The organism is Burkholderia sp. Bmkn7, assembly GCF_041103175.1.
GTDB classification, from domain to species: Bacteria; Pseudomonadota; Gammaproteobacteria; order Burkholderiales; family Burkholderiaceae; genus Burkholderia; species Burkholderia cepacia.
On the sequence record NZ_JBGCUH010000002.1, the window covers coordinates 2,674,958 to 2,897,215 of the forward strand.

Annotated in this window: 231 protein-coding genes and 3 pseudogenes (2 of these 234 only partly in view); 94 read left to right on the forward strand and 140 right to left on the reverse strand. The window is 66.1% G+C overall.

The window, feature by feature from the left end; all coding sequences use genetic code 11:
- The 3 genes from AB3K92_RS17795 to AB3K92_RS17805 form a co-directional block, all read right to left on the reverse strand.
- A protein-coding gene (locus AB3K92_RS17795) for an ATP-binding protein (RefSeq protein ID WP_369465531.1) crosses the window boundary here: on the reverse strand, positions 1–546 show its 5' end (the start). 1,110 nt of this gene lie to the left of the window's left edge; only the first 546 of its 1,656 coding nucleotides appear in the window; its start codon is at positions 544–546; its stop codon lies off the left edge, out of view.
- Entirely contained in the window at positions 536–916 is a 381-nt protein-coding gene (locus tag AB3K92_RS17800) for a HEPN domain-containing protein (RefSeq protein ID WP_369465532.1), read from the reverse strand. Before AB3K92_RS17800 ends, AB3K92_RS17795 begins: the two co-directional genes overlap by 11 nt.
- Before the next feature lie 315 nt (positions 917–1,231).
- A complete protein-coding gene (locus tag AB3K92_RS17805) occupies positions 1,232–1,903 on the reverse strand; it encodes an SOS response-associated peptidase family protein (protein ID WP_369465533.1) in 672 nt (223 codons plus the stop codon).
- 81 nt (positions 1,904–1,984) lie between these two features.
- On the opposite strand from AB3K92_RS17805, the gene AB3K92_RS17810 reads away from it, so the two are divergent.
- The gene (locus AB3K92_RS17810) at positions 1,985–2,449 is read left to right on the forward strand and encodes a hypothetical protein (RefSeq protein ID WP_369465799.1); all 465 of its coding nucleotides are present in this window, start codon (positions 1,985–1,987) and stop codon (positions 2,447–2,449) included.
- A 43-nt stretch (positions 2,450–2,492) separates the two neighbouring features.
- Here the strand turns inward: AB3K92_RS17810 and AB3K92_RS17815 are convergent, their stop codons facing one another.
- From AB3K92_RS17815 to AB3K92_RS17945, 27 genes are all read right to left on the reverse strand, one after another.
- On the reverse strand, positions 2,493–2,969 hold the full coding sequence (locus tag AB3K92_RS17815; RefSeq protein WP_369465534.1) for a DUF2514 family protein: 477 nt from the start codon (positions 2,967–2,969) through the stop codon (positions 2,493–2,495).
- On the reverse strand, positions 2,969–3,466 hold the full coding sequence (locus AB3K92_RS17820) for a lysozyme (protein WP_369465535.1): 498 nt from the start codon (positions 3,464–3,466) through the stop codon (positions 2,969–2,971). The genes AB3K92_RS17815 and AB3K92_RS17820 overlap by 1 nt, the downstream gene beginning before the upstream one ends.
- On the reverse strand, positions 3,459–3,671 hold the full coding sequence (locus tag AB3K92_RS17825; protein WP_124919334.1) for an HP1 family phage holin: 213 nt from the start codon (positions 3,669–3,671) through the stop codon (positions 3,459–3,461). Before AB3K92_RS17825 ends, AB3K92_RS17820 begins: the two co-directional genes overlap by 8 nt.
- Before the next feature lie 43 nt (positions 3,672–3,714).
- Positions 3,715–4,431: a hypothetical protein gene (locus AB3K92_RS17830; protein ID WP_081712931.1), complete on the reverse strand. Its 717-nt coding sequence runs from the start codon at positions 4,429–4,431 to the stop codon at positions 3,715–3,717.
- Entirely contained in the window at positions 4,431–4,739 is a 309-nt protein-coding gene (locus tag AB3K92_RS17835) for a hypothetical protein (protein ID WP_226286494.1), read from the reverse strand. The genes AB3K92_RS17830 and AB3K92_RS17835 overlap by 1 nt, the downstream gene beginning before the upstream one ends.
- Positions 4,739–8,548, reverse strand: coding sequence for a phage tail protein (locus tag AB3K92_RS17840; protein WP_369465536.1), 3,810 nt, complete (start codon positions 8,546–8,548; stop codon positions 4,739–4,741). The genes AB3K92_RS17835 and AB3K92_RS17840 overlap by 1 nt, the downstream gene beginning before the upstream one ends.
- Positions 8,545–9,108, reverse strand: coding sequence for a tail assembly protein (locus tag AB3K92_RS17845; protein WP_059677469.1), 564 nt, complete (start codon positions 9,106–9,108; stop codon positions 8,545–8,547). Before AB3K92_RS17845 ends, AB3K92_RS17840 begins: the two co-directional genes overlap by 4 nt.
- Positions 9,105–9,857 carry a C40 family peptidase gene (locus tag AB3K92_RS17850; protein ID WP_369465537.1) on the reverse strand — a complete coding sequence of 251 codons (753 nt, stop codon included), beginning with the start codon at positions 9,855–9,857 and terminating at the stop codon, positions 9,105–9,107. Before AB3K92_RS17850 ends, AB3K92_RS17845 begins: the two co-directional genes overlap by 4 nt.
- A gap of 49 nt (positions 9,858–9,906) precedes the next feature.
- Positions 9,907–10,590 carry a phage minor tail protein L gene (locus tag AB3K92_RS17855; RefSeq protein WP_369465538.1) on the reverse strand — a complete coding sequence of 228 codons (684 nt, stop codon included), beginning with the start codon at positions 10,588–10,590 and terminating at the stop codon, positions 9,907–9,909.
- Positions 10,587–12,257: a tail fiber domain-containing protein gene (locus tag AB3K92_RS17860; RefSeq protein WP_369465539.1), complete on the reverse strand. Its 1,671-nt coding sequence runs from the start codon at positions 12,255–12,257 to the stop codon at positions 10,587–10,589. The genes AB3K92_RS17855 and AB3K92_RS17860 overlap by 4 nt, the downstream gene beginning before the upstream one ends.
- A gap of 8 nt (positions 12,258–12,265) precedes the next feature.
- The gene (locus AB3K92_RS17865) at positions 12,266–12,604 is read right to left on the reverse strand and encodes a phage tail protein (protein ID WP_369465540.1); all 339 of its coding nucleotides are present in this window, start codon (positions 12,602–12,604) and stop codon (positions 12,266–12,268) included.
- Entirely contained in the window at positions 12,604–16,740 is a 4,137-nt protein-coding gene (locus AB3K92_RS17870) for a phage tail tape measure protein (protein ID WP_369465541.1), read from the reverse strand. Before AB3K92_RS17870 ends, AB3K92_RS17865 begins: the two co-directional genes overlap by 1 nt.
- A gap of 13 nt (positions 16,741–16,753) precedes the next feature.
- Positions 16,754–17,032, reverse strand: a complete 279-nt coding sequence (locus tag AB3K92_RS17875; RefSeq protein ID WP_042976942.1) for a DUF4035 domain-containing protein — start codon at positions 17,030–17,032, stop codon at positions 16,754–16,756.
- Complete coding sequence (locus AB3K92_RS17880) at positions 17,029–17,496, reverse strand: phage tail assembly chaperone (RefSeq protein WP_369465542.1); 468 nt, start codon at positions 17,494–17,496, stop codon at positions 17,029–17,031. The genes AB3K92_RS17875 and AB3K92_RS17880 overlap by 4 nt, the downstream gene beginning before the upstream one ends.
- 28 nt (positions 17,497–17,524) lie before the next feature.
- Positions 17,525–17,989, reverse strand: a complete 465-nt coding sequence (locus AB3K92_RS17885) for a phage tail tube protein (protein WP_021162321.1) — start codon at positions 17,987–17,989, stop codon at positions 17,525–17,527.
- A 56-nt stretch (positions 17,990–18,045) separates the two neighbouring features.
- Positions 18,046–18,390 (reverse strand): hypothetical protein, encoded by a 345-nt coding sequence (locus tag AB3K92_RS17890; protein ID WP_369465543.1) that lies wholly within the window; start codon positions 18,388–18,390, stop codon positions 18,046–18,048.
- Positions 18,387–18,809 carry an HK97-gp10 family putative phage morphogenesis protein gene (locus AB3K92_RS17895; protein ID WP_134256723.1) on the reverse strand — a complete coding sequence of 141 codons (423 nt, stop codon included), beginning with the start codon at positions 18,807–18,809 and terminating at the stop codon, positions 18,387–18,389. The genes AB3K92_RS17890 and AB3K92_RS17895 overlap by 4 nt, the downstream gene beginning before the upstream one ends.
- The gene (locus AB3K92_RS17900; protein ID WP_081068744.1) at positions 18,802–19,128 is read right to left on the reverse strand and encodes a phage head closure protein; all 327 of its coding nucleotides are present in this window, start codon (positions 19,126–19,128) and stop codon (positions 18,802–18,804) included. The genes AB3K92_RS17895 and AB3K92_RS17900 overlap by 8 nt, the downstream gene beginning before the upstream one ends.
- Positions 19,128–19,694, reverse strand: coding sequence for a hypothetical protein (locus tag AB3K92_RS17905; protein WP_369465544.1), 567 nt, complete (start codon positions 19,692–19,694; stop codon positions 19,128–19,130). Before AB3K92_RS17905 ends, AB3K92_RS17900 begins: the two co-directional genes overlap by 1 nt.
- Before the next feature lie 6 nt (positions 19,695–19,700).
- A complete protein-coding gene (locus AB3K92_RS17910) occupies positions 19,701–19,883 on the reverse strand; it encodes a hypothetical protein (RefSeq protein WP_226286483.1) in 183 nt (60 codons plus the stop codon).
- 59 nt (positions 19,884–19,942) lie between these two features.
- Positions 19,943–21,250: a phage major capsid protein gene (locus tag AB3K92_RS17915; protein WP_369465545.1), complete on the reverse strand. Its 1,308-nt coding sequence runs from the start codon at positions 21,248–21,250 to the stop codon at positions 19,943–19,945.
- 103 nt (positions 21,251–21,353) lie between these two features.
- The gene (locus tag AB3K92_RS17920; protein WP_369465546.1) at positions 21,354–22,322 is read right to left on the reverse strand and encodes a S49 family peptidase; all 969 of its coding nucleotides are present in this window, start codon (positions 22,320–22,322) and stop codon (positions 21,354–21,356) included.
- Entirely contained in the window at positions 22,319–23,578 is a 1,260-nt protein-coding gene (locus AB3K92_RS17925) for a phage portal protein (protein ID WP_369465547.1), read from the reverse strand. The genes AB3K92_RS17920 and AB3K92_RS17925 overlap by 4 nt, the downstream gene beginning before the upstream one ends.
- Positions 23,579–23,582: 4 nt before the next feature.
- Complete coding sequence (locus AB3K92_RS17930) at positions 23,583–23,768, reverse strand: hypothetical protein (protein WP_014899207.1); 186 nt, start codon at positions 23,766–23,768, stop codon at positions 23,583–23,585.
- On the reverse strand, positions 23,765–25,477 hold the full coding sequence (locus tag AB3K92_RS17935; RefSeq protein ID WP_334070309.1) for a terminase large subunit: 1,713 nt from the start codon (positions 25,475–25,477) through the stop codon (positions 23,765–23,767). The genes AB3K92_RS17930 and AB3K92_RS17935 overlap by 4 nt, the downstream gene beginning before the upstream one ends.
- A 9-nt stretch (positions 25,478–25,486) precedes the next feature.
- Positions 25,487–25,972 carry a phage terminase small subunit P27 family gene (locus AB3K92_RS17940; RefSeq protein ID WP_059652952.1) on the reverse strand — a complete coding sequence of 162 codons (486 nt, stop codon included), beginning with the start codon at positions 25,970–25,972 and terminating at the stop codon, positions 25,487–25,489.
- A 144-nt stretch (positions 25,973–26,116) separates the two neighbouring features.
- Positions 26,117–26,473 carry an HNH endonuclease gene (locus tag AB3K92_RS17945; RefSeq protein ID WP_369465548.1) on the reverse strand — a complete coding sequence of 119 codons (357 nt, stop codon included), beginning with the start codon at positions 26,471–26,473 and terminating at the stop codon, positions 26,117–26,119.
- A gap of 58 nt (positions 26,474–26,531) precedes the next feature.
- On the opposite strand from AB3K92_RS17945, the gene AB3K92_RS17950 reads away from it, so the two are divergent.
- Complete coding sequence (locus AB3K92_RS17950) at positions 26,532–26,789, forward strand: type II toxin-antitoxin system RelE/ParE family toxin (protein ID WP_369465549.1); 258 nt, start codon at positions 26,532–26,534, stop codon at positions 26,787–26,789.
- On the forward strand, positions 26,786–27,181 hold the full coding sequence (locus AB3K92_RS17955; protein ID WP_226286477.1) for a helix-turn-helix domain-containing protein: 396 nt from the start codon (positions 26,786–26,788) through the stop codon (positions 27,179–27,181). Before AB3K92_RS17950 ends, AB3K92_RS17955 begins: the two co-directional genes overlap by 4 nt.
- A gap of 35 nt (positions 27,182–27,216) precedes the next feature.
- Here AB3K92_RS17955 and AB3K92_RS17960 read toward each other — a convergent pair whose 3' ends face one another.
- From AB3K92_RS17960 to AB3K92_RS18020, 13 genes are all read right to left on the reverse strand, one after another.
- Positions 27,217–27,708 (reverse strand): hypothetical protein, encoded by a 492-nt coding sequence (locus AB3K92_RS17960; protein WP_369465550.1) that lies wholly within the window; start codon positions 27,706–27,708, stop codon positions 27,217–27,219.
- A gap of 283 nt (positions 27,709–27,991) precedes the next feature.
- Entirely contained in the window at positions 27,992–28,447 is a 456-nt protein-coding gene (locus AB3K92_RS17965; protein ID WP_369465551.1) for a hypothetical protein, read from the reverse strand.
- A 107-nt stretch (positions 28,448–28,554) separates the two neighbouring features.
- The gene (locus AB3K92_RS17970) at positions 28,555–29,145 is read right to left on the reverse strand and encodes a DNA-binding protein (RefSeq protein ID WP_334011847.1); all 591 of its coding nucleotides are present in this window, start codon (positions 29,143–29,145) and stop codon (positions 28,555–28,557) included.
- A 41-nt stretch (positions 29,146–29,186) separates the two neighbouring features.
- Positions 29,187–29,435 carry a phage portal protein gene (locus AB3K92_RS17975; protein ID WP_369465552.1) on the reverse strand — a complete coding sequence of 83 codons (249 nt, stop codon included), beginning with the start codon at positions 29,433–29,435 and terminating at the stop codon, positions 29,187–29,189.
- Entirely contained in the window at positions 29,432–29,701 is a 270-nt protein-coding gene (locus AB3K92_RS17980; RefSeq protein WP_369465553.1) for a hypothetical protein, read from the reverse strand. Before AB3K92_RS17980 ends, AB3K92_RS17975 begins: the two co-directional genes overlap by 4 nt.
- Before the next feature lie 65 nt (positions 29,702–29,766).
- Positions 29,767–30,210, reverse strand: a complete 444-nt coding sequence (locus AB3K92_RS17985) for a nuclease domain-containing protein (protein ID WP_134256713.1) — start codon at positions 30,208–30,210, stop codon at positions 29,767–29,769.
- Complete coding sequence (locus tag AB3K92_RS17990) at positions 30,207–30,584, reverse strand: hypothetical protein (RefSeq protein WP_369465554.1); 378 nt, start codon at positions 30,582–30,584, stop codon at positions 30,207–30,209. The genes AB3K92_RS17985 and AB3K92_RS17990 overlap by 4 nt, the downstream gene beginning before the upstream one ends.
- A gap of 20 nt (positions 30,585–30,604) precedes the next feature.
- Complete coding sequence (locus AB3K92_RS17995) at positions 30,605–31,612, reverse strand: helix-turn-helix domain-containing protein (protein WP_369465555.1); 1,008 nt, start codon at positions 31,610–31,612, stop codon at positions 30,605–30,607.
- Positions 31,609–32,463, reverse strand: coding sequence for a ParB/RepB/Spo0J family partition protein (locus AB3K92_RS18000; protein WP_369465556.1), 855 nt, complete (start codon positions 32,461–32,463; stop codon positions 31,609–31,611). Before AB3K92_RS18000 ends, AB3K92_RS17995 begins: the two co-directional genes overlap by 4 nt.
- A gap of 18 nt (positions 32,464–32,481) precedes the next feature.
- On the reverse strand, positions 32,482–32,778 hold the full coding sequence (locus AB3K92_RS18005) for a hypothetical protein (RefSeq protein WP_369465557.1): 297 nt from the start codon (positions 32,776–32,778) through the stop codon (positions 32,482–32,484).
- A 1-nt stretch (position 32,779) separates the two neighbouring features.
- Complete coding sequence (locus AB3K92_RS18010) at positions 32,780–32,953, reverse strand: hypothetical protein (protein ID WP_185734131.1); 174 nt, start codon at positions 32,951–32,953, stop codon at positions 32,780–32,782.
- A gap of 82 nt (positions 32,954–33,035) precedes the next feature.
- Positions 33,036–33,317, reverse strand: a complete 282-nt coding sequence (locus AB3K92_RS18015) for a hypothetical protein (RefSeq protein WP_059653379.1) — start codon at positions 33,315–33,317, stop codon at positions 33,036–33,038.
- A gap of 606 nt (positions 33,318–33,923) precedes the next feature.
- The gene (locus tag AB3K92_RS18020; RefSeq protein ID WP_060286078.1) at positions 33,924–34,163 is read right to left on the reverse strand and encodes a YdaS family helix-turn-helix protein; all 240 of its coding nucleotides are present in this window, start codon (positions 34,161–34,163) and stop codon (positions 33,924–33,926) included.
- Between the two features lie 85 nt (positions 34,164–34,248).
- On the opposite strand from AB3K92_RS18020, the gene AB3K92_RS18025 reads away from it, so the two are divergent.
- Positions 34,249–34,650, forward strand: coding sequence for a hypothetical protein (locus AB3K92_RS18025; protein ID WP_081081307.1), 402 nt, complete (start codon positions 34,249–34,251; stop codon positions 34,648–34,650).
- Here AB3K92_RS18025 and AB3K92_RS18030 read toward each other — a convergent pair.
- The gene (locus AB3K92_RS18030) at positions 34,618–34,851 is read right to left on the reverse strand and encodes a hypothetical protein (protein WP_230959289.1); all 234 of its coding nucleotides are present in this window, start codon (positions 34,849–34,851) and stop codon (positions 34,618–34,620) included. The genes AB3K92_RS18025 and AB3K92_RS18030 overlap by 33 nt on opposite strands.
- Positions 34,852–35,156: 305 nt before the next feature.
- Here AB3K92_RS18030 and AB3K92_RS18035 point away from each other — a divergent pair, with 305 nt between their 5' ends.
- The 5 genes from AB3K92_RS18035 (at position 35,157) to AB3K92_RS18055 (ending at position 37,770) form a co-directional block, all read left to right on the forward strand.
- Positions 35,157–35,768 carry a hypothetical protein gene (locus tag AB3K92_RS18035; protein WP_369465558.1) on the forward strand — a complete coding sequence of 204 codons (612 nt, stop codon included), beginning with the start codon at positions 35,157–35,159 and terminating at the stop codon, positions 35,766–35,768.
- A 664-nt stretch (positions 35,769–36,432) separates the two neighbouring features.
- Complete coding sequence (locus AB3K92_RS18040) at positions 36,433–36,693, forward strand: hypothetical protein (protein ID WP_334002422.1); 261 nt, start codon at positions 36,433–36,435, stop codon at positions 36,691–36,693.
- Positions 36,678–36,896 carry a hypothetical protein gene (locus tag AB3K92_RS18045; RefSeq protein WP_334002423.1) on the forward strand — a complete coding sequence of 73 codons (219 nt, stop codon included), beginning with the start codon at positions 36,678–36,680 and terminating at the stop codon, positions 36,894–36,896. Before AB3K92_RS18040 ends, AB3K92_RS18045 begins: the two co-directional genes overlap by 16 nt.
- A complete protein-coding gene (locus AB3K92_RS18050; protein WP_369465559.1) occupies positions 36,887–37,015 on the forward strand; it encodes a hypothetical protein in 129 nt (42 codons plus the stop codon). The genes AB3K92_RS18045 and AB3K92_RS18050 overlap by 10 nt, the downstream gene beginning before the upstream one ends.
- Before the next feature lie 59 nt (positions 37,016–37,074).
- A complete protein-coding gene (locus AB3K92_RS18055; protein WP_334002426.1) occupies positions 37,075–37,770 on the forward strand; it encodes a hypothetical protein in 696 nt (231 codons plus the stop codon).
- Positions 37,771–37,863: 93 nt separating this feature from the next.
- On the opposite strand, the gene AB3K92_RS18060 is transcribed toward AB3K92_RS18055, so the two are convergent.
- The gene (locus AB3K92_RS18060; protein WP_175810612.1) at positions 37,864–38,508 is read right to left on the reverse strand and encodes a hypothetical protein; all 645 of its coding nucleotides are present in this window, start codon (positions 38,506–38,508) and stop codon (positions 37,864–37,866) included.
- A 221-nt stretch (positions 38,509–38,729) separates the two neighbouring features.
- Between AB3K92_RS18060 and AB3K92_RS18065 the strand changes: the two genes are divergently transcribed.
- The 3 genes from AB3K92_RS18065 to AB3K92_RS18075 all read left to right on the forward strand — a co-directional run bounded on the left by AB3K92_RS18065 (position 38,730) and on the right by AB3K92_RS18075 (position 40,699).
- Complete coding sequence (locus AB3K92_RS18065) at positions 38,730–39,650, forward strand: DNA cytosine methyltransferase (RefSeq protein WP_334002428.1); 921 nt, start codon at positions 38,730–38,732, stop codon at positions 39,648–39,650.
- 18 nt (positions 39,651–39,668) lie between these two features.
- Positions 39,669–40,271 (forward strand): hypothetical protein, encoded by a 603-nt coding sequence (locus tag AB3K92_RS18070; RefSeq protein WP_369465560.1) that lies wholly within the window; start codon positions 39,669–39,671, stop codon positions 40,269–40,271.
- Between the two features lie 65 nt (positions 40,272–40,336).
- On the forward strand, positions 40,337–40,699 hold the full coding sequence (locus tag AB3K92_RS18075; protein WP_369465561.1) for a hypothetical protein: 363 nt from the start codon (positions 40,337–40,339) through the stop codon (positions 40,697–40,699).
- 121 nt (positions 40,700–40,820) lie between these two features.
- Here the strand turns inward: AB3K92_RS18075 and AB3K92_RS18080 are convergent, their stop codons facing one another.
- Positions 40,821–41,030: a hypothetical protein gene (locus tag AB3K92_RS18080; RefSeq protein ID WP_060158865.1), complete on the reverse strand. Its 210-nt coding sequence runs from the start codon at positions 41,028–41,030 to the stop codon at positions 40,821–40,823.
- A 37-nt stretch (positions 41,031–41,067) separates the two neighbouring features.
- On the opposite strand from AB3K92_RS18080, the gene AB3K92_RS18085 reads away from it, so the two are divergent.
- Positions 41,068–41,364, forward strand: coding sequence for an AlpA family transcriptional regulator (locus AB3K92_RS18085; protein ID WP_240690355.1), 297 nt, complete (start codon positions 41,068–41,070; stop codon positions 41,362–41,364).
- Positions 41,365–41,603: 239 nt separating this feature from the next.
- Here the strand turns inward: AB3K92_RS18085 and AB3K92_RS18090 are convergent, their stop codons facing one another.
- Positions 41,604–44,567, reverse strand: a complete 2,964-nt coding sequence (locus tag AB3K92_RS18090; RefSeq protein ID WP_196486433.1) for a TrlF family AAA-like ATPase — start codon at positions 44,565–44,567, stop codon at positions 41,604–41,606.
- Positions 44,568–45,389: 822 nt separating this feature from the next.
- Here AB3K92_RS18090 and AB3K92_RS18095 point away from each other — a divergent pair.
- A complete protein-coding gene (locus AB3K92_RS18095) occupies positions 45,390–45,725 on the forward strand; it encodes a hypothetical protein (RefSeq protein WP_334002434.1) in 336 nt (111 codons plus the stop codon).
- Between the two features lie 591 nt (positions 45,726–46,316).
- Positions 46,317–47,345, forward strand: a pseudogene (gene ilvA, locus AB3K92_RS18100) (threonine ammonia-lyase, biosynthetic); the annotation flags it as partial.
- Positions 47,346–47,574: 229 nt separating this feature from the next.
- Here the strand turns inward: ilvA and AB3K92_RS18105 are convergent.
- Positions 47,575–48,486: a LysR substrate-binding domain-containing protein gene (locus AB3K92_RS18105; RefSeq protein WP_042976918.1), complete on the reverse strand. Its 912-nt coding sequence runs from the start codon at positions 48,484–48,486 to the stop codon at positions 47,575–47,577.
- 99 nt (positions 48,487–48,585) lie between these two features.
- Here AB3K92_RS18105 and AB3K92_RS18110 point away from each other — a divergent pair, with 99 nt between their 5' ends.
- From AB3K92_RS18110 to AB3K92_RS18120, 3 genes are all read left to right on the forward strand, one after another.
- A complete protein-coding gene (locus AB3K92_RS18110) occupies positions 48,586–49,503 on the forward strand; it encodes a DMT family transporter (RefSeq protein WP_021162302.1) in 918 nt (305 codons plus the stop codon).
- 181 nt (positions 49,504–49,684) lie between these two features.
- Complete coding sequence (locus AB3K92_RS18115) at positions 49,685–49,921, forward strand: NmrA family NAD(P)-binding protein (RefSeq protein WP_258959454.1); 237 nt, start codon at positions 49,685–49,687, stop codon at positions 49,919–49,921.
- Positions 49,906–50,778 carry an NmrA family NAD(P)-binding protein gene (locus AB3K92_RS18120; protein WP_369465562.1) on the forward strand — a complete coding sequence of 291 codons (873 nt, stop codon included), beginning with the start codon at positions 49,906–49,908 and terminating at the stop codon, positions 50,776–50,778. Before AB3K92_RS18115 ends, AB3K92_RS18120 begins: the two co-directional genes overlap by 16 nt.
- Positions 50,779–50,993: 215 nt before the next feature.
- Here the strand turns inward: AB3K92_RS18120 and AB3K92_RS18125 are convergent, their stop codons facing one another.
- Positions 50,994–52,268, reverse strand: a complete 1,275-nt coding sequence (locus AB3K92_RS18125; RefSeq protein WP_369465563.1) for a tyrosine-type recombinase/integrase — start codon at positions 52,266–52,268, stop codon at positions 50,994–50,996.
- A 220-nt stretch (positions 52,269–52,488) separates the two neighbouring features.
- Complete coding sequence (gene ribA, locus AB3K92_RS18130) at positions 52,489–53,139, reverse strand: GTP cyclohydrolase II (RefSeq protein WP_059484771.1); 651 nt, start codon at positions 53,137–53,139, stop codon at positions 52,489–52,491.
- A gap of 177 nt (positions 53,140–53,316) precedes the next feature.
- Between ribA and AB3K92_RS18135 the strand changes: the two genes are divergently transcribed.
- The gene (locus AB3K92_RS18135) at positions 53,317–53,778 is read left to right on the forward strand and encodes a CBS domain-containing protein (RefSeq protein ID WP_021162297.1); all 462 of its coding nucleotides are present in this window, start codon (positions 53,317–53,319) and stop codon (positions 53,776–53,778) included.
- Positions 53,779–53,932: 154 nt separating this feature from the next.
- On the opposite strand, the gene AB3K92_RS18140 is transcribed toward AB3K92_RS18135, so the two are convergent.
- Positions 53,933–54,262, reverse strand: coding sequence for a DUF4148 domain-containing protein (locus tag AB3K92_RS18140; protein WP_027789405.1), 330 nt, complete (start codon positions 54,260–54,262; stop codon positions 53,933–53,935).
- 512 nt (positions 54,263–54,774) lie between these two features.
- Between AB3K92_RS18140 and AB3K92_RS18145 the strand changes: the two genes are divergently transcribed.
- Complete coding sequence (locus AB3K92_RS18145; protein ID WP_021162294.1) at positions 54,775–55,173, forward strand: GreA/GreB family elongation factor; 399 nt, start codon at positions 54,775–54,777, stop codon at positions 55,171–55,173.
- A gap of 176 nt (positions 55,174–55,349) precedes the next feature.
- Here the strand turns inward: AB3K92_RS18145 and AB3K92_RS18150 are convergent, their stop codons facing one another.
- On the reverse strand, positions 55,350–56,489 hold the full coding sequence (locus AB3K92_RS18150) for a porin (RefSeq protein ID WP_060225017.1): 1,140 nt from the start codon (positions 56,487–56,489) through the stop codon (positions 55,350–55,352).
- A 612-nt stretch (positions 56,490–57,101) separates the two neighbouring features.
- On the opposite strand from AB3K92_RS18150, the gene AB3K92_RS18155 reads away from it, so the two are divergent.
- Positions 57,102–57,485, forward strand: a complete 384-nt coding sequence (locus AB3K92_RS18155; RefSeq protein ID WP_059652797.1) for a YXWGXW repeat-containing protein — start codon at positions 57,102–57,104, stop codon at positions 57,483–57,485.
- A 493-nt stretch (positions 57,486–57,978) separates the two neighbouring features.
- Here AB3K92_RS18155 and AB3K92_RS18160 read toward each other — a convergent pair whose 3' ends face one another.
- On the reverse strand, positions 57,979–58,365 hold the full coding sequence (locus tag AB3K92_RS18160) for a winged helix-turn-helix transcriptional regulator (protein ID WP_369465564.1): 387 nt from the start codon (positions 58,363–58,365) through the stop codon (positions 57,979–57,981).
- A 321-nt stretch (positions 58,366–58,686) separates the two neighbouring features.
- Between AB3K92_RS18160 and AB3K92_RS18165 the strand changes: the two genes are divergently transcribed.
- The 3 genes from AB3K92_RS18165 (at position 58,687) to AB3K92_RS18175 (ending at position 62,263) form a co-directional block, all read left to right on the forward strand.
- Entirely contained in the window at positions 58,687–59,163 is a 477-nt protein-coding gene (locus tag AB3K92_RS18165; protein ID WP_059668005.1) for a nuclear transport factor 2 family protein, read from the forward strand.
- 233 nt (positions 59,164–59,396) lie between these two features.
- Complete coding sequence (locus AB3K92_RS18170) at positions 59,397–60,212, forward strand: helix-turn-helix transcriptional regulator (protein ID WP_059484767.1); 816 nt, start codon at positions 59,397–59,399, stop codon at positions 60,210–60,212.
- A gap of 425 nt (positions 60,213–60,637) precedes the next feature.
- Positions 60,638–62,263: an amidohydrolase gene (locus AB3K92_RS18175; protein WP_059813677.1), complete on the forward strand. Its 1,626-nt coding sequence runs from the start codon at positions 60,638–60,640 to the stop codon at positions 62,261–62,263.
- A gap of 19 nt (positions 62,264–62,282) precedes the next feature.
- Here AB3K92_RS18175 and AB3K92_RS18180 read toward each other — a convergent pair whose 3' ends face one another.
- Positions 62,283–62,894, reverse strand: coding sequence for a cysteine hydrolase family protein (locus AB3K92_RS18180; protein ID WP_124844095.1), 612 nt, complete (start codon positions 62,892–62,894; stop codon positions 62,283–62,285).
- 173 nt (positions 62,895–63,067) lie between these two features.
- Entirely contained in the window at positions 63,068–64,318 is a 1,251-nt protein-coding gene (locus AB3K92_RS18185; RefSeq protein WP_369465565.1) for an MFS transporter, read from the reverse strand.
- A gap of 334 nt (positions 64,319–64,652) precedes the next feature.
- Between AB3K92_RS18185 and AB3K92_RS18190 the strand changes: the two genes are divergently transcribed.
- Both AB3K92_RS18190 and AB3K92_RS18195 read left to right on the forward strand, forming a co-directional pair.
- Positions 64,653–65,189, forward strand: a complete 537-nt coding sequence (locus AB3K92_RS18190; protein ID WP_059706065.1) for a VOC family protein — start codon at positions 64,653–64,655, stop codon at positions 65,187–65,189.
- A 41-nt stretch (positions 65,190–65,230) separates the two neighbouring features.
- The gene (locus tag AB3K92_RS18195; protein ID WP_059706063.1) at positions 65,231–65,986 is read left to right on the forward strand and encodes a glucose 1-dehydrogenase; all 756 of its coding nucleotides are present in this window, start codon (positions 65,231–65,233) and stop codon (positions 65,984–65,986) included.
- Between the two features lie 177 nt (positions 65,987–66,163).
- On the opposite strand, the gene AB3K92_RS18200 is transcribed toward AB3K92_RS18195, so the two are convergent.
- Positions 66,164–67,681, reverse strand: coding sequence for a cytosine permease (locus AB3K92_RS18200; RefSeq protein ID WP_369465566.1), 1,518 nt, complete (start codon positions 67,679–67,681; stop codon positions 66,164–66,166).
- Positions 67,682–67,883: 202 nt separating this feature from the next.
- Positions 67,884–68,531 carry a glutathione S-transferase family protein gene (locus AB3K92_RS18205; protein WP_021162279.1) on the reverse strand — a complete coding sequence of 216 codons (648 nt, stop codon included), beginning with the start codon at positions 68,529–68,531 and terminating at the stop codon, positions 67,884–67,886.
- Between the two features lie 104 nt (positions 68,532–68,635).
- Between AB3K92_RS18205 and AB3K92_RS18210 the strand changes: the two genes are divergently transcribed.
- A complete protein-coding gene (locus AB3K92_RS18210) occupies positions 68,636–69,754 on the forward strand; it encodes a pyruvate dehydrogenase (RefSeq protein WP_369465567.1) in 1,119 nt (372 codons plus the stop codon).
- An 18-nt stretch (positions 69,755–69,772) separates the two neighbouring features.
- On the opposite strand, the gene AB3K92_RS18215 is transcribed toward AB3K92_RS18210, so the two are convergent.
- Positions 69,773–70,228, reverse strand: a complete 456-nt coding sequence (locus AB3K92_RS18215; protein WP_027789419.1) for a MarR family winged helix-turn-helix transcriptional regulator — start codon at positions 70,226–70,228, stop codon at positions 69,773–69,775.
- A 173-nt stretch (positions 70,229–70,401) separates the two neighbouring features.
- On the opposite strand from AB3K92_RS18215, the gene aceE reads away from it, so the two are divergent.
- Positions 70,402–73,086: a pyruvate dehydrogenase (acetyl-transferring), homodimeric type gene (gene aceE / locus AB3K92_RS18220; protein ID WP_369465568.1), complete on the forward strand. Its 2,685-nt coding sequence runs from the start codon at positions 70,402–70,404 to the stop codon at positions 73,084–73,086.
- Positions 73,087–73,141: 55 nt separating this feature from the next.
- Here the strand turns inward: aceE and AB3K92_RS18225 are convergent, their stop codons facing one another.
- Genes AB3K92_RS18225 through AB3K92_RS18235 form a run of 3 tightly spaced genes read right to left on the reverse strand, consistent with a single transcriptional unit; the run spans position 73,142 to position 79,015 of the window.
- Positions 73,142–74,665 carry an efflux transporter outer membrane subunit gene (locus tag AB3K92_RS18225; protein WP_369465569.1) on the reverse strand — a complete coding sequence of 508 codons (1,524 nt, stop codon included), beginning with the start codon at positions 74,663–74,665 and terminating at the stop codon, positions 73,142–73,144.
- Positions 74,662–77,835 (reverse strand): efflux RND transporter permease subunit, encoded by a 3,174-nt coding sequence (locus tag AB3K92_RS18230; RefSeq protein WP_369465570.1) that lies wholly within the window; start codon positions 77,833–77,835, stop codon positions 74,662–74,664. The genes AB3K92_RS18225 and AB3K92_RS18230 overlap by 4 nt, the downstream gene beginning before the upstream one ends.
- A 13-nt stretch (positions 77,836–77,848) precedes the next feature.
- A complete protein-coding gene (locus tag AB3K92_RS18235) occupies positions 77,849–79,015 on the reverse strand; it encodes an efflux RND transporter periplasmic adaptor subunit (RefSeq protein ID WP_369465571.1) in 1,167 nt (388 codons plus the stop codon).
- A gap of 80 nt (positions 79,016–79,095) precedes the next feature.
- Here AB3K92_RS18235 and soxR point away from each other — a divergent pair, with 80 nt between their 5' ends.
- Positions 79,096–79,575, forward strand: a complete 480-nt coding sequence (soxR, locus tag AB3K92_RS18240; RefSeq protein ID WP_021163951.1) for a redox-sensitive transcriptional activator SoxR — start codon at positions 79,096–79,098, stop codon at positions 79,573–79,575.
- A gap of 54 nt (positions 79,576–79,629) precedes the next feature.
- On the opposite strand, the gene AB3K92_RS18245 is transcribed toward soxR, so the two are convergent.
- Positions 79,630–80,391, reverse strand: coding sequence for an SDR family NAD(P)-dependent oxidoreductase (locus AB3K92_RS18245; RefSeq protein WP_369465572.1), 762 nt, complete (start codon positions 80,389–80,391; stop codon positions 79,630–79,632).
- 108 nt (positions 80,392–80,499) lie between these two features.
- Here AB3K92_RS18245 and AB3K92_RS18250 point away from each other — a divergent pair, with 108 nt between their 5' ends.
- Positions 80,500–81,411, forward strand: coding sequence for a LysR family transcriptional regulator (locus AB3K92_RS18250; RefSeq protein WP_059497090.1), 912 nt, complete (start codon positions 80,500–80,502; stop codon positions 81,409–81,411).
- 22 nt (positions 81,412–81,433) lie between these two features.
- Here AB3K92_RS18250 and AB3K92_RS18255 read toward each other — a convergent pair whose 3' ends face one another.
- On the reverse strand, positions 81,434–82,087 hold the full coding sequence (locus tag AB3K92_RS18255; RefSeq protein WP_048021972.1) for a TetR/AcrR family transcriptional regulator: 654 nt from the start codon (positions 82,085–82,087) through the stop codon (positions 81,434–81,436).
- A gap of 148 nt (positions 82,088–82,235) precedes the next feature.
- Between AB3K92_RS18255 and AB3K92_RS18260 the strand changes: the two genes are divergently transcribed.
- Positions 82,236–83,528, forward strand: coding sequence for an NAD(P)/FAD-dependent oxidoreductase (locus AB3K92_RS18260; RefSeq protein ID WP_369465573.1), 1,293 nt, complete (start codon positions 82,236–82,238; stop codon positions 83,526–83,528).
- 44 nt (positions 83,529–83,572) lie between these two features.
- The gene (locus AB3K92_RS18265; protein ID WP_021163619.1) at positions 83,573–83,971 is read left to right on the forward strand and encodes a DUF3331 domain-containing protein; all 399 of its coding nucleotides are present in this window, start codon (positions 83,573–83,575) and stop codon (positions 83,969–83,971) included.
- Positions 83,972–83,988: 17 nt separating this feature from the next.
- On the opposite strand, the gene AB3K92_RS18270 is transcribed toward AB3K92_RS18265, so the two are convergent.
- The 4 genes and pseudogenes from AB3K92_RS18270 to AB3K92_RS18285 all read right to left on the reverse strand — a co-directional run.
- Positions 83,989–84,243 carry a hypothetical protein gene (locus AB3K92_RS18270; RefSeq protein WP_369465574.1) on the reverse strand — a complete coding sequence of 85 codons (255 nt, stop codon included), beginning with the start codon at positions 84,241–84,243 and terminating at the stop codon, positions 83,989–83,991.
- Between the two features lie 76 nt (positions 84,244–84,319).
- Complete coding sequence (locus tag AB3K92_RS18275) at positions 84,320–85,666, reverse strand: AAA-associated domain-containing protein (protein ID WP_021163621.1); 1,347 nt, start codon at positions 85,664–85,666, stop codon at positions 84,320–84,322.
- 11 nt (positions 85,667–85,677) lie between these two features.
- Entirely contained in the window at positions 85,678–87,432 is a 1,755-nt protein-coding gene (locus AB3K92_RS18280; protein ID WP_021163622.1) for an ABC transporter permease subunit, read from the reverse strand.
- Between the two features lie 192 nt (positions 87,433–87,624).
- A pseudogene (locus tag AB3K92_RS18285) lies at positions 87,625–87,963 on the reverse strand (inorganic phosphate transporter); the annotation flags it as partial.
- A 255-nt stretch (positions 87,964–88,218) separates the two neighbouring features.
- On the opposite strand from AB3K92_RS18285, the gene AB3K92_RS18290 reads away from it, so the two are divergent.
- From AB3K92_RS18290 to AB3K92_RS18305, 4 genes are all read left to right on the forward strand, one after another.
- On the forward strand, positions 88,219–89,163 hold the full coding sequence (locus AB3K92_RS18290) for a metallophosphoesterase (protein WP_369465575.1): 945 nt from the start codon (positions 88,219–88,221) through the stop codon (positions 89,161–89,163).
- A gap of 25 nt (positions 89,164–89,188) precedes the next feature.
- On the forward strand, positions 89,189–89,521 hold the full coding sequence (locus tag AB3K92_RS18295; protein WP_021163625.1) for a cupredoxin family copper-binding protein: 333 nt from the start codon (positions 89,189–89,191) through the stop codon (positions 89,519–89,521).
- Between the two features lie 92 nt (positions 89,522–89,613).
- Positions 89,614–90,075, forward strand: coding sequence for a cupin domain-containing protein (locus tag AB3K92_RS18300; protein ID WP_165581543.1), 462 nt, complete (start codon positions 89,614–89,616; stop codon positions 90,073–90,075).
- 258 nt (positions 90,076–90,333) lie between these two features.
- Entirely contained in the window at positions 90,334–91,473 is a 1,140-nt protein-coding gene (locus tag AB3K92_RS18305) for a patatin-like phospholipase family protein (RefSeq protein WP_369465576.1), read from the forward strand.
- A gap of 102 nt (positions 91,474–91,575) precedes the next feature.
- Here AB3K92_RS18305 and AB3K92_RS18310 read toward each other — a convergent pair whose 3' ends face one another.
- Genes AB3K92_RS18310 through AB3K92_RS18320 form a run of 3 tightly spaced genes read right to left on the reverse strand, consistent with a single transcriptional unit; the run spans position 91,576 to position 93,720 of the window.
- A complete protein-coding gene (locus tag AB3K92_RS18310) occupies positions 91,576–92,745 on the reverse strand; it encodes an alpha/beta hydrolase (protein WP_369465577.1) in 1,170 nt (389 codons plus the stop codon).
- Between the two features lie 28 nt (positions 92,746–92,773).
- Positions 92,774–93,067, reverse strand: coding sequence for a hypothetical protein (locus tag AB3K92_RS18315; RefSeq protein ID WP_059710409.1), 294 nt, complete (start codon positions 93,065–93,067; stop codon positions 92,774–92,776).
- A complete protein-coding gene (locus tag AB3K92_RS18320; protein WP_048021988.1) occupies positions 93,040–93,720 on the reverse strand; it encodes an HAD family hydrolase in 681 nt (226 codons plus the stop codon). The genes AB3K92_RS18315 and AB3K92_RS18320 overlap by 28 nt, the downstream gene beginning before the upstream one ends.
- 510 nt (positions 93,721–94,230) lie before the next feature.
- On the opposite strand from AB3K92_RS18320, the gene AB3K92_RS18325 reads away from it, so the two are divergent.
- The gene (locus AB3K92_RS18325; RefSeq protein ID WP_027789442.1) at positions 94,231–94,539 is read left to right on the forward strand and encodes a helix-turn-helix transcriptional regulator; all 309 of its coding nucleotides are present in this window, start codon (positions 94,231–94,233) and stop codon (positions 94,537–94,539) included.
- Between the two features lie 81 nt (positions 94,540–94,620).
- Complete coding sequence (locus tag AB3K92_RS18330) at positions 94,621–95,682, forward strand: alkene reductase (protein WP_042978074.1); 1,062 nt, start codon at positions 94,621–94,623, stop codon at positions 95,680–95,682.
- A gap of 101 nt (positions 95,683–95,783) precedes the next feature.
- Here AB3K92_RS18330 and AB3K92_RS18335 read toward each other — a convergent pair whose 3' ends face one another.
- From AB3K92_RS18335 to AB3K92_RS18345, 3 genes are read right to left on the reverse strand one after another with little or no spacing between them, the layout of a single operon-like run.
- On the reverse strand, positions 95,784–97,076 hold the full coding sequence (locus AB3K92_RS18335; protein ID WP_369465578.1) for an MFS transporter: 1,293 nt from the start codon (positions 97,074–97,076) through the stop codon (positions 95,784–95,786).
- Positions 97,077–97,089: 13 nt separating this feature from the next.
- Positions 97,090–98,262 (reverse strand): porin, encoded by a 1,173-nt coding sequence (locus AB3K92_RS18340; protein ID WP_369465579.1) that lies wholly within the window; start codon positions 98,260–98,262, stop codon positions 97,090–97,092.
- A 60-nt stretch (positions 98,263–98,322) separates the two neighbouring features.
- Complete coding sequence (locus AB3K92_RS18345) at positions 98,323–99,510, reverse strand: M20 aminoacylase family protein (RefSeq protein WP_059649637.1); 1,188 nt, start codon at positions 99,508–99,510, stop codon at positions 98,323–98,325.
- Here AB3K92_RS18345 and AB3K92_RS18350 point away from each other — a divergent pair.
- The gene (locus AB3K92_RS18350; RefSeq protein WP_224051705.1) at positions 99,490–100,545 is read left to right on the forward strand and encodes a LysR family transcriptional regulator; all 1,056 of its coding nucleotides are present in this window, start codon (positions 99,490–99,492) and stop codon (positions 100,543–100,545) included. The genes AB3K92_RS18345 and AB3K92_RS18350 overlap by 21 nt on opposite strands.
- Before the next feature lie 42 nt (positions 100,546–100,587).
- Here the strand turns inward: AB3K92_RS18350 and AB3K92_RS18355 are convergent, their stop codons facing one another.
- Positions 100,588–101,115 (reverse strand): GNAT family N-acetyltransferase, encoded by a 528-nt coding sequence (locus tag AB3K92_RS18355; protein WP_124627247.1) that lies wholly within the window; start codon positions 101,113–101,115, stop codon positions 100,588–100,590.
- Between the two features lie 88 nt (positions 101,116–101,203).
- Between AB3K92_RS18355 and AB3K92_RS18360 the strand changes: the two genes are divergently transcribed.
- The 3 genes from AB3K92_RS18360 (at position 101,204) to AB3K92_RS18370 (ending at position 103,247) form a co-directional block, all read left to right on the forward strand.
- Positions 101,204–101,815, forward strand: a complete 612-nt coding sequence (locus AB3K92_RS18360; protein ID WP_048022001.1) for a LysE family translocator — start codon at positions 101,204–101,206, stop codon at positions 101,813–101,815.
- Positions 101,816–101,853: 38 nt separating this feature from the next.
- Positions 101,854–102,192 carry a hypothetical protein gene (locus AB3K92_RS18365; RefSeq protein WP_021163637.1) on the forward strand — a complete coding sequence of 113 codons (339 nt, stop codon included), beginning with the start codon at positions 101,854–101,856 and terminating at the stop codon, positions 102,190–102,192.
- An 89-nt stretch (positions 102,193–102,281) separates the two neighbouring features.
- Positions 102,282–103,247 carry an alpha/beta hydrolase gene (locus AB3K92_RS18370; RefSeq protein WP_059490147.1) on the forward strand — a complete coding sequence of 322 codons (966 nt, stop codon included), beginning with the start codon at positions 102,282–102,284 and terminating at the stop codon, positions 103,245–103,247.
- Here AB3K92_RS18370 and AB3K92_RS18375 read toward each other — a convergent pair.
- On the reverse strand, positions 103,244–104,164 hold the full coding sequence (locus AB3K92_RS18375) for a phosphatidylinositol-specific phospholipase C (RefSeq protein WP_369465580.1): 921 nt from the start codon (positions 104,162–104,164) through the stop codon (positions 103,244–103,246). The two genes, AB3K92_RS18370 and AB3K92_RS18375, sit on opposite strands and share 4 nt — an antisense overlap.
- A gap of 6 nt (positions 104,165–104,170) precedes the next feature.
- Between AB3K92_RS18375 and AB3K92_RS18380 the strand changes: the two genes are divergently transcribed.
- Positions 104,171–105,208, forward strand: a complete 1,038-nt coding sequence (locus tag AB3K92_RS18380; protein WP_369465581.1) for a LacI family DNA-binding transcriptional regulator — start codon at positions 104,171–104,173, stop codon at positions 105,206–105,208.
- A 97-nt stretch (positions 105,209–105,305) separates the two neighbouring features.
- On the opposite strand, the gene AB3K92_RS18385 is transcribed toward AB3K92_RS18380, so the two are convergent.
- The 13 genes from AB3K92_RS18385 to AB3K92_RS18445 form a co-directional block, all read right to left on the reverse strand.
- A complete protein-coding gene (locus AB3K92_RS18385; protein ID WP_369465582.1) occupies positions 105,306–106,166 on the reverse strand; it encodes a carbohydrate ABC transporter permease in 861 nt (286 codons plus the stop codon).
- Complete coding sequence (locus tag AB3K92_RS18390) at positions 106,163–107,032, reverse strand: carbohydrate ABC transporter permease (protein ID WP_369465583.1); 870 nt, start codon at positions 107,030–107,032, stop codon at positions 106,163–106,165. The genes AB3K92_RS18385 and AB3K92_RS18390 overlap by 4 nt, the downstream gene beginning before the upstream one ends.
- A gap of 34 nt (positions 107,033–107,066) precedes the next feature.
- Positions 107,067–108,305, reverse strand: a complete 1,239-nt coding sequence (locus AB3K92_RS18395) for an ABC transporter substrate-binding protein (protein WP_369465584.1) — start codon at positions 108,303–108,305, stop codon at positions 107,067–107,069.
- Positions 108,306–108,500: 195 nt separating this feature from the next.
- Positions 108,501–109,709 (reverse strand): porin, encoded by a 1,209-nt coding sequence (locus tag AB3K92_RS18400; protein ID WP_059649630.1) that lies wholly within the window; start codon positions 109,707–109,709, stop codon positions 108,501–108,503.
- Between the two features lie 167 nt (positions 109,710–109,876).
- Positions 109,877–110,815, reverse strand: coding sequence for a helix-turn-helix domain-containing protein (locus AB3K92_RS18405; RefSeq protein ID WP_021163645.1), 939 nt, complete (start codon positions 110,813–110,815; stop codon positions 109,877–109,879).
- Positions 110,816–110,878: 63 nt separating this feature from the next.
- Complete coding sequence (locus AB3K92_RS18410) at positions 110,879–111,466, reverse strand: DUF3156 family protein (RefSeq protein WP_369465585.1); 588 nt, start codon at positions 111,464–111,466, stop codon at positions 110,879–110,881.
- Positions 111,463–112,965 (reverse strand): APC family permease, encoded by a 1,503-nt coding sequence (locus AB3K92_RS18415; protein WP_369465586.1) that lies wholly within the window; start codon positions 112,963–112,965, stop codon positions 111,463–111,465. Before AB3K92_RS18415 ends, AB3K92_RS18410 begins: the two co-directional genes overlap by 4 nt.
- A 236-nt stretch (positions 112,966–113,201) precedes the next feature.
- Positions 113,202–114,542, reverse strand: coding sequence for an aspartate aminotransferase family protein (locus AB3K92_RS18420; RefSeq protein WP_021163648.1), 1,341 nt, complete (start codon positions 114,540–114,542; stop codon positions 113,202–113,204).
- Positions 114,543–114,612: 70 nt separating this feature from the next.
- The gene (locus tag AB3K92_RS18425; RefSeq protein WP_369465587.1) at positions 114,613–116,115 is read right to left on the reverse strand and encodes an aldehyde dehydrogenase family protein; all 1,503 of its coding nucleotides are present in this window, start codon (positions 116,113–116,115) and stop codon (positions 114,613–114,615) included.
- 191 nt (positions 116,116–116,306) lie between these two features.
- Positions 116,307–116,504 (reverse strand): hypothetical protein, encoded by a 198-nt coding sequence (locus AB3K92_RS18430; protein ID WP_059494785.1) that lies wholly within the window; start codon positions 116,502–116,504, stop codon positions 116,307–116,309.
- A 98-nt stretch (positions 116,505–116,602) separates the two neighbouring features.
- The gene (locus AB3K92_RS18435; RefSeq protein ID WP_059494783.1) at positions 116,603–117,274 is read right to left on the reverse strand and encodes a hypothetical protein; all 672 of its coding nucleotides are present in this window, start codon (positions 117,272–117,274) and stop codon (positions 116,603–116,605) included.
- Positions 117,275–117,337: 63 nt separating this feature from the next.
- A complete protein-coding gene (locus AB3K92_RS18440; RefSeq protein WP_059494781.1) occupies positions 117,338–118,078 on the reverse strand; it encodes a LuxR C-terminal-related transcriptional regulator in 741 nt (246 codons plus the stop codon).
- A gap of 220 nt (positions 118,079–118,298) precedes the next feature.
- The gene (locus AB3K92_RS18445) at positions 118,299–119,180 is read right to left on the reverse strand and encodes a neutral zinc metallopeptidase (RefSeq protein WP_021163653.1); all 882 of its coding nucleotides are present in this window, start codon (positions 119,178–119,180) and stop codon (positions 118,299–118,301) included.
- A gap of 380 nt (positions 119,181–119,560) precedes the next feature.
- Between AB3K92_RS18445 and AB3K92_RS18450 the strand changes: the two genes are divergently transcribed.
- From AB3K92_RS18450 to AB3K92_RS18470, 5 genes are all read left to right on the forward strand, one after another.
- Positions 119,561–120,352 carry an SDR family NAD(P)-dependent oxidoreductase gene (locus AB3K92_RS18450; RefSeq protein WP_059619257.1) on the forward strand — a complete coding sequence of 264 codons (792 nt, stop codon included), beginning with the start codon at positions 119,561–119,563 and terminating at the stop codon, positions 120,350–120,352.
- A 191-nt stretch (positions 120,353–120,543) separates the two neighbouring features.
- Entirely contained in the window at positions 120,544–121,602 is a 1,059-nt protein-coding gene (locus AB3K92_RS18455) for a LysR family transcriptional regulator (RefSeq protein WP_059812871.1), read from the forward strand.
- A 101-nt stretch (positions 121,603–121,703) separates the two neighbouring features.
- A complete protein-coding gene (locus AB3K92_RS18460; RefSeq protein ID WP_060218991.1) occupies positions 121,704–122,390 on the forward strand; it encodes a DUF4286 family protein in 687 nt (228 codons plus the stop codon).
- A 105-nt stretch (positions 122,391–122,495) separates the two neighbouring features.
- A complete protein-coding gene (locus AB3K92_RS18465) occupies positions 122,496–123,815 on the forward strand; it encodes an MFS transporter (protein ID WP_059649648.1) in 1,320 nt (439 codons plus the stop codon).
- Positions 123,816–123,864: 49 nt separating this feature from the next.
- Complete coding sequence (locus AB3K92_RS18470; RefSeq protein WP_059494773.1) at positions 123,865–124,566, forward strand: DUF2848 domain-containing protein; 702 nt, start codon at positions 123,865–123,867, stop codon at positions 124,564–124,566.
- A 429-nt stretch (positions 124,567–124,995) separates the two neighbouring features.
- On the opposite strand, the gene AB3K92_RS18475 is transcribed toward AB3K92_RS18470, so the two are convergent.
- Both AB3K92_RS18475 and AB3K92_RS18480 read right to left on the reverse strand, forming a co-directional pair.
- Complete coding sequence (locus AB3K92_RS18475; protein ID WP_369465589.1) at positions 124,996–126,357, reverse strand: RtcB family protein; 1,362 nt, start codon at positions 126,355–126,357, stop codon at positions 124,996–124,998.
- A 162-nt stretch (positions 126,358–126,519) separates the two neighbouring features.
- Positions 126,520–127,503, reverse strand: a complete 984-nt coding sequence (locus tag AB3K92_RS18480) for an NAD-dependent epimerase/dehydratase family protein (RefSeq protein WP_060280463.1) — start codon at positions 127,501–127,503, stop codon at positions 126,520–126,522.
- 98 nt (positions 127,504–127,601) lie between these two features.
- Here AB3K92_RS18480 and AB3K92_RS18485 point away from each other — a divergent pair, with 98 nt between their 5' ends.
- Positions 127,602–128,504, forward strand: coding sequence for a LysR family transcriptional regulator (locus AB3K92_RS18485; RefSeq protein ID WP_369465590.1), 903 nt, complete (start codon positions 127,602–127,604; stop codon positions 128,502–128,504).
- A 183-nt stretch (positions 128,505–128,687) separates the two neighbouring features.
- Here the strand turns inward: AB3K92_RS18485 and AB3K92_RS18490 are convergent, their stop codons facing one another.
- Positions 128,688–129,008, reverse strand: coding sequence for a hypothetical protein (locus AB3K92_RS18490; RefSeq protein ID WP_048026777.1), 321 nt, complete (start codon positions 129,006–129,008; stop codon positions 128,688–128,690).
- A gap of 73 nt (positions 129,009–129,081) precedes the next feature.
- The gene (locus tag AB3K92_RS18495) at positions 129,082–129,954 is read right to left on the reverse strand and encodes a LysR family transcriptional regulator (RefSeq protein ID WP_059485416.1); all 873 of its coding nucleotides are present in this window, start codon (positions 129,952–129,954) and stop codon (positions 129,082–129,084) included.
- Between the two features lie 170 nt (positions 129,955–130,124).
- Here AB3K92_RS18495 and AB3K92_RS18500 point away from each other — a divergent pair, with 170 nt between their 5' ends.
- Positions 130,125–131,585, forward strand: a complete 1,461-nt coding sequence (locus AB3K92_RS18500; RefSeq protein ID WP_369465591.1) for an MFS transporter — start codon at positions 130,125–130,127, stop codon at positions 131,583–131,585.
- 78 nt (positions 131,586–131,663) lie between these two features.
- On the opposite strand, the gene AB3K92_RS18505 is transcribed toward AB3K92_RS18500, so the two are convergent.
- Positions 131,664–131,855, reverse strand: coding sequence for an oxidoreductase-like domain-containing protein (locus AB3K92_RS18505; RefSeq protein WP_021158182.1), 192 nt, complete (start codon positions 131,853–131,855; stop codon positions 131,664–131,666).
- A gap of 82 nt (positions 131,856–131,937) precedes the next feature.
- Entirely contained in the window at positions 131,938–132,375 is a 438-nt protein-coding gene (locus tag AB3K92_RS18510; RefSeq protein ID WP_060224985.1) for a hypothetical protein, read from the reverse strand.
- Positions 132,376–132,535: 160 nt separating this feature from the next.
- On the opposite strand from AB3K92_RS18510, the gene AB3K92_RS18515 reads away from it, so the two are divergent.
- Positions 132,536–132,958 (forward strand): RidA family protein, encoded by a 423-nt coding sequence (locus tag AB3K92_RS18515; protein WP_060070555.1) that lies wholly within the window; start codon positions 132,536–132,538, stop codon positions 132,956–132,958.
- 73 nt (positions 132,959–133,031) lie between these two features.
- Here AB3K92_RS18515 and creD read toward each other — a convergent pair whose 3' ends face one another.
- From creD to AB3K92_RS18540, 5 genes are all read right to left on the reverse strand, one after another.
- Positions 133,032–134,435, reverse strand: a complete 1,404-nt coding sequence (creD, locus tag AB3K92_RS18520; RefSeq protein WP_059492149.1) for a cell envelope integrity protein CreD — start codon at positions 134,433–134,435, stop codon at positions 133,032–133,034.
- 103 nt (positions 134,436–134,538) lie between these two features.
- The gene (gene creC / locus AB3K92_RS18525; protein ID WP_369465592.1) at positions 134,539–135,990 is read right to left on the reverse strand and encodes a two-component system sensor histidine kinase CreC; all 1,452 of its coding nucleotides are present in this window, start codon (positions 135,988–135,990) and stop codon (positions 134,539–134,541) included.
- Between the two features lie 15 nt (positions 135,991–136,005).
- Positions 136,006–136,716, reverse strand: a complete 711-nt coding sequence (gene creB, locus AB3K92_RS18530; RefSeq protein ID WP_059492148.1) for a two-component system response regulator CreB — start codon at positions 136,714–136,716, stop codon at positions 136,006–136,008.
- Between the two features lie 85 nt (positions 136,717–136,801).
- On the reverse strand, positions 136,802–137,515 hold the full coding sequence (locus AB3K92_RS18535; protein ID WP_048026788.1) for an SDR family NAD(P)-dependent oxidoreductase: 714 nt from the start codon (positions 137,513–137,515) through the stop codon (positions 136,802–136,804).
- Between the two features lie 105 nt (positions 137,516–137,620).
- Complete coding sequence (locus tag AB3K92_RS18540; protein WP_124923160.1) at positions 137,621–138,529, reverse strand: sterol desaturase family protein; 909 nt, start codon at positions 138,527–138,529, stop codon at positions 137,621–137,623.
- Positions 138,530–139,307: 778 nt separating this feature from the next.
- Here AB3K92_RS18540 and AB3K92_RS18545 point away from each other — a divergent pair.
- From AB3K92_RS18545 to AB3K92_RS18575, 7 genes are all read left to right on the forward strand, one after another.
- On the forward strand, positions 139,308–140,387 hold the full coding sequence (locus tag AB3K92_RS18545; protein WP_124923161.1) for a hypothetical protein: 1,080 nt from the start codon (positions 139,308–139,310) through the stop codon (positions 140,385–140,387).
- An 89-nt stretch (positions 140,388–140,476) separates the two neighbouring features.
- A complete protein-coding gene (locus AB3K92_RS18550) occupies positions 140,477–140,782 on the forward strand; it encodes a hypothetical protein (protein ID WP_081080272.1) in 306 nt (101 codons plus the stop codon).
- Between the two features lie 43 nt (positions 140,783–140,825).
- Positions 140,826–141,539 (forward strand): response regulator, encoded by a 714-nt coding sequence (locus AB3K92_RS18555; protein ID WP_048026791.1) that lies wholly within the window; start codon positions 140,826–140,828, stop codon positions 141,537–141,539.
- The gene (locus AB3K92_RS18560) at positions 141,539–142,897 is read left to right on the forward strand and encodes an ATP-binding protein (protein ID WP_369465593.1); all 1,359 of its coding nucleotides are present in this window, start codon (positions 141,539–141,541) and stop codon (positions 142,895–142,897) included. The genes AB3K92_RS18555 and AB3K92_RS18560 overlap by 1 nt, the downstream gene beginning before the upstream one ends.
- Before the next feature lie 452 nt (positions 142,898–143,349).
- Entirely contained in the window at positions 143,350–144,117 is a 768-nt protein-coding gene (locus AB3K92_RS18565) for a DUF4410 domain-containing protein (RefSeq protein ID WP_369465594.1), read from the forward strand.
- 275 nt (positions 144,118–144,392) lie between these two features.
- Positions 144,393–145,115 carry a dihydrodipicolinate reductase gene (locus tag AB3K92_RS18570; protein ID WP_369465595.1) on the forward strand — a complete coding sequence of 241 codons (723 nt, stop codon included), beginning with the start codon at positions 144,393–144,395 and terminating at the stop codon, positions 145,113–145,115.
- Between the two features lie 275 nt (positions 145,116–145,390).
- On the forward strand, positions 145,391–145,873 hold the full coding sequence (locus AB3K92_RS18575; protein WP_021158171.1) for a cupin domain-containing protein: 483 nt from the start codon (positions 145,391–145,393) through the stop codon (positions 145,871–145,873).
- A 103-nt stretch (positions 145,874–145,976) separates the two neighbouring features.
- Here the strand turns inward: AB3K92_RS18575 and AB3K92_RS18580 are convergent, their stop codons facing one another.
- Together AB3K92_RS18580 and AB3K92_RS18585 are read right to left on the reverse strand one after the other, a co-directional pair.
- Complete coding sequence (locus AB3K92_RS18580; protein WP_369465596.1) at positions 145,977–146,786, reverse strand: SDR family oxidoreductase; 810 nt, start codon at positions 146,784–146,786, stop codon at positions 145,977–145,979.
- The gene (locus tag AB3K92_RS18585) at positions 146,783–147,616 is read right to left on the reverse strand and encodes a molybdenum cofactor biosynthesis F family protein (RefSeq protein WP_048026766.1); all 834 of its coding nucleotides are present in this window, start codon (positions 147,614–147,616) and stop codon (positions 146,783–146,785) included. The genes AB3K92_RS18580 and AB3K92_RS18585 overlap by 4 nt, the downstream gene beginning before the upstream one ends.
- 170 nt (positions 147,617–147,786) lie before the next feature.
- Here AB3K92_RS18585 and AB3K92_RS18590 point away from each other — a divergent pair, with 170 nt between their 5' ends.
- The 3 genes from AB3K92_RS18590 to AB3K92_RS18600 all read left to right on the forward strand — a co-directional run bounded on the left by AB3K92_RS18590 (position 147,787) and on the right by AB3K92_RS18600 (position 150,531).
- Entirely contained in the window at positions 147,787–148,581 is a 795-nt protein-coding gene (locus AB3K92_RS18590; protein ID WP_369465597.1) for a helix-turn-helix domain-containing protein, read from the forward strand.
- Between the two features lie 262 nt (positions 148,582–148,843).
- On the forward strand, positions 148,844–149,797 hold the full coding sequence (locus AB3K92_RS18595; RefSeq protein ID WP_059587065.1) for a DMT family transporter: 954 nt from the start codon (positions 148,844–148,846) through the stop codon (positions 149,795–149,797).
- Positions 149,798–149,982: 185 nt separating this feature from the next.
- Complete coding sequence (locus tag AB3K92_RS18600; protein ID WP_059587045.1) at positions 149,983–150,531, forward strand: hypothetical protein; 549 nt, start codon at positions 149,983–149,985, stop codon at positions 150,529–150,531.
- A 93-nt stretch (positions 150,532–150,624) separates the two neighbouring features.
- Here AB3K92_RS18600 and AB3K92_RS18605 read toward each other — a convergent pair whose 3' ends face one another.
- On the reverse strand, positions 150,625–150,759 hold the full coding sequence (locus AB3K92_RS18605; protein WP_021158165.1) for an entericidin A/B family lipoprotein: 135 nt from the start codon (positions 150,757–150,759) through the stop codon (positions 150,625–150,627).
- 233 nt (positions 150,760–150,992) lie between these two features.
- Between AB3K92_RS18605 and AB3K92_RS18610 the strand changes: the two genes are divergently transcribed.
- Positions 150,993–152,288 carry an aspartate carbamoyltransferase gene (locus AB3K92_RS18610; protein WP_021158163.1) on the forward strand — a complete coding sequence of 432 codons (1,296 nt, stop codon included), beginning with the start codon at positions 150,993–150,995 and terminating at the stop codon, positions 152,286–152,288.
- Positions 152,289–152,423: 135 nt separating this feature from the next.
- Here AB3K92_RS18610 and AB3K92_RS18615 read toward each other — a convergent pair whose 3' ends face one another.
- Complete coding sequence (locus AB3K92_RS18615) at positions 152,424–152,843, reverse strand: type II toxin-antitoxin system VapC family toxin (protein WP_021158162.1); 420 nt, start codon at positions 152,841–152,843, stop codon at positions 152,424–152,426.
- The gene (locus tag AB3K92_RS18620) at positions 152,840–153,079 is read right to left on the reverse strand and encodes an antitoxin VapB (protein ID WP_021158161.1); all 240 of its coding nucleotides are present in this window, start codon (positions 153,077–153,079) and stop codon (positions 152,840–152,842) included. The genes AB3K92_RS18615 and AB3K92_RS18620 overlap by 4 nt, the downstream gene beginning before the upstream one ends.
- Before the next feature lie 310 nt (positions 153,080–153,389).
- On the opposite strand from AB3K92_RS18620, the gene AB3K92_RS18625 reads away from it, so the two are divergent.
- The 8 genes from AB3K92_RS18625 (at position 153,390) to AB3K92_RS18660 (ending at position 159,676) form a co-directional block, all read left to right on the forward strand.
- Complete coding sequence (locus AB3K92_RS18625; RefSeq protein WP_369465599.1) at positions 153,390–155,636, forward strand: TonB-dependent receptor; 2,247 nt, start codon at positions 153,390–153,392, stop codon at positions 155,634–155,636.
- Between the two features lie 3 nt (positions 155,637–155,639).
- Positions 155,640–156,407 carry a tetratricopeptide repeat protein gene (locus AB3K92_RS18630; RefSeq protein WP_369465600.1) on the forward strand — a complete coding sequence of 256 codons (768 nt, stop codon included), beginning with the start codon at positions 155,640–155,642 and terminating at the stop codon, positions 156,405–156,407.
- Entirely contained in the window at positions 156,404–157,087 is a 684-nt protein-coding gene (locus AB3K92_RS18635) for a Fe2+-dependent dioxygenase (protein WP_369465601.1), read from the forward strand. The genes AB3K92_RS18630 and AB3K92_RS18635 overlap by 4 nt, the downstream gene beginning before the upstream one ends.
- An 88-nt stretch (positions 157,088–157,175) precedes the next feature.
- Positions 157,176–157,415 carry a type II toxin-antitoxin system Phd/YefM family antitoxin gene (locus AB3K92_RS18640; RefSeq protein WP_011659184.1) on the forward strand — a complete coding sequence of 80 codons (240 nt, stop codon included), beginning with the start codon at positions 157,176–157,178 and terminating at the stop codon, positions 157,413–157,415.
- Positions 157,412–157,807, forward strand: a complete 396-nt coding sequence (locus AB3K92_RS18645; RefSeq protein ID WP_042973908.1) for a type II toxin-antitoxin system VapC family toxin — start codon at positions 157,412–157,414, stop codon at positions 157,805–157,807. The genes AB3K92_RS18640 and AB3K92_RS18645 overlap by 4 nt, the downstream gene beginning before the upstream one ends.
- A gap of 156 nt (positions 157,808–157,963) precedes the next feature.
- Positions 157,964–158,644, forward strand: a complete 681-nt coding sequence (locus tag AB3K92_RS18650) for a M15 family metallopeptidase (RefSeq protein ID WP_369465602.1) — start codon at positions 157,964–157,966, stop codon at positions 158,642–158,644.
- 103 nt (positions 158,645–158,747) lie between these two features.
- Entirely contained in the window at positions 158,748–159,332 is a 585-nt protein-coding gene (locus AB3K92_RS18655) for an NTP transferase domain-containing protein (protein WP_021158154.1), read from the forward strand.
- Positions 159,333–159,535: 203 nt separating this feature from the next.
- Positions 159,536–159,676 carry a hypothetical protein gene (locus tag AB3K92_RS18660; protein ID WP_021158153.1) on the forward strand — a complete coding sequence of 47 codons (141 nt, stop codon included), beginning with the start codon at positions 159,536–159,538 and terminating at the stop codon, positions 159,674–159,676.
- A gap of 78 nt (positions 159,677–159,754) precedes the next feature.
- On the opposite strand, the gene AB3K92_RS18665 is transcribed toward AB3K92_RS18660, so the two are convergent.
- From AB3K92_RS18665 to panE, 8 genes are all read right to left on the reverse strand, one after another.
- Positions 159,755–160,513, reverse strand: a complete 759-nt coding sequence (locus AB3K92_RS18665; RefSeq protein WP_048023212.1) for an SDR family oxidoreductase — start codon at positions 160,511–160,513, stop codon at positions 159,755–159,757.
- Positions 160,510–162,057, reverse strand: coding sequence for an FGGY-family carbohydrate kinase (locus tag AB3K92_RS18670; RefSeq protein WP_369465603.1), 1,548 nt, complete (start codon positions 162,055–162,057; stop codon positions 160,510–160,512). The genes AB3K92_RS18665 and AB3K92_RS18670 overlap by 4 nt, the downstream gene beginning before the upstream one ends.
- Positions 162,058–162,086: 29 nt before the next feature.
- Positions 162,087–163,175, reverse strand: a complete 1,089-nt coding sequence (locus AB3K92_RS18675; protein WP_369465604.1) for an alcohol dehydrogenase catalytic domain-containing protein — start codon at positions 163,173–163,175, stop codon at positions 162,087–162,089.
- A 46-nt stretch (positions 163,176–163,221) separates the two neighbouring features.
- Positions 163,222–164,235 (reverse strand): ABC transporter permease, encoded by a 1,014-nt coding sequence (locus tag AB3K92_RS18680; RefSeq protein ID WP_059485430.1) that lies wholly within the window; start codon positions 164,233–164,235, stop codon positions 163,222–163,224.
- The gene (locus tag AB3K92_RS18685) at positions 164,222–165,742 is read right to left on the reverse strand and encodes a sugar ABC transporter ATP-binding protein (RefSeq protein WP_369465605.1); all 1,521 of its coding nucleotides are present in this window, start codon (positions 165,740–165,742) and stop codon (positions 164,222–164,224) included. Before AB3K92_RS18685 ends, AB3K92_RS18680 begins: the two co-directional genes overlap by 14 nt.
- Positions 165,743–165,804: 62 nt before the next feature.
- Complete coding sequence (locus AB3K92_RS18690; RefSeq protein WP_059587034.1) at positions 165,805–166,746, reverse strand: substrate-binding domain-containing protein; 942 nt, start codon at positions 166,744–166,746, stop codon at positions 165,805–165,807.
- A 118-nt stretch (positions 166,747–166,864) separates the two neighbouring features.
- A complete protein-coding gene (locus AB3K92_RS18695) occupies positions 166,865–167,824 on the reverse strand; it encodes an AraC family transcriptional regulator (protein WP_048023218.1) in 960 nt (319 codons plus the stop codon).
- A 231-nt stretch (positions 167,825–168,055) separates the two neighbouring features.
- Complete coding sequence (gene panE, locus AB3K92_RS18700; RefSeq protein ID WP_059485432.1) at positions 168,056–169,003, reverse strand: 2-dehydropantoate 2-reductase; 948 nt, start codon at positions 169,001–169,003, stop codon at positions 168,056–168,058.
- 239 nt (positions 169,004–169,242) lie between these two features.
- Here panE and AB3K92_RS18705 point away from each other — a divergent pair, with 239 nt between their 5' ends.
- Entirely contained in the window at positions 169,243–170,796 is a 1,554-nt protein-coding gene (locus AB3K92_RS18705) for a methyl-accepting chemotaxis protein (protein ID WP_027789507.1), read from the forward strand.
- A gap of 25 nt (positions 170,797–170,821) precedes the next feature.
- Here the strand turns inward: AB3K92_RS18705 and AB3K92_RS18710 are convergent, their stop codons facing one another.
- The gene (locus AB3K92_RS18710) at positions 170,822–171,499 is read right to left on the reverse strand and encodes a response regulator transcription factor (protein WP_059677585.1); all 678 of its coding nucleotides are present in this window, start codon (positions 171,497–171,499) and stop codon (positions 170,822–170,824) included.
- 397 nt (positions 171,500–171,896) lie between these two features.
- Between AB3K92_RS18710 and AB3K92_RS18715 the strand changes: the two genes are divergently transcribed.
- The gene (locus AB3K92_RS18715; RefSeq protein ID WP_059485433.1) at positions 171,897–172,391 is read left to right on the forward strand and encodes a hypothetical protein; all 495 of its coding nucleotides are present in this window, start codon (positions 171,897–171,899) and stop codon (positions 172,389–172,391) included.
- 25 nt (positions 172,392–172,416) lie between these two features.
- Here the strand turns inward: AB3K92_RS18715 and AB3K92_RS18720 are convergent, their stop codons facing one another.
- From AB3K92_RS18720 to AB3K92_RS18765, 10 genes are all read right to left on the reverse strand, one after another.
- Positions 172,417–172,923 carry a hypothetical protein gene (locus AB3K92_RS18720; RefSeq protein WP_059587033.1) on the reverse strand — a complete coding sequence of 169 codons (507 nt, stop codon included), beginning with the start codon at positions 172,921–172,923 and terminating at the stop codon, positions 172,417–172,419.
- A gap of 132 nt (positions 172,924–173,055) precedes the next feature.
- Positions 173,056–174,453 (reverse strand): sigma-54 dependent transcriptional regulator, encoded by a 1,398-nt coding sequence (locus AB3K92_RS18725; protein WP_048023328.1) that lies wholly within the window; start codon positions 174,451–174,453, stop codon positions 173,056–173,058.
- Between the two features lie 134 nt (positions 174,454–174,587).
- Entirely contained in the window at positions 174,588–175,172 is a 585-nt protein-coding gene (locus tag AB3K92_RS18730) for a hypothetical protein (RefSeq protein WP_021156315.1), read from the reverse strand.
- Between the two features lie 152 nt (positions 175,173–175,324).
- Positions 175,325–177,022, reverse strand: a complete 1,698-nt coding sequence (locus tag AB3K92_RS18735) for a chemotaxis protein CheA (RefSeq protein WP_369465606.1) — start codon at positions 177,020–177,022, stop codon at positions 175,325–175,327.
- A gap of 44 nt (positions 177,023–177,066) precedes the next feature.
- Positions 177,067–177,348, reverse strand: a complete 282-nt coding sequence (locus tag AB3K92_RS18740) for a hypothetical protein (protein ID WP_011354481.1) — start codon at positions 177,346–177,348, stop codon at positions 177,067–177,069.
- Between the two features lie 75 nt (positions 177,349–177,423).
- Positions 177,424–178,014 carry a hypothetical protein gene (locus tag AB3K92_RS18745; protein ID WP_060280444.1) on the reverse strand — a complete coding sequence of 197 codons (591 nt, stop codon included), beginning with the start codon at positions 178,012–178,014 and terminating at the stop codon, positions 177,424–177,426.
- Positions 178,015–178,125: 111 nt separating this feature from the next.
- A complete protein-coding gene (locus tag AB3K92_RS18750) occupies positions 178,126–178,449 on the reverse strand; it encodes a hypothetical protein (RefSeq protein WP_021162963.1) in 324 nt (107 codons plus the stop codon).
- A gap of 158 nt (positions 178,450–178,607) precedes the next feature.
- Positions 178,608–179,054: a hypothetical protein gene (locus tag AB3K92_RS18755; protein WP_369465607.1), complete on the reverse strand. Its 447-nt coding sequence runs from the start codon at positions 179,052–179,054 to the stop codon at positions 178,608–178,610.
- A 208-nt stretch (positions 179,055–179,262) separates the two neighbouring features.
- On the reverse strand, positions 179,263–179,943 hold the full coding sequence (locus AB3K92_RS18760) for a hypothetical protein (protein ID WP_369465608.1): 681 nt from the start codon (positions 179,941–179,943) through the stop codon (positions 179,263–179,265).
- Between the two features lie 60 nt (positions 179,944–180,003).
- Positions 180,004–180,216, reverse strand: a complete 213-nt coding sequence (locus AB3K92_RS18765) for a hypothetical protein (RefSeq protein WP_155632269.1) — start codon at positions 180,214–180,216, stop codon at positions 180,004–180,006.
- Here AB3K92_RS18765 and AB3K92_RS18770 point away from each other — a divergent pair.
- Genes AB3K92_RS18770 through AB3K92_RS18790 form a run of 5 tightly spaced genes read left to right on the forward strand, consistent with a single transcriptional unit; the run spans position 180,215 to position 186,662 of the window.
- Positions 180,215–180,544, forward strand: a complete 330-nt coding sequence (locus AB3K92_RS18770; RefSeq protein WP_081062664.1) for a hypothetical protein — start codon at positions 180,215–180,217, stop codon at positions 180,542–180,544. The genes AB3K92_RS18765 and AB3K92_RS18770 overlap by 2 nt on opposite strands.
- Positions 180,537–181,544 carry a UDP-glucuronic acid decarboxylase family protein gene (locus tag AB3K92_RS18775; protein WP_369465609.1) on the forward strand — a complete coding sequence of 336 codons (1,008 nt, stop codon included), beginning with the start codon at positions 180,537–180,539 and terminating at the stop codon, positions 181,542–181,544. The genes AB3K92_RS18770 and AB3K92_RS18775 overlap by 8 nt, the downstream gene beginning before the upstream one ends.
- A complete protein-coding gene (gene galE, locus AB3K92_RS18780) occupies positions 181,541–182,530 on the forward strand; it encodes a UDP-glucose 4-epimerase GalE (RefSeq protein WP_060280442.1) in 990 nt (329 codons plus the stop codon). The genes AB3K92_RS18775 and galE overlap by 4 nt, the downstream gene beginning before the upstream one ends.
- Positions 182,531–182,565: 35 nt before the next feature.
- Positions 182,566–183,969, forward strand: coding sequence for a UDP-glucose/GDP-mannose dehydrogenase family protein (locus AB3K92_RS18785; RefSeq protein ID WP_048023231.1), 1,404 nt, complete (start codon positions 182,566–182,568; stop codon positions 183,967–183,969).
- 26 nt (positions 183,970–183,995) lie between these two features.
- Positions 183,996–186,662, forward strand: coding sequence for a glycosyltransferase family 2 protein (locus AB3K92_RS18790; protein ID WP_369465610.1), 2,667 nt, complete (start codon positions 183,996–183,998; stop codon positions 186,660–186,662).
- A 44-nt stretch (positions 186,663–186,706) separates the two neighbouring features.
- On the opposite strand, the gene AB3K92_RS18795 is transcribed toward AB3K92_RS18790, so the two are convergent.
- On the reverse strand, positions 186,707–187,630 hold the full coding sequence (locus AB3K92_RS18795; protein WP_027789521.1) for an AraC family transcriptional regulator: 924 nt from the start codon (positions 187,628–187,630) through the stop codon (positions 186,707–186,709).
- 181 nt (positions 187,631–187,811) lie between these two features.
- Between AB3K92_RS18795 and AB3K92_RS18800 the strand changes: the two genes are divergently transcribed.
- Both AB3K92_RS18800 and AB3K92_RS18805 read left to right on the forward strand, forming a co-directional pair.
- Complete coding sequence (locus AB3K92_RS18800; RefSeq protein WP_021162969.1) at positions 187,812–188,273, forward strand: (2Fe-2S)-binding protein; 462 nt, start codon at positions 187,812–187,814, stop codon at positions 188,271–188,273.
- Positions 188,274–188,275: 2 nt separating this feature from the next.
- A complete protein-coding gene (locus AB3K92_RS18805; RefSeq protein ID WP_369465611.1) occupies positions 188,276–190,486 on the forward strand; it encodes a molybdopterin cofactor-binding domain-containing protein in 2,211 nt (736 codons plus the stop codon).
- A gap of 222 nt (positions 190,487–190,708) precedes the next feature.
- Here AB3K92_RS18805 and AB3K92_RS18810 read toward each other — a convergent pair whose 3' ends face one another.
- Positions 190,709–190,852, reverse strand: a complete 144-nt coding sequence (locus AB3K92_RS18810) for a hypothetical protein (RefSeq protein WP_369465612.1) — start codon at positions 190,850–190,852, stop codon at positions 190,709–190,711.
- A 415-nt stretch (positions 190,853–191,267) separates the two neighbouring features.
- Here AB3K92_RS18810 and AB3K92_RS18815 point away from each other — a divergent pair, with 415 nt between their 5' ends.
- The gene (locus tag AB3K92_RS18815) at positions 191,268–191,666 is read left to right on the forward strand and encodes a winged helix-turn-helix domain-containing protein (protein ID WP_021162972.1); all 399 of its coding nucleotides are present in this window, start codon (positions 191,268–191,270) and stop codon (positions 191,664–191,666) included.
- A 513-nt stretch (positions 191,667–192,179) separates the two neighbouring features.
- Positions 192,180–192,374 (forward strand): annotated as a pseudogene (locus AB3K92_RS18820) (lytic transglycosylase); the annotation flags it as partial.
- Between the two features lie 19 nt (positions 192,375–192,393).
- On the opposite strand, the gene asnB reads toward AB3K92_RS18820, so the two are convergent.
- Both asnB and AB3K92_RS18830 read right to left on the reverse strand, forming a co-directional pair.
- Positions 192,394–194,361 (reverse strand): asparagine synthase (glutamine-hydrolyzing), encoded by a 1,968-nt coding sequence (asnB, locus tag AB3K92_RS18825; RefSeq protein WP_042977509.1) that lies wholly within the window; start codon positions 194,359–194,361, stop codon positions 192,394–192,396.
- A gap of 275 nt (positions 194,362–194,636) precedes the next feature.
- Complete coding sequence (locus AB3K92_RS18830) at positions 194,637–195,470, reverse strand: autoinducer binding domain-containing protein (protein WP_042977513.1); 834 nt, start codon at positions 195,468–195,470, stop codon at positions 194,637–194,639.
- A gap of 283 nt (positions 195,471–195,753) precedes the next feature.
- Between AB3K92_RS18830 and AB3K92_RS18835 the strand changes: the two genes are divergently transcribed.
- Positions 195,754–196,659 (forward strand): helix-turn-helix transcriptional regulator, encoded by a 906-nt coding sequence (locus AB3K92_RS18835; RefSeq protein WP_369465613.1) that lies wholly within the window; start codon positions 195,754–195,756, stop codon positions 196,657–196,659.
- A 127-nt stretch (positions 196,660–196,786) separates the two neighbouring features.
- On the opposite strand, the gene AB3K92_RS18840 is transcribed toward AB3K92_RS18835, so the two are convergent.
- Together AB3K92_RS18840 and AB3K92_RS18845 are read right to left on the reverse strand one after the other, a co-directional pair.
- The gene (locus AB3K92_RS18840) at positions 196,787–198,433 is read right to left on the reverse strand and encodes an Nramp family divalent metal transporter (RefSeq protein ID WP_021162977.1); all 1,647 of its coding nucleotides are present in this window, start codon (positions 198,431–198,433) and stop codon (positions 196,787–196,789) included.
- Between the two features lie 116 nt (positions 198,434–198,549).
- Entirely contained in the window at positions 198,550–198,687 is a 138-nt protein-coding gene (locus AB3K92_RS18845) for a hypothetical protein (protein WP_165589126.1), read from the reverse strand.
- A gap of 1,069 nt (positions 198,688–199,756) precedes the next feature.
- On the opposite strand from AB3K92_RS18845, the gene AB3K92_RS18850 reads away from it, so the two are divergent.
- On the forward strand, positions 199,757–200,026 hold the full coding sequence (locus tag AB3K92_RS18850; RefSeq protein ID WP_059485448.1) for a hypothetical protein: 270 nt from the start codon (positions 199,757–199,759) through the stop codon (positions 200,024–200,026).
- 108 nt (positions 200,027–200,134) lie between these two features.
- A complete protein-coding gene (locus tag AB3K92_RS18855; RefSeq protein ID WP_059710449.1) occupies positions 200,135–201,622 on the forward strand; it encodes a carbohydrate porin in 1,488 nt (495 codons plus the stop codon).
- Between the two features lie 75 nt (positions 201,623–201,697).
- Here AB3K92_RS18855 and treA read toward each other — a convergent pair whose 3' ends face one another.
- The gene (treA, locus tag AB3K92_RS18860) at positions 201,698–203,473 is read right to left on the reverse strand and encodes an alpha,alpha-trehalase TreA (protein ID WP_369465614.1); all 1,776 of its coding nucleotides are present in this window, start codon (positions 203,471–203,473) and stop codon (positions 201,698–201,700) included.
- A gap of 364 nt (positions 203,474–203,837) precedes the next feature.
- Here treA and AB3K92_RS18865 point away from each other — a divergent pair, with 364 nt between their 5' ends.
- Positions 203,838–205,226, forward strand: a complete 1,389-nt coding sequence (locus AB3K92_RS18865; RefSeq protein ID WP_059485450.1) for an MFS transporter — start codon at positions 203,838–203,840, stop codon at positions 205,224–205,226.
- 381 nt (positions 205,227–205,607) lie between these two features.
- Positions 205,608–206,819 (forward strand): winged helix-turn-helix domain-containing protein, encoded by a 1,212-nt coding sequence (locus AB3K92_RS18870; protein WP_369465615.1) that lies wholly within the window; start codon positions 205,608–205,610, stop codon positions 206,817–206,819.
- Positions 206,820–206,892: 73 nt separating this feature from the next.
- On the opposite strand, the gene AB3K92_RS18875 is transcribed toward AB3K92_RS18870, so the two are convergent.
- Entirely contained in the window at positions 206,893–207,111 is a 219-nt protein-coding gene (locus AB3K92_RS18875; RefSeq protein WP_006480837.1) for a DUF1653 domain-containing protein, read from the reverse strand.
- Positions 207,112–207,168: 57 nt separating this feature from the next.
- Positions 207,169–207,612: a GNAT family N-acetyltransferase gene (locus AB3K92_RS18880; RefSeq protein WP_021162985.1), complete on the reverse strand. Its 444-nt coding sequence runs from the start codon at positions 207,610–207,612 to the stop codon at positions 207,169–207,171.
- A 205-nt stretch (positions 207,613–207,817) separates the two neighbouring features.
- Between AB3K92_RS18880 and AB3K92_RS18885 the strand changes: the two genes are divergently transcribed.
- Together AB3K92_RS18885 and AB3K92_RS18890 are read left to right on the forward strand one after the other, a co-directional pair.
- Complete coding sequence (locus AB3K92_RS18885; protein ID WP_059587015.1) at positions 207,818–208,441, forward strand: HAD hydrolase-like protein; 624 nt, start codon at positions 207,818–207,820, stop codon at positions 208,439–208,441.
- Between the two features lie 382 nt (positions 208,442–208,823).
- A complete protein-coding gene (locus AB3K92_RS18890; RefSeq protein ID WP_369465616.1) occupies positions 208,824–209,396 on the forward strand; it encodes a DUF4142 domain-containing protein in 573 nt (190 codons plus the stop codon).
- A gap of 108 nt (positions 209,397–209,504) precedes the next feature.
- Here AB3K92_RS18890 and AB3K92_RS18895 read toward each other — a convergent pair whose 3' ends face one another.
- Both AB3K92_RS18895 and AB3K92_RS18900 read right to left on the reverse strand, forming a co-directional pair.
- Positions 209,505–210,104, reverse strand: coding sequence for a GNAT family N-acetyltransferase (locus tag AB3K92_RS18895; protein ID WP_369465617.1), 600 nt, complete (start codon positions 210,102–210,104; stop codon positions 209,505–209,507).
- Between the two features lie 62 nt (positions 210,105–210,166).
- Positions 210,167–211,081 (reverse strand): LysR family transcriptional regulator, encoded by a 915-nt coding sequence (locus AB3K92_RS18900; RefSeq protein ID WP_021162990.1) that lies wholly within the window; start codon positions 211,079–211,081, stop codon positions 210,167–210,169.
- 109 nt (positions 211,082–211,190) lie between these two features.
- Between AB3K92_RS18900 and lysA the strand changes: the two genes are divergently transcribed.
- Positions 211,191–212,429, forward strand: coding sequence for a diaminopimelate decarboxylase (gene lysA / locus AB3K92_RS18905; protein ID WP_059650188.1), 1,239 nt, complete (start codon positions 211,191–211,193; stop codon positions 212,427–212,429).
- Positions 212,430–212,475: 46 nt separating this feature from the next.
- On the opposite strand, the gene AB3K92_RS18910 is transcribed toward lysA, so the two are convergent.
- Positions 212,476–213,177, reverse strand: coding sequence for a YafY family protein (locus tag AB3K92_RS18910; RefSeq protein ID WP_059485457.1), 702 nt, complete (start codon positions 213,175–213,177; stop codon positions 212,476–212,478).
- Positions 213,178–213,254: 77 nt separating this feature from the next.
- On the opposite strand from AB3K92_RS18910, the gene AB3K92_RS18915 reads away from it, so the two are divergent.
- The gene (locus AB3K92_RS18915; RefSeq protein ID WP_021162992.1) at positions 213,255–213,623 is read left to right on the forward strand and encodes a VOC family protein; all 369 of its coding nucleotides are present in this window, start codon (positions 213,255–213,257) and stop codon (positions 213,621–213,623) included.
- A 58-nt stretch (positions 213,624–213,681) separates the two neighbouring features.
- Here the strand turns inward: AB3K92_RS18915 and AB3K92_RS18920 are convergent, their stop codons facing one another.
- Positions 213,682–214,569: a DMT family transporter gene (locus AB3K92_RS18920; RefSeq protein ID WP_021162993.1), complete on the reverse strand. Its 888-nt coding sequence runs from the start codon at positions 214,567–214,569 to the stop codon at positions 213,682–213,684.
- A gap of 126 nt (positions 214,570–214,695) precedes the next feature.
- Between AB3K92_RS18920 and AB3K92_RS18925 the strand changes: the two genes are divergently transcribed.
- A complete protein-coding gene (locus AB3K92_RS18925) occupies positions 214,696–216,153 on the forward strand; it encodes a PLP-dependent aminotransferase family protein (RefSeq protein WP_021162994.1) in 1,458 nt (485 codons plus the stop codon).
- Positions 216,154–216,318: 165 nt separating this feature from the next.
- Here AB3K92_RS18925 and AB3K92_RS18930 read toward each other — a convergent pair whose 3' ends face one another.
- Together AB3K92_RS18930 and AB3K92_RS18935 are read right to left on the reverse strand one after the other, a co-directional pair.
- On the reverse strand, positions 216,319–217,752 hold the full coding sequence (locus AB3K92_RS18930) for a nicotinate phosphoribosyltransferase (protein ID WP_369465618.1): 1,434 nt from the start codon (positions 217,750–217,752) through the stop codon (positions 216,319–216,321).
- A gap of 74 nt (positions 217,753–217,826) precedes the next feature.
- Positions 217,827–218,867: a bifunctional nicotinamide-nucleotide adenylyltransferase/Nudix hydroxylase gene (locus tag AB3K92_RS18935; protein ID WP_021162996.1), complete on the reverse strand. Its 1,041-nt coding sequence runs from the start codon at positions 218,865–218,867 to the stop codon at positions 217,827–217,829.
- Positions 218,868–219,048: 181 nt separating this feature from the next.
- Between AB3K92_RS18935 and AB3K92_RS18940 the strand changes: the two genes are divergently transcribed.
- The 3 genes from AB3K92_RS18940 (at position 219,049) to AB3K92_RS18950 (ending at position 221,512) form a co-directional block, all read left to right on the forward strand.
- Positions 219,049–219,501 carry a type II toxin-antitoxin system RatA family toxin gene (locus tag AB3K92_RS18940; RefSeq protein ID WP_021162997.1) on the forward strand — a complete coding sequence of 151 codons (453 nt, stop codon included), beginning with the start codon at positions 219,049–219,051 and terminating at the stop codon, positions 219,499–219,501.
- A 213-nt stretch (positions 219,502–219,714) separates the two neighbouring features.
- Positions 219,715–220,602 (forward strand): DUF4261 domain-containing protein, encoded by an 888-nt coding sequence (locus tag AB3K92_RS18945; RefSeq protein WP_059619322.1) that lies wholly within the window; start codon positions 219,715–219,717, stop codon positions 220,600–220,602.
- A gap of 121 nt (positions 220,603–220,723) precedes the next feature.
- On the forward strand, positions 220,724–221,512 hold the full coding sequence (locus tag AB3K92_RS18950) for a lysozyme inhibitor LprI family protein (protein ID WP_321898880.1): 789 nt from the start codon (positions 220,724–220,726) through the stop codon (positions 221,510–221,512).
- Between the two features lie 173 nt (positions 221,513–221,685).
- Here the strand turns inward: AB3K92_RS18950 and AB3K92_RS18955 are convergent, their stop codons facing one another.
- Positions 221,686–222,072: a hypothetical protein gene (locus AB3K92_RS18955; protein WP_059587004.1), complete on the reverse strand. Its 387-nt coding sequence runs from the start codon at positions 222,070–222,072 to the stop codon at positions 221,686–221,688.
- A 14-nt stretch (positions 222,073–222,086) separates the two neighbouring features.
- Positions 222,087–222,258: the end of an adenosylmethionine decarboxylase gene (gene speD / locus AB3K92_RS18960; protein WP_175850891.1), read on the reverse strand. It continues 224 nt past the right edge of the window; only the last 172 of its 396 coding nucleotides appear in the window; its start codon lies off the right edge, out of view — the gene reads right to left on this strand; it ends in the stop codon at positions 222,087–222,089.

The following is a 222,258-nucleotide window of genomic DNA, read 5'->3' on the forward strand; positions in this document are numbered from 1 at the left end:
TAGGTCACATAGTTTCAAGGCGACCGTTAAGAACGCATGCCCTACACCGAGGCTGCGCAATGACTGTACATTTACCCAGAGAACATAGGCACCTTCATTCTCTAAAATCCGTCGCGCCTCCAGCAGCATCGAAGTCTTACCCACGCCGCGGCGACCGAATATGAGGTGGTGCCGCGGTGTAATCGCGACGCTCAGGCGCTCTTCAACGTCTTGAATATATCGGAGGCTTGGCTGGCTCTCCGACGTTCTAGAGCGGGTACTCAACAAGCTAAGTAGGTCGCCAACTCGCGGATCATGCACGCCCGTGACGGCTTTGTAGTCTTTCTTGCTACCTCCGCTTTTTACCTGGCGGACCGTAACAAAGCCATTTTCGATCTGCGAATCCAGCTCCTGCGCAACCTCAATAGCCCGTTGATAGTTGTGCTCCACTTCCACAATGGCAATTATTTCGCCTGGAAATGTTCGAATTTGAATTGAAAACGGAATGACTCCGGCTTTTCGCATCGCCGCATCTATGATTCCTTTGAGATCTGATTCAAGAACCATTTTGATCCCTTATCTTCCGATTAATATATTTCTGAGAGATTCGCATAAAATCCTTTGCATCCTGAATGAGCGACAGACAAATCTCTTCAAACTCTGCCTCATTAACAGGGTAGGGATCGTAGTCCGCCCGATTTCGCTCCAGGCGCGCCATTTTCAGTTTGTTGCGCCATTGTTCGTAGTCGGGAAAATCAGTCGGCAATTTGCCAGGAAGCGCTGAGTGTTCCTCATGGTCGTCGCCCCCGTAGGACAAGTAAGTTGAGGCGCGAGCCGCGTGATACATGGAGTAGTAGGCTCGACTTACTCCCGTCCGCCAGAGCGGCGGAGTGCAAGCCGCCGCCTGCCCCGCATCTCGCAATTTCGACTTTGCCAACGTCAATCGGTCTTTGGCTACGCGCGCGCGGAGGCGATCAATCGAGGATCGGGCTCGGAGAGCAAGGGATACCCCGTCTGCGAAGTTTTTTAGCTTCTCTATCTTTGCTTTGGAAATAAGCAAGAGTTCGCTGTCTGTAATTCTTGGCATAGCTCTTCACTATCACAAACTTGATCGAACAGTAGCGACCACTTGCGAACTGGCAGGCGGATCGATCACGGTGACACATATCATCTCATACAAGGTTGCTGTTCCGTGCATGGCGCCCCTGCCGCCGCACCACTCCGAACGCGTAAAACTCCCCGAAGTTCAAAATTACTTGGGCTCTGCAACCATGTCGTCGGCCGGATAGCGCTGCAGCATCGCGCGCGCCGCCTCGACGTTCGACGTCGTCAGCCATTCCTCCCAGTCGTCGGGCCGCAGGATCACGACCGCGCGCTTTTCGTCATCCGGCTTGTGCATCCGAGAAAAAATCGGGTGCCCCTCACCGTTCACCGTGATCATCGACATCGTGTGATGCTCAGCCCCGTCCGGGCTCGTCAGCGTCCGCCAGATGCCAGCGACGCACATCGTTCGCCAATCGGTCAACCCAATCCGGTGCCACACGTTCTTCCCCGTCTCGTAGCACGGCTCGTAGATCCAGTCGGCCGGGATCAAGCAACGGCGCCCGGCTCGCCAGGCCGGCCCGTACAACGGCGACTTCCCGAGGTTGTCGTCGCGCACGTTCATGGTGCTGCGCATGATCGGCGGTTTCCGGCCCTGCTCCTTCGCCTTTTCGATGTTGGCCTTCTGCAGCGCTCGCGGCCAGAAGCCGAAGCCGGCCGCCAATGGTCTGAGCTTTCCGTCGACATTCGCGACGATCGGCGCGAGGTAGTCCTGGTAGATCTCCGGCTTCCACGGGAAGTCGCGGTACAGGTCGCTGAACGGCTCGATCCGAAGTTCGCGGATCTCGTAGTCCTCGTGTGGCGCTCGGTAGTTTGTACACATCGCCCGCCCCCATTTTTCCGGCCTTGACTAGGATAGGTTATCGCGAAATATACTGTGTTTTTATACAGTGGTGATGGCGTGATCAAGCCGGAGTGGGCTTACATCTGGGAGTACGGGTTCCAAGGCGACAAGACGCGCCGAAGGACGCCTGTCGAGCTCACGAAGCAGGAATTTGAACTGTGGATTGATCAGGACGAGAGGTCGACGTTCCTGAGCTCGTGCACGCCGGTCGAAGCCACCCGAATTGATCGCAACCGCGTGCCGCTCACGGATCCACGCTTCAAGTTGAAGCCTAAGATGCCGGAATTTGATGCCCCGTCCGATGCCGAGCTGCGAGCCCTATGGCGCGAGTACACGGATCTGAAGGTGCGCTGGCTGATCCTCGAGATTCTTGCTCTTCGAAAATCGCTGGACAGGATTCAGGAGTGGTTCGATTACGTCGACAAGAACGTCGCGGATCGCGGAGAGCTCGGCGGTGGGAATGGAAAATTTCAGGAGCTGCGCCACCTTCTCAGGAAGGAAAAGGGGCGCGCTGGGATGATGTGACGTGCGGCAGCCATGGCTGCGAGCTCGTCAAATGTGGAAGGTTTCAGCGCGCGGCAGCCGTCAAGGCGTCGTAGTCGCGCTCGCACTGCTGGCCGGCGATGCGGGCGCGGTCAGCGTACTCTGCCAGGTCGCCCGCGCGCTGGTCAGCGCGGCTGAGCACGTCGGCAAGCAGATCGAGGGCGTCGCCGGCTGCCGGGCTTCCGGTGGCAGCGGCGGAATGGCGGGCGGCTGCGACGAGCTGATCGACGCGCTGCTGCAAGCTGCCAGCGGCAGCACGAGCGGCAAAAGCATCCGCAAGCGCATCCGTTCTTTGTTTGTTCGCATCTTTTGCGATCTCCGATTGCGCCGCAGTGCGGCGTTGTTCCTCATTGCGGGCAGCCTCGACGGCCATCGCTCGATCCTTAGCGGCATCGGCGCGCATGCCCGCGATCTCGCGAGAACTGGTCGCGTGAACAACATAGGCGCCGGCCGAGAAGCCCGCCAGAAAAGTCAGCAGATACGGCAATAAGGCTTTCACCATCACAGCCCCCGTTCGCATAACGAGCGCTCAAACGCGCGCCGTTTCACCAGCCCCGACAGCACGCGGCCACCGCCATACACCCACTGCGGCTTGCCACCGTCCGACTCATTCATCGCGCGGCATGCCCCCTTCCAGTCTCCCGCGTTGAACCGCTTTGCCGTCATGCTGCGGCAGTAGGCGCCTGCCCCGACGTTATAGGCAAAGCTCACGCCCGCTGCGAGCTGATACGGATGCCCTTTCAGACCGGGCGTGCATTTCAGCGTCGGCTCCGCATGCTCGATAAGACGCTGCTCAAGCCGAGCGATGCATTCGTCGTGCGTGAAGCGCTGGCCAAGCTTCACGCCCTTCGTATCGCCGAAGCATCCGGTAATGATCCCGATCGGGTCCGGCGCAGCGACCAACACCTCGCCCTCAAACTTCGGCACCGCGGAAAAAAGAAGGGCTGCCGCAGCAGCCCCCACAACACCTACAAGCGTCTTCTTCGGCAAATCAGCCATCGTGCCTCTCCATCTCCATGATGCGCATCTCCGACTCGCGCTGTTCCCGGCGATCTTTCCGCCACATAAAAAAGAAATTGAGTCCGAACGTTGCGAACGCCGTCAAAATACCGACGATCACCCCAATATCAGTCAGCGTCAGCGATGACGCCACAGCTGTAACGCTCCCCACGTAGCTCGCCACCTCTGTTGGACTCGCTCGCATCTATTCCCCATAACGAAAAAGGCCGCCAAAGTTTGGCGGCCGATCAGACAATCCCCGTTGCATCCAGCACCATGAAGCGCGAATGCCATTGCTCTCGAAATCCTGACCAGTTCGGCTTTCGTCCACCTCCATACATTGTTGTGCCCCACGACACCGTATTTCCGCTCACTCGAATCGAACTTAGTTCGACGCCGGCAGGGTCGTAGCTCCAAGCCTGACGAACCGGGTAAATTCCGGACACGATGACGGGCACGCCGTATGCCCGCGAATCCCAAGGCGCACCCGGCGCTCCAAGTGTGTCCCACCCTGTTCCCGGCAGATACTCGTTGTAAATCACATCGAGCACGCGCAGAAATGGCCTGGACGAATCTGCGATCAGGTCACCCCTCTCGTTGAATACCTGCAGACCAAAATTTCCGGCTGCCGGCGGCACACGATCAAACAGAAAAAAGAAGACAGTGCATGGCCGCTCGGTGATAAACGTCAGCGTGTAGGCGTTGCCGCTTCGGTCTGTACGCCATACTGTGACCCCGACGCCATCGGCCGCATACACGCCATACATAGGTCCAGCAGTCGAGTTGAACGAGAACGACACATTCGGCAACGTTGTGTAGAACGGCTTACCGGCATCGTTTAGCGCCAGGTGCAGCACCCCGTTCGCCGAATTCGCCGACATCGCCCGCACCATTTGATAGTTCGGCGTTGATCCGTCTATCTGATACACGCCAGTATCAGTAAATGCTTGAAATCCCGCCGGCATCAATACACTCCAAAGACAATCCAACCCGGAACCTTCACGTACGCGTTCGATCCACTGGCATTACCGCTATAGCGCCAGGTCACGCCCGACCTGTCGATAGACAAAACTGGGGACGGCTCCGCGCCAGACACGCGGTAAAAAATCTGATCAGGCATAAATGCCCAAAACGGTTCCCCGCCGGACATATCGGCCGCAACGCCCCCGTCATTGCCGCCCGTGTGCACGATCCCCACAACCCGCCCCGCGCGCGAGTGCGCATCCAGAATCGGCCGACCGGCGCCATCGAAAATCTGAAGCCCTGCCGTCATCACCACATCCCCATGCGCACGCGCAGTACGCCGTTGCCGTCATAAACACGCACGCTGCTACCGTCGAGGACCAGTCGATTTCCGCTGCCGTTGGACGCGTTGATCTCGAACCAGCCGCTCTTATCGAGCCGCCAGCCCTGCTTTCCCGCAACATAGTTGTCGGACTGGATATAGCTGCCGATCATCGCGTTCGTGATCCAGCCGGCACCGATGAGCGCCTGACGCAAGAACACCTGCCCGCCCTGCACCACGAACGGCACGATCGACGAACCGCCGTTGTTCGGGTCGACGACCGCGAAGCGCTGCGCCGACACCAACACCTGTGACTCGACAACGCCGCTGTCGTTGTTGATGCCGATCCCGATACCGGCGATGTATGTGCGACCGTCCGACGTGATCTGCGTCTTGATCTGGTACGACGCCGAAACGCGTCCATTCAGATCCGCGTACGACTGCGCGACCGTCTGGACTGCCGCGGCATTCTCGTTGGCCTGCGCGCGTATCGTCGTGATCTGCTCGGCCTGCGCGCTGATCGCATCCACACGCGCTTTCGACTCCGTACGAATGTCCGCACGCAACGACGCCTGCCCTACCTGCATCTGCGCGGAAACAGTGTCGAGCCGTTGGCCCAACGCCATATCGGCCTCGGCACGCGCCGATTGCTCCGAATAGACGCCGGCCATTACCTGCGTCGATCCGGCCGCCTGGCCGCTGTCACCTGCCATCGGAACATTGATCTGTGCCGACACGGAGTCAATACGGCTGGCCAGTGCGGAGTCCGCCTTTTGTCGAACCTGCTGCTCGGTGATGATGTCCGCCTTGTTCTCCCCAACAGCGACACTTACAGCGTCGATTCGCTTCCCGAGCGCGCCGTCGCCATCCTGACGCGCTTGTACTTCCGATTGAATCGACGTCGTTGCTTCGCCAACCTTCACGACGACTGTGTCGACGCGCTTGCCAAGAGCACCGTCTGCATCGATACGCGCAGCTTCCTCTCGCTTCACTGCGGCCGCCGCGTCTCCGACGCTCGCCGTCACGGTATCGATCCGCTGCCCGAGCGAACTATCGGCCGACTGCCGCGCCTGCTGCTCGGACGCCACAGCCGCACCACGCTGGCGCGCTTCTTCGGCCACCGCGTCGGCTCGATCCTTCGCCTCTTTCGTGATCGCATCAGTGCGATCCTTCACCTCCTTCGCGATCGCTGCTGCGTTATCCGTAACGCCCTGCTGAATCCCGGGAATCGCGTCGATCGGCTTTTTCAGATCCTCGCCGAGTGCCGAGTGCGAGATCTGGCCAGCAAAATATTTCTCGTACTCGCTTTGGTTCGTCGACGGCTGACCCTGAACCCCGGGACCATTCGCCGGAAACCACGGGCCGATATTCCCAGTCGTGTCGACGAGCCGCGCCCAGAAATAGAACACCTGGCCGACCGCGAGCCCCTGCATGGACGTCGACGCTTGCGGGAACGCGTAATCCGACAGCTTGATCGCATCGGCACGGTTCGGCGTGCGGCTGTACCAGAGTTCCGTGCGTTGCGTGTCGCCGGCAGTACCATCGCCGGGAAACGCCCAGTCGAGGTTGATGCCGTATACCACGCCCGCCGCTTTGAGCGACACGACCGCCGGCGGAAGGCTCGTTTTTCCCTTCAGTTGCGTTTCCACACTGGTGGCCGGCAGCGACGTGACGTTCATCACGTTTTGCGCACGCACGCGCGCAACGTACCGCCCCTGATAAATCCCGGGCACCTCGACTTGCAGCCCGCCCGTATGCGGCACGCTCACCCACTCGCCGTTATCCTTCCGCCACTCCGGCAGGTATGTCACAGCGTTATTCGCGGCATCCCACGCGATGACCATCGTCGTTTTCGAAATGCCCTGGTCGACCGCCGAATACGTGGTAATCCGAACGTTGGCCGGCGGCGCCTGCACAGACGGCGGCACGACCGTCACCGGCCTCTGCTGAATCTGTGCGCCGTCGTCGATTGCCGCGTACTTCCCCGGCTCGTGCATCGTCGCCGTGATCGTGTACTCGATGCGTCCGTCGTCGTCGCCTTCCTGAACGCTCACGATCCGATAGAGCTGCGCCGCGACCTCCGCGTTTTCCAGCATCCACACCGCACCGGGCACGGGATCCGCGTCGAAGCGATCGGCCAGCGTGAGCACGTCGCCGTTGACGGACTTCACGGCACGGTACTGCGCGACACCTGACGGCAGAATCGCCGTGAAGCGATCGCCTGGCGCCACGGTAGGCGCCTTGTCGAGCGTGACGACGTTGCCGGCCGCCGCTCGAATGCGCCCGCCGATGCGTCGGCCTGCCTTTCGCGGATCGGCGATCGCGATCACCTGCCCCGGGCCGACCAGCACGCCATCCATCCCGACCTTGAACGACACCGTGCCCGACTCGTAGCGCGACGTCAGGAGAAGCCACCTACCGAGCCGATGCGCTTGCGCCTGTGACGTGCAACCGAACGCCGTTACCTGCGTCTTGATAACGCCGTACCGCGCGATGCCGTCGTCGTCCGGCACGTACTCGACCGCCTGTTTGTACTGGTTCGACGGATCGTTGTAGCTCACAAGCGCGACCGTGTATCGCGTCTTGCGCTCGCTACCCACGTACCGGAACGCACCGTCGATCACGTTCGCCGCGGTGTACACGTAGACCGGATCGGACGGCATGTCCGCAGCCGCGACCACCGCGCCCGGCCCCCAGTACGAAATGCCACGGAACACGCTGGCGATATCCTGCAGAACCTTGTACGCGTCGGCCGCCGACTGGATCACGCAATTGCACGTGAAGCGCGGCTCGACTCCGCCCCGCCCATCCGACACCATGACGTCGCAATAGCGCGCGATCTCGTACAGCCCCCACTTATCGATCATCGACGCGTCGACCGTCTTGCCAAACCCGTAGCGATCGTTCAGCAGCAGGTCGTAGAAAATCCACGCCGGGTTGTTCGTCCACGCCGGCTTGAACGTCCCGTCCCATGCCCCCGAGTACGCTCGCGTCTCGGGATCGTAGTTCGACGGCACCCGAACGATCAGGCCGCGAATGTGGTACGACCGCACTGGCACCTGTGAGAACGACCGCGCGTCGAACGTCATGCCAACGAGCGCCGTCATCGGATACCGCAGCTTGCGGTCGATCACCTCAGTGATCGCTTCGATATTCACCGTGTCCGCGATCAGCGAACTGTGTGCGTTCGGCGTGATGCGGCGCACGCGGACCAACCAGCCGGTTGTCGCACGCGGCAACTCGATCCGGTGCGAGCGCTCGTAAAGCGACGTCGTTTTGCCATCGAATGCCGACGACAGCACCTGTGCGTACGAGCCTCCGTCGACCGACAGATCGATCGCATATTCCACGCGATAGCCGAACACGCCGGTCGCCGGATCGCTCTTTTGGAGCGCCGGCACGCCGAAGCGAACACGGACTGCCGACAGCTGCGTATTTTGCAACTGGCGCACCCACGGTGCATCGGAAGTCAGCGGCACGGCTACGGCCGATTCGCGCTCGACCGCCGGAAAGCCCGGCATGAATTCCTGGTCGAGCGTGCCCGTGCGAACGTCGACGCTGTAATTCTGGAAGTTGACCGACCCGTCGGAATTCTGGATCGGCGTGCCGTCAAGGAACACCGACTGCATGCCCCTCACCAGACCGACGATCGGGCCTTCGGAAATGATGTCCAGCACCTTCGCGCGTGCGATCGAGTGCAGATTGTCCGGCGATTCGCCGCCGCCACTCCCACCACCGCCGCCGCCTTTCGCACCGTTGATTCGCTTCAACCCCGATTCCGCGTAGATCTTTTTCACACCTGATCCTCTGTGTAGATGCCCGAACTGGCCACCTTCGATCCGACGACCATCTCTCCGTATACGAGCGACACCGGCTCGCCTTCAGCAGCGCCATTCACCGGTCCGTTGAAGTAGTACGACGTGCCGTTGTCCGCGACGCCAGCGAGCCCAGCCTGTTGCGGACTCAGCATCTGCGTGATGCCGCCGAGTGCCATCGACACGCCCAGGCCGATCAGCGTCGGCTGACTGAACACGAAACCAGCCACGGCCAGCGCCGCACCGAGAATCGTCTGGAACAGACCACCGCTCTTGCTGCCGATGATCACCGGCGCAATCCGGATCGCTTCGCCGCCAACCGGCGCACCCAGATCGCCTTCGCTCAGGTTTCGGCGGCCATTGAACACCGCAAACGTCAACCCGTTGTCGCGCGCGTCGAGCAGGAACTTCTGGAAACCCGGGATCAGCACCGAAAGCGCGCGCACGGCCTCCGCGGTCGACGAGACGGCCAGGCGATGCACCCGGCCAAATCGCGCGCCCGCGATCCCGTAAAGCCTCACCTCGCGCAGCTTTTCCATCACTTCGCGCCCCCAATGTGCCTCAACACCGTCGTGCAGCTGTCGCGCCACATCGAGCCCCACACCGCGCGGCACGACAGTCGCCCGTGCACGTGATGCCCGAACATGCCGTCGCCGAGATACACGCCCGCGTGATTCGGCACGCCGTTCTTGCTTCGGATCTGCATCAGCAACACGTCACCCGGCTCGAGCTGTACGTCGATCCCGACGTCGAGAAAGCCGGCATCCTGGTAGTGCGCGATATACAGATTGGACCGGCCGTCGTCCCACCAGCCATCTTCACGCTCGAAATCCGGCAGTACGACGCCACGCTCGGCGAGGTACCAATCGCGCACCAGCGAATAGCAGTCCAGCACGCCGTGCAGGAACTCCCTGCCATAGAGCGGCGCAACGTATCCGCTCGGGCCGAACTCGCACCAGTCGTCGACACCGATCGTGCCGTCGGCCTGCACGCCGAGCGAGACGATCACCCACAGCGGGATGCCGGAACGCTCGCATACTGTGCGGTCCGCCATGCTCGGCTGTGCCCGTCCGTTCGGATGTGAGTGCACGAACGCGAGGATTTCGCCCATGTCCTCCGCATCCGCGTAATCCTCGGCCGCGAGCCCGAATTGCTCAGTGGGCCCCGTCGCGATGTTGCGGCCGGGCACGTACACGTTGCCGGCCGCCGTGCCGACGACGAGCCCGCAGCACTCGCGCGGGTACTCGGCGAGTGCGTGTTCTGCGATCGCCTGCTTGATTCGTTCGTCCATAAAAAAACCCGCCGGGTGGCGGGTCCGAGAAGAGAGGTTGATCGACGGTCTAGGCGAGGGTGTCGCACAAGAAGCCGCCGTACGGCAGCGGGTTGTTCACGCCGTACCGGCATTCGCATCCGCTAACTTTCTGGCTACAGCGATCGAGCGCTGGATCGCTCACCGGCTTGTCGTACTTGTCGAAGTACACCATGCCGACATATCCACATTCGGGACCGCGATAGCGCCACTGGCACGTGCCAACAATCTGGCGCGCCGGCACCTGATGCCCGCCGAAGTCGAGCGGCGACGACAACGTGAACTCGACCTGCACGCCCGGTTGCTCGTCGCTTTTCTGCTCGATACGCCACTGCTCGACCGGCCATTGCTCATTCGGGTCCGCAGTCGGGTTGCCGTCGGCAAAATTCACCGCGTCGAGGTACTTCGCCAGCGTGCGTCGGCGGAACACCTTCGCGCCGACAAGATCACCGAGCGCGACGCACAGTGCGGTGATCGTGCCATTGATGTCGCCTACCGTCAGTGTCGGCGCCGGCTGCCGAGCGTCCGATGTCCGCTCGAAGCCAGCCGCCTGGATCGGCCAGGGCTTATATTCCCGACCCTGCCACACGATCGACGTCGACTGCAGGTGTCCGTGAAAGAGCAGCGCGTCTCCGCCAATTTCCGCGCAGTCGACTTCTAACAGCTCGATGCGATGCCCCGGCTCCAGCTGCTGAATATCGGCAGTGATGCTCATTTTTCCGGCTCCAACGCCGTGATACGCTTCATCGCCTCCTGCAATGCTTCATCGATCTCAAGCATTCCTTGCAGGAGAGGCCCAACCATGTTCGCGTAGTTGACCCCCAGATATGGCGTGCCATCCTCGGCAGATACCCCGAGTTCCTCCACTACCTCCGGAAAGACCTCGCCTACCTCCTGGGCAATGACGCCGACGCCGCGAACCTCATTCATCACGTAATAGACGCCCCGAAGCTTGCGCAGCTTTTCCAGCGCGCCGGTAATCGTCTGAACGTCCGATTTCAGGCGCGCATCCGAGGTTTGCGTCACCGAATAACAGGTGATCGGCTGGTATGCACCGGAGGATCCGTTGACCACCTCAAGCGTGCTAGTGTCGGAAGTGCAACGCAACTGCACCACGGACGCTCCGTTCTTGCTCGCTAGGGAAACCGACGCCATACCAGTCGGCGCCACTACGCAGACGGGAGCATTCGCATATGCACCATTCACGGGATCTTTCGTGACGACGATACGCTGCGTGAAGCTCTTCAGGCCGGTAACGGTCTGGACTCCGTCGAGATCCATCGGATTCGCGAGGTTTCCGGAATCCCAAGGAACCCTTCCAGCAAAGGTTGGACGTCCCGCATATGCAGGTGCGCCACCCAGATACGCAATGCTCGCCTCCTGAGAGTACAGCGATGGTGCATATCCGTTTTCAACCTTGATCCTCCGAATGCTGCAACCGTAAGCAGGCGCACGGGGGGCGAAGTCTGCAATCCTGCAGACGCGGATATACGCGGTATTTTCCGGAGTTATAACTGTTACGCTACGGTATTGCCATCCGCCCGTACCTGCCGCTACCGCAACCGATCCTAATTCCGACAACATCGACTTCGATGCATCCAGCGCCTCAATCTTGATCCGCGCTTGGCCCTGGGTCATGCCCTGCGCATTAAGCTCAGCAGAGAGATTTAACGCCAATCGAGGGGCGCACGGAATCAAATCGGCGTAATCCAATACATAGTTTCCCGACGTGATTGGCGCAAGATTTGAAAAAAATGATCCCTCTGCGTAGCCCTCTTGAACCACACCCAAGCCGCTCGACGCCCAGCCGATATTCCCCAACTCCCCTGAGCCATTCAGGAGAATATTCGCTCCGTTGAAGCCCCCCACCTTCCCGCTCGCCGCGACGTTTCCTGCAATTCCCCCTGCGGCCGATATCGTCCCGCCAACCGCAAGATTACCCACGACCGACTCATTTCCCGAACTCGCCCTCCCGCGATACAAAACCCACCAGCCGGTGGAGCCGTTCGTGTCCATCAAGACGGTTTCGAATGGCTGAAGTCGGTCAAGTCCGATGTAGTCGCCCGATCCGTCCTCGACCGCGAGCGTCACCACGGTGGTTCCGAAGTTGCGCAGGAAAATCACCTGGTCAGCAGCGCACTTCTTCGCCGACGGCACTTTGATCGTTCCTGCGTTCGCTAGGTTGATTCCAACACGACGACCGACATGCTCGTCAACCGTCAGCGTGCGCGGCACCGTAATGCTGGCTCCCGCTGACGCCAGCGCCACCTGAGTTCTCAGGATGTCAACGTTCGTGTTGAATTTAGTGTTCGCGACACGTTGGGTATCGCCGCCATCACCACCAGGCGGCGCACCCAGGTTTGCCTTTTGAAGTTCTGCCATGTCATGTCCTACGGTGCAAACGTCTGCTCAAACTGCGCTGTGATCGTGTACACGCGCCCGCTTCTCACCGGCTCGGTGTACTTCTCACACACGAACCGCGCCTGCGACCGAAGCGGCGGTGTCCAGAAAAACGACACCACACCGGCATGCGCATCGAGGAACGCTAGGATTGCCGAGATCTTCTCGGCCTTCCCCACGAATCGAAGGCTGTACGACGGCACGCGGTTGTTGAGGCCATCGGCCGCGCGCTGCGTATACCCATCGCCAAAACTGGCCTTTCGCACGCGCAGCGTTGTATCGCCGCCGAAACCCTCAACCGTCGGCGACCAGTTAAACGTGTCGGTCATCACCCCATCCCATTTTTCAGTTTCCAGAGCGCGCCACCCTGACGACTTTCGACCGCGATCAGCCCCTGCACCATCTGCGTGAGCTTCTTCACGAACTCGGCGCTCGCCATCGTCTGCGCCGCATTGCCCGTGCCACCCTCGATCGTCACTGGGATATTCAGCTCGATCCCTCCGCCCTGCGAGCCGAGGCCGCCCCCGCCGGCCGGTCCGCCGCCGACCAGTCCGCCATTCGCAAACTTCGCGAAACCGAGATCCTGTCCGCTGTTGATCGCCTCCAGCAGCCGAAGCACGCCGGGTTTGCGCACCGCCGCAGCCTTCACCACGAATTCCTCGTTGGAGAGCCACGCCGGAATGCTGTCGCTCGTCGACGTGCCCGGGCCAGTGACCCGCCCGCCGGTAGCCAGGTGGAAACCGTACGCGTTGCCGCCGCCCGCTTCGAACACGTCGGACATGCCGCCCGCCACACCGCCGAGCAACGACGACGCACTGAAGCCACCCGCGCCTGCCGCGCCGAGACCAAGCGCCGAGCCGAGCGTGCCGAACACCGGCGCCATCGCAGCGCGCGCGGCGAAGCGCGCCAGGTCCTCGATCATGCTGTTGACCAGGCCGCGGAAATCCAACTTACCGGTCGACACGAACGAGGTGAGCGCGTCCTCCATGCTGCGGAACGAACTCGTAAACGCTTCCTCCGCGCGCCCTGCCGCGTTTTCCGCCGATTCCTGATACAGCGCCACGGCGCGGCTTGCACCGACGCGCCAGTCGCGCTGCACCGCGAGCCGCTGCTCGACATACCCACGTTCGCGCTCGACCTGTTCGGCTTCGGCCCGGTTAATCCGATCAATCTCGGCCAGATACTCCGGCGACCCGAGCGTGCCGTCCTTCCGAGCGCCCTTCGTGAAATCGTCGCGCCGGCGCCGGAATTCATCGCCGACGCGGCTCGTCGCCTGGTTCAGCTCGCGCGCGTTGTCGCCCATAGGCATCGCTGCGAGCTCCCGCTCGACCTCGCGTTGACGCTCCGACGCGTAGTCGGCCAGCTCCGCGTCGATTTGCGCGCTGCGCTCCTTCAGCTTGTTGATCGCTTCGTGATAGCGCACCTCCTTCTCCAGCTGCACCGCGCGGTCGTATGCCGCGCGAATTGCAGCCTGATCACGAATCAAGCTCCTGTCGCCGTCGGTCAGCTTCGTGCGTTTCGCGGCCAGATCGGTCAGCTTCTGGTCGAACCCGATCCGATCCTTCTCCGACTGCGTGAGCTTGTCGGTTGCGACCGCCTCGACGCGCAGCTGTGCAATGCGTTGCGCGATGTTGTCGAGCATGCGCTGGCTTTCCGGCTCGGCGCGCGATGCTCCTGACCGACTCTTGTGTGCCAGACCTGGAGCGTTGACGGAAATCCGAGATGCCTGTTCGGCGCTTTCCGTTACCGTGTCGTCATAGGCTTTCTGACCAAGCACCTTTGCGCGGGCTCGAGCAACGTTGCCAGCGACCTCTCGTGCAACTGTGTCCGGCGTACCCTCGACGATGCCGAACTTCTCGAAATGCTTGCTGGAGATGGCGGCCTGATAGTCCCCGAGGACGCGGGCAACCTCCATCTGCTGATTCATCAGCGCAAGTTCGCGCGTCAGATTGTCGATATTCCGGCGAGCACCGGCCTCGGCCTTCGAATCCTTGTCCTGAATCGCCTTTTCAAGCGCTTTGAACGCGTCCGCGCGCCCAGCGATCAAGCCCGCCTGCCGCGCCTCCGCCGTGTTCGCGCCCTTCGTTTTTGCTTCGTATTCGGCGCGTTGCTGCGCGGTCATGCCGATAACGTCGGAGGCCTCTTTCAGCTTTTCGACGTATTTGTTCCAGGCCTCGGCCGCCATGCCGCCCGCGAAGAAATTGTTTTCTTCCGTAAGCAGTCGAATGCCATCGGCCGCACCGCGCGCGGCAGCATCCATTGCGGCGAGCGTGCGCGTGCCCTTGTCGGCCGCAGCGCCGGCCGTATCGATCGCCGACGCGGCCTGCACCAGCTCGGAGCGAAGCTCGTCACCGCCCTTCGTCGCATCGATAAAAACACCGACCAGCGACGCAAGCTCGCGCGACTTCTCGTCGACGCCGAGGTTTTCGGTCTTGATCCGGTTCAGCCCTTCGATGAACCGATCGAGCGCAACCTGATTCTCGTCCGTGATGATCGGCGCGCTATCGCCAATGCCCGGCACGATGACGCTCTGCGATGCGCGCGCTGCAAGGCCCGCGTATGCGTCCGCCACATCGCTGCGCGCCGCGGTCTGTGCCTGCTTCGCCCGATTGCGCTCGACCTCCTGCAGCAACGGCGACAACTGCCGATACTTCTCGATGATCTGGTCGAGCGGCGCCTGCATGTCGAGCAGGCTCGACGTCGCGCTGCTCGCGTGATCGCGGAATACCAGCCAGTTCACCGCGGCGCCGAGCGCCACCGTGCCAACCGTCGCGATGATGCCGGGCAAGCCACCCATCACCGACAGCAATCCGGAACCTACCGTGCGCATCAACGAGCCGGCCCGCGCGGCAGCAGTCTGCGCCACCGCCGCGCGCTCGGTCGCGGCGGCCAGACCCGCAGTCGCGGCCGTCGCCCCGCGCTCGGCCCGCTCGCGGGCAATGGTCGCCGCCGCGACCTCGCGTTCGGCGACCGCGAGCCCCTTCTCGGTTTCGGCCAGCGCCGCCGCGTATCGTGTCTGGTCGACCGTACCCTTGGCCGCCGCAGCCTCCAGCGCCACACGGCGCTGCTGTGCCAGCGCGAGGGATGCCTCGGCCCGCTCCAGCTCGCCCTGCGCCGCCGCCGTCTCGCGCGCGATCACCGCCGCGTACGGCGTGCCGGCGATCCGCGTGCCGATCTCCTGGCTGTTCGCCAGATTCGACCGCGCGGTCGCGACCTGCGCCACAGCGCTCGCCTCGATCGCACGCGCCTCGGCGAGCTTCGCGTGCGTGTACTGGATCGAACCGGCCGTCAACGCCGACTGCATCGCCAGGCTTTCGCGCATTGCGCGCATGCCGGCCAGCTCGGCCGCCGCGGCGACTTCTGCCGCCTGCGCGTTCTGCAGCTTCGCCGCCGCCGCATCGCGGTCGCTCTGCGCCTTCGCGATCGTGACCAGCGCAGCCGCGTTTTCCGCCTGCGCCTTCGCGATTAGCGCCTGCCGCTCGGCGTTCCACGCGATGGCCGACTTGCTGACGGCCACTGTGGTCTGCGCGAAATAGACCCCAAGCCGGCCGGCCGCGAGCGACGCGCTGATCGTGACGATCTCGTCGAGGTGGTCGGCAACGTAGATCACGCTCTGCGCCAGCTTCGCGCTCGCACCGGTCGCCTCGTTCGCGTGCCCGACGTACGCAACGATTTCCGTTTGCAGGCGCGTCATCGCCTGGCCGACGGTCATGTCCACCTTGCCGAACAGTGCGTCCGTGCTCGACCCGGCGTTCTTCAGCGCGTCGATCAGGTTCTCGACGGTCAGCTTGCCGTCCTCGGCCAGCGACTTCAGCTCGGACGTGCCCTTACCCATGCCACGGGCGATCGCGTCAGCAACGCCCGGCAGTTCCTCCAGCACGCTCTTCAGATCCTGCCCGCGCAGCTGGCCGGACGCGAACGCCTGACCCAGCTGCACGATACCGAGCCGCGCCGTATCGGCGGACACACCCGAGAGCGCAACCGCCTTACTGATCGTTTCGACCAGCGGGCCGACCTGTTTAATCGACAGGCCGAGGTGCGACGTGTTGTTCGCGATCCGCTGATACAGCTCGGCCGTCGCGTCGAGCGGTTGCCGCGTTGCCTGCGCGATGCGAAGCACATCGCTTTGCGCGACCGCGAAATCGATCTGATCCCGCGTGACGATCTTGAGTCGGTTGCTCAGGTTCGTCCACTCGTCGGCATACTCGACCAGCTGGTGCACGCCGAACGCCGCGGCCGCAGCCTGAGCATATGCCGTGAGCGATCCGCGCGCGGCCTCGATCGCGCGCACCGTCACCTGCACGCTCGATGCGTTCGACGCGAACGCCGCATCTGCGGCCCGGCCCCCATCCCGAACCGCATTGAAATAGCCGCTGGCCGTCGACCCAAGCTGCTGCATGCGTCGATCGTACTGGGTCGTATTCGCGGTAACGCTGACGATCAGCTCGCGGAGACTCGTTCCCATATTTCTTATCTGCCTACTTTACCAACCTCATTAGGCCTGCGAAGAAAGGATCGTCGGCGACCTCCTGAACCTCGGGCGATTCGCCCGACCAGTTCGGCATCATGTCGGCCACCTTCACCTTCGCACCCTGCGCCTGAAACACCGCCGACGCGACCATCGCGGCATGAAGGTCGTAACGATCATCGGCGATCGGCGACTCGGCATCGAACGCCTGCCACAAGGCGAACTCTGCGGTCGACATGTCCGCGCGCAGCTCGGCAAGCGTCCTGCCGAGCCGGAGCGCCAGCGTCAGTTCAAGTCGGAGATCGGGGTTTCGGCGGAGGCTTTTTTTGCATCGTCCTCCGCGTCGGCTTTCATGTTGCCGAGCTCGAGCGCGGCGTTCACGATGCGTTCGTGCGCGGCTCCGAATGCAGAAGCGACCTCCTGCGCGTCCGCGTCCTCGAATTCGCGGCGCCAGCCGGCCGACGACTCCACGTACAGGACACGAACAAACAGACGCGCCGAAGCCAGCTTGTGTTCGCCCGCACTGACGCGCGCATACTTCGCGCGGGCAGCCGCCTCGTCGTCGCCCGGCTCGACGCCGGCAGCGAGGCGCAGCGGTTCGAGCCAGAACACTCGGTCCTCGAGCAATGGCTCGCGAACGGCGACCGTGACGTCGCCCCATTCCGGCATCGGGAGCATCTCGTGGCGCCAGCCGGCCAGCGGATTGAGAATCGCGGCACGCAGCGCGCCGGCGACCGTCGGAGTTTTCGTCATCACTCTTTTCTCACGTTTTTCAGATCGCTTAACCCGCCGGTGCGGCCGGCGGCGGCACTTCCTTCGGCGAGCCGCTGACACGGACGCTGTAGGTCGACGTCACAATGCCGTCGACGCCAGCCGACCAGGTGTACTGGCGCACCATGCCGACAAACAGGAATTGCGACTTGTCGCGGAACGTCACACGGAACACATACTTGTCGCCCGTGCCGCGCGCGCCGCGAAGAATCAGCTGGCCCGCATCGTCCGACGAATAGTTGCCATCCACCGAAAACTCGCCCGGGTCCGGCAAGCCGAGCTCGGATTCCTTTTCATCGCTGGCGAGCGTCGTCGCGTCGATCTCCGACGACTGCCCGCCTTGCCAGTTGATCGTCTTGCTCGTCGTGTTGAGATCGACGAAAACGAGCTTGTCGTCGTCGAGGTTCGCCGACGACGTTTTCGAGATCTCGACCTTCGTACCTTGCGCCTTGATGCGCTTGCTCTTCTCGGCCATAAGCCCCTCAAAATGAAAAAAGCCCGCACTCGCGGGCCAAACAGAAATTGAATCGATCAGAACTGCACGGATAATTCAAGGCTCACCCGGAAATCTCCGGTATCGCTCGAAAAGTCGTCGGGCAACTCACTGATGCCACCAACCGCGAACTTCCCGCTCGACGACGCCCTGTCGATCACCTGATCGGCGATCACATCGGCCTCCGTATAGGTGCTCGCGTACACGTCGATCTGATACATGCCCGACTTGCCGCCGGTCGCTCCGCCAAGTGCCATATCGCGCCCGCCACTGACGCGCGACACGACGTAGTACGGCGATTGCGCCTTCGACCCGGCTACCGTGACATAGCCCTTCGCGGCACCCACAACCCCGATCGCGTCGCGAATGATCAGCGCGCTCATAATCCACCTCCGATCACCGTATCAATCGCACGTGCGATCTCGGTTCGAATCGCGCCCTCGGCCTGCGCAATCGCTGCGTCGAAGGCCGGACGCATGAATGGATCGGCCTTCATGTTCTGCGTGCCAAGTTCGACGAATCGCCAGTAAAACGCGTTGGTCGGCGAATCTTCCTTGCCCTTCGATCGAACCCGAACGCCCGCAGTCGCCACACCAGGCGATTCCTTCTGTCGCAGCGATGCCGAAACAATGTTCCGCTTTAGCTTCCCGGTCTTCTTCGGCGCTCGCGCACGAGCTTCGTCTCGGATCACCTTGGCGCCCACCAACGTCGCGCGTCGAAGTGCCTTCGTCGACTGTGCCTTCGCGAGCTTGGCGAAATCGGCCTGCAGATCCGCCAGCCCAAGAATCTGGACACTAGACATACTTCTCTCCCACCTTTACCGACAGGTCGAGATACCCACGCGTCCGAGCGGGCAGCACCGCCGTGATGTCGTACAGCCTACCGTCGTAACGCACTCGCATCTGCTCATCGATCCCTGCCCGATAGCGAATGCGCATGCTGGCGACAGTGGCGCCGCGAATCGCTCCGGAGACAACGTGCTCCTTTCCGTTCACGAACAACACGTCAGCCCACGGCCGCGCATGCACCACCCACGCCCCCGGCAGCGGTTCGCCGTTCTCGTTTTCTTCCCCGCTGGGCCGCTCGATGACGATTCGCTCTTTCAGTTTTCCGGCCTTCATCAGAACCTCGGCGGAACGGTGATCGAATCGAGCAGGAGGTCCGAATAACCTTCCGGCATCTGCGCGACTCCTTGCCCCTCCGAGAAAAGTTCGCGATGGTCGTAGGCCCATGCAGCCGCAAGCAACATCCACGACCGTACCGACGGATGCTTGTCGATGTCGACGCCAGCCTGATACGTGATCGTCACTGCTCGAGCGTGCGGCCAGTCAGCGGAGCCAAGAACCGCGCACAACGCTTCTCGCCCCAGTTGGACGAGCTCATACCCTTTCGGGTCGAGTGTCGAGGCAGCGCCTGTTACATCGCGAATCTCGATGCTGTCGACGCTCAGAACTTGCCCGATCGACAACGGGAAGCCCCCCCTCGGGAAGCCCGCCAGCCGCTCGAAATAGCGCGCCTTTCGGATCGCGGCCCCAGACTTGCGCTCGGCCGCCTGACGCGCGCCGGGAATCACCGTGTGCTCTATGAACTCCCGTTCTTCGTCGCTATCGATTCGACATTGAATTGCAACATCCTCGAAGGTAAGCGGCTCCGCGTCGTCCAGGTATTCGATGAGAACAGCGGCCATCTGGCATTACCCCTTTGCCGCGGGCTTACCCGTGTCGACCTTCTGCGAGGCTTTCGCCTCCTTCGGCTCCGACACAGATGCCTCCGCGATTTCCGCGTCGACGAGCCGGTCTGCGTGCGCGTCCTCGAAACCCGCGATATCGCCAGGCGTGTATTGCGCGTAATGCCGCTTGAACTTGACTACCTTCATGTTTTTCTCCGAACGGCGGCCCGATCACGACGGATCGAGCCGCACGGTTACGAGTTCGCTTACGCGCCCCAGGTCACGCCGACCAGCACCGAAATCGACTCGACGTGACGCGGACCGAAGTCGTTCTTCGCGATCACACGAATCAGCGTCTGATCTCGCTGGAATGCGCTGATCATGTTGCCGTCGGCGTCCTTGTAGGTCGCCTCCTTGCTGTAGTCGATTTCGAGCGTTTCTTCCTCGCCGATGAACACATCGCCGAAGTCGGTGAAGTAGATTTCCGACTCCTTGCCGGCGTCACCGAGATTGATCGGCACCTGCGTCGTCTTGCCGACCGGATAGCCCTTGAGCATGCCGTTTGCGAGTTCCGGATAGACCTTGTTGCCGTTCCCGTCGCGCAGACCTTCGAGGAAGCGAAACGTACGCGGGGCCATGATCCAGCCGGGCTGCGTCAGATTCGCGTCGGCGTTTTCGAGCGCGAGAATGGCCTTGCCGAGATCCGTTTCGATCTTCTGCAGCGTCGAGCCATCGCTCGCGGAGATGACGTTGCCGAGAATCGCCCAGAAGCGCAGGCCCTTCGGGGTGTTCGCCGTGCCATCGTCGCGAATGAACGCCTTGTCTTCGCGTGCACCGATCGCGGCTGTCAGATCGCCGACCACAATCTGATCGACGTTCGGATTCACGCCGGAATACTTGATGAGGTCGTTCGCGATCGGCACCAGGGCGGCCATCTTCTTCGCCGTGAGCTTCAGGTCATCGAACTGTTGTTGCGTCGTCGGAATATCGGTGTCTGCGCCGATGTAACCGACGATGGCACCGCCCTTCAGGCGCGGGATGGTGATGTTTCCGTTCGACAGCGGCAGCGTACGAGCGCCGAGCTTGCGAACAACGGACTTCGGACGCAGCAGCTCGATGACCTCGCTCGACAGGTTCTCGGGCACCAGAACACCGCCCGCGCTCGACGAAAGCGTATTGAGCGACATAGCAACGTCTTCGCCGAAACCCCGCTCGATCGCGATCTTCGACGCGAGCTGCGTGTCACCACGCGCTGCCGCGAGTGCGCGAACCATACGCGCCATCTTCGCGCCCTTCACTTCCGGAACCTTCGGCTGTGCGGGCACGGACGCCGCAGCCGGCGCAGTAACCGCAGCCGGCGCCGGATCGACCGGCACTGCGGCGGCGGCAGCCATACGCTCCGCGGCTTCCGCACGCTCGATTTGCGCGGTCAGATCGTTGAATTTCGAGCTGAGCTGGTCAAACTCGGCTTGCTGTTCGCCCGACAACGCGGTACCGCCCAACTCGATCTGGGCCAGCGCCTGAACGCGCTGGTTGATGGCAGCGCGTTCGCGGCGGAGTTCATTGATGTTCACTTACCCTTCTCCTAAAAAAAAAGCCACCCGGAGGTGGCAGTGCTCAACTGAGACGCGAACGTGCTCTGATGTTGATCGTGGGAATTCGTTTTTTTGCGACTGGTTAAATCATGGATTGCATGTTCATTGCCGCAGCACGTGCCGACACGCTGCGTCGAGCGCTCCCGCTCTGACGCTCGGCTCGCGATGCGCGCACTTCGGCAGCAATCCGGTTGATCGCTGCCTGCGGCGTCTCGATGCTGTCCGCAAGCCCGGCGTCGACGCCTTGCTGCCCGAAGAAGATGCCCGCCTGCGTGTCCTTCACCGCTTGCGTGCTCAAGCCACGGAAGTTAGCGATCGCGTCGACAAACTGCTTGTAGCTGTTTTGCACCATGTCTTTGAGAAACTGCATCGACTGGTCGCTCAACGGTTCATGCGGCGTGAGGTCATTCTTGTGATTGCCGGCGAATACCGACGTCACCTTCACGCCCTGCTGTTCGTCGCGCTTCGACACGTCCAGGTGATTCGCGATCACCCCGATCGAGCCAACGCCTGACGTGCGGCTGACGATTACGTTCGACGCCGCCGCAGCGATCAAGTAGCCCCCCGAAAATGCCGAGAAATTGACGATCGCAGTGATCGGCTTGACCAACGATGCGGCGCGAATATCGTCCGCCAGCTCGAACGCACCGGTTGCACTGCCGCCGTTGCTGTCGACGTCGAGGACAATATGTTCGACTGCCGGATCCGCAGCCGCCTGATTCACGGCAGTACGCAAACCCTCGTAGCTGGTCATCGGCTCGCATGCATTCATGTGCGCCGAGCGGGACACCAGGATTCCCGACACCGGAATGATGTCCATACCGGTATCGGCCACCAGGACACGGCGACGTTCCGACGCCGCAGCCATCTGTGCACCACTGTCGAACTCGTCGTCCTCCATGATCTTCGGCTGTACGCCGTTCACGGTCAGGTTGACGATGTTGAGGTTCAGCGCCTGGTTCGCCCACTGAACCGCGAGCGACATCATCGGGTCCGTGACGAGCTGCGGCTGGTCGAAAATCAGACTTGCAAGTCTGAGGTGCGGTTTCAAGATAGGATCCTCTCAATTTCGCCGATTTGGACTTTCGTCGGCTCGTTCTTCCCGGCAGCTACTTGCTGCGGCTTTGACGCGTCAACCATGTTCATCGGACTCAGGTAGACGTCGCCGCCCTTGACCGGCGGCATGTTTTCGAGCCGGCGAATATCGTTGATCGAAAGCCAGCCCCACTGGCGCCCGACCGCATAAGCGGCGTAGCGCGACGACTGATCGCCTCGCAGCAGCCCCGAAAGGTTGTATTCGATGAAATACTGCTTCCGTTCGGACGGCAGCAGCAGATCGCGCGTCTTCGCCTGCTCGTGCCGCTTGACCCACGGCAACAGCGTGTAGATGACGAACTGGAGCGACTGATGCTCGATATTGCTGAACGTCGCCCGCTCCAGCTCGTTCACCATGTGAGCCGGGATCTTGTAGATTCGCGCGATGTCGAGCGAGGAAAGACGAAGCGCATCAATCAGCGCTGCGTCGACATTCGTCATCGACAACGGCCTGAACGTCATACCCTCCTGCAACAACGCGACCTTCTTCGCGTTACCCGACCCACCGAATTTCGCATTCCAACCGTCCGTGATTCGATCGACGCTCGCCTGATCCTTCAGCGCCGGAGCATCCTTCGGCCGCTCGATCACGCCCGACAGGGCCGTGCCATTCATGAATGACTTCCCGGCGTACTGCTGGATCGCCTGCGCATGCCCGATTGCGTTCGCGTGAAGCATGACCGGCGAAAGCCCGGTATAGCCATTGATCGACATCCAGCGAACGTGATGCACCAACCGTTGCGGCATCGGTTCGGCCCCGTAGACCCGATAGACCGGCATGAGGTCAGAACCCTTCATCACCGTCACTGCCTCGTTATCCAGCGGATACAGCCCGAGAATCACGCCGTCCTGATCGCGATCGATGAAGCTGTAGCTGTTGCCGCGAAGGCCGACAGCAACCTGCGACTGCTCTTGATACTCAAACGGCGTCTGCCACGGATTCGGCTGGTATTTCAGGATCGAATACAGCGGATGGTCAGTCGCCGGCTTCCTGTCGTCGCCAGCGCGCTCATACAGCTCGATCGGCAGTTGAGCGATGCTCTCCGACAGCAGCGTGACGCAGTTTTGCAGGACCGTCAGCGAGAGCGCGCTCGCGGGCGTAACGACCTGACCTGCTTCCGATCGCGCGCTTCCCAACAGCGCCGACAACCAACCGCCAGAACCCGTTTGGGTTTGACTGGAATTGGACAACAATTGCCTACTGAAGAACATCGGGCTACTCCTTCGGCTGCCCGACTCGCTGCGCACGAGCCGCGGCCATATCCGCCAAGAGCGCCCACAACAGAAGCAGGACACCCGCAACAATCAGGCCGATCGGCAGGCTGATCAGCACTACCCCCGTGACCAGCAGCGCAAAACCGAGCAGGCCGGCCACCCAGGCCGCAATAGCAATTGATTTCAAACACCCACTCCTTGATCGTAGATCGACTCAGAATTGACTCGATCGGCCAGCATGGCTCGACCTATCGCCATGATCAGCGCCACCGCGCCGTCGATTTTGTTGTCGTTGCCCTGCTTGATCGGGCGTACCACGTCATCATTTCCCGGCAGATTCTTGCCGATCACGTTGCTAACGCACCAGGTCATGATCGGGTTGCCGTCGTGATGAAACCGGCCCGACGTAATCGCCGCCTCGAGCTCCTTCATCGGGTCCGACATGTTCGTGTAGTTTTGAACGATCGTGACTGGCGTCAGCCCTTCGTCTTCGAGCTGATGCGAGAGGTTCGTCGCACCGTGCGGGTCCAGTGGCGTGCATTGCACCGGGCATATTCGGTTCGCATCCTTTGCCTCTTCGAGAATGTCGCGATAGTCAATCTCCGCGCCATCCGTTTCAAGCAGAAAGCCCTGATTGACCCACGCCTGATACCGCTCCGCCATACGGCGGTTCTCGCTATTGCGCACCGTGTCTTCGGGAACCCAGAATCTCGGCGCAACGCAGAAGTAATGCCGTCTCCCGTCGATGTCGCGCCAAAAAAGGCGAGCCATGCTGTTCAAGTCGAGCTTGCGCGCCATATCGAGCGCGAGCACGCTGTCTTGCCCCTCGAACTGTTCAAGCGTCAGCGAGCGGTCCTCGCATGCCTTCCAGTCTTCGAGGTTGAAATAGCCTGCTTTGGCCGAGGTCCACACGTTCAAGTGCTTCGTCTTGAACGTGTTTGTGAAGCGTGCCGACTTGATCGCGCGCTGCTGCTGGCTCTCCAGATACTCCTGATAGACCGAGATTCCGATATTCGGATTGGCCTTCGCCAGCACATGCGGATCAGTCCAATCATCCCCTTCGTCGATCGTCCAGATCCAGCCGAAAAGCTCGTCGTCGGGAACCGTCCCCTCGAGCATTTCGATCACCTGCCGGCGCTTGTCGAAACACGGACCTTCGATGTTCGCGCCTGCCGTCGTGATGATGAACATGAGCGGCTGACGACGCGCGCCCATACCGGTCAGCATCGTTTCGTACAGTGCGGCGCTATCGTGCTCGTGATACTCGTCCACGATTGCGCACGAAGGCGAAGCGCCATCGCCGGGGTTGCCGATGATCGGCTCGAATCGACTCCCGTCGGCCGGCTTGTTCATGTTCGAGGCGTTGACCTCGATTCCAGCCGAATCGACCAGCATCGGCGAGCGCTTGACCATCAACTGAGCTGGACGAAAAACTTCCCACGCCTGCTTTTCCGACGTCGCGCCCGAATAAACCTCCGCGCCAAACTCGTCATCGAGCACGAACATCCCGATACCGACGCCGGCCGCGATCACCGATTTGCCGTTCTTTCTCGGCACCTCCCAGTAGCTCTCGCGAAACCGGCGCTTGCCGGTGCGCTTGTTGACCCATCCGAAGGTCGCCATCAGGCCGAACTTCTGCCAGGGCTCAAGCGTTACCAGTTGCCCCTTGAACGCCCACTCGCCCTTCGTGTGCGGCAGCAGTTCAACGAGCGCGAGCTTTCGCTCAGCGGCTTCCGGATCGAACTTCCACCGGAAATCCCTCTTTCGGCTCGCCGCAAGGTCGTCAAGGTGGCGCTTGCAAGCAAGTTGCACATACCGGCAAGCGATGCGCTTGCCACGAACGACCTCTCGCGCGAACTTGAGCCCCTGCTCTACGCGCGGGAAATTCGTCGCCATGTCTTCCAATCATTTGCCGAGCAGCTTCGCGAAAGGGTTGTCGGGTGTTTTCGGCTTCGCGCCGACCAGGCGCTGCCTGCTCGCCGGGTCGAGCCCCAGCATTGCGCCGAAGCTCGCCATTTGCGCCGCCGCCTCCTTCACAACGGTCGCGGCCGGATTCTTCATCGGACTGCCTTGCGAGCTGTCGACGACAGGGCCGTTGCGAGTCAACTCGTCCTGAGCAGTGCGCCAGTTGCCGTAGGCTGCACAGAAGATTTCGACAATGTGCAGGTCGGTCACTTGCAAGATTTTTTGCCCGCAAAGCAGCGGAACAACCCGCTCCCACATGTCACGCGCCTCACCGGCAATCCACTCCGGTGGCTCGATGTTCGTGACCAAGCCGAAATCAGGCTCATCCTTATTCAGCGCACGTTTGCCGGGATTTCCCGCAGCGATTTTCCGTGCGGTCGGCTTGGGTTTTCTGCCCCGCCCCGGCACTGACGCGATTCCTCCCACTGGCCAACTCCTGAATTTTTAATTTCGCGGGCGTAAAAATTCGACGAAGCGGGCGGTCCCGAAGGCGACGCCTCTCAGACTTTTTTGCCCCCCCTCCCCACGGGCCTCGACCCGGGCACCGCCGCCCCGAGCCAGCCGCGCGGGTCACCGCAGACGCTCGCGCGCCGTCTTCGCCGCGTGACAGCCTTTGCAGATCGCCTGCAAATTCACGTCCTGGTCCGTTCCGCCTCGCGCCTTTGGAACAACGTGGTCGACAGCAGACGCAGGCGTCACGCGCCCGGTTTGCAGACAGGGCTGACACAGGCCGATGTCGCGACGCAGGATGCGCTGCCTGATCTTGTCCCAGGCTGTTCCGTATCCCCGCGCATGGCGATTGCCGCGCACTGCGTCAGACTTCCATTTCACCGCCTCATGCACGTGCTGATCGCAGTGAGACTTGCCGTCCGCGACGAGCGCACCGCATCCCCTGTGTTTGCATGGCTTCATCGGGCGCCGTGCCATGATCCAACCCCAGCTAACTTTATTTGCACGCACGTTAGCAATTTGCTAACATACGTTCATGCACTCAATCGAATTCACCAAACAAGCCGCCCAAGCCCTCAAGGCAATGCCGCGCAACATTTCGGCGACGATTCGGGCAAAGATCGATGCACTGGCTACCGATCCCTACGCACCGAATCCGAACGCGAAAAAGCTGGCAGGCCAACCCGGCTACCGGCTCCGAGTTGGCGATTGGCGTGTGTTGTACGAAATCGAAGATGGCCGCGTTGTGATCGTTGTGCTGGCCGTCAAACCCCGTGGAGGTGCCTACAAATGACCGAAGTTCAATTTATCGAGCAGGACGGCCACCGGGCCTTTGCAGTTGTCCCCATCGAACTGTGGGACCGCGTGAAGGGCCTGCTCGAAGATCTCGAAGATGAAGCGCTGTTCGAGCACGCCAAGGCAAACGACGACGGCCGCCGCATCCCGGCCGCCGTGCTCGATGCCGAACTGGCTGGAGATCATCCCGTTCGCGCCTGGCGCAATCATCGTCGCATGACCCAAGACGCTCTCGCAGCGAGGGCGGGAATTAGCAAGCCCTATCTCAGCCAGATAGAAACCCGTCAGCGTATGGGCACTACTGACGCGATGTCCAAGCTAGCTAGCGTGCTTGATGTTCCTGTCGACGACCTGATCGAATTGCCACCGAGCCAGTCCGGCAAGCCGTGACGCGATGCAACGTGCCCGGCTGTTCAACGTTTTCACTAAGCCACTAGCATCGGGATCAATTGGAGGCGATGCGAATACGGCACCGACACCTTGCCTATGAGAACCTTGTCTGCACCGTACAGCAGGCCGTCGATCTCGACTCTCACCGAGATTCGTACTTGACCGCCTTCTGTCGACTCGCCGAGGCGCGGAATTGTCACAAAAGCCGTCGGCTCCTGATCCTCTTCGTCGATCTCCAACGAACCATTGGAGCCGATTCGCCAACCGATTCCGGAAGCGTATCGCCTGCCGTCGACTGCCGTTTCCATCTTCAGCGAGAAAAGGTTATGCAGCGACGTATCGGCCGCCTGCCTCGCATTAGTTTCGGCCCAGATTGCAGCCGAATTGTCGTCCACCGATGCTTGCACGGTATCGATGCGAGCCGATAGAGCCTCGTAGTTTCGGGCCGGCGGCGTAGGTTCATCGCTGCGCAGGTCGAACGCAGGCCGCGCCAGCCAGCGGGCGAGACGCACATAAAATCGTTTCATGGAATTCCCTTCTGTCAGCGCCGCCGACGGAACTGCTTCGGGTCGTAGTAGGCGGTGAGCACCGCTTAGCTCTGACGCTCGTCCCGTCGATCAGCGCAATGCAAACGCATGAATGCGACGATCGCCACAACTGCACGCACCCAGCGCGGGCGACGGCGAAACACCAAGACAGCCATATCAACTCCGGACGCGTAAACGAAAAAGCCCGCGAGGATTTCACCTTGCGGGCTCGTTGCACTGCTACGCTACTATCAAAGAGATTGCTCTCAGGCTGGCTCGACGATCACAACCCGTTTTCGTCGAGGAAGCGCCCCCATATTTCCAAAGCTTCGTCGGCTAGGCGAAATACATCAAAAACCTTGCCGTCTACTCGCAACTCCCATACCGTCAGAATGCTGTTGAATGGCACCGTACCAAAAGGTGCGTTAAAGAACGTATACCCCTTAACTCTCGCCCGGGCGTCGTCTCTTGGTTTTTGTGGCGAGCCCGTTAGGACAAGATGTTTTGCCTTGTCGCCGACATCTCGACACGCTTTGATCACGTCGCCCGATTCAAGCGAGTTAATCAGGTGCTGTGCAACCTTAGAATTCCGCTTTACGTAATCTGGCAGGTGCCGGATCGTGACGAAAAAGTTATAGACGTTGTCGATATGCGGATCCGAACGCATGCGTTCTCGCTCTCGCACCGCCTTGTTGTAAAGATCCCGGGGCGTCTCAAGGCTAAAAAAATGAGGATCCATCTGGATATCCATCATGTAGAAAAGCCCACTCGAAAACTGAGCGGGCCTTGGACGCAATGATCACGTGTATCGAATGTATGTGATTATTGTGGGTCAAACACACATTGTCAAGCAGTCTCACAATTTTTTAGTAGTCCAATATTTGATAACTTCCGCTCGATGGCCGACCACGCGACATCGATCACGCCAACTACGTCGGTCTTGCCGCTCCCTTCGAGCCATCTGCGCACTGATGCATTCTGCTTGCTGACGGTATTCACGTGAGCGTCGCAATCCTCTGCAACGTCGGTCAAACTGCGTTTCGCACCGAACACGTTTTCAATGATTGCCCGTCGTACGCGGTAGTGACTGAAACCCGAGCAGTACGCCTTCGACGCGTCGGTGAGCCATCCGATAGCGGCCTGCCATTCGAGATTTGGCACCCGTCCCGAACAGCAGGGCGAGCCGCACGAACAAGGAAGATCGCGGGGGGCCGCCCGCGCGACGATGACTGACAGGTGCAGCTCAGGCAGCTCCCAAGCCAAGGCACGAATCTGCCCAGCCTGGCCCGCACCATCCACGCCAACCAGGCCCATCCCCGTCCCGGACGACTCGCCGCGCAAGCGCTTCGCCATCATCGTTTCGCCGTATTGTTGCGTCGAAAATGCCAGTGCGAACCGCACTGCGTCGAATGCCGACTTGAATTCAATCTCGTTCATAGTGCCGCCGCCTGAGTCTGTTTGGTAATCGCGTGCCGCCATTACATGACGACCGTGAAACTGATGCCGTGATGTGTGAGCCAATCACCTATCGCGTAGCGCATCGTCCGATTGCGAGGCCACGGAAACGAGATCTGCGTACCGTGCTCCGTCTCGTCGATCTCCCCTGAGAACGGGCATTCGTCGAATGCGATGAGGTCTGCGCCGGTCACCCCATCGAAATGGCGGATCGCCGAGATGAGCAGCCTCTCAGGCACGTCGCTGTATAAGATGCACGCGGCTGCACTCATACCTCTTCCCTCAAATCAACTTGGCGCGCACCGCTCTCCAAGAACTGGCCGAGCGCACGGCATTTCTGGTTGCGGTAGACGTACGCCTTCGTCCGGAACACACCCGGCTCAACCCACCGCGGATCGGACTTCGGCATGTGCACCCGATGCATTTCGGGAATGAACGCGTCCACTTCGACGGCCGTAATCAGTTGCCGCTTGACAGTTGCGATACGGGCGATGCGGAACACGGTCGCATCGATCTCGCGCGTGCGCTCGTAGAACACGATTCCACCGCCACCGCGCTTTCTCGACGCGCTATACACCCCGTCCGGGATCTCAACCCACAATCTCACTGGCAATTCGCCTCTCCCATCTTTCGGGCCCGTACCGGCGCCCATTCCTCATATGCCCGATCCCACACATCGAACTTGATCTGCTTCGGCGTCCCTACGCGGTTCTGGTCGATCCACGCGTGACAAGCGCCACATCCGGGAACCGTGAATTCGTTTTTTGCCTTCAGACCACCCGCCTTGCCGTGTCGCCCTTGGTTCGAATGGCATGGCACCACCGTGTCGTCCATCGGATTCAGTCGACAGAGACCAGGCACGCGCAGATAGCAGGGCTCGCCGCGGCAAGCTGCGAGATACTTCGAGCCTTCGGCAACCGTCGCCCGCTGAGCTCGGCGCTTCATTGCGGCCTTTCGCGGCGCTTGTTCCGGCAGCGGCGAGCTTTTCCGGGACCATGACCCTCGCGACATCGGTTTCGTGCGCGGCTTGAATCCTGATCGCTTCATGCTGCTGCTCGCCCGGCGTCCACCATCGCGCGAATTGCCTTCCCGGCCCACGCAGCCGATTCGGCCAGTCGCTGTTCCCTCTCGATCTGTGCCGCGATTCGCTCTTGAATTTGCCGCGAACGCTTCGAGAAGCGACCTTCGTTGCCTTCGTGCTCGCATTTCCTGTTGCGGTATTTCGGCGGATGCTTCGGCTTCTGCATCGACTGTGGCACCGGAGCGCCGGGATTAAACCCGCTCGCGATGTCGTCGAAATCCGACGGCGGCCGAACGCCCGTATGCTCGGCGATTTGTCGCGCAGCAGAGCTACGGCCGGCGGCCCAGCTATCTCGCACGCGAGCCGTTCCCACGGTCGTTGCATCTGCGTCGATTCGCATTGGCCAAGATGTTCGTTTCGTCATGCGCCCACCTGCTGCGCGCCCTGATCACGCGGAATGTCGTTGAAGTAGGCGTACAGCGCCTCGTAGCGTTCTTCGCTTTCGCGGCTGACCGTACTGAGCATGTCTTCCATCCATTCGCCCGGCCCGGCCGCCTTGAACACCTTCGCCTTGTACTGCTCGAAGACCTGGTTCGGCTTCTCTTCGATGCCAAGCTGCTTACCGAGCTTGCGAATGCCAGGCGCCGTCTTCCACCAGTCCGGGGCGATCGTGGTATCGGACCCGGACGAGGTCGCAGCCACATCGCCTTTCAGCGGGAACAGGCCCGTCCAGCCCCGCAACACGGCCTCTTCGATGCACGCCTTCGGGTCTTGCCCCAGCGAGCGCAGCTTCGTCAACTTTCGGATCGACACGGTTGCAGCCGGGCGCGTCCACGGGGCGTCCTTGTGCTTCGCCTCGCGGTGTTCGCACCACATGTCCCAATCCTCGAACGCGAGCCAATCGGGCAATTCGATCGAACGCAGCTCGGCATGCAACGCAACTCGCGGCGCACGTCGTGCGCCTTGGTGGTTCTCTGACGGTTCCTGTGGTGGTTCATGGTGAATCGGGTGCAACCCATTGCACCCTTTTGCGAAACCCATTGCACCCTTTCCGTCGTCCGTTGCACCCTTTTTGCTGTTCGTTGCACCCTTTCCGATGGGTGCATCCGTTGCACCCTTTGAGCCAGCGGAAATGGGTGCAATCTCTGCACCGTTTATCCAGTCAGGATTGATGCGGTATTCGCAGGCACGTCCACGACCGCCGCCCGCGTTGGCAACCAGAATCAACCAGCCGCGTTCCACCATGTTCTTGAGCTGGTACTGCACGGCACGCACCGAACGGCGCGTCTTTTCCGCGAGCCTTTCGATGCTTGGGAAGATGTGTTCCCCGTTGTCGTCGCAGAAGTCGGCCAGCTTCAAGGCGAGTAACAGCTCGTGGTCCTCGCCCGGATACCGGTCCCACACCATTGTTTGGACCTTGATGCTCATGCAGCCTCGTCGATCGACAACTGGCGCGGATCATCGGCAGCGACGGCCGGCGCATTACCATCGAGATTGAGAACCCATCGAAGGGCTTCAGCACGCTCACCCTCGGCCTTCTCCAACTCAGCGGCGATCTGCTTACGGGAGCGCATACGCGGGGCGGCATCGCCCGTCAGCGCGGCCTTCTGTGCGCGCGAGCGCTCGTGTCCTTCCTTGCCTTCGGCGGCAGCGATGACCGCCTTCACCTTCTCGCGCTGCTGCTCCGGCTTCAGCTTCGCGAGCTTGAGCGCATTCGACACGGTGATCTGGTCCGCTTCCAGCGCATCACGCACCGCAGCCGTGCAATCGAGCAGCTTCAGTTGCTGGCGGACAGTTGGCACCTCGACGCCGAAGTGGATGGCGACGGTTTCTTCCGTATGTCCGACGTCGAGCATGCGCGCCATCTTCTCGGCACGATTGATCGGCGAGTCCTCATGGCGGATCTCATTCGCGCTGACCATCACGGCAGTGAATGACTTCCCACCGTCGTTGATGACCTTCTGTGGAATCGCAGGAATTGTGATCGGCGGTTCGCCAGCGGAAATCAGCTGTCGATTTAGCTCACGGGCATTGATAACGCGCGTCCGGCCATCGATAACCAGGTTCTTGCCGGTTTCCGGATCCTTGTAGAACAGCACCGGCTCGCGCACACCGATCGCACGGTAGTTCAGTACCGTCTTCGGGTTCGGCTCTTGATGCACGCGACGGTCGTACAGCGGGTGCGAAGGGTCGACAACGAGCTCGAGGTCATTCGGGTCCATCGCGAGCGCGGTTACCTTGCTCTTCGCGCCATATGCTTCAACGGAGCTTTTTGCCACGTTTCCTCCAGGAGAGATTCAGGCCGCCAACGCGTCGGGCGGCGGATTGCGATCCGAAAAATCGGGATCGCCTGGTGATCGGGTTGATCCGTCCGCGCGGTGCCAGCAGTACAGCGAACCTCGCCGATGCCAGAACCAGTAACCGGCGCACGTGCATGCCATCAGGCGCGTATTGCGCTTCTGCATCCACGCATCAACTCGGAAATCGCGCCGGCCGCAGACGTTGCATTGCGGCTGCCGTACGTACTCGTCGGGACGCTTCTTCAGCACCCGGCGCGTCTCGCAGTGCCGGCAGCGGCAATGGAAGCGGGCCATTTCAGTGACCGCACGGCACCGAACCGTCGAGGGATTCGACTGCACCGCACGACAGGCACTTGCGCGGATACGTCGGGTGTTGGGTGGTGTCGCGCACGATGCGCTTCAGCTCGTCGGACAGAGCCGGATGGCGCTGTCGCGCATCGGCCGTTTGGTTGGTCTGTTTCGCTTCCATAAATTTAAAATTTTTAGGATTGCTAAACCCTGACAGAAGCGCTCTCCGTCGAAAACGCTTTTGGCGGGGCCAGTCGCTTACATCAGAATCGGCCGCCGCACTCCCCGAACCCTTCCCGCGCACAATGGCAGTTCACACCCACCTTGCTCATCGTCGACAGCCCGTCCAGGTACTCCCGCGAGACGACGCGCAGTTCAAGCGCATTCAGTCCCGCGTCGATCTTGTTAATCGGAACGCCAAGGTTCCCCGAGAGGAAACGGCTCACCTGCGAATCGTCCCAACCGAGCGCATCGGCCACCGGCCCGCGACTACGCGGATCGCTCAATGCTTCCCGGAACGCCCGTTCGATGCTTGGCCTCCGGATGACTTCAATCGTGCTCATAGCAACTCAACTCCGTTCAAAACTGATTGAATGACCTTGAAGGTCGAATTTTCTAAACTTCAAGCATCGAATCTCGACGCAGATCGGACTAAGGCGAGGGTTCCGGCCCTATCTGTAGAATTGGCAGCTCTCACACAACCATTCCGATACGGGGAACCCTCTTGAACTACCTTGTGATTCTTGACGCTCGAACACCCATCGGCGCCCTCTATTCAGAAAAGGCAGACGGCGTCGTTACCGACGGATCTCTCCGACACCCAGCCCTGTGTTGCACCGAGGTTTCGATTGATCACCCCATTTATCTCTTTGCGACCCGCCCGCTGAAGAAAGGCGAGTCACATCAATCACTTCACGTCCCGCACCATGCTGTCGTAGCCATCTACCGGCTGAACGAATCAGATACGCCACCCATCGGATTCCATGCTGGTTGACCCGCATATCAGTGATCCTTTTGTGCCGGTCCCAGCACTGGAACTCGAGCGTGCGCAAACTCTCGATTGACCTGATCTGCGATTCGCTGTCTGCGCTCGGCTCTGAGATCGAGCGCCGGCCGGATCAATCTGAGGACTAGACGTGCGTACAGACGCTTCATGCGATCTCCTTTTGTTGAGCAAGCTCGGGCCAAACGTCGCGGATGACATCGTGAGGAAACAAGTCGATACGGGTGACGGAACCAGCGGTTGCTCGCTCGATCGGCCAACCAAATGGCACCGGCACGGGCCGTTTCTTGTTTGCCCACGCACTGATGTCAGAGGCGTGCGCGCTAATGGCTGAAGCCAGCTTCACGAGTCTTCCGCGTTCAGCGTCGAGGTAGGTTCTCAGATCCATGCCGAGACTTTAGCGAAACGCAAAAGGATTGTCTATAGCGTTTCGCGCATATACGGCTTTAGCGTTTTGCTATTGAATGCCCGTCATGAAGGACATCGACCAAATCCGTCGCGACAACCTCAAGATCATCGAAGCCGAGCATGGCGGCCCTGCCGCTGCTGCGGCAGTGATTGGTATGTCGCAATCGCAGTTCACAAATTTGCGCGATGGCGCGAAAGATTCGAAAACGGGGCGGGCTCGCGGCATGCGAGCTGCAACGGCCCGAAAAATCGAAGAAAGCGCAAAGAAGCCGCTTGGATGGCTTGATGCCGATCATTCAGAAGCAGCATCAACCGCCCAACTAACTGCTGCGCCGGCTGGATGGGAACATCTGAACGCAGGTCAGCGCGCACAGGTCGAGTCGTTCATTGGCTGGCTGCTATCCCAGCCTTCCACGCAGCAGCCGGATTCGCCGTCAGGAAGCAAGCGCTTCGGTAAGGGCGGCTAGCGGCATTTCATACTTGATGCGTTTCGGCTCAAGCAAAGAATCTTGGAATAGCCAGTCGCGCGTAAGCAACAAGCCAAGCCCGTCATCGGCCAGGCCAATCACCGCTTCGCCAACGAGAACGCACTCCCACCGCCCGTCGCAGTGCAGTTGCACCACCTCAACGGTGCGCCCCACCAATGCCTCGTTAGGCGAGAAAATCACTTTTGCCTTATCTCCCGGCTTGCACCGCAGCCGGTTTGCGCTCGTCCCTCGATCCACCCTAGCTCCCCGCATATTGAAACCGAAATACTGTATGAATGTACAGTAGTTTAGCCCTAGAGACAGGAAGCTTTCAACTGGCTAGACGAGCCACCTCTGTAAAACTCGATGGGCAGCCGGTCGTACATGCTGTCCTAGCCTAGATGCAAGGCTCAGCTGAGCCAGATAGGGTCCCGTTTTGACGACATAGCTAGAATGCCGCATCCCCCGCCCAGCCGAGGCATTCCCGCCATTCCGAGGACTAATCGATGAAAAATAAACAAATTCAAGTCACAGTAGTCTCTGTCGCGTCAGCGGCGGCGCTCCTTGCTGCCTCTCTTTCACTCTACGCCTCGCATGTTAGGGAAGATCAAAAACAGTCAGTTTCTCGTGACTTGTTGTATGCATCGCGCACTGTTGAGGCCGTACTGAAGATGGATAGAACGCGCAGTCAGCAGGACATCGCGGTCGTGTCCAACAACTCCGAGGAAAAGTTCACTCCTCGGATGCCACCGAGAGGTCTAGCAGCAATGTTCGAAAGTGAACGGTTGAACGATCTGTCTCTCGGATACGCAGAAAATGGGCTTAAGGCCATCCAGCTAATTTCAAAAAAGAACGCTATTGAGCTTCAGTTGCAAACAACAATAGCGTCAAACATCTTCGATCCGAATCCCGATAGCCGCTGGAAACGCCGTGCCGAGCTGAAAGGTTTCGGCGAAGAACTAAAACCGGTCGCTGAGGATCTAGTCGAAGCTCTTCGGAGAGTGCAGCAGTTCGGGGCGCGGATCGAAGATCAGATTGGTGACATCGGAGTCCCTGCGTCAGAAGTCGAGATGGGGATCCGTCGATATAGCGCCCTTTCCACTTCGGGCGAGGATTAGCGGTCTCTCGATTTGCCGCCCCAGTCCTGCGGCCGATACCAGCCTCTCCGCAATTCCCCCTCGCCTAAGTCCACACTCCATCCGAAGTTGCCAGCCCGCCATCGACGGGCCTTTTTATCGCCCGCGTTTCTCTGCCGTCGCTTCGAGCGCACCCGAGACAATACAAATTCCCATCAAAAAATTTCGCGTTTCGCTATAGACATACGTTTCGCGTTTCGCTAAAGTTTAGTCAACGCAGGCCGGAACGCTGCGCCACCGCCCCAAGCGGTCGATCTTTAAGAGTGCTAGTGCGCCGGGACCGCAGTACAGGGAGCAACCGGCCGGCTCAACGGTGTAGCCGAGAAACGGGGTAGCGCCCGACACCGCTCAACAGCTTTCAGTGAGGGCGCCTCAAGCCGGCGCGGCGGCTCTAAACAGCCCGTATCTCTCGACACCCCGTAGTGGTATCGAGGCGCCCTCCCTGAACGTTGTTGGAATGCCGGAACTTTGAACGACGCGCGTTCGGCCCGCGGATTGTTCGCATCCTATGACCGAGTGCGCGCCCTTGAATGCTTCGACAGCGTTGATCGGACGGCATTGAATGCCAGTGCCGTTCGTTGAGCGCTGTCTTATTTTCGCATTCCTAATTAGATATCAGACCAATGCAACACGAATGGGAGAGACGATGAGCTGCGGATACCAAGGATCGCACTTTGGTGCCTGGTACCAAGACGGCTGCTGCATCGACGGCTATCTGTGGGATCTGGATAGCTGCGACGAGCCCGGCGGCCCGCTTCACAACGGCGGCGATGAAGCGTGCCCGAGCTGCAACACGCGCGAATACGTGCTCGGGTGCGATGACCTGCACCTGACTGGCAATGCTGCGCAGCGTCGCAAGCAAGTCCGCGCTGCAATCCGCCGCGTGCGCGGATGGGCCGCTATCTGACCAACCGCGCCCGTCCTGCGGGCAATCACAACAATACCGAGGGGCCAATGAGCAGCCTACAGACTGTATTTCCGCAAAACAGACGATCGTTTGTATCGATCACTCAGCGCGACTGGTTTCCGATTGCTGCAATCGGTGTGCTCTTGCTGCTGGCTGGTTTCGTCGCGCCGCCTATCGAATATCTGATGGGGGCATGTTCGTGAAAGCCTTCTTGATATTCGCGTTGCAGAGCGTCGCCGCCCTTATCGCCGTCGTGCTGGTTCTCGCCGCCACCCAGCGGTGGGATGAATCGGCACGCTGCGCGTCGACCTACTGCACGTGATCCGCCCCTGGCGGGCACTGTCAGCCACAACCAATCGCACATCACACACGGGGAAGCCCATGAAAGAGCTTGAACAAGTCGTCGCGAGTGCATTTTCGAACATCGTCACAGCGGGTGCCATCGAAAAGGCGATCGAAGAGAAGCTGACGAAAACGATCACCTCGATCATCAATGACGAACTGCAGAGTTATTCGGATTTCGGCAAGCAACTGAGCGAGCACGTCAAGAAAGCTGTCCAGATCGATTTCTCGAATCTCGGCCTACCCGGCTACAACGACCTGATTCTCAAGATCATCCGGCAGCGTGTCGACGCGAACCTCAACGAGCAGATCGAAAAGCACGTGACGTCCCAACTCGACGAACTGCTCGCCCCGGCACCGGAAGAAATCACGCTCTCCGAACTCGTCGCCGACTTCATCAAATTCCAGGCGGACCGGCAGTCATATTCGTGTTCGTGTGACTTGCCCGACCGCATCACTCTGTTGGTTGAAACCGACGGCTCGTTCACCCATATCGCGCTCGACAAGGAAGACGGCTCCGACCGGTATAAGTGCCCGTGGCGTATCGACACGATGGACGGCCGCGTCTACAGCGTAAAGATCAACGAGATTGACCCGAAGAAAGCGATCTTCATCGGGCCCATGTACGGATTCGAGCGCAAGCTGTTCCAGCTCTACGCAGCCGGAACCAAACTGATCATCGACGCCGATGTCGACGATATTGATACGTCCTACCCCGGCCGTGGCTACGACTGACCGCATCCCTTCCCCTCAACAGCCGCGCAACTTCCCGTGCCTCGGATGCGTGGCTTTTTCTTGTGGATGGTATGTGTAGCGGCCTGCATTTTCCTAGTCACGCATCCTGGGAAACGAACGTTTTGATCGAATCGCTTGCTCCATGGATCGAACAACTTCGATTGCGGCAGACGCGAGATTCCAAGACTCCTCAATGAGCCCAAGCAACCGGCGCCAATTGTGATTTGCGTTTAAGTTGTTCCGCTGAGCGAACTCAGATGCCAAGGAAGTAACGCTCTTCTGACATTCGCGAACGGCCGTCTGAAGTTCCATCGCGGAACAACTTATCTGCCACCAAGGGATGGTATGGAGAGGCATCCGATCGAGGGCTTGATAGACGTGCAGGAATTCACTGAAGTATCTGCCATCCTGGAAATAGTCACCGATCTTTTGTTCGCTCCATCCCTTCTTTGGAGCTTCATCGACCACACGGTAGGCCTCATCCAAAATCGCGACAATTCCGTCAAGCGTTTGCATTCGTGCTGCGTAGTCTCTCTCACGCTCGCGAATCTGATCATTCTTTCGTTGAAGCGCGGACACTGCTATCGCAGCACAAACGGCACCAATCGAGCCGATCGCCTGAACCCAGTACGCCATTACTGCTGGGTCATAGGGTTTCGTCCACCCTGTCGTTGATCCGCCCCATGCCATAAGCACACCGGCAACAGCTCCCATCCCGAGCCAGCCGATCATTTTCATGTTTTGCATTGCGCCCCCGCTCGCTTTGGTGCGAATCGTAGCACGACCTCTTTACCTCAAGCCGCGCACTTACCGTTGCCTCGGATGCGCGGTTTCTTCTTGCGGGCGGCCTGTTTGGCGCCCTTCTTTTTTCTTCCCCGGCTTCAACGGCAGACGCTCGACTACCCAGTGCAGCCGAGCACCCGCCATTGAGGCTTGATCCACTGACTTAGAGGATGACGATGAAAGCGATCGATCTGTTTGCCGGTGCTGGTGGATTTTCTACCGGAGCCACGATGGCCGGCATCGACGTAGTGTGGGCCGCTAACCACTGGCCGGCGGCCGTCGAGATCCATGCAGCGAACCATCCTGGCGCCACCCATGTGTGCCAAGACTTGCACCAGGCGAACTGGGCTACTGCTCCATCCCACGACATCCTGCTCGCGGCACCATGTTGTCAGGGGCATAGTCGCGCGCGCGGTAAGGCGGCGAACAACCCGCAGCACGATGCCAGCCGCTCGACTGCATGGGCCGTTGTATCCGCGCTCGAATACCACCGGCCACCGGTCGGAGTAGTCGAGAACGTGGTCGAGTTCGTCCAGTGGCAGCTCTACCCGGCATGGCTCGCCGCGGTGCAGGCGCTTGGCTACCAGATCGCGCCGCACATCGTTGACGCTGCAAATCATGGAGTCCCGCAGCACCGCAAGCGCCTGATGCTCGTCCTCACGCGCAGCGCTCGCCCGCTGTTGCTTCGACTGCCGGCACGTCCGCACATGCCAGTGGCGCAGATCATCGACTTCGATGTCGGCAAGTGGTCGCCGATCGAGAAGCCGGGTCGCTCCGCGGCGACGCTCAAGCGCATCGCCAATGGGCGGCGCACGCACGGCGACCGCTTCGTCGCGCCGTACTACGGCAGTGGTTCAGGCGTAACCGGCCGCAGCATCGGGCGCCCGATCGGCACGATCACGACGCGCGATCGCTGGGCCGTCATTGACGGCGACCGGATGCGGATGCTCACGAAAGAAGAAGGCCGAGACGCGATGTCCTTTCCGACCAACTACATCCTGCCGCAGCAACACCGGCTCGCTATGCACATGCTTGGCAATGCTGTTCCGCCAGTTGTCGCATGCGACGTGCTCAACGCAATCAAGGCCGCCGCCTGACCACCTGAGGACCACATCATGGCGACCACTGAAAATAGCCGCGCTGATGCGCTGACGGAAATAACCGAGCGTTTGCAGGCGTTGACGGCGTTGAAGAAGCGTACCGATTCGATGCCGGTCATGAACGAGTGGCAGTGGCTGAACAACCTGCGGAATCGGCTGCTCGCTGCATCCCCTGTCGAGCAGCCCGCAGCAGCGCCGGTGCGCTTGAAGGAGCAACTGCGTCGCGTGATGGATTTGCTCGATACCCACTTGGGTGACTCCGACTCGATGCTCGAAGGCATGACGCAGGAAGAAATCGAAGAAGAATTTCCTGTGGTTGCTGCGATGCAGATCGTTGTCAGCCTTTATCAAGAGACGCACGCCGAAGGCAACCCGGCCGCAGCGCCGATCGTCTCCGCGCCGGCGGACGAGCGGGCGGAAGGTGCGGTCGGGCTCGCGCACGAAGTCTGGTCGGCGGCGCAACTCGCGCCGGGCGAAGGAATCGAGGACGCGGTGCAGCGAATCGGCGCCATCCTCTCCCGCTCGCCCGCTACTTCCCCGTCTGCCGAAGCACAAGCGCGCCCCGCTGATGCCCTAGGCTCTCAAGCTGATTGCGGCGGCGGCAGTACGGACAAATGAAGTAGATGCCGAACGAGTCGACATTCGACTCACCCGATTCCAGCGGCACTTCCCGATGGCACTTGATGCATACCCAATTCATTGCGGCCCCCGAGCGGTCGGAAGGACAGGAAATGAACGATAGGACAAGCCCGGCGGAAGGCAAGGTCGGCGAGACGGCGCACGAGCGGGCGGCACTCCTCGACCGTGCAGAGGCAATCGTGGTTGACGCCATCAAGCGGATGCGTGCGGCGCACGTCCACTGCCAGGACCTATTGCACGACGCCGAAGCGTTCATGGAAGACAAGGCTCGCGCCGCATCTGCCACTGAGACGGAAGCGGAAGGGACATGCGCTCAGTGCCGCAAACCATCAACCACAAACCAAATGCGTGCCTCAGGCACGGCGGCAACTGAGCGTGACAGCGAAGCACCGCACGCCGGGCATTGATAGTGCTTTTCGAACGGGCTTCCGTTTCGAGTAACCACCCCGACCAGTTCAAGGTGCTGCGGCTCGATGTCGGAAGATTCGCCGTGCAGTGAGATACAGGCGCTGCATGGGAGATCGGTCATCACGCGTACCGGCTCAACCACTCTTCCGAAAAATTCTTTGCGTAAGCAACGGCCTCGGCCTCGGTACCGAATTCGCCAAGGTTCCGGAAGGCTGCTTCCCTGCTGTATCCCAACTTCGTCACTTCGACCTGGGCTGCAAATTTGCCGTCCATCGTCACGCGCGGCTCGCAGTTCATCTCGTACCCGCGCATCACAAATTTCTTTTGCATCGCATCAATAATCTTTTTGAGACTGAGGGATCGTAGCATGCCCGCATCAACCACCATAAAGCCGCTCTACCTCGACCTGCCAGCAGTGGCAACCGCTCTCTCGCTATCGGAAGCGACCGTCCAAAAACTGGTGCGCGAGAACAAATTCCCGAAGCCGCGGCTTCTCTCCGATCGGCGAGTTGCGTGGCTGACACGCGAGGTCGAAGCCTGGGCAGAAGCATGCCCTGAATCGGATCTCGCGCCCCCTCCCAATACCGGCCATAGTAACCGGCGCCGCAAGTTCACTTGCGCAAGCCAAGACCTGAACTCTCGGTCAGCATCAGATCAAATCTGAGTTGACATCGCCGTCACCTCCTCAAGGGCCGTCATCGACCCAAAGGCGACTGTCGACTGGGCGCGTTTGCTCGTCGGCTTCCAAACTACAACGGTCATCCGGTGCGCTCGTTCGACTATGAGATCTGCCCCGCTGCTGACGTCATGATTCGCGACTGCGACAAGCTCGTCACGTGGACGCGGAGTAGAGAGCGCTAATATCGTCCACATGCGAAGGATCTAACAATACACTTACAGTGATTACCGAATCGAATATCGGCCTTCCCGCTCCTTGAAAGCACGGTCACCGCCTTCCAGCAACGTGCAAACAGCTTGACGTATGCCAACGGTGTCCTTGTCAAATTCATCATGCTCCAACGAGCCAGAAATATAGGTTATCTGTGGATAAGGATGGCCAACCGACCTTTCCGCTAGCGCGACAATTATTTGCTCCGCATCCGTCGCAACGACCAGATTTGGGTTGTGCGTTACAAGAATAATCTGTCGCTTCTCTTTTGCTTTCCTAATGTACGGCACTAGCTGAAGGTATATTGACGAGTTATCCAGATTGCCTTCAGGCTGATCTATTATTAATGGCCTTCGATCATCCTCATCCATCAAAAGGTATAGGACTAGCAGGGCGATACCTCGCGTTCCAGGCGATAGGTGCTCCAAAGATGTGCCGCCATACTTGATCTTATAGGTGGTTCCTATGTGATCAGTGGAATACATCCAGTCAAGCAGATCAATGAGCTTTAGGCTTGGAGACGCATGCTTTCCCATAAATTCGACAGGCCGAACAAGCGCGAAGAATTGATTAATGGCATCTTTTATTCTCTCCGAGTCACCACCATTCCACGCCGGAGTCAGAACATCTATTACAAATTTCTCTATCTCATCCTTTTTGGCCGAGGCTTGTGGTTTTCTACCATCAAAAAAACGCGTGGATTTTTCAAGCCAATCTTGAGCCTCCACTCGATATCCAGCCGAAAGCTCAAACTTCATTTCCGAGCCGAGATTATCAAGCTGCTCCTTCATTGGAGCATACAGTTCACGCAAGCCTTTTTCATCTTCCGCGAGCGCCTCGAAAAATTTCAAATATAGATTGTCTCTGTCTCGCTCTCGCTGGGCGAGAAGTTTGGTGGTTTTTCCATCCAACTCTTCAATTTCCTTCGTCAATCTCTGGACGGTTGACTCCTGCGCATTTATTTGCTTCTGCAAATCAAGTAGGCGTTTTTTGTTTATTTCATCTTTGCTCAGAGATTCTTGCAGGAAGCGAATACGCCTGGAAATATCGTATAGTGTCCCGCCATCGTCCTTGGCGGTACTCTCGTCACCTCGCATCGCAAACACTTCAGTATCAAGGCGTGAGGAAGCGTCGCGGACTACGGCCTCGACTTTTTCGTCCCATTTCGGATTCAACTGCAATACTATCTCTTTCGACACAAGGTCACCGAATTGGGCGGCGTCGACAAGCTCTTGAACTTGTCGAGTCGTTCGCTCCTTCAATTCGGAATAAGACTTCAGAAATTCATCAATATTTCTTTTGCTTCTATTTTTTTGTGAAATCGAAGCTTCAAGCGCCTTAAGACTATCTTGTTCAGTGTTCAGTTTTTTCAGTGTCTCTTCGTCCGCAGCCTGGGTGACCGAGGGTAGCTGCTTTTTCAATTCCTCGATCTGTTGTTGTGCTTGATCCTTGTTGGCAACCTTGGACGCACGCTGGCCTAAGCTCGCGTATAGGCGATCAATCTCGCGATGCAGCGAGACTATTTGACCCCGAAAATCGTCCTGTCGCGATTGGGACGCCGACTCGCGGGCCATTCTCAGTTCTTCAAAAGAAGAGAAATCCTCGCGATGAACTTCGTCAAGGTGCGAAAATACAACTTCCTCTATAGCTTCCCGTAGTTCATGACCTTGATGGTCTTCCGAACAAAGACGCTCGACGAAGTCTTGGGATAGATACCGAACCAGGGGCTTCGGCGAACTAAACGGCTTGTCTGTAAGCGTCCCGCCGCTCGTAGAACCAGATCCCCAGGCTAGTACAAGGTCAACCCCGACCAAATGGAGCCTACCTTTGGCTATGAAGGATGACTGAGATTTTGATTCGAGAGGAACTCCAGATGCGAATGCGATTAAATCGGCGATAGCAGTTTTTCCGGCACCTTTTTCGCCAATAATCGTCACAAGCCCCGGGTTGAGCTGAATGGAGTCTTGCGCAAACCATCCGTTAGAGTTTTTTATATAGAGCGTGTCAATAATGCGACTCATATCGGATAGCTGTGGCTTTGCTTGGCCTATGTGAACACGATCATTAGGCTCCCATAGAATCTGCCTCAACCCTTCGAAGGTCGGATCCGACTTTATCCAACAGTATCGGTCTTCGTCTGGCTTGAATAACGTGGCAATTTCGTGGGCATCGGAGCCATGCAAACATGGCTTCAGGCTTCCGTACATCCTCTTAATATCGTCAGCTGATGCCCCCGCTTTCTGGCCGAGATAATATGCTCTGTCATTCGGGTTTCCAGAGAAAACAAATTCGCAATTCTTCAGCAGTTGGTCCCGGACAGCGGAAAAACCGTCGATCGGCAACCCACTTATCCCATCCTTACCATTGGCAATCCCAACAAGGCTGTTATTCTTCAGCCAGCCCTCACTGCGCAGCCATTCTAGAATTTGCTCGTAGGACGGCTTGAACTGCTCGATCCCGAATTTGTACGCCTGCTCGTTATCCGTAAGATTTGGATTCTGCGCTTTCGCATACTCAATCAAATCCTCTCTTATGCAACCATATGTGTGCCTTCCCTCTGCCGAGGTGTATTCTACTTTTAGGTTTCTTAGCGCGCGTTTGATTTTTTGTATGTGATCTGGATCAGATGGGTCTACAAGTATGTGGATGTTGAGTGCTTTGCCATCCTTCGTGGCAGGCATCGCGCGCAGCTCAATGTTGGGAACCAGCAAGGAAACGGAACGAAGTCGAGGTTTCTTGTCGTCGTGGCTCGCCGCATGTAAGCGCTCATAGCCGTCGATCGACATGTAATCCGTAACGCCAATTGCCGCAATCTCGGCTTGTTGAGCCAGTGCTTCCAACTGATTGATGTAGTCGTCCCAGCTGACTCCAACAAAGGAAGCTCCCAGCTTGCTTGCTGGAGTGTGGACGTGCAAATCCCAGCGCCGCCACTGCGATCCGTTGGGAAAGTTAGAGACCTTGATATTGCTTTTGTTCACATCCCCCCCTTAGAGACTGGTCTTTCGGTTGGCTGCGAGCTAGCTGGCGCTAGGCGTAGTCCTATTCACGGATGTAAGGGATTTTGGTGTTTAGGCTATTGAGTGATATGGCTCCTTGATCTGCTTGTCAAAGGGTTCATCCGTGCTAAAACCCGCCCCGAATTCACGAAGGTTTTCGAACTCCTTCAGCGTTTCGGCAGCCATACTCTGGAACACGTGCCAAGTGCGCTTCGCGGCAACATCTAGTACTTAAGCGGTGAGCAGGTGAAGAAAATCAACGGCGTACGATATTCCAAGGCCGGCGAACACATTCTATCTCTGCGCCCAGTACTACAGTCAACGACCAGGCGACTGTGCGGGTCCGGGCACTGGCTTGACACGGATGCGGACATTGCGGAGCTGTCGTGTACACGGTGTCAGCATCGATGACCGCTACAGCCAAGATGCTCGCCTTGAGCATCCGGCAGGTTCCGAAGTGGACCAGCCGATCGAGTGACCGCACGAGTGCCGGGCGAGCGGCAGAAATTGGCCGGCAGCCGCCGCTTGCCCTCCCCAGCACTTGGCCGGGTGGCAAACTTCGATCGATCCCGTCCCGCCCACTGGTAAACTTGGGCGGCCAAAGCAACTTTCCCCGTTCAAACGAGCACGCAACTCACCGCAGCACCTGCAGCCGTCACCCCAATGATGCAGCAGTAAGCGCCCGTTGCAGTCCCGGCCTCCTTCGCGGTGTATTCTTCGCCGCCCCCTCCCGCACTGGCCTGCTATAGTTAAAAACCCTTCCGTCGCTACCTGACAGAAATGTGCTGCGAAGCTTGTAATCAGATGCTCAGCGATACCTCGGCGCCGCACGTTGGGCTTCTGGCGCTGCGCAGGCCGCGAAAGCTGCGGCCGCTCGGCCGCACACCCATGCTAGTTCAGGCGTACCGTTGTCAATCTTGCGGGACGAACTGGATAAGCGAAACCGACCCCGATGCGGCCGACCGGACGGAATGGATTTGCCTGCATCGAGCGTCAAGTATTCTGGACCCGATAGCGGTCTTCGACGAGCAGGCAGCGAGCCAGATCAATCGGCTCGCCGAGCGCCCCGGCACCGAGGCGCAACGGATGCGCAGCGACGTTCAGGGCGACGGCTACACCGCGAAGCTCATTGCCAGCTGATACGGAAATCCGTCCTAGAGCGTGAACGAGCGACCGTACATGGCCGGCAACTACCTCTAGTGACCAGCGCATACCGACCCAACTCAGCTGGGCGGTCTGGTATCGCCTCGATGGCCATTCCGGGCCGACCGCCACCCGCCGCGATTGAGCACCCGCGCCAGCACGTGTCCAGCCAGGTGGGTGAGCGTGATGTGCAGGCACGCGTGGTTGCTGCCTTGAAACCGGCCAGCCCGGCCAAGGCGTTCGCTTCACCCGAAGCCGCCGGGCGCTTGACCTCACACGTTGAAACTGCCCCACGACAGGATGCGCAAGCGGCACCGAAGAAAACGCACACCGCCGGACGCGCCGCCGCCCGACGTGATGCGACTGGCTTTCAGCGTAGGCGCCGCTGGTTGACAGCATTCCCATAATCGTCAATCCTTGTGTCCATGGAACATCGAGCCATCGCCATCGCGCTGATTATTCGCACCATTCTCCGAATGGTGGGTTAGCGCGTACTTGCTCGATAACGAAAACCCGCCGCCGAGGCGGGTTTTTCATTTCCGCTTCTAGGCTTGCCCACCCTGACCTGGAAAGGAAATCATCGTGTTCATGCACCGAAACCCATTCGACGCGCACGTACAGAGCCCCGCCCATCCTTCGGCGCCGTTCGATTACCTCAAAAAAATCCTGACCGCGCGGGTCTATGACGTCGCGATCGAAACCGATCTGGATTTCGCGCACAACCTGTCGGTTCGGTGTCGCAACGCGATCCATCTGAAGCGCGAGGACAAGCAGCCGGTGTTCTCGTTCAAGTTGCGTGGTGCGTACAACAAGATGGCGCAGATGCCGGCTGATGCGCTGGCTTGCGGTGTCATCACCGCGTCGGCCGGCAACCACGCACAGGGCGTTGCGTTCTGCGCGGCTCGCATGGGCGTGCACGCCGTGATCGTGGTGCCGCTCACGACGCCCCAGGTCAAGGTGGATGCTGTGCGCAGGCATGGTGGTTCGCGTGTCGAGGTCATTCAGGCCGGGGAGTCGTACAGCGACGCCTACGCGCACGCGCTCACGTTGCAGAAGGAGCGGAACCTGACGTTCGTGCATCCGTTCGACGACCCCGACGTGATCGCCGGCCAAGGCACGGTGGCGATGGAAATCTTGCGCCAGCATCAAAAGCCGATCCATGCGATCTTCGTGCCGATCGGCGGCGGCAGCCTGGCGTCCGGCGTGGCGACCTACGTGAAAGCCGTGCGACCGGGCATCAAGGTGATCGGCGTGCAGACGGAGGATTCATGCGCGATGGCGCAGTCGCTCCGTGCGGGTGAACGCGTCGAACTGGTGGAGGTCGGTTTGTTCTCGGACGGTACGGCGGTCAAACTGGTTGGACAAGAGACTTTCCGGTTATGCCGCGAACACCTCGACGACGTGGTGACGGTCGATACCGATGGCCTGTGCGCGGCGATGAGGGATGTGTTCCAGGATACGCGGAGCGTGCTCGAACCGGCCGGTGCCCTGGCCGTCGCAGGGGCAAAGCTGTACGCCGAGTGCGAAGGGATCGAGAACGAAACGCTCATCGCGATCACGTCCGGCGCAAACATGAACTTCGATCGGCTGAGTTTCGTTGCGGAGCGCGCGAAACTGGCTGTTGCGTAGAAACCGATACGCAGGCCGGTGCATTGTTTGAGAGGCAGGGCCACCGGCCCCGTTGTTTTTACGCCGCTTGGTTGTCCAGGTACGCTCGCACGGCCCGATACGTGCCCTCACAATCGAAAGCAACCGACGGAAATCGACCCATTGTTGCCGGTCGGAATCGCATTATCCGGCGTCGGCATTAGAGCCGACAGCAGTCATTGAGACAATAATTCGACGGCTAGAAGTAGCCTCCACGCTGCGCACATCCCCTGGCGATGCTGTCGGTAAACCACGCCTTGAGCAATTGAACCGCCTGTTTGGTTGCGGCACTGGCGGGATGGACGAGGTAGTATCCGGCGTCCAACGCAAGCGCATTATCGAATGGCTCAATCAGTTCTCCACGAGCCAGTTCCGCTTCTACCAGCAGGGGGCTGGTAAGCACAACGCCTTGCGCGCGCACTGCGGCGTCGATCGCTATCAACGACTGGTCGAACCGGATACCGGTAATGGTTTCGATCTGCGAACCGTCGAGACCGCTGAATCGAGCAAGCCACGTGGCCCAGTGCGGGTGTAGCGTGTTATGGAGCAGTGTCGCCGTGCGCAAATCGTCGGGGCGCTTCAATCGGCGCTGCTTCGCGTATGCCGGATGGCAATACGCGCGTGCCTCGTCATGGCACAGCAGTTGAACGGATAGTCGTGCATCCATCCCGTCGAAATGCCTAACCGCGAGATCGACGCCATCCAGTTCGAAGTCGACCATCGTTGTCGATGTGCTCAGGCTCAGCGCAATCCCGGGGTTTGCCTGCAGGAAGTCGGCCATGCGTGGGGCGAACCACTTGGCAGCGAAGCTCGGCGGCATCGACAACCGCACGCCGCTACCGCGACGCTCACGAATGCGATGGCTCGCATGAATAAGCTCTGCCAGGGCAGGTTGAATCTGCGCGAAGTAGGCGCGACCATCCTCTGTGGGCGTTACCTGCCGTATCTGGCGCACGAACAGGGCAACGCCGAGCCATTCCTCAAGCTTCTGAATCTGCTGCCCTATCGCACCAGGCGTCACGTTCAGTTCCCGGGATGCAAGAGTAAAACTGCCGTGCCGCATGGCAGCTTCGAAGGCAGGCAGGGCTTTCAGCGGAGGAGTCGATCGCATAGCTCAGTTTTTCTATTTCATAGTCGACATTAAATCATTTGTAGAGCAAGGTGGTGCGGAACACAATCGGGACTTCATCCGCTTTCCTGGTGCGCTGACATGAATCCCGCCTATTTCGCCTTCGCCGCCCTCGGGTTCATCTGGGGCACCAATTTCCTGTTCATGAAGTGGGCGAGCGTCGATCTGGCTGCCAGTCAGATCGTCTTCCTGCGCGTGCTTTTCGGCTTCATTCCGCTGCTCACGGTCGCGCTATTCACTAAGGCGCTCAAATGGCGCCATCTTCGGCACGCTCACCACTTCGTGGTGATGTCGCTGCTTGCGACCGTGATTTACTACTATGCGTTCGCGAAAGGGGCCGGGCTGCTGTTCTCGAGCATTGCCGGGATGCTAAGCGGCGCCATCCCGCTTTTTTCCTTCCTGTGCGCATGGGCACTGCTGCGCGAGGAGCGCCCGAACGCGCGAATGATCGCGGGCATCGTCTGCGGATTCGTCGGCGTACTGCTGATCGCGCGTCCGTGGAATGCGCACGCGGCTGGCGTCAACCTGCTCGGAGTCGGCTATATGATCGCCGGCTCGCTCAGCGTGGGCTGCTCGTTCGTGTACGCGCGCCGCTTTCTTTCCGGCCTGGACCTCTCACCGCTCGCGCTGTCGACGTGGCAGATCGGCTTCGCACTGGTCCTGATCGGCTGCGTCACGGATTTCCACGGCATCGTGCGTGTGACGAGCGATGCGCGAGCGCTGCTCGGCCTCGTGCTGGGACTCGGTCTGACGGGCACCGGGATCGCTTACATCCTTTATTACTTCATCGTCGGACGGCTCGGAGCAGTGGCCGCGTCCAGCGTGACGTACATTCCACCGGTCGTTGCGTTGCTGATGGGTTCGTGGCTTGCGCAGGAACCGATCGGCGCAGTCGAACTGTTCGCGATGGGCGCAATCCTCGGTGGTGTGTTTCTGCTGCAACGTGGCCGGCAACCACGCGCAGTCGCGGCGCGCGGTCCGGCGAAGGCGGCCGGTTAGAGCCGCAGTGTCGTATGAATGCTTCGATGAAATATCGCGCAGACCGCAATTCGGCATCTCGACAGAAGTTCACGGGCGAGTGGTCGGCGTACCGGTGCCCGATGCCATATGAAGCTGACATCCGTGCCATCGGCGCGTAGCGGTCGGCAAATCTATCCAACTCATACCAGCGTAAACAAACATGTCTTCACGGGTCCCCTCGACCATATTCGTCATCGGTGGAACGGGCGCACAGGGATTGCCCGTCATCCGGGCGCTCGTCGCCGACGGCAAATATGCCGTGCGCGCCTTGAGCCGAGATCCTGAATCGCGACGGGCCATCGAGCTATCCACTCTGGGGAACGTCTCGATCGTGAAGGGCACGTTTGCCGATGAAGCGGTCCTGCGTGATGGTTTTCGTAATTGCAGCGCAGCGTAATCAATCTCGATGGATTCAACACCGGGGAGAAGACTGAGATTTATTGGGCCATCCGATGCTATGAAATAGCCATCGAAGAAGGAGTCAAGTTCTTCGTGTATGGAAACCTCGATTACGCGCTCAAAAGGTCCGGATACGATTCCCGGTTTCGGACAGGCCACTATGATGGCAAGGGCCGCGTAGGGGAATGGATTCTGTTCCAGAACCTGACAAACCGGGACCGGATGGGCGCCGCGCTGCTTACGACCGGTCCGTATATGGAGATGGCCGTCTCGGCAATGACACCGATGACCCCGTCCGTGGAAAGCGGCGTCGTTACGTGGCGGGTGCCACTCGGTGACGGCGCCGTCCCGCATGTAGCGCTTGAGGACTGCGGGTACTACGCACGTTGGCTTTTCGACAATCCGGAGCGTGCGAATGGCATGAATCTCGAGGTCGCGATCGATCATGTCGAGTATGCGAAGCTTGCCGAGGCGTTCGAAGCCGTGACCGGACATCCCGCGCAATATATCGATACCGACCTCGAAGCATACTGGAGCGGACCGCTCAAGGCCGCAGCCGATTTGCCTTCCGGATATAACGCCGATCTCCGCGACAAAAGTACGATGAGCTTCCGCGAAAACTTCACCGGCTTCTGGAATCTGTGGAAGTACGGGATCATCAAGAGAGACTACGCATTGCTCGACGAAATTCATCCCGGGCGAATCAGGACGGTCGAACAATGGCTCAGGCGGGAAGACCAGTTGGGACGAGCACTGGGCAACGGAGTCCTCTGGGAAAGGGTTCAGCCTGAAAATCTGCTCAGATTGCCGCCTGTCTTGAAGCTGTCCGAAGACCAGAGGAAGGGCACGTTATAAGTTCCTCGCGAACGTCTGGCTCAACTGCAAAACGCCTCACTACTTGCCGCGCGTTTTCTCACGCTGCGATGCCGGCGAAGATCGGCGACGCTCAACGTCCGAAGCTGTCGGCAAGGCGGCCAACGAGGAACGGCATGCCAATGTCCGGACATGGCCGAACAGAGTCAGACGATCTGACGCTGTCCGTTTGGTCTAACCTCGCCTTACACAACAGATTACTTAGTCGGATATCGCAGCGCGAGTTCATCAAGGAACTGCGACAGGCGCGTGAGCCACTCTCGACGTTCCCGATCGTAGTGGTGCCGGTTATACACGCCGGCTACACCCGGTTGAACATGACCAAGTACCGCCTCCGCGACATCATGCGGGCACCCAAGTGCGGCAAGCATAGTTCGGGCAGTCCTCCGCAAATCGTGAGGCGACCAGTGCGTGACGGGTAGCCGCGGCCGATTATGATTCGGCGCCTGCTTACAGTACGGCTGATGATAGTAAATGCCGTGCGAAATGACGGTCTGCTTCATCATCTCGCCGGTCGACGTCGGGAACAGAAAGCCGTTCACAGCCTGGTCCTTGCGTCGACGGACAACGGCCTCGGCTCGACCAACGAGCGGCACCCGCAAATCCCCTGCTTTCGCGCGCCACGAGTTCTTGGTTTTTTCCTTCGGCACGGTCCACCATAGGCCGTCCGCCTCGTCGGCGATTTCGTGCGACTCCATAGAAATGATTTCGCCGCCGCGGGCGCCCGTCCACAGATACAAGGTGATCGCGTCTGAAACCGTTAGGCTCATATTCGGCAGCCAGCGAAGCAGCGTGCCAACCTCATCCTCGCTCAATACCCGCTTTTTTGTGCCCATGGCGACACCGTCGATCGTGCGCCCCTTGCTGCGAAGCTTGCCGCGCAGGATCATTCGCCACCAGTTCGGCGTGCCATCAGGGAGCCTCCCAGCGTCCATCGCATAGTCCCACGCTCCGCCCAGCTCCATGCGGAGGCGCGCAGCGAGCGCCGGCGTTGCACGATAAGAATCCAAAAATTCGAACGCCTGCGCACGAGTTATCGATGCGGCCGGAACGCTCTCGATCGGGCCGAGCATCGCCTTAAACATCCGCCTAACCTCGATCACGCCCTTGTCCTTGCGGTTCGGCTCCAGATAGCCGCCCATATAGTCGAAACATACGTGCTTGACAGTGTATGCGTCGACGGCGCGCGAATTGGCAACCGCAGCGCGCTTCTCGCGCTTTGCGGCAGCAGGATCGGCCCCAGCATCACGCGCCGCTCGCTTTTGCTCCCATTCAGAAATCGCCGCAGGGAAACCCATGGCCGGCCACTCGCCGAGCTTCACCTGGCGCATTCGGTCGTCAATGGGGGATTTGTATCGGTAGATCCAGGAACGACGGCTCTCGCTGGCCTGGAAGCGGAGGCCCGGGAATCCGTCAAAGGTCATGTGTTGGCCCGCAGGCAGCTTGCTCGCGGTGCGTGCGTCGAATCTCATCAGCGGTCGGCGTAGGTTTTTGTTGTAGGCCTAGACCGTAGCGTAGCTTTTCGATCTGGCGTAGGAAAATGCTACGCCAGAGTGCCAAGTTTTCGCCTATTTCGTCAAGTGCAGACAAGGCACCCGATAAACGCAACTTTCGGCTCAAACCCTTTACCAGAAAGGCTCAGAGGTGTGAGAGCCAGTTGGAGCAAGGGGCTCCGGAGAGCCCCTGTTTTTGTTACTCGTTTTCTTCGAAGTAATGCCCGAACTTCGTCTGCTTCGTGCGGATATAACGCTCGTTTTCCTCGCGTACGGGCACCGCAAGCGCCACGCGTTCGCAGACGGGAATACCGTGCTTCGCGAGCGTGTCGAACTTCGCCGGGTTGTTGCTCATCAGCCGCACCGACGTCACGCCGAGGATCCGGAGGATCGCGGCGGCGGAGTCGTATTCACGGGCATCGTCGGGCAGGCCGAGGTCGAGGTTCGCCTCGACGGTGTCGCGCCCCTGCTCCTGCAGCGCGTAAGCGCGAATCTTGTTGCTCAGGCCGATCCCGCGCCCTTCATGTCCGCGCAGATACAGCAGCACGCCGCGGTCTTCGGCCGCGATGTAGCGCAATGCGAGATCGAGTTGCTCGCCGCAGTCGCAGCGGTACGAGCCGAACACGTCGCCGGTCAGGCATTCGGAATGCAGCCGCGTCAGCACGGACTGCTCGCCGGCGACGTCGCCCATCACGAGCGCGAGATGTTCGGCATCGCTGCCCGATACGCGGAAAGCGTACGACTTGAACGTACCGTAGCGTGTGGGCAGCGACGCGGTGGCGACGAGCGTCACGCACTCGTCGGCCTGGCCATTGCCCGGCGTGGGCGATTGTGGACGCGAAGACATCATGAATTCAATCGAAACGTTCAGGAATGTAGGAGTTGTGTGGATAGTGCGTGACGGGAGTTTACCGCTAATCTGGAATCGTCACGCGACTGCCGCCACCTGCGCGGCTATACTGGGCTCATCGGGTGACACGCATCACGCCCTGCCTGCCCAGCATCGACCTGCACACGGAGAAAGCGAATGAGCACGACTGTCGCGCAGATTCTCAAGGCCAAGCCGGATTCGGGCCGCACCATCTATACCGTCACGAAGACCGATCTCGTCTACGACGCCATCAAGCTGATGGCCGAAAAGGGCATCGGCGCGCTGCTGGTCGTGGACGGCGACGACATAGCAGGCATCGTCACCGAGCGCGATTACGCGCGCAAGGTCGTCCTGCAGGATCGCTCGTCGAAAGCCACCCGCGTCGAGGAAATCATGACGGCGAAGGTGCGCTACGTCGAACCGTCGCAATCCACCGACGAGTGCATGGCGCTGATGACCGAACACCGGATGCGCCACCTGCCCGTCCTCGACGGCGGCAAGCTGGTCGGCCTCATCTCGATCGGCGACCTCGTCAAGAGCGTGATTGCCGATCAGCAGTTCACGATCAGCCAGCTCGAACACTATATCCACGGCACGCCTGCGGTTACGTCCGCCTGACCCGCCCCAGCAAAAAAGGCCCAAACGCGTGAGCGTCTGGGCGGAAAGCCGCCGGAATGCGGCGACGGAGGTTCTGCTCCTGCGGGCGAATGACGCGCGCAACTGGCGCGCGTCTCGCCGATTAAGCGGTGCGCTCGGGCAGACCCGGCGGTGTTCAGTTCCCGAAGTAGACCGAATTCACGGGGTTCGGTGCTTCACGCGTCATGCGGCGGCCGGCTTGCCCGGCACCCGTTGCCACGGCACCGTAGCCGCTCGTATCGGCTTGCGCGAGCATCGGCTGGTTCGGTTGAATGCGTTGTTCGGCGGCCTGGATGTTGTCCGGATACTGCGAATCGCTCGCCAGCGGCTTGTAGCCGTTCTGTTCGAGTTGCACGAGCTCGGCCTTGACCTGGTCGCGGGTCAAACCCTGCTCGGACTGTGCAAACGATGCGATCGGGGCGGCAAGGACGGATGCGGCGATGGCTGCGTAGATGATCGACTTCATGATTTACCTCCGGAATATGTTCTCTTATGACATCGCCTCGGCAGGACTGTCTGAAGCGATTGAATGCAGTGTAGTTCTCGCATTCCCAAGGGGAAACCCTTAGTTTGAACAAACAGCGTTGCGATTTCGACAAAAATAGCCGATCGTTTTCGGGCGATATCGCGGCAACTTGCTTCAGCAGCACAACAATCGCTGACGAACTGCCGACGACCAGATCACATATACCGAAGGTTGTGTTGTAGAATCGTAAGGTTTTATTCGCCAGTCGATATTCCATCCACCATGTACGCGCTCACGCCTCTTTCGGTTTCGCCGTCCGGCCCGGCCGGCGTGCGCGCGCGCGCCGGCCATCCGGCGCATCCCCTCGCTCGACGCACGGCCCAGGCGCCGCTCGCCCCTGCCCGGCGCCTGATCTGACGGCTCGGCCTCCTCCCGGAGCCAGGTCAGACAGGCTCCGGGCGATCCTCACAGGCACGCCACGCCTGCCCCTGCCGATCATTTGGAGAACAGCCATGAAACAACGCCTTTACCAGTTGACCGAACTCGACGTTGCCCGCCTCGAGAAGCACGCCGAACACAACCCGCGCTTCCAGACGATGCTCGACACGCTGCTCGAGCGCGCCGACATCGTCCAGCCCGATGCCATCAAGGCGAACGTCGTCACGATGAATTCGCAAATCACGCTGCTTGACGAAGCGTCCCAGGAACAGGCCACCTGGACGATTGTTTATCCGGATGCCGCCAATCTCGAACTGGGCCGCCTGAACGTCTTCTCGCCCGTCGGTATGGCACTGCTGGGCACCCAACGCGGCCAGATGGTCAAGGTGATGCAGCCGAGCGGTGCCGAAAAGCTGATGAAGGTCGCCGCGATCGTGTTCCAGCCGGAAGCCAACGGCGAATACACGCGCTGAGCCGTATGCAGCGGGTATTGCCCCGCAACGGCGCACAACGAGAAAAGCGAGGCACGGGCCTCGCTTTTTTGCATCCGGACGATGCCAATCGTCGACATCTCGTTCCACAGACGAAAAAAAAGGCGCCCGAAGGCGCCTTTTTCGATGCTGCGAAGCGGGTTACCCCGCCGTCACGCTTAGAAGCGGTGACGCAGACCAACCGTTGCTGCGGTTTGGTTGATCGACGAGCTCGGCAGGTTGTTGCTGCTGATCGCATCGCCGTTGTAGATCGATGCGCCAATGCCGTTCTTCGCTGCGCGCTGGTACACAGCTTGTGCGTAGACGTCCGTGCGCTTCGACAGTGCGTAGTCAGCTTGCAGACCGAACTGGTTCCAGTGCGTGCTGCCATTGTTGATCTTCGCGTTCGTGTACGTGTAAGCAGCGCCCAGGCCGAGAGCCGGCGTCAGGTTGTACTTCGCGTTGACTTCGTAGTTGTCGGTGCGCACCGAGCCCAGGTTACCAACTGCATTGTTGTCGAGGCGCGCTTGCGTCCATGCGGCGCCGACTTGTGCCGGACCGAATGCATAACCAGCAGCAGCACCGTACGTGCGGACGCGGCCTTGGCTAGCGACGCCACCGATCGCCGACGACGTTGCGCCGCTACCGTTCGTACCGTCACCCAGGTTCGCTTGCGAGTATGCAGCAGCCAGCTTCAGACCTTGGAACTGGTATGCGGCACCCGCGCTGTACGCACGGTTGTTGCCGAAGTTCGTGTTGTTCGAGAACGAGTACGTGCCGCCGAATTGCAGGCCAGCGTAGTTCGCGCTCGTGAACTTGATCGTGTTGTTCGATGCGACATCGCCGGTCGTGCTCAGACGATCGAGGTTCAGCGGGTGCGCGAAGTACGTGCCGCCCCACGAGCCCGTTGCCGTCAGCGGCGCCAGGTAGTCTTGCGCTGCGTCGTACTGCTTGCCCAGCGTGACCGTGCCGTACTGGCTCGACAGGCCGACGAAAGCCTGGCGGTTGAACATGCCGCCGTTGTTGCCCAGCTTGCCGTCACCGATGCCGAAGCCGCTTTCCAACGTGAAGATTGCCTTCAGGCCGCCACCCAGGTCTTCCGAGCCACGCAGGCCGAAACGGCTCTGGTCAATGCCCGAACCCATCGCCCAACGCGACTTGCCGTTCACCGACTGGCCCGCTGCGTTGACGGCCGTGCCGACGTTGCTCGTGTAGGTGATGCCTGCGTCCAGCACGCCGTACAGCGTGACGCTGCTTTGCGCGTGAGCGACGGTTGCGAACGATGCTGCAGCTGCTGCAACGATCAGAGTCTTGTTCATTCGTGGAGCTCCCTTCTAAAAAGAGGCAGGTCTCGCGACCTTGTTCATAAACGGTCTGCAACCGCCCGGGAGCGCCATCGATCCTGCTGGCCGCGCCCGGATAGTTGCCCGTTTGGGAACCGTGAGTTTAGGGGTGTACCCTAGGGGAGCGATCCGCAAATAAAGAAATAAGCTTTTCCAGAACTAGAAATAATGAAAGTGGGGACGAGTTATAAGTATTTGTTTTGACGTTTGTTTTTGACTTCTTGACGGGGGCTTTTTGAAGGCTTTCATCGCACCATTCTTTCATGTCATCGTCTTGACGGTTGCATAGAAACAACAAACGGATTCGGTGCGGCACCCCGAAATCGGCAAATTTTACTCGATCCGATCTCGAATTTCGGGCTCCGAGCGCCTAAAACACATCCGTCAGCCGGTAAACAGGACGCGACATTCGTGCAGCGCGGGCAACATCCGTCGTCAGCCGCAGAAAAACAGGGAGACCGGCCTCCGCCCGCTGGCGGTTCGCCCGCCTGCCGTGACACACGGTAACAGCCTTGACCGCGCGCGTAACCCGCCCGGCGGACCGGCCGGCTAATGTAAGGCAGCCTCGAATACTGAACAGGACACGCCATGAATCGACGCTCCTTGTTGCGCGCCATCGGATTGACCGCCGCCTTCGTCGGCACCGGCGGCTGGCTCCGTGCCGCCTCGGCCCAGCCCGTGCCGCCCCCGCCGCCCGGATATCGGCCGCCCGGCCCGAACCGCGTGCCCGGCAGGCCGCCCTATGCAGACCGCCCGGGCTTCGCGCCGCCGGCCGCGAGACACGATCGCCGCCCGCCGCCGCCACGGCCGCACGGCTATATATGGACGGACGGTTACTGGCGCTGGCAGCGAGGCCGCTATATATGGGTGCCGGGCCGCTGGGTCGCACGGCGCCCCGGGCGTCGATGGGTGCCCGGCTACTGGCGCCGCCAGGGACAGGTATGGATCTACGTCGACGGCACGTGGCGATAGGCAGGCGCGCGGCACCCCGCACTCGGCCGCTGGCAGCCCCGGAACCAGGCGGCGCGACGAACCCGCGCCATTCAGCCTCGACATCATGATGCCCGGCAGGCGCCCCCGCGCGCCCTGCCCGACCTCGCCCCCCCACGCATGCGCCCAGGTGTCGATCGGATCAGGCACCCTCGACCGCCGATATGCCCGCCGGTCTGGGGTGCACCATCCCGGCTCGGCCAGCCCCCCGCCGCAGCTCTCATGCACCATACAGCGAAAGACCGCCATTGCAGTCGCCCCGGCGCGCACCCCGCAAGCGATGCACCGCCAGTGCATTCCCGCATTCGAGCCGAACGGAGCACATTGAAACATCGGCGATGCCTGCCCGCCCCATCGATATCATTCGGATAACGAAATCACGTGCGGCACCGCACGTGCAGTCGCGGCATGCCTCGTCGCATCGCACTCAAGCCGCAGCCCACCGTCCATCGACGAAACAGCGCATACGCCCTGCTCAGCGCTCGCCGCCGTCCATCTCCCGTGCACGGCGCCGCGCGGCGCAGATCGCGTGATGATGTTCGTCCGCCCACCGGATCATCGCCTGCATCGGCGTCAGGAACGACCGCCCGAGGTCGGTCAGCGCATATTCGACGCGCGGCGGCACTTCGGCGAACAGCGTGCGACTGACGAAGCCGTCCTGTTCGAGCCGCTTGAGCGTGCGTGACAGCATCTGCTTCGACACGTCGCCGATCGCGCGGGCGAGTTCGTTGAAACGCATCGTCCCGCCGGACAGCGCTTCGAGCACGAGCAGGCTCCACTGGTCGCCGATGCGGTCGAGCACATCGCGGATCGGGCAGGGCTGATCGAGTTCGACGGTTTCGTCGGCGGGCGGGAACGGCATGACGGGATTCTCTTTCAAGGGCAACGCATGGTCAGCGCGGTGTGACCTGTTCACACCGCGCTGACTTCTTGTGACGGGTTCGCGGCAACTGTACCATTCGAGCGGCCCGGCAGCCGCGCGGATTCGCCAGTTCAACGAAGCATGACGACGACGCGCCGCCTCGCCGCTCCGTATCTCGACGATACGAACCGGGCGGTGAATCCCTCGCGTCGACAGCGCACGTGCATCCGCAACCGTCGCCCGACGATCGTCATGGCCGACCCGACCCGCCGTCGCGCATCGCGCGCCAACCCACGCTTCGTCAGACAAGGAACCCGCTACATGTCATCGCTCCGCTCTCCCGTTCGCGCCGTTGCCGCGCTCGTCCTGCTGGCCGCGTCGACGGCCGCGCTGGCCGCCGGCCCGGCCACGCGCAACCTGGCCGCCGAGGAAGCCAACCGCCAGCTCGTGCTGACGTTCTATGACCGCTTCTTCAACAAGCACGAAGCGGTCGAGGCCGCCGCCGTCGTCGCGGACGACTACAAACAGCACAACCCGCACGTACCGGACGGCAAGAAGCCGTTCGTGTCGTACTTCGTCGGCGCCTTCCAGAAGAACCCGGCGTCGCGTGCGCGCATCGTGCGCAGCGCAACCGACGGCGATCTCGTCTACCTGCACGTGCATGCGACCGAGCGCCCGGGCGACCGCGGCGAGGCCGTCGTCGACATTTTCCGCGTGAAGGACGGCAAGATCGTCGAACACTGGGACGTGATCCAGCCGGTACCCGAAACGTCCGCGAACGCGAACACGATGTTCTGACGCGCGGGCCGTCACGCGGCGCGCAACGATGCACGCCGCTCGTCGGCGGACGATCGGCCGCCCGCCGGGCTAGCGCGACTGCCTCGCGGCGGCGAAGTCCCCTACAATCGAGCTTCGCCGCCGCGCCGGCCTCCGTCCCGCATGACCGCACCGCCGGCCGCCTCGCCGCCGGCTCGCCGTCGCACGCGAAACACGGCCGGTACGGGCGGCCGTTCGCGAAGACGGTGTCAACGATGAGCCCCGCCCATATTTCCCTCAGCAATGCAGGCGACCTGATCGCCAGCCTCGGCAGTCCGCAGTTTCCCGCCCGGCTTTGGGCATGGCTGCGCGAAACCGTCGATCCGCAGTCCCATTACAGCGTCGCGACGCGCTACCGGCGTGACGCGCCGTCGCATTCGGTCGACAGCGTCGACGTGCTGTTCTTCGCCGGCGGCGACGATCCCGACGGCACGCGCCACGCACTCGATCTGTATACACAGGGCGACTGGCGCAACGACACGCTGCTTCCGCACATCGAGCGCGCCACCGATTCGCAGCTCGTGTTCTCGTGCAACGAGGACGTCGACATGGCAACCGAATACGGCCGCCAGTTCGCGCTCGGCGAACTCGGCGAAGATTGCACGCTGCTCGGCAGCGAGCGCGACTATGTCTATGCGTTCTCGCTGTTCCGCCGGCGCGGCCAGCCGTCCTATACGCTGGCCGAACTGGCACTGCTGCGGCAGCTCGGCGATTTCGTGCTGCCGCTGCTGATCCAGCACGCGCGGCTCGCCCGCCTGACGCCCCGCTCGGACGACGGCGCGCTGCTGCAGCGGTTCGAACAGCGCCTGTCGGCCAGCGGCGCAACGCTGTCGCAGCGCGAACGGCTCGTGTGCCGCGCGGTGCTGCAAGGCCGGCCCGTCCCCCGGATCGCCGACACGCTCGCGCTCAAGCCGAGCAGCGTGCGCACCTATCTCGGGCGCGCGCTCGCGAAACTCGGCGTGGCGAACCGGGCCGGGCTGTTCGCGTGGTGCGTGACCGAGGAAGAACCGCCGGCAGACCACGGGCGCTAGACGACGCCTCCGCATTCCGGCCACACCCGCCGCCCCTGCCGCCCCCCGCCGCCTTTGTCGCTGGTTGTCCTAAAAACGATGACAGACAGCCGGCCGCCCCGCTCCTAGTATCTGACTCACCCGACGACGGGAACGCGTCGGATGCCACGGAGACACCGAATGCCGAATACCGGATGGACGCCGGCCCGCACGGCCGCGCGCGCGTCGCCCATCGAGCTGCCGCTTCAGGCCCGGCAGCGGGATCGGCATGACGCCCCGGCGGCGGCCGGCCTTCACCGTGACGCATCGCGGCGCCTGCCGCGCGGCACCGGCACATAACCGCCCCCGTCCCATTCAACCCGACCGGGTTCACGCGACCGGACGAGCCCCGCGGCCCGCCCGCGGGACACGTGCGCCCGTCGAACAGCCCCATCCGGAGAAGACACATGCAATACGCCGACACCGCCTACCTGAACGGCCTGCTTTACACCGGCGACGCGCAGCGCCGCTTCGCGCAGGCGCTCGCCACCCGGGACGGCAAGATCGTCGCGGTCGGCCGCGACGACGATATCCGTCCGCTCATCGGCCCCGCGACGCGCACCGTCGACCTGGCCGGCAGGCTGATGCTGCCGGGCCTCATCGACGGCCACGTGCATCCGCTCGAAGGCCACCAGATCCTCGGCGACTTCGACCTGTCCGGCATCAACGATCCCGACACGATCCTGCAGCGCATCCGCGCCTGCGCCGATGCGACGCCGAACGAGCCGTGGGTCTATCTCGGCGGCGCCAACCTGGCCGCATTCGGCGCATATCCGACCCGCGAACTGCTCGACCGCGTCGTGCCCGACCGGCCGCTGCTCGTGGTCGGCTTCGACGTGCACAGCGGCTGCCTCAACACGAAGGGCCTCGAAGCGGCCGGCATCCACGCCGACACGCCCGACCCGGCCGGCGGCGTTTACGAACGCGATGCGTCCGGCGCGCCGAACGGTGTCGTGCACGAAGCGGCGTTCTATCGCGTCTGCCCGCTCATTCCGCAACTGAGCCCGGCCGGCTATCCGAAGTCGCTCGCGAAAGCGCACGCGATGGCGCACGGCTACGGCATCACCGGCTGGTTCGACGCACGCGTCGAGGAGGCCGAACTCAAGGCGTATGCCGACGCGCAGCGCGCGGGCACGCTGAAGGTGTACATGAGCGCGGGCCTCTATGCGAACCCGCGCCGCGATCCGCGCGAGCAGGTCGAGCGCTTCGCCGCATGGCGTCGCGCGTACGAATGCGACAACCTGCGCCTGCATACGGTGAAGATCTTCGTCGACGGCGTGCCCGAATCGAAAACCGCCGCGCTGCTCGAGCCGTACGCCGGCACCGACGACTGCGGCCTCGCGCTGTGGAGCCAGGACGCGCTGAACGAGATCTGCCTGCTCGCCGATTCCGCCGGCTTCGACCTGCACTTCCACACGCTCGCCGACCGCGCGGTGCGCATGACGCTCGACGCGCTCGAATATGTCCAGATCCGCAACGGCATGCGCGACCGCCGCGCGCAGCTCGCGCACCTGCAGCTCGTCGATCCGGCCGACATGAGCCGCTTCAACCGGCTCGGCGCGATCGCCAGCGTGCAGACGCTGTGGACGGCCGCGCGCGAAGAGCAGCAGCAACTCTATCGCGACCTGCTCGGCGCCGAACGCACCGCGCGCAACTATCCGTTCCGCAGCCTGCGCAACGCCGGCGCGATGCTCGCGGCCGGCTCCGACTGGTCGGTCAGCACGATGGACCCGATGCAGATCATCCAGACGGGCGTCACGCACCTGCTGATCGACCAGCCCGACAGCCCGCCGTGGAATCCGCACGAACGCCTCGACCTGCTCACGATGCTCGAGGCCTATACGGTGAACACCGCGTATGCGCTGCGCTTCGACGACTGCACGGGTTCGCTCGAGGCGGGCAAGGACGCGAGCTTCGCGATCCTCGATCGCAATCCGTTCGCCCATCCCGTCGAGACGTTCGCGCAAACCCGCGTGATCGAGACGTGCTTCCGCGGCGAAGTCGTGTACGCCGCGCCGGGCTGGGCCGACTGAAGCACGAACCCGGCGGCCGTCAAGCGACGCCGAGCGCCAGCACCTGCTCGGTCGTCAGCACGTCGCCGAACGTGTCCGACAGCGCAGCCAGCGTCGCGCGATGGAGGTCGCGGTGCGATACCGTGCCGCCCTCCGCGATGTCGAGGTCGCGCGTCGCGCAGGCATCGTCGACGACGATCACCGCGTAGCCGAGCGGCACCGCATCGCGTGCCGCGCCAGCCACGCAGGCATGTGTCATCAGGCCCGTGACGATCAGCGTGTCGATACCGGCCGCCTTCAGGCGTGCATCGATGTCCGTCGTCGGGAACACGCTCACCGAGGTTTTCTTCACGACCGCGTGATGCGGCGCCGGCTGCAGGCTCGCGTGAAAGCGGAAGCCGTCGCTGTCGTCCGCGAAGATCGGGCTGTCGGGCGAATCGACATGCTGGACGTGAAACACCGGAATGCCCGCGCGATCGGCGAACGCGATCACGCGCTGCGCATTGCCCAGCGCGCGCGGTCCCTCGGGAATCGGCAGCCGGCCGCTGAAGTATTCGTTCTGGAAATCGATCACCAGCAGCGCGGTGCGGGCGGCGGCGATCGACGTCGGCGCGGTCGCGCCCGCCAGGGTACGGATGGTCGGATGTTGCATGGGTCGCTCTCTCGGTTGGCGTATCGAAGGAACGGCGCGCCGGGCCAGCCGGCGCCGCCGGACGCGGCCCGGACGTTTCCCGGCCGCGAGGTGCCAGTGTCGGGCCCAGCGGCCATGCGCGACAGCCGCGCGCGGGACAACGTCCGACAGGATCGGGCCAACGTGCCTGCCGCCTACGACAGCGCGGCCGTTCGCGCACCCGGCTGCGTGCGGCCGTACGCGACCATCATCAAGAAGCTGAGCAGGAAGCCCGCGCCGCCGATCAGCAGCAGGCCGATCTCGCCGAACACCGGCAGCAGGTTCGTGAGCGCCCCCGTGACGACCCACGCGACGGCCATCACCGAGCCCGCGACGCCGAGTGCCCAGCCTTGCCGGTCCTCGCTGACCGCGTCGGAGAACGCCGTGTACATCGTCGTATAAGCGACCATGTCGAAGCAGCCGACGACCATCGCGAGCGCCCACAACACCGGCTCGTGCGGGAACAGCGCGGACAGGACCTGGCCGACGCCCGCGACGAGGAGGCCCGTCTTCGCGATGTCGACCACGCGCCATACGCGCAGCATCAGCCGCACGACGAACAGCAGGCCGAACACGAAGCAGAGGCCGATCACGCCGCTGAACAGCCCGAGCCGCGCGCTCGTGTAGCCGAACTTCGCCTGCAGCAGCAGCATGATGGTCTGCAGGTAGAGCCCGTAGCCTACCTGCATCAGGAAGAACACCACCGACAGGAACGCGACGTTGCGCTGGCGCGCGGCCTCCCCGATGATGCGCAGCGGCAGCAGCGGATCGATACGCGTGTCGCCACGCAGCACGGCCGAGTCGCGATACGACGCCCAGGTCCAGAACGCGCCGATCAGCGACAACCCGGCGACGAGCACGAACGGCGTGCCGTAGTCGAACAGTGGCGAAATCGTGCGGTCGGACGTGACGCCGCCGAGCACCGGGCCGACGATCACGCCCGCGCTGAACGCGAGCGACATGATGCTCATGTTGTACGCCTTGTTTTCCGGCGTGCTCAGGTCGGTGATCGCTGCCTGCGCGATACCCTGGCAGCCGGCCATCAGCCCGGTGAGCCCGCGGCCGGTCAGCAGCAGCGCGACGCTCGCATGCCACGCACCGGCCGCCATCATCGCGTAGCCGGCCGCGAGGCCGGTCACGCACAGCAGCAGGATCTTGCGGCGGCCGTAGCGATCGGACAGTTCGCCCATCAGCGACGAGCCGAAGAACATGCACAACGGATAGATCCCGTAGCCGAGACCGAGGTAGAAATTGCGCGCGTGCGCGCCGGCGTCGGCCGGCAGGATGCCCGCGTGCGGATCGCTGAAGATCGCGGACATCATCGGATAAACGAGCCCGAATCCCATCGCGTCGAGCGCGATCGCGAGCAGACAGGGGCCGAGCAACTTGTAATCGAGCCGGGACATGGCGACCTTCCGGACAGAGTGGATGATCGCCCAAGCGTAACGACCGGGCGGCGGCAGCGGTAGGCCGCCGCCCGCGATGCTGATCATCGGCGGAACCGGCACCCTGCCTGCCGCCCGCGCCGATGGGCCGCCAGCGTTGGCCCGGAGCGGCAGGCAGCGGCCGCTACCTGGCGCTCGACGCACCGGCATCGTCGCGACGACCCGCGCGCACCCGTCACGCCGGGACGAAGCGCGCCCACTCATCCATTCGGACGGCACGCCGCGTGTGCTTTGTTGCGATCATGGCCGTCATTCATCGCACGGCACGCACACGTGCGTCCGCCACGGAGACGCCATGAACGACCCAGTCCTCGGCCCCATCGACCAGATCGGCTACGTGGTCGCCGATCTCGACCGCAGCATCGCACGCTGGCGCGAACGCCACGGCATCGGCCCGTGGACCGTTTTCCGCAACGTGCGCCTCGACGGCCATCATCTCGGCGAGCCGGTGTCGGTCACGATGAACGTCGGGCTCGCGTATCGCGGCAATCTGCAGATCGAACTGATTCACGTGACGAACGACACGTCGTCGCCGTACCGCGATGCGCACGGGCAAGCGCTCGTCGGGCTGCATCACGTCGCGTGGGTCGTCGACGATCTCGATGCGGCGATCGCACGGTTCACCGCACGCGGCTTGCGCGTCGTGTTCGAAGCCGGCAACCCGGCCACGCGCGTCGCGTATCTCGACGACCCCGACGACCCCGGCGTGCGCATCGAAGTCATCGAAGGCGCCGGCATGCGCGACATGATCGCGCGCGGCATCGCCGAATCACACACCGGAGACGACACGGATCCGGTTCGCATCGTCGACGCGGCGGCCGCCTCCGCATGAGCGGACCCGCGCGCCAACCACACTCAACAGGAGCAAGCAGCATGAAACGACTCGAAGGCAAGGTGGCGCTGATCACGGGCGCTGCGCGCGGCCAGGGCGAAGCGGAAGCGCGCCGGTTCGTCGCCGAAGGCGCACGCGTGGTGATCGCCGACGTGCTGGACGACGCCGGCCGGCGTGTCGCGGCCGAACTCGGCGACGCCGCCCGATTCCAGCATCTCGACGTGACGAGCGAGGCCGGCTGGCAGGCCGCCGTCGATGCAACGCTCGCGCATTTCGGCCGGCTCGACATCCTCGTGAACAACGCTGCCATCCTGAAGCTCGTGCCGATCGAAGCGTGTTCGCTCAACGACTATCGCAAGGTGATCGACGTGAACCAGGTCGGCTGCTGGCTCGGCATGAAATCGGCCGTGGCCGCGCTGAAGGAAGCCGGCGGCGGCTCGATCGTCAACGTGTCGTCGACGGCCGGGATGGAGGGCGTCGCGGGCGGCAGCGCGTACGTGTCCAGCAAGTTCGCGGTACGCGGAATGACGAAGGCCGCCGCGCTCGAATTCGGCCGCTACGGCATTCGCGTGAACTCGGTGCACCCGGGAGGCATCGATACCGTGATGGCGCGCCCGCCCGAGTTCGCGGATTTCGATCCGTCGTCGATCTACAGCGGCCTGCCGATCGCGCGCATCGGCAAGCCCGAGGAAGTCGCCAGCCTCGTGCTGTTCCTTGCGTCCGACGAATCCGCGTACTGTACGGGGTCGGAATTCATCGTCGACGGCGGGATGCTCGCGGGCAGCACGTTCCACTGACACGCATCGAAACCGGCACGCGCCTGCCAGCCCGGCAGGCGTTTTTCGTTTGCGGCGGCGGCACGTGGAAGTTACGGCCCCCTCCTGTCGCGATCACACGCCCGGAAACGACGATACCGCCGGCGGCTCTCCCGCGCGGCGGCATCGTCATCTGCGCAGCGACGCACCACGCGCCGCTCAATATCCCTTCGGCTGGATCGCCGGCGCGCCGTTGCCGCGCGCCGCCTGCGTGCCGCCGCGCACGAAGCGGCGCCCGTGCGGGCCGTACACGCCGTCCGGTTCCGGGTACAACGTCAGCAGCGCGAAATACAACACCCCGCCCATCACCAGCGACACGGGCACGCTCAGGTCGAGCCCGCCCGCGAGGTGGCCGAGCGGCCCGACGAACTGGCCCGGCAGGTTCACGAACGACAGCCCGACGAACGCGGCCGGCAGCCACGCGCCCATCGCGCGCACGTTCCAGCCGTGCGTGAACCAGTAATGGCCGCCGCGCAGCCCGCGGTTGAACACCTGCAGGTCGTCGGCGAGATAGTGGCCGCGCCGCGTCACGTAGCCGATCACCATGATCGCCATCCACGGGCAACTGAAGGTATCGATCAGCGTCGAGAACGTCGCGACGCTTTCGACGAGGTTGAACCAGAAGCGGCCGACGAAGATGAACGCGATCGCGATCGTGCCGATCAGCAGCGTCGCACGCACGCGATTCAGGAGGCGCGGGAACATGCTCGACACGTCCAGGCCGGTACCGTACAGCGCGGTCGTGCCGGTCGACATCCCGCCGATGATCGCGATCAGGCACATCGGCAGCAGGAACCAGCGCGGCGAGATCGCGAGCAGGCCGCCGACGTAGTCGTTCGACGCAATGAATGCGGGTGCCTTCGCCGCGATGATCGTCGCGGTCGCGAGGCCGAAGAAGAACGGCACGAAGGTCGCGATCTGCGCGGCGAACACGGCACCCATCACACGATGCTTCGGCGTGTGCCGAGGGATGTAGCGGGCCCAGTCGCCGAGCGTCGACGCGAACGACACCGGGTTGCTCAGCGCAACCAGCACCGCGCCGACGAACGCGGCCCAGAAGCCCGCGCTGCCCTGCTGCACCGTGCCCGCGTAGTTCATGTCGAACAGGCCGGCGAACGCGAACAGGCCCGCGACGAACAGCACGCTCGCGGCCCACACGGCGATCTTGTTGACCCACAGCATGAAGCGGAAGCCGTAGATGCAGACGATCAGCACGAGCACCGCGAACACCATGTACGCCGCACCGAGCGTGAAGCCGTTGACCGGCACGCCGACCATGTTGTGCGCGCCGCCGACGAGCGCGTCGCCCGAGCTCCACACCGCGAGCGAGAAGAACGCGATCGACGTGAGCAGCGCGAGGAACGAACCGACGATCCGGCCGTGGATGCCGAAATGCGCGCCGGACGACACGGGGTCGCTCGTGCCGTTGCGCGGGCCGAACAGGCTCATCGGCGCGAGGATGCAGGTGCCCGCGAGCACGCCGAGCACGATCGCGCAGACACCCGCCTTGAACGACAGCCCGACCAGCACGGGAAAGCTGCCGAGCACCGATGTGGAAAACGTATTGCAGCCGCCGAACAGCAACCTGAACAGATCGATCGGCCGTGCATAGCGCGATGCATCGGGAATGCGCTCGAAACCGAACGATTCGACCTGCGTAATCCTGCCTTCACTCATTTGTCTCCAGCTCCTCTTGTGCATCTGTACGGCCCGGGACTGCGGCGATACGACACATCGTCATCGATTCGCGGCCACTCTAAACCGGATCGCGCGGCGCAAATATCACGCATTCGAGACGTTTACGACGAAGGAGAACAATGTTTCCCGGCAGACCGGCGGCTGCCGCCCGCGCCATCCGTTCAGCGCGGGCGATGCGACGTCAGTTCGCGCGCGCTGCCGCCGGTGCGCGGCATGCGACCAGGCCCCGCTGAACGGCTTGCCGCGCCTCGATATCGGCGAGCCAGCGCTCGACGTGCGGGTAGCCGGCAAGGTCGAGATCGAGCTCGGCCGCCGCGCGCAGCCACGGGAACGCGGCGATGTCGGCGATCGAGTACCGCGACGAAGCGAGATACGCCGATTCCGCCAATCGGCCGTTCACGACGCCATAGAGGCGCCGCGCTTCGTTCCGGTAGCGCTCGATCGCTTGCGCATTGACCGTCTTCGATGCATGCAGGAACCACCAGAGCTGGCCGAGCATCGGCCCGATCCCGCCGATCTGGAAGTGCAGCCATTGCTGCACCGCCGTGCGCTCGGCCAGCGTTTCCGGATGCAGAAAACGCGTCTTCGCAGCGAGATAGCTGAGGATCGCACCGGATTCGAACACGGTCAGCCCGGTGTCGTGGTCGACGATGGCCGGGATCTTGCCGTTCGGGTTGATCGCGAGATACGCCGGGCTGCGCTGCTCGCCGGCGGACAGGTTCACGTGCACGCGCTCGTGCGCGAGCCCGGCCTCCTCCAGGTAGATCGCGATCTTGTGCCCGTTCGGCGTGTCGGCCGTATAGAACGTGAGGGAATGCGTCGAAGTCATGTCGGTCCTTGTCTTCCGGTTGTCGTTGCAATTACAATCATTGCAATTGCAATCATATGCCGGAACCGACGCCCCGGCGACATGCCAATACCGGAAGGAGGGACATGCAGACTGCGCGATCCGGTCCGCCCGTGCGGACGCCCGACACCCGCCGCGCCGCGGTGGCCTGCCTAGAAAGACTGCTGACGCAGCGTCTCGCGCCGCGTGGCCGTGCGGTGTCGCCGCTCGGCGCGATGCGCGCGGCCGCCGATTGCCTCGAACGCGATGCGGCGACATCGGAACACGTCTGGATCGTGCGAGCGGACACGCGTGCGCCGTTTGCAGACGCGGGGGCGCATCGCCGCATCAGCGCGTGGCCGCTGCGGTTTCTCGATGCGCGCAAGCGGTTCGAGCGGCCGCTGCTGTACCTGCTGCATGCACGCGCGACCGACCGGCTGCGGCTGGCGTCGATCGAAACCGTCGACCGCGGGATCTTCGTGAACGATGCCGAAACGCTCGCATCGTTCTGGCCGAAAGGGGTGACGCCCGACGTCCCGCACTGGCTGGCCGCGAACCCCGCGTGCACGCCATACGATCCGGCCTCGGGACATGAGGCGATCGCGATCCTGCGCCACGCGCTGCGAACGCTTTATGTCGCCGGCCAGCCGGGGTTCTGCTACCTCGCGAGCCACGACGACCCCGTGCCCGACGCGAAACCGCTGTCGGCCACCGCGGCCCGCGATGCGTTCAGCGGCATGGTGCGGGCCGGCCGTCGGGCGGCGGCCGGCGCTGCCGCCCGGATCCGGCTGTGCGGCGCAGGCAGCACGCTGGCACAGGTGCAGGAGGCGGCCGATCTGCTGCGCGACGAATGGCGCGTCGATTCGACGATCTGGAGCTGCCCGAGCTACACGCAGCTCGCCCGCGACGGTCACGCGGCCGACCGGTGGAACCTGCTGCATCCGCACGACGAGCCGCAGGTCCCGCATGTGCGCCGATGCATCGGCGACAGCCGCACGCCGGTGCTCGCCGTGACGGGCTATGCGCGGCACGTCGCCGCGCAGATCGGCGCGTTCGTCCCGGCCCGCTTCGCGGCGCTCGGTGCGGACTCGGCGGCCCCGGACACCGGCGCACGCGCGCCGAATGCACGCTGGATCGCCGCGGTCGCGCTACGCGTGCTGGCCGACGACGGCCGCGTGCCTGCCGACTGGGCCGTGCAGGCGATGCGCCGCCACGCGAGCGGCTGACGCGCCGGCGGCCCGCCGCTACTTCGCGTCGGCTGCCGCCTCGCGCGCCGCGGCGGTCGCACGATCGAGCGCGGCGGCCATCGCCGCCTGCTCCTTGCCGCCGAACTGATCGAGGAAGAGTTCCGCGACCGTCGACTGGTACACCTTCCACATCTTCTTGCGCAGCGTGCGCCCCTTGTCGGTGATGCTCGCGTACGCGGCGCGGCCGTCGTCCGCCGAACGGGCGCGCGTGACGAGCCCTTCCTGTTCGAGCCGGTCGACCAGCCGCGTGAGGTTGTAACGCTCGATCGCGAGCACGTCGGCCAGCTCGTGCATCCGGCGCGTGCCGTCGGGCCCGCTCTCGAGCCCCCACAACGCGTCGTACCACGCATACGCCGGCAGGCCGGCAGCCGCGAGGCGGCGCTCGATTTCGCGAATCATCGTCCGGTGCGCGCGGACGAACGAGAACCACAGATCGGGTTCGGGTGCGCTCATGTCAGGTCGTTCCTCTCATTGAATTGCAGTTGCAATTAAATTTTACCTCGATAACAATTGCCGCCATACGATTGCAATTGCAATCATCTGCCCGCCGATCGACGGGCGTCCCGTCGCGCGATGCGGCGCCACGACCGCCGCCCCGCGCAGCCTTATGCTTCTGGAGACATTGCATGACCGCACCTCTCGCGCTACCCGACATCGACCCGCAGGAAACCCGCGAATGGCTCGATGCGCTCGAATCCGTGATCGCGCTCGAAGGCCGCCCGCGCGCGCATTACCTGATCGACCGGCTTTCCGACCTCGACGCGGCGCGCCACGGCGACCTGCACGGCCGCGTGACGACCGCGTACGTGAACACGGTGCCGCGCGAACGGCAGCCGGCCTATCCGGGGGATCTCGCGCTCGAACGGCGCCTCAACGCGATGATTCGCTGGAACGCGATGGTGATGGTGCTGCGTGCCGGCCGGCATTCGAACGTCGGCGGCCACATCGCGACCTACCAGTCGGCCGCGGTGCTGTACGACGTCGGTTTCGATCACTTCTTCCGCGGCCGCACCGATACCTTCGACGGCGACATGGTCTACATCCAGGGCCATTCGGCGCCCGGCATCTACGGCCGCGCGTACCTGGAAGGCCGCATCACGGACGCGCAACTCGACAACTTCCGCCGCGAGACCGGCCGCGAAGCGGGACGCGACGGGCTGTCGTCGTATCCGCATCCGCGGCTGATGCCGGATTTCTGGCAATTCCCCACCGTGTCGATGGGGCTCGGGCCGCTCACGGCCGCGTATCAGGCGCGCTTCATGCGCTACCTCGAATATCGCGGGCTGAAAGCGCACCAAGGCCGCAAGGTCTGGGCATTTCTCGGCGACGGCGAAATGGACCAGCCCGAATCGCTCGCCGCGATCTCGCTCGCCGGGCGCGAACGGCTCGACAACCTGATCTTCGTCGTCAACTGCAACCTGCAGCGTCTCGACGGCCCGGTACGCGGCAACGGCAAGGTCATCCAGGAACTCGAAGGCACGTTCCGCGCGGCGGGCTGGAACGTCGTGAAGGTGATCTGGGGCGGCGGCTGGGATCGCCTGCTCGAACGCGACACAACGGGCCTGCTGCGTCAGCGCATGATGGAATGCGTCGACGGCGACTACCAGACCTTCAAGTCGCAGAGCGGCGCATACGTGCGCGAGCATTTCTTCGGCAAGTATCCCGAGCTGCTCGAGCTCGTCGCCGACCTGTCCGACGACGACATCTGGAAACTCGCGCGCGGCGGCCACGATCCGGAAAAGGTGCATGCGGCCTATACGCAGGCGATGCACGCGGCCGGGCGGCCGACCGTCGTCCTCGCGAAGACGGTCAAGGGCTTCGGAATGGGCGAAGCCGGCGAAGGCCAGAACGTGAACCACCAGTTGAAGAAGATGAGCGCGGACGCCGTACGCGCGTTCCGCGACCGCTTCGCGCTGCCGGTCAGCGACGCGCAACTCGACGACCTGCCGTACCTGAAACCCGAACCCGGCAGCGCCGAGGCACGCTACTTCGCGGAACGCCGCGCCGCGCTCGGCGGCCACGTACCGGCCCGCTTCAGCGACGTGGCGCCACTGCCGGTGCCGCCGCTCGCCGCGTTCGACGCGCAGCTCAAGGACAGCGGCGAACGCGCGCTGTCCACGACGATGGCGTTCGTGCGAATCCTCGGCACGCTGCTGAAGGACCCGGCACTCGGCAAGCTGGTCGTCCCGATCGTGCCGGACGAATCCCGCACGTTCGGGATGGAGGGGCTGTTCCGCCAGATCGGCATCCACTCGCATCTCGGCCAGCTCTATACGCCGCAGGACGCGGGCCAGCTCAGCTACTACCGGGAAGCGAAGGACGGGCAGATCCTGCAGGAAGGGATCAACGAATCGGGTGCGATCGCGTCGTGGATCGCGGCCGGTACCGCCTACAGCAACCACGGCCTGCCGGCGATCCCGTTCTACATCTTCTATTCGATGTTCGGGCTGCAGCGGGTCGGCGATCTCGCGTGGGCGGCCGGCGACGCGCGTACGCGCGGCTTCCTGCTCGGCGCGACGTCGGGCCGCACGACGCTGATGGGCGAAGGGCTGCAGCACGACGACGGGCACAGCCACGTGCTGTCGTCGGTGATTCCGAACTGCGTGTCGTACGACCCGACCTATGCGTACGAACTCGCGGTGATCGTGCGCGACGGCCTGCGGCGGATGTTCGCGGAACAGGAGGACGTCTACTACTACATCACGCTGCTCAACGAGAACTACCCGCATCCGGCGCTGCCCGACGGCGCGGAGGCCGGCATTCTCAAGGGCCTCTACCTGCTGCGCGAAGGCGCGTCGCGCGCGGCCGACGTGCCGCGCGTGCAGTTGATGGGCAGCGGCGCGATCCTGCGTGAAGCGATCGCCGCGAGCGACCTGCTCGCGCGGGACTTCGGCGTGTCGAGCGACGTATGGAGCGCGACGAGCCTGAACGAGCTGCGCCGCGACGGGCTGGCCGCCGAACGCTGGAACCTGCTGCACCCCGATGAAGCGCCGCGCGTGCCGTACGTGCAGCAATGCCTCGACGGCCGCACGGGGCCGGTGGTCGTCGCGACCGATTACATGAAGATCGTCGGCGACCAGATCCGTGCGTTCGTCGACGGCCGGCGCTTCGTGTCGCTCGGCACCGACGGCTTCGGCCGCTCGGATACGCGCGACGCGCTGCGCACGTTCTTCGAGGTCGACCGGCACTTCATCGTGGTCGCGGCGCTGAAGGCGCTCGCCGACGACGGCGCGATCCCGCGTGCACGCGTCGGCGAAGCCATCCGGCGCTACGGCATCGACATCGACAAGATCGATCCGGCCAGCGTGTAGTCACGCGCCGCGCGGCAGGCAGGTTGCGTCGGCCTGCCGCGCCGCCTTGCCCGCGCTACTGCCCCGCCTGCGCGAGCGGGCCGTGCGGCCCCTCCCCCGTTCCCGACGGCCAGCCGCCCGCAAGCGCCTTGTACAGCGCGACCGTCGACGCCGCACTGCGCATCTGCCCGTCGGCCGCCGCATCCTGCGCCTGCAGCAGCGTGCGTTGCGCGTCGAGCACTTCGTAGTAGTCGATCGCGCCTGCCGAAAAACGCGCCTGCGCCAGTTGCGCGGCACGCGCGCTGTCGGTCGCGGCCCGCACGAGATGGTCCGTCTCGTCACGCGTGCGTGCCGCACGCAGCAGCGCGTTCTCCGTTTCCTCCAGCGCCCCGAGCACGGTCTGCCGGTATTGCGCGAGCTGCCCGGCCGCTTCCGCATCGCTCGCGGCGATCCGTGCGCGCACGCGGCCGACGTCGAGGAACGACCAGTCGATGCCGAGCGCGATCAGGTTCGTATCGCTGCCAGCGCGGAAGAACCCGTAGCTGCTCGTCGCGCTGCCGAGCAGGCCCGACAGCGTGAAGCGCGGAAACAGGTCGGCCGTCGCGACGCCGACGCGCGCGGTCGCCGCGTGCAGCCGCACCTCGGCGGCCGCGACGTCGGGCCGGCGCCGCAGCAGGTCGCCCGGCGTGCCGGGATCGATGTCGGCGGCCAGCACCGGCAGCGGCACGGGCGTGCCCGCCGACGCGGCGGCCTTCGGGAGATCGAAGCGGCCGATCAGCGCATCCGGCGTCTGCCCGGTCAGCACCGCGAGCCGGTGCTCGTCGACGCCGATCGCCGCCTCGTACACGGCGATCCGCGACGTCGTCGATTCGTACTGCGCGCGCGCCCGCGCCGCATCGAGTTCGGAGCCGCGCCCCGCGCCGACGCGCGCATTGATCAGCGCGAGCGTCTGCTTCTGGTTGTCGGCGTTCTCGCGTGCGATCCGCAGCCGCTCCTGCGAGCCGCGCAGGTCGACGTACGTGCTCGCCACCTCGCCGGCGATCGCGACGCGCACCGCGCGCACGTCCGCCGCGCTGGCGGCCGTCTCCGCGCGCTGCGACTCGATCGAACGACGCACGCGGCCGAACAGGTCGAGTTCCCACGCCGCATTGATCCCGACGCTGGACGTCGGCGTATCGCGCTGGCTGCGCGGCGCCCCGAACGCCTGGTCCTTGCTCATCAGCTGATGGCCGATCTTCCCGCTCGCGGTGATCGTCGGGTAGCGGTCGAACGTGGCCTGTGACAGCAGCGCGTTCGATGCGTCGTAGCGCGACACGGCGACCTGGATATCCTGGTTCGCCGCGAGCGCCGTGTCGATCAGCTGCGTCAGCTGCGGATCGCCGAAACCGCGCCAGAATGCGGCATCGGCATCGGCCGACGCGTCCGGCGGCGTATCCGGCGTCTTGCCGGACGGCAACGCGTCGCGCGGCGCCGCCGGATGCGCGTCGCGGGCAAACCGCTCGGACGTGGCCGTATCGGGCCGCCTGAAATCGGGGCCGACCGCGCATGCGGCGAGCGTCACCGACATCGCGAGCGCGGAAAGACGGAAAGCGGCGCTCATCGGTTTTCTCCTTCGAGGGTGCCGTGGTGTTCGCTCCACACGGCCGGCGTGCCGCCCGCGAGCTTGCGGATCGCCACATAGAACACGGGCGTCAGGAACAGCCCGAACAGCGTGACGCCGAGCATCCCCGCGAACACGGTGATGCCGGTGGCGGCCCGCACTTCGCTGCCCGCGCCGCCGCCGATCAGGAGCGGCACCGAACCCGCGATGAACGCGACCGACGTCATCACGATCGGACGCAGCCGCAGCTTGCACGCTTCCAGCGCGGACTCGATCACGCCCTTTCCCTGGATTTCCAGCTCGCGCGCGAACTCGACGATCAGGATCGCGTTCTTGCACGCCAGCCCCATCAGCACGACGAGCCCGACCTGCACGAACACGTTGTTGTCGCCCCCCGACAGCCACACACCGAACAGTGCCGCACAGATGCACACGGGCACGATCAGGATCACCGCGAGCGGCAGCGTCCAGCTCTCGTACAGCGACGCGAGCACGAGGAACACGAGCATCACCGCGAGCGGGAACACGACGATCGCCGCGTTGCTCTGCGTGACCTGCTGGTAGCTGAGGTCGGTCCACTCGAGCACGATCCCCGGCGGCAGCACGTCCTTCGCGATCTGCTGCAGCTTCTCGATCGCCTGCGACGACGACATCACCTTCGGATCGGCGTCGCCGATCAGGCTGGCGGCCGGATAGCCGTTGTAGCGGACGACCGGGTCGGGCCCGTACGCGGGCGCCACCGTCACCATCGAGCCGATCGGCACCATCTCGCCCTTCGCGTTGCGCGTGCGCAGGTTCGCGATGTCGGCGGCCGTCTGCCGGTGGCCGGCATCCGCCTGCGCCATCACGCGGTACACGCGGCCGAACAGGTTGAAGTCGTTCACGTACATCGAGCCGAGATAGACCTGCAGCGTGCTGAACAGGTCGGTCAGCGCGACGCCCTGCGCCTTCGCCTTCAGCCGGTCCACCTTCACCTCGAGCTGCGGGATGTTCGCCTGGTACGAGCTGACCGGGTAGCTCATCCCCGGCGTCTTCGCGACCGCGGCCTGGAACGCGGTGAGCGCGTTCTGCAATGCGCCGTAGCCGAGCCCGCCGCGATCCTCCAGGTACAGCGAATACCCCGAGCCGTTGCCGAGGCCCTGGATCGGCGGCGGCATCAGCGCATAGGTGATGCCGCCGCCGATGGTCGCGAAGCGTGCGTTCAGGTCCGCGTTGATCTGCGCGGCGCTGCGATGGCGCTGGTCGAACGGTTTCAGGATCACGTACGAGTTCGTGATGTTCGGCGTGTTCACGCCCTGCAGCGCATTCAGCCCGGCAAACGCCGGCACCATCTCGACACCGTCGGTGCCGAGCGCGATCTTCGTCATCTGCTCGGTCACTTCGCTGGTGCGCGCCAGCGACGCGCCTTCCGGCAGCTTCGCGCCCGCGAACAGGTACAGCTTGTCCTGCACCGGAATGAAGCCGCCCGGCACCGCGTTGAGCAGCAGCGCGGTCGCCCCGAGCAACGCCGCATAGACCGCGAACACCATCCCGCGCCGCTTCAGCGTGCGCGAGACGACGCCGTGATAGCGATCCGAGCTGCGGTCGAAGAAGCGGTTGAACGGACGGAACAGCCAGCCGAACGCGCGGTCGAGCCCGCGCGTGAGCGCATCCTTCGGCGCGCCGTGCGGACGCAGCAGCTTCGCGGCGAGCGCGGGCGACAGCGTCAGCGAGTTGATCGCGGAGATCACCGTCGAGATCGCGATCGTCACCGCGAACTGCCGGTAGAACTGCCCCGTGACGCCCGACATGAACGCCATCGGCACGAACACCGCGCACAGCACGAGCGCGATCGCGACGATCGGCCCCGACACCTCGCGCATCGCCTGGTGCGCGGCGTCGCGCGGGCTCAAGCCCTGCGCGATGTTGCGCTCGACATTCTCGACGACCACGATCGCATCGTCGACCACGATCCCGATCGCGAGCACGAGCCCGAACAGCGTCAGCGTGTTGATCGAATAGCCGAGCAGATAGAGCCACGCGAACGTGCCGACCACCGAGACGGGCACCGCGACGAGCGGAATGATCGACGCGCGCCACGTCTGCAGGAACAGGATCACGACGAGCACGACCAGCACGACGGCCTCGATCAGCGTGTGCTGCACCGCGCGGATCGAATCGCGCACGAATACCGTCGGATCCCACACGGGACGGTACGCGACGCCGGGCGGGAAGCGCTTCGACAGTTCGTCGAACTTCGCATACACGGCTTTCGCGACTTCGAGCGCGTTCGCCCCCGGCGACAGGAAGATGCCGACCACGGCCGATTGTTTGTCGTTGAAGTACGAGCGCAGCGTGTAGTCGCCCGCGCCGAGCTCGACGCGCGCGACATCGGACAGCTTCACGACCTGGCCGTCGTCGCCGCTGCGCAGCACGATGTCGCCGAACTCCTGCGCCGTGCGCAGCCGGCCGCGCACGTTGATCGACAGGAGGAAGTCGTTTTTCTTCGGCGTCGGCTCCGCACCGAGCTGGCCGGCCGACACCTGCACGTTCTGCTCGCGCACGGCGGCGATCACGTCGCTCGCGGTCAGCCCGCGCGACGCGAGCCGGTTCGGGTCGAGCCACAGCCGCATCGCGTAGTCGCCGGAGCCGGACAAGCCGACGTCGCCGACACCGGTCAGCCTCGACAGCTCGTCCTTCACGTGCAGCGTCAGGTAGTTGCGCAGGTACAGCGAATCGCGGCTGTTGTCCGGCGAATAGAGGCTCACGTACATCAGCGGCGTCGGCGACTGCTTCTGCGTGGTCACGCCGTACTGGCGCACCTCGTCGGGCAGGCGCGACAGCGCCTGGCTCACGCGGTTCTGCACGCGCACGGCGGCCGTGTCGGGATCGACGCCCTGCAGGAACGTGACGACGACCTGCAGGCTGCCGTCCGACCCGGCGACCGACTTCATGTACATGATGCCTTCGACACCGTTGATCGCCTCTTCCAGCGGTTCGGCGACCGATTCGGCGATTTCCTTCGGGTTCGCGCCCGGGTACGTCGCCCGCACGACGACGCTCGGCGGCACGACTTCCGGGTATTCGCCGGCGGGCAGCATCGGAATCGAGATCAGGCCGATCGCGAAGATGACGATCGACAGCACGACCGCGAAGATCGGCCGGTCGATGAAGAATCGGGAGAAATCCATCGTATCGCTCCCGTCACTGCGCGGCCGGCGCGCCGGCATCGGCACGGGCGGGCAGTGCCTTCGGCTTCACCTGCGCGCCCGGATAGTAGATCCGCTGCATGCCGTCGACGACCACGCGGTCGCCCGCCTGGATCCCCTTCTCGATGATCCGCTCGCCGTCCAGCCCGCGGCCGATCGTCACGTCACGGCGCAGCGCCTTGTCGCCGGGGCCGATCACATAGACGTACTTACGGTCCTGGTCGGTGAGCACGGCCTTGTCGTCGACGAGCAGCGCATCCTGGTCGCGGCCGCTGACGAGCTGCACGCGCGCATACAGGCCGGGCGTAAACGCATGGTCCGCATTCGGCAGCCGCACGCGCGCGCGGATCGTGCCCGTCTGCGGGTCGAGACGGTTGTCGAGGAAATCGACGGTGCCCGCATGCGGGAAGCCCGTCTCGTTCGCGAGGCCCACGCGAACCGGATCGGCGCCGATCGCGCGATGCGTCGGGTCGGCACGCCGTGCGTTGTAGCGCAGGTAGCTCTGTTCGTCGCAGTCGAAATACACGTAGACGGGGTTCTGCGACACGACGGTCGTCAGCAGCGTGTCGTCCGCGCGCGCCAGATTGCCGACGGTGGCGACCGCGCGGCCGACGCGGCCCGCGATCGGCGCACGCACCTCGGTGAAACCGAGATTGAGCTTCGCATCGGCGACGGCCGCATCGGCCGCCTGCAGGTCCGCCCGTGCCTGCTCGGCCGTGGCACGCGCGTTGTCGAGTTCTTCCTGCGACGTCGCATGCGCATCGATCAGCGTCTGCACGCGCTTGAGCTGGACGTTCGCGAGGCTCGCGGCCGCGCGAGCCCGCTGCAGCTGCGCGTTCGCGCGATCGAGTGCGATCCGGTACGGGCGCGGGTCGATCTCGAACAGCAGCGCGCCCTGCGCGACCAGGTCGCCCTCCTTGTAGGCGACGCGCTGCAGATAGCCGCTCACGCGCGGCCGCAGTTCGACTGCGTCGACCGCTTCGACGCGTCCGTTGAATTCGTCCGCAAGGCGGATCGTACGCGGCGCGATGGTGGCAACGCCGACTTCGGGAAGGGCCGGGGCCGACGATGCGCCTTTGCCGTCGTGACAGCCCGACAACGCCAGCAGCAGTGCACAGGCCGCGCCCAAAGGCGACGTCCTGCGTAAGGATAAGGAGAGCATGATGCCTCGCGACGGGTTAAACTGGCGCGTAGCATAAAAGTTGAAGTTAACTTCAAGTCAAGCTTTCCCGGAGGGGTGTCATGGGTATCCAGGAAATCCCGCAATGGCCGCTGATGTCGATTCGCGAAGTGGCCGCGCGCAGCGGCGTGCCGGCGTCGACATTGCGGTTCTACGAGACGCGCGGGCTCATCAAGTCGCACCGCAACGGCTCGAGCCATCGCCACTATTCGCGCGCGGTGCTGCGGCTGATCGCGTTCATCGTGTTCGCGCAGAAGATCGGCTATTCGCTCGACGAGATCGCCGAGCAGCTCGTCAGCCTGCCCGAGGACACCGCGCCGAGCAACAAGGATTGGCAGCGGCTGTCGCGCGGCTGGAAGCAACGCGTCGCGAGCCGGATCGAGGAGCTGCAGCGGCTCTACATCAACCTCGACGAATGCATCGGCTGCGGCTGCCTGTCGCTGAAGCGCTGCAAGCTGACGAACCCGGAAGACCGCGCGGGCCGCAACGGGCCCGGCGCGCGGCGCTGGCTCGGCGATGCGCCGCCCACGGACCTCGAATGACCGGCGGCCGGGCGAGGCGCGCGACGCCGTGCCCGGCCGGCGGTACGGATGGCGTCACCCGACGCGCCAGCCGCCGTTCACCGCGATCGTCGCGCCGGTGACGAACGACGCGCGCGGCCCGGCGAGCCACGCGACCGCGTCCGCGATGTCGTCCGGATGCCCGGCGCGGCCGGCCGGCGTCTGCTCGCGAATCGTCGCCGCGATGGCCGGCGCGACACCGCCGTCGCCGAAGAAGCGTGTGTCGGCGATATAGCCTGGCGCGACCGTATTGACCGTCGTGCCGCGCGGCCCGAGTTCGCGCGCGAGCGCGACGGTGAACCCTTCGACGCCGGCCTTCGCCGCCGCGTATGCGAGGCCGCCCGGCAGCAGGCTGCCGGCGCGCGCCGCGATCGAGCCGAGGTTGACGATCCGCGCGTCGCGCCCGGCCAGGTGCGGCAGCACGGCGAGGGTCGTCACGAACAGGCTTTTCAGGTTCGCGTCGAGCACGGCATCCCACACAGTCTCGGCCTCGCCCGCCTCCGTGTCCGCGCTCACGCGGCCGGTCGGCCCCGCGTTGTTGACCAGCACGTCCACGCAAGGCCACTGCGCGACGATCGCGGCGACCGCCGCCTCGGCCTCGCGCCGCACGCTCAAATCGGCGGCCTGCCCGATCGCCGCGGCGCCGAGACGCGCGACGGCCGCGTCCAGCCGCGCCATGTCGCGCCCGACGATCGCGACGCGATACCCGTCCTCCACCAGCCGCCGTGCGATCGCGAAGCCGATCCCGCTCGACCCGCCCGTGACGATCGCCGTCCGTTGCCGTTCACTGTCCGTCATGTCCTGCCCTCCCGAATGTTGACGATTGGCGACAGTGCAAGTCTGGGCGTGGTGAGGTGATAGGTAAAATACCAATTCGATGATCCACTGATACACGAGAGGTATCGCATGATCGATCTGCGCCAGTTCAGGCAATTCATCGCGGTTGCCGAGACGCTCAGCTTCCGGCGTGCGGCCGAGCGGCTGCACATGGCGCAGCCGCCGCTCAGCGCGGCGATCCGCAAGCTCGAGGACGAGCTGGGCGTCTCGCTGCTCGAGCGCGACAACCGCGGCTCGACGCTCACGCCGGCCGGCGAGGCGTTCCTGCTCGAAGCGCGGCGCGCGCTCGAACAGGCCGAGCGCGCGGTGGCCGCGGCCCGCCGCGCGGGCGCGGGCCTCGGCGGCACGCTGCGGCTGCGCTTCGTGGACAGCACCGTCAACGCGCTATTGCCGCTGATCTTGCGGGCGTTCCAGGAGCGCCATCCAGGCGTCGATTTCCAGCTCGAGGAAGGCACGACCGCCGAGCAGGTGCTCGCGCTGCGCCACGACCGCACGGACGTCGGCCTCGTCGTGCTGCCGGTGGCCGACGCGGGCGACGTGCGCGTCGAGCCGCTGCTGCGCGACCGGATGGTCGCGGCGCTGCCCGACGGTCACCGGCTCGCACGCCGCCGGCACATCACGCTCGCCGACCTGGCGGACGACCCGTGGGTCATGTTCGCCGCGCACCACGGTCCCGGCATGCATGCGCTGCTCGTGACCGCGTGCGCGCAGGCCGGCTTCGCGCCGCGCGTCGTCCAGCAGCCGCGCCAGATGCAGACGACGGCCGGGCTCGTCGCGGGCGGTATCGGCGTCGCGCTAATGCCGCGCCTGTTCGTGCCGATGCAACCGAAAGGCATTACGTTCTGCGAACTGAAGGGTGCGGGCAGCCCGCTCGCGTACGAGCTGGCGATCGCGTACCGGACGCCATCGCCGCTCGTCGATGCGTTGCGCGAGACCGCGCGGAACGCGGTGCGCGAACTGGGGCTGGTTGCCGCGACGTGAGTGTGCGCGTGGCGCGCGGCGCTCAGTCGCCGACGAGGTTGAACGCGGCGTCGGTCACGGCACGCCGGAACGCGTCCGGCTGCGTGGGCAGCGACGTGAACTCCAGCATGATGTGGCTGTACGACACCGTGTTGCCGATCGCAGTCGCGATCATGAAGAACAGCACGTTCGGATCGACCGCGCGAATCGCGCCGGCCTGCACGGCGTCCGCCAGCAGCGGGAACATCACGTCGTAATACGGACGGACGAGCCGCTCCTGCAGCCGGTCGAGCCGCCCGCCCACTTCGGTCGCCGCCGTCGAGAAGAACATGCCCATGTCGGGCTCGTCGAACTCATGGTCGACGCACAGCTCGAGCGCGCGCCGCACGCGTTCGCGATGCGACAGCGGCGACGTGCGCAACGCACGCAGCGCATCGAACATCGGCTCGGCGATCTCGACGATCTGCTCGACGACGGCCAGCCACAACGTTTCCTTCGTACCGAAATGATGGGCGATCAGCGCCGCGTCGATGCCCAGCTCGCGCGCGACCTCGCGCACGCTCGTCGCGTCGTAGCCCCGCTTCGCGAACGTACGGCGCGCGGCCCGCAATATCACGTCCGGTCCGACGGACGCCCCGGCCAGCGGCCGCCCTCGCATACGCCGCTTGCCCGGCGCGCGCTCAGTGACTTCAGCCACGTTTCCCTGCTCTCCTTGAACGATTCGAATGCGCCTGTTCCGGCCCCGCTTCAACACCGCCGAAACCGCGTGATTTGCCCCGCTCCGTTGACACACGAAGCCGGGAAGCGCTAGGATCATACCTTATTCATCACGTGATGATTTATCCATGGCAACCCCTACACGTATCGTCATCGTCGGCGGCGGGATCGCCGGACTGCAGCTCGCCACGCGTCTGGGCGAGCGTCTCGGCCGGTCCGGGCGCGCACAGGTCACCGTCGTCGACCGCAGCCCGACCCACATCTGGAAACCGATGCTGCACACGATCGCGGCCGGTACGCGCGACGTGCAGCAGCAACAGGTGATCTTCCTCGCCCATGCCCGCGATCACGGCTACACGTACCAGCCCGGCGAACTGAAGGGGCTCGATCGCGCGCGACGCCGCGTGCAGCTCGGCGAGATCCGCTCGCAGGACGGCGAACTCGTGCTCGACGCCCGTGAACTCGAATACGACGTGCTGATCCTCGCGCTCGGCAGCCAGGCCAACGATTTCGGCACGCCGGGCGTACGCGAGCACTGCTATTTCATCGACAGCCAGTCGCAGGCCGAGACCTTCAACGAAGCGTTGCGGATGCGCGTATTTCGCAGCATCGCGCGCGACGAGCCGTTCCGCGTCGCGATCGTCGGTGCCGGCGCGACCGGCGTCGAGCTTGCCGCGGAGCTGAGCCGCCTGCTGGAAGTGGCGCAAGCCTATGGCGACGAAACGGTACGCGACCGGCTGCAGCTCACGCTGCTTGAAAGCGGCCCGCGCATCCTTGCCGCATTTCCGCCGAAGATCTCCGCATCGGCACAGCAACGGCTCGAACAGATCGGCTTTCACGTGCTGACGTCGACCCGCGTCACGTCGGCCGACGCGAACGGCTTTCACTACGGCGACGGTTCGTTTGCGGAAGCCGACCTGATGGTGTGGGCGGCCGGCGTGAAGGCGCCCGATTTCATGCAGGCGCTCGGCGGCCTCGACACGAATCGCGCGAACCAGATCGTCGTCGGCCCGACGCTGCAGGCAACGGGCGACGAACACGTGTTCGCGATCGGCGATTGCGCGAGCCTGTTGCCCGACGGCCAGGAACGACCGCTGCCGCCCACCGCGCAGGTCGCGACGCAGCAGGCCGAGCATCTCGCGAAGCACCTGCCCGCGTGGCTCGACGGCAAGCCGATGCCGCCGTTCGCGTTCCACGATTTCGGCGCGCTCGTGTCGATCAGCGAGTACGACGCGTTCGGCACGCTCGGGCAGTTCGGGTTCTTTCGTGGCGGCTTCATCCAGGGGCGTCTCGCGCAGTTCAGCCACCTGATGCTCTACCGGCGGCACCAGCAGGCGCTGCACGGCTTCTCCAAGGCGAGCCTGCTGTGGATCGCCGAACGGATCAACGGCTGCGCGCGGCCGCGCATCCGCCTGTCGTGATGCCGCGCGTCGCGGTGCCGCGTAACGTTTCGAGGAAAACTGACATGAACAACCGTATCGCCCCCTGGCTCATGACCGTCGCCGCGATCGGCAGCTTCGACATGCCGTCCGTCTCGTGGGGCACGCCGCGGCGGCGCAGCGTCACGCGCGACCGGCTGCCGTCGTGGGACGCGACGAGCAAGCCGGCCATCAGCGTACTCGAGCGGCCCACGGCCGACACCGTGATGATTTCCTGGCGCGACGCATGCACCGGGCACTACGGTTATCAGAAGTGGCGGCTGTTCACCACGCGCAAGCGCGGCGTGTGTGCGCTGTCAGGCCAGCCGATCGAGATCGGCGACAGCGTCTATGCGCCGCAATTGCTCGGCTCGACGCCGGGCAACGCCGCCGCGATGGTGCTGGCCGCGTGCATCGACGCGGCCCGCCCCGCCGAGGCGGCCTGAAGGCGCGGGATACCGCGTCAGGACCAGCGCGACAGCATCCGGTTCGCGCAAGCTGCACACCAGCTCGGCACGCGCGTGCTGCTGGTCACCGACGAATGGCATTCGCCGATCGGGGAATGTGCGGAGATCGTGCTGCGGATCCAGCGGCAGCCGTTCGCGATGCTGTAGACCAACCTGCCGGCGCTCGCGCTCGCCGAAGCGCTCGTGATCGGCGTGACGAACCGGTTGCCCGAGCTGGCAAGGCAGCGGATGGAGAGGATCGAATCGCTCAATACCGGCGGAATCGAGCAGCACGCCAACAGCCGCGATTTGCCCGAATGACGATCGCTCGCCATTCGGGCACGGACTTCAGCTCTCGACATCCTCGAGACTGAACACTTCCGTCTTGTCGTTGTACGAAAAGACTTCGCCGTAACGCCCCCAGTCGATCACCGCGTCGAGCGTTTCCTCGGCGGCTTCATCGGACAGGAAATCCTCCAGCTCCTGCTCGAAGCGCACGCGCGGCGCGCGATGGCCCGGACGCTCGTTCAGCACCTTCCTGATCCGTGCAGCCAGCGGCACGTGCTTCAGCAAGTGGTCCGCGAACATCAGCTTGCGCTCCTGCGTACCGAACTCCGCGAACACACGCGCCGGCGGCGTGAGGAACACGTCCCCTTCCCGCACGTCCGCGAAGCCGAGGTATTGCAGTACTTCGGCGATCGGAAACAGTTCGTCGACCTCGAGGTGCAGCGTGCGCGCGATTTCCGGCATGTCCGCGCGGCCATGGTACGGCGCCATCGCCAACGTTTCGATCAGGCCGGCCATCAGGTTGGTCGACACGCGCGGCATCCAGCTGCCGAGCTCCAGCCCCTTCTTCGTCGCCTCGCCGGTCTGGCGGGCGGTCATCTTCGCGTAGATGTCGTCGACGAGCTTGCGGAAATCCGTGTCGAGCCGGTTGCGCGGATGCTTGAACGGCACCTTGATCTCGGCGATCACACGGCCCGGGTTCGACGACAGCACCAGGATCCGGTCGCACATGAACACCGCTTCCTCGATGTTGTGCGTAACGATCAGCACCGACTTGATCGGCATGCGGCCCTGCGTCCAAAGATCGAGCAGGTCGGTACGCAGCGTCTCGGCGGTCAGCACGTCGAGCGCGGAGAACGGCTCGTCCATCAGCAGGATCGTCGGATCGACGACCAGCGCGCGCGCGAAGCCCACACGCTGGCGCATGCCGCCCGACAGCTCGCGCGGGTACGCGTTCTCGAAACCGTCGAGACCGATCAGGTCGATCGCGGCGAGCGCACGCTCGCGCCGCTCGCGTGCGCCGACGCCGAGCGCTTCCAGCCCGGCTTCCACGTTCTGCAGCACGGTGAGCCACGGGAACAGCGCGAAGGTCTGGAACACCATCGCGACGCCTTCGGCCGGGCCGCGCAGCGGCTTGCCGAGGTAGGTCACCTCGCCGCCGGTCGGCTCGATCAGCCCGGCGATGATGCGCAGCAGCGTCGATTTGCCCGAGCCGGAACGGCCGAGCAGGCCGACGATCTCGCCTTCGCGCAGCGACAGGTTCGCGTCGTCGAGCACGAGCAGTTCGCCCTGCGTCTTGTTGAAGCCGCGGCTCACGTGCTCCACGCGCAGGATTTCTTCGCCGAGGCGCGGCGGCTGCAGCGGCTGGGACGTCTTGACGGGGGCGTTGATAACGTTCGAATTTTGCATCGCGCTTACTCTCAATCGAGACGGAGCCGGGATTCCGCATAGGCGTACATCGGACGCCACAGCAGACGGTTGAACAAGGTGACGAACAGGGACATCACGGCGATGCCCAGGATGATCTTCGGAAAATCGCCGGCGGCGGTGGTCTGCGCGATGTACGAGCCCAGGCCGTGCGCGACGACCTTCGTGTCGCCCCACTGCACGAACTCGGACACGATGCTCGCGTTCCACGCGCCGCCCGACGCGGTGATCGCGCCGGTCACGTAGTACGGGAAGATGCCGGGCAGGATCGCCTGCCGCCACCACTGCCAGCCACGGATGCGGAAATTCTTCGTCGCTTCCTTGTAGTCGTTCGGGTAGGACATCGCGCCGGCGATCACGTTGAACAGGATGTACCACTGCGTGCCGAGCACGATCAGCGGCGACAGCCAGATATCGGCATTCAGGTGGAAGTGGACGATCACGATCACGAACACCGGGAACAGCAGGTTCGCCGGGAACGCCGCGAGGAACTGCGCGAGCGGCTGGATCTTCTCCGCCAGCTTCGGGCGCAGCCCGATCAGCACGCCGAGCGGCACCCAGACCAGCGACGCGATCGCGATCAGCACCAGCACGCGCAGCAGCGTGACGAGCCCTAGCCCGAGCACGTGGCCGACCTCGCCCATCGTCACGCCGGTCGCGACGAAGCTGACGACGCGCCACGCGACGTACAGCGTCAGCAGGATCACGAACGCGCCCCACACGATGTCGCCGATGCGCGACGAGCGGCGCGCCGATGCGCCGCGCGCACGCGTGCCCTGAAGCGACGGCGCGCGCAGCGGAATCCGCGCGGCCTGCGACAGCAGCCAGCCGGCCGGCACGAGCAGCTGATGGATCAGGTGCGTGCGGCGCATCATGTCGAGCAGCCAGGATTGCGGCGCATCGCCCGACGCGGTGTTCTCCATCCGGAACTTGTCGGCCCACGCGACGAGCGGGCGGAACAGGAACTGGTCATAGGCGAGGATCACGACCGACATCGCGACGATCACCCAGCCGACCGCACCGAGGTTCTTGTCGGAGATCGCCTGCGCGAGATACGCGCCGATGCCCGGCAGCGTGATCGTCTGGTTGCCGACGGTGATCGCCTCGGATGCGACGACGAAGAACCAGCCGCCCGACATCGACATCATCATGTTCCAGATCAGGCCCGGCATCGAGAACGGCACTTCGAGCTTCCAGAAGCGTTGCCACGGCGTCAGGTGAAAGCCGCGCGACACTTCGCTCAGGTCGCGCGGCACCGTGCGCAGCGACTGGTAGAAGCTGAACGTCATGTTCCACGCCTGGCTCGTGAAGATCGCGAAGATCGCGGCCAGCTCGGCACCGAGCACGCGGCCCGGAAACAGTGCGAGGAAGAACGTGACGGTAAACGAGATGTAGCCGAGCACCGGCACCGACTGCAGGATGTCGAGGATCGGGATCAGCACCATGCCGGCGCGGCGGCTCTTGGCCGCGAGCGTGCCGTAGACGAGCGTGAACGCGAGCGACGCGACCATCGCGGCGAGCATCCGCAGCGTGGTGCGCAACGCGTATTCGGGCAGGTTCGACGGATCGAGCGAGATCTTCTGCGTCTGCAGTACGCCGATCGGCGCCATCGTCTGGTGAAAACCGACGATCGCCATCGCGAGTATGCCGATGATCAGCGGAAACGCGACGGCGTCCCAGCGATTGGGGAGCACGCGCCACGCGGACGCGTTGGCGGTACGGTTCGGGTCGAAGAAACGGAGATCCATCGGTAGCGTCTTGTGTCGAATTGAAAGTCGATGGGTCCGGCCGCGTCCCGCGCGGCCGGGCGTCGCGCCCCCCGGCGCGAATCAGAACAGCCGGTGCAGCGCCCAGTACAACGCCGCCGACAGCGCGATCGATGCGGGCAGCGTCAGCACCCATGCGAGCAACAGGCTATGCACTGCATCCCGGCGCAGGCCCGAGCCGCTCGATACGCGCACGCCGAACAGGTTCCGGAGGCTCGACCGCACGACCGCGAGGTGCGGATCGAGCGAATGCGTATAGATGACGGTTGCGACCGCGTTCGCGGTGTCGTGAAAGCCGTTCACGAATTCGAAGCCGAGCGCGATCAGCAGCGCGACGATCAGCAGCAGGAACGGGAGGACCGAGCTTTCCTTGACGGGGCTGAGATCGGCACCGAGATGAACACCGACGTAGACGATGCCGCAGGCAATGATCAGAAAAAACAGCGCGAGGCTGACGGCACGCGTGCGGTTGCTGACCGCACCGCTGGTTTCCGTTGCCGCGAGATTCGGCATGAAGGGGCTCCGGAGAGGTGACTCGGAGTGGCAGGCTATCGATCGGCCGTGACGCAAATGTGACGTGTCACTTACAGGACATTGACAGGTCATCTTTCAGGAACAGCGCATTGCCGCGCAATCCGTGAACACGGGTGATCGACCGTGTCGCGCGCGGGAATAAATCCGCCGCTTCGCCGGTATGGCACGCGAAGGCGCCGGTTTATTCCAGGACGATCCGGCCGTCCCGTTTCGTCACACGATTGCGAGGCTCCCATGTCTTCATCGACCCCCACCCGCCCGTCGCGCCGCAAGGCCCTGCAATGCATGGCCTTCGGCGGCCTCGGCACGCTGTTTACGCTGTCGGGCGGCATCCTGACGCCGTTCGACCTGGCGCTCGCGCAGACCGGCGACGCGCTCCCGGCCAACGCGGGCAAGCCGCTGTTCGTGCAGGTCAGCGACACGCACATCGGCTTCAACAAGAATGCGAATCCCGATGTATCGGCCACGCTCAAGCAGACGATCGAACTCGTCAACGGGATGCCGGCGATGCCCGCGCTGGCCATCCACACGGGCGATATCACGCACCTGTCCAAGGCCGAGGAGTTCGACCACGCGTCGCAGCTGCTGTCCGCGCTGCGCGTGCCGGAACTGCATACGGTGCCCGGCGAGCACGACGTCACCGACGGTTCGGGCGCCGAATATTTCAGCCGGTTCGGCAAGGCGTCGGACAACCGCGGCTATTACAGCTTCGATCACGCGGGCGTGCACTTCATCGGCCTAGTCAACGTGATGCACTTCAAGCCGAACGGGCTCGGCAGCTTCGGCGACGACCAGCTCGCGTGGCTCGCGCAGGATCTCAAGGGCCGCTCGTCGAGCACGCCGATCGTCGTGTTCTCGCACATGCCGATGTGGACCATCTACGAGCCGTGGGGCTGGGGCACCGGCGACGCGCCGCAGACGATGGCGCTGCTGCGGCGCTTCGGCTCGGTCACCGTGCTGAACGGACACATCCACCAGATCGTGTCGAAGGTCGAGGGCAACGTGACGTTCCACACCGCGCGCTCCACCGCGTTCCCGCAGCCGACGGCCGGCAACGGCCCGGGCCCCGTGCCGCTCACCGTGCCGCGCGACCGGCTGCCCGCGATGCTCGGCGTGACGACCGTCGAATTCGCGGGCCATCCGGTTGCGTCGTCGCTGCACGATGCAACGCTGGCCTGACGCACCGAACCGCAAGGAGACCGACATGACCCGCTTCAAGCACGCCAGCCTCGTCGCGGCGCTGATCCTATGCGCCACCGCCCCGCTCGCCGCATTCGCCCAGGGCCCGGACGGCCCGCTCGTGACGATCCGCAATTTCATGTTTTCGCCGATGTCGACCACGATCAAGGCCGGTACGACCGTCACATGGAAGAACCTCGACGGGGAACCGCATACGGTCGTCAACGACGCCGGCATCTTTCACTCGTCGGCGCTCGACCAGGGCGACACGTACTCGTTCCGCTTCGACAAGCCGGGCGTCTACAAGGTGTTCTGCGGGATTCACCCGTACATGAAGGAGACCATCACGGTGGAATGACGCGGCGCACCACGACACGCGCGGACGAATGGCGGGCAGCGGCGCCTACAATGCCCGCATCCCATTCGCCCGCGTGGCCGACGGAGCCGCCCATGCCCAGGATCGATCTCAGCGCCGTGCCCGAACGCCGCGGCAGCGGCTATCCGCCGCCGTTCGACGCGCCGTGCGCGCAGCGCATCCGCCAGCGCGTCGGCGACGCCGGCGGGTTGCGCGATTTCGGCGTCAACCTGATGCGCGTGCCGCCGGGCGGCTGGTCGGCGCAGCGCCACTGGCATTCCAACGAAGACGAATTCGTCTACGTGCTCGAAGGCGAACTCGTGATGATCGAGGACGACGGCGAAACCGTGCTGCGCGCGGGCGACTGCGCGGCGTTTCCGAAAGGCTCCGGCAACGGCCATCACCTGGTCAACCGGTCGGAGGCGCTCGCCGTCTATCTCGAGGTCGGCTCGCGCTCGCCGGACGACGTGATCACCTGCGCCGACATCGACATGATGAGCCCGAGCCGCGACGGCCGGTTCCTGCACAAGGACGGCACGCCTTACCCGGACGCGTGACGCCGGTCGCTTGCGGATGCAACGCGAAGCACGGCGCGCGCGCCGGGCGCCGGCTTCGCGACGCCGACCACCGCGCCTAAGGGCCTAAGGGCCGAAGCGCCGAAGCGCCGGAAGCGCCGGAAGCGCCGGAAGCGCCGGAAGCGACCGGCGAAGCAGGCGCGAATCACCGTTGCGCGGCGCGCGATCCCCGCCGGCCATCGCCTACACTGAATCGAGCCATTCGGTTCCGACCCACCTTCACACGCAGCGAGGCGAGCCATGACCGCGAGCGAACCGGCACGCATGAACCTCCCCGGACAAGTCGTGCTCGTGCTCCAGGGCGGCGGCGCACTGGGCGCGTTCCAGCTCGGCGTCTTTCAGGCGATGGACGAAGCCGGGATCCGGCCCGACTGGGTGGTCGGCACGTCGATCGGCGCGATCAACGCGGCGCTGATCGCCGGGAATCCGCCGGGGCAGCGTTACGACAGGCTGTCGGCGTTCTGGCGGCGCGTGACCGAACGAACCCGTTTCGACGTCCCGCCGCTGGTGCCCGGCTGGGACCGGATGCTGGCCGAGCTGATGATCATCGGCGGCGGCATCGCGGGATTCTTCCAGCCCAATCCGGCATCGTGGCTCGGGCCGATGGTGCGCCTCGGCGTCGATCGTGCGTCGTATTACCGGATCGCACCGCTGCGCGACACACTCGCGTCGCTGATCGACCCTGACCTGCTGAACGCGGGCCGCCCGCGCCTGACCGTCAGCGCGGTCAATGCGTGCACCGGCACGATGCGCTATTTCGATTCGCGCGATACGCGGCTCGGGATCGAGCACATCATGAGTTCGGGCGCGCTGCCGCCCGCGTTTCCGGCGATACGGATCGACGGCGAGCCTTACTGGGACGGCGGCGTGTATTCGAATACGCCGGTCGAGGTCGTGCTCGACGACAATCCGCGCCGCAGCTCGGTCATCTTCTCGGTGCAGATGTGGAATCCGGCCGGCCCCGAGCCCGAGAGCATCTGGCAGGTGTCGGAGCGACAGAAGGACATCCAGTACGCGAGCCGCACCGACAGCCACATCGCACGCCAGCAGCAGATCCACCGGCTGCGCCACGTGATCCGCGAACTGGCCCGCCACGTGCCGGAAGCCGAACGCGCGTCGCCGGCCGTGCGCCGGCTCGCCGCGTGGGGATGCGAAACCACGATGCACCTGGTCAAGCTCGCGGCGCCGCGCCTCGCCAGCGACAATCAGTTGAAGGACATCGATTTCACGCCGGCCGGCATCGCGGCCCGCCGGCAGGCCGGTTACGACGCCGCGCGGCGGGCGATCGCCGCACGTCCGTGGGAACTGCCGACGGACCCGACGGAAGGGCTGACGGTATTCGACCCGGACGCGGCGCCGGGCGCCGGAACACCGGCCTGACGCGCGGCGCCGCCATCGCGCGCCGGCAGCATGGCGAAATCACGCGCGCTCGGCCTCCGTTCGATCGTCGACGCGGCGGTTATCGCACGACGGCACGACGGCTTACGGCAATTCCGCGCGCACGGCCGGCGCGGTACCGGCGACGACCGGACACGATTGCGGCAGCGCCTGCCCGAACAGCACGGCGAGCCCGCAGGCGGACGTGAACATGCCGCGATTGTCGTGCCCGATGCCCGGCACTTCGACGACCTGCTGCGCGAGATCGTCCGGATGCCGCTTCTTCAGGTAGTCGAAATACGCGAGCCCGCGCGCGAGCCGATACGGGCCTTGCGCCATCGCCGCGCACGAACGGTCGATGAAGTGCGTGTAAGGGTTCGTGTCGGCCTGCCCGAGCAGGTACACGACATGACGCGCCACGTAGCGCGTTTCGAGTGCGCGCACGTCCTGCGACGCGACATAGGGCGGCGCCGACTCCAGCCCGTATTTCCACTCGTTCGCGCGCGGGCAGGTGCCGCCTGCGATCGCCTGGCCGTCCGGCCGTTCGTCGTCGAAATACAGGTAGCTCGACGGGTTCGCGACCACATAACGCACGGCGATGCCGGCCCGTACCAGTGCGTCGCCTTCGTGCCCGGCCACCGCATAGCGCTGCAGCAACTGCGCGCCGGCGGAATGGCCGATCACGACCACGCTCGACAACGCGGGATACCGGCTGCGGTCGGCGAAATGCGCGAGCAATGCGTCGAGCGCGGTGAACGAACTGATCGGCGCCGGCTGGCGGGCCGCGTCGCCGCCCTTCCATCCTTCCTGCGTCCAGGCGAGCGTTTGCGCGGGCAACGAAAACGCGCGCGTATCGGCACGCGTCAGGAACTGCGGTGCGACGACCATCGTGCCCTTGCCGGCCGCACCGGCCTTGTCGACGACCTCGCGCCCCGATGCGTAGTACGCGTCGGCATTGCGAAGCGTGCCGTGAATCACGACGAAGACCCGCGTGACATCGGGCGCTGCCTGGTCGAGCGGACGATCGGCGTAGACGGGCAGCACCGCATTGCCCTGCGGCGTATCGACGGCCACGCGCTGGCCGGCGACGGCCTTGACCGGCGCCTCGAGGCGTTCGCGTTGCGTGAGCGTGGCGGCTTCGGCCGGACGCGCGCCGCCCGGCATGCCGATGGCGGCACAGGCTGCCGCGAGCGAAACGGCGCATGACAGTTTTCGGGCGGCCGGCAGCACGCGCGAGAACCGGAGGTTGGCGAAGGCGACGGAAATGAGTGACATGGCGACGGATCGAGTGGCGGATATGACTTTAACGGCGAGGGTCGCAAAATCCGTCGCCGATGGCCGGGTAGTCGAACACCGGCACGCGCGGCGAATCGGGCAGCGTGCCGATATCCGCTGCGGGCGCATGGTGTTGAGGATCGTAGCAGAGCGAATCGTCGAAGACCCGCTCGCCGACGCGGCGGTTGCGGCCACCCTCGGCAGTGAACGCGTGCTCGACACCGCGATTCCCGCCTCGGCAATGGGCGCAACGCGACTCGCGGCGCGTCGGCGCGGGCGCCGCCCGGGGGCGCGTCAGCCCGATGCCGCGGACGAGTCGCACTGCATCCGCTGCACGATCGCGTCCAGTTCGCCGATATGGTTGGCGACCGCCTGCCTGCCCGCACGTGCCCATCCGTCGAACGACGTCATCCCGCTCACCGCGCCGACGAACGCCACGCCGGCGCGCTCGGCCGCCTGCGCGTCCACCGCGTGGTCGCCCACGTAGATCGCCGAACGAGCGGGCAAACCAAGCCGCGCCAACGCCAGCACGAGCCCTTCGGGATCGGGCTTGTGACGCTGCACGTCTTCCCCGCCGATCAGCACGTCGACGAGCGACTGCAACTGGTTCAGCGCAAGGATCGCCTCGATCCGGTAGCGAAACTTCGACGAAACGATCGCGACCGCGAGCCCCTGCTCGCGCAGACGCGCGAGCAGGGGCGGCACCTCGGGATAGATGCGCGTGCCGCGCACCATGATCTCGTCGGCCCGCACCACGAAGTGCCGCGCGAACGCGTCGGCCCGCGCCGGCTCGGTTTCGCCCGTCAGCAAGCGGAACATCTCGTGCAGCGGCAGCCCGATCACGGCCGCGATCTGCGCCGGCGTCGCGCCGGCGGCATCCAGCTGATGCAACGCGTACTCCGTGCACGCGACGATCGCGGCGGACGAATCCGCCAGCGTCAGATCGAAATCGAAGATGACGGCCCGAACAGACATGAAAGGACTCCGCAAAAAAATCGGTTCGTGCGCGATGGACGAACCGGCATGACGTTGCGATGCGCACCCGCGCGTCGATCGATCGGCGCGCCTGGCCGGATTACTCGCGATCGGCCGCGTCGAACCCGTCCGGGTCGCGCCTCGCCGCGTAGCATCCCACAGGATGCGCAACGCGGTGCGTCGCCCGGGCAGATCCGGCGACGAGGCGCTGCTCGAATTGCCGAAGCTCGCGGCTACCCGCCCGCGATACGCGTGCCCATACGCTCGCGCACGTCGATGCGACGCAGGGAAGGAACGAGATCGTCGACGTGCCCGACTGAGGGCCGGATGGCGCGTGGCGGGACGGCGGCTCCGCTCCGCGTCCTTCGCGGTCGCCTCGCTCTGTCCCCGCAATCGCCCTTCGCTATCAACCCTATTGCCGGCAATGCTTTCAAACATATCGTCAAGTTCCGATATAAGATTCGCCCATCGACGATACCTCGTTACCCGAGCGAAACGCCAAACCTGTCCATGCCGACCGAACTCGACATCGAAGCGATCCTGAAAGCGCTCTCGAACCCCGTGCGCCGGGAAATCCTCGCCTGGCTGAAAACGCCGGACGTGCATTTCCCGAACCAGACGCTGCCGTATGAACACGGCGTCTGCGCGGGCCAGATCGACGCGCGCTGCGGGCTGTCGCAATCGACCGTCTCCGCGCACCTCGCGACGCTGCAGCGCGCGGGGCTCGTGACGTCGACGCGGATCGGCCAGTGGGCGTTTTTCCAGCGCAACGAGGCCGTCATCGACGCATTTCACGACGCACTGCGCCGCGAACTCTAGCCAACGGCCGAACCGGCCATGCGGGCCGCCGCCGCACATGACGCGCCGGCTTCCCCGCCTTTCGTGAAGAGGTTATCTGCCATGCCTACACTGTTCGACCCCGTTACCCTCGGCGACCTGACCCTGCCGAACCGCATCGTGATGGCGCCGCTCACCCGCGCCCGTGCGGGTACGACGCGCGTGCCGAACGCACTGATGGCGCGCTATTACCGCGAGCGCGCATCGGCCGGCCTGATCATTACCGAAGCGACGTCGGTCACGCCGCAGGGCGTCGGTTATGCCGATACGCCCGGCATCTGGTCCGACGAACAGGTCGAAGGCTGGAAGCAGGTGACGCAGGCCGTGCACGCGGCCGGCGGGCGCATCGTGCTGCAGCTCTGGCACGTCGGCCGGATCTCCGACCCGGTATTCCTGAACGGCGACCTGCCGGTCGCGCCGAGCGCCATCGCCGCGGGCGGCCACGTGAGCCTCGTTCGTCCGCAGCGCCCGTACGTGACGCCGCGCGCGCTCGAACTCGACGAGATCCCGGGCATCGTCGCCGCGTACCGCAAGGGTGCCGAGAACGCGAAGGCCGCCGGCTTCGACGGTGTCGAGATCCACGGCGCGAACGGCTACCTGCTCGACCAGTTCCTGCAGGACAGCACCAACCACCGCACCGATGCGTACGGCGGCCCGATCGAGAACCGCGCACGCCTGCTGCTCGAAGTGGTCGACGCCGCGATCGACGTGTGGGGCGCCGGCCGTGTCGGCGTGCACCTCGCACCGCGCGGTGACGCGCACACGATGGGCGATTCCGATCCGGCGGCCACGTTCGGTTACGTCGCGCGCGAACTCGGCCGCCGCAAGATCGCGTTCATCTTCACACGCGAATCGTATTCGGGCGACCACCTGAGCCCGCGCCTGAAGGAAGCGTTCGGCGGCCCGCTGATCGCCAACGAGCAGTTCACGCTCGACACCGCGCAAGCCGCGCTCGCCAGTGGCAACGCCGACGCGATCGCATGGGGCAAGCTGTTCATCGCGAACCCCGACCTGCCGCGCCGCCTCGAACTCGGCGCACCGCTCAACCAGCCGGTGCCGGAGACGTTCTACGCGGAAGGCGAAACGGGTTATACCGATTACCCGGCGCTGAGCGACGCGGCCTGATTGCGCGACAGCGCACGCGCGATGAACGGAGCGGCCCCGCCCGTCCGTTCGTCGCGCACACCATCCCCAAGGCGGGCACGTCACGTGTCCGCCCTTCCCGTTCACCGCCTGCCTTCCACGTCCGACGCTTCCGCGAACAGCGCCAGACCGACCAGACTCGCGACGCTGCATCCCAGCACATACCACGTAGGCGCGTAAAAGCTGCCGGTCGCGCGCCACATCGCGCCGACGATCAGTTGCGCGAACCCGCCGAAAATCGTCACGCCGAGCGCATAGATCATCCCGAGCGACATCGCCCGCACCTCGGGCCGAAACGCATCGAGGATCATCACGAAGCCGGCCGGACTCGACAGTGTCATCAAGCCGATCAGCACGATCACGACCGCAACCGCGGTGCCCGCCGACGGCCACATCTTCATCGCGTAAAACGCCGGCAGCACGAGCACGGCCGACGCGACGCACGTCACGCCCACCAGCCGCTTGCGACGACGCACGCGATCCGCGAGCCGCCCCGCGAACGGCGAACCGATCAGCAGCACAGCACCGGCCGCGCAGCCCGACAGCAGCGACACCGATGCCGGCATGCCGACGGTCAGCGTCAGGAACGACGGCAGGAAAAACACGATCGTATAGGTGGTCGACGTGCCGCCGATCACGAGCAGCGTGCCGGCCGCGACCTGCCGCCACGGAATGCGCGCACGCTCGCGCGGCGCGCCGGCCGCTGCGTGCGGCAGCGTATCGTCCAGATGGCGCCGCAGGTAGAAGCCGACCGGGCCGATCAGCAGACCGAGCACGAACGGGACGCGCCACCCCCACGCGTGCAGCGCGTCGGGCGACAGTGCGCGCGACAGCGTCAGCGCGACGAACGCGCCGACGAGCGTCGCACCGCCCTGGCTCGCCATCTGCCAGCTCACCCGCTCGCCGCGCCGGCCGGTGTCACCCGACTCCATCAGCAGGGTCGTCGCGGCCCCCACTTCGCCACCCGCCGAAAAGCCCTGCAGCAGACGCCCGACGACGATCAGCAGCGGCGCGGCGAGGCCGATCTGCGCATAGGTCGGCGCGAAGCCGATGATCCCGGTGCCGAGCGCCATCAATGCGACCGTCAGCACGAGCGCGGGCTTGCGGCCGGCACGGTCCGCATAGGCGCCGATTGCGACGCTGCCGAGCGGCCGTGCGACGAACCCGACACCGAACGTCGCGAGCGACAGCATCAGCGCGCCTAGATCGCTCGACGCGGGAAAGAACAGCTTGCCGATCGATACGGCGAAGAAACTGTAGACGGTGAAGTCGAAGAATTCGAGCCCGTTGCCGAGTGCGGCCGCAACGACCGTGCGGCGCGTTACGCGCGGCCCGGACTCGACCGGCGCAGCGGCCGTGCGATTCAGGGTATGCATCGAAAATTCCCGTTCAGAAGTTGTGATACATGCCGAGCGACAGCGTCACGGGTGTCGTCCCGGTGCGCGGTGCCGTTCCGCCCGGTTCGGTCGGCAGCGGATTGCCGTTCAGCAACACGGTCGAGATGCCGTAGTTGCGGATGAACCCCGCACGCGCGTAGAGGCCCGTGCGTTTCGACAGCAGGTAGTCGTAGCCCAGCATCGCACCGAGTGCCGAATCCCTGGCCGGCTGGCCGGCCGCGTCGCGCACACCCGACGTATCGCGATAGACGACCGACGCGCGAATCGCATTGACGCCGAACGGCACGATCGCGCCGAGCGTGTAGACGCGCGCGATGCCGTCGCCGGCCAGCTTCGGCGCGTATTGGTTGAACGATGCGGACAGCACGATCCGCCCGGTGTCATAGACGGCACCGAGCCCGTACAGGTCGTTGCGCACGGTGCTCGCCCCGTTGACGCCCCACACCTGGTTGTAGCTCGCGGCCAGATAGGTCGTGCCGTTGTACCACTGCAGCAGCGCGCCTTGCGCGGACGCCGCGGGTGCCCGCCCGGCCACGTTGCTCGGCGCAAGCATCAGCATCAGCGACGTGGTGCCCGCGACGATCGGCGTCCGGTACGTGATGGCGTTGTCGACGCGCGCCGGCAATTGCGTCGCCCCCGGCCCGAGGTCCGAGTTGTAGCCGACGCCGCGGCTCGTCTGCACGGCTGCCGCGCCCAGCCACGTATAGACCGAGTTCGTGCCCACCGTGCCGAACACGTCGATGAACAGCGGCAGCGCCGTGCCGATCTGCTTGCCGAGACGCAACCGGCCATAGCTGTCCGACGACAGGCCGACCCACGATTGCCTGTTGTACGTCGATTGCGCATCCTGCTGCGCGCCGCTGTTCGCGAGAAAACCGCTTTCGAGGTTGAACTCGGCGCGCCAGCCGCCACCGAGGTTCTCGCGGCCGAAGAAGCCGAACTTGGAGGTCCACTCGCCGCCGCTCTGCGTCTGCCACAGCGAACGGCCGCCGACCGTCTGGTAGTTGATCCCCATGTCGAGCGAACCATACAGCGCGACGCCCTCCGTCATCCTGCCGTTGTACTCGGGCACCGGCGCCAGCAACACGTCCTGATAGGGCACGGCGCGCGCGTTGACGGCGCCGAACGCGAGACAGGCCGCGCCTAATGCAAATCGCTTTTTCATTCGTCATCCTTATCGTCAAGTCAACCCGGGTCCGGCCGGCGCGTCTCCTTTGCGCCTTCGTCAGTCCATCTTCAGGAAGCGTTCGGCAATCCCGGCGAAATAGGCCGCCCCCCAGCTCAGCGCGGAGTCGTTGAAGTCGTAATGCGGGTTGTGCACCGAACATCCGCCCCGGGAATCGACGCCGTTACCGACCAGCACGTAGCAACTCGGTGCGCATTCGGTCATCCACGAGAAATCCTCGCTGCCCATCACGCCATCGGGCAACAGCGTGAGCGCGCCTTCGCCGGCCAGCGCCGCGATCGTCTCCACCGCGAGATCCGACGCCGCACGGTCGTTGTCCACGACACGCGAGATCGACCGGTATTCGATCTGCGCGGTCATCCCGAACGCCTGCGCCTGCGCGTCGACGATCCGGCGGATCCGTGCCTCGATTTCGTCGCGCGTGGTCGCGTCGAGCGCGCGCACGGACAACTGCAGCGTCGCCGTTTCCGGGATCACGTTCGGGGCAGTGCCCGCATGGAACGTGCCGACGGTCACGACGGCCGGCTTCAGCGGATCGACGTTGCGGGAGACGATCGATTGCAGCGCGGTCACGATTTGCGCGCCCGCGACGATCGGGTCGCTCGCGAGCTGCGGCATCGCACCATGCCCGCCTTTGCCCGTCACGGTGATCGTCACCGAATCGGACGACGCCATCATCGGCCCGTAGCGCAACGCGAAATGGCCGACCGGCACGCCCGGCGCGTTGTGCAGCGCATACACGCGTTCGCACGGGAAACGTTCGAACAGGCCGTCGTCGATCATCCGCTTCGCGCCACCGAGCCCTTCCTCGGCCGGCTGGAAGATCACGTTGAGCGTGCCGTCGAAACGGCCCTGTTCGGCAAGATAGTGGGCGGCGGCCAGCAAGATCGCCGTGTGGCCGTCGTGACCGCATGCGTGCATCGTGCGCGCAACCGTGCTCGCATACGGCAGCCCCGTCGCCTCCTCGATCGGCAGCGCATCCATGTCGGCGCGCAGGCCGAGCGTGCGCACCGACGCGCCGCGCCGCAACTGGCCGACGACGCCGGTGCCTCCCACCCCCGTCGTCACGTCGTAGCCCCATGTGGCCAGTTGTTCGGCGACGAGCTGCGCGGTGCGGGTCTCGGCGAAACCGAGTTCGGGATGGGCGTGGATGTCGCGGCGGATCGCAACGAATCGGGACTCCGACTCGCGAATCGCCGCGAGTACGTGAGCAAGGTTCTGCGTCATGGATGGCTCCGTGGAATCGGCCGCCTCGCGACCGTCCGGCCAAGCATAGAGACGCGTTTCGGGTCAAAAAACTCACGAATTTTGATGCAGATAACTTTTGGTAATATCTTCCGCATCATGAAAATCCATCAATTGCGCGCACTCGTCGCGGTCACGACGGCCGGCAGCATCAAGGCCGCGGCCCGGACCCTGCACGTCACGCAGCCGGCCATCAGCAAGGCGATCCAGGAACTGGAAAACGAGTTCGGCGTGACGCTCCTCGAGCGCAAACCGTGGGGCGTGGTGCCGACGCCGGAAGGCGACGCACTGCTCGGGCGCGCCCAGGCCGTCGTGCGCGAGCTCGAACGGGCGAGCGAGGACATGGCGCACATGAAGGGGCTGCGCGACGGGCGGCTCGTGATCGGCTTCACGCCGATCGTCGCGGTGACGGGCTTTGCGGAAGCCTACGCCGCCTTCCGCCGCCACTGGCCGAACGTCGAATGCGAACTTCGGGAACTGACGTTCAACCTGCTCACGGAACAGTTGCGCAATCGCACGCTCGATCTCGCCTTCGTCGCCGTCACGGGCCCCATTGCCGAGTCGGTCGACATCAGGGCGATCCGCACGTTCGACACCGCGTTCGTCACCCGCGAGAACGGGCGCTTCGCGGGCGCGACATCGCTCGAGGCGCTGCGCGACGCGGAATGGATCCACGCCGACGCCAGCGACAACTTCCCCACCTATATCCGCGACCTGCATGAACACGCGGGCCTGCCCCCGCCGCGCTGCATCACGCGCTGCACGTCGTATGCGCTGTTCTACAGCCTGCTCGTGACCAACGATGCGATTTTCTCGTGGACCCGGCTGTCGCTCGCGGAAACCGTGTTCGGCCAGAAGCTGACGCCGCTGCCGTTGCCGATGTCGCCGCCACCGCTTCAGTTGTACCGGCTCACGCCGCCGGGCCTGCAACTGACGCGGCCCGCGTCCGATTTTCTGGCACACGTGGAGGCCGCGTTCGCGTCGCTGCCGGCGGCCGGAAGCCCGGCATTGCGCTGACACCCGGTCGCGCTGCCTGCACCGCAACTCGCCGGGAGTGCGTCAGCCCGGTACGCGCATCCGCATGAACACGCGCTGCGTCTCGTCGAGCCCGAGCGCGACGTGGTGCGCGCGGATCGCACGCAGCGTGTCGTCGAGCGTGGCGTCGTCGACGATGCTGAAACCCAGGCGCGCGTAGTACGGTGCATTCCATGGCGCATTGCGAAACGTCGACAGCACGACCTCCGCGATGCCTTCCCGCGCGGCGCGCGCGGTCACCTGCTCGATCAGGCGCGCGCCGATCCGCTGTCCGGCATGCGAAGGCGCGACATCCAGTTCCTCCAGATACAACCGCCGTGCATCGAGCAGCCGGTAGAACGCGAACCCGACGCACGCGCCCTGCGCATCGACCGCGACGACCGCGCGGCCGTCGTCGATGCGCGCGAGCACGTCGGCCGCATCGGTCGGCTCGCCATCGGCGATGTCGGTCATGCCGATTTCGCGAAACCGCTGCGCGGCGGCGACTTCGACGGCGGCCATCGCGGCCGCGTCTTCCCGCGTGGCGGGGCGAATCAGGATCGATGCGGTCATTGCGGCAATTCAGGCAGGCAGTCTGGAACGGCCGTCACTATAATCGAAACCTCATACGTTTCGAACGCCCCCACCCACGAGGTTCGTCATGACGTTGTCCGCGCTCGCCGTCTTCGCTGTCACCCTGCTCGTCACCGCCGGCACCCCCGGGCCGAGCGTCGCCGCGCTGGTCGCGCGCGTGCTGACCAACGGCGTGCGCGACGTGCTGCCGTTCCTCGCCGCCATGTGGCTCGGCGAAGCGTTGTGGCTCACGCTCGCGGTCGCGGGGCTGTCCGCGTTCGCGCGCACGTTCGCGGCCGGCCTGATCGTGCTGAAGCTGCTCGGCGTCGCGTACCTGCTGTTCCTCGCGTGGAAGATGTGGACCGCGCCGACCGAGGCCGGCGCCGACGACCTGCCGCGCGGCCAGTCGCCGTCGCGCATGTTCGTCGCAGGCATGCTCGTCACGCTCGGCAACCCGAAGATCATGGTGTTCTATCTCGCGCTGCTGCCGACCATCGTCGATCTCACGCACGTCGGTGTGACCGCGTGGGCCGAACTCGTCGCCACGATGCTCGCGGTGCTGATCCTCGCCGACTGCTTCTGGTCGCTGCTCGCGGCGCGCGCGCGAGCTTTTCTCACTTCGGCGCGCGCGAAACGGATCGCCAACCGCACGAGCGCGACCGCAATGGCCGGCGCGGCAGTGGCAATCGCGACGCGGTAGCCCGCCGGTCCCGCGCCACACCGCCCCTGCCGCCCGCCATGTCGCAACTCGGAAAGATTCCTGCCGCTCTCGCCGCGCAATCGATTTCCAGTCGCGAGATCGTGCTTCCGCTCGACGCCGCGCTCGAATGCATCGATTATTGCGTGCGTCATCGCATTCCGATCTACGGATGGGAAGGCTGGGTCCTGACTGCCGACGGGCGGGTCGGACACGGCAGCGCACCGCAGGGCACCGTGTGTCTTGCGGACTGGCCGCTGGCGGATGCTGCCGCGTTCTGCCGCAGCACGATGACGTCCGACGCGCAGGCGTGGCACGACGAATACCACGCAACGACCGACCGGCTGCATTTTTGCATCACGATCGGCGACGCACGCTGATCGTCGTATCCGTGCAATCGCATGCCGGCGCGCGACCGGCAACTCGCAACGGCCGTCCGATCGTTGCTCCTGCTCCGGAGGGTTTCACCGTGAAGACCTGGTTATCGACCGTACTGGCTGCCCTCCTCTGCCTGTCGGCCACGCTCACGCACGCGGCCGGCATCAAGCTCGTCCGGATTCCGGCCGACGCCGGCGGCCCCGAACTGAAGGCAGTCGTGTGGACGCCCTGCGCGGACGCCGCCCAGACGCTCACGATCGGGCCTTTCGAACTGAAAGGACAACGCGACTGCCCGACCGTCGGCGACAAGCTGCCGCTCGTCGTGATCTCGCACGGGCATGGCGGCACGTACTTCGGCCATCACGACCTCGCCGAAACGCTCGCCGACGCGGGCTTCGTCGTCGCGGCCATCAATCATCCCGGCGACACGCATGCCGACATGAGCCACGCGGCCGACCTGCGGGAACTGGCCGAGCGGCCAGCGGACATCAAGCGCCTCGTCGACTACATGCTGGCCAACGCGGCCGATGCCGCGCATGTCGATCCCGCGCGGATCGGCTTCTTCGGCTTCTCGCGCGGCGGCTATACGGGCCTCGTGCTGGCCGGCGCGAATCCGGATTTCGTGCACGCACGGGTGGCCTGCCCGGATCCGACCTGGCTGATCTGCAAGCAGATCCGCGACCATGACCTGCCGCGCCAGCCGCTGACGCACGATCCGAGGATCAAGGCCTACGTGCTCGCCGACCCGCTCGACGAATTCCCGACCGCCGAAACGCTGAAGGACGTGCACGCGCCGATCCAGCTCTGGGCGTCCGAAGCGGGCGGCGACGGCGTGGAGCCGGAAACGACCCCCGCGCTGGCCGGCCTGCTGCCGCGACGGCCTGAATTCCACGTCGTGCCGAATTCCGCGCACTTCGCGTTTCTCGCGCCGTGCCCCGAACAACTGGCACACGACTCGCCCGAAGTCTGTACCGATGCGAAGGGATTCGACCGCGCGGCGTTCCACGCGATGCTCGATGCAAAGGCGCTCGCATTCTTCACCGCCCATCTTCGCTAACAGCGAAACGCCTTGCGCCACGCACCCGGCACCGGCGCATGATCGTTGCACGCGATCAGCGCGCGCACCAGCGCCCAATCGTCGTCATCGCAGAAATCGAGCAGCATCGCACCGCACGGGCCGCGCTGCTCGCGCAGCCGCGCGGCCAGCCGCGCATGAATGCCCTGCACCCGGCCGTCGCCGTGGGCAACGACCGACGGATTCGCGCCCATGCCGGTTCCGCTGCAGAAATTGATCGCCCAGCGGCCACTGTCCGGCGACGGCAGGTCCGTCAGCAGCGCGTCGATCGCACGCCACTTCCAGCCGATCGACGCCGCCACCGGCACGCGATATTCGTCCTGGATCACAAACGCGCCGTCGGGATGATCGATCGTGAACGTCGCGTTGTCGAGCCACGCGGTCAGGTCGATGCCGAGCGGCCGGCTGCTGCGAAAGCGCCGCAGCAGCACGATCGCGCCGCGCACGTCGCCGAGCGCGGGCAGCGTGCCGCCGGCATGCCAGCGCAGCCGCGGATGCCGCGCGCGATGCGCATCGAACGTCGCATCGAAACTGCGTGTGCACGCGTGCGCCGGCCATTCGTCCTTCACCGACATCACGATGCATTCGCGCGGATGTTCGTCGAGAAAACGCAAACAATCGGCCAGCACGTCGTCGAACGTCATGCCGAGCGCGATGCCGCCGTGATGGATGTCGAACGCGTCGCGTACGTGCCGGCAGCGGATGTCGAGCAGCCGCACGCCATGCGCGAGCTGCGCATCGAGCGGCGCATGCTGGGTGCGCACGAGCGCATCGTCGACGGTATACGCACAGGTGTCATGGCTGCCCGGTAGGGTCAGCGTATGCAGCGGCCGCGCGTCGTCGAGCGCCGACATCCAGTCGGCAGGCGGCGTGCGCGTATCGTGGCTCGAAGGGATCATGAATCGATGAATGACAAGGAAAGAAAACCGTGGGTGACGGCGTCGGATGTCGCGGCGCGCGCCGGCGTATCGCGTTCCGCGGTGTCGCGTGCATTCTCGCCGACGGCGAGCATCGCACCGCAAACCCGTGAGCGCGTGATGGTCGCCGCGCGCGCGCTCGGCTACCAGGTCAACCTGATCGCGCGCGACATGATCACGCAGCGCAGCAGCATGATCGGCGTCGTGACGGCCGGGTTCGAGAATCCGTTTCGCGCGCGGCTGCTGTCGGACCTGATGGCCGCGCTCGGCCAGCGCGCGCTCACGCCGCTCGTGACCAATGCGGAAGACCCGCGCCAGATCCGGCAATCGCTCGAGCAACTGCTCAGCTACCGGATCGCGGGCCTCGTGATGACGTCTGCCTCGCCGCCGCTGTCGGTCGCGCAGCAGTATCTCGAACACCGGATCCCGGTCGTGATGATCAACCGCGACGCGAATCTGCCGGGCGCGGATGTCGTCGTGAGCGACAACGCGGCCGGCGCCGCGCATGCCGCGCGAATGCTCGCGCAGGCGGGCGCGCGCCGGGTCGCGTTCGTTGGGCCGCGCAACACGAGCTACAGTGCGAGCGCGCGTGCCGCTGCGTTCGTCGAAGCGCTTCGTCGTCACCGCGATACCGATAGCGCTGCAAGCGTTCGGATTCAGGACACGCCGTCCGACACATACGCATGCGGTGTCGAAGCGGCACGGCATCTGCTGTCCGGCGACACCGTTCCGGACGGCGTGTTCTGCTCGTCCGACCTGCTCGCGTTGGGCATGATCGACACCGCGCGCCAGCAGTTCGGGCTGCGCGTGCCGGAAGACTTGCGCGTCATCGGCTTCGACGACATTCCCGCCGCCGCATTCGACGGCTATGCGCTGACGACGCTCCGTCAGGATACGCAAGGCCTCGCGAACGCGGCCGTCGACATGCTCGCCGAGCGGATGCAGGCGTTCGCCGGCGCATCGCGCACGCGGGTCGTGCCGGTGACCTGCGTCGTTCGTCACAGCTGCGTCGGCCGTCCGGCGTAGCGACGTGCGATGCGCACGCGTGCGCCAACGTGATGCATGACAGGCGCGAGCGCGCAGCCGAGCCTGCCGCGCGGCGCACCGCCGCCCTGCATCCGCGTCACTTCAACCCGCCCGCGAACCCGCGCAACAGGTAACGCTGCACATAACCGGCCACGGCCAGCGTGGGCAGCGACGCCATCAGGCCCGCGCTCATCAGGTCGCCCCAGTCGATGCCGTTCTCCGTCACGTAGCCGGCGATCGCGAGCGGCAGCGTGAAGCGGCTCGGCGTCGACACGAACAGCAGCGCGATCAGGAACTCGTTCCAAGCGGCGATGAACACGAAGATCGCGGTCGCGATCAGGCCCGGCGCGCACAGCGGCAGCACGATCTGCACGAGCCGTCGAGCCAGCCCCGCGCCGTCGATGCAGGCCGCTTCCTCGTATTCGATCGGCACGTCGCGCACGAACGCGAGCAGCATCCAGATCGCCATCGGCAGCGCGTAAATCTGATACGCGAGCATCAGGCCGGGCATCGAATCGAGCAGGTGCAGCCGTTTCGCGAGCGCGAACAGCGGCACCGCGATCGTGATCGGCGGCATCAGCTTCAACGCGAGCACGAGCACCAGGAACAGCAGGTCGAGCCGCGCCGGAAACCGCAGCCGCACGAGCGCGTATGCGGCCGGAAACGCGAGCGCCAGCGCGAGCAGCGTCGTGCCGAAGCCGACCAGCAATGAATTGAAGAGCGGCGCGCCGATGCCGTTGGACCATACCGATGCGAAATGCGTGAAGGTCGGCGCGGCCGGCCAGATCCGCAGCGGATGATCGAGACGTTCGAGCGTCGGCATGAAGGCCGCGCCGGCCATCCACAGGCACGGCAGCAGCAACAGCGCGAGCGCGGCGATGCGCAGCGCCCACGGCAGCGCGCGACCGAATGCGGCGCCCGTGCGCGCGCGCGAAATGCCTGCGGATTGCGCCGTCATGCGCGCCGCTTGCGAACCGTCTGCCATACGTACCCCGAGACCAGCAACGCGGACGCCGCGAGCATCAGCACCGACGCGGCGCTCGCCGGCCCGACGTTGAAGAAGCGGAAGCCCGTGTCGTAGATATAGGTCGACAGCGTCTGCGTCGCGTTGCCGGGGCCGCCGCCCGTCAGCGCATAGACCTTGTCGAACAGCTTGAACGTGTCGATCGAGCGCAGCAGCAGCGCGAGGCCGATCTGCGGCGCCGCGAGCGGCAGCGTGATGTCGCGCAGGCATTGCCACTCGCTCGCGCCGTCGGTGCGCGCGGCTTCGTACAGTTCCTGCGGGATCGACTGCAACCCGGCCAGCACGATCAGGAAGGCCATCGGCGTCCACTGCCATACGTCGACGAGCGCGAGCGACCACAACGCGAGATGCGGATCGGACAGCCAGCGCACGCCTTCGACGCCGAACACCGCGAGGAGCGCGTTCAGGAAGCCGTCGAAGTTGAGCCAGTTGCGCCAGATCGCCGAGCACACGAGCGTGGACAGCATCATCGGCAGGATCGCGAGCGGCAGCGCGATGCGCCGCCCCGGAAACACGCGCACGAACAGCAGCGCGAGGCCGAAACCGAGCGCGACTTCCGCGAGCGACGCGACGATCGTGAAGCGCAGCGTGTTGCCGAAACCGGCCGTGAACGCGTCGTCGCCGAGCACCGCGCGATAGTTCGCGAGCCCCGCGAACGCGCGGCGGCCGGCCGAGTAGTCGACGTGGCAGAACGAATCGATCAGCACCTGCGCGACCGGATACAGCGCGAGCGCGGCGAGCACCAGCAGCGCCGGCCCGAGCAGGGCGACGAATGGCAGGCTGCGGCCGAAGGACTTCATGCGCGACCTCCGGCTGCCGAGTTGACGCGCGCCGTCACTTGCCGGCCGCGGCCGTCGCCTGCGCGATCTTCTGCTGCGCCTGGCGCAGCGCGGCGTCGGGCGCGGCCTGCCCCGTCAGCGCGAGCTGCAGCTGGTCGCCGAGAATGCTCTCGACCTGCTGCCAGTCCTTCACGCGCGGCCGCGCACGGCCGGCCTCGAGCGCCTTCAGCTGATCCGGATACCAGCGATACTGGCGCACCAGCGCCGGATCGTTGAACACGCTGCGGCGGGTCGGCGGAATGCCGATGCCGGCGAGGCGCGTCTGCGTGTCGCGGTTGGTCAGGTACGCGAGGAAGTCCTGCGCGAGCTTCGCGTGCGGCGCGTCCTTCGGAATGCCCATCTGCCAGATGCCGAGCATCGGCGCCGGGCCGGCGGTCTGCCCGGGCGGCGGCTGCAGCGCGATCTGCCCGACCACGCGCGACTGCTTCGGATCGTCGAGCGCCGGCACCCACGCCGGCCACACCTCGATCGACTGCGCGGCCGTGCCGCGCTGCAGCGCGTCGCGCACTTCCGCCGCGCCGTAGACGTCGACGTCCTTCGGCGCGGACGCCTTCAGCGCGAGGAAGGTCTTCAGCGCGGCCTGCGCCTCGCGCGAATCGATCGTCACGTTGCCGGCACGGTCGAACACGTCGCCGCCGTAGGCCCACAGGATCGGCAGGAAGCCCGTCACGACCGGGTTGCCCTTCGTGCCGCGGAACACGACACCCGAAACGCTCTTGTCCGCACCGCCGACGGTCTGCGCGATCTTCAGCACGTCGTCCCAGTTGCGCGGCGGCTGCAACTTGTATTTCGCGAGCAGGTCCTTGCGGTACGCGAACATCTCGACGTTGCCGACGATCGGCAGCGCATACAGCGCGCCGGCCGCATTGCGGCCGAGCGCGACCGCGGACGGCACGAGGTCGGCGTCGGCGAGCGATACCGGCAGCGGCTTCAGCCAGCCGTTGCCGATGAATTCGGGCGCCCACGTGTCGTCCATCATCACGAGGTCGTACGCGCCCGTGCCTTCGCGCATCGACAGCTTGAGCTTCTGGTACAGGTTCGCGTTCGGCAGCTTGAGCAGCTCGATCTCGGTGCCCGGGTGCAGCTTGTTGAAGCCGGCGACGGCGTCGGCCAGCCCCTTTCCGTAGATGTCGTCGCGGCCCGCGATGACGAGATCCGCCGCGAAGGCGTGCGAGGCGGCAAGGGACAGCGCAACGGCGGCGGACAGCGCGCGCAGGCGGCTCAGCAAGGTCATGAGGTCTCTCTCGTTCGGCGTGGTGGCGGGACGGCCAGGCGTTGCACACGTGTGCAACGCGGGCGACGCTTCTGGCCGCCTGAAGCGAACGCCATTGTTCACGCCGATCGTTAAGAATTTATGGCACGCGGCGGGAACGGCCGTCGCCGTGCCCGGCTGCCCCGCCCCGCCTGCCGCTCCGTGCCTCCGACCCGGTCAGAAATTCACGCGGATCCCGGCCATCACCGCCAGTTGCCGGCTCGAGTTGCTGTTCGCGAGCACCGGAATCTGCGCGTAGTTCACCGCGTTGCCGCTCGCGTCGGTGCCGAGCCCCGTCCCGCTCGCGATCTGGCCGATCGCGACCGCGTACAGCGCCGTGCGCTTCGACAGGCTGTAGTTCGTGCCGACGTTCACCTGGTGGAACCGCGTGGTGCCGCGCCCGTCGGTATGCGCGGCGTTGAAGATGTAGGCAACGCCGCCCTGCAGCGCGGGCGTGAACAGGTACGTGGCGTTCAGTTCGCCGATGTCGAACGTGAACGCCTGCGTGCGCGGCTGCGCGGCGGTCGAGAAGTAGCGGCTGTCGCCGAGGCGCGTATGCGTGTAGGTGAGCGCGATCGTCGCCGCGCCGAACGTGACCGACCCGCCCGCACCGAACGCGCGCATCGAGCCGGCATCCTGCAGCAGGCAGTACATCGCGCCCGGGTTGCTGCACGCGAAATCGCCGATATAGCCGCTCGCGCCGCCGAGCGCCGCGTCGAGCGGCTGGTGCAGGTCGAGGTAGCCGACCGAGAACGCCACCGGCGCGCGCGTGTACGTCGCGGCCACCGCGTAGCCGCGCTTCGCGGAGAAATCGCCGGCCTGCCCGCCGAAGCTGAACGTGCCGCCGAACGTGAAGCCGTTGAAATCGGCGCTGGTGAACTTCACCGCGTTGTTGAAGTTGAATGCGGCGTTCAGGTTGTCGACGTCGCCGAGGTGCGAGCCGTACGGTGTCGCCCAGTTGTTGCTCGACACATACGCGCCGAGCATGTCCGTGTACGAGTCGTATTGGCGGCCGAGGCCGAGCGTGCCGATCCCGTCCTGGCGCAGCCCGACCCACGCCTGCCGGCTGAACGCGGTGCCGCCCTGCAGCGCCTGCCCGTTCGCGGACAGGAACTGCTGCTCGAGCGTGAACACCGCGTCGAGCCCGCCGCCGAGCGGCTCGGCCCCCTGGAAACCGAAGCGCGACGGCACGAGGTTGCCGCCGCCCATCTGCCACGCATGGCCGCCGCCCGTGCTGCCGTCGGCGCGCGTGAACTGCTGGTTCGTCGAGTAGATGATGCCGGTGTCCACGGTGCCGTACAGCGTCACGCTGCCGGAGGTCTGCGCGTGTGCGTGCATGCACCCGAGCGTGGCCGCGGCCGCGGCCAGTCGTCTTCCGATTCTCATGTCCCGCCCCTCTGTTGTCATCGATACGCAGTGCAGATCGATGGAGTTGTCGATATGGGTGACAGGACTCTATCCAGCGAAAATTCAGGACCTCTATCGCAAATCGGCAAACCGTGGCGCGCGTGGCCCGCGACGTCGCCCGGCGGCGCCGTCGCGGTGCGCGTGCGTCATTCGGGACGCGTCGTCTGGGAAGGCAGCTCGCCGAACAGGTCGCGATACTCGCGTGCGAAATATCCGAGATGCGTGAACCCCCAGCTCGCGGCGGCCTCGCCGACGCCGAGCTGCTGCACGGATGTCGTGCGCAGCATGCGGCGCACCGCGTTCAGCCGGATCGTGCGCAGATAGCCCACCGGCGTGACGTCCGCCACGCGTTGGAAGCTCGTCTGCAGCGTGCGGCGGCTGCACCGCAGCGCGCGGCACAGTTCGAGCACGGTGACGGGTTCCTCGGGGCGGTCGCGCAGATGCTTCTCGCAACGGCTCACGATGTCGCTGTAGGTGGCGTGCGTGATGTCGCGGCGCTCGACGCCGATGCCCTGCTCGAGCGCATCGAGGAACATGCCGAGCATCGCGTCGCGGAACATCTTGCGGGTGGCCGCGTATTCGAGGTGGCCCGGGTTGCGCTGCGCATCGTCGATCAACGACGACAGCCGCACGCCGAGCGCGACGCCCTGCTCGTCGGACAACCGGGTCACGTGGCGCAGCTTGCGCGCGCCGGATGCGCCGAATTCGGCTTCGCACAGCTCGTCGACCATGTCGGACGCCGCGCTGATCCCGACGAGCCCCATCCCTTCCGGAGTATGGAATTCGAAATCCTCGCCGGCGCGCAGCGCGAGCAGCGCATAACCGTCGACGGGCTGGCCCTGGAACGTGCCCGCGAGCGGCACCGACAGCGGCACCGCGAGCGACGTGCGCCCGGCCGGCGCGAGCCCGGTTTGCGCGACGCGCCGGTTGGTCGTCTCGCGGAAGAAGTGGAAATCGTCGTACAGCACCTGCGTGACGGTGCCCTTGAAGCGGCCCGGCGTCATCTGGCGGTAGACCTGATGCCAGCCCGCGATCGCGAGCCCGTGATCGTGCACGTCTTCGTGTGAGCGTGACTGGAACAGCATCGGCATCTCCGGTGAAACCCCTAAACGCGGCCGCCGGGTTCCCCCGGCGCGCAACGCCACAGCTTACCCGTGCAAAATCCTGCGTAGTGCGGTTTCGAACGCAAGACAGGCCGCCGACAGCGCGGCGGCCTGCTCGCCCGTCAGGCGGACGTAGCGGCGGAACGACGGCATCCGGTTCACGACCTCGCTGCCGCCGAACGGCACGATCGCGAGCGTCCAGCGGCCGTCGCGCGCGTCGATCGCGCAGTCGGTCAGGTGCAGCGGCCGCAGCGCGTCGGCCAGCGACGGCTCGGCGACCAGCGCGGCCACCGTGTCGGCGAATCCGGGGTCGCATCCCGGTGCGGCCGCCGCGTCGATGCCCGTGCGGCGCAGCCAGCCGGTCTGCGTCACCCGCGCGCGGCCCTGCACGGCCGGGCCGCGCGCGGTTGCCGCCACCGTCACGCTGACCGTATGCATCAGGAACTGGCGATCGACACGCTCGTCGATGGTCACGCGCGCGCCGTTCGGCAATCGGGCCGTCAGACTGCCGCCCCCGTCGGCATCGCGCGCGGCACCCAGATCGGCGAGCACGCGCGCGGCGATCGCGCCGGGCCGATGGCCGGGCGGCGGCGCATCGGGCGCCGCGCGCCAGCGGGCGAGCGCAGCCTTCACGACGCGACGTGCTCGTTGCGCAGCACTTCTTCAACCGGCACCGGCTTGAACGGATGACGGCGCTGCACGACGAGCGTCCAGAACAGCGCGTACAGCGCGGTGAGCCCGAGCATCGCGCCGAACGGCACGTAGATGTCGCGCGCGTTCATGCCCGGCGGCGTGATGTACCAGATCGCGAGCACGATGCCGACGCTCGACACGATCTGCGGCAGCGGGAACAGCGGCGAACGGTACGGGCGCGGCAGGTCCGGGCGGCGAATCCGCAGCATCACGACCGACGCGGTGACGAGCAGGTACGCGGTGCCCCACGCGCAGGTCGCCGCGAGCACGAGGTGCAGGATGCTGTCGAGATTGCCGTTGATCAGCCACGCGTGGAAGATCGGCACGATCGCCGCCGCGACGATGCCGACCACCGGCGTCTTGAAGCGCGGATGCAGGTACGCGAAACAGCGCGGCAGCGCGCCGTCGATCGCCATCCCGTACAGGATGCGCGGCAGCCCGGCCATCAGCGTGTTGATCGTCGCGGCGCCCGCGCACAGGAACGCGATGCCGAACCAGATGCGGCCGAAGGGCCCGAGCACCTGCAGCGCGAACGCGGGAATCGCGCCCGGCGTGTCGAGCAGGTGCGTGAGGCCGTCGGGGCTCACGGGCACGTTCGCGACCTGGCGGCGGATCGCCGCGCCGTACAGGAACATGCAGATCGCGACGCCGACGAGGCCGAGCGCCATCGCGCGCGGAATCGTCTTGCCCGGCGCCTTCATTTCCGGCACGAGCGGCGTGACGAACTCGCAGCCGACGAACATGAACATCGCCATCCCGACGAGCGACAGCACCGCCGGCACCGACGTGCCGACTTCCGAGCCGCCGAACCAGCCGTCGAGATGCACGGCCGGCGCGGCCGCGAGCCCGAGGATGCCGAAGATCATCAGCGACAGCCACATGCCGGCCGTCAGCACGATCTCGAGCTTGCTGAACACCTTGATGCCGATGATGTTGGTGATCGCGAACGTGACCACGAGACCGACGCCGACGAGCCACGAGCTGTTGTGCTTCTCGAACGCCGCATTCAGCGATTCGAAATTGACGAGCGCCATGATGCCGCTCAGGATCGTTTCCGCCGTGCCGGCGAACACGTGCACGAGGAAATACGCGGAGATCGTGCCGGTGATCGCCCAGAAGCGGCCGAGCCCGCACGACAGGTAATCGTAAACCGAGCCGGCCGTCGGCAGCATCGCGGCGGCTTCCGAGAACGTGGTCGCCTGCGCCTGCATCATCACGAACGCGATGATCATCGCGACCGCGAACGCCCAGCCGCCCATCCCGAAGCCCGAGGTCGCGGTGAGAATCACCGGGCTTGCCATGATGAGGCCGACGGCGCTCGCCAGCGCCGTCGGGAAGCCGACCGCACCCGCCTTCAGCGCCGTGCCGCCGCCTGCCTCGGCCGGCGTGCCGGCGGGCGCGCCGCCCGCGGCGCCGGTAATTCCTGACCATCCCGACATCTTCGTCTCCTTCCTGAACGGGCCCGAACCTGCGCTCCGGCAGCTATCGGGGCCCCATGCTTTGCGGTCGGCCCGGGGCGGCGCTTCAGCGCTTCGAGTCCCGGGCCCCCTGTCGATCACACCTTGATCCGATGTCGAAAAAATACGCAGGCAAAATAATCCGGTCATAGCGCAAATCGGCAAACCGGCGGCGGCCGCACTGCCCGCCGCCGGTGTGCCGTCACGCAATCACGCCGTCACGCGAACGGCACGGCCTCGAAGCCCGCCGCGAGCGCGTCGACGATCCGGTCGAGCTGCTCGCGCTGGATCACGAGCGGCGGCGACAGGATGATCTTCGTGCCGACCGGACGCACCAGCACGCCGTTCTCGCGTGCGACTTCCGCGACCGCGTTCGCGTAGCCGGACAGCGGGTCGATCGGCTCGCGCGTGTCCTTGTTCGCGACGAGGTCGAGCGCGAGCATCAGCCCCTTGCCGCGCACCTCGCCGACTGCCGCGAAGCGTTCCGCGAACGGCTGCAGCGCTTCGAGCAGATACGCGCCCTGCTTCGCCGCATTCGCCGGCAGGTCTTCCTTCACGACGATGTCGAGGCTCGCGATCGCGGCCGCGCACGCGACCGGGTGGCCCGCATACGTGTAGCCGTGCATGATCGCGCCGCCGAAATCGGCGTTCGCGGCGAACGCATCCTCGATCCGCGCGTTCACGACCGTCGCGCCGAGCGGCACGTAGCCCGACGAGATCCCCTTCGCGAGACACATGATGTCCGGGCGCACGCCCCAGCCGCGGCTGCCGAACATGCTGCCGCTGCGGCCGAAGCCCGTCACGACTTCATCGGCGATCAGCAGGACGCCGTAACGGTCGCACACCTCGCGCACGAGCGGCCAGTAATTGGCCGGCGGCACGATCACGCCGCCCGCGCCCTGGATCGGCTCCGCGATGAATGCGGCCACCGTGTCCGGGCTCTGGAACTGGATCTCGCGCTCCAGCATTTCCGCGCAGATCCGGCCGAGTTCTTCGGGGTCCTGCGTGAACGGGTTGCGGTACAGCCACGGCGTCTCGACGTGGAAGCAGCCCGGCAGGTTCGGCTCGTAGTTGCGGCGGAACACCGTGTTGCCGTTCACCGACGCGCCGCCGAAGTGCGTGCCGTGATAACCCTGCTTCAGCGAGATGAACTTCGTGCGGTCGGCCTGACCGCGCACCTTCCAGTACTGGCGTGCGATCTTCAGCGCGGTCTCGATCGAATCGGAGCCGCCCGAGCTGTACAGCACGCGGCGCATCCCTTCCGGTTCGAGCAGGTCGATCACCTTCTTCGACAGCTCTTCCGCGCGCGGATGCGAGATCCCGTCGAACAGCTGGAAGTATTCGAGCTCGTCGAGCTGGCGCACGATCGCGTCCTTCACTTCCTGGCGGTTGTGGCCGACGTTCACGTTCCACAGGCCCGCGACGCCGTCGACGAGCTTGCGTCCCTCTTCGTCGAACACGTAACAGCCGTCGCCGCGCACGATGCGGATCGGCTTGCGCTGCTTCATCTCGTTCGGGTGCAGCATCGGGTGCCAGAATTTTGCTTCGTTGTAGCTCATTGCAGTCTCCACTGTCGGATCGGTTGAACCTGGTTCGTCCGGGTTCAGGGTTCGAGGTTGATGCCGCGCGTCAGTGCGCGATGCAGACGGATTTGGTTTCGGTGAAGCCTTCGATCGCGTACTGGCCGAACTCCCGGCCGATGCCCGATTGCTTGTAGCCGCCGAACGGCATCGACGGATCGAGCGGGATATGGCAGTTCACCCACACGGTGCCGGCCTCGATCTGCGGCACGAGGTTCATCACGCGCTTCAGGTCGTTGCTCCAGATGCTCGCGGCGAGGCCGTACGGCGATGCGTTCGCGAGACGCACCGCGTCGGCCGCGTCGTCGAACGGCACGACGACGATCACCGGGCCGAACACTTCGTCGCGCACGATCGCGCTGTCGGGATGCGGATCGGCGATCACGGCCGGCTTCACGTAGTAGCCGGGCAGGTCGTCGGCCGGCGTGCCGCCCGCGAGGAACGTCAGGCCCGCGCGGCGCGCGCCCTCGATGTGCTGGACGACCTTGTCGCGATGGTGCGCGGAGACCAGCGGGTTGATCTGCGCGGTCGTGTCGAGGCCCGCGCCGAGCTTCATCGACTGCGCAACGCCTGCGAGGCCGTCGGCAAGCTGCGCGAACTTGCTGCGGTGCACATAGATGCGCGACGCGGCCGCGCAAACCTGCCCCTGGTTGAAGAACGCGCCGGCGGCGACGCCGTCGAGCGCCTGCGCGACGTCGATGTCGTCGAGCATCACGATCGGGTTCTTGCCGCCGAGCTCGAGCGAGAAGCGCGTCATGTTCTGCACGGCCGCCGCGCCGACCAACTTGCCGGTCGCGGTCGAGCCCGTGAACGAGATCTTCGCGATCGACGGGTGGCTCGCGAGCGCGGCGCCGCAGACGCGGCCGCCGGTGACGACGTTGAACACGCCGGGCGGCACGCCGGCCTCGCGTGCGAGCTCGGCCAGGCGCAGCGCGGTGAGCGGCGTTTCCGGCGACGGCTTCAGCACGATCGTGCAGCCGGCCGCGAGCGCGGGGATCAGCTTCCACACCGCGATCATCAGCGGGAAATTCCACGGCACGATCGCGGCGACCACGCCGACCGGCTCCTTGCGCGTATAGGCCGTATAACGCGCGCCGGGCGGGAACGGGATCGACACGTCGAGCGTCTGGCCGGTGATCTTGGTCGCCCAGCCGGCCATGTAGCGTACGTATTCGACGCTCGCGCCGACCTCGATCGCGCGCGACACCTGAATCGACTTGCCCTGGTTCAGCGTTTCGAGCTGCGCGAGCGTTTCGGCGTCGGCCTCGATCAGGTCGGCGAGTTTCAGCAGGATGCGTTCGCGGTCGGCCGGGCGCAGGCCGCTCCACACGCGGGTGTCGAACGCGTGCTTCGCGCTGGCGACCGCGCGGTCGACGTCGCGTTCGTCGGCGTCCGCGACCGTCGCGAGCCGCTCGCCCGTCGCGGGGTCGTACACGTCGAGTCGCGCGGCCGCGTGGGCGGGCTGCATTTCGCCGTCGATGAAGAGGCCGAAATCGCGCGCAACGAAAGTGCGCACGGTGTCGCTGACGGCGACGAAGTTCGTGGTGCTCATGGGCGTCTCGAGGATTGTCGTGGCTGGACCGCGTGCGTGTAAGGCACGCGGGCGTCGGATCACTGTATCGACGAGGGTTCGCGCAAGGTGAGCGCAAATTGGCAGCGCGTGGGGAGAAGGCGGCGGGGTCGAACCGCGCGGGGGGTCAGGCGGGGCGAGGCGAAAAGCCGGTACGGGAACGAACTGGACGGCTAGTTTCTGAAACCGTGCGCCATCGACGCCAGGAAATCGTATGCCTGGTAATCCAGCCAGTAAATGCCGAGTGCAAGCGGGATCAGGAAATACAGCGAGTCGTAAGTCCCGCTTCGCGCGGTTCTGATGATGAAAATCGGTAGCGCAATGCTCAAGGCAATGACCACCAGCGAAGCGGCAATGATTGCGACATCCATGTTCCCGGCCCGTTGATTGTTATCGAAACGACGAGCGTGCATGGTACTGCACGACCTCGACGGCCGACGTGCGGAACGGACTCCGGAACAACGTGGGATCAGCCGCTGACTTCCATGCAACCCGCGGCACCAACCAGTTCGTTTTCCTTCGCGCTGCCAGATGTGAACAGACAAAAGCTCGCGCCCAGGTCGCTTTCGAATTCCATCAGGAAATCCGGCCGGCCGTCGCGGTCGACATCGCCGGCCCAGATCAGGGACGCATTGAACGGCGGACTGCTGCCGCCGAAGTCATGCAGAACCGAGCGCTTGCCGCCACTTTCGACGATCACCGTACCGGATACCGTGTGGCGCAGTTCGTACCGACGGCCGTGAAAACCGACGCGCAGCGGGTCGGCGCCGGGCTCGATCGCCGTTCCATCCTTCGGGAACGCCAGGTTCGCCGCATCGACCTTGCCCGGCCTGAGCGACTTGCACCGAAACAGCGCCACGGCTTTCTTCAGGTCGGACTTGATGTCGACGATATCCCCTTCCGGCTGCTCCGGTTCGAACCGGACGCGTGCCGGCGCGAGCCTCCAGCGGTTCCCGTCGGGTACCAGCCCCAGCCACCCGGCGCCTGAATGGTCGCCGGCCTCGCCGACATCGTCCGGTGCGATCCGGGTCGGTTGCAGCACGAGGCACGGGTCGGGCTCGCCCTCTTGCGCGAAGGCTGAGGCGGAAGCACCCAGTGAGACGAGCAGCACGGCCAGCAGCGCTTTGGTGTGGGAATTCATGAATCGGCGATCGCGAAGGTTCGAAGTCCGGGCCGCAATTATCCGATGAATTTATCCGATGAATTACAGGAACAGCGCCCCCACCAGTTCGGTGCGGTTCGACACGCCGAGCTTGCGGTACATGCGCATCAGGTGCGTCTTGACGGTCGGCTGGCCGAGCGCGAGATCGCGCGCGATCTCCTTGTTCGAGCAGCCGTCGCGCACGAGGCGCGCGATCTGCTCCTCGCGGTAGGTCAGCCGCTCCTCGCAGCCGATCCGGTGGATCCCGCTTCGCGCACGCAGCAGCGGGCTCAGCGCGGCTTCGGCAACGGGCTGCAGCCGCGCGAGCGCATCGATCTCGCCGGGTGCGAACCGCCCGGCCGTGGCGGCATCGGCCACGCCGCCGCGCGTTTCGCCCGCCCCGAAGCGCAGCAGCGAGAACGCGCCGACCGTCCGGCCCGCGTCGCGCAGCCAGATCTCGACGACGTCGGCCACGTCGTGCCGTCGCAGGAAACGGGTCCAGTACGCGGACGCGTCGCGTCTTTCGTCAGGCAATTGGGACGCGAGCGTGACGACCGCGCGTTCGCCCGCAGCGCAACGCGACGGATGCAGCGGATCGAGCATCCGGTAGCGCGCGACATAGGTGCGATGCATCGATTCCGGCATCCCGAACAGCTCGAAATCGGCCGGTTCGCCGCTCTGGTCGAGCCGGTAGAACACGATCGCGGACGGGCTCGCGAACGCGTCGAACGCATCCACGCACGCGCGCAGCGCGCGTGGCCAGTCGTCGGAGGCCGGATTGGCGGGAACGGTCGGGAGCGGCATGGTGGAATCGGCTGGCGGCGCGAACGTCTCGAAAATCGAAGTTCGGGCCAGCCTATCGGCGCCGAAAAGCGCCGGTGAGCACAAATCGGCAAATCGTCGCGGTTTGGCGGCGGGGGGCTGGTGTCGCTGGTGTCGCTGGTATCGCCGATGTGGCTGATGCGACCGATGCAGCCCGCGCAACCGGGACGATAAAGGCGCGCGACGACGCGCGCGCCGCGTGTCAGCGCGCGTTCGACGCGAACGTGTCGCAGGCGCTCAGCTCGCCCGATTCCATCCCGCGCCGCAGCCAGTACACGCGCTGGTCGCTGGTGCCGTGCGTGAAGCTCTCCGGCACCACGTAACCCTGCCCTTGCTGCTGCAGCCGGTCGTCGCCGATCGCGGCGGCCGCCTTCAGCCCCTGCTCGAAATCGCCGGGTTCCATCAGCCGCTGGTTCGCGCGCTGTGCGTTGTTCGCCCATACGCCGGCAAAGCAGTCGGCCTGCAGCTCCATCCGTACCGACAGCGCGTTCGAGTGCGCCTGGCTCGCCCGCCGGCGTGCGGCGTCGACCTTGTCGGAGATGCCGAGCAGGTTCTGCACGTGATGGCCGACTTCGTGCGCGACCACGTAAGCCTGCGCGAAATCGCCGCCCGCGCCGAAACGCTGGCGCAGCTCGTCGTAGAAACCGAGATCGATATACACCTTGCGGTCGGCCGGGCAATAAAACGGCCCCATCGCCGTCTGGCCCGTGCCGCATGCGGTCGGGGTCGAGTTCGTGAACATCACGAGCGTCGGCGGCTGGTATTGCGCATGCAGCTGGGTATTGAACACACCCGTCCACGTGCGCTCGATGTTGCCGAGCACCTTGCGCGTGAACACCGCGCCCGGATCGTTCGCCGGCACGCCCTGCCGCTGCGTGGGCGCGGGCTGCGCCTGCTGCTGGCGGCCCTGCAGCGCCGATGCGCCTTCGAGCACCACGCGCGGGTCGATCCCGAAGAAATACGACGCGGCGAACGCGATCACGATCGTGCCGATGCCGATCGTCGCGCCCCGCCCGCCGCCGAACCCGCCGGCACCACGGCGATCCTCGACGTTCGTGCTTTCCCTTTCGTCGTCCAGCCTCATAACCGGCCCTCCCTGTTCCTGTCGATGGCCCGCGCGCAGGCGCGCAACCGGGCGATATGTTGTGTTGTCGCGGCACGATCGTTCGGCAGAGGCCACGCCTGCATGCCGGGATCGCCAGCCCGCCGCTCCGCTCGCACGACGGAATCGGCCGGCCGACGCACCGCGCGTCGATACGCGGCTCGCCCGCGCTATTCTGCCGGGCTTTCGTGACTTATCGCAAAAATGGGGAGGATAGTGCGATTCGGCGCCGGACATCGTCAGCCTTTGCAAAATGGCCAGCGCCCGCCCCGGATGCCGCCCGCGTTCATCCTTTCGGCTGATACCGGCGTTCGCGGGCCCCGCCTAAAGTGACCGGAAACCACCCCTTTCCGGAGCACGACATGACACACCCGCCCCCCCGCACGATCGCGATCACAGGCGCCGGCACCGGCATCGGCGCCGCGTGCGCGCGCCGCTTCGCACGCGGCGGCGACCGCGTCGTGCTGATCGGGCGGCGCCAGGCGCCGCTCGACGCGCTGGCCGCCGAAACAGGCGGCCTCGCGCTTGCCGGCGATGCCGCGAGCGCCACCGACTGGGCCCGCTTCCTGCCGCGCATCGCCGAACGCGTCGGCCGTGTCGACGCGCTCGTCGCATGCGCGGGCGGCCACGGGCTCGGCCGCGCGGACGAAACCGACGACGCGCAGTGGCGCGACGCGATGCACGCGAACCTCGACACCGCGTTCGTGAGCGCGCGCGCGTGCCTGCCCGACCTGATCGCGCAGCGTGGCAGCATCGTGCTGGTCGCGTCGATCGCCGCGCTCGCGGCCGGGCCCGGCGTGTGCGGCTACACGGTCGGCAAGCATGCGCTGCTCGGGCTCGCGCGGTCGCTCGCGCGCGACTACGGGCCGCACGGCGTGCGGGCGAACGCGGTATGCCCCGGCTGGGTCCGCACGCCGATGGCCGATGCGGAGATGGAACCGCTGATGTCGGCGCACGGCGACACGCTCGACGGCGCGTATACACGCGTCAGCGCCGACGTGCCGCTGCGCCGCGCGGCCGACCCGGACGAGATCGCGGCCGTGTGCGCGTTCCTCGCATCGCCGGACGCGTCGTTCGTGACCGGTGCGACGCTCGTCGCGGACGGCGGCGCGATGGTCGTCGACGTGCCGACGCTCGCGTTCGGCACGCTATGATGCGCGCGGGCACGCCGCCCGCGTAACCGTTCGTTGCACCAGGCGCGTCGTGCGTGCCCGCCGGCACGCCGCCGCCCGTCCGCTCCCCACGACGCGCACCGCGCCGCCCGCGCGTTTCCCTGCACCGAAAATCCGCTACCATCGACCGATCCCGCCGCCCCGCCCGGCACCGCCTCACGTTTCGGACTTCGATGAACATCCGGTTTCTTGAAACCTTCGTCTGGCTCGCGAAGCTGGAAAATTTCCGGCTCACGGCCGAAAAGCTGCACACGACGCAGGCCGCCGTGTCGAGCCGCATCGCGTCGCTGGAGGAAGCGTTCGACGTGCGCCTGTTCGACCGCAACACGCGCTCGGCCACGCTCACGCCCGCCGGGCGCCGCATGCTCGCGTATGCGGAGCGGATCGTGCGGCTCGACGGCGAAATGCGGCGCGACATCGACGCGGCGAGCGACGCGGGCCTGATCCGGATCGGCGTGATCGAATCGATCGTGCACAGCTGGTTTCCCGCGCTGATGGCGCAACTGCGCGAGCGCTATCCGCGCCTCGACGTCGAGATCACGAGCGACACGACACTGCACCTGATCCGCCTGCTCAGCACCGACGGCGTCGACCTGATCCTGCAGACCGACCCGGTGCCTGGCCCCGACTTCACGAACCTGCCGCTGTGCGAATTCCCGGTGCGCTGGGCGGCCAGCCCGCGCCTCGGGCTCGGCGGCCAGCCGCTCGACGTCGCGCGCCTGGCCGAATTCCCGATCATCAGCTTCTCGCGCCACTCGGGGCCGCACGCGACGATCGAACGGCTGTTCGCGGCCGTCGAGCGGCCGGCCAGCATCAACTGCATCACGTCGGTCGCCGCGATGATCCGCCTCGTCGCCGACGGCTTCGGCGTGGCCGCGCTGCCGCCCGCGATCATCGGGCGCGAGCTGCACGAAGGTGCGCTGGAACTGCTCGACGTCGAACCCGAATTCCCCGCGCTGCCGCTCGTCGCGACGTACCGCAGCCAGGGCCTGCCGGTGGCCGCGCGCATCGCGGAACTGGCCAGCGAAGTCGCACGCGCGATGCCGGCCGCCGCAAGCCACGCCAAGCCGGCGAAGGTGACACCGACACCGACCACTGCCGATCGCACGGACAGCACACCCGCCCGCCCCGCGACGAAGGCAACAGCCAAAACACCGGCGAAAGCGAAACGCACGACGCCATCCGCATCGCCCGCCACGTCCCCCGCCAAACGTCGCCCGCGCCGCTCATAAGAAAACCTGTTCACCGCGAATTTGTTTTCTTGTTGGACGGGCACGGCCCGTCTTCGGGACACTGCGGTTCCTGACACGCCCCCCGTCACGAGGAACCCGCGATGACCCGCTTTTCCCTTCCGCACGGCCAGCTTTGCGTCTGGACGGATATCGACCCCGCGCACGAAGCCGATTTCAACGCATGGTACGACCGCGAGCACATGCAGGAACGTGTCGCGATTCCGGGCTTCACGCATGCACGGCGCTTTCGCGCGACCGATCGCGGCCCGCGCAAGTACCTCGCGCTGTACGTGACGGACGCACTCGACGTGTTCCACGGCGATGCGTACCGGCGCGCGTTCACGCAGCAGACCGCATGGTCGCTCGCGAACTTCGAGCGCATGACGGGCACGCAGCGGCGCGTCGGCGAACTGACGATCGAGGCCGGCGACGGTGAAGGCGCGCATCTCGCGCTGTTCGTACTGCCGCCGGATCGCATCGACGTGCCGCAGCTGCGCGAACGCTTCGACGACGTGCTGCACGAACCGGGCATCCACGCCGCACGGCTTTTTCGCACCGCGCCCGACCTGTCCGCACCGATCGGCGCCGATGCGGCCGCCCGCCCGGCCGCCGACGCGCTCGTGCTGATCGAAGGCAGCGATGCGGCCGCGACGCGACGCGTGGCCGCCACGCTCGCCGGCCACGACGACGTGCGCACCTTCGCGCTGCTGTGGCGCGCCGCCGCGCCGCTGCATGCGGCACGCGGCGCCGTCGACACCGAGCCAGCCGCCGCCGCGCTGCCGGCCTGATCGCCTGCGCCGGCCGCCTACGCCGGCCGCCCACGCCGGTCGCCCCGCATGCGCGCGGCACGCCCGCGCATCGGCCCGGCGCTCCATCCCATTCCCCGTCACGACATGCCCGACACCATGAGCACTCTCGCCCAGCCCGCCGCCCACGCGCCCCGCCGCGTCCGCAACAGCCGACTCGCGACCGCGAGCATGATCGGCACGTCACTCGAGTGGTACGACTTCACGATCTACAACACGCTCGCCGCGCTCGTCTTCAATCACCTGTTCTTCCCTTCGGTCGATCCGCTCGCCGGCACGATCCTCGCGTTCTCGACCTATGCGGTTGGCTACGTGTCGCGCCCGCTCGGCGGTTTCGTGTTCGGCAATCTCGGCGACCGCATCGGCCGCCGCGCGGTGCTGATGCTCACGCTCGTGCTGATGGGCGTGACGACCGCGCTGATGGGGGCGCTGCCGACTTATGCGCAGGCCGGCATCCTGAGCCCGATCCTGCTCGTCGCGCTGCGCTTCGTGCAGGGCGTCGCGCTCGGCGGCGAATGGGCCGGCGCGGTGCTGCTGTCGGTCGAGCACGGCGACCAGAAGCGGCGCGGGCTGTCCGCATCGTGGACGCAGATCGGCCCGTCGTTCGGCACGCTGCTCGGCACCGGCTGCATCGCGCTCGTGACGCTGTCGACCACGTCCGGGGACTTCCTGTCGTGGGGCTGGCGCGTGCCGTTCGCGGCCAGCGCGCTGCTCGTCGTGTTCGGTTTCTGGCTGCGGCGCGGTGTCGACGAAACGCCGCAGTTCGAACAGCTCGCCGAATCGCACGCGACCGCCGAGGTGCCGGTCGCGGACGTGCTGAAGTACCACTGGAAGCGCCTGCTGATCGCGGGCGGTTCGCGAATCGGTTCGGACGTGCTGTATGCGCTGATCGTCGTGTTCACGCTGACCTACGTGACGACCGTGCTGCACCTGTCGCGCCCCGTCGCCCTGACGGCCGTGATGATCGGCACGGCCTGCAATGCGCTCGCGGTGCCGTTCTTTGGCGCGCTGTCGGATCGCTTCGGCCGCCGGCCCGTCTATCTCGCCGGCGCGCTCGCCGGGATCGTGTGGGCGTTCGTGTTCTTCGCGATGCTCGATTCGGCGCGCCCGGGCGCGATCGTCGCGGCCGTCGCGATCGGTCTCGTGATCCACGCGGTGATGTACGGCCCGCAGGGCGCGTTCGTGACCGAGCAGTTCCCGACCCGCGTGCGCTATGCGGGCTCGTCGCTCGCGTACACGCTCGCCGGCATCGTCGGCGGGGGTTTCGCGCCGCTCGTGATCGCCACGCTGTTCCGGCAGACCGGCACGACGACGGCCGTGTCGCTGTACGTCGCCGCCGCGCTCGTCGTCACGTCGATCGCGCTCGTCGTCGCGCGCGAAACCGCGCACCGGCCGCTCGCGGATTGAGCACCGCCGCGAGTCGCTCCCTTCCTTCGGACTTCAAACGGAAACCCGCATGCAAACCCTGTCGTTCAACGTGATTTCCAGTCACCCCGCACCGGCCACCGTCGACGTCGAGATCGAGCGCGTCGTGATCGCCGGCTGGGCCGGCCGCGATCCGGCGGCGATCCGCGCGCATATCGACGAACTCGCGGCGCTCGGCGTTGCGCCGCCGTCGACCACGCCCTGCTTCTATCGCGTGTCGGCCGCGCTGCTCACGCAGGCGCCGTCGATCGGCGTGCTCGGCGCGCGCTCGGGTGGCGAGATCGAATGCGTGCTGGTCGACAGCCCGGCCGGCACGCTCGTGACCGTCGGCTCCGACCATACGGATCGCGAGGTCGAGGCCTACGGCGTCGCGGTGTCGAAACAGGTGTGCGCGAAGCCGCTCGGTCGCGACGCGTGGCTTTACGCGGACGTCGCGGATCACTGGGACGCAATCGAGATGCGTGCGTGGCTGATCCCGCGCGATGGCGAACGCACGGCCTACCAGCACGGCGCGGTCAGCGGCCTGCTCGCGCCCGACGTGCTGTGGCATCGCTTCGACGATCGCCGCACGATGCCCGCGCGCTGCGCGATGTATGGCGGCACGGTCGCCGTGCATGGCGCGATCGCGGCGATGGGCGACGGCGATGCGTTCGAGATGGAACTGCACGATCCGGTGCTCGGGCGCAGCCTTCGGCACCGCTATGCGGTGGAGGTGCTGCCGGTCGTCGCGTGACGGGCCACGAGGCATCGCGGGACACACGGGCACGACGGCGCTCCGTCGCCGCGCCCGCCCCGGCTAGTACGGCTGAAAACAGTGATAGTCCGGGAAGTTGACCTGCGAGTTGTCGCAATACAGCACACCCACCAGGTTGGTGCACCCGCTCAACGCGAACATGATTGCCCCCGCAACCGACACTTTCCACCCGACATGCAGCATTGCGCCCCCGGTTTCGCTTTCTCGACGTTGCCGCCATGATGCTCACCGGACGCGCCCGGGTATGTGGAGAATTGTTGTCCCGCGGGTTCGTCGGTTCACCAGGACGCTTTCCCGTGCTCATACCCATGCCCGGGCAAAACCGCGGCCCGGGAAAGCGGACGACGTATCGCCGGCCCCGGCGCAAGCCGCGGCGGCGGCCGGCGTGCGCGCCGCCCCCGCCGCCCGTCATGCCTTGAACGTGACCCACGGCTTCAACCGGACCGCGCTGCGAATGAGGCCGGCCTGTTCCTGCGCGTCGATCACGGGCCCGATCGGCTTGTAGGCTTCCGGCGCTTCCTCGATGCGGCGCTCGTCGCGCAGCGTCACACAGCGCCACGTGCCCGGCGCCTGCTCCGCGCGCATCCGCCGCACCGCCTGCCGGCGCACGCTGCGGCCGGCGCCGTGGCTGCACGACCACAGCCAGTCGGGATGACCGAGCCCCGTCGCGAGAAACGACGCATCGCCCATCGATCCGGGAATCAGCGCGAGATCGCCGTCGCGGGCGGGGGTCGCCCCCTTGCGATGGACATTCATCCCGTTTTCGCGCAGCACGACGTTGTGCGGCACGTCGACCACGAGTGCCGAACGGGTCTCGCCGGTGAGCTCCGCCAGTTCCTTGCGAACCATCTCGGCAAGCACGACACGGTTGAGCCACGCATAACGCGCGGCGGTGTCCATCGCGACGAGATAGTCGCGCGCCAGCTCGCCGGAAAGGCCGTACAGGCCGCTTTCCGGATGCCTGACGCCCGCCGGCCATGCCGCGCGCGCCCGGTCCATCCAGCGTCGCCCGACGTAGAAGCCGACATCGCGCGAACCGCTGTGGATCATCACGACGACGTCGTCCTTCGCGAGTCCCGCCCGGTAGGCCGCATGCCGATCGAGCACGGCGTCGACCACCTGCAGTTCGACGAAATGATTGCCCGAGCCCGGGGTGCCGAGGCAAGGGTCGCGGAATACCTCGCGCGATCCGACATGCGCGTCGGGCGCGTATTTCGCGCTGCCGTCGAACCGGTCGAGGCCGATGCACGACGACAGTTCGTCGATGAGCCGGTCGCGGTCGACGTGCGCCCAGAGCCCCTGCGGCGCGACACGATCGACGAATGCCGCCGGGCCCGCGTCGAACAGCGCGCGGAAGGCATCGCTGCCGACCGGCACGTCGCGCCGGTCCGCGAGAATCGCGCGCGTCAGCCGCTCGACGAGCGCCGTCTCGAACGGCGCGAGCGCCGAACGCTTGAGGCCCGTGGTGACGAGACGCATCCCGCAGTTGATATCGGTGCCGATCGCGGCGGGAATCACGAACGCGTCGTCGGTCGCGACGATCGAGCCGACGGGCGCGACCCCGCCCGGATGAAAGTCCGGCGTCGCGCAGGCCTTGCATACGCGCTGATGGCCATCCGGCGAACGGACGGCCGCGAACGCGAGCAACTGCTGGACGGCCTTCTCCTCGAGCGGGAGCGAAGCGGGCAACAGGACGGACGCCTGCGCCAGTTCATTGCGCAGGTGATAGATGCCGGCGTGATGGTCGACACGGATGCCTTGCCGTTGCAAGGCTTTTTTTAAACGAGGAAAGGTAGACATCGCTGCTGAAAATGAAAAAGGTACGACGCGACCTCCGGCATTCCGGCGGTCGTGGGTACCTTCCTGCAGCAGCGTCGAGGAAGGGAGCGCGGATCATAGCAGAACGCGATTGCGTTCGCGCGCCCCCGTTGCTCACTTGAGACACCCGAGCCCCGCCAGCGTCGCCTCGATCGCGGTATCGAGCGGCGTGACCGGCTCGCGGCCGAGCACCGCGGTCACCCGCGTGTTGTCCAGCCGGATCGGCTCGCGCCACAGGTAGCGCATCTCGAGCAATTCGCGCAGCGTCGTGACGAACGGCGCCGCGACCCACACGAACCACCACGGGAACTTGCGCATCGTCGGACGCAGCCCGTGCCGCTGCGCGACGCGGCGCACGGCCTCCGCCATCTGCGTGCCGTCCGCGTCCCAGTGCCCGCCGAGGTGAAAACGCGCGAACGGTTCGAGCGTGTCGCGCCGCTCGATCAGCTCGACCATCGTGCGCGCGGCGTCCGGCACATACGACCACTGATGCCCGACGCCGTCCCGCCCCGGCACGCTGATGGCCGCAACCGGCTGCCCGGCCTTGACGAGCCCCGCCGCAAACCAGCTGTTGCCGGTGAGCCTCGGCCCGAAGAAATCGCCTGCGCGCACGATGATCGTGCGAACGCCATGCGCGGCCGCATCCTGCAGCCGGCGCTCCAGTTCGACGCGGATCGCGCCCTTGCGCGTCGACGGATGCTGCGGCGCATCTTCGTGCAGCACCGGAAACGCATCGGCGCCGTAGTTGTACACCGTGCCCGGCAGCACGACGGTGGCCTGCTCCGCCTGCGCCGCCGCGATCGTGTTGTCGATCATCGGCAGCACCTGCCCGGCCCAGTTCCGGTAGCCGGGCGGATTCACCGCGTGCACGATCACGCTGCACCCGCGCGCGGCCCGGACGACCGCGTCGCGGTCCATCGCGTCGCCGCGCATCCATGCGATGCCGTCGCGCTCCACGGTGTCGGCGTCGAGCCCGCGCTTCAGCGCGCGCACCTGCCAGCCCGCATCGCGCAGCTGCCGCGCGACTTCCCCGCCAATCCCGCCGCTTGCGCCGAGCACGAGTGCCAGCCGTTGCGTCCCGCCTGCGTGGTTCGTCATTGCCGCTCTCCTCGAATGAACCGTCATGACACGCATTCTGGCGCGCCGGAGGCTATCAAGGAATTGCCGAACACAATGGATCGGCTATACATTTATGCATGACCACCGATCTGAACTGGGAACGCTACCGCACCTTCCTTGCCGTGCTGACGGAAGGCTCGCTGTCCGGCGCGGCACGGGCGCTCGGCATCACGCAGCCGACGGCCGGCCGCCACGTCGCGGCACTCGAGGCCGCGTTCGGCCAGACGCTGTTCACGCGCTCGCCGTCCGGCCTGCTGCCGACCGAGGCGGCGCTCGCGCTGCGCGGCCATGCGGAGGCGCTGCGCAGCGCGGCCGCCGCGTTCGAGCGGGCGGCCGCGAGCCACGGCGCCGGCGTGCGCGGCATCGTGCGGATCTCGGCCAGCGACGTGATCGCCGTCGAAGTGCTCCCGCCGGTTCTCGCGCAATTGCGGCGCAACCATCCGGGGCTCGTCATCGAGCTGGTGCCGACCGACCGCATCCAGGACGTGCTCAAGCGCGAGGCCGACATCGCGGTCCGGATGGCGCCGCCCGCGCAGGAGGCGCTCGTGGCGCGGCGCATCGGCGAAATCGATGTCGCGCTGTATGCGCGCGACGACTACCTGGCGCGCAACGGGGCGCCCGCGACGATCGACGAACTCGCGCATCACGCGCTGATCGGCTTCGACACGGTCACGCCGTTCATCCGCTCGGCGGGCCGCGCCATGCCGATGTGGAAGCGTGACGCATTCTCGCTGCGCACCGACAGCAACCTGGCGCAGCTCGCGATGATCCGCGCCGGCTACGGAATCGGCTTCTGCCAGACCGGGCTCGCGAAACGGGACGCGCGGCTCGTGCGCGTGCTGCCGGACGGGCCCGCGATGCAGCTGGAAACGTGGGTCGTGATGCACGAGGACCTGCGCACGAACCCGCGCTGCCGTGCGGTGTTCGATGCGCTGGCCGACGGGCTGCGTGCGTATGTGAACGGCGAATCGGCCGAATAGGCGGTTGGGCGGTTGGGCGGTTGGGCGGTTGGGCGGTTGGGCGGGTGGGCGGTTGGGCGGGTGGGCGGTTGGGCGGGTGGGCGGGTGGGCCGTTCAGCCGTTCAGCCGTTCAGCCATTGAGCCGTTGAGCCGTTGGGCGATTCGCAGCGGCGAAGGTAAAGCAAACGAATCGCCCGAGCGGCGCTATTCGTAGCTTTTCCCGGCGAACAGGATGTCCGCCATGCGCCGCCACGGATTGTCGGGCAGGTCGTAGTAGCGCAGCCCTTCCTCCGATGCCTCGGCCCAGTCGACCATCGCGTCCAGGTACTCGCCGATCGAGTGGTTTTCCCAGCCGAGCGCGGCGCGCGCATACGGCGACGGCGGCAGGTCGGCCTCGAGCTGCCGCTCCTTGTTCCAGTCGTGGCCGAGCACGCGCAGGAAGTGGATCAGCGAGCGTTCGTCGACCACGCGCTCCAGCGCATCCTGCAGCTTCGCGGCCATCTGGCGTTGCAGTTCGTCGTTCATTTTTTTCTCCTGGCGCGCCTCTCAGGTACGCGCCGCCGCGCATCGCGCGGCCCGGTTCCACGGTTCCTCGGTTCTACATCAGCAATTGCCGCGACAGCACCTCGCGCGCCTGCGTGACGGTTTCGCGTTCGCCCGGCATCGGCGGCGTCAGCGAAAACACCGCATCGGGCAGCGGCGGCAGACGGTATTTCGCGCCGAGCCGCATCATGCCCTCGCCGATCGCCGACGCGCACAGGCAGCCCACACCGAGCCCCGCCGCCAGCATCGACTGCAGCCCCGCGACCCCCGACGCGCTGTGCACGAGCCGGTACGGCATATGCCGCTCGTCGAGCGCGCGCACCGCGACCTGATGCATCATGCAGTCGTCCGGCAGCAGCACGAGCGGCAACGGCTCGGGCAGTTGCTCGGCGAGCGCGGGCGACGCGACCCACGACAGCGGCTCACGCCGCAGCACCCAGCGCGTATCGGCCGACGCCGGCCGGAACGGCCCGCTCGACAGGTTCATCACCACGCCGAGATCGACCTGCCCCCGCGCATGCGCCGCCTCGATGTCCGCGCTCTTCATCGCGCTGACGTGCAGGCTCAGTTGCGGGTAGCACTCCCGCAGCCGGGCCAGCAGGCCCGCGACTTCGTTGGTCCGGTAGTAATCGGTGATCGCGACGCGCAGTTCGCCCTTGATCGCCTGCCCGCGCACTTCGTCGAACGCGGCCTCGTTCAGCGCGACGATGCGCCGCGCGTGCTGCAGCAGCCGCGAGCCGGCCGGGGTCGGCTCGACGCCCCGCTTGCTGCGCACGAACAGCGGCACGCCGGCGCGCGATTCGAGCTTGCGCACCTGCTCGCTGACCGTCGACTGCGACAGGTGCAGCAGCGGCGCGGCGGCCGTCAGGCTGCCGGCATCCGCGACCGCCGCGAAAGTACGCAACTGATCCAGGTCGAAACCGCGCATCGCCCTTCTCCATCCATCGAATAACCCGATGGATGCTACCACCAATTCCCGCTTTTCCGATTCATTGCCACCACCCAGAATGGGGGTCAATCGCCCGCCCCCGGCCGAACCGGCGCTCACGACGCCGCGTCCGGCCTGGATACGGCCCTCGTTTCTTCGGACTGGTTTCCATGACCCACGACACCCTTGCCCCCTGCGGCCCGGCCGGCACGACCGCCGCGGCGACACCGCGCAGCCACCACGGCTGGGCGCTGGTGGTCCTGCTGGTTGGCGCGATTTTGCCGCCGCTCGACTACTTCATTGTGAATCTGGCGCTACCGGCCATCCGCGACGGCATCGGCGCGCGCCCGGCCGAGCTGCAGCTCGTCGTGTCGGCATACGCGTGCGCGAACGCCGTCGTGCAGATCACCGGCGGCCGGCTCGGCGACCTGTACGGCCGCAAGCGCATGTTCATGATCGGGATGGCCGGCTTCGTCGTCGCGTCGACGCTGTGCGGGCTCGCCGGCAGCGGCGCGGTGCTGGTCGGCGGCCGCGTGCTGCAGGGCCTGTTCGCCGCGATCCTCGCGCCGCAGGTGCTCGCGACGATCCGCAGCGTGTTCAGCCCGCAGGAGCAGGTGCGCGTGATGGGCTTCTACGGTTTCGTGTTCGGCCTCGCGGCCGTGATCGGCCAGCTCGGCGGCGGTGCGCTGATCAGCCTGCATCCGTTCGGGCTCGGCTGGCGCGCGATCTTCCTCGTCAATCTGCCGATCGGCATCCTGGCGCTGGTCGGCAGCTGGCGCTTCATCCCGGAAAGCCGGCCGCCGCGCGGCCAGCGCATCGACGTGCCCGGCATGGCACTGCTGTCGCTGTTCCTGCTGATGCTCGTCTACCCGCTCACGCACGGGCGCGAGGCCGGCTGGCCGCTGTGGATGGTCGCGTGCCTCGTCGGCGCGCTGCCGATGCTCGGCGCGCTGCTGGCGGTCGAGGCGCGCCGTCTCGCGGGCGGCCACGATCCGCTGCTCGACGTGTGCCTGTTCCGGAACCCGGTCGTCGCACTCGGGCTCGTGCTGGCGTTCCTGTTCTATACGCTGAGCGCGTTCTTCCTGAGCTACGGGATCTATCTGCAGGGCTGCCTGAACTGGTCGCCGCTCGCATCGGGGCTCGCGATCCTGCCGCTCGGGCTCGGCTTCCTGTCGAGCCCGCTGCTGATGCCGCGACTCGTCGGCCGGTTCGGCGGCTATCGCGTGCTTACGCTCGGTTTCGCGATGCTCGCGGCCGGCGTCGCGACGGCCGCCGCGCTTGCCGGTGCGGCCGCGCCGGGCCCCGGCTTCTACGTGGGGATCGCGGCGATCGGTGTCGGCCAGGGCCTCGTGCTGCCGTCGGTCGTGCGGATCGTGCTTGCGGAAGTCGATACCGCGCGCGCGGGCGTGGCGTCCGGCATGGTCACCGCGATGCTGCAGATCGGCGCGGCCGTCGGCGCGGCGACGCTCGGCGGCGTGTTCTTCGCCCGGCTCGGCACGCATCCGGCCGCGCTCGATTATGTGCAGGGCTTCAGAACGTCGATGTTCGCGCTGACGGCCGTGCTGCTCGCGTGCATCGCGCTGTCGGCCATGCTCGGGCCGCTGCATCGGCGGCTGCATGCGGGCGCGTGACGCGGAACCGGTGCGCACTGCCGGCGCGGCTCGAGACGCGCGGCAAATGCGCACCGCTTGCCGGCATCGGGCGTGTCGTCATGGCTTGCGCTGCGCGTGCCGCGCTTCCCACTCCGCCAGTTCGACGCGATAGCGCGCCAGTGCTTCGTCGTACAGGTCGAAAACGCACGGCGAACAACCGCTGTTGCAGCAGTCTTCCAGTTCGGGCTGTACGGGCGGGGTCGGACGCGGATCGTCGATGGACGGATCGGTGGGGGCAGGCGTGGGCACGGCGAAAATCGAATGGCGGAAAAGATCCAGTATAAGTGGATGCCGCCCGGCCTGTCGGCGGTGACACCCGGCAAACGCTGCATCACATCCCCAGGATCGTCACCTGGTCGTGGCGAAGCCGAACGTCGCGTGTCCACGCGTCGACTTCCGCGATCACCCCGGCCAGCGCGGCGCAGCTTGCGTCGAGACGCGCGACGAAAGCCTGCCGCGATCCGCTGAAAATGAAACCGAGCCGGTCGAGCGCGTCGGTGCGCTGCGCGGCGTTGCCGAGCCTCCTGCCGGTGTCGGCCAGTTCGGCGACGATCGCAAGCCAGTCGGCCATGCCGACGGCGTTGAACGCGTAATGGTCGTAGTCGGGGATCTGCCGCGCGATTGCCGTCTCGAGCAGCCCGAACACTTCCTCGTCGAAGAACAGCGACCCGGCATTCCAGCAGGTGCGCGCATACGGCCCGCCCATGAGTTCGACGTACGCGGTGCCGTCGAGCGCCGTACGATCCTTGATGACGCGGATATCGTCCATGTGTGTCGTCGTGATCGCGGAACAACGCCCCATGCGTCGCCGCGCGTTCATCCATAATGGCGCGATTGTCGACGAAGCGAGCGGTGCTGTCGACGGCGCGCCTCCGTTGCGCGGCCGCTCGCCGCAAGCCGTGCAGCCGCCGCCCCACAGGAGCCGCGTGATGGCCGAAGCAGTGAATCCGCCGGAAGTCTGGGCGCCGTTCGGCGCGTTCTCGATGGCCGTGATCCAGGGCGACGGCCGGATCGTGCATCTGAAGGGGCAAGTGGCGCTCGACCGCGACGGCCGGGTGGTCGGCCACGGCGACATGCGCATGCAGGTGCGGCAGACGCTCGACAACATCCGCGCCGTGCTCGCCGCGATGGGCGGGCAGATGCAGGACGTGATCTCGCTCGTCCACCATGCGACCGACATCGATGCCTTCATGCAGGCCGGCGACATCCGCAGCACGTATTTCGCCGCGCCCTATCCGGTGACGACGACCGTCCAGGTCGAACGTCTCTACCATCCCGACCTGCTGATCGAGATCACCGCCGTCGCCGAAATTCCGCTCGCGCGTTTTCGCCGGCCCGCATCGCGCGCGTGACGCGCTGTCTCGCGCCGGACGACGCGCCGGCCGTCGCATTGCCGACCGGCGCGCTTCCTCGCCACCCGCGTGCCTACTTCGCCTGCGCGCCCGGCTTCACGGCGCCTGCGGCCGCCTTGTCGGCCAACGGTTGCCACGCGGCGCCGAGCGAATACCAGTCGACACGGCGCGTGAGCGTCATGATGCCCGCGAGGATCGCGAACAGCAGCAGCGAACCGAGCATCAGCGCGTTGTCTTCCGACAGCAGCAGCCCGTAGAGCGCCGCGTACAGCACCGCGAGCAGCGCCGAGAACACCGCGCCGCGCTTCACGCTGTGCAGCACGAACGACAGGTAGAAACCGAGCAGCCCGATGCATGCACCGCTCGCCGCGAGATACGCATACGCAAACGCGATGTGTTCGGAGAGGCTCAGCAGCAGCAGGAAGAACAGCGCGAGCGACAGGCCGACCAGCGCGTACTGGATCGGGTGAATGCGCAGCCGCTTCACGAGCTCGTACATGAAGAAGCTCGCGAACGTGAGCATCACGAACAGCGCGCCGTACTTCGTTGCGCGTTCGGCCTGCAGATAGACGTTCACGGGTTCGATCATCGACACCGACGCCGTTTCGATCGCGCCTTCCCCGTTGCCGGTCGCGATCTGCTCGCGCGCCTTCGTGTTGAACGACGTCACGCGCCAGTTGCCGGTGAACCCGCGCGCATCGACCGTGCGGTTGTTCGGCAGGAACGCGCCGTCGAAACTCGGATGCGGCCACGTCGACTTCAGCGAGAAATCGTTCTGGTCGCCCACCGGCGCGAACGCGACGGACTCCGCGCCCCGCAGCGGCAGGTCGATGCTGAACGGCACGACCGCGCCCGCTCCCGCTCCCGCGCCTGCTTCGGCCAGCGCCGCGAGATCGACGTTCGCGTGCACACCCTGGCGCAGGCTGTCCAGCCGCGTGCCCTGCTCCACGTCGAAACGCGCGCCGCCGATACGCACGTCGGGTTGCGCGGTCAGCCCGCGAATGTCGCCGATGCCGATCGCGACATAGGCGTTGTCGACCTTGAAGCTCACGTGGCCGTCCGCCTGCGGCAGCTTCTTCAGGTCCGGCAACGCCAGCGTGCCGGTCAACCGGCTCGTCAGTTCGTACACCAGCGCCTTGTGGATGCCGCGATAGCGGACGCTGGTCGTCAACGTGCCGTCGACGTTCAGCGTCTTCGGAAACACGAGCAGGCGCTTCGTCTCGCTTCTCAGGCTCGTCTTCGTCGCGCCGCCGGCGGGCGTCTCGTCGCGCACGCGCGTGACTTCCGTGTAAGGCACGACGAGCACCGGCCCCGACACCGTCTGCGGCCCCGCATAGCTCGACCAGATGCTCTGCAGCGCGTCCATGCGATACGCGGAGCGTTCGTGCACGATGCTTTGCACCATCTGCAGCGGGATCAGGATCAGCAGCGCAAGCAACGCGGTGATCACGAATTTGAACAACAGGACTCGATTCATGGCCGACAGGTACCGGAGTAAAAGGTACCGCCAGCATGCGCCGGCCCGGTGAAGGGCGATTGAAGCCGGTGTGAAGCGAATGTGGGGCGAACGTGAAGCGCGGTCAGGCCGCCGAAGGCAGCGTGAGCGTCGCGCACGCGCCGCCTTCGTCGCGGTTCGCGAGCGCGACCTGGCCGCGGTGCAGCATCGCGACTTCGCGGACGAAACACAGCCCGAGGCCCGTGCTGCGATCCTGCCCGTCGGGGCGCGGCAGCGAATAGAAGCGCTCGAACACGCGCGCCAGTGCGTAGTCGGGCACGCCGGGGCCGTCATCGGCGACGCGCACGATCGCGACGTGCGCCCTGCCCGCCGGCTGCCGTTCGAGCGCGATGCGGATCGTGCTGCCCCGCGGCGCGAAATCCAGCGCGTTGTCGAGCAGGTTGCCGAGCGCCTGGCGCAGCAGGAACGGATCGCCTTCGACGACCGCCGGGTCGGCCGCGTCGTTCGCGTCGATCGCCAGGTTCACGCCGCGCTGCCGTGCGCGCGGCTCGATATCGTCGACGAGCTGTTCGAGCACCGGCCGCAGCGCGACCGGTTCGCGCACCGACAGCCGCTGCTTCTGTTCGACTTCGGCGAGCGCGAGCAGCTTGCGGATCATCTGTTCGAGGCGGCCGGCCTGGCGGCGGATGTTCTCGGTGAAGCGCCGGCGGTTCGCAACCGGCATGTCTTCCTGCAGCAGTTCGGCTGCACCGCTGATCGCCGCCAGCGGGCTTTTCATCTCGTGCGTGAGCGTGTGGATGTAGTTCTCGACGTACTGCCGGTCCTCCAGCCGCTGATGCATGCTTTCCACCGCGCGCCCGAGCTCGGCCAGTTCGCTCGCGCCCTGCAGCGGCATGTCGGCCCGCTCGCCCGCCGCAATCGCGCGCGCATAGCGCTGCAGGCGACGCAGCCCGACCACCAGCCACCAGGTGCACGCGACGCCGATCAGGATCGCGCCGCCCATCAGCAGCGCGCCGTACAGCATGATCTTGCGCTGGCTGCGCGCGATGAACGGCGCGACCGTCTGGTTCGGCTTTGCGATCGTCAGTACGCCGATGATCTCGTTGCCGCGCCGGATCGGTGCCGCCACGTGCATCACGGTGCTGCTGTCGTCGTTCGGATCGCTGCGCGTGCTGCGCGCGCCGTATTCGCCGCGCAGCGTCCGGTACACGTCGTTCCAGCGCGAATAGTCCTGCCCGAGCGCGCGGCCGGTCGAGTCGTAGCGCACGATGCCGTGCGCGTCGGTGATGTAGAGGCGGTAGCCGATCATGTTCTTCTGCACGCCCCACACGTTCGCGCTGACCGGGCGTTCGTGAAGTTGCGCGAGCTGCCGCGCGAAAGCGCCGTCGGCGATATGGCCGCTGGCCATGTCGTCGGCGGCCAGCGTCGCGAGCACTTGCGCGGTATCGACGAGGGTGTCCTCCATCGCCTCGCGCACGCCGGGCTTCACCTCCTGCACGAACACGCGCAGCGTGATCAGCGCGGCCAGCCCGACGATCAGGAAAAAGCCGAAGAAGATGCGCAGGCCGATATGCATGGGCGGTGCCGGTCGTTACGGTTGCAGCGAATAACCCATCCCGCGATGGGTGCGGATCGGGTCGCGCTCGGGGTCGATCGCGCGCAGCTTGGCGCGCAGCGTCTTGATGTGCGTGTCGACCGTGCGGTCGGCCGAATCGAAGGCCTCGTGCCACACGAGATCCATCAGCTGCTCGCGCGAATAGATGCGCCCGGGATGCCGGACCAGCAGCGCCAGCAGCCCGAATTCGTAGCGCGTGAGATCCAGTGCGTGGCCGAGCCACGACACGCGCGCGCCATCGGTATCGACCGTGAAGCCCGGTGCGGTTGTCGCGTCGGGTGCCGGCGCGGGCGCGGGTATCGATTCGGGGGCGGCCGCCCGGTGGAAACGCCGCAGGATCACGCGCACCCGGGCCGCCAGCTCGCGTGGCGAAAACGGCTTGACCACGTAATCGTCGGCACCGATCTCGAGCCCGACGATCCGGTCGATTTCGTCGTGCCGCGCGGTGAGGAAGATCACCGGCACGTCGGAGAACGTGCGCAGCCGCCGGCATACCTCGAAGCCGCTGAGGTCCGGCAGGCCGACGTCGAGCACGACGAGGTCGAAGCGCGCATCGCGCAGGCGGTCGAGCGCCGCCTGCCCGAGGGTGCAGTGGACGGTCTGCATGCCGTCGGTGCCGAGGGCGTAGACGATCGTGTCCGCGATCGCCACTTCATCTTCGACGATCAGGATATGGGGCTGATGCATGGTCTCGGGCTGGGCTCGCGTGGGTCCGGTGCGCCATTGTACGCACGGCCGGCGGCCGCGCGAGCGCGAGCCCGTGCCCGCCGGACTACGCGACGCGGCCGGTCACCGGAATCGACGCGCCGGTGATCGCCTGCGCGTCGGCCGACAGCAGGAAGCCGATCGTCGCCGCGATCTGTTCCGGCCGCACCCAGCGCGAGAAATCCGCGTCCGGCATGTCCGCGCGGTTCGGCGGCGTATCGATGATGCTCGGCAGGATCGCGTTCACCGTCACGCCACGGTCGAGCAGTTCGGCCGCCAGCGCCTCGGTGAGCCGCGCGACGCCGGCCTTCGCGGCCGCATAGGCGCCCATTCCCGCGCCGGCCTTGAACGCCGCGCCCGCGCCGATGTTGACGATACGCCCGGCCGGGTTCGCCAGCAGGTGCGGCAGCGCGGCCTTCGATGCGTTCAGCGCGGTCTTCACGTTCAGTTCGTACATGCGGTCCCACGTGGCGGCGTCGCCGTCGGCGATCGTCTGCCACACGAACGCGCCCGCGATGTTCAGCAGCGCGTCGACCCGGCCGAATTCGCGCTGCACGGTATCGAGCGCCCGCGCGGCGGCCTGCGGATCGACCAGATCGATGCCGCCGATGCGCAGCGCGTCCGCCGGCACGCCGGGCAGTGCCTCTGCCGCCGGGGCCGCGCCGCGGCCGATCAGCGCGACGCGTGCGCCGCGCGCGCCGAGCCACGCGGCCGTCGCGACGCCCAGATGGCCGAACCCGCCGGTGATCGCGACTGCCTTGCCTTTGAAATCGTGTTCCATCGATGTTTTCTCCTGGATCGAGGGTTGCCTGATGATGCGTATTGCACGGGTCATGCCGGCCGCGGCACGCATGCGCGGCCGGCAATTCGACACAGCGTAGCGCGTTCACGCATCCGTGCGCACGGCGACGAGGCTGCGGCGGCGCAGTTCCTCCGTCGTTTCGCCCTGGTTGTCCGGGCGCCAGCCCGGCGGCAGCAGCACGAAGCGGATCGCCGTCCACGCGTCGCGGGCCGTCGCGACGTCGCGGGCGAGGCTCGCCCAGTGTTCGAGTTCGACGACGAACGGATTGCGCGAACGGGTCGGCGTGACGAGGCCGAAACGGCACGGCTCGTCGGCGCGCTCGGCGACATAGGTGCCGAACAGCCGGTCGAACACGATCAGCACGCCGCCGTAGTTCGCATCGAGGTAGTCGAGGTTCGACGCATGGTGCACGCGGTGCGCGGACGGCGTGTTGAACACGTATTCGAGCCAGCCGAGCTTCGGCATCCACGTGTTGTGCAGCCAGAACTGGTACATCAGGTTGAACGACAGGATCGCGAGCACGGCTTCCGGACGCACGCCGAGCCATACAAGCGGCGTGAAGAACATCGCGGCGCCGGCGATCTTGCCGGTCCAGCCGAGGCGAAATGCGGACGACAGCGTCAACTGGTTCGGCGAGTGATGCACCGCATGGGTCGACCAGAAGAAGCGCACGCGGTGTGACGCGCGGTGATACCAGTAGTAGCAGAACTCCTGGCCGACAAACACGAGCAGCGCGAGCGCGACGCTGTGGAGCGGGATCGTGAAGAGCCGGTGCGCCCAAGCGAAATCGAACACCGGCGTGGCGAGCGACAGCGGCACCAGCGCGAGCAGCTTGCGGCCCGCGAGGTCGGCGAGCGACAGCCATACTTCGTTCCAGTCGAACGGTTCGGGCCCGCGGGCGCGGCGCCAGGTGAGCACCACCGCCTCGACGAGCGAGACGGCGACGATGAAGAGCGTGACGTAGTACGCGAGCTTTCCGGTGGTCGTGAGCATGATGGGTCGTTCCTTCGGTTGAGCCGGACGCGTCATGGGCGGCACGGGCCGCCATCGCGTCGGATGGAACGCACTGTAGTGGGCGCGGAACGGAAAGACCACGCGGGAAATATGTCGCCGTATGTCGCGATACGTCGCGGTCGGCGGCGTTCAGGTGATGCGCGGCGGTCACACGCGCTTGTCGACTGGAGCCGGGCCGATTCGCGGCGGCGCGTGGGCATCTCCGGCGGGAAATGTGTCGCCGCATGTCGTGACGAAGGCGGTCGATGGCGTGCGACATGACATGGGCCGATGGACAAGCCTGCGCGGCAGGCGAGCACAGTCGTGACCGGCCGGAAGCCGATTCTTCGGACGGTATACGACGGCGGACGGTTCCCTTCATGTTTCGGAGAAGCCGGTTCCGGTCGCGTGTGGCCCACCGCATGCGTTCAACTGCATGCGTTCAATTCGCGTGACGTGGCTCGACACGGAGCACGCGCGGATCGACCCGCAAATGTGTCGCCGCATGTCGCCGCGACACGACTTCGCGCCGCGCTCGACACGTTCCGCCCCGCGCGGCCGCCCTCCGCCTTCACGCGATCGCGCTGCCGGCAGCCTTGCCCGGCGCGGCATGCCCGCGATCGGCGCGGCCGACGCACGCATTCGTCGTACCTCGAAACAGCACGACACGTGTAACACCGCGACATCTTTTATGACGCGACGGGCGCGTGTCGTCGCCCTAAAGTTCGTTCCGTCGCCACGCCACCGCGTGCACCGAAACGAACCGCAAGGACACCCGATGAAAACCCGCTTCCTCGTCACCGCCGCCGCACTCGCCCTCGCCTGCGCGCCGGCCTTCGCCGGCTGGTCCGGCCACGGCACCGCGTACACCCCGCGCGGCACCTACAACGGCGCGCACGCCGGTTCGTGCGGCGGCGGCAGCTGCTCGCATGCGGGCGGCGTGATCGGCCCCGGCGGCGGGATCGCGACCAATACCGGCACCGTCACGCGCACCGCGCCCGGCCAGTTCTCGAACAGCGGCACGGCCGTCGGCCCGAACGGGCGCTCGGTGGAACACAGCGGCGACACGAGCTGCGCGGACGGCACCTGCTCGCATACCGGTTCGCTCACGGGCTCGGACGGCCGCAGCGCCACGACATCGGGCAGCGTGACGCGCAACGGCCCGGACCAGTATGGGTCGAGCGGCACGATCACGGGATCGAACGGCAATACGGCCAGCCATACGGCGTCGACGAATTGCGCGGGCTCGACCTGCTCGCGCTCGGGCACCTTGACGGGCACCGACGGCGCAAGCGTCACGCATTCCGGCAGCGCGACGCGCGTGGCGCCGGGCGTCGTGACGACGTCGGGGGGCTCGACGGTCGTACACGGCGGCACCGTCTCGACCGGCGGCACGACGGTGATCCACGGCAGCACGGCGGCAGGCGGCGCGGTCGTCGTGGCCGGCGGGACGGTACCGGTTCCTGTCGGGGTGCCGGTGCCTGTGCCCGTCGCACCGCCTCCGCCCGCTGCGGTGGTCGTGACGCCCCCGCCGCCCGCTGCCACGGTCGCTGTCGCGGCACCGGCACCTGCCGCCGTCGTGGTCACGCCCCCGCCGCCCGCGCCGGCCGCCGTCGTCGTCACGCCCCCGCCGAAGGTCGTGCATGTTGCGCCGCCGAAGGCCGTCGTGGTCGCACCCGCGCCGCGCGTCGTCTACGTCGCGCCGCCGCCGCCGAAGGTCCTGTACATCGCGCCGCCGCTGCCGCGTGCCGTGTACGTCGCCCCGCGCGCCGTGTATGTCGCCCACCCGCCGCGCGCCGTCGTCTGGGTGCCCGGCCACTGGGCCGGCCGCGTGTGGGTGCCCGCGCACTGGGCATGACCCGGCCCCGCTCCGGTCTGTTTCGTTTTCCATCCGTTTCATCAACCACCCGGCCGGCGCAGACCGTCGGCCACGCAAGGAGAAACCCCATGAAGTCCATCAAGAAGATGATTGCCGTCGTCGTTTTGTGTATCGTCTCAGCAGCAGCGTCGGCACAGCAGGTGCCGCCCGGCGCGGCGAACGGCGGTGCACGCGTCGAACGCGCACTGATGCAGTTGCAGGCCCGCTTCGCCAACGCGAACACGACGCACGACGGCAGGCTCACCCGCGAGCAGGCCGCCGCGGGCATGCCGATGGTCGCGCAGCATTTCGACGAAATCGATACGCAGCACAACGGCTACGTCACGCTCGAGCAGTTGGGCGGTTTCATGCGCCAGCGCATGGCGGCCCGTTGAACCCGCACGACGATCCAGCCGCGCACGCACCGGGAGGCAAGCGATGGAACAGTCCTGCAGGATCGTCGTGCTCGACGACGAAGCCGAGCTGCGCAACATGCTGCAGCGCTTCCTGACCGGCCACGGCTTCCAGGTCCGCGCGGTCGCCGACGGCAAGCGGCTCGACCGCCTGCTACAGCGCGAGCCGTACGACCTGCTGGTGCTCGACCTGATGATGGAGCCCGAGGACGGCCTGAGCGTATGCCGGCGCCTGCGCGCCGAAGGCCAGACGCTGCCGATCCTGATGCTCACCGCGAAAGGCGATGCCGCGGACAAGGTCGTCGGCCTCGAGACGGGCGCCGACGATTACCTGGCGAAGCCGTTTCTCCCCGACGAACTCGTCGCCCGCGTCCGCGCGCTGCTGCGGCGGCAGAAAATGGCGGCCGGCGAGCCGACGGTCACGTCGCAGCGCCTGCGTTTCGGCGCGTTCACGTTCGACGTCGGCCAGCAGACGCTGATGCGCGACGGCACGCCCGTCGAGATCCATTCGGCGCAGATGCTGCTGTTGCACGCGCTCGGCTCGTCGCCGAATCGCGCGGTGAGCCGCGAGAACCTGCTCGCCCGCGCGCGCGGCCGCGACCATGCCGCACTCGACCGCAGCGTCGACGTCCAGATCCTGCGGCTGCGCCAGATCGTCGAGGACGATCCCGCCAAGCCACGCTTCATCAAGACCGTCTGGGGCATCGGCTACATGCTGGTGGCCGGCATCGAGCCGTGATGCGCATCCCGCTGCCGCGCTCGCTGCTCGCGCGCAACATCGCGCTGCTGGTGGCGCTCGTCGCGCTGTCGCTCGCCTGTTCGCTCGCCTGTTCGCTCACCGTGCTGCTGCACTACGTGCAGCGCCCGCGCATCGAGCGGGCCTCGATCGTTTTCGCCGACTACGTGCAGTTGCTCGACCGCACGCTCGCCAGCCTGCCGCCCGATGCCGGCCGCACGGCCGTCGCGCAGTTCGGCGGCCAGGCCGCGCTGCCGCCGGCCGCACCGCCGCAAGCGCCGAACCTGGCGGCCTTCTTCCGCACCTGGCAGCGCGACGTGTTCATGCAGGCCCTGGAACGCCACCTGCCGCCGGACCTCACGGCGCGCTGGCAATCCGGCGACGACGAGCGCCTGTGGATCCGACTGCACGCGGCCGGCTCGCCTGTCTGGGTGCCGCTGCCGATGGCCGCCGACGCGCAGGCGAGCGGCATCACGACGGCCCTCGCGCTGTCGGTCGGGCTGGCGCTGCTCGCAGCGCTGACCGGCTACCTGATCCAGCTCCACCTGAACCGGCCGCTCGACGCGCTGGCGCGGGCGGCGCAGCGCGTCAGCGCGGGCGAGCGCCCGCCGCCGCTGCCCACCGACGGCCCGACCGAAATCGCCGACGTGAGCCGCGCATTCAACCAGATGGCCGACGCACTGCAGCAGGCGGAAGCGACCCGTTCGCTGATGCTGGCCGGCGTGTCGCACGACATCCGCACGCCGCTCACCAAGCTGCGCCTGGCGATCGCGATGGCGCTGCCGCGCGGCACGCACGACGCGCTCACCGCATCGGCCGAGCACTATCTCGACCAGATCGATACGATCCTGCAGCAATTCATGGACTACGCGGGCAGCGGCGAGCGCGAAACGCCGCAAACCGGCGACCTGAACGCGCTGATCGGCCAGCTCGTCGCGGATTTCGCGGGGCTCGGCCATGAATTCGAGTTCGACGAAGGCGAGGTGCCCATGTTCGCGTTTCGTCCGATCAGCCTGATGCGGCTGCTGATGAACCTGATGCAGAACGCGGTCGTCTATGGCCGCACGGGCCTCGGCGTGCGCACGTGGACCGAAGGCGGGATCGCGTATGCGGTGGTCGGCGATCGCGGCAACGGCATCCGCGCGGCCGAACTCGAACGGCTCAAGGCACCGTTCAGCCGGGGAGCGAACGCACGCAGCCATGCGGGCGGCACCGGCCTGGGCCTCGCGATCGTCGAGCGGATCGCCCGCCTGCACGGCGGCTCGCTGACGTTCCGCGACCGCGACGGCGGCGGCCTGGAGGCCGTCGTCGCGCTGCCGCTCGATTCGTCCGGGCAGGCGCGGCGGGGGCTTTCGGGTTGAGTGGCGGCTCGATGGTTCTTCGGTTCTTCGGTTCTTCGGTTCTTCGGTTCTTCGGTTCTTCTGTTCTTCTGTCCGCCTTACTGCCTTACTGCCTTACTGCCTTACTGCCTTACTGCCTTACTGCCTTACTGCCTTACTGCCTTGCCGCCTTGCCGCCTTGCCGCCTTGCCGCCTTGCCGCCTTGCCGCCTTGCCGCCTTGCCGCGTTACCGCCTTTCTCCCTTACTGCCTGACGATCCGACGGCCCAGCGTACCCGCGCGCGGCGGCACGTGACATGCGCCGACATAATTCCTGCGTGGCGCATCACGCCCGGCCTCCGCATACTTGCGCCTGCGTGTTGCGCAACGGCATGAAACCTCTCCCTCGCCAGCGATCACGCCCCGCTTCCGATCGTTCGCGTTCCTGAATGCCGCGACAGTATCGGCAACTTCATCCAGGCCTCGGAGATCGACATGTTCACTTCCCTTCACACCCTTGCCACCCACGCCAAACGTCTGACGAGCGTCGCGCTGATCGCCGGCGCACTCGCGATGACCGGCTGCGCATCGACCTCAACCACCGCCATGACCGCCGCGCCGGCGGCCCGCACGCAGCCGCAGGTTCGTGCGGACGTCGTCTACGTGTCCGCGTTCGACGTGGACACGACCGACGTCAAGGTCGACGGCGGCATGATCGCCAAGCTCACGACCCTCGCGAGCGGTTCGTCCGCCGACGTGCAACGCCAGCAGAGCGCGCTGACGACACGCGAGCGGCTCGCCGACGCGCTCGTGCGCGAACTCCGGTCGCAAGGCATCCCCGCGCTGCGCGGCCCGGTGCCCGACGGCCGCGACGTGCTGGTGATCGAAGGCCGGTTCGAGTCGATCGACGCCGGCAACCGCCGCCGCCGCACCCTGATCGGGCTCGGAGCGGGCAAGAGCGAAGTGAAGGCATCGGTCACCGTGCTGTTCCGGCCGGCGTATGGCGCGCCGCAACCGCTCGGTACGTTCTCGTCCAGCGCGAACAGCGGCCACCTGCCCGGCATGGTGGAAACCGCCGGGGTCGGCGCGGCGGCCGGCCGCCTCGCGACGTCGGCAGCGGTCGGCACCGGCCTGCATGGCGTGTCGGAAGCCAAGCACGACACGGTGGTGTCCGATACGGATCGACTCGCGCGCTCGATCGCGAAGCAGCTCGCCACGCAGAATGCGGCGAACGCGTGGCTGCCGACGGTGTCGGCGAGCTGACGCACCGCGCACCGCACGCTGCACGCTGCACGCTGCACGCCGCACGCCGCACGCCGCACGCCGCACGCCGCACGCCGCACGCCGCACGCCGCACGCCGCACGCCGCACGCCGCACGCCGCACGCCGCCTGCGCAGCCCGGCGGGCGCGCAGGCGGCCGGCCGGGCATAATGCGCGAGGCCGCCGCGGCGACACGCGCCGCGACCGTGCCGGGCCACCCGACGGCCGGCGCCATTTCCCGTCCTGAACGAATTCCGAACCTCAACCCGTCAATGCCATGCAAGTACTCGTCGTAGGAACCGGCAAGCTGGCCAGCGAACTGCTCGGCGCGCACCGGCTCGACCCCGCAACCTGTCGCGTGATGGCATGGTCGGACAGCACGCACCACGATGCGCAGCATAGCGACGCCCGGCATGGTGACGCCCGGCATACCGACGCCCGCTCGATCGTCGTGCATGCCGGTTCCGGCCGCGAGCTCCCTGACGTCATCGCATTCTGCGAGGCCACCGCGTCGCCGCTCATCGAGCTGTCCACCGGCTCCGTGCTCGAAACCGGCTCGTACGCTTTCCCGATCGTGCTGTGTCCGAACACGAACATCCTGATGCTCAAGTTCATGAGCATGCTGGAAACCAGCGGCCACCTGTTTCACGACTGCCGGATCAGCCTGACGGAGTCGCACCAGGCCGGCAAGACGTCCGTCCCGGGCACGGCCGTCGGGATCGGCCAGTCGCTCGGCGTGCGGCCGGAAGACATCCGCTCCGTGCGCGACCCGGACGTGCAGCGCAGCGAATTCGCCGTCGCCGACGATCAGCTCGGCCGCCACGCGATTCACCGGATACGCATCGACGACGGTGCGTGCAGCCTGCAGTTCGAATCGCGCGTGGTGGGCGATACGCCCTACGCGGATGGCGTATCGCGCATCGTCGATGCCGTCCGGCAGCACGATCTCGAGCACCGCCGCTATTCGATCGTCGAGTTCATCCGCAACGGCTGGCTGTAGTCGCGGCGGTACGCGGCGGGAGGCATGCGCGCGTCTCGCACGTCGTTTCCACAACGAAAAGAGTTCGTCGCAAAATGCCGTGGATGTCGCCGATCGCTTCGCCAGCGGCATCCGGGCCAAACGTCCCACCCCCGGCAGCCGCGACGTGCAAACGTCGTTTCGTATCGGCCGGCAAGTTATCGGCCGAGGTTCATTCGCCGAGATGGGGCGCAAACCGCTGCCGACGCCGGCGCGCGAATCGCCACAGTCGACATCCCCCGAAAGGAGAGCACCCAATGACCCGCCCCGATTTCATCAAGCACTGGACCGAGCTCGAAGAACCGGAAGCGCATTGCTACCGCGGCGACACCGAGCCGATGGCGCTGGACGCACCGCTTTCCGCCGAACTCGGCATCACCCGTATCGGCATTCATCACGTGAGGCTCCTGCCGGGTCGGCGAACCTCATATCCGCATGCCGAAAGCACCGAGCAGGAGTTTGTGTACGTGCTCGAGGGCAAGCCCGATGTCTGGATCGACGGCGTGCTGCACCCCGTTGCCGAAGGTGATTCCGTCGCGTTTCCGGCGGGCACCGGCATCTGTCACACCTTCATCAACAACACGAAGGACGAGGTCAGGCTGATGGTGATCGGCGAACGCCCGCGCGACGACAATCGCATCCGCTACCCGAAGAACGAGGCGTACGAGCTTACCCGCGCGGACCGCTGGGTGGACTGGCCCGCCAGGCCGCTCGGGGACCACGACGGCATGCCGGACTGACGCTCGCGAAGATGCCCCCGACGGAACCTGCCGAGCCTGCTGCGTGAACGCGCGGCAGGCCGCCGGAGCCGCCCCGTTCCACGGCGCGTTACCCGGCCAGCCATCACTCGCCGCCCAGCAACGCCCCGCTCTCGGGCAACGTCGCACCGCCGTCGACGACGATCGTCTGCCCCGTGATGTAAGCGGCATCGGCCGACGCGAGAAACAGCATCGCGTTCGCGATATCTTCCGGCTCGCCCATCCGCGCAAGCGGAATGTCGCGCGCGATCTGCGCGGCGACCGACGCATCGCCAAGATTGCCTGCCGCCGGCGTGCGGATCATTCCCGGTTCGACACCATTCACCGTCACGTTGTGGCGTGCGAGTTCGAGCGCCGCCGCACGAATGAAACCGTTCACGCCGGCCTTCGACGCCGCGTAATGCGCGAGCCCCGGATACACGACGCGCGGCCCCGTCACCGACGACGTGACGAGCAGCCGCCCCGCCCCCGCGCGCCCGAAGGCCGGCAACGCGGCCTGCGCGAGCCAGAACAGCGCCGACAGGTTGACCGACAGCGTCCGGTCGAGCGTCGGCTCGTCGATCTGCGTAAACGGCATCAGCGGAAAATACGCGGCATTGTGGACGACGACATCGAGCCGGCCGCCATCGCGCTCGACTGCCGCGACCAGCGCGACCAGTTGGTCGCGGCTGGCCGCATCCACCCGATAGGCGCGCAGCTCGCCGCCCGTGCTCGCGAGCGCGTCGGCCTGCGCGGCGGCGGCCTCGCCGTTCAGGTCGGCGAGCGCGACGAACGCGCCGGATTCTGCGAAACGGCGCGCGATCGCCGCACCGATCCCCTGCGCGGCGCCCGTGACGAGCACGACACGCCCGCTGAAATCCGCCCGCAGGCGGCCGCTGCCCGGCGCGGCATTCATCGCTGCGCCCCGCCGTCGAGCGGATGCACGGTGTCGTTCAGCACCTGAGCATGCGCGCCGATCGGGAAGTTCGACAGCGTGCCGAAATCGCCGCCCTGGTAGCCGAAGATCTTGCCGTCGGTCTTGCGCTGCGCGAGGTCGATCAGCACGACGCCGAGCGTCGGCACCACCTTTTCGCGCCACACGAACAGATACAGCTCCTCTGCAATCCTGAAGTAATGGCAGCGGTCGACATCGGCCAGGCCGCCTTCGACACCCTGCAGGCACTGCCACGCGTAGAAGTTCTCGTTCAGGTAGATGTGCTCGTAGCACTCGGTCGGGCTGTAGCGGTACATCGTCCGCTTGCCGATCAGCTCGCGCGTGGGCCCGTGCAGCGGCCCCGGCTGCGTATGGCCGCCGAGCGTGCCGTGCCGGAAGCCGGCCTCGACGCCCGTCAGCGGCAGCCCGCGCGCCACCCGCGTGAATGCGTCGATACGCGTGTCGGATTCGGTCGGCAGCGTGCCGACAACCGACGTCCATACCCCGTTGTCGAGATCGATCACGAGACTGACCGACGTCGCGCGGGCTGACGAATCGATGTAGTCGACGAAGTACAGCCCGTTGCGCAACCGCGTCACGCGGCACGGCTCGCGGCCGCCCGTGTCGGTCGCCGCGTCGCGCCACTGCAGCGCGCCCGGCTCGAACATGTAGACCCGCCATGCCCCCGACGCGTCGCCGAGCGTCAGCGTATGCCCGGCGAGCGCATCGACGGATGCGAGGATGTTCGCTTCCGGCGCGAAGCCATCCGCGAGCGCGCCAACCTGAATGAATACCGGATCCTGTTGTTCCACCTGCCGTCTCCCGCGCAGCTTCAGGCCCGGCGGGCCGTGTACGCTGCTCATGTGCACATGGTGCGGGCTGCGCGCGATGCGCGGTATCGGCCAAAAGGATGAAGGGCGCGCGGCGCCGGAACGCGCTAAAGTGCACGAAATCCGCGCCGCGACCGGCGCGAGGAGCGCACATGCACCGCGTCACCCACTACCGACGGACCGGCGAAGGCATCGAGGCAATCAGCCTCGACTCCGACCGCGCGTTTCCGCGCCACGCGCACGACGAATTCGGGGTCGGCGTGATCGTCAGCGGCGCGCACCGGTCGTGGAGCGGCCGCGGGCAGGTCGACGCTCTGGCCGGCGACGCGATCATGGTCAACCCGGGCGAGATGCACGACGGCTCGCCGATCGAGGCCGGCACGGGCCGGCGCTGGCGGATGCTGTACCTTGCGCCCGCGCTGGTCGCGGGCGTCGCGGCGGAAGAAGGCCTCGGCGGCATCGAACTGGCGCATCCGGCGGTACGCGACGCGCGGCTCACGGCCGCCGTCGGCCGGCTGCATGCGCGCATCGTCGCGGGAGAATCCCCGCCGCTCGCCCGCGACGAGGCACTCGTGATGCTCGTCGCCGGGCTGCTCGCCCGGCACGCGAACCGCACGCTGCCGACGGCGGGCGTTGCTCCGGCGATCCGCATCGCGCGGGAGCGGCTCGACGCGGCACCGGCAGCCCCCGTTTCGCTCGCCGAGCTGGCCGGCCTGAGCGGTGTCAGCCGCTTCCAGCTGCTGCGCGGGTTTGCCCGCGAACTCGGCATCACACCGCATGCCTACCTGATCCAGTCGCGTGCGCGGCTGGCACGCGCGCTGCTCGCCAGCGGCCTGCCGATCGCCGATGCCGCGGCCAAAGCCGGCTTTGCCGATCAGAGCCACCTGACGCGCGCGTTCGCGCGCCAGTTCGGGATCACGCCTGGGAGGTTTGCGCAGGCTGGTTGACGTCGGGCCCCGCGCAACGCGATCGGTCGCAAGGCGATCGAAGGCGGCCCCCGACGTCGACGACGGCTGGCGCGGCTTGGGCTTGGGCTTGGGCTTGGGCTTGGGCTTGGGCTTGGGCTTGGGCTTGGGCTTCGGCTTCGGCTTCGGCAGCAGTCTGCGCAAACGCACGTGCGTAACGCCCCACGCACGGCCCTCGACGCGCCCGCGCCCGCTGCAATTTCGTTCAAGACGCGCGATGCCGCCATACGCGACGATGCGGCGCATGAAGACACGACTGATCGGCTATCTCTATCTCGCCGCCGCGATGGCGGGCGTCGGCAGCACCGTCATCGCGAGCCGTCTCGCGGCAGGCGGCCTGCCGCCGTTCACGGCCACCGCGCTGCGCTTCCTGATCGCGACACCGCTGCTGTTCGCGCTGATGCGCGCGCAGCGAATGCGTTGGCCACGCATTTCCACCCGCGACGGCGTGCTGCTCGTCATCCAGGCTGCAGCGGGCGGCGTCGGTTACACGGTGCTGCTGATCAGCGGTACGAAGTTGTCGTCGCCGCTCGACGCAGGCGTGATGCTCGGCACGCTGCCCGCGATGTCGACGCTGATCGCGGCCGTCGTGCTGCGCGAGCGGCAGACGCCGCGCGACTGGGCGGCCGCCGCGCTCGCCACGGCCGGCGTGCTGTTCGTCACGTTCGCCCCCGGCCACGCGCTGCCGTCGCTACAGACGCTTGCCGGCGATGCACTGGTGCTGGCCGCCGTCGCATGCGAAGCCGTGTTCATCCTGCTCAACCGGCGCCTTGCCGCGCCGCTGCCGCCGCTCGCGCTGTCCACTGCGATGTCGGGGCTCGGCTTCGTGCTCGCGCTCGTGCCGGCTGTATTCGAATGGCACGCGGTCGCAGATGGCTGGACTCTCGGCGCGGTGTCGGCAATCGCCTACTACGCGCTGGTGCCGACCGTGCTCGGCTACCTGTGCTGGTACGCGGGTTCGGCGCGCACCAGCGGAACCGAGGCCGCGCTGTTCACGGCGGTCGCGCCGGTCTCGGCCGTGCTGTTCGCGGTCGCGCTGTTCGGTGAAACGTTGAACGTCACGCGGGTCGCCGGCATCGCGCTCGTCGTCGCGGGCATGCTCGTCGGCGCGACGCGGCGGCGCGAGCGGCTCGCCGACACGCACGATGCCCGGCCAGCCAGCCCCGCGCCCACCCCCGCTCAAACCGCCGCCGAATGACTGCGGTCATCGCGGGATTGCGGCAACGGCGGCCACTTCCTCCCGTCACATCGTCGTGGCCCGCGCGCCCCGGCCACTGTAGGAATGTGTCCGCGTGCCGCAAATCGATTGCGCACCACCCCGCAAGATGCAATATTCGCGTGGCCGGCCCCTTTGACAACCATTGAACAACAATCCGACACGCAATGAACAGGAAGGAAGCCAAAACAAGAATCGCGGTGCTGCTCTCCGCGGGAACGAGGAAGGCCGACGCACTGGCCGAACTGTCCGGGCAGGGGCTCAAGGATCGCGTGCTCGCGCACCTGATTGCATCGCACCCCGACCCCGAGCGCTGCCGCAAGAACAAGGTGCACGTCCGGATCCTGGTCGCGCTCGGTATCGCCCAGCTCGCGATCAGCCTCGTGCTCGCGTATTACTTCTTCGCAAGCGGCGCCGGCACCGGCCTCGTGGCCGTGTTCCTGGCGTTGACCGTGCCGCTGTCGCTGCTGTTCATCTGGGGCTTCGCGACTCATCGCGTCGGCGCCTATCACGCGTTCATCCTGCTGTCGCTGCTGCAGTTGCCGAAAACCATCGCCGAACTCGGACGCGATCCGTCGACCGCGCTGCCGAGTCTCGTGATCACCGCGTTGCTGGTGGGCTACGTCTGGTACGTGCGCAACCGGATGTTCCCCGACTACGGCTGGTTCACGCCGCGCAAGGTCGAAGGCCGCTACGCGTTCGTCGAACACGCGTGACGCCGCCGGCGTAGGCACCGGCCGAAAAAAAGCGCCGGGCCGCCCCGCAATCGCGGGACGGCCGGCGCTTTCTGCATTCCGAAACCAGTCGGCTTACTTGGCCTTTTCAGCCGTATCGCTGATCGCCTGGCCACCCTTCGAAATATCCTGGCCCACACCGGCGACCGTGTTGCAACCGGCGAGCGCGGCGGTCACCACCAGCAGCATTGCAGCAATCGTACGCGTCATTCTCATTCTCCTTCGAATCAACAAGCCCGACGGGCGAATCGTATGCGGCGCGGTACCCGGCAAGACACCGGGCACGGGGCCTGACCTGATTATACGGAGACGGCCGCGACGCGCCACTACGAACCCGCCGCATGTCACACGGGCCACACAGCCGGTCCGCGCAGATTTTCCTTGACTTCAACGCGCCAGGAACTAATATACGCACCGCGTATATTTTCCGCCAGGAGCCGCCGATGACCGTTCCCCAGCAAGCCTTCCTCCGCGACGCGATGCGCCGCCTCAACATGACCCGCGAAGCATTCGCCAATCGCATCGGCGTCAGCCGGCGCGCGCTGGATACCTGGCTGTTGCCCGATGATTCGCAGGAATCGCGCGGGATGCCCGAGATCGTCGAGCGCTTCGTGTCGGAAATCGTCGAGCGCTCGGCACCGGAAGGCAGCGGCTATACGCAAAGCGTAGATAATCAAGGGCTCGCCAAGCAGTTCTTTTTCGAAGGCAAGCCGCAGCTGCTGTCGGTCGACCAGTTTTCGCGGGAATCGGTCGAGGCACTGTTTCGCGTGGCCGACGTGATGCAGCCGATCGCACGCCGCCACAAGATTTCGCGCGTCCTGGAAGGCGCCGTGCTCGGCAACCTGTTCTTCGAAGCCAGCACGCGTACGCGCGTGTCGTTCGGCGCCGCCTTCTGCCGGCTCGGTGGCTCGGTGTGCGACACGACGGGCTTTACGTTCTCGTCGATGGCCAAGGGTGAATCGATCTACGACACGAGCCGCGTGATGGCCGGCTACGTCGATGCGCTCGTGATCCGCCACCCGGAGAAAGGCTCGGTGGCCGAGTTCGCGCGCGCGACCAACCTGCCCGTGATCAACGGCGGCGACGGCCCCGGCGAGCACCCGAGCCAGGCGCTGCTCGATCTTTATACGATCCAGCGCGAGTTCTCCCGGCTCGGCAAGATCGTCGACGGTGCGCACATCGCGCTGGTCGGCGACCTCAAGTACGGCCGCACCGTGCACTCGCTCGTCAAGCTGCTCGCGCTGTACCGCGGGCTGAAGTTCACGCTCGTGTCGCCGCCGACGCTCGAGATGCCGGCCTACATCGTCGACCAGATCGCGACGAACGGCCACGTGATCGAGCAGACCACCGACCTCGCGGCCGGGCTGCGCGGCGCGGACGTCGTCTACGCGACGCGGATCCAGAAGGAGCGCTTCACCGACGAGTCGTTCGAAGGCTACACGCCGGATTTCCAGATCAACCAGGCGCTCGTCGACACGGTGTGCAAGCCCGACACGCTGATCATGCACCCGCTGCCGCGCGACAGCCGGCCCGGCGCGAACGACCTGTCGGTCGACCTGAACCGCGACCCGCGCCTCGCGATCTTCCGCCAGACCGACAACGGCATTCCGGTGCGGATGGCGATCTTCGCGGTGCTGCTCGGCGTCGAGAACCTCGTCCAGCATTCGATGCGCGACGCGACGTGGCGCCCGCCGGCATACCTCGGGCCGGAAGACGCGGTGTTTCACGGCGTCGATTGAATCGTATCCAGAGTCTCGCGCCCGCCTGCCGTCGTTTCAGGTCGGCGGCGCGCTTGCCTGAAGCAGAACGCGCCGCATCGCACGGCGCGTTTTTCAATTGCGGGGCAGCCTGCGGGGCCGGCAGCCGTGGGCTCGTTAGCGCGCCCACGGGTCGATTACGCGAATTCCCATTGCCTCGAACGGCGTGACATCGCGCGTGGCGACGATCAGGCCGTTCGCTTCGGCCGTGCCGGCGATAAAACCATCGGATGGTGCAATTGCGACACCTGCGGCACGAGCGCGTGCGCGAAGGCTCGCATACGCTTTGCTCGCAGCATCGTCGAATGGCAGGATTCGTCCGCGAAACAATGGCAGCACGCGCTGCTCGATGCTCTGATGCAGCCACTCTCGCCGGCGTCCTTCCGGCAATACAGCCACGCCCAATCGTATTTCCGCGAGACTGATCGCAGCCAGAAACAAGGTTTCGACATTCTGGGCATCGAGCCACTCGATCACGGCCGCGTTCGGCTCGCGTCGTAGCGGTTCGGAAATGACATTCGTATCAACAAGGATCATTCGAAGCTCATCGGATCGGCAGGCGTCTTGTCGCGCTGGGCGTCGAAATCGAATCCGCCGGCCTCCTGCCCGATTGCCGCCAGCATCGTTCCCAGCTTGAGCCGCCCGCCCGGAAGAACGGCCTGTTCGAGAATGTCGCGCACCTCGGCTTCGGTGCTGCGCCCATGTTGGGCCGCGCGAATGCGAAGTGCTCGATGCACTTCATCGGACAGATTTCGGACGGTGATCACCGGCATGGTGCGCCTCATCAAGATTGCTTTCAATGCAGTCATATTAGCATTTTGCTGTCATACCAAGTGAATCGCGACACTGCGACTCTAACCGGCCCGACAAGCCCTTCCTATCTGGTCATTCGGCCAATCTTCCCTCCGCAATGACCCCGTCACATTCGTCAACAATTCCTCAACAAACGAGAACAAGAACGCTTCTCATTCACGATGAAATTACATAGAATGCCGCCTGAAAACAAATCGTAATAATTCCCGACGGCGTGCACATTTCCGCAGCGCACCGCCCCGGGGCCACACCGCGAGGTCGAAGCGCACCATGAAGTCACGTCCCGACGAGCTGAAGCTCGGTAAATTCACCACCTTGTGCAGCGTGCTAGCCGCCGGCCCGGCATTCGCGGCGGACGGTACGCCGCCACCCGCCCCGGCCGGCACCGAAGGCCATCTCGCGCCGATCGAGGTACAGGGCAAGGCCGAGCACAGCTACAAGGCCGATTTCTCCGCTTCCGTGAAATTCACCGCGCCGCTCGTCGACACGCCGAAATCCGTCACCGTGATCCCGCAGGAGCTGATCCAGAACAGCGGCGCGTCGACGCTGACGGAAGCGCTGCGCACCGTGCCCGGCATCACGTTCGGCGCCGGCGAAGGCGGCAACCCGCTCGGCGATCGTCCGTTCATCCGCGGCTACGACACGCAGGGCAGCATGTTCGTCGACGGCATGCGCGACACGGGCGCCACGACGCGCGAGATCTTCAATACCGAACGCATCGAGATCACCAAGGGCTCCGACGGCGCATACGGCGGCCGCGGCGGCGCGGGCGGCAGCATCAACCTGATCACGAAAGCCCCGCACCTCGGCACCACCGCCGCCGCGAGCGCGGGCCTCGGCACCGACCGCTATCGCCGCTTCACGGCCGACGGCAACTGGCAATTCGCCGATCACGCCGCATTCCGCCTGAACCTGATGAGCCACAACAACGACGTCGCCGGCCGCGACGCCGTCAACAACGAACGCTGGGGCGTCGCGCCGTCGATCGCGTTCGGTCTCGGCACGCCGACGCGCGTAACCGCGAGCTACTACCACCTGTCGACCGACGACATGCCCGACGGCGGCATCCCGTATTTCTATACGGCGTCGAACAAACCCGCGAACGTCGGCACGATCTATCCGGCCCCCGTCGACCGCCACAACTTCTACGGGCTGATCGACCGCGACTTCCGCAAGACCACGTCGGACATCAGCACGATCAAGATCGAGCACGACATCACGTCGGCGCTGACGATCCGCAACACCACGCGTTACACGGAATCGACGCAGGACTACATCTGGACCCAGCCGGACGACAGCCAGGGCAACGTGGTGAACGGCAAGGTCTGGCGCCGCAACAACAACCGCGACAGCTCGATCAACAGCCTGGCGAACCTGACCGAGCTGTTCGGCGAGTTCCGCACCGGCCCGTTCAAGCACAGCTTCACGACCGGCATCGAGCTGACGCGCGAATGGGGCAAGCGCGACAGCTACAACGTCGCGACCGACACCGGCAAGATCTGCCAGAAAGGCATCGGCGCCGCATCGGGCTACAACTGCACGAACCTGTGGTCGCCGAACCCGAACGACCCGTGGGCCGGTTCGATCACGCGCAACAACGACTACGCGCATGCACGCACCACGACGAAGTCGATCTACGGCTTCGACACGATCGAGATCACGCCGCGCTGGCAGGTCAACGCCGGCGTGCGCGTCGACGACTACTCGACCCGCTTCACCGACACCAGGGCCAACGGCGGCAAAACCTATACGCGCGACGACACGCTCGTGAACTGGCAGGCGGGCCTCGTGTTCAAGCCCGCGCAGAACGGCAGCATCTACGCGTCGTATGCGACGTCGTCGACGCCGGCCGGCATGCTGCTCGGCGAAGGCAGCGAGACGCAGTCGCTCACGCCGGGCCGCGGCGGCGTCGGCCCGAACGCCGATCAGATGGCGCCCGAGAAGAACCGCAGCATCGAGCTCGGCACCAAGTGGAACGTGCTGAACGACAAGCTGTCACTCACCGCCGCGCTGTTCCAGATCGACACGACCAACGCGCGCGTGACGCTGCCGAACAACCAGTACGCGATGGTCGGCAACAAGCGTGTGCAGGGTCTCGAACTCGGCGTCGCAGGGCAGATCACGAAGCAGTGGCAGGTGTTCGGCGGCTACACGTACATGAAGAGCGCGCTGCGCGACAACGGCAAGGACGCGGCGAACGACGGCAACCGCTTCCCGAACACGCCGAAGCACAGCCTCACGATGTGGTCGAACTACGACGTGACGCCGAAGTTCACGGTCGGCGGCGGCGCGTTCTACATGTCGGAAGTGTTCGGCGATCCCGCGAACCTGCGAGCAGTGCCGTCGTACTGGCGCTTCGACGCGATGGCGCAGTACCGCATCAACAAGAAGCTCGACCTGCAACTGAACGTGAACAACCTGTTCAACCGCACCTACTTCGACCAGGCGTACCCGGCGCACTACGCGTCGATCGCCCCGGGCCGCTCGGCGTTCGTCACGCTGAACGCGCGCTACTGATCGATGGAGGCTGTATCGCTGAAGGCGCTCGCGTCGGTGTCGCCGCGCGAGTTCGCCGATATCCTGGCCGGGCCGCCCGAGCGCGCCGCCGCGTGGGTCGCGGCGGCGGCCGACAACGGCATCGTCGATGCGCAGGCTGTCTACGGGCAGTACCTGCTCGACGGGCATGGCGTCGCGCGCGACCCGGCGGCCGCGTTCAACTGGTTCCGGCACGCGGCGCGGGCCGGCCACGCGATGGCGATGAACATGCTCGGCCGGTGCTACGAGTTCGGCTGGGGCACGGCCGCGTGCGCGCCGGTCGCCGTGTACTGGTACCGGCTCGCCGCTCAGGCGGGGCTCGACTGGGGCATGTACAACTACGCGACGGCGCTCGCGCTCGGCAACGGCTGCGACGAGAACCGCGCCGACGCGCTCGACTGGTTCCGCCGCGCGGCCGCGCTCGGCCATGCGAAATCGATCAACCTGATCGGCGGTTTCTACGAGGACGGCTGGGTCGTACCGGCCGACCCCGATGCCGCTTTCGACCACTATCGCCGCGCCGCCGTCGCCGGCGACTTCCGCGGCCAGTTCAACTATGCGCGGCTGCTTGCCGAGCGCGGACGCATCGACGAGGCGCTCGGCTGGCTCGCGCGCGTGCCGGCCACCGCGACTCCCGCGTTCGTCGCGAAGATGCGCGCGTATCTCGCGTCGTCGCCGATCGACGCGTTTCGTGCGGCGGCGCTGCAGTTGCAGCCGCAGCCGCAGCCGCACTGCATGGAATCCGCAACATGATGCTTCATATCCCCGGCGTGTTGACCAAGGCGCAGGTCGCGCAATGCCGCGACCACCTCGATGCGGCCGAATGGGTCGACGGAAACGCGACGTCCGGCACGCAGTCGGCGCTCGCGAAACGCAACCGGCAATTGCCGGAAGGCTCGCCCGCCGCGCGTGCGGTGGGCGACGCGATCCAGGACGCGCTCGCGCGCCACCCGCTGTTCTTTTCGGCGGCGCTGCCGCTCAAGGTGTTTCCGCCGCTGTTCAATCGCTACGAAGGCGGCGAGACGTTCGGCACGCACGTCGACAACGCGATCCGGCTGCTGCGCGGCACGGATTTCCGCGTGCGCAGCGACCTGTCGGCGACGCTGTTTCTCGAGGAACCCGATGCGTACGACGGCGGCGAGCTGTGTGTCGAGGATACGTACGGCACCCATCGCGCGAAGCTGCCGGCAGGCGATCTCGTGCTGTATCCGGCGTCGAGCCTGCATCAGGTGACGCCCGTCACACGCGGCGAGCGCGTCGCGTCGTTCTTCTGGATCCAGAGCATGGTGCGCGACGACGGCGACCGCACGCTGCTGTTCCAGCTCGATACGCAGATTCAGGCGCTGTCCGCCGAAAAAGGCGCGAAGAACCCGATGGTCATTGCGTTGACGGGGATTTATCACAACCTGTTGAGGAAGTGGGCGGATGCGTAACGCGAACGGTTGACGCCGCCCCCCGGCGCTTGCGCTGCGTCGGACTCCATGATTAAAATGACCATCATCAAATGACCATGCTCATATCATGATGCCGCACGCTCCCGTATCGAAATCCGAATTCAAGGCTCGCGCACTCGAATACTTCCGGCTCGTCGAGGCGTCGGGCGAAAGCCTGATCGTCACCGATCACGGCAAGCCGACGCTCGAGATCCGGCCGTATCACGCACGCGAGGCTCAGCCGTTGGACATATTGCGCGGTTCGGTCATGCGCTATGACAATCCTCTCGATCCGATTGCGGAAGATGATTGGGAGGCGTCGCGGTGATCGTGCTGGATACACATGCATTGGTATGGTGGGTGGCGGGCGACCCGTCGCTCAGCAGGAAGGCGAGAAGCGCGATCGATCGCGCCCGGAGCGAAGGCGCGCTCGCCGCGTCCGCGATCTCCGCGTGGGAGATCGCGATGCTGGTGCGCAACGACCGCCTCGCACTGACGATGGAGGTCGAAGCATGGCTCGCCACCGTCGCGCAGATCGACGGGATGCGCTTCGTGCCCGTCGACGCCGACATCGCCGCGAAATCCACCAACCTCCCCGGCACGTTCCACAAGGATCCGGCCGATCGCATGATCGTTGCGACCGCTCGACGGCTCGGCGTGCCGCTCGTCACGCGCGACGAAAAAATCCGCGCTTACGCGCACGTCAAGACGCTCTGGTGAGCGTCGCCTGCCCGCGGTCCAGACCGCCGCGCATCCTTTGCCGGACTCTGGCATATTGGCGAATCGTCTGACCAAAACGACCTCGGCCGGCCAGCCTCGGCGCCGGCTCATGGCCCGCAACCGTCATCGCGCCATCGCGCCATTTCGTCCGCTATCGTGATATCGCTCTCCGATCCGGTTGTCCGCTCGATCGCCCTGCTGGAGTCGCACGAAGGGTTTGTCGATCTCGCCGGTTTTCATGACCGCATCGCCGTCGATCCCGGCCGCGTCGACGCCGCACACTCGAGCCGGCATTTCCTGAAAGTGCGTCACGGTGTGGCGCAACGGCTGATCGCCGCCGCGCACGCGCTGCCCGACGGCCTGCGCCTGTACGTCAAGGAAGGCTATCGTCCGCTGGCGCTGCAACGCCGCTACTTCACCCGGCATCTCGCGCACCTGCGCCGGACGCTGAACCCGCTGCCGGACGAGGACACATTGGTCGCGCTGACGAGCCACTACGTCGCGCCGCCGGAAGTCGCCGCCCATCCGACGGGCGCGGCCGTCGACCTGACACTGATCTCGACGGACGGCGTCGAGCTCGACATGGGCTGCGTGCTCGATGCAACCGACCAGGAATCGTCCAGCGCGTGTCATACGCACAACCCGTTCATCAGCCGGGCTGCCGCCCGCCACCGCCAAGTGCTGATCGCCGCGCTGACGGGCGCCGGCTTCACCAATTACCCGTCGGAATGGTGGTATTGGTCATTCGGCGACCGCTATTGGGCCGTCATGCACAACCAGTCGCATGCAATTTACGGTCCCGTCGAGGAAAGCATGCTCGACGAAGCCGCGCGCTGACGTTCTTTCCGACGAAACGAACCCGCCCCGGTAACATCCTCACTTGTCGATCCCTGCCCGCTCCCGCACAATCGCAGCACCTGCATCACTCTCCCCCGCGCCGATGTCCTATGCGTCACTCGCCACCGGCGTCCTCCTCGCCGGCGGCCTCGGTCAACGCTTCGACCCGAGCGGCCTGCACAGCAAGCTGCTCGCGCTGCTTCCCGACGGCACGCCGGTTGCGGTCGCGGCCGCCCGCCGTCTCGCGGCGGCCACGGCCGACGTGATCGCCGTCGTGCGTCCCGGTGCCGAAAAACTCGCGATGCTGCTGAACGAGGCCGGCTGCCACGTCGTCTACGCGCCCGACGCGGTGCGCGGCATGGGCGCGAGCCTCGCGGCCGGCGTGCGCGCGACACCCGACGCGAACGGCTGGCTCGTCGCGCTCGGCGACATGCCGTGGATCGCGGCGTCCACCTACGAAAGCGTCACACGCGCACTCGACGCCGACGACGCGTCGATCGTCGCACCCGCGCATCGCGGCGCGCGCGGCCATCCGGTCGGGTTCGCCGCGCACCACTTCGATGCGCTCGCCGCCCTCGACGGCGACACCGGCGCCCGCGCGCTGTTCGCCAGTGCACCGGTCAGGCTGCTCGACGTCGACGATCCGGGCATCGTGCGCGACGTCGATACGCCCGCGGATTTGCGCTGACGCCGATCCAGCTCCGCACGCGGAGCCGCGCATGGCCCGCTCCGGCGCAGCAGGTGTCGGCACGAAAACCACGCCCGCGCGGATTGCCCCGACGACCGGCGCCCCACCGCGACAATCCCGCTGCAAATGCACGCCCGATTGCCTATAACGGAGACGAGGCGCCCCCGCCGCGCCACCGCCGTCACGCACTGCGCGAGTTCTCCATGACCGATCACACGACCCCGACGCCCGAGCCACCGGCCGACCCGAACCGCGACCCGGAAGACGACCCGCTGTCGTCGCCGCCCGGCCATCACGACAACCCGCAGCAACCGGACGGGCCACCGAGCAAGGATCCGGTCTAGCCGCCGGGCGGCCGCGCCGCGCATTCGCGGTGCATTCGCCACGGGTTCCGGTCATGCGGCGCCCGCGCATGACGCTGCCTAACGCGCGGTATACCCGCCGTCGATCGGCAGCGATACGCCGCTGACCATCGATGCCGCATCGCTCAGCAGGAACAGGATCGGCTCGACGACCTCGTCCGGCTCCGCGAATCGCCCGAGCGGGATCGCGGCCAGCATCGGCGCACGCTTTTCCGGATCGCTCCACGCGAACTGCGCCATCGGCGTGAGGGTGACCGTCGGGTTCACACTGTTCACACGAATACCGTGCGGCCCGAGTTCGATGCACAGCACGCGCGTGATCGCGTCCATCGCCGCCTTCGACGCGCAATAGCCCAGATGCGCGGGCAGGCCGACGAGCGCGGCCTGGCTCGATACGTTGACGATGCTGCCCCGCGCCTGCGCTGCGCCACGTCCGTCGCGCGCGATCATCTTCCGCGCGACGGCCCGTGCGACGAGCGCCGCGCCGCGCGCGTTGACCGCCATCACGCGATCGAAATGCGCGGCGCTCACGTCGAGCGCCGATTCGAGCGACGCGATCCCCGCGCAATTCACGAGGCCGTCGAACGCGTCGTGCGCGGCGAGCGCCGCGTCGATCGCGTGCTCGTCGCCACCGACATCGACGCGCAACGTCTCGCACGCAGCCTCACCGGCCAGTGCGTCGAGCGCGGCCATGTCGCGCCCCGCCGCGACGACCCGCGCGCCCGCCCGCGCCAGCGCGACCGCGCACGCGCGCCCGATCCCGCTCGACGCACCCGTGACGAGCACCCGCGAACCGCCGAAATCGAATCGACTTTTCATGATGGCGTGTGCAACCCGTGCATGATCGGTGCGAGCGCCGGATACAGCGCCGTATAGAGCGCAAAGCGCGCCGCATAGGCGGCCGCGCGTTCGGCATCGGGCCGCGCGCGCTCGACGAGCGTGACCCATCCGCCTTGCGCATCCTCGTGCGACACGAGCCCCACCCCGACTCCCGCGAGCAGGGCCGCCCCCATCGCGGCTTCGACGTCCTGCTCGATCGTCCACACCGGGAAGCCCGTCACGTCCGCGATGATCTGCATCCACAGCGCCGAATGCGCGGCCCCGCCCACGACGATCAGCCGGTCGTCGAGCGCGGCCGCGCCGCGTCGGCCGGCCTCGATGTTGTGCCGCAACGCGAACGCGACACCTTCGAGCACCGCGCGATACAGGTGCGCGCGCGTGTGCGCGAGACTCAGCCCGACGAATGCGCCGCTCGCCTTCGCGTCCCACACCGGGCTGCGTTCGCCCATCAGGTACGGCAGGAACAGCACGCCATCGGCGCCCGGCGGCACGCTTTCGGCCGCCTCCTCGAGCAACACGTGCGGATCGCCGTGCGGCAGCAGGCGTGCCGCATCGATCTCCGCGTGACAGAACTGGTCGCGAAACCACGCGACCGACGCGCCTGCCGTGATCGCGCCGCCGAACACGTACAGGTCGCGCTGCCCGTCGAACACGTGCGGCATGCTGACGAGCCCGTGCCGCGCATCGACGTGCCGGCTCACGTAACCCCAGCACATGCTGGTGCCGATCATCGCGACATGCTGCCCCGCGCGCGTCGCGCCGGCCGCGAAGGTCGCGACGGCCGCATCGACGCCGCCCGCGACGACGGGCGTGCCGGCCGGCAGCCCGAGCGGCTCCGTCCATTGCGACAGCAGGCCGCCGACGACGTCCGTCGATTCGACGAGCCGCTCGGGCATCATCGTCGCCGGGATGCCGAGCATGTCGAGCGCATCGTCGGACCATTCGCGGCGCGCGACGTCGTACACGCCGCCGATGTTGCCGGCCGAGCTGTGATCGACCGCGACCTCGCCGGTCAGCAGGTAGATCACGTAGGCGTTCGGCGGCAGGAAGTAGCGCACGTTCGCCCACACGTCCGGCCGCTGGTCGCGCAGCCACAGCATCTTCGTGAAGCCGTAATAGCTGTCGACGCCGTTGCCCGTGATCACGCGCATCCGCTCGGCGTTCACGTTCGCATTGATCCAGTCGACTTCTGCGGTCGCGCGCCGGTCCATCCAGATCAGGCACGGATGGACCGGCCGCATGTCGCTGTCGACCGGAACGCCCGAGCCGCCGTACAGGCTGCCCACGCACACCGCGCGGATCGCGTCGGCCGGCACACCCTGCGCGCGCGCATCGCTCACGCAGCCGGCGATGCATTCGAGCACGGCGTCGAACCACACCTGCGGCCATTGCTCGGCCCACAGCGGGCGCGGCGTATCGGGCTGGTAGCCGGCCGAGCGCCGCGCGACGATCGTGCCGTGCCGGTCGACGAGCAGCGCCTTGGTGCTCTGCGTGCCGATGTCCACGCCTATGACGTATTCCATGATGTCTCCGGTAAGGCGCACGCCGGCCGTCAGCGGGCCGGCTTCAGCAGCACCTTGATCGATTCGGGCGATTTCGCGACGCGGATCGCGTCGTCCCACTCCTCGAGCGCGAAATCGTGCGTGACGATGCCTTTCGACGTGACGAGCCCGCGCGCAAGCAGGTCGATCGCGACCGGATAGCAGTATGGCCCCAGGTGCGCGCCGCGCACGTCGAGCTCCTTGCGGTCGCCGATGATCGACCAGTCGACGGTCGCATCCTCGCCGAACACGCTGAATTCGACGAAGCGGCCGAGCTTGCGGATCAGGTCGAGCCCTTGGCTCACGCCGACCGGCGCGCCGGTCGTCTCGATGTAGACGTCACAGCCGTAGCCGTCGGTGAGCGCCCTGACGATCGCGCGCGCATCGTCGCGCTTCGGGTTGATCGTCACGTCGGCGCCGTACTGCCGCGCGAGTTCGAGCCGCTCGTCGATCAGGTCGATCACGACGAGCTTCTTCGGCGTCTTCAGGTGCGCGACCTGCGTCATCATCAGGCCGAGCGGGCCCGCTCCGGCGATCACGACCACATCGTCGAGCTGCAGGTCGCCGCGGTTCACCGTATGGATCGCGCACGACAGCGGCTCGATGATCGCGGCGTCTTCGAGCGACACGCCGAGCGGGATCCTGTGGACGATCGCGGTGGGCGGAATGCGCATGTATTCGGCCATCCCGCCGTCAGCCACCTCGCGCTGGAAGCCGAAGATGTTGTGCACTTCGCACATCCAGTACTGGCCCGACCGGCAATAACGGCACTTGCCGCACGGCACGATCTGCTCGGCGATCACGCGGTCGCCCAACGCCACGCCGAAATGCTCGGCTGCGCCGTCGCCGAGCGCTTCGACGTAGCCGAAAAATTCATGGCCGGGAATCACGGGCGCCTTCACCCACGGGCTCGGGCCGCCCCAGAACATCTTCGCGCCCGTATAGCACTTGCAGTCGCTCGCGCAAATCCCGCACGCGGCGATGCGGATCACGAGTTCGTTCGTGCCGGGGCGCGGCTTCGCGACCTGTTCGACGCGGTAGTCCTCGGGGCCGTGGCAGACGACCGCGGTCATCCGCGGCTGGGCTTCGGGTGTCGTCATGAGTTGTCTCTTTCGTTGATGATTCGGATATCTGATCGATCGCACGTTACCGCGACCGTTCGCGGCTGATGTAGATCGCGAGCAGGATGATTCCGCCCTTGATCACGTTCTGCACATACGGGTTCACGCCGATCATGTTCAGCCCGTTGTTGAGCACGCCGAGCAGCAGCGCGCCGACCAGCGTGCCGAGGATCGCGCCGCGCCCGCCCGAGATCGACGTGCCGCCCATCACGACGGCCGCGATCGCGTCGAGCTCGAAGCCCACGCCCGCGTTCGGCTGCCCGCTCATCAGCCGGCCCGTCAGCACGATTGCGGCGAGCGCCGACGTGAGCCCGGCGAGCGTGTAGACGATCAGCTTCACGCGCGCCACGCGCACGCCGGTGAGCCGCGTCGCCTGCTCGTTGCCGCCGATCGCATACACGTAGCGGCCGAACGGCATCCGGTCGAGCAGCAGCCACGCGATTGCATAGACCACCAGCATGATCAGTACGGGCGCCTGGATGCCGAACACCTTGCCGCTGCCGAAGAACGCGACCCAGTCGGGCAACCCGTCGATCGGATAGCCGCCCGTGTAGATCAGTGCCAGGCCGCGCGCGATGCCCATCGTCGCGAGCGTGACGATGATCGGCGGCATCCCCGCGAACGCGACGAACAGGCCGTTCAGGAAGCCGAATCCGAGGCCGACCGCGATGCCGATCGCGAGCGCGGCCACCGCGTTCACGCCGGCCACCATCAGCCCGGCCGCGAGCGTGCCCGACAGCGCCATCACCGAGCCGACCGACAGGTCGATCCCGCCGGTCAGGATCACGCAGGTCATGCCCACCGCGATGATCGCGTTGATCGACACCTGGCGCAGCACGTTCTCCAGGTTCGCGGCGGACAGGAAGCTCGGGCTCGCGATCATCATCGCGATGCACACGACGATCAGGCCGACGAGCGGATAGAACAGCGTCGAGCGTCGCAACTGCGCCCACATCGCGCGCGGCGGCGGTGCGTCGCCGTTTCCGGCGGCAGCCGCGAGGGTCGGGGAAGACGGGGAAGAAGAATCAGGCAGGTTCATGGGTCGCTCCTCGCGTGCCGGCCGTGGCATAGGTCATGACCGTGTCGGGATCGATCTCGTCGCCTTCGAGCGTCGCCTCGATGCGCCCCTGCCGGAACACGGCGACGCGATCGCACATGCCGACGATCTCCGGCAGCTCGGACGAGATCATGATGATGGCGTAGCCGCGCGCGGTGAGTTCGCGCATCAGCCCGTAGATTTCGGCTTTCGCGCCGACGTCGATGCCGCGCGTCGGCTCGTCGAAGATCAGCACCGACGTGTGATGGTTGAGCCAGCGCGCGATCACGACCTTCTGCTGGTTGCCACCCGACAGCGTCGCGACCTCGGTATGGATCGACGGCGCCTTCACGCCGACGCGCCGCATCACGTCGTGCGTCGCGCGCGCCTCGCCGCGGCGGTCGATCAGCCAGCGCATCGACCGGTACTTGCCGAGGTTGTTCAGCGAGATGTTGTCGCGGATCGAGAACGACGTGACGAGCCCTTCCGTCTTGCGGCTTTCCGGCAGGATGCCGATGCCCGCGCGCAACGCGTCGGCCGGATCGGCAAGCGTCGCCGCCGTGCCGCGCACGCGCACGTCCTTGCGATGCGCACGCGTCGCGCCGATCACCGCGAGCGCGGTTTCGGTGCGGCCCGAGCCGACCAGCCCGGCGAAGCCGAGAATCTCGCCCGCATGCAGCGCAAAGCGGTTCACGGGGCCGTCGCGCTCGATCTGCAGCGCATCGACCTCCAGTACCCGCGGCGCCTCCGCCGCGCGCGCCGGCTTCGGCGGAAAACTGCTCTCGATCCGCCGCCCGACCATCATCCGCACCAGCTGCTCGACGTCGGTGCGCGCGACGTCGGTCGTCGCAACATACTGGCCGTCGCGCAGCACCGTGATGCGGTCGCACACCGCGAAGATTTCCTCGAGATGATGCGAGATGAAGATCATCGCGACGCCCTGCCGCTTCAGCTCGCGCATGATCGCGAACAGGTGCGCGGCCTCGGCCGGCGTGAGCGTGGCGGTCGGTTCGTCGAGGATCAGGATGCGCGCGTCGAGCGACAGCGCCTTGCCGATCTCGACGAACTGCTGCTGCGCGACCGACAGTGCACGGATCGGCGCATCGAGATCGATCGCGACGCCGAGCCGCGCGAAGATGCCGGCCGCCGCGCGACGCATCCGCTTGCGGTCGCGTGCACCCCAGCGGTTGCGCAGCTCGCGGCCGAGGAACAGGTTGTCGACGGCATCGAGATGCGGGATCAGGCTGAATTCCTGGAACACGATGCCGACACCCGCCGCGACCGCGTCGCGATAGTCCGCGAAACGACGCAGCGCGCCGTCGATCTCGATCGTGCCGGTATCCGGCCGATGAATGCCGCACAGGATCTTCATCAGCGTCGACTTGCCCGCGCCGTTCTCGCCGAGCAGCGCATGGATCTCGCCGCGCGCGATCTCCAGATCGATGTCGGACAGCGCCTTCACGCCGGGAAAGCTTTTCGTGATGTGGCTGAGCCTGAGTATCGTGTCCATCGGTTTCTCCGTACGAAGGGCGCCGGCCGTGCCGCCGCCCTTCGGGTCGCATTGCACGTCGTTCACCAGCTGAAGCCCTTCGCGTTGCCGCGGTCGACCACCTTCACGTCGACCGGGATCGCCTTCGGCACCGTCGCGCCCCACTTGCGCGCAATCGCGATGCCGAGCGCGATACGCACCTGGTCGGCCGGGAACTGCGCGGTCGTCTCGATGAACTTCGAATTCGGCTTCTGGATCGCGGCGATGGCCTCGGGCGCGCCGTCGACGCTCGTCAGCTTGATGTCCTTGCCCGAGCTCTCGATCGCGGCGAGCGCGCCCATCGCGCCGCCGTCGTTCACGCTGAAGACGCCCTTGAGCTTCGGGTGCGCGGAGATCAGGTTCTCGGTCACCGACAGCGCGGTCGCGCGCTCCTGCTTGCCGTTCTGCGTGTCGACCAGCTTCACGTTCGGGTATTTCGCGAGCCCCGCCTTGCAGCCGCGCACGCGCTCGAGAATCGGCACGACCGGAATGCCGTCGAGGATCGCCACCTCGCCGCTGCCGCCGATCGCTTTCGCGAGGTAGTCGCACGACATCACGCCCGCGTCGTAGTTCTTCGAGCCGACGAACGAATCGACCGGGCCGTTCGCGTTCGCATCGACGGCCACGACCACCGCGCCGGCCTTCTTCGCCTGCGTGATCGCCGACTGGATGCCGGTCGAATCGGTCGGGTTCACGAGCAGGATGTCGATCTTCTTCTGCAGCATGTCCTCGACGTCGCTCACCTGCTTGCTGACGTCGTGATGCGCGTCGGTGACGACGACCTGCGCACCGATCGACGCGGCCGCGTCGTTCAGCGCCTTCTGCATCGTCACGAAATACGGGTTGTTGAGCTCCTGGAACGTCATGCCGATCCGCAGCGGTGCGGCCTGCACGGCGGCGGGCAGCCAGGCCGCGGCGGCGAGCGCGGCAACCGCCGCCAGGCGGGCGGCGCGACGGGGGGATGAGGCGGGTGATGCAGGCGTCATGACGGTGTCTCCGGTTGTATGAGGCTTTTTCGTGGGTGAGCAAGCCCCTCGCGACGCGGGCGGCGCGATCGGCTGGGTGAAACGGCGTGGAAAACTCGGGCGGGCGGCGGCCCGGCGATCATCCGGGCTGCGGGGCGAGTTCGGGCGCGCCGGGCGTCACGACGCGCGGCGGCAGCGGATTGCCGGTGGGTGCCGCGTGCAGCGCCAGTTCACGGCTGCGCGCGTTCAGGCGCTGCAGTGCGCGGAATTCGGACGGCGCCATCCCCTTCACCGCGCGGAACTGGCGGTTGAAGTTCGACACGTTGTTGAAGCCGGCCTGGAAGCAGATATCGGTGATGTTCGCGTCGTCGGCGAGCAGCAGCTGGCACGCGGATTCGATCCGCAGGCGATTCACGTACTGGACGAACGGCATGCCCGTCTGGCGATGAAACGCGCGCGAGAACGCGCTGACGCTCTGCCCGGTCAGTTGCGCGAGATCGGATTCGCGCAGCTCGGACGCGAGGTTCTTGCCGATGTACGACAGCGCATGGCTGAGCCGCGTCGGCGTGACATCGGCCTGGTCGTACGCGGGGCTCGCGAGCAGCGTGCGTTCGGCCGCCCCGCACAGCCGTTCGAGGATCGTCATGAACAGCGCGATGCGGCGCATGCCGCGCGCGGCCAGCAGTTCGTCGAACAGCGGCGCGATCGCGGCGCTGGTCGCCGCGTCGAAGCCGACCCCGCGCCGCGCATCGTCGAGCAACGCCTGCGCGTCGCGGCATTCGGGAAACGCGTCCATGCAGCGGCGCACGAATACCGGATCGAACTGGATCACGAGATTGCGGCGTTCGACGGTTTCGCCTTCGGCCATGTCGCTGACCCAGTTGTGCGGCAGGTTCGGGCCGAGCAGCACGAGATGGCCGGGGCCGAACGAGCCGATGTGGTCGCCGACGAAATACTTGCCGCGCGTCGCGACGATCAGGTGCAGCTCGAATTCGGGATGGAAGTGCCAGCGGATCGTGCGATACGGATAACCGTGCGACCAGACCTTGAACGACTCGTCGCGTCGCACTTCGACCACTTCCAGATCGGGGTGCATCATGTGGGCGTCTCCATTCCCGTGTCTCGCCGGCCGGTTCGTTTTGCGCGTGCGCCGCGTATTTCACGCGGCGACGCGACCGGTCGCATGGGAAGCAATGTAGGTCGATCGAGCGCGCGGCTCCACCAACTTTACGCCTGATTTTCGATACTTTTTTGCCCATTCCGGCCGCAAATGGCGCCGGATGGCAAATTTGTGCAGTGCGGAACGGCCGGGCGGCCGCCCGCCCGGCGCTTACGCGGCCGCGTGTTCGCGCGCGGTACGCGCTTCGTACGCCTTCAGGTGGTTGTACGCGATCCGCAGCAGCGACAGCCCATCGGCCGCCTGCGGGTCGCGGCGCGCGAGCAGGTCGCCGATCACGTGATCGGCTTCGACGCGCGCATGGTTTTCGACGTCGCGCAGCATCGACGCGGTCAGCGGCGACGGCGTCAGCACCATCCGCTGCATCCGCTCGATGGCGGCCGGATCGGGCCGGTGGCCGTTGTGCTCGGCAATCGCACTGCATTCGCCGAGCATCGTCTCGAGCAGGCGGCGGCCGTCCGGCGCGGCGAGAATGTCGCCGACCGACGCGCGGAACAGCGACGTGCTCGCGGCGAGCGTCGCGAGGAACACCCATTTTTCCCACATCCGCGCGGCCACGTCGTCACTGAGCGTCGCATCGAAACCCGCGCCGCCGAGCACCTCGGCCACCGCGCGCACACGCGGCGATTCGCCGCCCGCGAGTTCGCCGAACGTGACCCCGTGCGTGTCGTTGAGGTGCACGATGCGCTGCTCGCGATCGAGCGTCGCCGCGATCACGCACAGCCCGCCGAGCACCTGCGCGGCGCCGAACCGCTCGCGCAGCACGTCGAGATGGCGCATCCCGTTGAGCATGGGCAGGATCAGCGTCTGCGGGCCGACGAACGGCGCGAACGACTGAATCGCGTCGTCGAGGCTGTACGCCTTGCAGCTCAGCAGCACGAGGTCGAACGGCGCGACGCCGGCACCCGCGTCGCCCGCGCGCACGGTCTGCACGTTCGCGAGCGTCAGGTCGCCGCGCGGGCTGCGGATCAGCAGCCCGTCGCGCGCCAGCGCGGCCGCGCGGCCGTCGCGCACCAGGAACGTCACGTCGCGCCCCGCCGCGGCCAGCCGGCCGCCGAAATATCCCCCGACCGCGCCGGCCCCCACCACCAGAATCCGCATCGTTGCCTCCTTTCGGTTTCATTCGCCGCCGCGCCGCGCGCGGCGCCTATTCAATCGCCCCGACAGTATAGCGACGCCCGTTATGCATATGCATAGATACCCTTGCTGGTGTCGAAGGCATCGGCGAGGGCGCCGTTCATAGGGATAACCCGCCTACGGCGACGCACGTCGGGCGCCGTCAAGACACTTATCCCGTCACGCCGCCCCGGCGAGCTTCCACGACTGACCGACCACACACCATGCGCAACCTTTCCCTGAATCAGAAACTCGCCTCGATGATCGTCATCCTCTGGCTCGGCCTGCTCGTGATCGCGGGGCTCGGGGCCTGGCAGACGCGCGCATCGATGATCGCGGACCGCCGCGACCAGCTCGCGTCGCTGGTCGCGCAGGCCGCGAGCGTGACCGACCATTACTACAAGCTGTCGCAGCAGAACGCGCTGCCGGAAGCCGACGCGAAACAGAAGGCGCTCGAGGCGATCGCCGCGATGCGTTCCGGCGCCGACGGCTACATTTCCGTCAACGACTCGAAGCCCGTGATCGTGATGCATCCGATCAAGGCCGACCTCAACGGCAAGGACGTGTCGAATTTCACCGACCCGAACGGCAAGCACCTGTTCGTCGAGATCGTGAAGGCCGGCAACCTCGAAGGCGGCAAGGGCTTCGTCGAGTATCTGTGGCCGAAGCCGGGCGCCGACAAGCCGCAGGAGAAAACCAGCGCCGTGCAGCGCTTCGCGCCCTGGGACTGGTACATCGTGACCGGCATGTACATGAACGACGTGCGCACCGCCGTGCTCGAAAGCGTCGGCCGCTGGCTCGCGATGACGACCGTGCTCGGCGGGATCGCGACCGCCGTGATGGTGCTGGTGCTGAAAAGCGTGCGCGCGAACCTCGGCGGCGAGCTGGAAGTGGCACTCGACGCCGCGCAGCGCATTGCGCAGGGCGACCTGACCGCGCACGTCGCCGTGAAGCACGACGATCGCGGCAGCCTGCTGCACGCGCTGCACACGATGCAAGGCGGGCTGATCGACATGGTGTCGCGCGTGCGGATGGGTACCGAGAACATCAACGTCGGCGCAAGCGAGATCGCGTCGGGCAACACCGACCTGTCGCAGCGCACCGAGGAACAGGCGGCCGCGCTCGTGCAGACCGCGTCGAGCATGGACCAGATGACCGCGAACGTGAAGCAGAACGCGGACAGCGCCGCCCAGGCCGCGTCGCTCGCCGGCCAGGCCGCGCAGGTCGCGACGCGCGGCAGCGCGGTGGTTGACGACGTCGTGCGCACGATGAACGAGATCACCGACCGCTCGCACAAGATCGGCGACATCATCGGCGTGATCGACGGGATCGCGTTCCAGACCAACATCCTCGCGCTGAATGCGGCGGTCGAAGCCGCGCGCGCGGGCGAACAGGGCCGCGGCTTCGCGGTGGTCGCGGCCGAAGTCCGCTCGCTCGCGCAACGCTCGGCGACGGCGGCGAAGGAAATCAAGTCGCTGATCGTGTCGTCGAACGAGACCGTCGAGCAAGGCGCGGCGCTCGTCACGCACGCGGGCGAGACGATGGCCGAGATCGTGCAGTCGGTGCGGCGCGTGAACGAGATCCTCGACGAGATCAGCCATGCGTCGCGCGAACAGAGCGCCGGGATCGAGCAGGTCAATCGCGCGGTGGGCGAGATGGACCAGGTCACGCAGCAGAACGCCGCGCTCGTCGAAGAAGCGGCGGCCGCCGCGCATTCGCTGCGCGATCAGGCCGAGGCGCTGCGGGACGCCGTGACGCGGTTTGCGCTGCCGGCCTGACGGCGGCCGCCCGGCGCACGCTTGCTCACGCGGCGTCGCCGGGCCGTGACGCGGCGGGGCCGATGCCGAGCCCCAGCCCCGCCGCCCGCTGGACCAGCTCGACGTCATTGTTCGCGCCGAGCTTCTTCATCGCACTGATCTTCTGCGCGCTGACCGTCTGCTTGCCCTTGCTCAGACGCTGCGCGATCGTCTTGATCGGCACCCCCGACAGATACAGGCGAATGACCTCGATCTCGCGCGCCGACAGCTTCACGGGCGCATTGCCGCGCTCGCCGGCCGCCTCGATCGCGCGCCTGACGAGCGGCGACAGGTAGCGCCCGCCGCTGTAGGCCGAATGAATGGCCGTGACGATATGGCCGACCTCGTCGAACTTGCTGACGACGCTCACGCCGTCGATCGCGAGGATCGACCCGACGATCAGCGGATTCTCGTTCGCGACCAGCACGACGACCCCGACGTTCGGACGCGTGCGCCGCAGCCAGTCGAGCAGCCCGAGGCCGTCCATCTGCACGTCCCCGCGGATCGCATAGTCGACCAGCACGACATCGCAATCGACGCCGCCGAGCGACGCGGCCAGCTCGGCCACATTCCTGCACACCGCGACGAGCTCGATCGCGCAGGCGCTGCCTGCCACCTGCTCGATGCCGGCCAGCGTCAACGGCCAGTCGTACGCGAAGACGATGCGAACGTTGAATTTCCTCATGCGTGGTTCCCGGTGGTTCATCGGCCGCGCGACGCGCAACGCGCACGGCCGGTTTGGCGTTGATCGGACGTTCAGGCTATTTTTAGCCTGAACGCAGATTCTATGAAGCCGCACGCGGACGGGATATCGGACGGTAACGGGATTGGTCGTCAGGGACGTAATACGAGTTTGAATTTGCGCCGGTTCGAGCGGCCGTCCCGGAGCGGCCGGCACCTGGAAACATCGGCCGGATGGCCGGCGTGGCGGGCCACACGGTCCATCCGGCCGGCCAGCAGGTAAAATCGACGCCTTTGCATGCCGCGCCGGGCCGCCGGCGGCGAGCGACGCGCCGATGCCGGCCGCGCGCCACCGCCCTGCGCCCGCGCCCGTACTCCGGTGGCCCCGCCCCGCTTTCCTCATGACCGAATCCGACCTGCAATCCGACGACACCTCCATCCACGAAGACGGCCTCTGGCGTGACAACGGCTGGACGGCCCGCATCATCAAGAACGAAGACGACGACGGCTGGGCCGTCGAAATGATCAAGGACGGCGAGTCCGAGCCCGCGCTCGTCGGGCCGTGGACCATGGGCCGCGACAAGAAGAACCCCAAGCCGATGGACGCGAACGCGTTCCGCACGCTCGTGAAGACCGCGACCGAGGTGCTGATGCGCCACGAGCAGCAGCGGCGCGCGATGCTGCACAAGGAAGTGACGGTTCAGGGCGAGGACGGCCAGGATGTGTCGGTGACGCTCGACATCGTGCCCGACGAATTCGAGCCGTACGCGCAGCTCAAGGCATTCGATCCGTATGGCGAGCTGCTGGCCGAAGCCAAGGTGTCGGCCGGTTTCAAGCTCAACAAGGCCAGTGCCGAGCGCTGGGTCGCCTCGGGCTTCGAGCGGCCGGCCGCCTGATCGCACGGCACGCCGCGCCGCGCGCTCAGGCGCCGGCGCCCTGCCGCGCTCGCTGCAGCCGGCGCGCCGCCAGCTTGCGCCGCACGAGCTGCTCGAACTGCCGCGTCGCGACCTGCGGATCGCGCGCGGCCAGCCCGAGCGCGTTGCGCGCGAGCTGGATCGGCGTCAGCACGAGGCCCCACGGCAGCCCCCACCAGCCGAACGCGGCCGACGCCAGCAACGCGACCGCCTGCTTCCTGCGGCCGCAACGCCGGCAGCACACGTGGTGCCGTGTCGCCCAGCGCGTGACGAACAGCAGCGACACGACGCGATGCGACGCATGGACATCGACCGGCCGGTCGTCGCGACGGCAGATCGGGCACGGCCCGTAACGCCAGTCGTGCACATACTCCCAGACCTTCGCGTCGGGCACCCGCTCCGCCTCGACGACGATCGGATGCGCGCGGGCGCACGCCGGACGGCAATAGCGGCGGCCGTCGATCGACCGCCCGCCGACCAGGAACGTCCTGCCGCAGTGACTGCACTCTGCCACGGTAACCTCGGATAAGCGTGATGCGCCGCATGCCGGCCGCGCGCGCATCGCCGCGCCGGCGGTCCGGACGGGCCGTTTCATGTCTTAACGGCCGACGTCGCGCGGTCTTGAGCGGCGGCGCGCCGCGGCGTGTCAGCCGTGCAGCCCGTGCGCGGTCATCAGCCGATACAGCGTCGCGCGCGAGATGCCCAGCTCGGCCGCCACGTCGGCATGCTGGTGGCGGTGGCGCATCAGCGTTTCCTCGATCGCACGCCGCTCGGCCCGCCGGCGCGTTTCGGCGAGCGTCGGCGGCTGCCGCGACGTGTACTGGTGCAGCTCGAGATCGGCGGCCGAGATCATCGGGCCGTTCGTCATCACGACCGCGAGCCGGATCCGGTTGATCAGCTCGCGCACGTTGCCCGGCCACGGATAGTTGTGGATCGCTTCGACCGCGCTCGGCATGAAGCCGCGAATCCGTTGCGCATTGTCGCCGCGATAGCGCCGCAGCACATGGTCGGCGAGCAGCATGATGTCGCGGCCGCGCACGCGCAGCGGCGGTTCGTCGATGCGCAGCACGCACAGGCGGTAGTACAGGTCCGCACGGAACCGCCCCGCCTGCATCGCGGCCTCGAGATCGACGTGGGTCGCCGACACGATCCGCACGTCCACCGGAATCGACGCGTGCCCGCCGAGGCGCTCGATCGTGCCTTCCTGCAGGAAGCGCAGCAGGCTCGCCTGGCTCTCGAACGGCATGTCGCCGATTTCATCGAGAAACAGCGTACCGCCGTGCGCGGCCTCGATACGGCCGATCTTGCGCTGGTGCGCGCCCGTGAACGCGCCGCGCTCGTGGCCGAACAGTTCGGCCTGCAGCAGCGTCGACGGAATGGCCGCGCAGTTCACGGCGACGAACGGCGCGTCGGCGCGCGACGACTGCTGGTGAATCGCCGCCGCCGTCAGCTCCTTGCCGGTGCCGGACTCACCGGCGATGAAAACGGTCGCCTCCGTATTCGCGACCTTGCGGATCGTCGCGAACAGCCGGCGCATCGCGTCGCACGAGCCGATCATCGTGCCGCCGGGGGGCGCCGCATCGGCGTCCGGGCCGCCGTCCGCGAGCCTCAGCATCCCGTACGCATGGCCGACCAGATAGCCGATCGTCGTGTATGCAGTCGCGTTGCGCACGTAATCGAAACAGCAGTGGCGAATCAGGCGCGCGATGGAAATATCCCGCAGCCGCTCGTCGTCGGCGAACGCGAGCCAGCCGACGCGCGGGTCGCGCAGCAGCGCCTCGAACGACGTGACGTCGGGCGACGCGAAGCTGCCGAAATCGACGATGCCCGCATGCAGACGATTCGCCCTGACGAGATTCAGTGCGTCCGCAACGGTTTTCGCGCGCCACACGTCCCAGCCGCGCGACGCGAGACAGTCGACGAGCGCGGCGTCGTGCTGCTGCGACAGGTAGACGAGCGGCCGCGACGGCACGACATGGTTGCGCCGCACGGCAATGAACGGCGCCGTCCCCGCATCGCGTTCGAGATCCTGCGGGCCCGACACCCTGATCTGGCAGCAATAGTTCACGATGGCCTCGTGGATTGGGTTGGTTGTCGAAACGGCCGTTGCCGGATCGCGTGGAGCGGGGCACCGTGGTCCCGCGACGCGGCGCCGGGCCGTCCTCGGACTGACGTTCGTTATCGGCAGAAAACGACGCGCTGCGTGTAGATCTGCGGCTCGACGGCCGGCTTCGCGGAGCCGTTGAGGTCGTCGCGATAGGCACGGTAGGTCTTGCCGTTCACCGTCACTTCCGTCGCACGGGCCGTCTCGATCGAGTTGAGCCCGTTGCGCTGCCAGCCGCTCACCTGGTCCGCCGCCGTCACGCTCGCATCGCCCGCGATCTTCTGCGTGATCGCGCTGCCGTCGCTCCATGGCTGCGTCTGCATGTCCTCGGCATGCTGCATCGCGCCGACCGTCTTGCCGGTCGGCGTCGGCCCCCTCTGCGCCTCGAACGGCGCGCCTCGGCCGTACACCGGCGATTGCCACGACGGCGCGTGACCCTCCTCCGGCATCATGTAGATCATCTGCGGATCGCCGATCATCATCATCGGCGCGCACGCCGTGTTGTCGGCGCGACCGAGCGTCGTCAGCGCCTGCGCGACGCTCGTGGCGTTTGCCGCGGTCTGCTCGCCCAGGATCACGAAGACCGCCGGGTTCTGAAATACCGCCTGTGCTGCCGCTTGTGCGCTGTACAACAACAGAGCGACCAAAAAGATCCTCATGATTGAGGCCTCCTTGCATCCTCGTCAGGCAAAAAGAGGTGTTGACCTCGGGGATGGGATCAACACCCGTCAAACAGGAAACGACCGTCGGGCCTCGGGTCCGGACGGCTCCCTTGCGCCGCCTCCGGCGCACGGGAGCCGGACCCGCGTGCTTACGACGACGTGCTCGTCGAGATGACGGCCGGAGCCGGCAAGACCGGTGCGGCCGGGGCGGCCTGCTGGTCGACCGGAGCCGCCGGCAATCCTTGCGCCGGATCGGACAACGCCGGCATCTCGGCGGGCTGAGCGGCGGCCTGGTCCGGCACCTTCGCGTCGGCTGCCGGCATGTCGGCAGGCGCTGCGGCCGCGGCGGCGGCAGGTTGCGCGGGTTCCGGTGCGGGCGCTTCCGCGGCGACCGGCGCCGGTTCGGCGGCCTTCGCATCGGCTGCCGGTGCGGGCATCGCGGCCTCGGCTGCGGGCGCCGCGACGACGGCAGCGGCCGGCGTCGTGTCCGCAGCCGGCGCGGCAGCGGCCTGCGCTGCGTTGTCGGTCGCGGCCGGCATCGGCTCCGGCGCCTTGTCGGCGACGGGCTGCACGGGTTCGGGGGCCTTGTCGGCGATTGCCGGTGCGGGTTCGGGCGCCTTGTCGGCGACCGCCGGTGCGGGCTCCGGTACCTTGTCGGCAACCGCCGGTGCGGGCTCCGGTGCCTTGTCGGCGACGGGCTGCATGGGTTCGGGGGCCTTCGTGTCGGCGACCGGCGCGGCAGGCACCGGCGATGCCTTGTCCGCAACGGCCGGCGCGGCGAGCACGGCGGCAGCCGGCACGGCGGCGATCGCGGCCGCCGGTACGACCGAGGCTGCGGGCGCGGCAGCGACAGCGGGTGCGGCAGCCACCGCAGGCGCTGCAGCCACCGCCGGCGCTGCGGCGACGGCCGGTGCCGCGGCTGCAACGGCGGGTTTGGCAACGGCAGGAGCTGCGGCAGCAGCAACAGCCGGTGCGGCAACGGCCGGCGCGGCGGCAACCGGCGCGATCGACGGCACGGGCACGGGTACCGGCACCGACACGGGCGCCGCCTGCACCGAGGTCGTCGCCACCGGGCGGGCCTGCGCCGGTGCCGGCGCGGCAGCGCCCAGCGGCGGCAAGCCCATGCGGTCACGCACGATCGGATCGCGGTACTTCACGTCGTCGGCGACCGTCGCTTCCACGCTCGGCGCCACGTTCGAACGTGCGAGCGGCGTCGTCGTGCCCGGGCACAGATGCCCGGTCGCTTCCACCGCACGCCGGTTCGCGTCGCTCTGGCAGAGCAGCGCGAGCGCCACGTCGGTCAGGCCCATCGCACGGAATTCACGCGCATCGAGACGCCGCACGCAGGCCTGGTCGACCAGCGTCGTGCCGCCCGTCGCGCCGAACCCCGGGAACGACACACCGACGCTCACCGATCCCATGCAGGTATCGGACAGCGTGGTCGTGAGGCCCGGCGCCTGGATCGCGGGGTTCGTCTTGATCGTCTGCGTGCCGGAGTAGTTGACGTTTTCCGACGACTGGGTGTTGTACGGGTTGGTGCCGGGCGCGCCGGACGACTGCAGCGACTGCGGCGTCACGTTCGTGCCGCCGCTCGTGCTGGACGGCATCGTCACGTTCACGTTCACGCTCGAATTGCCGCTGCTGCGAACCCCGCTGGAGCTGGTGGCGTTGCCGCCGCGCGAGCTCGTGGTGTTCGTGTTCATGCTCGAGCCGCCGCCCTGGCTGACTGCCGTCGACGACGTCGACGACTGCGCGCTCGAAGTCGAATCGGCGGTTTGCGCTTGGGCGCCGATCGTGGTCATCGCGAACATCGCAGCGCATGCCACCTTGATCCTGTTGCTGTTCATTTCACTCTCCGGACGAGGTTTTACCTCCCACCCAGGCAACCGTACTAATTCCCCTGATTCCCTTCAGCTTTGCCTGCTTCCCCGAACTGCTTCCAGCCGTTGCCCAGCTGGGACCACGAGCCGGCCGACATGCCCTGCCACTGCTGGGCGTCTGGTCCGCCGATGGCACTGCCCGAAGAAAGCGTTTGTTGTTCTGACGGTTTGGTTGTCTGGTCAGGGTTGTTTGACGTCTGCAAATTCGATTGCACGTCGTTGGCAATACGGTCAGCGCCATACGCCGTCAGAGACGCGAGCATCAGAGCGGCGGCAATCAGTTTCTGCTTCATGCCAACTCCTTACGTGACAACAATGTGGGCAAAAGAGACCAGCGTCGCTGGGAAACTGGTCCCCCCCACACCTGACTAATGACTGCTTCCGGTCGCACTTGAACTGGCGTTGCTTCCGCCCGATGCGGACGGCGAGCCGGCCGGACCGGTACTCCACACGGTCGACGAGTTGTAGTGATTCGAACCCGCGATCGCGCCTGACCCCGCACTGCCGGTCAGCCCAGCGGCACCCGCGTTGGCATTGCCCTGGTCGTTCGCGCTGCTGGCCGTGTAGTGGTTGGCGCCCAGCACGATCGTGGCACTCACCCCTCCCGACAGCGCATTCGCGTTCTCGTTCGTTTTGCTGTTTCCACCGTACGAGCCTGCGGCACCGATACCGCCGCCTGCCGCGAACGCGCCCCCGTTCGTGCCCGAACCGCTGGCCGTCGAGGTCGTGTTGTGGAAAGCGGACGCCGTGCCGGCGGAACCAGCGGGTGTCACCGTACTGCCCGCGTTCGCGCCCGCCGTCGAAGTCGAGTTGCTGGTATAGCTGCCGGAGCCGACCAGAACCGAACCGGAAACACCCGCCGCAACGGACTGTGTCTGGTTGGTCGTGGAGGAACCCGCTGCCAATGCAGCCGACGATATGACGGTGAGCGCTGTCGCGAAAATGACTTTGGCTTTCATAGCAATTCCTTGCTGTGAGTAAGTTCGGCGGTGGCGGAGCCGGGTCTACCCCCATCGAGCGGAACCCGGCATCCGTACCGCCAGCCAATGACGAACGCTACGCGTCGCGGCTTAGTGGTGAACCGTCCAGCCGATCGAGCCGGCGTTCGCGCCGCTGGTGCCGCCTGCTTGTGCGCCGCCGAAGCCGAAACCGCTAACCGACGACGATTGCGTGTGGTTCGTGTACGAGATCGAACCGCTGCCAGGGCCACCTGCAAGTGCGCCGGCTGCACCGAGTGCAGAGCCGGAATCGGTCGCGGTGAAATGGCCGAAGCCGGCAACGCCTGCCATCGTCGAACCGCCGCTCGACGAGCTGCTGCTCGACACCGTGCCGCTGCCTGCGAACGCTGCACCCGAAACCGCCAGAACTGCTGCTGCAATCAGAAGCTTCTTCATGGTCGACTCCAAAACGGCGTGGACGGAGTGAGTCAGGAAGATCGCACGCCATCAACCTTCCTGACTTGAGCAATCCTCGAAATTAAGGATCACTATCGAATTAAGAAATCATGCTGCCTTTTCAATTTCTGTTTTTTGCGAATTTGGCCAGACGAAGCTTAGTCTCGTGTTTTTTGGTTATCCAAATTTTTTTGGTAGGTGTTTTCTATTATTTTTATGAACATTGGATTTATTAAAAACACCATTGCCTGGCAAACCAGAAAGATGCAGATATCTTTCCGGCCCGCGATATTCGATACCCCGCCGGTCGGCGTGCCGGTACGCGGCACTCCATGCCGGAATCGAAAATTCGCGAATACATTAACCACCGCAAATGCAGCGACGTTGAAAACACACCTTTTATTCAGGCGACAACGGGCCTGCATTGCAGCCAGGTGGCATGTCGTCTCCCTGAGCTGTCGACGAAAGGTCTTCCGGATAATCCGGCCGACGGGCGTTCGATCTAATCCAGCCGGCGCCGGCATGGGCCAGGCGCGATCGAAGCGGCCCTGCACGGCCGAAGACGAATCGGCATCACGCTGTCCGGCACGAACAGCCTGATCCATCCCGATGAACTGAATGAAAGTGAGTGTCGCTGTCGCCCGACTGCCGTGCGGCGCGACAACCGCGCCATCACGCGAAGCGCGCGGCGGGCAAGAAACCGGGACAGCGCAACCCGCGATGCTGGCACAGCGTCGCGAGCGTCACCCCGGCCTTTCCGACTACCCCACTGATGCGCAAAGTACGCGCCGATCAACCTACAGCTTATGGTCTTCATCGCCGTTTCCCCGACTGCTTATTGACGAGTTGGCCGCCCCACCTGTTCGTTGCTTCGTGTCGACCGCCCGCCGGTGCGTCCAGTACCGCAAGCAGCGTGCCACACGTTATTCCACCGGAGATTGCGCACGGCAAGCGGCCGCCACGGCAGCCCGCATCGCCGGGAACGACATTTTTTGTTTCAGGAATGTATCGCAATGGCGGTTTGACGCCCTCGGCGCTTGTCGAGCGCCACGACGCAACTGCCGGATTTGACGGACGAATCCGGCTCGCGGCCGTGCGTCTGATGGTCAGATGAACGAGTGTTTCAAACTTGAGAAGCACATGGCCGCGCAAGGCCGGCGGCGCCGGCATTTCCGCTTGCGAACCGTGGGGCGACACGCAAATGGCCCCCTCGCGTGCCATCACAAACGAGAATCGATTCGGCCGACACAATGCCCGGAGGGCCCGGTACATCAGCCTCCTGCATGACGTCGGCACGCGTTTCTCCGGATGACCGAAACGAATTTGATTCATTCGTGAAAATACCGACAGGATCACACGCCGCTCAAGCGTCGAAATAACCGTAAAAATTAAAACTTTCTCACCGGCGTAATAATTAAAACAAATGAAAAAACGCGACCTCGCCCGGACGCCACACAACATTTTTTTACTTTCATTCCTTATCCTTTCACCCACCCGATCTCCAGATTGGCCGCACGTTCGATAAGCGTTTTCAATCCTTTATCCGCTCATTTCTCATTGATGAAACATTCCCGCTCGACATCTGATTGACGAAGCGAATCCCGCAAAAGCCTGATTTATCGCGTTTTTCGTCGTATCGAATCGCATCGATCCGTCAATCGGCATACCGGCTTTTCTGGCCCCACGATTCACGCCTGAAACAGAAGCGCGCATATCACGCTGCAATCTCACCGCCGCGCCCGTGCGCATCGTGCCGACATCGTTCATGGCATGCCGATTGCCTGATATCCGGCTCTCACCGAGCGGCACGCCGTGGCACAAGATCACGAACGGCGGCCTGCTCGTCAATCAGCGTATCGGGGAAAAGGCGATGAAGATCACCACCGATCGATCGACGCTTGCGTCGTTCAAGCTTCAACGGGGTAGTCAGCGAAACCGGAGTGCCTGTCGCGGCGCTTCGTCAACCTCCGTACATGCGAACCGGCGCTTGCCGAAGCGACAACCGTGCAGCGGGATGGAACGCGTGCGCGCCGCCGTCGAGCTGATCGACGTGTTGTTCCCCGAACTGAACGACGAAGGTGAAAGCCATGAATGACAGGGTCACGCTCGAGACGCGCGCCGGGCAGCGTGTCCTCGTCACGGGCGGCGCCGGCTTTCTCGGCAGCTATGTCTGCGAGCGCCTGGTCATGGAAGGCGCATCCGTCACGTGCATCGACAGCCTGCTGACGGGGCGCAAGCTCAACGTCGCCGACCTGAAGGCGTCCGGCCGCTTCGAGTTCGTGAAGGGCGACGTCTCGCTCGGCCTGCCGCAGCTGCAGGTGGACGAGATCTGGAATCTCGCGTGCGCGGCATCGCCGCCCACCTACCAGATCGATCCCGTCCACACGATGATGACGAACGTGCTCGGCACGCACCACTGCCTCGCGCTCGCGCGCAAGACGGGCGCGCGCGTGTTCCAGGCGTCGACCAGCGAGATTTACGGCGACCCGGCCGTGCATCCGCAGACGGAAACCTATCGCGGCAACGTCAACACGATCGGCCCGCGCGCGTGCTACGACGAAGGCAAGCGCGCGGCCGAGGCGCTGTGCTACGACTACTACCGCATGCACGGCATCGACGTGCGCGTCGCGCGCATCTTCAACACCTACGGCCCGCGGATGTCGCCGCGCGACGGCCGCGTCGTATCGAACTTCATCGTCCGCGCGCTCAACGGAGCGCCGCTCGAGATCTACGGCGACGGCATGCAGACACGTTCGTTCTGCTTCGCGACCGATCTCGTCGACGGCTTCTTCTGCCTGATGAGTGCCGAGCGCAACATCGGCACGCCGGTCAACCTCGGCAACCCCGACGAATTCACGATGCTCGAACTCGCGGAGAAAGTGCTCGCGATGACGGGCTCGAAATCGGAGATCCTGTTCCGGCCGCTGCCGATCGACGATCCGCACCAGCGCAGGCCCGACATCTCGATCGCGGCGGCCGAGCTCGGCTGGCGGCCGGCCGTCGATCTCGACGAAGGGCTGCGCCGGACCGTCGACTATTTCAGCCGGGAACTGTGGCTCGAGCCGGTGCTGCGCATGACCGGGGCCACGGCATGAAGGTGCTCGTGACAGGCGGAGCGGGCTATATCGGCAGCCATACCTGCAAGGCGCTCGCGGCAGCGGGACACGAGCCGGTCGCCTACGACAATCTGTCGACCGGCCATCGCGACGCCGTTCGGTGGGGGCCGCTCGTCGCGGCCGACATTCTCGATTGCGACGCGCTGTCGAAGGCATTCGCCGTGCATCGGCCCGACGTCGTGATCCATTTCGCCGCGCTCGCCTACGTCGGCGAATCGGTGCTCGCGCCCGAGCGCTATTACACGGTCAACGTCACGGGCACCTGCACACTGCTGAGCGCGATGCGCGCGGCCGGCGTCGGGCGGATCGTGATGTCGTCGTCGTGCGCGACTTACGGCATTCCGGATGCGCTACCGATCTCGGAACGCACGCCGCAGCGGCCGATCAATCCGTACGGCTTCACCAAGTACGCGATGGAACGGATGGCCGCCGATTTCGAGCGCGCGCACGGAATCAGGTGGGTCGCGCTGCGCTACTTCAACGCGGCAGGCGCGGACCCTGACGGCATGATCGGCGAATGCCACGAACCGGAAACGCACGCACTGCCGCTCGCGATCCGCGCGGCACTCGGCACGGGCGACGCGTTCCAGGTGATGGGCACCGACTACCCGACACCCGACGGCTCGGCGATTCGCGACTACGTGCACGTGAGCGACCTCGCCGACGCGCACCTGCAGGCGACCGCCTATCTGTGCGGCGGCGGCCACAGCGTCGCGTTGAATCTCGGCACCGGCAAAGGGACGTCGGTGCTCGACGCGCTGCGCGCCGTCGAAGCCGTGACGGGCCGCCGCGTGCCGACGGTGACGGCCGCGCGCCGCCCGGGCGACCCGCCCGAGCTGTACGCCGACGCCACGAAAGCCGCGCTCGTGCTCGGCTGGCGGCCGCGTTTCACCGCGATCGAACCGATGGTCGAACACGCCGCGGCCTGGTTTCAGAAAGCACTGCAAGTCGAATCCGGCAAGTGAGCCAGTTTCCTTGAACGCCACCCAGGGGAATCACCATGAATGTGCGGATCGCCATCGTCGGCACCGGTTACGTCGGGCTGGTGAGCGGCGCGTGCTTTGCGGATCTCGGGCATGACGTCGTCTGCATCGACAACAATCGCGGCAAGATCGACGCGCTGAACGAAGGCCTCATGCCGATCTACGAACCGGGCCTCGACGCACTCGTCGCACGCAACGTCGAACGCGGCACCCTGCGCTTCAGCAGCGACCTCGCGGCGAGCGTGTGCGACCGCGACGCGGTATTCATCGCGGTCGGCACGCCGACGCTGCCGGGCACCGACCAGGCAGACCTGCAGTACGTCGAGGCAGCCGCGCGCGAGATCGCGTCGAACCTGACCGGTTTCGCAGTCGTCGTCACGAAGTCGACGGTGCCGGTCGGCACCAACCGGGTCGTCAAGCAGATCGTCGAACGCCACGCGCCGGCAGGTGTCGACGCGGCGATCGCATCGAATCCGGAGTTCCTGCGCGAAGGCTCGGCGATCGACGATTTCATGCATCCGGACCGCGTCGTGTTCGGCGCCGAGCATCCGCGCGCGATCGAGATCATGAAGGCCATCTATGCGCCGCTCGAAGCGACGGGCCACCTCGTGCTCGCGACCGAGATCGAAACGGCCGAACTCGTGAAATACGCGGCGAATGCGTTCCTCGCGGTGAAGATCAGCTACATCAACGAGATCTCGGACCTGTGCGAAGCGGTCGGCGCCGATGTCGAACTGGTCGCGAACGGGATGGGACTCGACCGCCGCATCGGCGCATCGTTCCTGAAGGCCGGCCCCGGCTGGGGCGGCTCGTGCTTTCCGAAGGACACGCGCGCGCTGAAGGCGACGGCGTCCGAACACGCGGTGCCGCTGCGCATCGTCAGCGCGGCGATCGAATCGAACGCGCTGCGCAAGGAGCAGATCCTGCGCCGCATCGAGAAGGCCTGCGGCGGCTCGATCAAGGACAAGCGCATCGCGGTGCTCGGCCTCACGTTCAAAGGCCAGACCGACGACGTGCGCGAAAGCCCGAGCATCGACGTGATCCAGCTGCTCGTCGGCGCGGGCGCGCATATCCGCGCGTACGACCCGGCGCGTCCGCACGAAGCGTCGCGGCTGCTGCCGCAGGTATTCATGGAGGGTTCCGCGATCGACGCGGTGCGCAGCGCGGACGCCGTCGTCGTGATGACCGAATGGAAGGCGTTCGAGGCCCTCGATCTCGCCGACCTCGCGGATCACATGGCCGATCCCGTGATGCTCGACATGCGCAACCTGTTCAGCGAACGGCTGGCCGTCGACAGCGGCTTTCGCCGCTACGAACGCGTGGGCCGCTCGTGCGGCGAACGCACGCCGGCGGCCCCGGAACCGGAACAACAGCACGCCAGCGAGGACACCCGGCCGCAACGCGGCCTGCTTCAAGACTGATGATCTGACCTTGACGGGAGAACACCATGAAGAAGCTGGTCGCGTCGCTTGCCGGCGGCTCCGTGCCGGATACCGCCGATACCGCCGATACCAACGAAACCGACACCGAGGCCGTTCGCACCGACTCGCAGCAGGCAGACGTCCCGCTCGTCGTCCCGTTGATGGACGGCGGGACCAGGATCGTCTTCCACATCCTCGCGCTGTGCTGGTTCGTCGCGCTGGGCATCTTCTGGCGCTGGTGGCTGCGCGACGAGCACTACGTCGACGCATTCCGCTTCGGCGTCAACTGCTTCGTGCTGTTCTGGACCACCTTCATTCCCGGCTACTTTATCTTCATCATCCGCTCGGCGGTCGTGCCGAACCCCGCGCTGCCGGTGCCGCGCGACTGGCGCGTCGCGATGGTCGTCACCAAGGCGCCGTCGGAGCCGTTCGACATCGTCCGCACGACGCTGCTCGCGATGCTCGACCAGACCTACCCGCACGATACGTGGCTCGCGGATGAAGACCCGTCGCCCGAAACGCTCGACTGGTGCCGCGAGCACGGCGTATTCGTATCGACGCGGCGCGGCATCGCCGCGTACCACCGCGCGAGCTGGCCGCGCCGCACCAGATGCAAGGAAGGCAATCTCGCGTACTTCTACGACATGGTCGGCTACGACCACTACGATTTCGTATCGCAGCTCGACGCCGACCACGTGCCGACCCGCACCTATCTCGAGGAGATGCTGCGGCCGTTCGTCGATCCGGAAGTGGGCTACGTGTCGGCACCGAGCATCTGCGACAGCAACGCGGCCGAGAGCTGGAGCGCACGCGGGCGCGTGAACGTCGAGGGGCCGCTGCACGGCACGATGCAGGCAGGTTATGCGGGCGGGCTCGCGCCGCTGTGCATCGGCTCGCACTATGCGGTGCGCTGCCGTGCGCTGCGCGAGATCGGCGGGCTCGGGCCCGAGCTCGCCGAGGATCACTCGACCACGATGATCTTCAATTCGAAGGGCTGGCGCGGCATGCACGCGCTGAACGCGATCGCGAACGGCGAAGGGCCGCGCACGTTCGGCGACCTCGCCACGCAGGAGTTCCAGTGGTCCAAGAGCGTGATGATCATCATGCTGCGCTACACGCGCCACTATTTCACGGGGCTGCCGCTGAAGCTGAAGGCGCAGTTCCTGTTCTGCCAGCTGTGGTACCCGCTGTGCGCGCTCGCGATGGCCGGCGGCGTCGTGATTCCGGTCGTCGCGCTGCTCACCGGCCGCGTGTGGGCGCACGTCGACTACCTCACGTACCTCACCTACGCGCTGCCGCTGGCCGTGCTGCTCCTGTGCGTCGTGACCTGGGCCACGCGTTCGACCCAGTCGTGCCGCCCGCTGAATACGAAACTGCTGTCGTGGGAAGGGCTGTCGTTCGTGTTCGCGCGCTGGCCGTGGGTCGTGCTCGGCTGCGCGTCGGCGGTGTTCGACTTCGTGCGCGGCAAGGAATTTCCGTTCAAGGTCACGCCGAAGGGCGGCACGATCGAACAGGACGCGCCGCTGCGCGTGGTCGCGCCGTACCTGCTGATCTCGCTGTTCTGCAGCTTGCCCGTCGTCACGGTCGAGAACCCGCGCAATGCCGCGGGCTTCTATCTGTTCTCGACACTGACGAGCATCCTGTATCTCGTGATCGCGGCCGTCGTCGCGGTGAATCACGGCAGGGAGCAAGGGCTCGAATGGTCGGCGTTCCGGCAGATGTTCTTCAGCCGCCTGCCGGTGCGCAACGCGCTGTTCGTGTTCGCGCTCGCGATGCTGCTCGCGGGCATCGGGCTGCGCGCGCCGAAAGGCTGGCAGGCGATGATGTGGCGCTCGGGCCTGCCGGCCGTGGTCGCGCCCGCGCCGGGCGAGCCGGTGAAGCAGCCCGAACTCGGCGCTTACGATCCCGACAACACGCTCGCGGCCAACCGGGATCTCGCGTTCGACCATGTGTTCGTGTCGTGGAACGCGCCCGACATCCGCGCGGAAATCGACGCAGCCTACCGGAACGCGCAGGCGCGGAACCGCTCGCTGATGCTGACCGTCGAGCCCTGGGCGGCGAGCGACACGCGCCCGGGCGCGCTGCTCGCGGATATCGCGCACGGGCGCTACGACGCGCAGATCACGGCCACCTGCTCGGCGCTCGCCGCGTTGAAGGGCCCCGTGTTCATGCGCTGGGGCCACGAGATGGAGGCCGACACCGGGCGCTATCCGTGGGCCATCGGCGATGCGCCGGCCTACGTGGATGCGTACCGGCGCGTCGTGACGACGTGCCGCACGATGACCGACCAGCTCCGCTACGTGTGGTCGCCGGCCGGCAACCGGAACCTCGACGACTATTTTCCGGGCCGCGGTTATGTGGACGCCGTCGGCCTGTCCGTGTTCGACTGCCCGCGCTGCGCGACCTGGCCGGCCGGCGGCCATGCGTCCGCCGCGAGCATCCTGCGGACAAAATACGAGCGGGTGACCGATTACGGGCTGCCGGTGATGATCACGGAGCTCGGCGTCGACGGGTCCGGTTCGCGCAAGCGCGAGGCACTCGACGAACTCCAGCGGTCGCTGTGGCGCTATCCGCTGCTGAAGGCGGTCGTGTATTTCAACGCGGTCGATACGCCGGGCGCGTGGCCGGTGCATTACGTGCCGGACTGGCGGATCGCGCCGACGTTCCTGCAGACGACGGTGGTCGCCCGATGAAATGACCGGTGACCGGCGACCGGCCGCGCGCCGGCTGCCGGCCGTCAGCCGAGCAGTTCCTTCTTCCGCAGCTGCACGACGTCGCGCATCGGCGGCGCGCCGAACAGCCGGCTGTATTCGCGGCTGAACTGCGACGCGCTTTCGTAGCCGACGACGGCCGCCACCGACCCGACATCGCCGCCCTGCCGCAGCAACAGCCGCCGCGCCTCGTGCAGCCGCAGCTGCTTCTGGTACTGCAGCGGGCTCAGCGTCGTGACGTGCTTGAAATGGTGGTGCAGCGACGACACGCTCATGTTGACTGCCTGCGCGAGCGACTCGACGCGCATCGGCTCCGCGAAGTGATCGCGGAGCCATTCGATCGCGCGCGCGATCCGGTGCGTCTGGCTGCCCGCGATCGCCATGTGCCGCAGCCGCGTGCCCTGCCCGCTCGTCATCAGCCGGTACAGCAGTTCCTTTTCGATCAGCGGCGCGACGACCGGAATGTCGGCCGGCGTATCGAGCAGCCGCGTCAGGCGCAGCGCGGCATCGAGCAGCGGCGGCGTGAGCTCGGCGAGCGCGATCCCCTCGCCTTCGGGGCCGGCGTCGGGTTCGGGCAGCCGCATCTCGGCCGCGAGCTCGACGATGCGCTGCGGATCGAGCGTCAGCGACAGGCACAGGTAAGGCGCTTCCGGCGACGCGTGTGTCACGCGCGACAGGATCGGCAAGTCGATCGATGTAATCAGGCAATTCTGCGTGTCGTATTCGTAAGCCTGGCCGGCGACGATCACGCGCTTCGCGCCCTGCGCGGCGATCACGAGCGCGGCGCGCGACACGCCGCAGCCGAGATCGACCGGCCGCGAATGCCGGTGCAGCATCAGGCCCGGCACGGCCGTCGAATGCGAGCCGTCCGCCGGCGCGAAACGGCCGATCAGCGTCGCCAGCTCGCGCCGCCCGGATTCGCGCGACGTCACGATATCGGTCATGTCCATGACACTTCCTCGATAGATTTCCCCATGTCGCGGGAGCATAGCGAAACCGCCCGGAGCCTGCCGGGGATTTGCAGGATTGTTCAATAAATTTGCAGGATTGGGTAGACGCAAAAACCGGCGCCTCGCGCACACTGCCCGCTAACCGGGCGCATGCCGGGTTTTCCCCACGGAGACAATCAAAATGCCAACCTCGTTTGTCCTGAACGGCAAGAACGTCACGCTCGACGCCGATCCGTCGATGCCCGTCCTCTGGGCGATTCGCGAACACGCGGGACTCACCGGCACGAAGTTCGGCTGCGGCATGGCGCAGTGCGGCGCGTGCACGGTACATCTCGAAGGCCAGGCCGTCCGCTCGTGCGTGCTGCCGCTCGCCGGCATCGCGGGCAAGCACATCACCACGATCGAAGGACTGCAGAGCAAGCCCGCGCAGGCCGTGCAGGCCGCCTGGGTCAAGCTGCAGGTGCCGCAGTGCGGCTACTGCCAGTCCGGCCAGATCATGTCGGCCACCGCGCTGCTCGAACAGAACCCGAAGCCGACCGACGCGGACATCGACGCCGCGATGAACGGCAACCTGTGCCGCTGTGCGACCTACGCCCGCATCCGGGCGGCGATCCACGACGCGGCCGCGACGCTGGGAGCCTGACCATGACGATCGAACTCGACAACACCGGGTCGGTGCGTCCGTCGCGCCGCACGTTCCTGAAGGCCGCGGGTGCCGCGGCCGCCGTCAGCCTGACCATCGGCTTCGAATGGGCCGGCCTCGGCCGCCGCGCGCTGGCCGCGACCGCGCCCGCCGCGGACTTCGCGCCGAATGCGTTCCTGCGCATCACGCCCGACGGCGCCGTCACGGTCATCGCGAAGCACGTCGAAATGGGCCAGGGTGCGTATACGGGCATCGCGACGATCGTCGCCGAGGAGCTCGATGCCGACTGGTCGACCGTGCGCGTCGAAAGCGCGCCGGCCGATGCGAAACGCTACGCGAACCTCGCGTTCGGCACGATGCAGGGCACGGGCGGCAGCTCGGCGATGGCGAACTCGTGGCAGCAACTGCGCGAAGCGGGCGGCAAGGCCCGCGCGATGCTGGTGTCGGCAGCGGCGGCCCGCTGGAAGGTTCCGGCCGGCGAGCTGACGACCGCCAACGGCGTCGTCACGCACGCGAAGAGCGGCAAGAAGGCCGCGTACGGCACGCTCGTCGCCGACGCGTCGAAGCTGCCGGTGCCGGACAATGTCGTGCTGAAGCAGCCGGCCGATTTCAAGCTGATCGGCCATCGGATTCCGCGCGTCGACGCGTCGCCGAAATCGAACGGCACCGCGCATTTCACGCTCGACACGACCTTCCCCGGGATGCGGGTCGCGCTGCTGCAGCGCCCGCCGCGCTTCGGCGCCACGGTGAAATCGTTCGACGCGACAGCCGCCAAGGCCGTGCCGGGTGTCGTGTCGGTCGTGCAGGTGCCGGGCGGCATCGCGGTCGTCGGAACCGGCTTCTGGGCCGCGAAACAGGGTCGCGACGCGCTGAAGGTCGAATGGGACGAAGCGCACGCCGAAAAGCGCGGCTCCGACGAGATCATGCGCGAATACCGGCAGCTCGCCGACAAGCCGGGCACGTCGGCACGCAAGGACGGCGATGCCGACGCGGCGATCGCGGGCGCCGCGCGCAAGGTCGGCGCGACGTACGAATTCCCGTATCTCGCGCACGCGCCGATGGAGCCGCTCGACGCGGTCGTCAAGCTGACGGCGGACAGCTGCGAAATCTGGGCCGGCGACCAGTTCCAGACGGTCGACCAGGCCAACGCGGCCAGGACGGCCGGCCTGAAGCCCGAACAGGTGCGGATCCACACGCTGTACGCGGGCGGCAGCTTCGGCCGGCGCGCGAACGCGTGGTCCGACTACGTGGTCGAGGCCGTGTCGATCGCGAAGGCGCTCGGCGCTGACGGCAAGCCCGTCAAGCTGCAATGGACGCGCGAGGACGACATCCAGGGCGGCTTCTACCGGCCGATGTACTTCCACAAGCTCGACGCGGGGCTGACTGAGGACGGCAAGCTGGTCGGCTGGCGCCACCGGATCGTCGGCCAGTCGATTCTCGCCGGCACGCCGTTCGAAGCGTTCATGGTCAAGAACGGCATCGACGCCACCTCGGTCGAGGGCGCGGCAAACCTGCCGTACGCTGTGCCGAACGTGTCGGTCGAACTCACCACCACCAAGGTGGGCCTGCCCGTGCTGTGGTGGCGCGTGGTCGGCAGCTCGCACACCGCGTATGCCGTCGAGGCGTTCATCGACGAAGCCGCGCACACGGCGGGCAAGGATCCGTACGCATTCCGCCGCGACCTGCTCGCGAAGGAGCCGCGCATGCGCGCGGTGCTGGACCTGGCCGCGCAGAAGGCCGGCTGGGATCCGGCCAAGCCGCTGCCGAAGGGCCGCGGGCGCGGGATCGCCGTCGCCGAGGCGTTCAAGAGCTATGTCGCGCAGGTGGCCGAGGTGTCGGTCGATGCGGACGGCAAGGTGAAGGTCGAGCGCGTGGTGTGCGCGGTCGATTGCGGGATCGCGATCAATCCCGACATCGTCGCCGCGCAGATGGAGGGCGGCATCGGCTTCGGGCTCGGCGCGGTGATGCACAGCGCGATCACGCTGAAGGACGGCCAGGTCGAACAGCGCAACTTCGACGGCTACCACGTGCTGCGCATCGCGGAGATGCCGAAGGTCGAGGTGCATATCGTGCCGTCGGCCGAAGCGCCGACCGGGGTCGGTGAGCCGGGCGTCGCGCCGGTCGGGCCTGCGGTCGCGAACGCGATCTTCGCGGCAACGGGCAAGCGGCATTACGTGCTGCCGTTCGATTCGGCGGATAGCGCGAAGGCTTGACGGCGGGGCGACACGCCGGCCGCGGGGCGGAGACGCCCTGCGGCCGGCGTTTTCAATGCATCGCGGGAATGTCGTGCTTGTTCGAGCCGACGCCGCCCGACCTCGCGCGGCCCTTCCGCCCCCCTTACTCCTGCTCGACTTCCGGCCAAAGCCTCGGAAACAGAAACCGGAGGCTGCTCAGCGGCAATCCGAACGAAAGTTCACCTCGATGCGAAGGCGAAGTCAGCAGAGCGCAGTCGCCACCGGGGTATCGCGCACGGCAAGCAACCGCTGCGACGAATCGACGAGTGCGGCGGCCTGCTCGAGCAGCGGATCGAGTACGCGATCTTCGGAAAACAACGGCTCGAAGGTGGCGACGGTCGTCATGCTTCCGTGCAGGGTTTCATGTAGGGTTCGATGTCGGCAATTTTGGCCACTTATGTCACTGATTCATATTGATTTTCCATCGACCCGTGTAGGGTTCGATGTAGGGTTCGATGTCGTGTTCCCATCCCCTGCCGCCGATCCGGATCGCGCACATGTTGCCCCCGGCTCCCCCCGCGTTACGTCAGACGTAACGCCCGTAACGTCGGCCGCCGATGCTACGTAACAATCCTTCACCTTTGCTCTGACCCTTTCCCTACCCGCGGCACGCCGCTCCTTGAAAATTCTTTTAAATTCAAGGCCACAGTGCCGTCCGCTCGGGTGCCGCCCCCTGTCGTGACACGACGATCCCTTCCCTGGCCCGGAAGTTGCAGCACAGGACCCGCAAACACTCCTTTATGGACATGCGAGGGCCACCATGGATTGCAAATACCTGTACATCGACAACATAAAAATCAACTTCGTGCGCCGCACGATCGAAATCGACAACAAGATCGTCGACGTCACGCCGCGTGAATTCGACGTCGTCGAATTCCTGCTCGACAACATGAACAAGATCGTGCCGCGGCAGGCAATCCAGGAAGCCGTGTGGGGCCGTGAACTCGGCGTGTCGTCGCGCACGCTCGACACCCATATCTCGCGTATCCGCTCGAAGCTGCAACTCGATCACGACAAGAACCTGCGGATCATTCCGATCTATGCGGTCGGCTATCGCCTGGTGCTGTTCGGTGCGGCGATGACGCACGTCGAGCGCCACGAAGCCGCGCCGATCCTGCGCGCGACACCGCAAGCCGTGATGGCCGCCGACTACGCCTGACGATTTACCCGCGAGCCGCATGCGTGCGGCTCGCCTGCCAAGCTCCCCCCACCGCGCTGCGCCGATCCGCAGCGCTTCGCGGCACGCCCGTCGGGCGCGGCACGCACGCCGCCCGGCCCGCCAGCCAGTCGCGACCCGACCGCCGCCTCCGGGCGGCGGTCGCTTTTGGGCGCCGGCGGCCGCGCGACACCGCGCTTCGTCACGCGTCGTCGCGTCCGCTCGTGCCCCCGCCGATACCCGCGACTACGGAATCCGGCGTGACACACGACCCTCGCCGTTCCTACAATCGACCCGGTAGCCGCGCGCCCACCGCGCCGCCGGCCCGGAACGAACGGAACGAACGGAACGATCATGAAGATGCGCGATTCGCGAATCGCCGTCGCCTGCCTTTGCGCGTTGGCCGCGCTGGTCGCACTCGTGTGCACCGCGCCGCCCGTTGCGCACGCGGCGAACGACACCACGCTTCACGCCGCGTCGATGACGCCGGGCGATCCGGATGACGGCAGCGCCGGTCGCGACACGCCGCCCGCACGCCGGCGCCGGATGGATGCCGCTGCAACCACGCCGCCCGATCGCGTGCGCCGGCAAGCTTCGCCGGCGGCCTCCGCCGATCCGCCTTCGTGCCATGCCCGGCCCGTGATGACGATGTGTCGCGGCCTCCACTCGAACGACGCGAAGCGGCGCTGCATGCGCTGCCTCGATCAGTAACGACGCGCAACGCGCCGCCTCATGCGGCGCGTTGCGCCTCCAGCCACGCCTGGAACATCAGCACCGTCCACAGCTGGTGCTGCCAGTTCATCCGGCCGGTCACGTGCTGCCGCCACAGACGTTCGACCGCGTCCGCATCGAAATAGCCTTCCTCGCGCAACCGCGACGGCCGCAGCAGCGCCTCGGCCCAGTCGCGCAGCGCGCCGCGCAGCCAGTGATCGACGGGCGCGCAGAAGCCCTGCTTCGGCCGGTCGATCAGCGCGGACGGCACGTAGCGGTCGAGCAGCCGGCGCAGCAGCGCCTTCGATTGCCCTTCCGGCAAGCGCACGTGCGCCGGCACGCGCCACGCGAATTCGACGACGTGATGATCGAGGAACGGCATGCGCGTTTCGAGGCTCACCGCCATCGCCGCGCGATCGACTTTCGCGAGGATGTCGGTCGGCAGGTACGTGAGCGTGTCGATCGCCATCGCCTGCTCGGCGAAGCTCAGGTGCGCGGGCCACGCGGATACGGTGTCGAGCGGCGTCGCCGGCTCCTGCCCCGACAGCGCGAGGCGCTCGGGATGATGCACCGACGACATCAGCAGCCGGTACAGCCCGATGCGGCTCTCGGCGGTCATCACGTGGCCGAGCTTGTGCAGGCGATCGCCGATGCGCGCCGCCGATTCGCGTGCCTCCACGCCGCCCCACGCCCCCTGCGCGACGGCCGCAAGCTGATCCGCGTGATCGGGCCGCAACGCATGCAGCGCGGCGGCGATCCGCGCGCGCACGGCGCCCGGCACGCGATGCAGCTTGCGCCACAGGCGCGGCGTCAGGAAATAGCGCGTATAGCCGCCGAACAGCTCGTCGCCGCCGTCGCCGGACAGGCTCACCTTCACGTGCCGGCGCGTCAGCTCCGACACGAGAAAGGTCGGGATCTGCGACGCATCGGAAAACGGCTCGTCGTAGATCGACGGCAGCTTCGGCACGACGCCGAGCGCGTGGTCGGCCGTGACGTAGAGCTCGGTATGGCGCGTGCCGAGATGGCGCGCGACGGCCTTTGCATAACCGGCCTCGTCGTAGCCGGCCTCATGGAAGCCGATCGTGAACGTATCGACCGGTGTCGACGATTGCGCCTGCATCAGCGCGACGATCGTCGACGAATCGATGCCGCCGGACAGGAACGCGCCGAGCGGCACGTCGGCTTCCATCTGCCGCGCGACGGCCTGGCGCAGGACCGCGTCGAGCTGGCCCACCGCGTCGTCGGCACTGCCCTCGAACGGCTGCGCGCGACCGTCCTCGATCACCTGTTCGAGCGTCCAGTACGCACGCAGGCGCGGCGTGTCGCGCGCATGCTCGAACTGGATATACGTGCCGGGCGGCAGCTTGTGGATGCCGCGATAGATCGTATGCGGCGCGGGTACGCTCGACTGGCGCAGGTACAGGCACAGCGCATCGCGATCGATCGCGCCGTCGAAGCCCGGATAACCGCGCAGCGCCTTCAGTTCGGACGCGAACACGAGCGCGTCGCCGATCCGGCCGTAGTAGAGCGGTTTTTCGCCGATCCGGTCGCGCGCGAGCGTCAGCACCCGCGATGCACGATTCCACAGCGCGAACGCGAACATGCCGGTCGCGCGCCGCAGCGTCGCGTCGACACCCCACGCGACGATCGCCGCGATCAGCACCTCGCTGTCGGAGTGGCCGCGCCACGCCGGTGCGCGCCCCGCGCGCTCGAGTTCCGCGCGCAGTTCGCGATGGTTGTAGATTTCGCCGTTGAAGACCATGACGTAGCGACCGCACGCGGATGCCATCGGCTGTCGGCCGTGTACCGACAGGTCGACGATCGCGAGCCGCCGGTGGCCGAGCGCGATGCCGGCTTCCGGGTCGACCCAGATCCCCTGCCCGTCCGGCCCGCGATGCGCAAGGCTCGCCGTCATGCGCGCGAGTGTGCCGCGCGCTGTCTCCTCATCGCAGGCGACGCTATTCAAAAAGCCGTCGATTCCGCACATTGATTTGTCCGCCCCTGTTGACCAGTTCCGTCACGCACGGCGCAACCTCGCGGCCCGCCGTCCGGCGTGACGACCGGGCCATATTACGAAGAAATAAATCAGCAATAATTCATAGGTGAACTCGCCAATCACTCGAAAAAAACGCTGTCAAGCATCGTGTGCGGAGCGCGTCGGCGCGCGCGGCCGCAGCGGCCCGTCGGGCCGGCGACGCGCGGGCCGGCCCGACGGTCATCGGTCACGGAAAAAACGGGGACGAACGCGACGGACGCGCGGCGTCAGGACGGCAGCCGGCGGGCCGCCAGGTATGCGAGCTGCGCGCGGTTCTGCACGTTGAAGAGTTTTTCGAGCGAGCGGATATGGTGGCCGACCTTGTGCAGCGACGTGCGCAGCGCACTCGCGATCTCCTGGTCGGACAGACCATGCACGAGACGGTCGAGCACCTGTAGTTGCTCGTCACCGAGCGCGAAGCCGCGCATGCGCGCGATGCGTGCCTCGAGGAACGGCAGCGCGACACGATGCACCGCGAGGCTGACCGACAGCGCGCCGCCGATCACGCGATCGTCGATCCATTCGGTGCCGTGGGTCTCCGACGTCACGTTCACCGCGACACGCAGGTCGAGGCGCGGCGCCGACAGGCCGAACAGCACGCCGCTGTTCATCGCGTGCGCACGCAGATGGCCGGCGAGCGCCAGCATCTTGCGGTCGCCGCTGCCCTGCGCGGCCGCCTCGATCTCGTCGAGCTGCCACGCAACCGGAAAGCCGCTCTGCCGCACCTGCGCGAACCGCGGGTCGCTCTCGTAGAGCATGCCCTCGAAAAATGGCTGCATGAACGTCGCGGGAGCGAGGTCGCGAAGCAGGTGCGCGCACAGGATGCGCCGCCCGATCATTTCGAAAGCGCCATAACCGAGCGTGCTGAAACCGATTTGCCGCAAGCGCGCATGGCATAACGCGAAATCGGCCAAAGCCGGGTCGGTTTTACCGAATTCGATTTGCGCGCCGGTAAAAACGTCGTGCCCGATTGCCTGATATTCATTCGAATAAGCCGCGGCCGTTGCGATATCGGCCTGCGAAAACCACTCGACGCGTGGTGCGCCGTCAGCGTATGTCATGAGGAGCCCGCCCTTTCCCAATATATGAACCTGCGCCCCGTCACGATCTGGTCTTGTCTCGATGGATTTTCTGGTCTTCGTTATTTGCGTGCGAATAGGAATCTTCCGCCGCCATTAGTATTACGGCATATTACGCGTACACAAGCGTTTTTGTACAATGCCCCGCGCTGCGTCATGGATGACGATCCGCGCATATCACACCGATGCTCGATCGCACCGCCGCGACGGCCATACACGATACGGCCGCCGCCAGGCGTTATGCGTCGATTCCGAGGGATGGCACATGTCCGACATTGCATTGCATGAAGAAGCGGTCGCCTCAACCTTTCCCCACCCGTCGCACGGGCCGGGCGCATGCCCCGACGTGCTGCGGGAGCGCCCCGTGCAGGTCGTCTGGTGCGACGACGTGAAACGCGGCGACGTCACGCAGCCGCACGCGCCGAAACTCGGCGTGGCCGATACGCTCGCGCACGCGCAGAGCACGGCCGAGCGCAGCCGGATCGTCGCAAGCCTGCTGCACCTGACGGGCTTCTCGACGTTCGCGTACTTCGCGCTCGAATTCGCGCACGAGCGGGTAGAAAGTCTCTACCTGCACGAAGCATTCACGCCGTCCACCTATCGCGGCGACTACGTGCGCCACCACCATCACGACGTCGATCCGCGCACGCTCGGCGCACGCGTATGCAACATGCCGATCGTGTGGGACCTGCAGCAGTTGCGCCGCGAACACCGCGAGCGCGACGCCGGCCCGCGCGCGACGCCGGCCGCGCTCGAAGGCTTCCTGCAGACGATGCAGGACGACGGGATGTGCAGCGGCATCATGTATTCGATGGCCGTGCCCGGCACGCGGCTGCATGCGTTCATGAGCTTCACCGCGCCGCGCCGCACGCGCGAATGGATCACGCCGGCGACGATCGAGCAGGCGCTGTCGATCGGACTGTCGGTACACAAGTTCGCGTCGCCGCAGTTGATCTCGACCTCGCGCGAGCGCGCGGTGAACGGGCTCACGCCGTTCGAGCAGGAACTGCTGCTCGGCATTGCCGAAGGCGCATCCGACAAGGAGATCGGCCGGCGCCTCGACACCAGCGCGCACAACGTCGACTATCACCTGCGCAAGCTGCGCAAGCGCTTCGGCGTCGCGAACCGGATCCAGCTCACGTACCTGACGTCGAAGCTCGAATTGATCTGACCGTCGCGCAGCGCGTGCGACGTACCGCAAGCAAGCGCGTAAACGCACATGCCGGCCACGGAGGCCGGCATGTGCGGGTTGCGGCGCGGTGCCGGGCCCGGCGCCGCTTCCGGGCAGACGGCCTGCGTTACTTCAGCAGCGTCATCTGCACCACCTTGACGATCACGAGACCGACCGCGATCACGAGATAGCCGCGCAGCACGGCCATCCAGATTCGCGTCGCCAGCGTCATGTTCTGCGGCTCGAGCGTATCGAGCGGCGGCATGCGCCACGTGTCGCGCAACGTGCGATCGATGGCCGGTTCGATCACGCGCTTGTTGCGACGGATCAATACCGTCGCGATATAACCCGTGATCGCGAGCACGGTGCCGCCGACCAGCACGTCGATGATCGCTTCGCCGCTGATATCCGGATACATCACCGACGCAGTGAGGATGATCGACAGCAGCACGAGCACCCAGATCACCGCACCGGTGAACACGTTGAGCTTCGTCGAGTTGACCCACGGGCCGAGCACCTGGCGGTCGTTGCACAGCACCAGCAGGAACACCGTCGCGCTCGGCAGCAGCACGCCCGCGAGCGTCTGCACCGCTTCCGTCAGCAGTCCGAGCGGGCTGCCCGGAATCAGCACGAGCGTGGCCGCGGCCGCGACGATGCCGAAATACACGAGATAGAAACCCTTCGCGTCGGACACGCCGCGGTGCAGCGAGTGGCGGATCTTGAACACGTCGCCGATCGCATAGGCCGTCGACAGCGACACGGCCGCAGCGCCGATGATGCACGCGTCGAGCAGCGCCACCGCGAACAGCGTTGCGCTCGTGCGGCCGGCATACTTCTCGAGGCCCGCGATGATGCCGCCCGCGTCGGTGAAGTTGCCGGCTTCCGGATGCCCGTTGAACAGCGCGGCGCTGAAACCGATCATGGCGACCGCACCGATCAGCACGAACACGATGCCGATCCACAGGTCGGCCTTTTCATACTTCATGAAGCGCGGCGTGATGCGCTTGTCGATCACGTAGCTCTGCTGGAAGAACAGCTGCCATGGCGCGACGGTCGTGCCGACGATGCCGATCACGAGCAGCATCACGTCCGACAGCTTCGCGTGCGCGGGCCAGTTCGGCACGAAGAAATCGCGCGTCATCTGCGCGACGGGCGGATGGATCGACACGAGCACCGGCACGAGCAGCAGGCTCAGCACGCACAGCCCGATCGCGAACCGCTCGAAGCGCCTGAAATCCCCGGTACTCACCGCGGCCATGGTCAGCGCCGCGGCCACGCACACGCCGGCGACCTTCGGCAGCCCGAAGAAATCCAGCACGAACGTGATGCCGATGAACTCGGTGACGATGGTGAGCGCATTGAGCAGGAACAGGTCGATCACGCTGAACGCGCCCCAGAACTTGCCGAAGCGCTCGAAGATCAGCCGTGCATGCCCGACGCCCGTCACCGCGCCGAGGCGCAGCACCATTTCCTGGTTCACGTACAGCACGGGCACGAGCAGCAGCAGCGTCCACAGCAGCGTCGTGCCGTAGTTCTGGCCGGCCTGCGTGTAGGTGCCGAATGCGCCGGCGTCGTTGTCGCCCACCATCACGATGAGGCCCGGGCCGATGATCGCGAGCAGCGTGCGCAGGCGCGCCCACCACGAGCCGCGCGTGCCGGTGTCGTGATGCGCGATCGTACCGAGCGCACCGCGGATGTCGCCAAGGTGGGCCTCGTCGAGCACGGCGGCGCGTTCGACGGCGATCGGTGGAGAAACGTTGGATGGCGTGGACATGATGTGTTCCGTACGGCTAATGGTTATCTGGTGAGCGTGCGACCTTGGGATGCGCGCGGGGCGACCGCCCGATGGCGGCCGCGCGTGCGCATGCCGAGGCGCGCTCGGCGCGTCTTTCAGCGAATCAGCGATTTCAGCCGGTTCAACAGGCGGGAGAACACCCGCGGACGGGCGTCGAGCATCAGCATCGCGTCGTAGTCGTTGCGCGATTCCGTGACGTGCGGGAGATTCGACAGCAGAAGGCCGAAGTTCATGATCTGGCTCCGTGCGGCGACGGCGAGCGTGCCGGCCGCGTGGTGGGCGCGGGGCCAGTCCGGCGCCTGAACGACGTGTCAGGCTAGTCGGCCGGATTGTCCCTGCGACCCGGGTTCAAAAGGGTCTGTGTGTGCAACGGGCATAAGGGACAACTGTCACTGTCGTTCATGGCGGCTCCTGTGCGGTGTTCCGGAGAACACGGTTGACCGCCGTCAGGCGTGCGGGCCGGCATTCGCGCGCCACGGAAAGGCGTGCGCGAACGCGGCCGCCTGCCAGGCGGCGGTGAAACCGGGCGGCGCATGCGAAAACGCATCACGCTAACCGGCGCGAATCAGGGTGCACGTAGGAATTTGCTGCGGAATACTGCTGCGCGCACCGTTTGCCCGGGGGACAAACGGCGGCTTCGATGAGGCGCGGACGTCGGTCGCTCAGGCGGAAATTTCGTTCGAAGATCGACTACTGCAGGCGTCCAAGGCGGCGGCCCCAAGAGTGAAGATGCCGGATTCTATGGACGGCCCGAAAGTGAAGTCAACCCCGCCAAACCCCATTTCCCGAAATAAATTTCCGTCTTCGCGGCACTGAAAGAATTGCCCTTGAAATGGCGTGCCGAAACCTTTCAGCGCGTCATGTCACGGTCACGATCCGATGTGTGCGAACAACGGCGCGGCGCCCGGCCGTCGCTTCGTCGTGCCGGCCTCGCACCCTCGCGCTCCACGGCGACGCATCCGCCACACACGGGGCGTTTCATGCGTTTTTTACTTGCGCTGCAGCAAACGACGCGAATACAATCCGCCGCAATTCATCACAGGAGTCCCTCCGTGGACACATGCTCTAGTTGCAGTTCGACGCCGGTCCAGGCCGGCCAAGCCATCGCGAGATAGCAGCCAGACGCATGTCTTACGCCGCTAGCTCGCATTCGTCGGGTTAGCGCGCTTCCTTCCGGGCCGGCCATCGCCGGTTCGTCCGTTGCACGCTCCGTTACGTTCCACCCTCCGATCGCAGGCCGCGTCACGCGCCCGCGCTCGATCACGTCGTCCGGCCTCCGCCGGACCGGACGGAGGCAGTGTCATGTTTCTTCAATCGCTCGCGGTCAGGCTCAAGCGCATCGCGCATGTCGCATGCGACCGCTCGTTCGTTTCCGGCCTCTCGCCGCTCGCCCATGCACTCGGCAACTGGCGCAGCTCGGCGCTCGCCCACGTACCGGCAGCGCCCCGCCCGCTCGACTGCCTGCTGTTCGCCGTGATGGCGGCCGCGGTCGCGCTCGTCGCGCTGCTGTGCTCGGCCGCGCCGCGCCTCGGCTTCGCGCAGGTGTGGCGTATCGGCGGCTGGCTGCCGTAAGCCCCGCCCCGCGCGGCGGTGGCATGTGCCATGTACCGCCGCGTCAAGCTCGCCGCACCACGTTTTCGTTTCTTCAGCGTAACCAATCAAACCACCGACGGAACCCACATGAAGAACTACCTCGAACCCGTCCCGCGCTCGTTCCGCCTCAATGCGCTCGCCGCGCTGCTGCTGTCGCTCGCCGCCGCGCCCGCGTTCGCGCAATCGTCGCCGCCGGCCGCGGCCGAACCGGCGGCCGGCGCCAGTGACGCCGCCGCTCCCGCACAACAGGCCGCCGATGCTGCCGCGCCCGCTCCCGTCGGCCTTTGGGAACGCTCGAACCTGCTCGGCAACATGGGCGGCCTGCGCGACGTGCTCGGCGATCACGGCATCACGCTGAACCTGCAGGAGACCAGCGAGTACCTGTACAACACGTCGGGCGGCACGGGTCGCGGCGGCGCCTACCAGGGGCTCACGCAATTCGGCTTCGACGTCGACACCGGCAAGGCGATCGGCCTGCCGGGCGGCACGTTCAACGTGTCGGCGCTGCAGATTCACGGCACCAACCTCACGCAACGCTATCTGCAGACGCTGCAGACCGCGACCGGTATCGAGGCGAATTCGACCACGCGCCTGTGGGAGCTCTGGTACCAGCAGTCGCTGCTCGACGGCAAGGTCGACGTGAAGGTCGGCCAGCAGAGCGTCGACCAGGAATTCATGGTGAGCCAGAACGCGTCGGCCTTCATGAACGCCACGTTCGGTTGGCCCGTGCTGCCGTCGACCGACCTGCCGGCCGGCGGCCCCGCGTATCCGATGTCGTCGCTCGGCGTGCGGCTGCGCGTGAAGCCCGCCGATGCGTGGACCGCGATGGTCGGCGTGTTCGACGGCAATCCGGCCGGCCGCACCGACGGCGATGCGCAGGTGCTGAACGCGCACGGCACCAACTTCAACCTGCGCAGCGGCGCGTTCGTGATCGGCGAAGTGCAATACGCGCTGAACGCGCCGCCTGCCGATCCGAAGGCGCCGCAGCCGGCCGGCCTGCCGGGCACGTACAAGCTCGGCTTCTGGTATCAGTCGCAGCATTCGAACGATCCGCGCTACGGCACCGACGGCCTGTCGCTCGCGAATCCGGCGAGCAACGGCATGCCGGCCACGCATCGCGGCAACTACAGTTTCTATGCGGTCGCGGACCAGATGGTGTGGCGGCCGTCGCCGGACAGCCCGCGCTCGGTGGGCGTGTTCGCGCGCGTGATGGGCGCGCCGGGCGATCGCAATACCGTCGATTTCGCCGCCAATGCAGGCGTGACGCTGAAGGCGCCGTTCAAGGGACGCGACAACGACGTCGCGGGTCTCGCGGTCGGCTACACGAAGATCGGCTCGCATGCGCGTGGCCTCGACGGCGACACCGGCGCATACACGACACCCGGCTATCCGGTACGCCGCGCGGAAACGGTCGTCGAGGCGACCTACCAGTACCAGGTCACGCCGTGGTGGCAGTTGCAGGCCGACCTGCAGCACTTCTTCCGTCCGGGCGGCGGCATCCCGAACCCGAACGCGGCCGGTGCGCGCATCGGGGACGAAACGGTGGTCGGCGTGCGCACGACGATCGTGTTCTGACGCACGCCGGATGCAGACACGGGCCGACGGCCCGTGCGTGCTCTCGCGGTGCAAGCGCGCGGCCCGTGCCGCGCGTCACTCGCCGTACAGCCCGAGCAGTTTCAGCGTGACGCCGTTGGTCCAGCCGAAGCCGTCCTGCAGCGGATATTCGCCGCCGCCTCCACCGCCCGTGCCGGCGCCTTCGACCACGTACTTCTCGACGAGCTTGCCTTCGGTCGCATACACGTGCTTCACGTCGGACAGGAAACGCGTACCGATGTCTTTCGCGAGCGCCGGTTCGCCATAGCGCCGCAGCCCGTCGATCGCGATCCACTGCAACGGCGCCCAGCCGTTCGGCGCGTCCCACTGCTGCCCCGTGTTCTCGGTGGTCGTCGCGAGGCCGCCCGGCTGCAGCAGCGTCTTGCGCACCTCGCGCGCGGTCGCCTTCGCGCGCTCGGGCCACGCAACGCCCGCGAACAACGGATACAGCGCGGCGGCCGTCACGGCGTCGCGCGGCTTGCGCAACTGCCAGTCGTAGTCGCCGTAGTAACCGCGACGGTTCCACAGATAGCGGTTGATCGCGGCCGCACGCCGCGCCGCGCGCCCGGAAAAATCGGTCACGCAGGCCACGTCGCGCGTGAGCGCGCAGCCCTTCACGATCGTCGTCTCGAGATGGAACATCAGGCTGTTCAGGTCGACCGGCACGATCGACGTCGTGCGGATCGTCGCGAGCGTCTTGCCGTCGCCGAACCAGCGCGAGCTGTAGTCCCAGCCGCTTTCGGCACCCGCGCGCAGGTCGCGGTACACCTCATTCGCCGGGCGCCCCGGCACCGACTTCGCGGTCGTCACGTCCTCGAGATACGACTCGTCGCGCGGCGTATCGCTCGCATCCCAGTAGCGGTTCAGCACCGCGCCGTCGGGCATCGCGACCACATTGCGCGTGGCCTGCCCGCGTGGCGTCGTGGTTTCGCCCTGCATCCAGTACGCGTGCTCCTTGCGCAGTTCCGGCAGATATTTCTGGTAGACCTTGTCGCCTTCGGCCTGTGCGGCAAGCGTGACCATATAGGCGAAGAACGGCGGCTGCGAGCGGCTCGCATAGTACGTACGGTTGCCGTTCGGGATGTGCCCGATCGTGTCGATCAGATGGGCGAAGTTGTCGAGCATGTCGTCGACGAGATCCTCGCGGCCCGACACCTGCAGCCCGAGCATCGTGAAATAGGTATCCCAGTAGTAGCCTTCGCGGAAACGGCCGCCCGGCACGACATACGGCTTCGGCAGCGGAATCAGCGAACTGTAGGGCGGCACCGTCGTGCTCGTGCGCGTGAGCTGCGGCCACAGCCAGTCGATGTGCTGGCGCAGCGTCTGGTTCGGCGGCGGCGTGACGCCGCCTTCCGGGGGCGGCGTGAAATGCTGGCCGACGAACGCCTTCAGCGAGAAGCCCGGCTGCGATTTCTGTTGCTGATACAACTGTACGATCGTCGCGGGATCGCTGTCGGGCGTCGCGTCGACGAAGGTCTTCTGGTCGGGATAGATCTGCGCGGTCTGCACGGCGACGAACAGGTCGCCGTAGAGCTGGCTCGGCGGCGGCAGCAGCGTGCCCGACGCGGGGCCGGCAACCGCGGCCGTCGCGGGCGCCGCCGACTGATCGACCGACTGCGCGGCGGCCCGGTTCGCGTTGTCGGCCTGCGCGGCGCAGCCGGCAACGGCGAGATACGCGACGGCCAGTGCGGCGGCCCAGCGAAGACGCGGCGCGGCGCGCCCGAGCGGCGGTGAGCGATGGAGCGGAAAGCGGGTTGAGAAACGGGTTGAGAAGCGCGTTGGGATGCGCGTTGAGATGCGGGATGCAATCGATGCGGCACGACGTGACGTCATGACGTGTCCCCTCCTTTCGATGGTGAGTGGGTCGGCACGAGGTCTCGTTCGCGCGCGCGCTCGTCTCGATGGCCCTCGATCGATGCGCGTCGTTTTGTGTTGCGAGTGGGCCTGACTGTCGCACGAAACGTGCACATCAAGCAAGTTTCGATTCGCGCGGCTCGCACAGGCGACCTGCGTCGCATGGACGCGATCCCGACGCGTGCGGTGCACAAACGCGATGCATGCGCGGCGTTTGCGCGGTCGTTCTTTCCGCGCCGCCCGCGAAAAGAACGACTGTTGCACTATGCGGAACATCTGTTGTCGTACGTGACTCAACGGTCACATTGTGGGCATAATGGCGTCTTTACCGCGCGCCCAGCCCATGTCGCCCGTCTTTCTAGCACCGCTCATCGTTGCCTGTGCGTTGTTCATGGAAAGCGTCGACGCGAACATCATCGTCACCGCCCTGCCCGCGATGGCGAGGGACTTCGGGCACAGCCCCGTCACGTTGAACATTGCGATCACGGCCTACGTGGTCGGGCTCGGCGTGTTCATTCCGATCTGCGGCTGGCTGGCCGACCGCTTCAGCGCGCGCTCCGTGTTCCGCACCGCGATCGGCATCTTCGTCGTCGGCTCGCTGATGTGCGCGGCATCCAATTCCCTCGGCGTGCTCACGTTCGCACGCTTCATCCAGGGCGTCGGCGGCGCGATGATGGTGCCCGTCGGCCGCATCATCATTTTCCGCGCCGTGCCGCGCTCGGATCTCGTGCGCGCGATGAACTACCTCGCGATTCCCGCGCTGTTCGGGCCCACGGTCGGGCCGCTCGTCGGCGGCTTCATCACGACCTACCTGCACTGGCGGATGATCTTCTTCATCAACGTGCCGATCGGCATCTACGGGATCTACCTCGCGAGCAAGCACATCGCGAACACGCACGAGCCCGACCCGGGCCCGCTCGACTGGTTCGGATTCCTGCTGTCGGCCAGCGGCGCCGCACTGCTGCTGATGGGCCTCACGCTGATCGACGGTGCGCTCACGTCGCGCTCGAACGCCCTCGCCATGTGCGTGACCGGCACCGTCCTGCTCGCGCTCTACGTGCCGTACGCGCGCCGCAAGGAACGCCCGGTGCTCGACCTCAGCTTCCTCAAGATCCCGACGTATCACGCGAGCGTCGTCGGCGGGTCGCTGTTCCGCATCGGCCTCGGCGCGGTGCCGTTCCTGCTGCCGCTCGCGCTGCAGGAAGGGCTCGGCATGAGCGCGTTCCACTCGGGCCTCATCACGTGCGCGTCCGCGCTCGGCGGCGCGGTCAGCCGCTCGACCGCCACGCATACGCTGCGCCGCTTCGGTTTTCGCACGGTGCTGATCTACAACGCGGCATTCGCGGGGCTCGCGATCGCCGCGTACGGCGTGTTCCATCCCGGCATGGCGACCTGGGCGATCTGGCTGATCGTGCTCGTCGGCGGCATCTTCCCCGCGCTGCAGTTCACGAGCCTGAACTCGATGATCTATGCGGACATCTCGCCGCGCGACGCGGGCCGCGCGACCAGCCTCGGCAGCGTCGTGCAGCAGATGTCGCTCGGCCTTGGCGTGACGGTGGCCGGCCTCGTGCTGCACGTTTCGCACTGGCTGCAGGGTCATCAGAAGATGGTGTGGTCGGATTTCTGGCCCGCGTTCCTGGTGGTCGGGCTGTGCTCGTTCGCGTCGATTCCGATCACGCGGCGGCTGCCGCCCGGCGCCGGCGACGAAGTCGCGCGCGGCAAGCGCCAGTAGCAATCAGTCGGACGATCGGGAATAGCGACAGGGCAGAACGGGCAGCAGGGAAAACCGCCCGCGAAGCAAACCGGAAAAAACAAAAAAATCAGCGGACATCCACACGGGGCCGGTGCACAGCCGCATGGATGTCCGCTCAGGGCTCCGGGTCTCCCGATGGGGGTTGAGAATCCCGGATTCGCTTCCTGCGTGCCATGGACATATGTGCGTCGGAAGCGGAATCGTTGCGCGCACATTTCGTCGCGCCATGGACTGCACTATAGGGAAACTTGCGAAACGTATCTGTCAACCATTGTCAGACACGTTGCATCGGCACGTCGCACGCGCGCGCCGCTTTCGCGCTAAAGTGGTTCCCGACCATCACTCCCGGCCGCCCCTCCGATGATTACGCTCTCGCCCGCCGCCGCCCGCGCCCTGCATCTCGCCGCGCAGGGCCTGCTGACACCGCCCCGCCGCAAGGCGACCAAAGCCGACGTGCTCGACACGATCCGCCGGATGGCGCAGCTGCAGATCGATACCATCCACGTCGTCGCGCGCAGCCCGTATCTCGTGCTGTTCAGCCGTCTCGGCGATTTCTCGCCGCAGTGGCTCGACGAACATCTCGCCGAGGCGCGGCTGTTCGAATACTGGTCGCACGAAGCATGCTTCCTGCCGGTCGAGCAGTTCGGCCTGATGCGCTACAAGATGCTCGATCCGTCGGGGATGGGCTGGAAATATGCGGCCGACTGGCACGAGCAGAATCGTCCGGAGATCGAACGGCTGCTTGCGCGGATTCGCGAGGAAGGCCCGGTGCGGTCGGCCGATTTCGCGCGAGAGGATGGCGTGAAGGGCAACGGCTGGTGGGATCGCAAGCCCGAGAAGCGCCACCTGGAAGTGCTGTTCACGACGGGCGACCTGATGGTGTCGGAACGCCGCAATTTCCAGCGCGTGTACGACGTGCGCGAGCGCGTGCTGCCCGGCTGGGACGACACGCGCGACCTCCCGCCGCGCGAAGCCGTGCTGCCCGCGCTGCTCGACTACACGTGCCGTGCACTCGGCGTCGTGCGCGCGGACTGGGTGGCCGACTACTATCGGCTGCCGCGCCGCTCGTACCGCGCGGAGCTCGAGCAGCTCGCCGACGCGGGCGACCTGATCCCGGTGGCGATCGACGACTGGAAGGAGCCGGCCTACGTGCATCGCTCGCTTGAAGCGTTGCTGCCGGCCGCCGAGGCCGACACGCTGCGCTCGACGGTCACGACGCTGCTGTCGCCGTTCGACCCGGTCGTATGGGACCGGCGGCGTGCGTCGACGCTATTCGGTTTCGACTACACGATCGAATGCTATACGCCCGAGCACAAGCGGCGTTATGGCTATTTCTGCCTGCCGGTGCTGCATCGCGGCCGGCTGGTCGGGCGCGTCGACGCGAAGGCGCATCGCACGCTCCGCACGTTCGAACTGAAGGCCGTGCATGTCGAGCCGGGCGTGCGGTTCGGCACGGGGCTCGCCGCCGATGTCGCGAAGGCGGTGAAGAAACTCGCGGCGTGGCACGGCACGCCGGAAGTCACGACCCGGCACGCACCGCCGGAACTGGTGAAGGCGCTGGCCGCCGACTGATACCCGCGCATTCGGCTCGACATTCGGCTCGCGCAGCCGGCCCGCAAGGCCGGCTTACGCGGCCGGCCGATGATCAGTCGCGCAGCTTGCGGAAACGCGGCGTGCCGTCTTCGAGGTTCCCGTTGAACATCGCTTCCGGGCGCACCCACAGCCCGCGCGCATGCGGCCACAGGTGTTCGTACACGACCACCGATTCCTCGGTTTCGGAATGGCGGGCAACGCCGATGTAGCGATACAGCCCGCCCTTGTAATGGCGATGCGTCGCGAGCTGTTCGGCTTCCTGTTCGGTCATGATCGGTTTCTCTTCGGCAAAAACGGAAAGCGCGTATTGTATGCGCTGCGCCGCGCGTCAGCGTTTCGCGTAGATGTCCGGGCGGCGGATCTCCATCACCCGCTCGGGGTTCGCGCACGCCCCGAAGCCGACCGGCCGGTACAGCTCGTGCGCATCGGACGTCACGAGCATGATGCGGCGCAGGCCCTGCACCATCTCCTGCGCGAACACGTGGTCGATCAGCGCGCGGCCGTAGCCGTTGCCGCGTTCGGCCGGCAGCACGAACACGTCGCACAGGTACGCGAACGTCGCGTGATCGGTCACGAGGCGCGCGAAGCCGACGAGCCGGTCGCCGATATACGCGCCAAAGCACAGGGAACCCTCGATCGCCTTCTCCACCACGTCGCGTGGAATACCCTGCGACCAGTACGCGTCGCGATGCAGGAAGTCGAAGATCGCGTCGACGTCGAGTTCGCGCTTGTCGGTGGAAAATCTCAGCGTGGCGGGGGTGGCAGCAGGCACGTCGGTCTCCGGTCGGGGTGGTGGAAAGCGAAGTGTCGACGATACCGCGCGGCGCGGCGGGGGACAAGGTACAGTGCCGATCATCCGGACGACGCGAAGACGCTGCTCGACCCTCTCGTTTCGCCGCGGGCGCAACCGACCGCACGGGCGACGGGCCGCGATTCGGTGACAATGTCGTCTGCCCGATAACCTGCCACGCCGCTTCATGCCCTACCGCCTCATCGCCTTCGACTTCGACGGCACGCTCGCCGATTCGCTCGACAGTTTTCTCGCGGCGCTGTCGGAAGCGTCGCGCATGCACGGCTTTCGCGACGCCACGCCCGAGCTGCGTCCGGCACTGCGCGGGATGTCGGCGCGCGACATCATTCGCGCGCTCGACGTGCCGATGTGGAAAGTGCCGCGCGTGACGATCGACATGCGTCGCCTGATGCGGCCGCGCGTCGCGCAAGTGGCGTTGTTCCCCGGCGTCGGCGAAACGTTCGACGCGCTCGCCGCGCGCGGCATCCGCATCGCGATCGCCACGTCGAATACCGAGGAGATCGTGCGCGACCGGCTCGGCCCGCACGCCAGCAGCCGGGTCGAACATTTCGCGTGCGGCATTCCGCTGTTCGGCAAGGCACGTCGCCTGCGCGCACTCGTTCATGAAGCCGGCCTGCGCAACGACGAAGTGCTGTACGTGGGCGATGAAATCCGCGACGCCGACGCGGCACGACGCGCGCGCATCGCATTCCAGGGGGTCGCGTGGGGCTACACCGCGCCCGACGCGTTGCAGGCACATTGCGCGACGCCGTTGCTGCCGCGTCTCGACGCATTGCTCGACCGCGTGTGACACGTTCGCGCGCATCGCGATGCCGGCCAGCGTCGACGCTCGACGCGCGTCACCGCGGCATGTCGATGACTGGCGGATGACACCCACGTGCATTCCGCACGCCGCATGCGCGCAAAAATTGCCGCCGCCACGCACGCGACAGGTACGCAATACCTGCCGGCATGCGTGCTCATCGATTCGTCTTACCAACCGTTACACAAACCACAGCGCGGTAGCACCTGCTACCGGATCGCCCTCCTAGAATCAGTCGGGCCGGGAAACACTTCGACCGGCGCCGCGGCAGAGCGGCGGTCGAATCCGGCCCGGGCGCGCCCGGTCTCTCGCACAGCGACGGATCACCCGATCCGTTTTTCAACCAGAGCCCCGATTGAAAGGAGGTCCCATGAACCGCTTTCCCAACGTCTCGCGCCTTGCCTTGTCTGCCGCTGGCCTGCTTCTCGTCGCCGTGACGGCGACCGCGCAAACTGCACAACCGGCACCGGCCGCGCCGGCCGCCGCCACCGCGACGCGCATCCACGAAGCCGACCAGGCATTCATCACGGACGGCACGAAAACGGTGTCGACGCAGCACGATGCGGCGCGCATCGCCGATTCGCGCACGTCGGACAGCCAGGTCAAGGCGTTCGCGCAACGCGTGTCGGCCGACGATGAAAAGATCATCCAGGCGATGCGCGCAGCCAGCCCGCGCGGCGTCGACGTGCCCGCCAACGACCCCGACACGGCCGTGCTGAACAGCATCAAGACCCTGCGCGGCGCCGAGTTCGACAAGGCGTACATCGAGCAGGTCGCGCTCGCCGGCCAGCAGAAGACCATCTCGGCCTTCCAGGCCGAAATCGCATCGGGCCGCGACACGAAGCTGAAGGAAGTTGCACGCCAGTCGCTGCCGATCCTGCAGAAGCATTACGCCGACGCGCAGAAGCTCGCGGAGCGCCACCACCTCGCATCGGCGCAGTAACGCGCCGCCGCGCCGCGCATCGTGCGCGGCGCACGGCTTTTTCCCCTGCCGCCGCGTCGCCGCCCCCCTCCCGCGACGCGACGCACGCCAGGCGTCTTACGCGACACGTTACGTCGCAAGCTTCGCCATCAACCGCGCCCTCACCTCCGGCCATTCGTCGTCGATGATGCTGAAGCGCACCGAATTGCGCTTGCGGCCATCCGGCATGATCCGTTCGTGCCGCACGATGCCTTCCTGCTTCGCACCGAGCCGCAGGATCGCCGCGCGCGATTTCTCGTTCAGCTCGTCGGTCGTGAACTGCACGCGCACGCATTGCAGCACGTCGAACGCATAACCCAGCAGCAGCCATTTCGCTTCGGTGTTCGCACGCGTGCGCTGCGCCGATTCGCTCAACCACGTATGGCCGATCTCGAGCTTGCGGTTCTTGCGATCGATCTTCCAGAAACGCGTGCTGCCGATCGCGCGGCCCGACGCGCGATCGACGATCGTGAACGGCATCACGGTGCCGGCCGAACGCCCCTGCAATGCCGTGTCGATATACGCGTCGATCGTGTCCGGGCCCGGTACGACCGTGACCTTCAGGTTCCACAACCGGCCGTCCGCGGCAGCGTCCAGCAGCGCCTGCCGATCGGATCGTTCGAGCGGCCGCAGTTCAACGCGTTCGCTGGTGAGAATCGGTTGTTCGAGGGAAGCGGAAGCATCGGTCATGAGCGGTTCCGGAAAAGACGAAAAAACGGCGATGGCGGCGAAACGCCCATCATACGGCCGCGTCAGCCGAGGATCGCGGCCAGCCGGCGGCGGATCGCCTTCGCCTCGCCGCGCAGCGCATCGGTGAACGCATCGACGAGCAGGCTTTTCGGCCGGTGCTCGGGCACGATCACGCTGACGCGGTACGGAAACGACCTGGTGAGCGGCCGCACGTGCAGGTCGCGCCCGACGAAATCGAGCGCGGTCAACGGATTGACGATCGCGACGCCGAGCCCCTGCCGCACGAACGCGCACACCGACACGGCCGACGGCGTGTCGACGACCGAGCGTGGCGCCACGCCGAGCTGCGCAAACGCCTCGTCGATCAGGATGCGGTACGGATCGTTCAGCGACAGGCTCACGAACGGGCGATCGGCGAGATCCGGCAGATCGATCGCATCCTGCGCGAGCAGCGGATGGCCGTCGGGCAGCACGCATACTTCGTCGACTTCGAGCAACGGCGTGAGCACGGTGCCGGCCGGCGCGACGTCGTGCTCGGTCAGCCCGAGGTCGTAACGTTGCGCGGTGAGCCACTCTTCGAGCATCGGCGATTCCTGCGTTTCGACCGACAGGCTGACGCCCGCATGGGCGTCGCGAAACCGGCGCGCCGCGCCGGGGAGAATCGCGTGCGAGAACGCCGGCAGCGCGATCACCGACAGTTGACCGTCGCGAAACTCGCGCAGGCGCGCGGCCGTGGCCGCGACGCGTTCAAGCCCCACATACGCGAGCCGCACGTCGTCGAACAGCGTGAGCGCGGCCATCGTCGGCCGCAACCGGCCGTGCGCGCGCTCGAACAGCGCGAAGCCGACGACCTGCTCCATGCGCGCGAGCTCGCGGCTGATCGTCGGTTGCGACGTATAGAGCATCTCGGCCGCGCGCGTCGTGCTGCCGGTGACCATCAGCGCGCGAAAGACCTCGATATGGCGGTGCGTGAGCATGATCGTCTATATCAAATGTGAATCGAATTTCGATAAATAGGCATTTTACTGCATAGATAAACAGGCGCATCATTCACGTCATCCGTTCATTCGACCCGATTCATCCGCCATGTCCCTCGATTCCCGCCAGCTCGCGACGCTCGCGCAGCAATACGGCACCCCGCTGTGGGTGTACGACGCCGACGTCATCCGCGACCGCATCGCCCAACTGCGTCAGTTCGACGTGATCCGCTATGCGCAGAAGGCGAATTCGAACGTCCATATCCTGAAGCTGATGCGCGACGAAGGCGCGTGCGTCGACGCCGTGTCGCTCGGCGAGATCGAGCGCAGCCTCGCGGCCGGGTTCAGCCCGGCCGGCGAGCCGGAAGGCGTCGTGTTCACGGCCGACCTGATCGACCGTCCGACGCTCGCGGCGGTGCTGAAGCACGGCGTGACCGTGAACGCCGGTTCGCTCGACATGCTCGCGCGCATCGGCGAGCACGCGCCCGGCCACCGCGTGTGGCTGCGCGTCAACCCCGGTTTCGGCCACGGCCACAGCAACAAGACCAACACCGGCGGCCCGCAGAGCAAGCACGGCATCTGGATCGACGACGTGCCGCGCGCGATCGAGATCGTGCGCCAGTACGGGCTGAAGCTGGTCGGCATCCACATGCATATCGGGTCGGGCGTCGATTACGGCCACCTGTCGCAGGTATGCGATGCGATGGTCGACCTCGTCACGTCGCTCGGCCATGACATCGACGCGATCTCGGCCGGCGGCGGCCTGTCGATCCCGTATCGCGACGGCGAGCCGCGCGTCGACGTCGGTCACTACTTCAGCCAGTGGGACGCCGCGCGCAAGCGGATCGAACGGCATCTCGGCCACCCGGTGCGCATCGAGATCGAACCGGGCCGCTTCCTCGTCGCCGAAGCCGGCACGCTCGTCACCGAAGTGCAGGCCGTCAACCGCCGGCCGAAGCACGATTTCGTGCTGATCGACGCGGGTTTCAACGACCTGATGCGCCCGTCGATGTACGGCAGCTACCACGCGGTGTCGGTGCACGCGCACGATGGCGCGCTGCCGGCCGGACGGCCGCTGGTCGAGCTCGCGATCGCGGGGCCGCTGTGCGAATCGGGCGACGTGTTCACGCAGGACGCGGGCGGCGTGGTCACGCACCGCAAGCTGCCGCAGCCGCAGATCGGCGACTTGCTGTTCCTGCACGACGCGGGCGCGTACGGCGCGTCGATGTCCTCGAACTACAACAGCCGGCCGCTCGCGCCGGAAGTGCTCGTCGATCGGGGCACGCCGCGGCTGATCCGCCGCCGGCAGACGATCGACGAATTGCTCGCGCTCGAAACGTTCGAGTAAGGCCGGCACGATGGAACGGGGTGCGCGGCCTGCGCACCTCGCCCCCTCACCTCACCGTCACGCGCACGTCGGCGCCCGCCGCACGCCACGCCTTCAGCAACGCCGCGCGTCGCCGCGGATAGCGCACGTCCAGCCGTTCGAGCGCGACGATGCGATCCGTCCGGAAATGCCGGAAATCGTTCCGGCCTTCGCACCACGCCGCCAGGATGCGCACGTCATTGAAATAGCCGAGCGCGAATGGCCACACGATCCGTTCGCCGCCCGTTTTCCGGCCCTCGTCCGCGTAGCGGATCCTGACCTTGCTTTCGGTACGGATCGCCGTGCGCACGACACCCATGTCGACGGTTTCCCGATCGACGATCGTGCGCGGGCCGACGAGCAGCGTCGTGCATTCCATCTCGCGGCGCAGCTCGGCGGGCAACACCGCGGAGATCTTCGCGAGCGCATCGGACGCAGCCGTCGTGAGCTGCGCATCGGCGAACTTCCCGACCCACCGAAAACCGAGCATCAGCGCTTCCAGTTCCGTTTGCGAGAACATCAGCGGCGGCAGCATGAACCCGGCACGCAGCACATAACCGACACCGGGCTCGCCGTCGATGTCCGCGCCCTGCGCCTGCAGCGACGCGATATCGCGATAGACCGTACGGAGGCTGACGCCGAGTTCCCCGGCCAGCACGCGGCCGCTCACCGGGCGGCGGTGGCGCCGCAGCACCTGCAGCAGCGCGAGCAATCGTTCGGCACGCGTCATCGTTCCATGCTGCCATTTTCTGACAGCATCCGTTCATAGAATGGGACGCATCTTAATCGATCCCGGGACGGCCCCGCATGACCTCTCCGAATCTCGTTCTCCTGTATGTCGACGACCCGACGCGCAGCGCGCAGTTCTACGCGCGCCTGTTCGGGCGCCCGCCCGTCGCCGCGTTTCCCACCTATGCGGCATTCACGTTCGACAACGGGTTGCACCTGGGCCTGTGGTCGACCCGCGCGCGCGATTTCGTGTCGGGCGGCGCCGGCCACCGCTCGGAGCTGGCATTCATGGTCGACGACGACCACGAGGTGCGGCGCCTGTACGAAGCGTGGAAGGCGCTCGGCGTGACGTTCGAGCAGGCGCCGATGACGGCCGTGTTCGGCCTGACGTTCGTCGCGCTCGACCCGGACGGCCACCGCTTGCGCGTGTGTACCCCGGACGATTGAGCGCGAACGGGCGCGACCCGCGGCGGGTCGCGCCCGTTCCCTCTACCAGGCGCGCGCGTCAGCCCGCGCGCTGCACGGGTGCCACTTTCGAGAAGTATTTCGCGCCCGCCACGCAGCCGACCACGACGACCGTCACGACGACCATCGACGGCGGCACCGTCTCGTGCAGCAGCCCGGCCGCCAGCAGCAGGCCGAAGAACGGCTGCAGCAGCTGCAACTGGCCGACGCTCGCGATCCCGCCGAGCGCGAGCCCGCGATACCAGAACACGAAGCCGATCAGCATGCTGAACAACGACACGTACGCGAGCCCCCACAGTGCGGCGGCATCGACGCCGTCGAACGACGCGGGCGAGGTGAGCCACGTGAGCGGCAACATCAGCGGCAGCGACAGCACGAGCGCCCACGAGATCACCTGCCACCCGCCGAGCTGGCGCGACAGGCGCGCGCCTTCCGCGTAGCCCAGCCCGCATGCGACGATCGCGGCCAGCATCAGCGCATCGCCGATCACCGACGCCTGGCCGCCGTTGCGCAACGCAAACGCAGCCACCGCACCGCTGCCGACGATCGAGAAGATCCAGAACGGCAGCCGCGGCCGCTCGCCGCCGCGCCACACGCCGAACAGCGCGGTCGCGAGCGGCAGCAGCCCGACGAACACGATCGCGTGCGCGGACGTCACATGTTTCAGCGCGAGCGCCGTCAGCAACGGAAAACCGACGACGACCCCGAGCGCGACGATGGCCAGCGACACGGCCTCGGCGCGGGTCGGCCGCCGCTGCTTCAGCACGACGAGCAGCAGCAGGCCGAGCGCGCCGGCGATCGTCGCGCGCGCGAACGTGAGGAACAGCGGGTCGAGCCCCTGCACCGCGATACGCGTCGCGGGCAGCGAGCCGCTGAAGATGATCACGCCCAGCAGGCCGCTGAGCCATCCGTCGGTCGTCTTTTGCACGGGAAATCCTGAACGGGGAAAGTGGATCACCGATGATCCGCCGCCCGTGAAAAGCGCGTAAGCTACAGCCCAATACAATTCCGACAAACTGTACTGGACAACCGTCCGTACAGTTCATTCTTCGCCATGAGCCATTCCGCGCCGCTTTCCGTTCCGCCCGCGCCGTCGCGCACGCGCGTGGAAACCGTGATGGACACCTTGCGCGCGCGGATCGCGAGCCGCGCGCTGATGCCCGGTGCGCGCGTCCCGTCGATCCGGATGATGGCCGACGGGCTGGGCGTGTCGAAATCGACCGTCGTCGATGCATACGAGCGGCTCGCGAGCGAAGGCGTGCTCGTCGCGCGGCGCGGCTCGGGCTTCTACGTGTCGGGGCACGCGCCGCCGCTCGCGCTCGCCGATCTCGGCCCGCGTCTCGATCGCGAGCTCGATCCGCTGTGGCTGTCGCGCCAGTCGCTCGAGGCCGCGCCGACGACCGTGAAGCCCGGCTGCGGATGGCTGCCGCCGTCGTGGCTGCCGGACGAGAGCCTGCGCCGCGCGCTGCGCGCCGTGTCGCGCGACGAATCCGACGCGCTGACCGATTACGCGACGCCGCTCGGCCTGCCCGCGCTGCGCCAGCAGCTCGCCTGGCGGCTCGCGCAGCACGGCGTCCACGCGGAACCCGCGCAGATCATGCTGACCGACGGCGGCACGCATGCGCTCGACCTCGTGTGCCGCCTGCTGCTGGAGCCGGGCGACACGGTCGTGCTCGACGATCCGTGCTACTTCAACTTCCAGGCGCTGCTGCGCGCGCATCGCGCGCGGATCGTCAGCGTCCCGTACACGCCGAACGGCCCCGATCTCGCGCGCTTCGAGCAGGTGCTGGCCGAGCACCGGCCGCGCCTGTACATCACCAACGCGGCGCTGCACAACCCGACCGGCGCGACGCTCGCGCCGCCCGTCGCACACCGCCTGCTGACGCTCGCGGCCGAGCACGGCCTGCTGATCGTCGAGGACGACATCTTCGCGGATTTCGAGAGCACGCCCGCGCCGCGCCTCGCGGCCTTCGACGGGCTGTCGCGCGTCGTGTCGATCGGCAGCTTCTCGAAGACGCTGTCGGCCGCGGTCCGCTGCGGCTACGTCGCCGCGCGCCCGGAATGGATCGAGGCGCTCGTCGACCTGAAGCTCGCGACATCGTTCGGCCATGCGCAGATCGGCGCGAACGTCGTGCACCGGCTGCTCGTCGACGGCACGTACCGGCGCCATCTCGACAGCCTGCGCGCGCGTCTCGCGGATGCAATGGGCGAGACGATCCGGCGCCTCGCACGCGCGGGCCTCGGGATCTGGACGGAGCCGCGCGGCGGCCTGTTCGTGTGGGCGGAGTTGCCCGACGGGCTCGACGCCGCGCGTGTCGCACGCCATGCGCTCGATCACGATGTGGTGCTCGCGCCGGGCAACGTGTTCAGCGCGTCGCACGGCGCGACCTCGTTCATGCGCTTCAACGTGTCGCGCTGCAAGGGGCCGGCGGTGTTCGACGCGCTGGCGCGGGCGATGGAGGCGGTGCGGGCGGAGGACACGGCGGGGCGCGCGCTCGCCCGCGAATCGTGACGGCAGGCGAGCGCGCTCGATGGTTTCGATGAAGGCGACATCAATTCCGTGCCGGCGCCTGCGAACGTGCTGACCGGAGACGTCGACGCGGACGCCGTGCCGTGCACGCCCGTCGCCCACGCCGCCCGAACGCTAACGACGCGGCGGGATACCCCGCCGCCCGCGTCACACCTCCCCTGCGTGCGCCCTCGCCCGCACCTCGGCAAACGACGTATCGACGAGCAGGCGCCCCGTATCGAACACCGTCTCGAGCGCTTCTTCCCACTCGCCTTCCAGCATCCGGTCGTCCCACGCAACCGGCAGCGTCGTCGTCCGATACTCGCCGGTTCGAACATTGCGCAGCAGCGTGAGCCGCCCTTTCTTCGAGCGCTTGCCCTGATCGGTTACCGGATCCTTGCGAACGTCGTGCCACTCGCCGCAGCGCCGGATCGCCGAGCACTTCATCGCAAAGCGCTGCGTATCGCGGTTCACCTGCTGCAGCAGCGCGCCACCCATGCCGAACACCACATTGCCGGCCGCGTAACCCGCTTCGTCGAGCGCGGAAAGGATCGCTTCGATCGACAGCTCGTCGACACCATCGCCCTGGATCACGCGCACGCGGTTCAGCACGCGCCGCCCCTTGCCGTTCACGGTCGAGCCGAACGACGCGTCCAGCGCACGCACGGTCTGCAGCACGATCTTCACGGGGTCGCCCGAATCGGGACGCACGACCAGCGTCGCGCCCGACTCGAGCACGGCCTGCCGAAGCTCGCCGCCCCACAGGTCGAGTGCGGCGAACAGATCGTAGGAGTCCGACACGACCGACACGATCGCGCCGGGCAAGCCGAAGCGCGCAATCATGTTCCGGTACGCGTCGGCCTCGCCTTCGCGCCCCCACGACGTGATCGTGCTGTGCTCCGCCGCCGGCACCGAGTACGCGGCCATCGGCTCGCGATAGAAGCGGTTCGCGGCCACCACGCCGAGCACCGTGTCCGAACCCATGAAGTTCACGAGGTGCGCCGCGCCGCCGATCGCGGCCGACTCCGCGCTCGACACGCCGCGCGCGCCGAAGTCGTGCAGCTTGAACGGCAGTTGCGCGAGATCGTCGTCGGTCTTTTCGAGGAAGCGGCGGATCGTCTGCCGCAGGTGCCAGCTGCGCGTCGCGACCGTCACCGGATACCAGACGCGCAGCAGCATCGTCTCGAGATACGACGCGAGCCAGAACACCTGCGGGTCGTCGCATTCGACCGTCATCAGCACGTTGTGCACCGGCACGACCGAACCCTCCGGCACCGCACGGATCTTCACCGGCAGATAACCGTCGTAGCGTTCGACGATATGACGCCAGCCTGCTTCGTTGAACGGCTCGCCGTGCACCGTGAAGAAATCGCGCGCGTCGTCGATCATCGCGCGCGTGATCGGCTTGCACAGATATTCCTTCAGCAACATCTGCAGTCCGAAGAACACCGTGCGGTCGTAACGGCCGCCACGCGATTCGACGTACGAGAACATCGCCTGCGCGTCGGGCGGATATTGCAGGAAGTGGGAAGCCTTGTACGAATCCGTGTTGAGGATCGGATTGGCGAGAACCGCGGCAAAGCCGCCGGGAACGTTTTGCATGGCTAGAGCTCCTCTAGGCCGTTGAAGTGCCGCCGCGTCTGTCGCGGCGGACCGGAATGCGGGGAATCAGCGGATCAAAGCTTCCCCAGGAAGTGATACGCGATGTCGAAGTGATCCTCGAACATCACGTTGCGCATCTGCGCGAATTCGTTCAGCGGCACCCAGCGCGCCTTGTCGGCGTCGTCGCTGCCCTTCACGCGCGGCAGTTCGCCGGTCGGGAAATTGAACAGGCACGCGTGCGTGATCGTGCGGCCGCGCAACGAGCGCGTCGGGTGATCGAACACCTGGCGATCCTTGATCGAGCCGCGCAGCACGGGCTCCGGCAGCTTCAGGCCGGTCTCCTCGCGCAGCTCGCGGATGCAGGCCGCGTCGAGCCGCTCGTCCTGGTTCACGAACCCGCCCGGCAGCGCCCACAGGCCGCGGCCCGGTTCGCTGCGGCGGCGCACCAGCAGGATATGGCCCGAGTGCACGACCACCGCGTCGACCGTCACGAACGTGACCGGATACGGGGCGGCCGCCCACGCCTTGCGATACGCGGCGATGAATTCGGCTTCCGACTTCAGTTGCGCGAATTCCGGCTGCGTGCGGAAACGCTCGAGCCAGCCGAACACGGGTTCCGGCACGGCCCATTGCACGAAGCTGTTGGGGCGTTCGGCGAAATACTGGTCGCGGATCTCGGTGGCGGAAATGTCTTCCGTCGCGTCGACGTCGACGAGTTCCCATTGCGGGAACATCCGCAGGTAATACGACGTGGCGTCCTTCTCGTGGCCGATCAGCCCGACCTTGCGCTGCGCGACGTCGCCGAGCGCGGACGCGACGGCGTCCTGCACCCAGCGCACCCAGTCGCCGTCGTTGTAGGTCGAATCCTGCAACGGCGCGATCGTCACGCGGTCGCGCTCGGACGCGTCGAGCAGCGAAGCCAGCATCTGGCGGCGCTCGTCGAACGAGAATGGATCCTTGATGGTGCGGGGCTTGTCGGTCGACCCGATCAGCACGCACACGCGCTCGGCCCGGCTCAGTGCCGACTTCAGCACGTTCAGGTGACCACGATGCGGAGGCTGGAAACGACCAATGAAAACGAGCGCGTCGAAGCGCCGGTTCTGTTGCGTACTCATGAGGCTCCCTCAAGAGATTGAAACGCTTCGGGTCTTTCCCGAAGGGTTGGTGTGAATCGTAGGGGAAATCCCGGAGGTCGTCAATCGAGCCCTTGCTCGACTTGACGAAGTATGAAGAAATGCCGTGAATCGGCGGGTTACACTCGAATCCATCCCAATCCGCGCCATTGCACCCGCCATCATGAGGATCTCAGTCAGCCGGACCGTCGGCGTCGATCGCAGGCGCCTCTTCACGTGGTCGCAGGATTACGCGCGGCGGCTCGTGTGGGACAGCTTCCTCACCGATGCCTATCTGCTCGACGGCACGACGGCCGACGTCGGCGTCGACGCGTTCTGCCGCAGCCAGTCGGGCGCGACGATGGTGTCGCGCTACATCTCGTACCGGCCGCCGCAGGTCGCGGCGGTCGAAATGGTCGACGGCCCGAAAGTGCTCGAACGCTTCAGCGGCAGCTGGAACTTCACCGAGCGCACGCCCGGCACGACCGAGGTGAAATTCACGTACCACTTCCGCGCCCAGCCGGCCTGGCTGCGCTGGCTGCTCGAACCGCTGATCGGCGCGTTCTATCTCGTGCAGACGCGCCGGCGTCTCGACTCGTTCAAGCGCTGGGCCGAAGCGGAAGCGCTGCCGCACTGACCGGCGAGCGCGGGCCGCACGGTCCGGCGTGTCTGCGCCCCCGCCTGCCGGATGCATTCGAACGCGCCGCCGCCTCACCGCCACGCATTCACCTCACATTTGCCAGATTCGCCGAACCCGAGGAAACTACGGGCGGCCGTCACCCTGACGGCGCGCCCCGACCGAGAGAACGGGGCCCCCTCCCTGAAACGGCTTCGACACGAACATAATCCGATGAGCCTGATATCCCGATTCTTTGGCCGCAAGGAAGTACCCGAAAACCCCGTCGCGCTGGCCGCGGCACCCGACGTCGAGAATCCGCTGAGCGTGACGGTCGTCTTCGACGGCCCGCTGCAGGTCGATATCGCCGCGCTGACGGCCGCACTGCGCGCGTACCACCCGAGCATGAAGCAGGCGCGCGTCGAAACCGAGCCGACGCTCTCGCAGGTGTTCGGGCTCGCCGGCTGGGGCAACCACGTCGTCCGGCTCGTCGGCTTCGATGCGCCCTATCCGTCCGACGCGCTGGAAGCGTGCGTCGCGCCCGCCCACTACGGGCAGGACCTGAAACAGCAGGTGCGCGCGAGCCGCAGCCACGTGATCCTCTACTACGCGGGGCACGAGGCGAATCCGCTCGACCAGTACGTCGCCCTGGCGGCCGTCGCCGGCGCGCTGGCCGAACAGAACGGCCTCGCGGTGCTGAACGAGCATGCGCACACGTCGCTGCCGGCGGGCGTTTTCAACGCGAAGGAACTCGGCGACGAAAGCCTCGACGTGCTGCGAAATATCCCGCTGAACCTGTTCTTCTGCGGCTTCGTGAAATACGAGGTCGAAGGCGTCCAGGGCGTGTGGATGCGCACCTATGGCGCCGACGTGTTCGGCCTGCCGGATTTCGCCGCGCTCGCGGAAGGTCATCACGAAGGCGAACGCTATTCGGGCATCTTCAACAGCGTGATGCATTACCTGCTCGAAAGCGGCGCGCGCATGCATGCGGGCGAAACGATGCAGGTCGGCGCGGAAACGTTCATGAAGCTGCGTGAACCGCTCGAGCACGAGTACTACCTGCAGGGGCCGGCGCCGGTGCTGGTGGCCGAGCTGATCTCGGCGGACGAAATCAATCGCTGATTTCGCCCCGTCGTATCCCGCTGCATGGCGCACGAGTTCAACGCTTCGCGAACCGCGTGCGCCATTGCGTCACCTGACGGCGGCGTGACAGCCGCCGTTCGAACCCGTTGAGGAGCCGTCCGTGTTCGGCATCCGCCCTGGTCTCGCGCTGGCCGCCATCGGCCTCTCGTTGTCGGCCCATGCCGACGGCATCCAATGCGCACGTGCGACGACGCGCGCCGAGCAGCTGATCTGCGCCGACGAGGCACTCATGTCGGCCGACAGCGCATTGTCGAACGCGTACTACGATGCAGTCGGCATCGCCGCCGACCAGCAGGCCGTGATCCGGTCGCAACGCGCATGGCTCAAGCAGCGCGATGCCTGCGCCGACGCCGCCTGCATCGCCGCCGCATACCGCGACCGCACGGCGGCGCTGAAGCAGGTGAAACACGCGGGCTGGAAAACCTATCGCGACCCTGCGCTCGGCATCTCGTTCGAATACCTCGCGAACCGGCAGGTGAAAAAGCCGTGCCCGGAAGGCGGCAGCGACCATTGCGTCGCGATCGTCGGCCGCAACATGACCTATAGCAGCAGGTTCATCTCGTTCGAGATCGTCGACGGCGCGCTGGAGCCGGTCGCGGAAAAGGAAGCGGGATTCGTGAAGCAGGATGACGGCAAATGGGTGACATCGTACGGCCCCGGCATCCCGCAGGAAGTCGAGCGCATCTCCGGTCCCGGCTGGCACGGCATGAGCGCGACGATCATGTGCCGCATCAGCGATCCGAAAACCGGCTTTTACTCGGCAGCCGGCGAATGCTACTGGGCCGTACTGAGCAACGGCCAGCGCTCGGCCGTCGCGGGGACGCAGGGCTTCGTCGGCACCGACGACGCGACGCTGCACAGTGTGTCGACGTTCCGGTTCGATCGTTAGCGGCCGGTGCGTCACGGTGTCCGGCCTCCCGGATACGACTCGCCGAGCAGCGATGCGTCATCGCGATGACGCCCCGGCGGCATGTCGCCCACGTTGGCCATGACGAAATCACCTTTTCCGCCCCGATTCGCGACGGCCGCGGCACCCGCCGTGCCGCCCGGCGCACCTTCGCACTAACGGGCGCCGTCGCGGCGCAACGGGAACGTCTGCGCACCGGCGTCGCGGCGCAACGTCACCTCCATGCCGGTCAGCCATCCTGACGATTTCAGGATCGGGCGCGCCACCGCATACAACCGGTCGGCGCTGGCGCCGTACAGGTACAGATACCCGTCGTTGCCGTCGCGATGCAGTTCGGTCTCGCCCAGTTCGCCGGCCCCGGCCCGCTTCACCGCGCGATCCAGCCGTTGCTCGAGCGCATGAAGGCGCGCCGTGTCCTTCTCGTCGTAATCGAAGTGCACCATCACGACCGGACTCGGCGCCTTCGGCTGCACATCGGCGGCAGCGTGGCCGGCAAGCAGTGCCCAGCCGAGCAACGCGGAGAATCGAATGTGGTTCTGCATATCGGCAACGAGAGTCAAACGCCCGCACACGTGGCTGCACCGCCGCGCGCAACCTGCTGCCGGACTTGCGCCTGCGTACCGAGCGCAGCGGCAATCGCATCGACCGCCTCGGCCGCGCGCGCCGCGCCGCACATGAACGCGTCGACGGCCGCGAAGCGATGCTCGGGCCACGTATGGATCGTGATG

What these genes read in the sequence shown, in the direction of transcription:
- AB3K92_RS17805 (WP_369465533.1), bottom strand. Translation starts at nt 1,903, where the DNA reads ATGTGTACAAACTACCGAGCGCCACACGAGGACTACGAGATCCGCGAA.
- AB3K92_RS17815 (WP_369465534.1), bottom strand. Translation starts at nt 2,969, where the DNA reads ATGGTGAAAGCCTTATTGCCGTATCTGCTGACTTTTCTGGCGGGCTTC.
- AB3K92_RS17820 (WP_369465535.1), bottom strand. Translation starts at nt 3,466, where the DNA reads ATGGCTGATTTGCCGAAGAAGACGCTTGTAGGTGTTGTGGGGGCTGCT.
- AB3K92_RS17825 (WP_124919334.1), bottom strand. Translation starts at nt 3,671, where the DNA reads ATGCGAGCGAGTCCAACAGAGGTGGCGAGCTACGTGGGGAGCGTTACA.
- AB3K92_RS17830 (WP_081712931.1), bottom strand. Translation starts at nt 4,431, where the DNA reads ATGCCGGCGGGATTTCAAGCATTTACTGATACTGGCGTGTATCAGATA.
- AB3K92_RS17835 (WP_226286494.1), bottom strand. Translation starts at nt 4,739, where the DNA reads ATGACGGCAGGGCTTCAGATTTTCGATGGCGCCGGTCGGCCGATTCTG.
- AB3K92_RS17850 (WP_369465537.1), bottom strand. Translation starts at nt 9,857, where the DNA reads ATGGACGAACGAATCAAGCAGGCGATCGCAGAACACGCACTCGCCGAG.
- AB3K92_RS17855 (WP_369465538.1), bottom strand. Translation starts at nt 10,590, where the DNA reads ATGAGCATCACTGCCGATATTCAGCAGCTGGAGCCGGGGCATCGCATC.
- AB3K92_RS17860 (WP_369465539.1), bottom strand. Translation starts at nt 12,257, where the DNA reads ATGGCAGAACTTCAAAAGGCAAACCTGGGTGCGCCGCCTGGTGGTGAT.
- AB3K92_RS17865 (WP_369465540.1), bottom strand. Translation starts at nt 12,604, where the DNA reads ATGACCGACACGTTTAACTGGTCGCCGACGGTTGAGGGTTTCGGCGGC.
- AB3K92_RS17870 (WP_369465541.1), bottom strand. Translation starts at nt 16,740, where the DNA reads ATGGGAACGAGTCTCCGCGAGCTGATCGTCAGCGTTACCGCGAATACG.
- AB3K92_RS17880 (WP_369465542.1), bottom strand. Translation starts at nt 17,496, where the DNA reads ATGACGAAAACTCCGACGGTCGCCGGCGCGCTGCGTGCCGCGATTCTC.
- AB3K92_RS17885 (WP_021162321.1), bottom strand. Translation starts at nt 17,989, where the DNA reads ATGGCCGAGAAGAGCAAGCGCATCAAGGCGCAAGGTACGAAGGTCGAG.
- AB3K92_RS17890 (WP_369465543.1), bottom strand. Translation starts at nt 18,390, where the DNA reads ATGAGCGCGCTGATCATTCGCGACGCGATCGGGGTTGTGGGTGCCGCG.
- AB3K92_RS17895 (WP_134256723.1), bottom strand. Translation starts at nt 18,809, where the DNA reads ATGTCTAGTGTCCAGATTCTTGGGCTGGCGGATCTGCAGGCCGATTTC.
- AB3K92_RS17900 (WP_081068744.1), bottom strand. Translation starts at nt 19,128, where the DNA reads ATGAAGGCCGGAAAACTGAAAGAGCGAATCGTCATCGAGCGGCCCAGC.
- AB3K92_RS17905 (WP_369465544.1), bottom strand. Translation starts at nt 19,694, where the DNA reads ATGGCCGCTGTTCTCATCGAATACCTGGACGACGCGGAGCCGCTTACC.
- AB3K92_RS17910 (WP_226286483.1), bottom strand. Translation starts at nt 19,883, where the DNA reads ATGAAGGTAGTCAAGTTCAAGCGGCATTACGCGCAATACACGCCTGGC.
- AB3K92_RS17925 (WP_369465547.1), bottom strand. Translation starts at nt 23,578, where the DNA reads ATGTTCTTCAGTAGGCAATTGTTGTCCAATTCCAGTCAAACCCAAACG.
- AB3K92_RS17935 (WP_334070309.1), bottom strand. Translation starts at nt 25,477, where the DNA reads ATGGCGACGAATTTCCCGCGCGTAGAGCAGGGGCTCAAGTTCGCGCGA.
- AB3K92_RS17945 (WP_369465548.1), bottom strand. Translation starts at nt 26,473, where the DNA reads ATGGCACGGCGCCCGATGAAGCCATGCAAACACAGGGGATGCGGTGCG.
- AB3K92_RS17950 (WP_369465549.1), top strand. Translation starts at nt 26,532, where the DNA reads ATGCACTCAATCGAATTCACCAAACAAGCCGCCCAAGCCCTCAAGGCA.
- AB3K92_RS17955 (WP_226286477.1), top strand. Translation starts at nt 26,786, where the DNA reads ATGACCGAAGTTCAATTTATCGAGCAGGACGGCCACCGGGCCTTTGCA.
- AB3K92_RS17960 (WP_369465550.1), bottom strand. Translation starts at nt 27,708, where the DNA reads ATGAAACGATTTTATGTGCGTCTCGCCCGCTGGCTGGCGCGGCCTGCG.
- AB3K92_RS17965 (WP_369465551.1), bottom strand. Translation starts at nt 28,447, where the DNA reads ATGGATCCTCATTTTTTTAGCCTTGAGACGCCCCGGGATCTTTACAAC.
- AB3K92_RS17970 (WP_334011847.1), bottom strand. Translation starts at nt 29,145, where the DNA reads ATGAACGAGATTGAATTCAAGTCGGCATTCGACGCAGTGCGGTTCGCA.
- AB3K92_RS17975 (WP_369465552.1), bottom strand. Translation starts at nt 29,435, where the DNA reads ATGAGTGCAGCCGCGTGCATCTTATACAGCGACGTGCCTGAGAGGCTG.
- AB3K92_RS17985 (WP_134256713.1), bottom strand. Translation starts at nt 30,210, where the DNA reads ATGAAGCGATCAGGATTCAAGCCGCGCACGAAACCGATGTCGCGAGGG.
- AB3K92_RS17990 (WP_369465554.1), bottom strand. Translation starts at nt 30,584, where the DNA reads ATGCGAATCGACGCAGATGCAACGACCGTGGGAACGGCTCGCGTGCGA.
- AB3K92_RS17995 (WP_369465555.1), bottom strand. Translation starts at nt 31,612, where the DNA reads ATGAGCATCAAGGTCCAAACAATGGTGTGGGACCGGTATCCGGGCGAG.
- AB3K92_RS18005 (WP_369465557.1), bottom strand. Translation starts at nt 32,778, where the DNA reads ATGGCCCGCTTCCATTGCCGCTGCCGGCACTGCGAGACGCGCCGGGTG.
- AB3K92_RS18010 (WP_185734131.1), bottom strand. Translation starts at nt 32,953, where the DNA reads ATGGAAGCGAAACAGACCAACCAAACGGCCGATGCGCGACAGCGCCAT.
- AB3K92_RS18020 (WP_060286078.1), bottom strand. Translation starts at nt 34,163, where the DNA reads ATGGATCTGAGAACCTACCTCGACGCTGAACGCGGAAGACTCGTGAAG.
- AB3K92_RS18025 (WP_081081307.1), top strand. Translation starts at nt 34,249, where the DNA reads ATGAAGGACATCGACCAAATCCGTCGCGACAACCTCAAGATCATCGAA.
- AB3K92_RS18035 (WP_369465558.1), top strand. Translation starts at nt 35,157, where the DNA reads ATGAAAAATAAACAAATTCAAGTCACAGTAGTCTCTGTCGCGTCAGCG.
- AB3K92_RS18040 (WP_334002422.1), top strand. Translation starts at nt 36,433, where the DNA reads ATGAGCTGCGGATACCAAGGATCGCACTTTGGTGCCTGGTACCAAGAC.
- AB3K92_RS18045 (WP_334002423.1), top strand. Translation starts at nt 36,678, where the DNA reads ATGGGCCGCTATCTGACCAACCGCGCCCGTCCTGCGGGCAATCACAAC.
- AB3K92_RS18050 (WP_369465559.1), top strand. Translation starts at nt 36,887, where the DNA reads ATGTTCGTGAAAGCCTTCTTGATATTCGCGTTGCAGAGCGTCGCCGCC.
- AB3K92_RS18055 (WP_334002426.1), top strand. Translation starts at nt 37,075, where the DNA reads ATGAAAGAGCTTGAACAAGTCGTCGCGAGTGCATTTTCGAACATCGTC.
- AB3K92_RS18060 (WP_175810612.1), bottom strand. Translation starts at nt 38,508, where the DNA reads ATGAAAATGATCGGCTGGCTCGGGATGGGAGCTGTTGCCGGTGTGCTT.
- AB3K92_RS18065 (WP_334002428.1), top strand. Translation starts at nt 38,730, where the DNA reads ATGAAAGCGATCGATCTGTTTGCCGGTGCTGGTGGATTTTCTACCGGA.
- AB3K92_RS18070 (WP_369465560.1), top strand. Translation starts at nt 39,669, where the DNA reads ATGGCGACCACTGAAAATAGCCGCGCTGATGCGCTGACGGAAATAACC.
- AB3K92_RS18075 (WP_369465561.1), top strand. Translation starts at nt 40,337, where the DNA reads ATGCATACCCAATTCATTGCGGCCCCCGAGCGGTCGGAAGGACAGGAA.
- AB3K92_RS18080 (WP_060158865.1), bottom strand. Translation starts at nt 41,030, where the DNA reads ATGCAAAAGAAATTTGTGATGCGCGGGTACGAGATGAACTGCGAGCCG.
- AB3K92_RS18085 (WP_240690355.1), top strand. Translation starts at nt 41,068, where the DNA reads ATGCCCGCATCAACCACCATAAAGCCGCTCTACCTCGACCTGCCAGCA.
- AB3K92_RS18095 (WP_334002434.1), top strand. Translation starts at nt 45,390, where the DNA reads ATGCTCAGCGATACCTCGGCGCCGCACGTTGGGCTTCTGGCGCTGCGC.
- AB3K92_RS18105 (WP_042976918.1), bottom strand. Translation starts at nt 48,486, where the DNA reads ATGCGATCGACTCCTCCGCTGAAAGCCCTGCCTGCCTTCGAAGCTGCC.
- AB3K92_RS18110 (WP_021162302.1), top strand. Translation starts at nt 48,586, where the DNA reads ATGAATCCCGCCTATTTCGCCTTCGCCGCCCTCGGGTTCATCTGGGGC.
- AB3K92_RS18115 (WP_258959454.1), top strand. Translation starts at nt 49,685, where the DNA reads ATGTCTTCACGGGTCCCCTCGACCATATTCGTCATCGGTGGAACGGGC.
- AB3K92_RS18125 (WP_369465563.1), bottom strand. Translation starts at nt 52,268, where the DNA reads ATGAGATTCGACGCACGCACCGCGAGCAAGCTGCCTGCGGGCCAACAC.
- ribA (WP_059484771.1), bottom strand. Translation starts at nt 53,139, where the DNA reads ATGATGTCTTCGCGTCCACAATCGCCCACGCCGGGCAATGGCCAGGCC.
- AB3K92_RS18135 (WP_021162297.1), top strand. Translation starts at nt 53,317, where the DNA reads ATGAGCACGACTGTCGCGCAGATTCTCAAGGCCAAGCCGGATTCGGGC.
- AB3K92_RS18140 (WP_027789405.1), bottom strand. Translation starts at nt 54,262, where the DNA reads ATGAAGTCGATCATCTACGCAGCCATCGCCGCATCCGTCCTTGCCGCC.
- AB3K92_RS18145 (WP_021162294.1), top strand. Translation starts at nt 54,775, where the DNA reads ATGAAACAACGCCTTTACCAGTTGACCGAACTCGACGTTGCCCGCCTC.
- AB3K92_RS18150 (WP_060225017.1), bottom strand. Translation starts at nt 56,489, where the DNA reads ATGAACAAGACTCTGATCGTTGCAGCAGCTGCAGCATCGTTCGCAACC.
- AB3K92_RS18155 (WP_059652797.1), top strand. Translation starts at nt 57,102, where the DNA reads ATGAATCGACGCTCCTTGTTGCGCGCCATCGGATTGACCGCCGCCTTC.
- AB3K92_RS18160 (WP_369465564.1), bottom strand. Translation starts at nt 58,365, where the DNA reads ATGCCGTTCCCGCCCGCCGACGAAACCGTCGAACTCGATCAGCCCTGC.
- AB3K92_RS18165 (WP_059668005.1), top strand. Translation starts at nt 58,687, where the DNA reads ATGTCATCGCTCCGCTCTCCCGTTCGCGCCGTTGCCGCGCTCGTCCTG.
- AB3K92_RS18170 (WP_059484767.1), top strand. Translation starts at nt 59,397, where the DNA reads ATGAGCCCCGCCCATATTTCCCTCAGCAATGCAGGCGACCTGATCGCC.
- AB3K92_RS18175 (WP_059813677.1), top strand. Translation starts at nt 60,638, where the DNA reads ATGCAATACGCCGACACCGCCTACCTGAACGGCCTGCTTTACACCGGC.
- AB3K92_RS18180 (WP_124844095.1), bottom strand. Translation starts at nt 62,894, where the DNA reads ATGCAACATCCGACCATCCGTACCCTGGCGGGCGCGACCGCGCCGACG.
- AB3K92_RS18185 (WP_369465565.1), bottom strand. Translation starts at nt 64,318, where the DNA reads ATGTCCCGGCTCGATTACAAGTTGCTCGGCCCCTGTCTGCTCGCGATC.
- AB3K92_RS18190 (WP_059706065.1), top strand. Translation starts at nt 64,653, where the DNA reads ATGAACGACCCAGTCCTCGGCCCCATCGACCAGATCGGCTACGTGGTC.
- AB3K92_RS18195 (WP_059706063.1), top strand. Translation starts at nt 65,231, where the DNA reads ATGAAACGACTCGAAGGCAAGGTGGCGCTGATCACGGGCGCTGCGCGC.
- AB3K92_RS18200 (WP_369465566.1), bottom strand. Translation starts at nt 67,681, where the DNA reads ATGAGTGAAGGCAGGATTACGCAGGTCGAATCGTTCGGTTTCGAGCGC.
- AB3K92_RS18205 (WP_021162279.1), bottom strand. Translation starts at nt 68,531, where the DNA reads ATGACTTCGACGCATTCCCTCACGTTCTATACGGCCGACACGCCGAAC.
- AB3K92_RS18210 (WP_369465567.1), top strand. Translation starts at nt 68,636, where the DNA reads ATGCAGACTGCGCGATCCGGTCCGCCCGTGCGGACGCCCGACACCCGC.
- AB3K92_RS18215 (WP_027789419.1), bottom strand. Translation starts at nt 70,228, where the DNA reads ATGAGCGCACCCGAACCCGATCTGTGGTTCTCGTTCGTCCGCGCGCAC.
- aceE (WP_369465568.1), top strand. Translation starts at nt 70,402, where the DNA reads ATGACCGCACCTCTCGCGCTACCCGACATCGACCCGCAGGAAACCCGC.
- AB3K92_RS18225 (WP_369465569.1), bottom strand. Translation starts at nt 74,665, where the DNA reads ATGAGCGCCGCTTTCCGTCTTTCCGCGCTCGCGATGTCGGTGACGCTC.
- AB3K92_RS18230 (WP_369465570.1), bottom strand. Translation starts at nt 77,835, where the DNA reads ATGGATTTCTCCCGATTCTTCATCGACCGGCCGATCTTCGCGGTCGTG.
- AB3K92_RS18235 (WP_369465571.1), bottom strand. Translation starts at nt 79,015, where the DNA reads ATGCTCTCCTTATCCTTACGCAGGACGTCGCCTTTGGGCGCGGCCTGT.
- soxR (WP_021163951.1), top strand. Translation starts at nt 79,096, where the DNA reads ATGGGTATCCAGGAAATCCCGCAATGGCCGCTGATGTCGATTCGCGAA.
- AB3K92_RS18245 (WP_369465572.1), bottom strand. Translation starts at nt 80,391, where the DNA reads ATGACGGACAGTGAACGGCAACGGACGGCGATCGTCACGGGCGGGTCG.
- AB3K92_RS18250 (WP_059497090.1), top strand. Translation starts at nt 80,500, where the DNA reads ATGATCGATCTGCGCCAGTTCAGGCAATTCATCGCGGTTGCCGAGACG.
- AB3K92_RS18260 (WP_369465573.1), top strand. Translation starts at nt 82,236, where the DNA reads ATGGCAACCCCTACACGTATCGTCATCGTCGGCGGCGGGATCGCCGGA.
- AB3K92_RS18265 (WP_021163619.1), top strand. Translation starts at nt 83,573, where the DNA reads ATGAACAACCGTATCGCCCCCTGGCTCATGACCGTCGCCGCGATCGGC.
- AB3K92_RS18275 (WP_021163621.1), bottom strand. Translation starts at nt 85,666, where the DNA reads ATGCAAAATTCGAACGTTATCAACGCCCCCGTCAAGACGTCCCAGCCG.
- AB3K92_RS18280 (WP_021163622.1), bottom strand. Translation starts at nt 87,432, where the DNA reads ATGGATCTCCGTTTCTTCGACCCGAACCGTACCGCCAACGCGTCCGCG.
- AB3K92_RS18290 (WP_369465575.1), top strand. Translation starts at nt 88,219, where the DNA reads ATGTCTTCATCGACCCCCACCCGCCCGTCGCGCCGCAAGGCCCTGCAA.
- AB3K92_RS18295 (WP_021163625.1), top strand. Translation starts at nt 89,189, where the DNA reads ATGACCCGCTTCAAGCACGCCAGCCTCGTCGCGGCGCTGATCCTATGC.
- AB3K92_RS18300 (WP_165581543.1), top strand. Translation starts at nt 89,614, where the DNA reads ATGCCCAGGATCGATCTCAGCGCCGTGCCCGAACGCCGCGGCAGCGGC.
- AB3K92_RS18305 (WP_369465576.1), top strand. Translation starts at nt 90,334, where the DNA reads ATGACCGCGAGCGAACCGGCACGCATGAACCTCCCCGGACAAGTCGTG.
- AB3K92_RS18310 (WP_369465577.1), bottom strand. Translation starts at nt 92,745, where the DNA reads ATGTCACTCATTTCCGTCGCCTTCGCCAACCTCCGGTTCTCGCGCGTG.
- AB3K92_RS18320 (WP_048021988.1), bottom strand. Translation starts at nt 93,720, where the DNA reads ATGTCTGTTCGGGCCGTCATCTTCGATTTCGATCTGACGCTGGCGGAT.
- AB3K92_RS18325 (WP_027789442.1), top strand. Translation starts at nt 94,231, where the DNA reads ATGCCGACCGAACTCGACATCGAAGCGATCCTGAAAGCGCTCTCGAAC.
- AB3K92_RS18330 (WP_042978074.1), top strand. Translation starts at nt 94,621, where the DNA reads ATGCCTACACTGTTCGACCCCGTTACCCTCGGCGACCTGACCCTGCCG.
- AB3K92_RS18335 (WP_369465578.1), bottom strand. Translation starts at nt 97,076, where the DNA reads ATGCATACCCTGAATCGCACGGCCGCTGCGCCGGTCGAGTCCGGGCCG.
- AB3K92_RS18340 (WP_369465579.1), bottom strand. Translation starts at nt 98,262, where the DNA reads ATGAAAAAGCGATTTGCATTAGGCGCGGCCTGTCTCGCGTTCGGCGCC.
- AB3K92_RS18345 (WP_059649637.1), bottom strand. Translation starts at nt 99,510, where the DNA reads ATGACGCAGAACCTTGCTCACGTACTCGCGGCGATTCGCGAGTCGGAG.
- AB3K92_RS18355 (WP_124627247.1), bottom strand. Translation starts at nt 101,115, where the DNA reads ATGACCGCATCGATCCTGATTCGCCCCGCCACGCGGGAAGACGCGGCC.
- AB3K92_RS18360 (WP_048022001.1), top strand. Translation starts at nt 101,204, where the DNA reads ATGACGTTGTCCGCGCTCGCCGTCTTCGCTGTCACCCTGCTCGTCACC.
- AB3K92_RS18365 (WP_021163637.1), top strand. Translation starts at nt 101,854, where the DNA reads ATGTCGCAACTCGGAAAGATTCCTGCCGCTCTCGCCGCGCAATCGATT.
- AB3K92_RS18375 (WP_369465580.1), bottom strand. Translation starts at nt 104,164, where the DNA reads ATGATCCCTTCGAGCCACGATACGCGCACGCCGCCTGCCGACTGGATG.
- AB3K92_RS18380 (WP_369465581.1), top strand. Translation starts at nt 104,171, where the DNA reads ATGAATGACAAGGAAAGAAAACCGTGGGTGACGGCGTCGGATGTCGCG.
- AB3K92_RS18385 (WP_369465582.1), bottom strand. Translation starts at nt 106,166, where the DNA reads ATGACGGCGCAATCCGCAGGCATTTCGCGCGCGCGCACGGGCGCCGCA.
- AB3K92_RS18390 (WP_369465583.1), bottom strand. Translation starts at nt 107,032, where the DNA reads ATGAAGTCCTTCGGCCGCAGCCTGCCATTCGTCGCCCTGCTCGGGCCG.
- AB3K92_RS18395 (WP_369465584.1), bottom strand. Translation starts at nt 108,305, where the DNA reads ATGACCTTGCTGAGCCGCCTGCGCGCGCTGTCCGCCGCCGTTGCGCTG.
- AB3K92_RS18400 (WP_059649630.1), bottom strand. Translation starts at nt 109,709, where the DNA reads ATGAGAATCGGAAGACGACTGGCCGCGGCCGCGGCCACGCTCGGGTGC.
- AB3K92_RS18405 (WP_021163645.1), bottom strand. Translation starts at nt 110,815, where the DNA reads ATGCTGTTCCAGTCACGCTCACACGAAGACGTGCACGATCACGGGCTC.
- AB3K92_RS18415 (WP_369465586.1), bottom strand. Translation starts at nt 112,965, where the DNA reads ATGTCGGGATGGTCAGGAATTACCGGCGCCGCGGGCGGCGCGCCCGCC.
- AB3K92_RS18420 (WP_021163648.1), bottom strand. Translation starts at nt 114,542, where the DNA reads ATGAGCTACAACGAAGCAAAATTCTGGCACCCGATGCTGCACCCGAAC.
- AB3K92_RS18425 (WP_369465587.1), bottom strand. Translation starts at nt 116,115, where the DNA reads ATGAGCACCACGAACTTCGTCGCCGTCAGCGACACCGTGCGCACTTTC.
- AB3K92_RS18430 (WP_059494785.1), bottom strand. Translation starts at nt 116,504, where the DNA reads ATGGATGTCGCAATCATTGCCGCTTCGCTGGTGGTCATTGCCTTGAGC.
- AB3K92_RS18435 (WP_059494783.1), bottom strand. Translation starts at nt 117,274, where the DNA reads ATGAATTCCCACACCAAAGCGCTGCTGGCCGTGCTGCTCGTCTCACTG.
- AB3K92_RS18440 (WP_059494781.1), bottom strand. Translation starts at nt 118,078, where the DNA reads ATGCCGCTCCCGACCGTTCCCGCCAATCCGGCCTCCGACGACTGGCCA.
- AB3K92_RS18445 (WP_021163653.1), bottom strand. Translation starts at nt 119,180, where the DNA reads ATGAGGCTGGACGACGAAAGGGAAAGCACGAACGTCGAGGATCGCCGT.
- AB3K92_RS18450 (WP_059619257.1), top strand. Translation starts at nt 119,561, where the DNA reads ATGACACACCCGCCCCCCCGCACGATCGCGATCACAGGCGCCGGCACC.
- AB3K92_RS18455 (WP_059812871.1), top strand. Translation starts at nt 120,544, where the DNA reads ATGAACATCCGGTTTCTTGAAACCTTCGTCTGGCTCGCGAAGCTGGAA.
- AB3K92_RS18460 (WP_060218991.1), top strand. Translation starts at nt 121,704, where the DNA reads ATGACCCGCTTTTCCCTTCCGCACGGCCAGCTTTGCGTCTGGACGGAT.
- AB3K92_RS18465 (WP_059649648.1), top strand. Translation starts at nt 122,496, where the DNA reads ATGCCCGACACCATGAGCACTCTCGCCCAGCCCGCCGCCCACGCGCCC.
- AB3K92_RS18470 (WP_059494773.1), top strand. Translation starts at nt 123,865, where the DNA reads ATGCAAACCCTGTCGTTCAACGTGATTTCCAGTCACCCCGCACCGGCC.
- AB3K92_RS18480 (WP_060280463.1), bottom strand. Translation starts at nt 127,503, where the DNA reads ATGACGAACCACGCAGGCGGGACGCAACGGCTGGCACTCGTGCTCGGC.
- AB3K92_RS18485 (WP_369465590.1), top strand. Translation starts at nt 127,602, where the DNA reads ATGACCACCGATCTGAACTGGGAACGCTACCGCACCTTCCTTGCCGTG.
- AB3K92_RS18490 (WP_048026777.1), bottom strand. Translation starts at nt 129,008, where the DNA reads ATGAACGACGAACTGCAACGCCAGATGGCCGCGAAGCTGCAGGATGCG.
- AB3K92_RS18495 (WP_059485416.1), bottom strand. Translation starts at nt 129,954, where the DNA reads ATGCGCGGTTTCGACCTGGATCAGTTGCGTACTTTCGCGGCGGTCGCG.
- AB3K92_RS18500 (WP_369465591.1), top strand. Translation starts at nt 130,125, where the DNA reads ATGACCCACGACACCCTTGCCCCCTGCGGCCCGGCCGGCACGACCGCC.
- AB3K92_RS18510 (WP_060224985.1), bottom strand. Translation starts at nt 132,375, where the DNA reads ATGGACGATATCCGCGTCATCAAGGATCGTACGGCGCTCGACGGCACC.
- AB3K92_RS18515 (WP_060070555.1), top strand. Translation starts at nt 132,536, where the DNA reads ATGGCCGAAGCAGTGAATCCGCCGGAAGTCTGGGCGCCGTTCGGCGCG.
- creD (WP_059492149.1), bottom strand. Translation starts at nt 134,435, where the DNA reads ATGAATCGAGTCCTGTTGTTCAAATTCGTGATCACCGCGTTGCTTGCG.
- creC (WP_369465592.1), bottom strand. Translation starts at nt 135,990, where the DNA reads ATGCATATCGGCCTGCGCATCTTCTTCGGCTTTTTCCTGATCGTCGGG.
- creB (WP_059492148.1), bottom strand. Translation starts at nt 136,716, where the DNA reads ATGCATCAGCCCCATATCCTGATCGTCGAAGATGAAGTGGCGATCGCG.
- AB3K92_RS18535 (WP_048026788.1), bottom strand. Translation starts at nt 137,515, where the DNA reads ATGGAACACGATTTCAAAGGCAAGGCAGTCGCGATCACCGGCGGGTTC.
- AB3K92_RS18540 (WP_124923160.1), bottom strand. Translation starts at nt 138,529, where the DNA reads ATGCTCACGACCACCGGAAAGCTCGCGTACTACGTCACGCTCTTCATC.
- AB3K92_RS18545 (WP_124923161.1), top strand. Translation starts at nt 139,308, where the DNA reads ATGAAAACCCGCTTCCTCGTCACCGCCGCCGCACTCGCCCTCGCCTGC.
- AB3K92_RS18550 (WP_081080272.1), top strand. Translation starts at nt 140,477, where the DNA reads ATGAAGTCCATCAAGAAGATGATTGCCGTCGTCGTTTTGTGTATCGTC.
- AB3K92_RS18555 (WP_048026791.1), top strand. Translation starts at nt 140,826, where the DNA reads ATGGAACAGTCCTGCAGGATCGTCGTGCTCGACGACGAAGCCGAGCTG.
- AB3K92_RS18560 (WP_369465593.1), top strand. Translation starts at nt 141,539, where the DNA reads ATGCGCATCCCGCTGCCGCGCTCGCTGCTCGCGCGCAACATCGCGCTG.
- AB3K92_RS18565 (WP_369465594.1), top strand. Translation starts at nt 143,350, where the DNA reads ATGTTCACTTCCCTTCACACCCTTGCCACCCACGCCAAACGTCTGACG.
- AB3K92_RS18570 (WP_369465595.1), top strand. Translation starts at nt 144,393, where the DNA reads ATGCAAGTACTCGTCGTAGGAACCGGCAAGCTGGCCAGCGAACTGCTC.
- AB3K92_RS18575 (WP_021158171.1), top strand. Translation starts at nt 145,391, where the DNA reads ATGACCCGCCCCGATTTCATCAAGCACTGGACCGAGCTCGAAGAACCG.
- AB3K92_RS18580 (WP_369465596.1), bottom strand. Translation starts at nt 146,786, where the DNA reads ATGAATGCCGCGCCGGGCAGCGGCCGCCTGCGGGCGGATTTCAGCGGG.
- AB3K92_RS18590 (WP_369465597.1), top strand. Translation starts at nt 147,787, where the DNA reads ATGCACCGCGTCACCCACTACCGACGGACCGGCGAAGGCATCGAGGCA.
- AB3K92_RS18595 (WP_059587065.1), top strand. Translation starts at nt 148,844, where the DNA reads ATGAAGACACGACTGATCGGCTATCTCTATCTCGCCGCCGCGATGGCG.
- AB3K92_RS18600 (WP_059587045.1), top strand. Translation starts at nt 149,983, where the DNA reads ATGAACAGGAAGGAAGCCAAAACAAGAATCGCGGTGCTGCTCTCCGCG.
- AB3K92_RS18605 (WP_021158165.1), bottom strand. Translation starts at nt 150,759, where the DNA reads ATGACGCGTACGATTGCTGCAATGCTGCTGGTGGTGACCGCCGCGCTC.
- AB3K92_RS18610 (WP_021158163.1), top strand. Translation starts at nt 150,993, where the DNA reads ATGACCGTTCCCCAGCAAGCCTTCCTCCGCGACGCGATGCGCCGCCTC.
- AB3K92_RS18615 (WP_021158162.1), bottom strand. Translation starts at nt 152,843, where the DNA reads ATGATCCTTGTTGATACGAATGTCATTTCCGAACCGCTACGACGCGAG.
- AB3K92_RS18620 (WP_021158161.1), bottom strand. Translation starts at nt 153,079, where the DNA reads ATGCCGGTGATCACCGTCCGAAATCTGTCCGATGAAGTGCATCGAGCA.
- AB3K92_RS18625 (WP_369465599.1), top strand. Translation starts at nt 153,390, where the DNA reads ATGAAGTCACGTCCCGACGAGCTGAAGCTCGGTAAATTCACCACCTTG.
- AB3K92_RS18630 (WP_369465600.1), top strand. Translation starts at nt 155,640, where the DNA reads ATGGAGGCTGTATCGCTGAAGGCGCTCGCGTCGGTGTCGCCGCGCGAG.
- AB3K92_RS18635 (WP_369465601.1), top strand. Translation starts at nt 156,404, where the DNA reads ATGATGCTTCATATCCCCGGCGTGTTGACCAAGGCGCAGGTCGCGCAA.
- AB3K92_RS18640 (WP_011659184.1), top strand. Translation starts at nt 157,176, where the DNA reads ATGATGCCGCACGCTCCCGTATCGAAATCCGAATTCAAGGCTCGCGCA.
- AB3K92_RS18655 (WP_021158154.1), top strand. Translation starts at nt 158,748, where the DNA reads ATGTCCTATGCGTCACTCGCCACCGGCGTCCTCCTCGCCGGCGGCCTC.
- AB3K92_RS18660 (WP_021158153.1), top strand. Translation starts at nt 159,536, where the DNA reads ATGACCGATCACACGACCCCGACGCCCGAGCCACCGGCCGACCCGAAC.
- AB3K92_RS18665 (WP_048023212.1), bottom strand. Translation starts at nt 160,513, where the DNA reads ATGAAAAGTCGATTCGATTTCGGCGGTTCGCGGGTGCTCGTCACGGGT.
- AB3K92_RS18670 (WP_369465603.1), bottom strand. Translation starts at nt 162,057, where the DNA reads ATGGAATACGTCATAGGCGTGGACATCGGCACGCAGAGCACCAAGGCG.
- AB3K92_RS18675 (WP_369465604.1), bottom strand. Translation starts at nt 163,175, where the DNA reads ATGACGACACCCGAAGCCCAGCCGCGGATGACCGCGGTCGTCTGCCAC.
- AB3K92_RS18680 (WP_059485430.1), bottom strand. Translation starts at nt 164,235, where the DNA reads ATGAACCTGCCTGATTCTTCTTCCCCGTCTTCCCCGACCCTCGCGGCT.
- AB3K92_RS18685 (WP_369465605.1), bottom strand. Translation starts at nt 165,742, where the DNA reads ATGGACACGATACTCAGGCTCAGCCACATCACGAAAAGCTTTCCCGGC.
- AB3K92_RS18690 (WP_059587034.1), bottom strand. Translation starts at nt 166,746, where the DNA reads ATGACGCCTGCATCACCCGCCTCATCCCCCCGTCGCGCCGCCCGCCTG.
- AB3K92_RS18695 (WP_048023218.1), bottom strand. Translation starts at nt 167,824, where the DNA reads ATGATGCACCCCGATCTGGAAGTGGTCGAAGTGCGACGCGACGAGTCG.
- panE (WP_059485432.1), bottom strand. Translation starts at nt 169,003, where the DNA reads ATGCGGATTCTGGTGGTGGGGGCCGGCGCGGTCGGGGGATATTTCGGC.
- AB3K92_RS18705 (WP_027789507.1), top strand. Translation starts at nt 169,243, where the DNA reads ATGCGCAACCTTTCCCTGAATCAGAAACTCGCCTCGATGATCGTCATC.
- AB3K92_RS18710 (WP_059677585.1), bottom strand. Translation starts at nt 171,499, where the DNA reads ATGAGGAAATTCAACGTTCGCATCGTCTTCGCGTACGACTGGCCGTTG.
- AB3K92_RS18715 (WP_059485433.1), top strand. Translation starts at nt 171,897, where the DNA reads ATGACCGAATCCGACCTGCAATCCGACGACACCTCCATCCACGAAGAC.
- AB3K92_RS18730 (WP_021156315.1), bottom strand. Translation starts at nt 175,172, where the DNA reads ATGAGGATCTTTTTGGTCGCTCTGTTGTTGTACAGCGCACAAGCGGCA.
- AB3K92_RS18735 (WP_369465606.1), bottom strand. Translation starts at nt 177,022, where the DNA reads ATGAACAGCAACAGGATCAAGGTGGCATGCGCTGCGATGTTCGCGATG.
- AB3K92_RS18740 (WP_011354481.1), bottom strand. Translation starts at nt 177,348, where the DNA reads ATGAAGCAGAAACTGATTGCCGCCGCTCTGATGCTCGCGTCTCTGACG.
- AB3K92_RS18745 (WP_060280444.1), bottom strand. Translation starts at nt 178,014, where the DNA reads ATGAAAGCCAAAGTCATTTTCGCGACAGCGCTCACCGTCATATCGTCG.
- AB3K92_RS18750 (WP_021162963.1), bottom strand. Translation starts at nt 178,449, where the DNA reads ATGAAGAAGCTTCTGATTGCAGCAGCAGTTCTGGCGGTTTCGGGTGCA.
- AB3K92_RS18755 (WP_369465607.1), bottom strand. Translation starts at nt 179,054, where the DNA reads ATGGATCAGGCTGTTCGTGCCGGACAGCGTGATGCCGATTCGTCTTCG.
- AB3K92_RS18770 (WP_081062664.1), top strand. Translation starts at nt 180,215, where the DNA reads ATGGCATGCCGATTGCCTGATATCCGGCTCTCACCGAGCGGCACGCCG.
- AB3K92_RS18765 (WP_155632269.1), bottom strand. Translation starts at nt 180,216, where the DNA reads ATGAACGATGTCGGCACGATGCGCACGGGCGCGGCGGTGAGATTGCAG.
- AB3K92_RS18775 (WP_369465609.1), top strand. Translation starts at nt 180,537, where the DNA reads ATGAATGACAGGGTCACGCTCGAGACGCGCGCCGGGCAGCGTGTCCTC.
- galE (WP_060280442.1), top strand. Translation starts at nt 181,541, where the DNA reads ATGAAGGTGCTCGTGACAGGCGGAGCGGGCTATATCGGCAGCCATACC.
- AB3K92_RS18785 (WP_048023231.1), top strand. Translation starts at nt 182,566, where the DNA reads ATGAATGTGCGGATCGCCATCGTCGGCACCGGTTACGTCGGGCTGGTG.
- AB3K92_RS18790 (WP_369465610.1), top strand. Translation starts at nt 183,996, where the DNA reads ATGAAGAAGCTGGTCGCGTCGCTTGCCGGCGGCTCCGTGCCGGATACC.
- AB3K92_RS18795 (WP_027789521.1), bottom strand. Translation starts at nt 187,630, where the DNA reads ATGGACATGACCGATATCGTGACGTCGCGCGAATCCGGGCGGCGCGAG.
- AB3K92_RS18800 (WP_021162969.1), top strand. Translation starts at nt 187,812, where the DNA reads ATGCCAACCTCGTTTGTCCTGAACGGCAAGAACGTCACGCTCGACGCC.
- AB3K92_RS18805 (WP_369465611.1), top strand. Translation starts at nt 188,276, where the DNA reads ATGACGATCGAACTCGACAACACCGGGTCGGTGCGTCCGTCGCGCCGC.
- AB3K92_RS18810 (WP_369465612.1), bottom strand. Translation starts at nt 190,852, where the DNA reads ATGACGACCGTCGCCACCTTCGAGCCGTTGTTTTCCGAAGATCGCGTA.
- AB3K92_RS18815 (WP_021162972.1), top strand. Translation starts at nt 191,268, where the DNA reads ATGGATTGCAAATACCTGTACATCGACAACATAAAAATCAACTTCGTG.
- asnB (WP_042977509.1), bottom strand. Translation starts at nt 194,361, where the DNA reads ATGTGCGGAATCGACGGCTTTTTGAATAGCGTCGCCTGCGATGAGGAG.
- AB3K92_RS18830 (WP_042977513.1), bottom strand. Translation starts at nt 195,470, where the DNA reads ATGACATACGCTGACGGCGCACCACGCGTCGAGTGGTTTTCGCAGGCC.
- AB3K92_RS18835 (WP_369465613.1), top strand. Translation starts at nt 195,754, where the DNA reads ATGTCCGACATTGCATTGCATGAAGAAGCGGTCGCCTCAACCTTTCCC.
- AB3K92_RS18840 (WP_021162977.1), bottom strand. Translation starts at nt 198,433, where the DNA reads ATGTCCACGCCATCCAACGTTTCTCCACCGATCGCCGTCGAACGCGCC.
- AB3K92_RS18845 (WP_165589126.1), bottom strand. Translation starts at nt 198,687, where the DNA reads ATGAACTTCGGCCTTCTGCTGTCGAATCTCCCGCACGTCACGGAATCG.
- AB3K92_RS18850 (WP_059485448.1), top strand. Translation starts at nt 199,757, where the DNA reads ATGTTTCTTCAATCGCTCGCGGTCAGGCTCAAGCGCATCGCGCATGTC.
- AB3K92_RS18855 (WP_059710449.1), top strand. Translation starts at nt 200,135, where the DNA reads ATGAAGAACTACCTCGAACCCGTCCCGCGCTCGTTCCGCCTCAATGCG.
- treA (WP_369465614.1), bottom strand. Translation starts at nt 203,473, where the DNA reads ATGACGTCACGTCGTGCCGCATCGATTGCATCCCGCATCTCAACGCGC.
- AB3K92_RS18865 (WP_059485450.1), top strand. Translation starts at nt 203,838, where the DNA reads ATGTCGCCCGTCTTTCTAGCACCGCTCATCGTTGCCTGTGCGTTGTTC.
- AB3K92_RS18870 (WP_369465615.1), top strand. Translation starts at nt 205,608, where the DNA reads ATGATTACGCTCTCGCCCGCCGCCGCCCGCGCCCTGCATCTCGCCGCG.
- AB3K92_RS18875 (WP_006480837.1), bottom strand. Translation starts at nt 207,111, where the DNA reads ATGACCGAACAGGAAGCCGAACAGCTCGCGACGCATCGCCATTACAAG.
- AB3K92_RS18885 (WP_059587015.1), top strand. Translation starts at nt 207,818, where the DNA reads ATGCCCTACCGCCTCATCGCCTTCGACTTCGACGGCACGCTCGCCGAT.
- AB3K92_RS18890 (WP_369465616.1), top strand. Translation starts at nt 208,824, where the DNA reads ATGAACCGCTTTCCCAACGTCTCGCGCCTTGCCTTGTCTGCCGCTGGC.
- AB3K92_RS18895 (WP_369465617.1), bottom strand. Translation starts at nt 210,104, where the DNA reads ATGACCGATGCTTCCGCTTCCCTCGAACAACCGATTCTCACCAGCGAA.
- AB3K92_RS18900 (WP_021162990.1), bottom strand. Translation starts at nt 211,081, where the DNA reads ATGCTCACGCACCGCCATATCGAGGTCTTTCGCGCGCTGATGGTCACC.
- lysA (WP_059650188.1), top strand. Translation starts at nt 211,191, where the DNA reads ATGTCCCTCGATTCCCGCCAGCTCGCGACGCTCGCGCAGCAATACGGC.
- AB3K92_RS18910 (WP_059485457.1), bottom strand. Translation starts at nt 213,177, where the DNA reads ATGACGCGTGCCGAACGATTGCTCGCGCTGCTGCAGGTGCTGCGGCGC.
- AB3K92_RS18915 (WP_021162992.1), top strand. Translation starts at nt 213,255, where the DNA reads ATGACCTCTCCGAATCTCGTTCTCCTGTATGTCGACGACCCGACGCGC.
- AB3K92_RS18925 (WP_021162994.1), top strand. Translation starts at nt 214,696, where the DNA reads ATGAGCCATTCCGCGCCGCTTTCCGTTCCGCCCGCGCCGTCGCGCACG.
- AB3K92_RS18930 (WP_369465618.1), bottom strand. Translation starts at nt 217,752, where the DNA reads ATGCAAAACGTTCCCGGCGGCTTTGCCGCGGTTCTCGCCAATCCGATC.
- AB3K92_RS18935 (WP_021162996.1), bottom strand. Translation starts at nt 218,867, where the DNA reads ATGAGTACGCAACAGAACCGGCGCTTCGACGCGCTCGTTTTCATTGGT.
- AB3K92_RS18940 (WP_021162997.1), top strand. Translation starts at nt 219,049, where the DNA reads ATGAGGATCTCAGTCAGCCGGACCGTCGGCGTCGATCGCAGGCGCCTC.
- AB3K92_RS18945 (WP_059619322.1), top strand. Translation starts at nt 219,715, where the DNA reads ATGAGCCTGATATCCCGATTCTTTGGCCGCAAGGAAGTACCCGAAAAC.
- AB3K92_RS18955 (WP_059587004.1), bottom strand. Translation starts at nt 222,072, where the DNA reads ATGCAGAACCACATTCGATTCTCCGCGTTGCTCGGCTGGGCACTGCTT.